Source organism: Candidatus Pelagibacter sp. RS40 (assembly GCF_002101295.1).
Classification (GTDB): Bacteria; Pseudomonadota; Alphaproteobacteria; order Pelagibacterales; family Pelagibacteraceae; genus Pelagibacter.
This window is the reverse complement of the sequence record NZ_CP020778.1, coordinates 57,672-285,652: the sequence shown is the minus strand read 5'-3', so window position 1 is coordinate 285,652 and position 227,981 is coordinate 57,672. Positions and strand designations below refer to the sequence as shown.

Annotated in this window: 255 protein-coding genes, 3 tRNA genes, 1 pseudogene and 1 riboswitch (2 of these 260 cut by a window edge); of the genes and pseudogenes, 155 read left to right on the top strand and 104 right to left on the bottom strand. The window is 29.3% G+C overall.

Translation table 11 applies throughout. The annotated features are described in order from the left end of the window. The 5 genes from B8063_RS01575 to panB all read left to right on the top strand — a co-directional run. Nucleotides 1–170, top strand: partial view of an RlmE family RNA methyltransferase gene (locus B8063_RS01575; protein ID WP_085068809.1) — the 3' portion only. Its footprint begins 442 nt before the window's first position; only the last 170 of its 612 coding nucleotides appear in the window; its start codon lies off the left edge, out of view; the stop codon is at nt 168–170. A gap of 38 nt (nt 171–208) precedes the next feature. Next, on the top strand, nt 209–1,273 hold the full coding sequence (gene guaB / locus B8063_RS01570; protein ID WP_085068807.1) for an IMP dehydrogenase: 1,065 nt from the start codon (nt 209–211) through the stop codon (nt 1,271–1,273). Next, nucleotides 1,270–1,704, top strand: coding sequence for a tetratricopeptide repeat protein (locus tag B8063_RS01565; RefSeq protein WP_085068805.1), 435 nt, complete (start codon nt 1,270–1,272; stop codon nt 1,702–1,704). The genes guaB and B8063_RS01565 overlap by 4 nt, the downstream gene beginning before the upstream one ends. After that, entirely contained in the window at nt 1,694–3,256 is a 1,563-nt protein-coding gene (guaA, locus tag B8063_RS01560) for a glutamine-hydrolyzing GMP synthase (RefSeq protein ID WP_085070841.1), read from the top strand. Before B8063_RS01565 ends, guaA begins: the two co-directional genes overlap by 11 nt. A 71-nt stretch (nt 3,257–3,327) precedes the next feature. Next, nucleotides 3,328–4,104, top strand: coding sequence for a 3-methyl-2-oxobutanoate hydroxymethyltransferase (gene panB, locus B8063_RS01555; protein WP_085068803.1), 777 nt, complete (start codon nt 3,328–3,330; stop codon nt 4,102–4,104). On the opposite strand, the gene B8063_RS01550 is transcribed toward panB, so the two are convergent. The 3 genes from B8063_RS01550 to B8063_RS01540 all read right to left on the bottom strand — a co-directional run bounded on the left by B8063_RS01550 (nt 4,101) and on the right by B8063_RS01540 (nt 6,084). Next, nucleotides 4,101–4,712 (bottom strand): YjbE family putative metal transport protein, encoded by a 612-nt coding sequence (locus B8063_RS01550; protein ID WP_075520961.1) that lies wholly within the window; start codon nt 4,710–4,712, stop codon nt 4,101–4,103. The two genes, panB and B8063_RS01550, sit on opposite strands and share 4 nt — an antisense overlap. Nucleotides 4,713–4,828: 116 nt before the next feature. Further along, the gene (locus B8063_RS01545; RefSeq protein WP_085068801.1) at nt 4,829–5,311 is read right to left on the bottom strand and encodes a tetratricopeptide repeat protein; all 483 of its coding nucleotides are present in this window, start codon (nt 5,309–5,311) and stop codon (nt 4,829–4,831) included. After that, a complete protein-coding gene (locus B8063_RS01540) occupies nt 5,308–6,084 on the bottom strand; it encodes a 5-oxoprolinase subunit PxpA (RefSeq protein ID WP_085070839.1) in 777 nt (258 codons plus the stop codon). The genes B8063_RS01545 and B8063_RS01540 overlap by 4 nt, the downstream gene beginning before the upstream one ends. Before the next feature lie 28 nt (nt 6,085–6,112). Here B8063_RS01540 and B8063_RS01535 point away from each other — a divergent pair, with 28 nt between their 5' ends. The 10 genes from B8063_RS01535 to B8063_RS01490 all read left to right on the top strand — a co-directional run bounded on the left by B8063_RS01535 (nt 6,113) and on the right by B8063_RS01490 (nt 16,865). Continuing rightward, complete coding sequence (locus tag B8063_RS01535; RefSeq protein WP_085068799.1) at nt 6,113–6,787, top strand: 5-oxoprolinase subunit B family protein; 675 nt, start codon at nt 6,113–6,115, stop codon at nt 6,785–6,787. Next, the gene (locus tag B8063_RS01530; protein ID WP_085070837.1) at nt 6,780–7,724 is read left to right on the top strand and encodes a 5-oxoprolinase subunit C family protein; all 945 of its coding nucleotides are present in this window, start codon (nt 6,780–6,782) and stop codon (nt 7,722–7,724) included. The genes B8063_RS01535 and B8063_RS01530 overlap by 8 nt, the downstream gene beginning before the upstream one ends. Continuing rightward, a complete protein-coding gene (locus B8063_RS01525) occupies nt 7,721–8,590 on the top strand; it encodes a DMT family transporter (RefSeq protein WP_085068797.1) in 870 nt (289 codons plus the stop codon). The genes B8063_RS01530 and B8063_RS01525 overlap by 4 nt, the downstream gene beginning before the upstream one ends. 29 nt (nt 8,591–8,619) lie before the next feature. After that, a riboswitch (glycine riboswitch) is annotated at nt 8,620–8,706 on the top strand. Between the two features lie 76 nt (nt 8,707–8,782). After that, a complete protein-coding gene (gene gcvT / locus B8063_RS01520; protein WP_085068796.1) occupies nt 8,783–9,886 on the top strand; it encodes a glycine cleavage system aminomethyltransferase GcvT in 1,104 nt (367 codons plus the stop codon). Then, on the top strand, nt 9,879–10,259 hold the full coding sequence (gene gcvH / locus B8063_RS01515) for a glycine cleavage system protein GcvH (protein WP_085068794.1): 381 nt from the start codon (nt 9,879–9,881) through the stop codon (nt 10,257–10,259). The genes gcvT and gcvH overlap by 8 nt, the downstream gene beginning before the upstream one ends. Then, nucleotides 10,259–13,129 carry an aminomethyl-transferring glycine dehydrogenase gene (gene gcvP, locus B8063_RS01510; RefSeq protein WP_085068792.1) on the top strand — a complete coding sequence of 957 codons (2,871 nt, stop codon included), beginning with the start codon at nt 10,259–10,261 and terminating at the stop codon, nt 13,127–13,129. Before gcvH ends, gcvP begins: the two co-directional genes overlap by 1 nt. Before the next feature lie 6 nt (nt 13,130–13,135). Then, complete coding sequence (locus tag B8063_RS01505) at nt 13,136–14,374, top strand: NAD(P)/FAD-dependent oxidoreductase (RefSeq protein WP_085068790.1); 1,239 nt, start codon at nt 13,136–13,138, stop codon at nt 14,372–14,374. Further along, nucleotides 14,367–15,134: a DUF1365 domain-containing protein gene (locus tag B8063_RS01500; protein ID WP_085068788.1), complete on the top strand. Its 768-nt coding sequence runs from the start codon at nt 14,367–14,369 to the stop codon at nt 15,132–15,134. The genes B8063_RS01505 and B8063_RS01500 overlap by 8 nt, the downstream gene beginning before the upstream one ends. Then, the gene (locus B8063_RS01495; RefSeq protein WP_075520970.1) at nt 15,131–16,309 is read left to right on the top strand and encodes an SAM-dependent methyltransferase; all 1,179 of its coding nucleotides are present in this window, start codon (nt 15,131–15,133) and stop codon (nt 16,307–16,309) included. Before B8063_RS01500 ends, B8063_RS01495 begins: the two co-directional genes overlap by 4 nt. Before the next feature lie 7 nt (nt 16,310–16,316). Next, nucleotides 16,317–16,865, top strand: coding sequence for a DUF3833 domain-containing protein (locus B8063_RS01490; protein ID WP_075520971.1), 549 nt, complete (start codon nt 16,317–16,319; stop codon nt 16,863–16,865). Here B8063_RS01490 and B8063_RS01485 read toward each other — a convergent pair whose 3' ends face one another. After that, nucleotides 16,866–17,621, bottom strand: a complete 756-nt coding sequence (locus B8063_RS01485; RefSeq protein WP_085068786.1) for an SDR family NAD(P)-dependent oxidoreductase — start codon at nt 17,619–17,621, stop codon at nt 16,866–16,868. Nucleotides 17,622–17,645: 24 nt separating this feature from the next. On the opposite strand from B8063_RS01485, the gene B8063_RS01480 reads away from it, so the two are divergent. Together B8063_RS01480 and B8063_RS01475 are read left to right on the top strand one after the other, a co-directional pair. After that, nucleotides 17,646–18,110 (top strand): TspO/MBR family protein, encoded by a 465-nt coding sequence (locus B8063_RS01480; RefSeq protein WP_085068784.1) that lies wholly within the window; start codon nt 17,646–17,648, stop codon nt 18,108–18,110. 2 nt (nt 18,111–18,112) lie between these two features. Continuing rightward, nucleotides 18,113–19,216 (top strand): NAD(P)/FAD-dependent oxidoreductase, encoded by a 1,104-nt coding sequence (locus tag B8063_RS01475; RefSeq protein ID WP_085068782.1) that lies wholly within the window; start codon nt 18,113–18,115, stop codon nt 19,214–19,216. 170 nt (nt 19,217–19,386) lie between these two features. Here the strand turns inward: B8063_RS01475 and B8063_RS01470 are convergent, their stop codons facing one another. Then, nucleotides 19,387–20,130 carry a sulfite exporter TauE/SafE family protein gene (locus tag B8063_RS01470; protein WP_085068780.1) on the bottom strand — a complete coding sequence of 248 codons (744 nt, stop codon included), beginning with the start codon at nt 20,128–20,130 and terminating at the stop codon, nt 19,387–19,389. Between the two features lie 9 nt (nt 20,131–20,139). Here B8063_RS01470 and B8063_RS01465 point away from each other — a divergent pair, with 9 nt between their 5' ends. Continuing rightward, a complete protein-coding gene (locus tag B8063_RS01465; RefSeq protein WP_085068778.1) occupies nt 20,140–20,640 on the top strand; it encodes a molybdenum cofactor synthesis domain-containing protein in 501 nt (166 codons plus the stop codon). Here B8063_RS01465 and B8063_RS01460 read toward each other — a convergent pair whose 3' ends face one another. The 7 genes from B8063_RS01460 to moaA are packed head-to-tail and all read right to left on the bottom strand — an operon-like array spanning nt 20,641 to nt 24,695. Continuing rightward, nucleotides 20,641–20,886: a DUF1244 domain-containing protein gene (locus B8063_RS01460; protein WP_085068776.1), complete on the bottom strand. Its 246-nt coding sequence runs from the start codon at nt 20,884–20,886 to the stop codon at nt 20,641–20,643. A 44-nt stretch (nt 20,887–20,930) separates the two neighbouring features. Next, nucleotides 20,931–21,524 carry a sulfite oxidase heme-binding subunit YedZ gene (locus B8063_RS01455; RefSeq protein WP_085068774.1) on the bottom strand — a complete coding sequence of 198 codons (594 nt, stop codon included), beginning with the start codon at nt 21,522–21,524 and terminating at the stop codon, nt 20,931–20,933. Nucleotides 21,525–21,528: 4 nt separating this feature from the next. Next, complete coding sequence (gene msrP / locus B8063_RS01450) at nt 21,529–22,446, bottom strand: protein-methionine-sulfoxide reductase catalytic subunit MsrP (protein ID WP_232311405.1); 918 nt, start codon at nt 22,444–22,446, stop codon at nt 21,529–21,531. Next, nucleotides 22,443–22,886, bottom strand: a complete 444-nt coding sequence (locus B8063_RS01445) for a molybdopterin synthase catalytic subunit (RefSeq protein WP_085068772.1) — start codon at nt 22,884–22,886, stop codon at nt 22,443–22,445. Before B8063_RS01445 ends, msrP begins: the two co-directional genes overlap by 4 nt. Then, nucleotides 22,886–23,155, bottom strand: a complete 270-nt coding sequence (locus tag B8063_RS01440) for a molybdopterin biosynthesis protein MoeD (protein ID WP_085068770.1) — start codon at nt 23,153–23,155, stop codon at nt 22,886–22,888. Before B8063_RS01440 ends, B8063_RS01445 begins: the two co-directional genes overlap by 1 nt. Continuing rightward, a complete protein-coding gene (gene moaC, locus B8063_RS01435; protein ID WP_085068768.1) occupies nt 23,155–23,703 on the bottom strand; it encodes a cyclic pyranopterin monophosphate synthase MoaC in 549 nt (182 codons plus the stop codon). Before moaC ends, B8063_RS01440 begins: the two co-directional genes overlap by 1 nt. Next, a complete protein-coding gene (gene moaA / locus B8063_RS01430; protein WP_075520982.1) occupies nt 23,703–24,695 on the bottom strand; it encodes a GTP 3',8-cyclase MoaA in 993 nt (330 codons plus the stop codon). The genes moaC and moaA overlap by 1 nt, the downstream gene beginning before the upstream one ends. A 231-nt stretch (nt 24,696–24,926) precedes the next feature. Here moaA and B8063_RS01425 point away from each other — a divergent pair, with 231 nt between their 5' ends. Together B8063_RS01425 and B8063_RS01420 are read left to right on the top strand one after the other, a co-directional pair. Then, nucleotides 24,927–26,471, top strand: coding sequence for an aldehyde dehydrogenase family protein (locus B8063_RS01425; protein ID WP_075520983.1), 1,545 nt, complete (start codon nt 24,927–24,929; stop codon nt 26,469–26,471). 51 nt (nt 26,472–26,522) lie between these two features. Beyond that, nucleotides 26,523–26,873, top strand: a complete 351-nt coding sequence (locus tag B8063_RS01420) for a DUF779 domain-containing protein (RefSeq protein WP_075521027.1) — start codon at nt 26,523–26,525, stop codon at nt 26,871–26,873. Between the two features lie 4 nt (nt 26,874–26,877). On the opposite strand, the gene B8063_RS01415 is transcribed toward B8063_RS01420, so the two are convergent. The 6 genes from B8063_RS01415 to B8063_RS01390 all read right to left on the bottom strand — a co-directional run bounded on the left by B8063_RS01415 (nt 26,878) and on the right by B8063_RS01390 (nt 33,413). Then, nucleotides 26,878–27,195, bottom strand: a complete 318-nt coding sequence (locus B8063_RS01415) for a GYD domain-containing protein (RefSeq protein ID WP_085068766.1) — start codon at nt 27,193–27,195, stop codon at nt 26,878–26,880. Between the two features lie 69 nt (nt 27,196–27,264). Then, complete coding sequence (gene fdhF, locus B8063_RS01410) at nt 27,265–30,039, bottom strand: formate dehydrogenase subunit alpha (RefSeq protein WP_085068764.1); 2,775 nt, start codon at nt 30,037–30,039, stop codon at nt 27,265–27,267. After that, nucleotides 30,039–31,697 carry an NADH-ubiquinone oxidoreductase-F iron-sulfur binding region domain-containing protein gene (locus B8063_RS01405; RefSeq protein WP_085068762.1) on the bottom strand — a complete coding sequence of 553 codons (1,659 nt, stop codon included), beginning with the start codon at nt 31,695–31,697 and terminating at the stop codon, nt 30,039–30,041. Before B8063_RS01405 ends, fdhF begins: the two co-directional genes overlap by 1 nt. Before the next feature lie 12 nt (nt 31,698–31,709). Next, entirely contained in the window at nt 31,710–32,549 is an 840-nt protein-coding gene (fdhD, locus tag B8063_RS01400) for a formate dehydrogenase accessory sulfurtransferase FdhD (RefSeq protein WP_085068760.1), read from the bottom strand. After that, nucleotides 32,540–33,013 carry an HPP family protein gene (locus B8063_RS01395; RefSeq protein WP_085068758.1) on the bottom strand — a complete coding sequence of 158 codons (474 nt, stop codon included), beginning with the start codon at nt 33,011–33,013 and terminating at the stop codon, nt 32,540–32,542. Before B8063_RS01395 ends, fdhD begins: the two co-directional genes overlap by 10 nt. A gap of 1 nt (nt 33,014) precedes the next feature. After that, nucleotides 33,015–33,413, bottom strand: coding sequence for an iron-sulfur cluster assembly scaffold protein (locus tag B8063_RS01390; RefSeq protein ID WP_085068756.1), 399 nt, complete (start codon nt 33,411–33,413; stop codon nt 33,015–33,017). A 44-nt stretch (nt 33,414–33,457) separates the two neighbouring features. Between B8063_RS01390 and B8063_RS01385 the strand changes: the two genes are divergently transcribed. Genes B8063_RS01385 through B8063_RS01360 form a run of 6 tightly spaced genes read left to right on the top strand, consistent with a single transcriptional unit; the run spans nt 33,458 to nt 39,629 of the window. Further along, complete coding sequence (locus tag B8063_RS01385) at nt 33,458–34,057, top strand: molybdenum cofactor guanylyltransferase (protein WP_075520988.1); 600 nt, start codon at nt 33,458–33,460, stop codon at nt 34,055–34,057. Continuing rightward, entirely contained in the window at nt 34,054–35,295 is a 1,242-nt protein-coding gene (locus tag B8063_RS01380; RefSeq protein ID WP_085068754.1) for a molybdopterin molybdotransferase MoeA, read from the top strand. The genes B8063_RS01385 and B8063_RS01380 overlap by 4 nt, the downstream gene beginning before the upstream one ends. Before the next feature lie 45 nt (nt 35,296–35,340). Beyond that, nucleotides 35,341–36,246 carry a DMT family transporter gene (locus B8063_RS01375; RefSeq protein WP_085068752.1) on the top strand — a complete coding sequence of 302 codons (906 nt, stop codon included), beginning with the start codon at nt 35,341–35,343 and terminating at the stop codon, nt 36,244–36,246. A 6-nt stretch (nt 36,247–36,252) separates the two neighbouring features. Further along, the gene (locus B8063_RS01370) at nt 36,253–37,470 is read left to right on the top strand and encodes an aminopeptidase P family protein (RefSeq protein ID WP_085068750.1); all 1,218 of its coding nucleotides are present in this window, start codon (nt 36,253–36,255) and stop codon (nt 37,468–37,470) included. Next, on the top strand, nt 37,471–38,583 hold the full coding sequence (locus B8063_RS01365) for a serine/threonine protein kinase (protein ID WP_085068748.1): 1,113 nt from the start codon (nt 37,471–37,473) through the stop codon (nt 38,581–38,583). It abuts the gene before it with no gap. After that, nucleotides 38,583–39,629 carry a threonine aldolase family protein gene (locus B8063_RS01360; RefSeq protein WP_085068746.1) on the top strand — a complete coding sequence of 349 codons (1,047 nt, stop codon included), beginning with the start codon at nt 38,583–38,585 and terminating at the stop codon, nt 39,627–39,629. Before B8063_RS01365 ends, B8063_RS01360 begins: the two co-directional genes overlap by 1 nt. On the opposite strand, the gene B8063_RS01355 is transcribed toward B8063_RS01360, so the two are convergent. After that, nucleotides 39,630–39,857, bottom strand: a complete 228-nt coding sequence (locus B8063_RS01355) for a hypothetical protein (RefSeq protein WP_085068744.1) — start codon at nt 39,855–39,857, stop codon at nt 39,630–39,632. Between the two features lie 74 nt (nt 39,858–39,931). Then, nucleotides 39,932–40,900, bottom strand: a complete 969-nt coding sequence (locus B8063_RS01350; protein ID WP_085068742.1) for a dihydrodipicolinate synthase family protein — start codon at nt 40,898–40,900, stop codon at nt 39,932–39,934. Nucleotides 40,901–41,017: 117 nt separating this feature from the next. On the opposite strand from B8063_RS01350, the gene B8063_RS01345 reads away from it, so the two are divergent. Next, nucleotides 41,018–41,470: an Lrp/AsnC family transcriptional regulator gene (locus tag B8063_RS01345; protein ID WP_085068740.1), complete on the top strand. Its 453-nt coding sequence runs from the start codon at nt 41,018–41,020 to the stop codon at nt 41,468–41,470. 50 nt (nt 41,471–41,520) lie between these two features. Continuing rightward, nucleotides 41,521–42,546 carry a D-2-hydroxyacid dehydrogenase gene (locus B8063_RS01340; protein WP_085068738.1) on the top strand — a complete coding sequence of 342 codons (1,026 nt, stop codon included), beginning with the start codon at nt 41,521–41,523 and terminating at the stop codon, nt 42,544–42,546. Nucleotides 42,547–42,559: 13 nt separating this feature from the next. On the opposite strand, the gene B8063_RS01335 is transcribed toward B8063_RS01340, so the two are convergent. The 4 genes from B8063_RS01335 to B8063_RS01320 are packed head-to-tail and all read right to left on the bottom strand — an operon-like array spanning nt 42,560 to nt 44,270. Then, nucleotides 42,560–42,865, bottom strand: a complete 306-nt coding sequence (locus B8063_RS01335; protein ID WP_085068736.1) for a hypothetical protein — start codon at nt 42,863–42,865, stop codon at nt 42,560–42,562. A gap of 9 nt (nt 42,866–42,874) precedes the next feature. Beyond that, nucleotides 42,875–43,564, bottom strand: a complete 690-nt coding sequence (locus B8063_RS01330; RefSeq protein WP_085068734.1) for an ion transporter — start codon at nt 43,562–43,564, stop codon at nt 42,875–42,877. A gap of 20 nt (nt 43,565–43,584) precedes the next feature. Beyond that, a complete protein-coding gene (locus B8063_RS01325) occupies nt 43,585–44,070 on the bottom strand; it encodes a YajQ family cyclic di-GMP-binding protein (protein ID WP_085068732.1) in 486 nt (161 codons plus the stop codon). A gap of 17 nt (nt 44,071–44,087) precedes the next feature. Next, complete coding sequence (locus tag B8063_RS01320; protein WP_085068730.1) at nt 44,088–44,270, bottom strand: hypothetical protein; 183 nt, start codon at nt 44,268–44,270, stop codon at nt 44,088–44,090. A gap of 41 nt (nt 44,271–44,311) precedes the next feature. Here B8063_RS01320 and B8063_RS01315 point away from each other — a divergent pair, with 41 nt between their 5' ends. Next, nucleotides 44,312–45,478 (top strand): iron-containing alcohol dehydrogenase, encoded by a 1,167-nt coding sequence (locus B8063_RS01315; RefSeq protein WP_085068728.1) that lies wholly within the window; start codon nt 44,312–44,314, stop codon nt 45,476–45,478. Nucleotides 45,479–45,482: 4 nt separating this feature from the next. Here B8063_RS01315 and B8063_RS01310 read toward each other — a convergent pair whose 3' ends face one another. Both B8063_RS01310 and B8063_RS01305 read right to left on the bottom strand, forming a co-directional pair. Then, on the bottom strand, nt 45,483–45,896 hold the full coding sequence (locus B8063_RS01310) for a carbonic anhydrase (protein ID WP_085068726.1): 414 nt from the start codon (nt 45,894–45,896) through the stop codon (nt 45,483–45,485). Nucleotides 45,897–45,899: 3 nt separating this feature from the next. Beyond that, on the bottom strand, nt 45,900–46,727 hold the full coding sequence (locus B8063_RS01305; protein WP_085068724.1) for a phytanoyl-CoA dioxygenase family protein: 828 nt from the start codon (nt 46,725–46,727) through the stop codon (nt 45,900–45,902). Between the two features lie 10 nt (nt 46,728–46,737). Here B8063_RS01305 and B8063_RS01300 point away from each other — a divergent pair, with 10 nt between their 5' ends. Next, nucleotides 46,738–47,184, top strand: a complete 447-nt coding sequence (locus tag B8063_RS01300) for an MOSC domain-containing protein (protein ID WP_085068721.1) — start codon at nt 46,738–46,740, stop codon at nt 47,182–47,184. Between the two features lie 7 nt (nt 47,185–47,191). On the opposite strand, the gene B8063_RS01295 is transcribed toward B8063_RS01300, so the two are convergent. From B8063_RS01295 to rpsF, 13 genes are all read right to left on the bottom strand, one after another. Next, nucleotides 47,192–48,505, bottom strand: a complete 1,314-nt coding sequence (locus B8063_RS01295) for an MFS transporter (RefSeq protein ID WP_085068719.1) — start codon at nt 48,503–48,505, stop codon at nt 47,192–47,194. Between the two features lie 31 nt (nt 48,506–48,536). Then, nucleotides 48,537–49,412 (bottom strand): DMT family transporter, encoded by an 876-nt coding sequence (locus B8063_RS01290; protein ID WP_102133172.1) that lies wholly within the window; start codon nt 49,410–49,412, stop codon nt 48,537–48,539. After that, entirely contained in the window at nt 49,409–50,338 is a 930-nt protein-coding gene (gene gshB / locus B8063_RS01285; RefSeq protein WP_085068717.1) for a glutathione synthase, read from the bottom strand. Before gshB ends, B8063_RS01290 begins: the two co-directional genes overlap by 4 nt. After that, the gene (locus B8063_RS01280) at nt 50,328–51,623 is read right to left on the bottom strand and encodes a glutamate--cysteine ligase (protein WP_085068715.1); all 1,296 of its coding nucleotides are present in this window, start codon (nt 51,621–51,623) and stop codon (nt 50,328–50,330) included. The genes gshB and B8063_RS01280 overlap by 11 nt, the downstream gene beginning before the upstream one ends. Nucleotide 51,624: 1 nt before the next feature. Beyond that, nucleotides 51,625–53,562, bottom strand: a complete 1,938-nt coding sequence (locus tag B8063_RS01275) for a thioredoxin domain-containing protein (protein ID WP_085068713.1) — start codon at nt 53,560–53,562, stop codon at nt 51,625–51,627. A gap of 10 nt (nt 53,563–53,572) precedes the next feature. Then, nucleotides 53,573–54,130 (bottom strand): HD domain-containing protein, encoded by a 558-nt coding sequence (locus tag B8063_RS01270; RefSeq protein WP_085068711.1) that lies wholly within the window; start codon nt 54,128–54,130, stop codon nt 53,573–53,575. Beyond that, nucleotides 54,130–55,611 carry an amidophosphoribosyltransferase gene (purF, locus tag B8063_RS01265; RefSeq protein ID WP_085068709.1) on the bottom strand — a complete coding sequence of 494 codons (1,482 nt, stop codon included), beginning with the start codon at nt 55,609–55,611 and terminating at the stop codon, nt 54,130–54,132. Before purF ends, B8063_RS01270 begins: the two co-directional genes overlap by 1 nt. Continuing rightward, nucleotides 55,565–56,110, bottom strand: a complete 546-nt coding sequence (locus B8063_RS01260) for a CvpA family protein (protein ID WP_085068707.1) — start codon at nt 56,108–56,110, stop codon at nt 55,565–55,567. Before B8063_RS01260 ends, purF begins: the two co-directional genes overlap by 47 nt. Beyond that, the gene (locus tag B8063_RS01255) at nt 56,107–58,485 is read right to left on the bottom strand and encodes an efflux RND transporter permease subunit (protein ID WP_085068705.1); all 2,379 of its coding nucleotides are present in this window, start codon (nt 58,483–58,485) and stop codon (nt 56,107–56,109) included. Before B8063_RS01255 ends, B8063_RS01260 begins: the two co-directional genes overlap by 4 nt. Nucleotides 58,486–58,510: 25 nt before the next feature. After that, the gene (locus B8063_RS01250) at nt 58,511–59,926 is read right to left on the bottom strand and encodes a replicative DNA helicase (protein WP_085068703.1); all 1,416 of its coding nucleotides are present in this window, start codon (nt 59,924–59,926) and stop codon (nt 58,511–58,513) included. A gap of 67 nt (nt 59,927–59,993) precedes the next feature. Continuing rightward, entirely contained in the window at nt 59,994–60,452 is a 459-nt protein-coding gene (gene rplI / locus B8063_RS01245; protein WP_085068701.1) for a 50S ribosomal protein L9, read from the bottom strand. Next, on the bottom strand, nt 60,452–60,721 hold the full coding sequence (gene rpsR / locus B8063_RS01240) for a 30S ribosomal protein S18 (RefSeq protein WP_085068699.1): 270 nt from the start codon (nt 60,719–60,721) through the stop codon (nt 60,452–60,454). Before rpsR ends, rplI begins: the two co-directional genes overlap by 1 nt. Next, nucleotides 60,721–61,077 carry a 30S ribosomal protein S6 gene (gene rpsF / locus B8063_RS01235; RefSeq protein WP_085068697.1) on the bottom strand — a complete coding sequence of 119 codons (357 nt, stop codon included), beginning with the start codon at nt 61,075–61,077 and terminating at the stop codon, nt 60,721–60,723. The genes rpsR and rpsF overlap by 1 nt, the downstream gene beginning before the upstream one ends. Nucleotides 61,078–61,161: 84 nt before the next feature. Between rpsF and fabD the strand changes: the two genes are divergently transcribed. From fabD to gmk, 4 genes are read left to right on the top strand one after another with little or no spacing between them, the layout of a single operon-like run. Next, entirely contained in the window at nt 61,162–62,082 is a 921-nt protein-coding gene (fabD, locus tag B8063_RS01230) for an ACP S-malonyltransferase (RefSeq protein ID WP_085068695.1), read from the top strand. 4 nt (nt 62,083–62,086) lie between these two features. Next, nucleotides 62,087–62,824, top strand: coding sequence for a 3-oxoacyl-[acyl-carrier-protein] reductase (fabG, locus tag B8063_RS01225; protein ID WP_085068693.1), 738 nt, complete (start codon nt 62,087–62,089; stop codon nt 62,822–62,824). Between the two features lie 46 nt (nt 62,825–62,870). Further along, nucleotides 62,871–63,110, top strand: coding sequence for an acyl carrier protein (locus B8063_RS01220; RefSeq protein ID WP_085068691.1), 240 nt, complete (start codon nt 62,871–62,873; stop codon nt 63,108–63,110). A 13-nt stretch (nt 63,111–63,123) separates the two neighbouring features. Continuing rightward, nucleotides 63,124–63,753, top strand: a complete 630-nt coding sequence (gene gmk / locus B8063_RS01215; protein ID WP_085068689.1) for a guanylate kinase — start codon at nt 63,124–63,126, stop codon at nt 63,751–63,753. Here the strand turns inward: gmk and rsmA are convergent. From rsmA to B8063_RS01185, 6 genes are read right to left on the bottom strand one after another with little or no spacing between them, the layout of a single operon-like run. Next, entirely contained in the window at nt 63,742–64,533 is a 792-nt protein-coding gene (gene rsmA, locus B8063_RS01210) for a 16S rRNA (adenine(1518)-N(6)/adenine(1519)-N(6))-dimethyltransferase RsmA (protein WP_085068687.1), read from the bottom strand. The genes gmk and rsmA overlap by 12 nt on opposite strands. Beyond that, nucleotides 64,533–65,483 (bottom strand): 4-hydroxythreonine-4-phosphate dehydrogenase PdxA, encoded by a 951-nt coding sequence (locus tag B8063_RS01205; RefSeq protein WP_085068685.1) that lies wholly within the window; start codon nt 65,481–65,483, stop codon nt 64,533–64,535. Before B8063_RS01205 ends, rsmA begins: the two co-directional genes overlap by 1 nt. Beyond that, nucleotides 65,473–66,387, bottom strand: a complete 915-nt coding sequence (locus B8063_RS01200) for a peptidylprolyl isomerase (RefSeq protein ID WP_085068683.1) — start codon at nt 66,385–66,387, stop codon at nt 65,473–65,475. Before B8063_RS01200 ends, B8063_RS01205 begins: the two co-directional genes overlap by 11 nt. Beyond that, on the bottom strand, nt 66,387–68,765 hold the full coding sequence (locus B8063_RS01195; RefSeq protein ID WP_085068681.1) for an LPS-assembly protein LptD: 2,379 nt from the start codon (nt 68,763–68,765) through the stop codon (nt 66,387–66,389). The genes B8063_RS01200 and B8063_RS01195 overlap by 1 nt, the downstream gene beginning before the upstream one ends. Next, nucleotides 68,755–69,834 carry an LptF/LptG family permease gene (locus B8063_RS01190; protein ID WP_085068679.1) on the bottom strand — a complete coding sequence of 360 codons (1,080 nt, stop codon included), beginning with the start codon at nt 69,832–69,834 and terminating at the stop codon, nt 68,755–68,757. Before B8063_RS01190 ends, B8063_RS01195 begins: the two co-directional genes overlap by 11 nt. Next, entirely contained in the window at nt 69,834–70,955 is a 1,122-nt protein-coding gene (locus tag B8063_RS01185) for an LptF/LptG family permease (RefSeq protein WP_085068677.1), read from the bottom strand. Before B8063_RS01185 ends, B8063_RS01190 begins: the two co-directional genes overlap by 1 nt. Before the next feature lie 54 nt (nt 70,956–71,009). Here B8063_RS01185 and B8063_RS01180 point away from each other — a divergent pair, with 54 nt between their 5' ends. Continuing rightward, nucleotides 71,010–72,434 carry a leucyl aminopeptidase gene (locus B8063_RS01180; RefSeq protein WP_085068675.1) on the top strand — a complete coding sequence of 475 codons (1,425 nt, stop codon included), beginning with the start codon at nt 71,010–71,012 and terminating at the stop codon, nt 72,432–72,434. Next, nucleotides 72,427–72,837 carry a nucleoside-diphosphate kinase gene (gene ndk, locus B8063_RS01175; RefSeq protein ID WP_085068673.1) on the top strand — a complete coding sequence of 137 codons (411 nt, stop codon included), beginning with the start codon at nt 72,427–72,429 and terminating at the stop codon, nt 72,835–72,837. Before B8063_RS01180 ends, ndk begins: the two co-directional genes overlap by 8 nt. Here ndk and purN read toward each other — a convergent pair. Together purN and purM are read right to left on the bottom strand one after the other, a co-directional pair. Next, a complete protein-coding gene (purN, locus tag B8063_RS01170) occupies nt 72,827–73,414 on the bottom strand; it encodes a phosphoribosylglycinamide formyltransferase (protein WP_085068671.1) in 588 nt (195 codons plus the stop codon). The two genes, ndk and purN, sit on opposite strands and share 11 nt — an antisense overlap. Continuing rightward, nucleotides 73,395–74,417 (bottom strand): phosphoribosylformylglycinamidine cyclo-ligase, encoded by a 1,023-nt coding sequence (gene purM, locus B8063_RS01165; protein WP_085068669.1) that lies wholly within the window; start codon nt 74,415–74,417, stop codon nt 73,395–73,397. The genes purN and purM overlap by 20 nt, the downstream gene beginning before the upstream one ends. Nucleotides 74,418–74,429: 12 nt before the next feature. Between purM and B8063_RS01160 the strand changes: the two genes are divergently transcribed. From B8063_RS01160 to aspS, 3 genes are read left to right on the top strand one after another with little or no spacing between them, the layout of a single operon-like run. Next, nucleotides 74,430–75,503 (top strand): hypothetical protein, encoded by a 1,074-nt coding sequence (locus B8063_RS01160; protein WP_085068667.1) that lies wholly within the window; start codon nt 74,430–74,432, stop codon nt 75,501–75,503. Beyond that, entirely contained in the window at nt 75,500–76,156 is a 657-nt protein-coding gene (locus tag B8063_RS01155) for a DnaA ATPase domain-containing protein (protein WP_232311404.1), read from the top strand. The genes B8063_RS01160 and B8063_RS01155 overlap by 4 nt, the downstream gene beginning before the upstream one ends. 1 nt (nt 76,157) lies before the next feature. Continuing rightward, nucleotides 76,158–77,942, top strand: a complete 1,785-nt coding sequence (gene aspS, locus B8063_RS01150) for an aspartate--tRNA ligase (protein WP_085068663.1) — start codon at nt 76,158–76,160, stop codon at nt 77,940–77,942. Here the strand turns inward: aspS and B8063_RS01145 are convergent, their stop codons facing one another. After that, the gene (locus B8063_RS01145; RefSeq protein WP_085068661.1) at nt 77,943–78,773 is read right to left on the bottom strand and encodes a TSCPD domain-containing protein; all 831 of its coding nucleotides are present in this window, start codon (nt 78,771–78,773) and stop codon (nt 77,943–77,945) included. It lies immediately after the preceding gene. 108 nt (nt 78,774–78,881) lie between these two features. Here B8063_RS01145 and B8063_RS01140 point away from each other — a divergent pair, with 108 nt between their 5' ends. Beyond that, nucleotides 78,882–79,241, top strand: coding sequence for an NADH:ubiquinone oxidoreductase subunit NDUFA12 (locus tag B8063_RS01140; RefSeq protein ID WP_085068659.1), 360 nt, complete (start codon nt 78,882–78,884; stop codon nt 79,239–79,241). After that, nucleotides 79,204–79,611, top strand: coding sequence for a DUF2155 domain-containing protein (locus B8063_RS01135; RefSeq protein ID WP_085068657.1), 408 nt, complete (start codon nt 79,204–79,206; stop codon nt 79,609–79,611). Before B8063_RS01140 ends, B8063_RS01135 begins: the two co-directional genes overlap by 38 nt. Here the strand turns inward: B8063_RS01135 and accC are convergent. From accC to aroQ, 3 genes are read right to left on the bottom strand one after another with little or no spacing between them, the layout of a single operon-like run. Beyond that, nucleotides 79,608–80,945: an acetyl-CoA carboxylase biotin carboxylase subunit gene (gene accC / locus B8063_RS01130; protein WP_085068655.1), complete on the bottom strand. Its 1,338-nt coding sequence runs from the start codon at nt 80,943–80,945 to the stop codon at nt 79,608–79,610. The genes B8063_RS01135 and accC overlap by 4 nt on opposite strands. Before the next feature lies 1 nt (nt 80,946). Next, nucleotides 80,947–81,375 (bottom strand): acetyl-CoA carboxylase biotin carboxyl carrier protein, encoded by a 429-nt coding sequence (locus tag B8063_RS01125; RefSeq protein WP_085068653.1) that lies wholly within the window; start codon nt 81,373–81,375, stop codon nt 80,947–80,949. Further along, on the bottom strand, nt 81,362–81,808 hold the full coding sequence (gene aroQ / locus B8063_RS01120; RefSeq protein ID WP_085068651.1) for a type II 3-dehydroquinate dehydratase: 447 nt from the start codon (nt 81,806–81,808) through the stop codon (nt 81,362–81,364). Before aroQ ends, B8063_RS01125 begins: the two co-directional genes overlap by 14 nt. A 16-nt stretch (nt 81,809–81,824) precedes the next feature. On the opposite strand from aroQ, the gene thiS reads away from it, so the two are divergent. Then, nucleotides 81,825–82,043 carry a sulfur carrier protein ThiS gene (gene thiS / locus B8063_RS01115; protein ID WP_085068649.1) on the top strand — a complete coding sequence of 73 codons (219 nt, stop codon included), beginning with the start codon at nt 81,825–81,827 and terminating at the stop codon, nt 82,041–82,043. Next, complete coding sequence (locus B8063_RS01110; protein WP_085068646.1) at nt 82,043–82,819, top strand: thiazole synthase; 777 nt, start codon at nt 82,043–82,045, stop codon at nt 82,817–82,819. The genes thiS and B8063_RS01110 overlap by 1 nt, the downstream gene beginning before the upstream one ends. On the opposite strand, the gene B8063_RS01105 is transcribed toward B8063_RS01110, so the two are convergent. Then, entirely contained in the window at nt 82,812–84,572 is a 1,761-nt protein-coding gene (locus tag B8063_RS01105) for an Rne/Rng family ribonuclease (protein WP_085068644.1), read from the bottom strand. The genes B8063_RS01110 and B8063_RS01105 overlap by 8 nt on opposite strands. A gap of 81 nt (nt 84,573–84,653) precedes the next feature. Between B8063_RS01105 and B8063_RS01100 the strand changes: the two genes are divergently transcribed. The 3 genes from B8063_RS01100 to B8063_RS01090 all read left to right on the top strand — a co-directional run bounded on the left by B8063_RS01100 (nt 84,654) and on the right by B8063_RS01090 (nt 90,665). After that, nucleotides 84,654–86,993 (top strand): penicillin-binding protein 1A, encoded by a 2,340-nt coding sequence (locus tag B8063_RS01100; protein ID WP_085068642.1) that lies wholly within the window; start codon nt 84,654–84,656, stop codon nt 86,991–86,993. Nucleotide 86,994: 1 nt separating this feature from the next. Next, nucleotides 86,995–88,093, top strand: a protein-coding gene (gene prfB / locus B8063_RS01095; RefSeq protein WP_157101708.1) for a peptide chain release factor 2 whose coding sequence is annotated in 2 segments (ribosomal slippage) — nt 86,995–87,048 and nt 87,050–88,093 — 1,098 coding nt in all. Because the reading frame shifts where the segments join, the coding sequence is not laid out codon by codon here. Next, nucleotides 88,086–90,665 (top strand): hypothetical protein, encoded by a 2,580-nt coding sequence (locus B8063_RS01090; protein ID WP_085068640.1) that lies wholly within the window; start codon nt 88,086–88,088, stop codon nt 90,663–90,665. The genes prfB and B8063_RS01090 overlap by 8 nt, the downstream gene beginning before the upstream one ends. Here B8063_RS01090 and tyrS read toward each other — a convergent pair. Next, nucleotides 90,662–91,885: a tyrosine--tRNA ligase gene (gene tyrS, locus B8063_RS01085; protein ID WP_085068638.1), complete on the bottom strand. Its 1,224-nt coding sequence runs from the start codon at nt 91,883–91,885 to the stop codon at nt 90,662–90,664. The genes B8063_RS01090 and tyrS overlap by 4 nt on opposite strands. A gap of 48 nt (nt 91,886–91,933) precedes the next feature. Here tyrS and B8063_RS01080 point away from each other — a divergent pair, with 48 nt between their 5' ends. Continuing rightward, nucleotides 91,934–93,031: an anhydro-N-acetylmuramic acid kinase gene (locus B8063_RS01080; RefSeq protein WP_085068636.1), complete on the top strand. Its 1,098-nt coding sequence runs from the start codon at nt 91,934–91,936 to the stop codon at nt 93,029–93,031. Here the strand turns inward: B8063_RS01080 and B8063_RS01075 are convergent. Further along, nucleotides 93,028–93,672, bottom strand: coding sequence for an alpha/beta hydrolase (locus B8063_RS01075; RefSeq protein WP_085070833.1), 645 nt, complete (start codon nt 93,670–93,672; stop codon nt 93,028–93,030). The two genes, B8063_RS01080 and B8063_RS01075, sit on opposite strands and share 4 nt — an antisense overlap. A gap of 152 nt (nt 93,673–93,824) precedes the next feature. Between B8063_RS01075 and B8063_RS01070 the strand changes: the two genes are divergently transcribed. From B8063_RS01070 to B8063_RS07205, 9 genes are read left to right on the top strand one after another with little or no spacing between them, the layout of a single operon-like run. Beyond that, nucleotides 93,825–94,247 carry an Rrf2 family transcriptional regulator gene (locus tag B8063_RS01070; protein ID WP_085068634.1) on the top strand — a complete coding sequence of 141 codons (423 nt, stop codon included), beginning with the start codon at nt 93,825–93,827 and terminating at the stop codon, nt 94,245–94,247. Next, complete coding sequence (gene sufB / locus B8063_RS01065; RefSeq protein WP_085068628.1) at nt 94,248–95,684, top strand: Fe-S cluster assembly protein SufB; 1,437 nt, start codon at nt 94,248–94,250, stop codon at nt 95,682–95,684. After that, nucleotides 95,684–96,415, top strand: a complete 732-nt coding sequence (gene sufC, locus B8063_RS01060; RefSeq protein WP_085068626.1) for a Fe-S cluster assembly ATPase SufC — start codon at nt 95,684–95,686, stop codon at nt 96,413–96,415. Before sufB ends, sufC begins: the two co-directional genes overlap by 1 nt. Next, nucleotides 96,416–97,636 (top strand): Fe-S cluster assembly protein SufD, encoded by a 1,221-nt coding sequence (gene sufD / locus B8063_RS01055; protein WP_085068624.1) that lies wholly within the window; start codon nt 96,416–96,418, stop codon nt 97,634–97,636. Continuing rightward, entirely contained in the window at nt 97,636–98,853 is a 1,218-nt protein-coding gene (locus tag B8063_RS01050) for an aminotransferase class V-fold PLP-dependent enzyme (protein ID WP_085068622.1), read from the top strand. Before sufD ends, B8063_RS01050 begins: the two co-directional genes overlap by 1 nt. After that, a complete protein-coding gene (sufU, locus tag B8063_RS01045) occupies nt 98,853–99,317 on the top strand; it encodes a Fe-S cluster assembly sulfur transfer protein SufU (protein WP_075521200.1) in 465 nt (154 codons plus the stop codon). Before B8063_RS01050 ends, sufU begins: the two co-directional genes overlap by 1 nt. Before the next feature lie 2 nt (nt 99,318–99,319). Then, a complete protein-coding gene (locus B8063_RS01040) occupies nt 99,320–99,616 on the top strand; it encodes an SUF system Fe-S cluster assembly protein (protein WP_085068620.1) in 297 nt (98 codons plus the stop codon). Beyond that, the gene (locus B8063_RS01035) at nt 99,613–99,948 is read left to right on the top strand and encodes a HesB/IscA family protein (RefSeq protein WP_075521202.1); all 336 of its coding nucleotides are present in this window, start codon (nt 99,613–99,615) and stop codon (nt 99,946–99,948) included. Before B8063_RS01040 ends, B8063_RS01035 begins: the two co-directional genes overlap by 4 nt. A gap of 58 nt (nt 99,949–100,006) precedes the next feature. Next, the gene (locus B8063_RS07205; protein WP_179850299.1) at nt 100,007–100,177 is read left to right on the top strand and encodes a hypothetical protein; all 171 of its coding nucleotides are present in this window, start codon (nt 100,007–100,009) and stop codon (nt 100,175–100,177) included. Between the two features lie 7 nt (nt 100,178–100,184). On the opposite strand, the gene glnA is transcribed toward B8063_RS07205, so the two are convergent. Continuing rightward, on the bottom strand, nt 100,185–101,591 hold the full coding sequence (gene glnA / locus B8063_RS01030; protein WP_075521204.1) for a type I glutamate--ammonia ligase: 1,407 nt from the start codon (nt 101,589–101,591) through the stop codon (nt 100,185–100,187). 144 nt (nt 101,592–101,735) lie between these two features. Between glnA and B8063_RS01025 the strand changes: the two genes are divergently transcribed. Continuing rightward, the gene (locus B8063_RS01025; RefSeq protein ID WP_085068618.1) at nt 101,736–102,215 is read left to right on the top strand and encodes a YbaK/EbsC family protein; all 480 of its coding nucleotides are present in this window, start codon (nt 101,736–101,738) and stop codon (nt 102,213–102,215) included. Beyond that, complete coding sequence (locus B8063_RS01020) at nt 102,212–103,099, top strand: DMT family transporter (RefSeq protein ID WP_085068616.1); 888 nt, start codon at nt 102,212–102,214, stop codon at nt 103,097–103,099. The genes B8063_RS01025 and B8063_RS01020 overlap by 4 nt, the downstream gene beginning before the upstream one ends. On the opposite strand, the gene B8063_RS01015 is transcribed toward B8063_RS01020, so the two are convergent. From B8063_RS01015 to B8063_RS01005, 3 genes are read right to left on the bottom strand one after another with little or no spacing between them, the layout of a single operon-like run. Further along, a complete protein-coding gene (locus tag B8063_RS01015) occupies nt 103,092–104,006 on the bottom strand; it encodes a homocysteine S-methyltransferase family protein (protein WP_085068614.1) in 915 nt (304 codons plus the stop codon). The two genes, B8063_RS01020 and B8063_RS01015, sit on opposite strands and share 8 nt — an antisense overlap. 4 nt (nt 104,007–104,010) lie before the next feature. Continuing rightward, complete coding sequence (locus B8063_RS01010) at nt 104,011–104,865, bottom strand: DMT family transporter (protein WP_075521208.1); 855 nt, start codon at nt 104,863–104,865, stop codon at nt 104,011–104,013. A gap of 60 nt (nt 104,866–104,925) precedes the next feature. Further along, the gene (locus B8063_RS01005) at nt 104,926–106,368 is read right to left on the bottom strand and encodes an NAD-dependent succinate-semialdehyde dehydrogenase (RefSeq protein WP_085068612.1); all 1,443 of its coding nucleotides are present in this window, start codon (nt 106,366–106,368) and stop codon (nt 104,926–104,928) included. A 171-nt stretch (nt 106,369–106,539) separates the two neighbouring features. Here B8063_RS01005 and B8063_RS01000 point away from each other — a divergent pair, with 171 nt between their 5' ends. The 5 genes from B8063_RS01000 to B8063_RS00980 are packed head-to-tail and all read left to right on the top strand — an operon-like array spanning nt 106,540 to nt 112,263. Beyond that, nucleotides 106,540–107,400 (top strand): NAD(P)-dependent oxidoreductase, encoded by an 861-nt coding sequence (locus tag B8063_RS01000; RefSeq protein ID WP_085068610.1) that lies wholly within the window; start codon nt 106,540–106,542, stop codon nt 107,398–107,400. Between the two features lie 15 nt (nt 107,401–107,415). Then, nucleotides 107,416–108,258, top strand: coding sequence for a fumarylacetoacetate hydrolase family protein (locus B8063_RS00995; RefSeq protein WP_085068608.1), 843 nt, complete (start codon nt 107,416–107,418; stop codon nt 108,256–108,258). A 19-nt stretch (nt 108,259–108,277) separates the two neighbouring features. Then, a complete protein-coding gene (gene ppc / locus B8063_RS00990) occupies nt 108,278–110,962 on the top strand; it encodes a phosphoenolpyruvate carboxylase (protein ID WP_085068606.1) in 2,685 nt (894 codons plus the stop codon). Beyond that, on the top strand, nt 110,962–111,669 hold the full coding sequence (locus B8063_RS00985) for a cytochrome c biogenesis CcdA family protein (protein WP_085068604.1): 708 nt from the start codon (nt 110,962–110,964) through the stop codon (nt 111,667–111,669). The genes ppc and B8063_RS00985 overlap by 1 nt, the downstream gene beginning before the upstream one ends. Nucleotides 111,670–111,672: 3 nt before the next feature. After that, nucleotides 111,673–112,263 carry an FMN-dependent NADH-azoreductase gene (locus tag B8063_RS00980; RefSeq protein WP_075521214.1) on the top strand — a complete coding sequence of 197 codons (591 nt, stop codon included), beginning with the start codon at nt 111,673–111,675 and terminating at the stop codon, nt 112,261–112,263. On the opposite strand, the gene B8063_RS00975 is transcribed toward B8063_RS00980, so the two are convergent. Next, on the bottom strand, nt 112,253–113,359 hold the full coding sequence (locus B8063_RS00975) for a TauD/TfdA family dioxygenase (protein ID WP_085068602.1): 1,107 nt from the start codon (nt 113,357–113,359) through the stop codon (nt 112,253–112,255). The genes B8063_RS00980 and B8063_RS00975 overlap by 11 nt on opposite strands. A gap of 86 nt (nt 113,360–113,445) precedes the next feature. Here B8063_RS00975 and B8063_RS00970 point away from each other — a divergent pair, with 86 nt between their 5' ends. The 8 genes from B8063_RS00970 (at nt 113,446) to B8063_RS00935 (ending at nt 121,185) form a co-directional block, all read left to right on the top strand. Then, nucleotides 113,446–114,243, top strand: coding sequence for an inositol monophosphatase family protein (locus B8063_RS00970; RefSeq protein WP_085068600.1), 798 nt, complete (start codon nt 113,446–113,448; stop codon nt 114,241–114,243). Further along, nucleotides 114,240–114,962: a type 1 glutamine amidotransferase gene (locus tag B8063_RS00965; RefSeq protein ID WP_085068597.1), complete on the top strand. Its 723-nt coding sequence runs from the start codon at nt 114,240–114,242 to the stop codon at nt 114,960–114,962. Before B8063_RS00970 ends, B8063_RS00965 begins: the two co-directional genes overlap by 4 nt. Nucleotides 114,963–115,025: 63 nt before the next feature. Beyond that, nucleotides 115,026–116,588: an ABC transporter substrate-binding protein gene (locus B8063_RS00960; RefSeq protein WP_085068595.1), complete on the top strand. Its 1,563-nt coding sequence runs from the start codon at nt 115,026–115,028 to the stop codon at nt 116,586–116,588. Between the two features lie 57 nt (nt 116,589–116,645). After that, nucleotides 116,646–117,629, top strand: coding sequence for an ABC transporter permease (locus B8063_RS00955; RefSeq protein WP_232311402.1), 984 nt, complete (start codon nt 116,646–116,648; stop codon nt 117,627–117,629). After that, nucleotides 117,622–118,551, top strand: a complete 930-nt coding sequence (locus tag B8063_RS00950) for an ABC transporter permease (RefSeq protein ID WP_082256605.1) — start codon at nt 117,622–117,624, stop codon at nt 118,549–118,551. Before B8063_RS00955 ends, B8063_RS00950 begins: the two co-directional genes overlap by 8 nt. Continuing rightward, nucleotides 118,548–120,230 carry a dipeptide ABC transporter ATP-binding protein gene (locus B8063_RS00945; protein WP_085070829.1) on the top strand — a complete coding sequence of 561 codons (1,683 nt, stop codon included), beginning with the start codon at nt 118,548–118,550 and terminating at the stop codon, nt 120,228–120,230. Before B8063_RS00950 ends, B8063_RS00945 begins: the two co-directional genes overlap by 4 nt. A 24-nt stretch (nt 120,231–120,254) precedes the next feature. Next, nucleotides 120,255–120,632 (top strand): carboxymuconolactone decarboxylase family protein, encoded by a 378-nt coding sequence (locus B8063_RS00940; protein ID WP_198150965.1) that lies wholly within the window; start codon nt 120,255–120,257, stop codon nt 120,630–120,632. Further along, nucleotides 120,625–121,185, top strand: coding sequence for a DUF924 family protein (locus tag B8063_RS00935; RefSeq protein WP_085068591.1), 561 nt, complete (start codon nt 120,625–120,627; stop codon nt 121,183–121,185). The genes B8063_RS00940 and B8063_RS00935 overlap by 8 nt, the downstream gene beginning before the upstream one ends. On the opposite strand, the gene B8063_RS00930 is transcribed toward B8063_RS00935, so the two are convergent. From B8063_RS00930 to epsC, 11 genes are all read right to left on the bottom strand, one after another. Next, complete coding sequence (locus tag B8063_RS00930) at nt 121,186–121,521, bottom strand: DMT family transporter (RefSeq protein WP_085068589.1); 336 nt, start codon at nt 121,519–121,521, stop codon at nt 121,186–121,188. Next, nucleotides 121,514–122,110 carry a 2-hydroxychromene-2-carboxylate isomerase gene (locus B8063_RS00925; RefSeq protein ID WP_085068587.1) on the bottom strand — a complete coding sequence of 199 codons (597 nt, stop codon included), beginning with the start codon at nt 122,108–122,110 and terminating at the stop codon, nt 121,514–121,516. Before B8063_RS00925 ends, B8063_RS00930 begins: the two co-directional genes overlap by 8 nt. Nucleotides 122,111–122,126: 16 nt before the next feature. Further along, complete coding sequence (locus B8063_RS00920; protein WP_075520364.1) at nt 122,127–122,348, bottom strand: DUF2798 domain-containing protein; 222 nt, start codon at nt 122,346–122,348, stop codon at nt 122,127–122,129. Nucleotides 122,349–122,374: 26 nt separating this feature from the next. After that, on the bottom strand, nt 122,375–122,695 hold the full coding sequence (locus tag B8063_RS00915) for a nuclear transport factor 2 family protein (protein ID WP_085068583.1): 321 nt from the start codon (nt 122,693–122,695) through the stop codon (nt 122,375–122,377). A gap of 2 nt (nt 122,696–122,697) precedes the next feature. Further along, nucleotides 122,698–122,985 (bottom strand): DUF1330 domain-containing protein, encoded by a 288-nt coding sequence (locus B8063_RS00910; protein ID WP_232311401.1) that lies wholly within the window; start codon nt 122,983–122,985, stop codon nt 122,698–122,700. A gap of 11 nt (nt 122,986–122,996) precedes the next feature. Continuing rightward, nucleotides 122,997–123,383, bottom strand: coding sequence for a hypothetical protein (locus tag B8063_RS00905; RefSeq protein ID WP_085068580.1), 387 nt, complete (start codon nt 123,381–123,383; stop codon nt 122,997–122,999). Nucleotides 123,384–123,391: 8 nt separating this feature from the next. Then, nucleotides 123,392–123,682 (bottom strand): hypothetical protein, encoded by a 291-nt coding sequence (locus tag B8063_RS00900; RefSeq protein ID WP_085068578.1) that lies wholly within the window; start codon nt 123,680–123,682, stop codon nt 123,392–123,394. Nucleotides 123,683–123,703: 21 nt separating this feature from the next. Beyond that, a complete protein-coding gene (locus tag B8063_RS00895) occupies nt 123,704–124,087 on the bottom strand; it encodes a nuclear transport factor 2 family protein (protein ID WP_075521288.1) in 384 nt (127 codons plus the stop codon). A gap of 29 nt (nt 124,088–124,116) precedes the next feature. Further along, nucleotides 124,117–124,593, bottom strand: coding sequence for a hypothetical protein (locus tag B8063_RS00890; RefSeq protein WP_085068576.1), 477 nt, complete (start codon nt 124,591–124,593; stop codon nt 124,117–124,119). 81 nt (nt 124,594–124,674) lie between these two features. Next, nucleotides 124,675–125,676: a cysteine synthase A gene (locus B8063_RS00885; RefSeq protein WP_085070827.1), complete on the bottom strand. Its 1,002-nt coding sequence runs from the start codon at nt 125,674–125,676 to the stop codon at nt 124,675–124,677. Further along, nucleotides 125,669–126,250 (bottom strand): serine O-acetyltransferase EpsC, encoded by a 582-nt coding sequence (gene epsC / locus B8063_RS00880; RefSeq protein ID WP_085068574.1) that lies wholly within the window; start codon nt 126,248–126,250, stop codon nt 125,669–125,671. Before epsC ends, B8063_RS00885 begins: the two co-directional genes overlap by 8 nt. Before the next feature lie 111 nt (nt 126,251–126,361). On the opposite strand from epsC, the gene B8063_RS00875 reads away from it, so the two are divergent. Both B8063_RS00875 and B8063_RS00870 read left to right on the top strand, forming a co-directional pair. Continuing rightward, nucleotides 126,362–127,021 (top strand): peroxiredoxin, encoded by a 660-nt coding sequence (locus B8063_RS00875; RefSeq protein ID WP_075521291.1) that lies wholly within the window; start codon nt 126,362–126,364, stop codon nt 127,019–127,021. Between the two features lies 1 nt (nt 127,022). Next, nucleotides 127,023–127,676: a class I SAM-dependent methyltransferase gene (locus B8063_RS00870; protein ID WP_198150964.1), complete on the top strand. Its 654-nt coding sequence runs from the start codon at nt 127,023–127,025 to the stop codon at nt 127,674–127,676. On the opposite strand, the gene B8063_RS00865 is transcribed toward B8063_RS00870, so the two are convergent. Then, on the bottom strand, nt 127,673–128,371 hold the full coding sequence (locus B8063_RS00865) for an aspartate/glutamate racemase family protein (RefSeq protein WP_085068572.1): 699 nt from the start codon (nt 128,369–128,371) through the stop codon (nt 127,673–127,675). The two genes, B8063_RS00870 and B8063_RS00865, sit on opposite strands and share 4 nt — an antisense overlap. Before the next feature lie 76 nt (nt 128,372–128,447). Here B8063_RS00865 and B8063_RS00860 point away from each other — a divergent pair, with 76 nt between their 5' ends. Together B8063_RS00860 and B8063_RS00855 are read left to right on the top strand one after the other, a co-directional pair. Then, complete coding sequence (locus B8063_RS00860) at nt 128,448–129,611, top strand: MFS transporter (RefSeq protein ID WP_085068570.1); 1,164 nt, start codon at nt 128,448–128,450, stop codon at nt 129,609–129,611. Beyond that, nucleotides 129,608–130,225 carry a LysE/ArgO family amino acid transporter gene (locus B8063_RS00855; RefSeq protein ID WP_085068568.1) on the top strand — a complete coding sequence of 206 codons (618 nt, stop codon included), beginning with the start codon at nt 129,608–129,610 and terminating at the stop codon, nt 130,223–130,225. The genes B8063_RS00860 and B8063_RS00855 overlap by 4 nt, the downstream gene beginning before the upstream one ends. Here the strand turns inward: B8063_RS00855 and hisD are convergent. Both hisD and B8063_RS00845 read right to left on the bottom strand, forming a co-directional pair. After that, entirely contained in the window at nt 130,218–131,504 is a 1,287-nt protein-coding gene (gene hisD, locus B8063_RS00850; RefSeq protein WP_085068566.1) for a histidinol dehydrogenase, read from the bottom strand. The genes B8063_RS00855 and hisD overlap by 8 nt on opposite strands. Nucleotides 131,505–131,586: 82 nt before the next feature. Continuing rightward, complete coding sequence (locus B8063_RS00845) at nt 131,587–132,498, bottom strand: bifunctional enoyl-CoA hydratase/phosphate acetyltransferase (RefSeq protein WP_085068564.1); 912 nt, start codon at nt 132,496–132,498, stop codon at nt 131,587–131,589. Nucleotides 132,499–132,562: 64 nt separating this feature from the next. Between B8063_RS00845 and B8063_RS00840 the strand changes: the two genes are divergently transcribed. Together B8063_RS00840 and B8063_RS00835 are read left to right on the top strand one after the other, a co-directional pair. After that, nucleotides 132,563–133,411 carry a bile acid:sodium symporter family protein gene (locus B8063_RS00840; RefSeq protein ID WP_085068562.1) on the top strand — a complete coding sequence of 283 codons (849 nt, stop codon included), beginning with the start codon at nt 132,563–132,565 and terminating at the stop codon, nt 133,409–133,411. A 115-nt stretch (nt 133,412–133,526) separates the two neighbouring features. Further along, nucleotides 133,527–133,805 carry a hypothetical protein gene (locus B8063_RS00835; RefSeq protein WP_085068560.1) on the top strand — a complete coding sequence of 93 codons (279 nt, stop codon included), beginning with the start codon at nt 133,527–133,529 and terminating at the stop codon, nt 133,803–133,805. Here B8063_RS00835 and B8063_RS00830 read toward each other — a convergent pair. The 5 genes from B8063_RS00830 to B8063_RS00810 form a co-directional block, all read right to left on the bottom strand. Beyond that, nucleotides 133,802–134,806, bottom strand: a complete 1,005-nt coding sequence (locus tag B8063_RS00830) for an Ldh family oxidoreductase (protein ID WP_085070823.1) — start codon at nt 134,804–134,806, stop codon at nt 133,802–133,804. The two genes, B8063_RS00835 and B8063_RS00830, sit on opposite strands and share 4 nt — an antisense overlap. Continuing rightward, nucleotides 134,806–135,030, bottom strand: a complete 225-nt coding sequence (locus B8063_RS00825; RefSeq protein WP_075521300.1) for a hypothetical protein — start codon at nt 135,028–135,030, stop codon at nt 134,806–134,808. The genes B8063_RS00830 and B8063_RS00825 overlap by 1 nt, the downstream gene beginning before the upstream one ends. A gap of 18 nt (nt 135,031–135,048) precedes the next feature. Further along, nucleotides 135,049–136,974, bottom strand: coding sequence for an ABC transporter permease subunit (locus tag B8063_RS00820; RefSeq protein WP_085068558.1), 1,926 nt, complete (start codon nt 136,972–136,974; stop codon nt 135,049–135,051). Then, nucleotides 136,975–137,772 (bottom strand): ATP-binding cassette domain-containing protein, encoded by a 798-nt coding sequence (locus B8063_RS00815; protein ID WP_198150963.1) that lies wholly within the window; start codon nt 137,770–137,772, stop codon nt 136,975–136,977. It abuts the gene before it with no gap. An 84-nt stretch (nt 137,773–137,856) separates the two neighbouring features. After that, the gene (locus B8063_RS00810) at nt 137,857–138,798 is read right to left on the bottom strand and encodes an ABC transporter substrate-binding protein (RefSeq protein WP_085070819.1); all 942 of its coding nucleotides are present in this window, start codon (nt 138,796–138,798) and stop codon (nt 137,857–137,859) included. Between the two features lie 192 nt (nt 138,799–138,990). Between B8063_RS00810 and B8063_RS00805 the strand changes: the two genes are divergently transcribed. Both B8063_RS00805 and ald read left to right on the top strand, forming a co-directional pair. After that, complete coding sequence (locus tag B8063_RS00805; protein ID WP_085068556.1) at nt 138,991–140,334, top strand: aminotransferase class III-fold pyridoxal phosphate-dependent enzyme; 1,344 nt, start codon at nt 138,991–138,993, stop codon at nt 140,332–140,334. A gap of 9 nt (nt 140,335–140,343) precedes the next feature. Next, nucleotides 140,344–141,459, top strand: coding sequence for an alanine dehydrogenase (ald, locus tag B8063_RS00800; protein WP_085068554.1), 1,116 nt, complete (start codon nt 140,344–140,346; stop codon nt 141,457–141,459). Here the strand turns inward: ald and B8063_RS00795 are convergent. Continuing rightward, a complete protein-coding gene (locus tag B8063_RS00795; protein WP_075521305.1) occupies nt 141,456–141,839 on the bottom strand; it encodes a thioredoxin family protein in 384 nt (127 codons plus the stop codon). The genes ald and B8063_RS00795 overlap by 4 nt on opposite strands. After that, complete coding sequence (locus B8063_RS00790; RefSeq protein WP_085068552.1) at nt 141,836–142,363, bottom strand: cytochrome b; 528 nt, start codon at nt 142,361–142,363, stop codon at nt 141,836–141,838. Before B8063_RS00790 ends, B8063_RS00795 begins: the two co-directional genes overlap by 4 nt. Before the next feature lie 11 nt (nt 142,364–142,374). On the opposite strand from B8063_RS00790, the gene B8063_RS00785 reads away from it, so the two are divergent. The 5 genes from B8063_RS00785 (at nt 142,375) to B8063_RS00765 (ending at nt 145,499) form a co-directional block, all read left to right on the top strand. After that, nucleotides 142,375–142,824: a c-type cytochrome gene (locus tag B8063_RS00785; protein WP_075521306.1), complete on the top strand. Its 450-nt coding sequence runs from the start codon at nt 142,375–142,377 to the stop codon at nt 142,822–142,824. Between the two features lie 9 nt (nt 142,825–142,833). After that, nucleotides 142,834–143,268: a c-type cytochrome gene (locus B8063_RS00780; RefSeq protein ID WP_085068550.1), complete on the top strand. Its 435-nt coding sequence runs from the start codon at nt 142,834–142,836 to the stop codon at nt 143,266–143,268. Beyond that, nucleotides 143,265–143,708, top strand: a complete 444-nt coding sequence (locus tag B8063_RS00775) for a DUF4396 domain-containing protein (protein ID WP_075521308.1) — start codon at nt 143,265–143,267, stop codon at nt 143,706–143,708. The genes B8063_RS00780 and B8063_RS00775 overlap by 4 nt, the downstream gene beginning before the upstream one ends. Before the next feature lie 98 nt (nt 143,709–143,806). Continuing rightward, complete coding sequence (locus B8063_RS00770) at nt 143,807–144,742, top strand: ABC transporter ATP-binding protein (protein ID WP_075521359.1); 936 nt, start codon at nt 143,807–143,809, stop codon at nt 144,740–144,742. Further along, the gene (locus tag B8063_RS00765) at nt 144,732–145,499 is read left to right on the top strand and encodes an ABC transporter permease (protein WP_085068548.1); all 768 of its coding nucleotides are present in this window, start codon (nt 144,732–144,734) and stop codon (nt 145,497–145,499) included. The genes B8063_RS00770 and B8063_RS00765 overlap by 11 nt, the downstream gene beginning before the upstream one ends. A 175-nt stretch (nt 145,500–145,674) precedes the next feature. Here the strand turns inward: B8063_RS00765 and B8063_RS00760 are convergent, their stop codons facing one another. Next, nucleotides 145,675–146,814: a glycine cleavage T C-terminal barrel domain-containing protein gene (locus tag B8063_RS00760; RefSeq protein ID WP_085068546.1), complete on the bottom strand. Its 1,140-nt coding sequence runs from the start codon at nt 146,812–146,814 to the stop codon at nt 145,675–145,677. Between the two features lie 265 nt (nt 146,815–147,079). On the opposite strand from B8063_RS00760, the gene B8063_RS00750 reads away from it, so the two are divergent. The 6 genes from B8063_RS00750 (at nt 147,080) to B8063_RS00725 (ending at nt 152,659) form a co-directional block, all read left to right on the top strand. Further along, nucleotides 147,080–147,331 (top strand): GNAT family N-acetyltransferase, encoded by a 252-nt coding sequence (locus B8063_RS00750; RefSeq protein ID WP_085068542.1) that lies wholly within the window; start codon nt 147,080–147,082, stop codon nt 147,329–147,331. Between the two features lie 6 nt (nt 147,332–147,337). Then, nucleotides 147,338–148,084 carry a sulfite exporter TauE/SafE family protein gene (locus B8063_RS00745; protein ID WP_085068540.1) on the top strand — a complete coding sequence of 249 codons (747 nt, stop codon included), beginning with the start codon at nt 147,338–147,340 and terminating at the stop codon, nt 148,082–148,084. 103 nt (nt 148,085–148,187) lie between these two features. Further along, on the top strand, nt 148,188–149,618 hold the full coding sequence (locus tag B8063_RS00740) for a sodium:solute symporter family transporter (protein WP_075521313.1): 1,431 nt from the start codon (nt 148,188–148,190) through the stop codon (nt 149,616–149,618). 65 nt (nt 149,619–149,683) lie between these two features. Then, nucleotides 149,684–150,793: an RIP metalloprotease RseP gene (gene rseP, locus B8063_RS00735; RefSeq protein WP_085068538.1), complete on the top strand. Its 1,110-nt coding sequence runs from the start codon at nt 149,684–149,686 to the stop codon at nt 150,791–150,793. A gap of 146 nt (nt 150,794–150,939) precedes the next feature. After that, nucleotides 150,940–151,215, top strand: a complete 276-nt coding sequence (locus B8063_RS00730; RefSeq protein WP_075521315.1) for an HU family DNA-binding protein — start codon at nt 150,940–150,942, stop codon at nt 151,213–151,215. A gap of 145 nt (nt 151,216–151,360) precedes the next feature. Then, the gene (locus B8063_RS00725; protein WP_085068536.1) at nt 151,361–152,659 is read left to right on the top strand and encodes an ammonium transporter; all 1,299 of its coding nucleotides are present in this window, start codon (nt 151,361–151,363) and stop codon (nt 152,657–152,659) included. Between the two features lie 52 nt (nt 152,660–152,711). On the opposite strand, the gene B8063_RS00720 is transcribed toward B8063_RS00725, so the two are convergent. Further along, the gene (locus B8063_RS00720; protein WP_085068534.1) at nt 152,712–153,170 is read right to left on the bottom strand and encodes a peroxiredoxin; all 459 of its coding nucleotides are present in this window, start codon (nt 153,168–153,170) and stop codon (nt 152,712–152,714) included. Nucleotides 153,171–153,213: 43 nt separating this feature from the next. Between B8063_RS00720 and B8063_RS00715 the strand changes: the two genes are divergently transcribed. Beyond that, a complete protein-coding gene (locus tag B8063_RS00715) occupies nt 153,214–153,600 on the top strand; it encodes a rhodanese-like domain-containing protein (RefSeq protein ID WP_075521318.1) in 387 nt (128 codons plus the stop codon). Between the two features lie 2 nt (nt 153,601–153,602). Here B8063_RS00715 and B8063_RS00710 read toward each other — a convergent pair whose 3' ends face one another. Continuing rightward, the gene (locus B8063_RS00710; RefSeq protein ID WP_085068532.1) at nt 153,603–154,076 is read right to left on the bottom strand and encodes an ABA4-like family protein; all 474 of its coding nucleotides are present in this window, start codon (nt 154,074–154,076) and stop codon (nt 153,603–153,605) included. Between the two features lie 29 nt (nt 154,077–154,105). On the opposite strand from B8063_RS00710, the gene B8063_RS00705 reads away from it, so the two are divergent. Beyond that, nucleotides 154,106–154,666 (top strand): regulatory protein RecX, encoded by a 561-nt coding sequence (locus B8063_RS00705; RefSeq protein WP_232311399.1) that lies wholly within the window; start codon nt 154,106–154,108, stop codon nt 154,664–154,666. Here B8063_RS00705 and B8063_RS07200 read toward each other — a convergent pair. The 3 genes from B8063_RS07200 to B8063_RS00695 are packed head-to-tail and all read right to left on the bottom strand — an operon-like array spanning nt 154,653 to nt 155,751. Then, entirely contained in the window at nt 154,653–154,799 is a 147-nt protein-coding gene (locus tag B8063_RS07200) for a hypothetical protein (protein ID WP_179850028.1), read from the bottom strand. The two genes, B8063_RS00705 and B8063_RS07200, sit on opposite strands and share 14 nt — an antisense overlap. Before the next feature lie 3 nt (nt 154,800–154,802). Then, nucleotides 154,803–155,582 carry a 3'(2'),5'-bisphosphate nucleotidase CysQ gene (locus tag B8063_RS00700; protein ID WP_085068530.1) on the bottom strand — a complete coding sequence of 260 codons (780 nt, stop codon included), beginning with the start codon at nt 155,580–155,582 and terminating at the stop codon, nt 154,803–154,805. After that, nucleotides 155,575–155,751 (bottom strand): DUF3553 domain-containing protein, encoded by a 177-nt coding sequence (locus B8063_RS00695; protein WP_075521321.1) that lies wholly within the window; start codon nt 155,749–155,751, stop codon nt 155,575–155,577. The genes B8063_RS00700 and B8063_RS00695 overlap by 8 nt, the downstream gene beginning before the upstream one ends. A gap of 41 nt (nt 155,752–155,792) precedes the next feature. Here B8063_RS00695 and mnmA point away from each other — a divergent pair, with 41 nt between their 5' ends. The 12 genes from mnmA to B8063_RS00635 all read left to right on the top strand — a co-directional run bounded on the left by mnmA (nt 155,793) and on the right by B8063_RS00635 (nt 167,321). Further along, complete coding sequence (gene mnmA, locus B8063_RS00690) at nt 155,793–156,911, top strand: tRNA 2-thiouridine(34) synthase MnmA (protein ID WP_085068528.1); 1,119 nt, start codon at nt 155,793–155,795, stop codon at nt 156,909–156,911. Nucleotides 156,912–157,078: 167 nt separating this feature from the next. Beyond that, nucleotides 157,079–158,254, top strand: a complete 1,176-nt coding sequence (locus tag B8063_RS00685; protein WP_085068526.1) for a trans-sulfuration enzyme family protein — start codon at nt 157,079–157,081, stop codon at nt 158,252–158,254. Further along, nucleotides 158,251–159,474 carry an MFS transporter gene (locus tag B8063_RS00680; protein ID WP_085068524.1) on the top strand — a complete coding sequence of 408 codons (1,224 nt, stop codon included), beginning with the start codon at nt 158,251–158,253 and terminating at the stop codon, nt 159,472–159,474. Before B8063_RS00685 ends, B8063_RS00680 begins: the two co-directional genes overlap by 4 nt. Continuing rightward, nucleotides 159,452–160,666, top strand: coding sequence for a chorismate-binding protein (locus tag B8063_RS00675; RefSeq protein WP_085068522.1), 1,215 nt, complete (start codon nt 159,452–159,454; stop codon nt 160,664–160,666). The genes B8063_RS00680 and B8063_RS00675 overlap by 23 nt, the downstream gene beginning before the upstream one ends. Next, nucleotides 160,663–161,220 carry an aminodeoxychorismate/anthranilate synthase component II gene (locus B8063_RS00670; RefSeq protein ID WP_075521324.1) on the top strand — a complete coding sequence of 186 codons (558 nt, stop codon included), beginning with the start codon at nt 160,663–160,665 and terminating at the stop codon, nt 161,218–161,220. The genes B8063_RS00675 and B8063_RS00670 overlap by 4 nt, the downstream gene beginning before the upstream one ends. Next, nucleotides 161,183–161,959: an aminotransferase class IV gene (locus B8063_RS00665; RefSeq protein WP_085068520.1), complete on the top strand. Its 777-nt coding sequence runs from the start codon at nt 161,183–161,185 to the stop codon at nt 161,957–161,959. The genes B8063_RS00670 and B8063_RS00665 overlap by 38 nt, the downstream gene beginning before the upstream one ends. Continuing rightward, a complete protein-coding gene (locus B8063_RS00660) occupies nt 161,956–162,354 on the top strand; it encodes an HIT family protein (protein WP_085068518.1) in 399 nt (132 codons plus the stop codon). The genes B8063_RS00665 and B8063_RS00660 overlap by 4 nt, the downstream gene beginning before the upstream one ends. A gap of 106 nt (nt 162,355–162,460) precedes the next feature. Continuing rightward, nucleotides 162,461–163,255, top strand: coding sequence for an adenylyl-sulfate reductase (locus B8063_RS00655; RefSeq protein WP_085068516.1), 795 nt, complete (start codon nt 162,461–162,463; stop codon nt 163,253–163,255). Nucleotides 163,256–163,294: 39 nt separating this feature from the next. Continuing rightward, a complete protein-coding gene (gene aprB / locus B8063_RS00650; protein ID WP_085068514.1) occupies nt 163,295–163,765 on the top strand; it encodes an adenylyl-sulfate reductase subunit beta in 471 nt (156 codons plus the stop codon). Then, nucleotides 163,765–165,624: an adenylyl-sulfate reductase subunit alpha gene (aprA, locus tag B8063_RS00645; RefSeq protein ID WP_085068511.1), complete on the top strand. Its 1,860-nt coding sequence runs from the start codon at nt 163,765–163,767 to the stop codon at nt 165,622–165,624. Before aprB ends, aprA begins: the two co-directional genes overlap by 1 nt. 15 nt (nt 165,625–165,639) lie before the next feature. Then, nucleotides 165,640–165,990, top strand: a complete 351-nt coding sequence (locus B8063_RS00640) for a hypothetical protein (protein ID WP_075521330.1) — start codon at nt 165,640–165,642, stop codon at nt 165,988–165,990. 242 nt (nt 165,991–166,232) lie between these two features. Beyond that, nucleotides 166,233–167,321 (top strand): sulfite exporter TauE/SafE family protein, encoded by a 1,089-nt coding sequence (locus tag B8063_RS00635; protein WP_085068509.1) that lies wholly within the window; start codon nt 166,233–166,235, stop codon nt 167,319–167,321. Here the strand turns inward: B8063_RS00635 and B8063_RS00630 are convergent. The 3 genes from B8063_RS00630 to B8063_RS00620 are packed head-to-tail and all read right to left on the bottom strand — an operon-like array spanning nt 167,318 to nt 169,872. After that, on the bottom strand, nt 167,318–168,403 hold the full coding sequence (locus B8063_RS00630; RefSeq protein ID WP_085068507.1) for a YeiH family protein: 1,086 nt from the start codon (nt 168,401–168,403) through the stop codon (nt 167,318–167,320). The two genes, B8063_RS00635 and B8063_RS00630, sit on opposite strands and share 4 nt — an antisense overlap. Before the next feature lie 13 nt (nt 168,404–168,416). Further along, nucleotides 168,417–169,583, bottom strand: a complete 1,167-nt coding sequence (locus tag B8063_RS00625) for a UxaA family hydrolase (protein ID WP_085068505.1) — start codon at nt 169,581–169,583, stop codon at nt 168,417–168,419. Nucleotide 169,584: 1 nt separating this feature from the next. Then, nucleotides 169,585–169,872 (bottom strand): UxaA family hydrolase, encoded by a 288-nt coding sequence (locus tag B8063_RS00620; protein WP_075521334.1) that lies wholly within the window; start codon nt 169,870–169,872, stop codon nt 169,585–169,587. Nucleotides 169,873–169,964: 92 nt separating this feature from the next. On the opposite strand from B8063_RS00620, the gene xsc reads away from it, so the two are divergent. The 6 genes and pseudogenes from xsc to B8063_RS00590 all read left to right on the top strand — a co-directional run bounded on the left by xsc (nt 169,965) and on the right by B8063_RS00590 (nt 175,318). Beyond that, nucleotides 169,965–171,749: a sulfoacetaldehyde acetyltransferase gene (gene xsc / locus B8063_RS00615; RefSeq protein ID WP_085068502.1), complete on the top strand. Its 1,785-nt coding sequence runs from the start codon at nt 169,965–169,967 to the stop codon at nt 171,747–171,749. A 65-nt stretch (nt 171,750–171,814) separates the two neighbouring features. Beyond that, a complete protein-coding gene (locus B8063_RS00610; RefSeq protein ID WP_085068500.1) occupies nt 171,815–173,119 on the top strand; it encodes an NAD(P)/FAD-dependent oxidoreductase in 1,305 nt (434 codons plus the stop codon). Continuing rightward, nucleotides 173,112–173,321 carry a hypothetical protein gene (locus B8063_RS00605; RefSeq protein ID WP_075521336.1) on the top strand — a complete coding sequence of 70 codons (210 nt, stop codon included), beginning with the start codon at nt 173,112–173,114 and terminating at the stop codon, nt 173,319–173,321. The genes B8063_RS00610 and B8063_RS00605 overlap by 8 nt, the downstream gene beginning before the upstream one ends. Then, nucleotides 173,321–174,466 (top strand): pyridoxal phosphate-dependent aminotransferase, encoded by a 1,146-nt coding sequence (locus tag B8063_RS00600; RefSeq protein ID WP_075521337.1) that lies wholly within the window; start codon nt 173,321–173,323, stop codon nt 174,464–174,466. Before B8063_RS00605 ends, B8063_RS00600 begins: the two co-directional genes overlap by 1 nt. A 67-nt stretch (nt 174,467–174,533) precedes the next feature. After that, nucleotides 174,534–174,606, top strand: a pseudogene (locus B8063_RS07315) (type IV pilin protein); the annotation flags it as partial. 439 nt (nt 174,607–175,045) lie between these two features. Then, nucleotides 175,046–175,318 carry a hypothetical protein gene (locus B8063_RS00590; protein WP_075521338.1) on the top strand — a complete coding sequence of 91 codons (273 nt, stop codon included), beginning with the start codon at nt 175,046–175,048 and terminating at the stop codon, nt 175,316–175,318. A gap of 109 nt (nt 175,319–175,427) precedes the next feature. On the opposite strand, the gene B8063_RS00585 is transcribed toward B8063_RS00590, so the two are convergent. Both B8063_RS00585 and B8063_RS00580 read right to left on the bottom strand, forming a co-directional pair. Next, nucleotides 175,428–176,828, bottom strand: a complete 1,401-nt coding sequence (locus B8063_RS00585; RefSeq protein ID WP_085068496.1) for a Glu/Leu/Phe/Val family dehydrogenase — start codon at nt 176,826–176,828, stop codon at nt 175,428–175,430. A gap of 125 nt (nt 176,829–176,953) precedes the next feature. Then, entirely contained in the window at nt 176,954–177,856 is a 903-nt protein-coding gene (locus B8063_RS00580; RefSeq protein ID WP_085068495.1) for a DMT family transporter, read from the bottom strand. A gap of 72 nt (nt 177,857–177,928) precedes the next feature. Between B8063_RS00580 and B8063_RS00575 the strand changes: the two genes are divergently transcribed. The 4 genes from B8063_RS00575 to B8063_RS00560 are packed head-to-tail and all read left to right on the top strand — an operon-like array spanning nt 177,929 to nt 181,581. Then, nucleotides 177,929–178,918 carry a TRAP transporter substrate-binding protein gene (locus B8063_RS00575; RefSeq protein WP_085070817.1) on the top strand — a complete coding sequence of 330 codons (990 nt, stop codon included), beginning with the start codon at nt 177,929–177,931 and terminating at the stop codon, nt 178,916–178,918. 40 nt (nt 178,919–178,958) lie between these two features. After that, complete coding sequence (locus B8063_RS00570) at nt 178,959–179,435, top strand: TRAP transporter small permease (RefSeq protein ID WP_085068493.1); 477 nt, start codon at nt 178,959–178,961, stop codon at nt 179,433–179,435. After that, the gene (locus B8063_RS00565; protein WP_075521343.1) at nt 179,432–180,703 is read left to right on the top strand and encodes a TRAP transporter large permease; all 1,272 of its coding nucleotides are present in this window, start codon (nt 179,432–179,434) and stop codon (nt 180,701–180,703) included. The genes B8063_RS00570 and B8063_RS00565 overlap by 4 nt, the downstream gene beginning before the upstream one ends. Before the next feature lie 2 nt (nt 180,704–180,705). After that, nucleotides 180,706–181,581: an isocitrate lyase/PEP mutase family protein gene (locus B8063_RS00560; RefSeq protein WP_085068491.1), complete on the top strand. Its 876-nt coding sequence runs from the start codon at nt 180,706–180,708 to the stop codon at nt 181,579–181,581. Between the two features lie 12 nt (nt 181,582–181,593). Here B8063_RS00560 and B8063_RS00555 read toward each other — a convergent pair whose 3' ends face one another. After that, the gene (locus tag B8063_RS00555; protein WP_075521345.1) at nt 181,594–182,181 is read right to left on the bottom strand and encodes a dihydroxyacetone kinase subunit L; all 588 of its coding nucleotides are present in this window, start codon (nt 182,179–182,181) and stop codon (nt 181,594–181,596) included. Nucleotide 182,182: 1 nt separating this feature from the next. Continuing rightward, entirely contained in the window at nt 182,183–183,175 is a 993-nt protein-coding gene (locus B8063_RS00550; RefSeq protein ID WP_085068489.1) for a dihydroxyacetone kinase subunit DhaK, read from the bottom strand. 51 nt (nt 183,176–183,226) lie between these two features. Between B8063_RS00550 and B8063_RS07280 the strand changes: the two genes are divergently transcribed. The 4 genes from B8063_RS07280 (at nt 183,227) to B8063_RS00530 (ending at nt 185,155) form a co-directional block, all read left to right on the top strand. After that, the gene (locus tag B8063_RS07280) at nt 183,227–183,796 is read left to right on the top strand and encodes a type IV pilin protein (RefSeq protein WP_085068487.1); all 570 of its coding nucleotides are present in this window, start codon (nt 183,227–183,229) and stop codon (nt 183,794–183,796) included. A gap of 60 nt (nt 183,797–183,856) precedes the next feature. After that, on the top strand, nt 183,857–184,174 hold the full coding sequence (locus B8063_RS00540) for a hypothetical protein (protein WP_085068485.1): 318 nt from the start codon (nt 183,857–183,859) through the stop codon (nt 184,172–184,174). 77 nt (nt 184,175–184,251) lie between these two features. Beyond that, nucleotides 184,252–184,578, top strand: a complete 327-nt coding sequence (locus B8063_RS00535) for a hypothetical protein (protein ID WP_085068483.1) — start codon at nt 184,252–184,254, stop codon at nt 184,576–184,578. 13 nt (nt 184,579–184,591) lie between these two features. Then, nucleotides 184,592–185,155 carry an SOUL family heme-binding protein gene (locus tag B8063_RS00530; protein WP_085068481.1) on the top strand — a complete coding sequence of 188 codons (564 nt, stop codon included), beginning with the start codon at nt 184,592–184,594 and terminating at the stop codon, nt 185,153–185,155. On the opposite strand, the gene B8063_RS00525 is transcribed toward B8063_RS00530, so the two are convergent. The 6 genes from B8063_RS00525 to B8063_RS00500 are packed head-to-tail and all read right to left on the bottom strand — an operon-like array spanning nt 185,152 to nt 190,824. After that, nucleotides 185,152–186,303 (bottom strand): M24 family metallopeptidase, encoded by a 1,152-nt coding sequence (locus tag B8063_RS00525; RefSeq protein WP_085068479.1) that lies wholly within the window; start codon nt 186,301–186,303, stop codon nt 185,152–185,154. The two genes, B8063_RS00530 and B8063_RS00525, sit on opposite strands and share 4 nt — an antisense overlap. Beyond that, on the bottom strand, nt 186,303–187,076 hold the full coding sequence (locus B8063_RS00520) for a fumarylacetoacetate hydrolase (protein WP_157101706.1): 774 nt from the start codon (nt 187,074–187,076) through the stop codon (nt 186,303–186,305). The genes B8063_RS00525 and B8063_RS00520 overlap by 1 nt, the downstream gene beginning before the upstream one ends. A 9-nt stretch (nt 187,077–187,085) precedes the next feature. Further along, nucleotides 187,086–187,874 carry a M23 family metallopeptidase gene (locus B8063_RS07275; protein WP_085068475.1) on the bottom strand — a complete coding sequence of 263 codons (789 nt, stop codon included), beginning with the start codon at nt 187,872–187,874 and terminating at the stop codon, nt 187,086–187,088. Next, nucleotides 187,874–188,632 (bottom strand): SDR family NAD(P)-dependent oxidoreductase, encoded by a 759-nt coding sequence (locus B8063_RS00510; RefSeq protein WP_085068473.1) that lies wholly within the window; start codon nt 188,630–188,632, stop codon nt 187,874–187,876. The genes B8063_RS07275 and B8063_RS00510 overlap by 1 nt, the downstream gene beginning before the upstream one ends. Further along, the gene (locus B8063_RS00505; protein ID WP_085068471.1) at nt 188,632–189,213 is read right to left on the bottom strand and encodes a TerC family protein; all 582 of its coding nucleotides are present in this window, start codon (nt 189,211–189,213) and stop codon (nt 188,632–188,634) included. Before B8063_RS00505 ends, B8063_RS00510 begins: the two co-directional genes overlap by 1 nt. Beyond that, nucleotides 189,214–190,824, bottom strand: a complete 1,611-nt coding sequence (locus B8063_RS00500; RefSeq protein WP_085068469.1) for a GMC family oxidoreductase — start codon at nt 190,822–190,824, stop codon at nt 189,214–189,216. Between the two features lie 142 nt (nt 190,825–190,966). Between B8063_RS00500 and B8063_RS00495 the strand changes: the two genes are divergently transcribed. Genes B8063_RS00495 through B8063_RS00475 form a run of 5 tightly spaced genes read left to right on the top strand, consistent with a single transcriptional unit; the run spans nt 190,967 to nt 196,281 of the window. Beyond that, the gene (locus B8063_RS00495; protein WP_085068467.1) at nt 190,967–192,067 is read left to right on the top strand and encodes a TRAP transporter substrate-binding protein; all 1,101 of its coding nucleotides are present in this window, start codon (nt 190,967–190,969) and stop codon (nt 192,065–192,067) included. A gap of 46 nt (nt 192,068–192,113) precedes the next feature. Continuing rightward, nucleotides 192,114–192,725 carry a TRAP transporter small permease subunit gene (locus B8063_RS00490; RefSeq protein WP_085068465.1) on the top strand — a complete coding sequence of 204 codons (612 nt, stop codon included), beginning with the start codon at nt 192,114–192,116 and terminating at the stop codon, nt 192,723–192,725. After that, nucleotides 192,722–194,056 (top strand): TRAP transporter large permease, encoded by a 1,335-nt coding sequence (locus B8063_RS00485; protein ID WP_085068463.1) that lies wholly within the window; start codon nt 192,722–192,724, stop codon nt 194,054–194,056. Before B8063_RS00490 ends, B8063_RS00485 begins: the two co-directional genes overlap by 4 nt. Before the next feature lie 24 nt (nt 194,057–194,080). After that, on the top strand, nt 194,081–195,535 hold the full coding sequence (locus tag B8063_RS00480) for a cytosine permease (RefSeq protein WP_198150962.1): 1,455 nt from the start codon (nt 194,081–194,083) through the stop codon (nt 195,533–195,535). Further along, nucleotides 195,535–196,281 (top strand): SDR family NAD(P)-dependent oxidoreductase, encoded by a 747-nt coding sequence (locus B8063_RS00475; protein ID WP_085070815.1) that lies wholly within the window; start codon nt 195,535–195,537, stop codon nt 196,279–196,281. The genes B8063_RS00480 and B8063_RS00475 overlap by 1 nt, the downstream gene beginning before the upstream one ends. On the opposite strand, the gene B8063_RS07265 is transcribed toward B8063_RS00475, so the two are convergent. Next, entirely contained in the window at nt 196,271–196,402 is a 132-nt protein-coding gene (locus tag B8063_RS07265) for a hypothetical protein (protein ID WP_257788389.1), read from the bottom strand. The two genes, B8063_RS00475 and B8063_RS07265, sit on opposite strands and share 11 nt — an antisense overlap. 134 nt (nt 196,403–196,536) lie before the next feature. Between B8063_RS07265 and B8063_RS00470 the strand changes: the two genes are divergently transcribed. Further along, nucleotides 196,537–197,163, top strand: a complete 627-nt coding sequence (locus B8063_RS00470; RefSeq protein WP_232311398.1) for a DUF3047 domain-containing protein — start codon at nt 196,537–196,539, stop codon at nt 197,161–197,163. Here the strand turns inward: B8063_RS00470 and B8063_RS07195 are convergent. Further along, the gene (locus tag B8063_RS07195) at nt 197,160–197,306 is read right to left on the bottom strand and encodes a hypothetical protein (protein WP_198150961.1); all 147 of its coding nucleotides are present in this window, start codon (nt 197,304–197,306) and stop codon (nt 197,160–197,162) included. The two genes, B8063_RS00470 and B8063_RS07195, sit on opposite strands and share 4 nt — an antisense overlap. Before the next feature lie 50 nt (nt 197,307–197,356). On the opposite strand from B8063_RS07195, the gene B8063_RS00465 reads away from it, so the two are divergent. Continuing rightward, a complete protein-coding gene (locus tag B8063_RS00465) occupies nt 197,357–197,752 on the top strand; it encodes a YbgC/FadM family acyl-CoA thioesterase (protein ID WP_085068459.1) in 396 nt (131 codons plus the stop codon). Here the strand turns inward: B8063_RS00465 and B8063_RS00460 are convergent. Next, on the bottom strand, nt 197,744–198,418 hold the full coding sequence (locus B8063_RS00460) for a uracil-DNA glycosylase (RefSeq protein WP_085068457.1): 675 nt from the start codon (nt 198,416–198,418) through the stop codon (nt 197,744–197,746). The genes B8063_RS00465 and B8063_RS00460 overlap by 9 nt on opposite strands. 3 nt (nt 198,419–198,421) lie before the next feature. Between B8063_RS00460 and B8063_RS00455 the strand changes: the two genes are divergently transcribed. After that, nucleotides 198,422–198,976 carry a histidine phosphatase family protein gene (locus B8063_RS00455; RefSeq protein ID WP_085068455.1) on the top strand — a complete coding sequence of 185 codons (555 nt, stop codon included), beginning with the start codon at nt 198,422–198,424 and terminating at the stop codon, nt 198,974–198,976. 176 nt (nt 198,977–199,152) lie between these two features. Here the strand turns inward: B8063_RS00455 and B8063_RS07190 are convergent, their stop codons facing one another. Next, nucleotides 199,153–199,320: a hypothetical protein gene (locus tag B8063_RS07190; RefSeq protein ID WP_198150960.1), complete on the bottom strand. Its 168-nt coding sequence runs from the start codon at nt 199,318–199,320 to the stop codon at nt 199,153–199,155. After that, nucleotides 199,317–199,565, bottom strand: coding sequence for a DUF1289 domain-containing protein (locus tag B8063_RS00450; RefSeq protein ID WP_085068453.1), 249 nt, complete (start codon nt 199,563–199,565; stop codon nt 199,317–199,319). The genes B8063_RS07190 and B8063_RS00450 overlap by 4 nt, the downstream gene beginning before the upstream one ends. A gap of 86 nt (nt 199,566–199,651) precedes the next feature. Between B8063_RS00450 and B8063_RS00445 the strand changes: the two genes are divergently transcribed. The 29 genes from B8063_RS00445 to dnaE form a co-directional block, all read left to right on the top strand. Then, nucleotides 199,652–199,736: transfer RNA gene (locus B8063_RS00445), tRNA-Leu, on the top strand. A gap of 9 nt (nt 199,737–199,745) precedes the next feature. After that, nucleotides 199,746–201,182 (top strand): trigger factor, encoded by a 1,437-nt coding sequence (tig, locus tag B8063_RS00440; protein WP_085068451.1) that lies wholly within the window; start codon nt 199,746–199,748, stop codon nt 201,180–201,182. Nucleotides 201,183–201,215: 33 nt separating this feature from the next. After that, nucleotides 201,216–201,827, top strand: a complete 612-nt coding sequence (gene clpP, locus B8063_RS00435; protein ID WP_085068449.1) for an ATP-dependent Clp endopeptidase proteolytic subunit ClpP — start codon at nt 201,216–201,218, stop codon at nt 201,825–201,827. 89 nt (nt 201,828–201,916) lie between these two features. Next, on the top strand, nt 201,917–203,176 hold the full coding sequence (clpX, locus tag B8063_RS00430; RefSeq protein ID WP_085068447.1) for an ATP-dependent Clp protease ATP-binding subunit ClpX: 1,260 nt from the start codon (nt 201,917–201,919) through the stop codon (nt 203,174–203,176). 62 nt (nt 203,177–203,238) lie between these two features. Beyond that, nucleotides 203,239–205,626, top strand: coding sequence for an endopeptidase La (gene lon / locus B8063_RS00425; RefSeq protein ID WP_085068445.1), 2,388 nt, complete (start codon nt 203,239–203,241; stop codon nt 205,624–205,626). Between the two features lie 48 nt (nt 205,627–205,674). After that, nucleotides 205,675–205,750 (top strand) — tRNA-Val (locus B8063_RS00420). A gap of 7 nt (nt 205,751–205,757) precedes the next feature. Next, nucleotides 205,758–205,834, top strand: a tRNA-Asp gene (locus B8063_RS00415). Between the two features lie 84 nt (nt 205,835–205,918). Next, entirely contained in the window at nt 205,919–206,287 is a 369-nt protein-coding gene (locus tag B8063_RS00410) for an NADH-quinone oxidoreductase subunit A (RefSeq protein ID WP_085068443.1), read from the top strand. A gap of 1 nt (nt 206,288) precedes the next feature. Then, a complete protein-coding gene (locus B8063_RS00405; protein WP_075521589.1) occupies nt 206,289–206,810 on the top strand; it encodes a NuoB/complex I 20 kDa subunit family protein in 522 nt (173 codons plus the stop codon). Nucleotides 206,811–206,816: 6 nt separating this feature from the next. Then, nucleotides 206,817–207,407 (top strand): NADH-quinone oxidoreductase subunit C, encoded by a 591-nt coding sequence (locus B8063_RS00400; RefSeq protein ID WP_085068440.1) that lies wholly within the window; start codon nt 206,817–206,819, stop codon nt 207,405–207,407. Beyond that, entirely contained in the window at nt 207,407–208,582 is a 1,176-nt protein-coding gene (locus tag B8063_RS00395; RefSeq protein ID WP_085068438.1) for an NADH-quinone oxidoreductase subunit D, read from the top strand. Before B8063_RS00400 ends, B8063_RS00395 begins: the two co-directional genes overlap by 1 nt. Next, nucleotides 208,579–209,187, top strand: coding sequence for an NADH-quinone oxidoreductase subunit NuoE (nuoE, locus tag B8063_RS00390; RefSeq protein ID WP_085068436.1), 609 nt, complete (start codon nt 208,579–208,581; stop codon nt 209,185–209,187). Before B8063_RS00395 ends, nuoE begins: the two co-directional genes overlap by 4 nt. Next, nucleotides 209,180–210,511 (top strand): NADH-quinone oxidoreductase subunit NuoF, encoded by a 1,332-nt coding sequence (gene nuoF, locus B8063_RS00385; RefSeq protein ID WP_085068434.1) that lies wholly within the window; start codon nt 209,180–209,182, stop codon nt 210,509–210,511. Before nuoE ends, nuoF begins: the two co-directional genes overlap by 8 nt. Continuing rightward, a complete protein-coding gene (gene nuoG, locus B8063_RS00380) occupies nt 210,504–212,534 on the top strand; it encodes an NADH-quinone oxidoreductase subunit NuoG (protein ID WP_085068433.1) in 2,031 nt (676 codons plus the stop codon). Before nuoF ends, nuoG begins: the two co-directional genes overlap by 8 nt. Further along, on the top strand, nt 212,534–213,535 hold the full coding sequence (gene nuoH, locus B8063_RS00375) for an NADH-quinone oxidoreductase subunit NuoH (RefSeq protein ID WP_085068431.1): 1,002 nt from the start codon (nt 212,534–212,536) through the stop codon (nt 213,533–213,535). The genes nuoG and nuoH overlap by 1 nt, the downstream gene beginning before the upstream one ends. Before the next feature lies 1 nt (nt 213,536). Further along, on the top strand, nt 213,537–214,022 hold the full coding sequence (gene nuoI / locus B8063_RS00370) for an NADH-quinone oxidoreductase subunit NuoI (RefSeq protein WP_085068429.1): 486 nt from the start codon (nt 213,537–213,539) through the stop codon (nt 214,020–214,022). 4 nt (nt 214,023–214,026) lie between these two features. Beyond that, a complete protein-coding gene (locus B8063_RS00365; RefSeq protein WP_085068427.1) occupies nt 214,027–214,659 on the top strand; it encodes an NADH-quinone oxidoreductase subunit J in 633 nt (210 codons plus the stop codon). Next, complete coding sequence (nuoK, locus tag B8063_RS00360) at nt 214,652–214,963, top strand: NADH-quinone oxidoreductase subunit NuoK (RefSeq protein ID WP_075521598.1); 312 nt, start codon at nt 214,652–214,654, stop codon at nt 214,961–214,963. The genes B8063_RS00365 and nuoK overlap by 8 nt, the downstream gene beginning before the upstream one ends. A 1-nt stretch (nt 214,964) precedes the next feature. After that, the gene (nuoL, locus tag B8063_RS00355; protein ID WP_085068425.1) at nt 214,965–216,878 is read left to right on the top strand and encodes an NADH-quinone oxidoreductase subunit L; all 1,914 of its coding nucleotides are present in this window, start codon (nt 214,965–214,967) and stop codon (nt 216,876–216,878) included. Continuing rightward, the gene (locus B8063_RS00350; RefSeq protein ID WP_085068422.1) at nt 216,878–218,371 is read left to right on the top strand and encodes an NADH-quinone oxidoreductase subunit M; all 1,494 of its coding nucleotides are present in this window, start codon (nt 216,878–216,880) and stop codon (nt 218,369–218,371) included. Before nuoL ends, B8063_RS00350 begins: the two co-directional genes overlap by 1 nt. Then, nucleotides 218,371–219,786 carry an NADH-quinone oxidoreductase subunit NuoN gene (gene nuoN / locus B8063_RS00345; protein ID WP_085068420.1) on the top strand — a complete coding sequence of 472 codons (1,416 nt, stop codon included), beginning with the start codon at nt 218,371–218,373 and terminating at the stop codon, nt 219,784–219,786. The genes B8063_RS00350 and nuoN overlap by 1 nt, the downstream gene beginning before the upstream one ends. Beyond that, nucleotides 219,786–220,307: a biotin--[acetyl-CoA-carboxylase] ligase gene (locus B8063_RS00340; protein ID WP_085068418.1), complete on the top strand. Its 522-nt coding sequence runs from the start codon at nt 219,786–219,788 to the stop codon at nt 220,305–220,307. Before nuoN ends, B8063_RS00340 begins: the two co-directional genes overlap by 1 nt. Further along, nucleotides 220,307–221,053 (top strand): type III pantothenate kinase, encoded by a 747-nt coding sequence (locus B8063_RS00335; RefSeq protein ID WP_085068416.1) that lies wholly within the window; start codon nt 220,307–220,309, stop codon nt 221,051–221,053. Before B8063_RS00340 ends, B8063_RS00335 begins: the two co-directional genes overlap by 1 nt. 5 nt (nt 221,054–221,058) lie before the next feature. Then, nucleotides 221,059–222,717 carry a ribonuclease J gene (locus B8063_RS00330; RefSeq protein ID WP_085068414.1) on the top strand — a complete coding sequence of 553 codons (1,659 nt, stop codon included), beginning with the start codon at nt 221,059–221,061 and terminating at the stop codon, nt 222,715–222,717. Beyond that, nucleotides 222,718–222,963, top strand: coding sequence for a DUF1467 family protein (locus B8063_RS00325; protein ID WP_075521605.1), 246 nt, complete (start codon nt 222,718–222,720; stop codon nt 222,961–222,963). Then, nucleotides 222,963–224,291 carry a proline--tRNA ligase gene (gene proS, locus B8063_RS00320; protein ID WP_085068412.1) on the top strand — a complete coding sequence of 443 codons (1,329 nt, stop codon included), beginning with the start codon at nt 222,963–222,965 and terminating at the stop codon, nt 224,289–224,291. Before B8063_RS00325 ends, proS begins: the two co-directional genes overlap by 1 nt. Beyond that, the gene (locus tag B8063_RS00315) at nt 224,288–225,517 is read left to right on the top strand and encodes an FtsX-like permease family protein (RefSeq protein WP_085068410.1); all 1,230 of its coding nucleotides are present in this window, start codon (nt 224,288–224,290) and stop codon (nt 225,515–225,517) included. The genes proS and B8063_RS00315 overlap by 4 nt, the downstream gene beginning before the upstream one ends. Next, entirely contained in the window at nt 225,510–226,196 is a 687-nt protein-coding gene (locus tag B8063_RS00310; protein WP_085068408.1) for an ABC transporter ATP-binding protein, read from the top strand. Before B8063_RS00315 ends, B8063_RS00310 begins: the two co-directional genes overlap by 8 nt. Further along, nucleotides 226,180–227,981, top strand: partial view of a DNA polymerase III subunit alpha gene (gene dnaE / locus B8063_RS00305; protein ID WP_085068406.1) — the 5' portion only. Its footprint extends 1,609 nt past the window's final position; the window shows 1,802 of its 3,411 coding nt (coding positions 1–1,802); the start codon lies at nt 226,180–226,182; its stop codon lies off the right edge, out of view. The genes B8063_RS00310 and dnaE overlap by 17 nt, the downstream gene beginning before the upstream one ends.

Here is a 227,981-nt window from a genome sequence, read left to right as displayed (position 1 = left end):
AAATTTTAAAAAAAAACGGCGTTTTTGTCTCAAAAATCTTTATGGGATCAAGTTTTAATGAAATTGTTGATAGTGCTAAGAAGAATTTTAAAGAATTTCATGTTTATAAACCTCCCTCAAGCAGAAAAGAGTCTAAAGAAAATTTTATAATCTGTAAAAATTTAAGGTAGCTACCTTTAAATTTTCAAAGAATCGTATATACAAGGACATGGAAATCATTAAAGAAGCACTCACATTTGATGACGTAACCTTAGCACCTAATTATTCACAGGTACTACCATCAGAGGTCAACACATCTACCAATCTATCAAAAAATTTATCTCTAAAGATACCTTTATTAACATCTGCCATGGACACAGTTACAGAATCTAAAATGGCAATAGCGATGGCTGAACTTGGAGGTATCGGAGTAATACACAGAAATTTGAACATCGAACAACAAATTTCAGAGATAAGAAAAGTTAAAGCAAAAAAATGCCTTGTAGGAGCAGCTGTTGGAGCAAGTCCTCGGGAACATCTAAGAGCACAAAAAATTTTAAAAGAAAATTTAGATTTAATAGTTGTTGATACTGCACATGCACACACAAAAAAAGTTGGAGAGATAATAAAAAAAATTAAAAAATTAAAACCAAAAAAAACTAGCTTATGTGCTGGAAATGTTGCAACTGCAGAAGCTGCAAAATACTTAATTAAATTAGGTGTAGATATTATTAAAGTAGGTATTGGTCCGGGATCAATTTGTACAACAAGATTGGTTGCTGGAATTGGTGTCCCCCAACTAAGTGCTATTTTAAGTGTTAAAAAAGGAATGGGAAAAAGTAAATGTACTTTGATAGCTGACGGAGGAATAAAATTTTCAGGAGATATTGCTAAAGCTTTAGCGGCTGGCGCTGATGCTGTTATGATAGGGTCTTTATTTGCAGGAACTGATCAAGCTCCAGGTAAAATTATAAAAAGAAATGGAAAATTATTTAAAAGCTTTAGGGGAATGGGTTCTATTGGTGCAATGAATAAAGGATCAGCCGATAGATATTTTCAAACTAAACAAAAAGATACTTCAAAATATGTTGCTGAAGGAGTTGAGGCATTTGTAAAATATAAAGGATCAGTAAATAAAATAATTTATCAATTAGTAGGAGGGTTAAAGTCATCCATGGGATACCTTGGTTCACCTAAAGTTGTAGATTTAAGAAAAAAACCTAAATTTGTAAAGATAACCAAAGCTGGATTTTATGAAAGTATGGTACATAATATAGATGAATTAAAAAAATGATATTAAAAATATTTATCTTTTGCATATTTATACTTGGTTTAAGTCCAATAGCTAATGCAAGCGAAAATAATTTTTATGATAAAGGTAAGAAATTGTTTAATGAAGAAAAATACGATGAATCAAAATTTCAGTTTGAGAGAAGCATTGTATACAATCCTAAACATTCAAATTCATATCTTTATTTAGGAAAAATTTTTAAAATAGAAAAAAATACTAAAGAGGAAGAAAAAAACATTAATACTGCTTTATTATTAGATCCAAGAAATGAGGAGGCAATGTATATTTTAATTGATCTAGAATTAGAAAGATCAAATTTTTCAAAGGTTCAAGATTTAAAAAAAGATTTTAAGAAAATCTGCAATACATTATGTGAAAAATTAACTTCTATAGATACAAGACTTAAAGATTTTGAAAAAAAAGATGCTTCTTGAGAACAGTCTTAAGAAAATCTTGATAATAGATTTTGGTTCACAGTTTACTCAATTAATAGCAAGAAAAGTAAGAGAACTTGGGGTTTATTGTGAAATTATCAGTCATCATAAATCAAATAATATTAAACTTATAGATAAAAATGTTAGTGGGCTTATATTATCTGGAGGGCCTTTGAATGTTTATCAAAGTAAAAAAGTAAAATTTAATAAAAATTTACTAAATTCTAATATTCCAGTGCTTGGAATATGTTTTGGTCACCAAATAATATCAAAAGAATTAGGTGGCAAAGTTAAACAATCAAAATCAAGAGAATTTGGTTTAGCAAAAGTTAAAAAAGTAAAAGAGAGCATTCTTACAAAAGATTTTTTTACAAAAAATGAAAATAATGTCTGGATGAGCCATGCAGATGAGGTGACCAGATTACCAAAAGATTTTAAAGTAATAGGGAAAACAAATAATGCAAAACTATGTATAGTAGAAAACACCAAGAAAAAACTATTTGGTATTCAGTTTCATCCAGAAGTAACTCACACAAATAGAGGAAAAATAATCTTAAGAAATTTTGTATTTAAAATTTGTAAAATTAAAAGAAATTGGTCGTCTAGAGACCAGAAATTAAAGCTTATTGATCAAGTTAAAACTCAAGTTGGTAATTCAAAAGTCATTTGTGCCCTTTCAGGTGGTGTAGACAGCAGTGTTGTTGCAAAATTACTATCCAATGCAATTGGTAACCGATTAACTTGTATATTTGTAAATACAGGACTTTTAAGAAAAGATGAGGAAAAGCAAGTTGTTCATACATTTAAAAAACGGTTTAAAATTAATCTAGTTTATGTGAATGCAGAAAAACAATTTTTAAATAAATTGAAAAATATTTCTGACCCCGAAAAGAAAAGAAAAATAATTGGTAATTTATTTATTAAAATTTTTGAAAATTATGCAAAAAAAATCAAAAACGTTCAGTTTTTAGCACAAGGAACTTTATACCCAGACTTAATTGAGAGTAAATCTGTAACTGGAAGTCAAACATCGAAAATTAAATCTCATCATAATGTTGGAGGTTTACCAAAAAAAATGAATTTAAAATTAGTGGAACCTTTGAAATATTTATTTAAGGATGAGGTTAGAAAATTAGGGCTAGAGCTTGGATTGAATAAAGAGATAATATCAAGACATCCTTTTCCAGGACCTGGTTTAGCTATCAGAATGCCAGGAACTATAACAAAAGAAAAAATTAAAATTTTAAAAGAGGCTGATCATATTTTTATAGATGGATTGAAAAAAAATAATCTTTATCATAAAATTTGGCAGGCTTATGCCGCCTTGCTTCCTGTAAAAACTGTTGGTGTTATGGGCGATAATCGAACATATGAATACTTATGTTTATTAAGAGCTATAACATCTGAAGATGGCATGACCGCAGATTTTTTTAAATTTGAAAAATCTTTTTTACAGAACATTTCTAATCAGATAGTAAATAATATTAGAGGAATTAATAGGGTAGTATATGACGTCACTTCTAAACCACCTAGCACCATTGAATTAGAATAATAAGAATGTATTAATTAATGACACAATATGTGCATAATACTTTATTAAATTATTATATTTAAAGAAATTGAATGTTCGATAAAGTAAAAAAAATAAAACAAAAAAAAAACAAGTCTAAAATTGTTTGTCTAACAGCATATTCAAAAAATATTGCAGAAGAAGTAGATAAATTTACAGATCTTATTTTAGTCGGAGATTCTCTTGGATCAGTTCTTTACAATTATAAGTCTACCAGACAAGTCACACTTGAAAAAATGATAGAACATTCAAAAAGTGTTAGATTGGGAATATCTAAAAGTCTAATGATTGTAGATATGCCATATAATACTTATAGAAATAAAGCTGAGGCCTTAAAAAACTGCAAAAAAGTGATGAAAGAAACGAAATGTGATGGAGTAAAATTAGAAGGCGGGCTAAGAATTAAAGAAATAGTTAAACATTTAATTAAAAACAAAATACCTGTTTTAGGTCACCTTGGTATAACTCCTCAAACTGTTAGAGGAAAATTTAAATCAAAAGGGAAGTCTGTACGTGAAAGAAACCGTCTCTTAAGTGATGCTGAACTTTTAGAAAAATCTGGAGCATTTGCAATAGTTCTTGAATGTGTAAAGAGCGATTTATCAAAAGAGATTACTAGAAAAGTTACAATTCCAACAATTGGAATAGGATCATCTAATAATTGCGATGGTCAAATTTTAGTCACTGATGATATTTTAGGACTGACTAAATCAAAAATAAAATTTGTTAAAAAATATATTGATTTAAGACGTTATATCCGAGAAGGAATTAGCAAATTTACAAAAGAAGTTAAAAGTAAAAAATATCCTAGTAAAAAATATTCTTATTAAAAATATTTTTTAAATTCCTCATTTATATTTATTATCTCTAAATCAACCATTCCACCTATTATTAATTGAATGGCTACCAGTAAAATAAAACCTAAACCTATATAGGCAATCCATAAATGTTTTTGAATATAATTTGCTAAGTATGTTGCTAAAGCACCAGTTAATACTACTGATAAAACTAATCCGAATATCATAAATCCAAAGTTACCTTTTGAAGCTCCAACTACGCCAATAACGTTATCAAAGCTAATTGTAATATCAGCAAATAGAACCTTGTAGATACTTTTAATAAATGATGGTTCCATTGATTTCTTTTTTGGTGATTTAATTTTTTGAATTTCAAATAAATCTTTTCTTAAATCATTTACAATCCAAATTAAAAGCAACCCTCCTAAAATTTTGATGAAATAGAATTTAAATAGGTAAGTAGCAAATATTGCAAAAACTACTTTAAAAACAAGCGCACCTACAACACCCCAAAAGATAATTTTTTTTCTGTTTTTGGGAACAAAGTTTGCAGCAATTAAACCAATTATAATTGCATTATCTGCTGCTAAAATTATATCAATAAAGATAATTTGTAATAGTATTAAGGATTGTTCTATCAATTTAAAATTTTTACTTTTTTTCGGCTATTAAGGTACACTATATAAATAATTTTAATTATTATGCTAACTAAAATTTTTTACGTATTAAGCTCAATTTAGTATCTTTCAAAGATTTGTTAATACTTTGATTTTTCACCAGCTATGACAGCTTTAAGTTGATCATATTCCTCACAACTACAACCTTTTAAAACCTCAAGCCTTTCGACAGCAAGGTTATGTCTATTTGTTGCAACATATAATTCACCTAAATATTCGTTAATACCTTTATGTTTTGGATCAATAGCTAAACCTTGAAGGTAATATTTCTCTCCGCTCTCAAAATCACCCAATTTTCTAGTTGTAAAACCTAAATAGTTAAGAGTATCGGCTTTATTTGGTTTGCTCTTATTCGACTTCACTAAAAATTTTAAAGCTCTTTCATATCTTTTCTTTGCCTTATCAACTTTTCCGTCTATTTCATACTTTTTTGCAGCTTTTATAAGTTTTACAGCTTTATCATAATTGGATTTAGTCTCCGAACTTGATGATGACGAACCTGCAGCAAACGAATTACAGGTTAATCCCATAGTTAACAAAAGAATAACAAAGGTTTTTTTCATTTTTTAAATTTCCCCATTTTATTTAATGCTTTTAGTTCAAGACCATTCTCCAACAAGTTTTTTTTAATTAACTTAGCTGTTTCTAATGAACTAAGATTATCTCCATGTATGCACACAGAGTCTATTTCACAAGGTATCTGCTTTCCACTGTGACAATTAAGTGACTGATTTTTTACCATGTTTAATACGTGTTTTTTAGCTTCTTCAGGGTCGGTAATAAGAGCATGAGATTTTTTTCTAGAAACTAAGTTTCCATCATCCTCATAGTTTCGATCAGCAAAAATTTCACACGCAATGTTAATATTTAACTTTTTTGCAGCAATTTCCATTTTAGAACCTGTTGGAACTAAATAAATAATATCATCACCGATTTCTTGAACAGCTTTTGCAAGAGTGATTGCTAAATCCAAATCTTCACAGGCCATATTATTTAATGCACCATGTGGTTTTATATGTGTAACACATTCTCCATGATCAGATGCAATTTTTTGTAAAATTTCATATTGATCTAATATTAATTTTCTTATTTCATTGGATGATAAGTTCATTCTTTCTCTTCCAAAATTTTCTGGATCATTAAAGGAAGGGTGGGCTCCAATACTTACATTATTTTTTTTAGATACTTTTATAACATCATTCATTGTTTCTTCATCGCCAGCATGATATCCACAGGCTATATTTGCAGAATTTACTATCTCAAGTAAATCAGGATCATGTTTATTTGAATGATGTTTGGATTTTTCACCTAAATCACAATTTATATTAATTTCCATAGCAACAAAGTTTAAAGTATAACATGGCATGATAAAAAATATATCAAATCTTGGTGACGCAGCAGTTTATTGTGATTTTGGTAATGATGTTAATAAAGAAATCAATTCAAAAGTAATTAATTACTTTCAAAGTTTAAAAGACAGTAAGTTTGAAGGAATTACAAATTTAACTCCGTCTTACAACAAGCTAATAGTTTCTTTTGATTTATCAATTACGAATTTTGAAAAAACTAAAAAAATAATTGAAAATTTAGAGATAAAAAAAAATCATAATATATCCAAAAAAAAATTACAGATTCCAGTATGTTGCGAGGATGAATATGCATTGGATCTAAAAAAACTTGAAAAAAAATTAAATAAACCAACTGATGAAATTTTAGATACATTTTTTTCAAAAGAATATTTCTGTTATATGACAGGTTTTATTGCAGGTATGCCTTTCTTAGGAGATATTGATAAAAATTTGCATGCCAAAAGATTAGAAACTCCAAGAGTTAAAGTTCCAAAAGGTTCAATAGGTTTAACAGAACAATTTTGCAATATTTATACTTTTGAAAGTCCAGGTGGTTGGAATATAATTGGTAATACACCCTTGAATGTTTTTGATTCACTGAACGAAGATAATCCAAATCTAATTAATCCAGGTGATACTGTTAGTTTTATTAAAATCAATAAGGAAAAATACAAAAAATATTATGAGTGAAAATTTTTTCAAAGTCATAAGAGCAGGGATCAATACAACTTTTCAGGATTTAGGTAGAAATAATCTAAATCATATTGGAATACCAATAAGTGGCGTAATGGACAAAAGAAATTATATTATAGCCAACAAAATTCTTCAGAACGTTACAAGCCATCCAATAATAGAATTTGCATATCAAGGACCAAGATTAGTGTATCACGGGGATCCCCTAAATATATCAGTTTCAGGAGACGTAAAATTTAAAATTTTTAAACATAAAAATGAAATTGAGGGTAAATGTTATGAAACAATTACATTAGAGGATCATGATGAAATTGATTTAATTTCAACTAATAAATCTGTTTATGGTTATTTGGCAATTGGGGCTGACCTAAACTTAGATTATCAATGGAAAAGCTGCTCTATAAATACAAAAGCTAATATTGGTTCAAATAAAGGTAAAAAACTACAAGATAATCAAAAGATTGAAGTTTCAAATATAAAAGAATTATCAAGAAGAAAATTAGATTACATTAATTCTAAAATTGAAAATATAAGAGTTATAAAAGGAACTAATTTTCATTATTTCTCTAAAGAGTCCCAAGCTAAGTTTTTTAAAAAGGAATATAGTGTGACCAAACTTACAGATAGAATGGGAATGCGTTTAGAGGGAGAGAGATTAGACAATATTATTAATACCAATATAAAATCTGAAGGGCTTGTAAAAGGAGTTATACAAATCCCAGCTGATGGTAATCCTATTATAATGCTTGCAGATCATGGTACGATAGGCGGGTATCCAAAAATAGCCACTGTTATAAGTGCTGATTTCGATAAACTCTCACAATTAACACCTGGATCGAAAATAAAGTTTAAAGAAGTGAATTTAAAAGATGCAGAAACAATTTTTAAATTATATGAAATGGAAACAAATAATATAATTTCAAAAATCTTGTGAATATAATTTCAAAAATACCAGGTCCATTATTAGTATTTTTAGGCGCCTGTAGCCTTAGTTTTGGTGGTATGATTGTAAAGTCATTTGAAGGATCAACTTTATGGCAAATATTATTTTGGAGATCTCTTTTTTTTATAGTTGTTGTATTTTTATTCTTAATAATTTCTTATAAACAAAAAATTTTTACCGTACTTATTAAATCTGGTATTCCAGGTTTATTTGGTGGTTTAATTCTGGCAGTAGGCTTTGCAAGTTATGTTTTTGCAATGTACAATACTACTGTAACAAACACTAATTTTATAATTCAGACACAAACGATATTTCTTGCTGTATTTGGTTATTTATTTTTAAAAGAAAAAATATCTAAAATCACTTTAGCTTCAATCATTTTGGCAATAGCTGGTATAATCATGATGGTGGGTAATTCTTTATCACCTGGAGAAATGTCTGGAAATATAGCTGCATTTCTAATGCCAATTTCATTTGCAATTTTAATTCTAGTAGTTAGAAAATATCCAAATGTTGACATGGTCCCACTTCAACTTGTAGCAGGTATTTTTGCAATGATTATTGGATACTTGATGTCACCAACTATAGCAATTTCTAGCCATGATATTTTTTTAGGGTTTTTAGCTGGTTTTTTTCAATTAGGATTTGGATTTATTTTTATTACAGTTGGTGCAAGATCCACACCTTCTGCATTTGTTGGAATAATTATGCTTACTGAGGCAGTTTTAGGACCTCTTTGGGCATGGATGTTTGTTAATGAAAACCCTCCTTTTATAGTTTTAATTGGTGGGTCCGTGGTTATATTCGCAGTTCTATTACAGTTTTTAACTTTATTTTTTAAAAAAAAATCTGCATAAATATTTATATTTTATAATAAATTATGTTATAAGATCTTACGGGAGAGACTACCCAATGTAGCGCCGAAGGAGCAAATACCCAATAATCTCTCAGGCAAAAGGACCGTACGTATTAACTCTGGAAAGAGATTAAGTTCTCGCCGAAGGAGCAAAACTCTCAGGCAACAAGACAGAGGGGATTAAAGAGTTAATATGAATAAAAAAACACCTTTATATAAATTACATATCCAACATGGTGCAAAGATGGTTGAGTTTGCAGGTTACCAAATGCCCATACAATATAAGAGTGGAATAATCCAAGAACACAAATTTACTAGAGAAAATGCCGGTATATTTGACGTATCACATATGGGACAGCTATTTATAAACGGTTCAGATCATCTTACAGATGATCTAGAAAAAATATTTCCAGTTAATTTAAAAAATTTAAAGACTAATCAAAGTAAATATTCTTTTTTAATGAATGATAAGGGAGGAATTTACGACGATTTAATTATTACAAAATTAAAAGATGGTTACTTAATTATTTTAAACGCAGCATGTAAAAAGCAAGATCTTGAAATAATAAAAAAAAAATTAAATGGCAAATATGATTTAAATTTAGATGAAAACCTATCTTTGATTGCATTACAAGGACCAAAAGCAAAGGATGTATTAGGAAAAGTAGTTTCAAACATAACTAATCTTAAATTTATGAATGGAGGGGAATTTGAATATGATAATTCAAATATTTACATAACAAGATCTGGTTATACTGGTGAAGATGGTTTTGAGATCTCTTTAGATAATAAAAAAGTTGTAAAATTTGTAGATCAATTAATTAATCATGGTGCTAAACTTATAGGGCTTGGTGCAAGAGATACGCTAAGATTAGAGGCTGGATTATGCTTATATGGTAATGATCTTGACGAAAAAACAAGTCCGATTGAGGCAAACTTGAAATGGGCAATACCTAAATCAAGAGTTGGTAGTGATTACCCTGGTTCAGATATTATTAAAAAACAAATTGATAATGGAGTAAAGACTTTAAGAGTTGGTATCAAACCTGAAACAAGAGTTATAGCAAGAGGAAATACTAAAATTTTTGATCAGAACGATAAAGAAATAGGTAAAGTTACAAGTGGTACATTTGGACCAAGTGTTGAATGCTCAATTGCAATGGGGTATGTCGAAAACAATTACTCACCAACAAATACAAAAATCTTTTTAGAAGTAAGAGGAAAAAAAGTTCCAGCCAATGTTTGTGATTTACCATTTTATAAAAAAAACTATGTAAAAGGAGAAAAAAATGTCTGAAGTTAAATTTTCCAAAGAGCATGAATGGATTACACTGGAGGGTGAGGTTGCAACTATTGGAATTACAAAACATGCAACTGAAATGTTAGGTGATATAGTTTTTGCTGAGTTGCCAGAAAAAGGCACAAATGTTGAAAAAGATGGAACTGCAGGCGTTGTAGAGTCTACAAAAGCCGCAAGTGACGTTTACACACCTATCAGTGGAGAAGTAGTTGATATAAACCAAACTATAGTAGATGACCCTGCAAAAATTAATGAAGATCCCGAGGGTGCTGCATGGTTTTTTAAATTAAAAATAAAAGATGCCTCTGAATTAGATTCTTTAATGAACAAAGAGGAGTATGAAAAATTTGCAAAGGAGACATCAAGTTAATGTTACATAATTCACAGAAAGACTTTATAGGAAGACATATTGGTCCTTCAGATAATGACCAACAAAAAATGCTTAAAGATCTTAATTTTAAGTCATTAGATGATCTTATAAATAGTACTGTTCCAGAAAAAATACAGTTTAAAGGTGAATTAAATATTGGTGATTCAAATTCAGAATATGAAGCACTTAGAAAATTAAAAGTAATCTCAAAAAAAAATCAAATTTACTCTAATTTTATTGGTATGGGATATTACGGGACTTATACACCATATGTAATTTTAAGAAATATTTTAGAAAATCCGGGCTGGTATACATCATACACGCCTTATCAGCCAGAAGTAGCACAAGGAAGATTAGAAATGCTACTAAACTTTCAACAAATGGTTGTTGACCTTACAGGAATGGATATTGCAAATGCATCTTTACTTGACGAGGGAACTGCAGCAGCCGAGGCCATGGGCTTAAGTCATAGACTTAATAAAAGTGATAGTAATTTAGTTTTCATTTCAGAGAATTGTCATCCACAAACAATCGACGTTGTTCAAACTAGAGCAGAACCTATGGGTCTTAAAGTTCTTGTTGGAAATGAGGATAAAGTTTTAGATCAGTTAAAAGAAGATGTTGTTTGTGGAATTTTGCAATATCCAGGAACTTTGGGTGACATTAAAGATCCAAGTGAACATATAAGTAAAATTCATAAAAAAAATGGTAAAGCGATCTTGGCTTGTGATTTGTTGGCACTTGCCAAACTAAAAACTCCTGGTGAACTTGGTGCAGATATAGCGGTTGGTAGCTCACAAAGATTTGGTATTCCAATGGGTTATGGAGGACCGCATGCAGCCTTTTTTGCAACAAAAGATGAATTTAAAAGATCAATGCCTGGTAGAATTGTTGGTGTTTCAGTTGATAGACATGGGAATAAAGCTTACAGGCTATCACTACAAACTAGAGAACAGCACATCAGAAGAGACAAAGCAACAAGCAATATTTGTACGGCACAAGCATTACTAGCGATTGTATCAGCAGCTTATGCAATTTATCATGGACCAGATGGAATAAAAGAAATTTCTGAGAGAGTTTCACAATTAGCAAAAAATTTTGCTGATAAAATAAAACAATCTGGATATGAATTATATTCAGATTATTTCTTTGATACTGTAACTATTATTACTAAAGAAAAGACCGATCAGATTTTTAAAAATGCTTTAGATCAAAAAGTAAATATTAGAAAAGTAAATTCAGAAATGCTTGCCATTTCTTTTGATGAGAAAAAAAATGTTTATAGAGTCAATCAATTACTTAAAATTTTTAATGCAGCGGAGTCTATTAAAAAAGAAGATCCTACAGTAAGTCTACCTAACCTACCGAAAAATTTATTAAGAACTTCAAAATACTTAGAACATCCTGTTTTCAATTCATATCACTCAGAGACAGAAATGCTTAGATATCTTAAAAAGTTGGAAGATAAGGACATAGCTCTTAATAGAACTATGATTGCACTGGGGTCGTGTACTATGAAATTAAATGCTACTGCAGAAATGATTCCTATTTCATGGAGAGAATTAGCTGAGCCACATCCATTCGTTCCTGTTGAGCAAATGGAAGGATATAGAGCTTTGTTCACTGATCTTAAAAATTGGCTAAGATCAATTACTGGTTTTTCAGGTGTCTCACTTCAGCCCAATGCAGGGGCTCAAGGAGAATATGCTGGATTAATGGTGATTAGAAAATACCATTTAGATAGAGGCGAACAAAACAGAAATATATGCTTAATACCAAGCTCAGCACATGGGACTAATCCAGCAAGTGCACAGATGGTTGGAATGAGGGTGGTAGTGGTTAATTGCGATAAAGAGGGAAATGTTGATTTTGAAGATTTGAAGAAAAAAGCTGAAACTCATTCGGAAAATCTCGGAGCTTTAATGGTTACATATCCATCCACACATGGAGTATTTGAAGAAAAAATAAAAGATATATGTGAATTGATTCATAAACATGGAGGCCAAGTTTATATGGATGGTGCAAACTTAAATGCACTTGTTGGTATAGCAAAACCAGGAAATTTTGGTCCTGATGTTTGCCATATAAACTTACATAAAACATTTTGTATTCCTCACGGTGGAGGAGGCCCTGGAATGGGACCTATTGCATGCAAAAGGCATTTACAGGTTTATCTTCCCAATCACCCGGTCGTTAAAGATTGTGGGCCTTCAACTGGAATTGGACCTGTTTCTGCAGCACCTTGGGGAAGTTCAAGTATTTTATCAATTTCTTGGATGTATATTAAAATGATGGGCTCCCAAGGATTAAAACTTGCAACACAAATTGCGATACTAAATGCAAATTACATAGCAAATAGGTTAAAAGATCACTATCCAATTCTTTATAAAGGCTCAAATGGTAATGTGGCTCATGAATGCATTATTGATATTAGATCAATCAAGAGTGAAACAGGTATTACCGAAGAAGATATTGCTAAAAGATTGATAGATTATGGTTTTCATGCACCAACAATGTCATGGCCAGTTGCTGGTACAATGATGATAGAACCAACTGAAAGTGAGAGTTTATCTGAGCTGGATAGATTTTGTGATACCTTGATTAGCATTAAATCAGAAATTGACATGATCAAGTCAGGTAAATTTGATAAAGTTGACAATCCAATAAAAAATGCTCCACACACCGATTTTGAATTAGCTTCAGATGAATGGACACATAAATATTCAAGAGAGCAAGCTGCTTATCCTGCAAAATTTTTGAGAGTAAATAAATTTTGGCCTCCAGTTGCAAGAGTAGACAATGTTTATGGAGATAAAAATATATTTTGTACCTGTCCTAGTATTGATGAATTTAAAGAAGATGCTGCATAAGTTTTAATGAAAATTGGAGTTGTTGGATCAGGCATCTCAGGTCTTAGCGCAGCTTACTATCTCTCAAAAAAACACCAAGTTGATTTATTTGAAAAAGAAGATCATTTTGGGGGTCACTCACATACAATTGATTTATTAATTGAGGAAAAGAAAATATCGGTTGATATTGGATTTATAGTTTTTAACCACAAAACTTATCCTAACTTAATTAAATTTTTTGATGAAAATAAAGTTCACATAGAAAAAAGTGATATGTCTTTCGCAGTATCAGTTAAAGATACTAAATTTGAATATTGTGGAAGGGGTCTGAAAGGTATTTTCGCAAATAAATCGAATTTATTTAATAAATCTTTTTTAAAAATGTTTTTTGACATTTTAAAGTTTTATAAAAATTGTGAAAGAATAAATCAATTTGATCAAAAAATTACCTTAGGAGATTATTTAGTTAAAAATAAATTATCAGATTCATTTATAAATTTTCATTTAATACCAATGGTTTCAGCTATTTGGTCTATGCCACCGTATGAAGCAAGTAAAATGCCTTTAAAATTTTTCCTAAAATTCTTTCAAAATCATGGTTTATTCAAATTAAAAAACAGACCACAATGGTACACAGTCGCCAAAAGAAGTCGGACTTATGTTGCAAAAGTACTTTCAGGCATAAGTGGTGAATATTATAAAAATTATAATGTTAATAAATTAATAAGAAGATCAAATGGAATTGACTTATACTATGGTGATAAAAGTGAATTCTTTAGTTATGACAAAGTGGTTTTAGCTAGTCACGCAGATCAAGCATTATCAATAATTGATGAGCCAACAAAAGAAGAGCAGGAGATTTTATCTAAGTTTAAATACAGAGAAAATATTGCAGTTATACATACAGATGAAAGTATAATGCCTAATAATAAAGATATATGGAGCTCTTGGAATTCAAGCGTAGATAAAAATAATGTAGAAAATAATTCTATAACTTATTGGTTAAATCTCTTACAGAATTTAGATTTTAATAAAAATATATTTTTAACATTAAATCCAAACTTCAAAATTAATGAAGATAAAATATTAAAAAAAGTAAATTTTACTCATCCATATTTCGATCAATCAGCACTAGATAACCAAGATAAATTAAAAAATTTACAAAATAAAAAAAATTTACTTTTTTGTGGGAGTTATTTTGGATATGGTTTTCATGAAGATGGAATTAAATCATCCATTGAAATGATAAAAGCCATAGATGTTTAAGAATTCAAAAATTTATACTGGAAAAGTAATACATAAAAGATTCAAACCTAAAGAACATTATTTTAAATATAATGTATTTTCACTATTAATAGATTTAAATGAGCTGGAAGAAATTAACAAATATATAAAATTTTTTTCATACAATAAATTTAATATTATAAGTTTTTATGACAAAGATCACGGAGACAGAGATGGATCCTCAATAAAATTATGGGTTAAAAAAAATCTAAGGAATATTGGAATTATGACAGAGGATATAAGTATAAAATTGTTATGCTATCCAAGAATCTTTGGTTATGTATTTAACCCTTTAAGCACATATTTTATATATAATAAGCACTCAGAATTAATTTCTATTTTTTATGAGGTAAAAAATACTTTCGGTGAGCAACATACATATATTTTTAAAGCTCAAGATGAAAAAACAGTGCAAAATAAATGTAAAAAAAAATTTTATGTTTCGCCATTTATAGAGATGGATTGTGAGTACCATTTTAAAACACTTAATCCAAGAGAACAACTATCAGTAGTAATTAACCAGAATGATAAAGATGGTAAACTTTTGTTTGCCTCTCAAGATGGTATATCGAAGGATTTTAATAATAAAAATTTAATATTATCTTATTTAACTCACCCGTTAATGACTTTTAAGATCATTGGAGCTATTCATTATGAAGCATTTAAATTATGGGCAAAAAGAATAAAACTCATAGCAAAAAAGATTAAATTAAAAAATAATATTACAATTGAAAGTAAATGAATTTAAATAATTGGTCAGATAAAATTGTTTTTAGTTCACTTAAACTAATCAAGAAAGGACATCTAATTTTGACAAATTATGATGACGAGAAATATTTATTTGGTGATCCAAGTCAAAAACTTAAAGTAAAAATTAAAATAAACAAACCTGGATTAACTTATCAAATTGTTAAAAGTGGCAGCACAGGACTTGCAGAAGCTTACATGCGAGGTGATTTTGAGACAGATGATTTAACAAATTTAATTGAATTAACAGCTAAGAACATAAAACTAGTATACAAATTCTCAGGATTACTAGACTTTTCGATATTCAATAAAATAAAAAATTTTCTTTTAAAAAATGATAAATCAAGAAGTAAAAAAAATATTTCAAAACACTACGATTTGGGAAATGAATTTTTCTCTTTATGGCTTGATCCAACCTTAACTTATTCAAGCGCCATTTTTGATCAAAAGGACAATGATTTGGAGAAGGCACAAATTAATAAGTATAAAAAATTAGTTGAATTAATTAAACCAAAATCAGGAAATAAAATTTTAGAAATAGGATGTGGTTGGGGCGGTTTTGCAGAATATGTAGGCAAAAATCATGATGTAAAACTTGATTGTATTACAATTTCAAAAAAACAATTTGAGTATGCATCAAATCGAATATTTAAAAATGGTCTAAATGAAAAAATTAATATTCAATTTAAGGATTACAGAGATGTAAAACAAAAATATAATTCAATTGCATCAATAGAGATGATAGAGGCTGTTGGGCAAAATTATTTAGAAAATTATTTTAAAACAATAAAGACTAATCTCGTTAGTGAAGGAAGTGCAGCTATACAAGCTATAACAATAGATGATAATTTATTTGATAGATATAAAACTAAAGAAGATTTCATTCAAAAGTACATTTTTCCAGGCGGTTTCTTACCATCAAAAAAAAAATTATACGATTTGTCACAAAATAATGGTTTAGCTATCAATCAATATAATTCTTATGGACTACATTATTCGAATACACTTAAAATTTGGCGTGATGAATTTTTTAAAAAATGGGAGGAGATCTCTAAGCAAGGATTTGATAATAAATTTAAAAGAATGTGGCACTTTTATTTATCTTATTGTGAAGCAGGGTTTAAATCAAAAAATATAGATTTGATCCAATTCTCATTACAAAACAGATAAGACACCTATGATTATTTTTTCTAATATTAAATCAATTTTATTGATAATTTTTTTTGGATTGATTACAAGTTGTTCAAGTAATCAATCTATGAAACCTCAAGATTTTAAAGATAAAAAACCAAGACTTGTAATAGAAGAATATTTGTCAGGCAATGTAAAAGCATGGGGTATTCTTCAAAACAGATCAGGTAAAGTTACAAGACAATTTTCAGCAACTTTAAATGGAAATTGGGATGGGAAAAAACTTATATTAGATGAGAAATTTAATTGGGATGATGGTGAAGTACAAGATAGACAATGGCATATCACAAAACTAGACGAGCATAATTATGAAGGCACAGCCTCTGATGTGGTTGGAAAAGCAAAAGGATATTCTTATGGTCCTGCTTTTAAATTTGAATATGTTTTATTAGTCCCTGTAAAAGGAAAAGAGATAAAAATTACCTTTGATGATTGGATATTTATGCAAGATGAAAAAGTTGCAATCAACAGAGCAAAAATGACAAAATTCGGTTTTAAAGTTGCTGAACTAACTGTTTTTTTTGTTAAGGAATAATTATTTTTTTTGAAACTTAGTAAGCTTTTTTACAAGATAAAAATATATCTTGTACGGCAAAATACTGAAAAATTTTAATGTTAAAGTTAATTCTTTTGGAAAATGTATTTCAAAATTGTTTTTCTTTATTAATCCATCATAAATTTTTTCTGCAGCATACTCGGGAGTTTTTAAAAAAGGCATTTTAAAATCATTTTTATCAGTCATGGGTGTCTTAATAAAACCAGGGGAAACTAAGGAAACTCTTACATTAAATCTGCCAAAATCAAAATAAAGACTTTCTGCAAGATTATTTAAAGCAGACTTTGACGGGCCATACCCTGTTGAATTAGGCAAACCTCTGTAGCCTGCAATAGAAGATACAATTACAATTGCACCATCTTTCTTATCTTTGTAATATTGTTCAACAGCTTTAATAGAATTAACAGTTCCAAAAAAGTTTACTCGAAATACATTTTCAATTTGCTCAACGTCTATATCCTTTTCTTTTTTTGGATCCCATGTTCCAGTTGAAAAAAAACAAATATCAACTCCTCCAAACCTTTCAAGAATTTGATCAAAAATAATTTTACAATCATTTTTATTCGTTACATCTAAATTAAAATCATAAATATTTTCAAACTTTTCTGATAATTCTTTTAGTAAATTTTCACGTCTTGCAGATATAGCAACATTCCATCCTTCATTAGCAAATTTAATGGCTAATGCTTTTCCAATTCCGGTGCTACCTCCAGTGATCCAAATTGTTTTTTTCATTATATTCTGTTGTATAGTATTTAAATGCTTAAAAATAAATTTATATCTTTATTTCTATTTTTAATTGTTACATTTACCGCATCTTTTACAGGAGGTATTTTAACAATTAAATTCAAAGATCCTTGGTATTCTCTATTAAAAAAACCATTTTTCAATCCACCAGATTGGATATTTGCACCAGTATGGACAATCTTGTATTTTTTAATGGCTCTAGCAATTTGGAACATTTGGATAAAAAGTAATAAGCTAAACCTAGTTTACTTATATTTTATTCATCTAATATTTAACACAACTTGGAGTATCGTTTTTTTTGGGTTTAAAAATATAGAACTAGCCCTAATAAATTTAATTGTGATAATTTTATTCATTGTAATTTTGTTTCTAAAATATAAAGATATTAGCAGGCTTAGTGCGTATTTAATGATACCTTATTTTTTGTGGTGTACTTATGCACTTTTGTTAAATTTTAATTTAATGATTTTAAATTAATTATGGATGATGTAGTTGTTATTGGCGGAGGTATTATTGGTGCTGCAACTGCTTATTTTTTATCTAAGGAAGGCAGAAAGGTAAAGGTCATTGAAAGAGACCCAACTTATAAAACTGCTTCTTTCCCTTTATCACTCGGAGGATTTAGAAGACAATTTTTTCAAAAAGAAAATATTTTATTAGGAAAATTTGCTAAAGAATTCATATTCAGTATACCCGAACTGTTAAAAACTGAAAAAAATCCAAATCCAACAGCAAGCATGGTACCAAATGGATATCTGCTTATGTTTGGTCCAGAACATGCCGAAGAACAATATAGAGCTCTCGAAAATCATAAAGCATGTGATGCAGGTACAAAAAATATTAAAGGATCAGAGCTTACTAATATATTTCCTTATATAAACAATGAAGGAATTGAAACAGCAACTTTTACAGATAATAAAAGCGAAGGGTGGATCGATCCTTTTCTTTTTCATAGCGCACTAAAGTCAAAGGCAATTGATCTTGGAGCAGAGTTTATCAAAGGGGAAGTAAAGTCTCTTTCTGAGATAAACGCCAAAACAATCGTTTCAGCCGCAGGGTGTTGGACAAAAGAATTATTAGAGGACATTCCAGTAGTTCCACAAAAACACACAGTTTTTAGAGTTAAATGTCCAAAACATATTCCAGAAATGCCATTAACAGGAGATCTTACAACAGGAGTTTATTGGCGACCTGAGGGAAAAGAATATCTAGCTGGATCACCAATATCAGTCTTTGATGCAGATGATCTAGAACCAGCTTGGAACGATTTTGAGGAATTAGTGTGGCCGGCTCTAGCTAAAAGAATTCCCATTTTTGAGGAATTAAAACTAACTGGCGGTTGGGCAGGGTATTATGATTGTAATAAATTAGATAATAATGCTGTGGTTGGAAAGCATCCAAAATACGAAAACGTTTACATGGCTTCAGGTTTTACCGGAAGAGGATTAATGCAAGCCCCAGGCATAGGAAGAGCTTTAACAGAATTAATTACAACAGGAAGTTATCAAACAATTGACATCAGCGTATTTGCTGTCGAGAGAGTTTTGCAAAGTAATGCAAGACCCGAGCCTTACGTATTATAATTTCTTAATAAATGTTCCTAATACTCCATTAAATATTGAGACTGAAATTATAATTACCTGTCCTTTAAATGAGTAAAAATCAAAAGAGGGATAAAAACTAATTGCAATGCTAAAAAAAATGTATGTGATTAAAAAAGGTCGATAAAATTTTTTCAATTTATTAAGTAACATTACATAAAGTTATATCCTATTCTTAAAGCAACAAAAATAACCAGCAATGATGTAATTAAAGCAAGAATTTTTGTCGGAAATATTTTTATATTTAAAAAATTACCAATTTGACCACCAATTAAAACAGCTACTAATAAAATAATATAATTTTCGATTTCACTAATTTCTATACTTTTTGTTATCTGACCCAAAATTCCTAAAACTGAATTTATTAAAATAAATAAAGATACCATTATTGTAATATTTTTTGGGTTTGCTGCACGAAATAAATATAATATAGGACTTAAAAATATTCCTCCTCCAATACCCACTAAACCAGAAACAAACCCTAAGACTATACCTATAGGAATTGAAAAATAGATAGATAAAGATTTATATGCTTTTGAGTTATTTCCGTAAGATCTAAAATTAAATAACAACAATATTCCCGCAATACCTAAAACAAAAAATAATATTATTTCAAAAATATCTTTTTCAATATTTAGAGAACCTCCTATAAATGCAAAAGGAATAGATCCGATTAAATATGGAATAAGTGACCTTAAATTTAAATTTCCTGATCTTATATAATTAATTGAATTTCCTGAAACTACAATAATATTACAGGTTAACGCTATTATGGGAAAGATAGAGTATGGAACTCCCCAAAGAAGTAACAATGCAAGATAAGTAGAACCACCACCAAACCCTACACTTGAATATATTATAGCAGTTACAAAAAATAAAATAGGTAATATAATCATTCAATTATTATGAGAGTAAATATAGCACTATTAACAGTAACAGATACAAGAACTTTAAAAACAGACAAATCTGGAAATATTCTTGTAAAAAAAATAAATAAGGCTGGTCATAATTTAGTTGAGAGAGAAATTTGCAAAGATAGTAAAAAAGATATTAAAAAAATTTTAAAGATCTGGATAAAAATTAAAAAAATTGATGTAATTATTACAACTGGTGGAACAGGATTAACTGGAAGAGATATTACTCCAGAAGCAATTGATGAAATAGCAGATAAAAAAATACCAGGTTTTGGTGAAATATTTAGATACATAAGTCTATCTACGGTTGGCACGTCTTCTATACAATCAAGGGCATGTGCAGTACTTGCAAATGGAAAGTATGTATTTGCACTTCCAGGTTCTTCAGGAGGTGTAACAGACGCATGGGATAAAATTCTTGTTCATCAACTAAATATCAAACACAAACCATGTAATTTTGTGGAGTTATTTCCAAGATTAAAAGAGAAATAATTACTTTTGGTATTTCTCTTTCCATTCAGTGTAAGGCATACCATACACATGTTCTCTAGCTTCAGGATCTGAAATCTCAATTCCTTTTTTTTGAGCTTCTTCGCGGTACCATTTAGAAAGGCAATTTCTGCAAAATCCAGCAAGATTCATGAGATCAATGTTTTGAACATCTTTTCTCTCTCTTAAATGTTCTATAAGTCTATTAAATGCAGCAGATTGTAACTCATTGTTAATTTTTTCATCCATTAGACAAATATAATCTTTTAATAAAAAATATGAATAAAAAAATATCAAGTAACTGATTTTTTTTTAAATAAAAATTTAATAATATCTAATCTTAAGGTTAAAAGAGTTATTAGAATTATTAAATATATCAATGGCTCAAAAAAAATAGTCTTAGATAACCAGATAAAATGTAGAACAGCAAAAATACCAATTAAATACGACAGCCTGTGAATTTTTTTCCAGTTTTGTTTTAAGATAAGCATCATTTTTTGATTTGAGGTAATAGCAAGAGGCAACATCAAAAGCCATGCAGCCAATCCTATAAAAATAAATTTTTTATTTAAAACATCATCAATAATCGGATCTAAATTAAACTGATAATCAAAACCAATGTAAGTAAGCAAATGTAAAGTTCCGTAAAAAAAAGCAAATAATCCCAACATCCTTCGATATTTTATCCAAATTAAAATTTTTGTAATATTTTTAAGAGGCGTCATTGCAAGAGACAGCAAAATAAATCTTAAAGTCCACTCTCCTGTATGATGAGTTACTTGTTTTACTGGTTCTGCTCCAAGTTTATTAAATAAAATTTGATATGCTATTATTATAAAAGGAACTAAACACAATACAAAGATTGTGGGTTTGAAAATTTTTATCATTTAATTAAAAATTTTTTCTCAAATCCATTCCATCATAGAGACCTGCAACTTCGTCTCCATAACCATTAAACATGACTGTTTTTATTCTTGGTGAGTATATATTCTCACCAATTACTCTTTCAGTCGCTTGAGACCATCTTGGGTGTGATACATTAGGATTAACATTAGAATAAAAACCATATTCTTTTGGCGAAGCATTCATCCAAGATGAGGTAGGCATTTTTTCAACAAATTTTATATTAACAATTGCCTTGGCGCTTTTAAATCCATATTTCCATGGCACAATCAATCTTAAAGGTGCACCGTTTTGATTTGGTAGTTCTTTTCCATAAAGACCAGTAACCATTATTGTTAATGGATGCATGGCCTCATCAATTCTCAAACCTTCTTTATATGGCCAGTTCAATACTGGAAATCTTTGTCCTTTCATTTGATCTGGATCATATACAGATGTAAATTTTACAAATTTAGCCTTAGATGTTGGCTTAACTTTATTTAATAGTTTGTTAAGTGGAAAACCTAGCCATGGGACTACCATCGACCAACCTTCAACACATCTAAATCTGTATATTCTTTCTTCACTTGGGATCATGTTTTTTATTTCCTCAACTGACAAAGTAATTTCGTTTTCAACTTCGCCATCAATTTTAATATCCCATGGCTTTGTTATAAAATCTTTAGAGTTTTTATGTGGATCAGACTTACTTGTCCCAAATTCGTAATAGTTGTTGTAAGTGGTTGCAAATTTATAAGGAGTTATTTTTCGCTCAGTTTCAGGTGTGTAAGATAAAGCAGATGTAATTATATTTTGAGAAGCGAAAGCAGTTCCACTTACAATACCCATTTTCTTAAGGAATTTTCGTCTATTTATATAAAAATTTTCAGGAGTTATTTCCGAAGATTTAAATTTATTCAATTTCATGTTGTTATCGAAATACCTTTAAGCCATTTACTATCTTCATTTTCATAATGTTCCTTTTTCCATATAGGTGATCTTTTTTTTATTTCTTCAATAATAAATCTTGATAGTCGATATGCCTCATCTCTGTGCTTACAAGCTACTCCTATTAGTATGCTTTTTTCAGAAAGTTTGAGGTGACCCTTTACATGTTCAATAAAAACAGCTTTGTTTTTAATTCCCAGTTTTTGCTCTGTCTCATTATAAATTTCCTCAAAACTTTTAATTACCATTGAATCTTTTGCATCATATGTAATTCCATTAACCTTTTTATTTTCATTATTATCTCTAACAACTCCGACAAAATAAATTACTGCACCAAATTTTTCTGATTTTAAAAAACGTTCTGCTTTGGAAATTTCAATTTTTTCAATTGAAGAATCTATAATTTTTACATGGAGCATTAACCACCTCCAATTGGAGGAATAATTCCAATTATTTGATTTTTATTCAAAATTTGGTTCTCCTTTATTACTTGATCTTTATCTGAACAAAATGCCGAACTTTTTATAATCTCTTTATAATTTAAATTTCCATTAAATTTATTATCAACATGCTCATAAAGTTTTTTTTTAATGTCAATTATTTTACAGGATTTTGAAAAATTAAATTCTAAGTACTTTGTTTTGCTGAATTCTCTTGCAACCCCAAACAACTCAACAGATATTTTCATTAATTAAATATTTCTTTTAAAAAAACTGGTAACCCATCTGGATTTTTCCATAATTCTTTTTTTCCACCTTCTTTTATCAATAATTTTACGTCAGAAATTTTTAAATGTGGATTTACTATTTTGCTTAAATCATAAATAGTTATTAAAGCACTATTTACTCCCATAATTGCCTCCATCTCTACACCAGTTTTAGAAAATGTTGAGACAACACAAAAAACGTCAAGTGAGTAAGTTTCTTCATCCAATATAATTTTTGTCGAAATATGATCAATTGAAAGAGGGTGGCATAATGGAATAATTTCGCTTGTTTTCTTTACACCCAATATAGCTGATACTTCTGCTAAAGAAATAGGATCTCCCTTAGGCATTTGATTTGATTTGATTAATGAAAAAACTTCTTCACCTACAAAAATTTTCCCTGTTGCGAGCGCTCTCCTGAAGGTTTCTTTCTTTGAAGATACATCCACCATATTATATGAATTTTTTTGGAACAATTCCTCAGCCCAATCTTTTAAATCATTTTTTTTAATTATTTTTAAATTTTTCATTATCCGCCAGTTACTGATAGGTTATTAGTTAAACCAGTTTCACCAAGTTCTAAGTAATGAGATTCTTTTTTAAAATTTAATTGTTTCAAAATTAAATCCTTTAATTCTTCAGTTTGATCATCTCTTTGAATTAAGTGTCTTATATTTATTCCAGTGTTTCCAAACAAACACAATCTTAAGTCTCCTCTAGATGTAATTCTTAATCTATTGCAGGATTTACAAAAATCTTTTGAATAAGGAGCGATAACTCCAAATTTTCCTTTAAATTCTGGATTTATGTAATTTTTAGATGGACCAGCATCTTTACCTAGAGTTTGTATTATCCAATTATTCTTGATTAAAAAGTTAGTGAATACTTTTGATGATATATGGTATTTTTTAAAATAATCTAGATTATCTCCTGTTTGCATCAATTCTATATATCTAAAGTCTACTGGATTTGATTTTATGTAATTAGACCACCTGTCAAAATCCTTATCACTACTGTTCACCCCTTTTAAAAGAACAGCGTTAATTTTAATATTTTTAAAATTAAGTTTTTGTAGTTTTTCAATCCCATTTAAAATTTCATTTAATCGATCATGTCCTGTAATTTTATGGAACTTATTTTTATCTAAGCTATCAATACTTATATTAATTCCATCTAAACCACTTTCTACAAGCTGTTCTGCAAATTTATCAAGTTTATATCCATTAGTAGTGATTACAGTTTTATTTATTCCTGAACTTTTTTTTATTACTTTTACAATATCATAAAAATCTTTTCTAATTGTTGGTTCTCCTCCAGTTAATCTAATCTTGCTTACTCCTAATTCAGATAAACCTTTAGCCAATCTTTTAATTTCTTCTAAACTTAAAAAAGTTCTATTGTCACTTTTGTCAATTTTGAAGCCATTAGGTAAACAATAGCCACATTTAAAATTACATACATCTGTTATGGATAATCTTATGTAGGGAAATTTTCTGCCAAATTTGTCTTTTAATAATTCCATATTTAGATAATCATAGTTTTGTAACTAAATTCAATAAGTCTTTTTACAATTCAAAGTTGAATTCAAAATAACACATTTACAAGATCAAATTAACAGTCTTAAATTAATTTATTATAAATTTGGGTTTAAAAATTATTCAGTCTTCAATCTCTTTTAAATTCAAAAACGACTGAAATAAACAAGTTAATTTCGAATTTATATACTTATTGTACTTAACTTAAGGAGGAAAAAATGAGTGCAGAAGCATTGAAAGTGTCATCAGTACTAGATACTTCTCATTTAAAGGTAAAATTTCCATTTAAAGCTAAATATGGAAACTATATAAACGGAAAGTTTGTAGAACCTAAATCAGGCAAATATTTTGATAATGTTAGTCCGATATCAAATGAGAAAATCTGTTCTGTTGCAAGATCAAACGAACAAGACGTAGAGGCAGCATTAGATGCAGCTCACGCAGCTTTCACCGAATGGGGAAAGACAGACATCACAACAAGATCAAATATTTTGTATAAAATTGCTGATGTTTTAGAAAAAAACCTAAACTTACTAGCTGTAGCTGAATGTTTAGATAATGGAAAACCTATCAGAGAATGTATGGCAGCAGATTTACCTTTAGTGATAGATCACTGGAGATATTTTGCTGGTGTAATTAGAGCAGAAGAAGGATCCATTGCTGAGATTGCGAACAATCAATACTCATATAACTTTCATGAGCCATTAGGTGTTGTTGGTCAGATAGTTCCATGGAATTTTCCATTATTAATGGCGACATGGAAATTGGCTCCAGCACTTGCAGCAGGAAACTGTTCAGTTTTAAAACCAGCTGAGCAAACTCCAGCTTCGATTATGGTAATGATGGAACTTATTGGAGATCTATTACCTCCAGGAGTTGTAAATATTGTGAGTGGTTTCGGTTTAGAAGCAGGTAAACCTTTAGCATCATCAAAAAGAGTTGCTAAAGTTGCTTTCACTGGTGAAACAACAACTGGAAGATTGATTATGCAGTATGCAGCACAAAACATTATTCCAATTACACTAGAATTAGGTGGAAAATCTCCTAATATTTTCTTTGAAGATGTCATGGAAAAAGATGACGACTTCTTTGATAAGTGTATAGAAGGTTTTGTGATGTTCAATCTAAACCAGGGTGAGGTTTGTACTTGTCCAAGTAGAGCTTTAATTCAAGAATCTATCTATGATAAGTTCATGGAAAGAGCGATTGCAAGAACAAAAGCAGTTGTACAAGACAATCCTTTAAAAATGGAAACCATGATTGGAGCTCAAGCATCAGTAGAGCAAATGGAAAAGATAAAATCTTATCTAGAGCTTGGTAAAAAAGAGGGTGCTAAAGTTCTTACAGGTGGAGATGTAGCTAAACTAAATAGTGGTTTGGAAAAAGGAAACTATATCCAACCAACTGTTTTCGAAGCTAAAAATGATATGAGAATTTCTCAAGAAGAAATTTTCGGACCTGTAGTATCTGTAATTAAATTTAAAGATGAAGCAGAAGCATTAAAAATTGCTAATGATACTCTTTATGGTTTAGGTGCAGCTGTATGGACCAGAAATGGTAATATCGCTCACAGAATGGGTAGAGCAATACAAGCAGGAATAGTATGGACTAATTGTTACCATGCTTATCCAGCTCACTCTCCATTTGGTGGATATAAACAATCAGGAGTTGGAAGAGAAACTCATAAAATGATGCTTAATCATTATAGACAGAATAAGAATCTACACGTTTCTTATGCTGAGAAAAAATTAGGCTTCTTTTAATCAATAATATATACTGGCCCATGATTCTAAATCATGGGCCGTACTTTAAAAATGAAAGTATCTGCAACAAATTCAGCGTTAAACTTATTATCTGAACTCCAGGAGAAATATGGAGAAAATTTAATGTTTCATCAATCAGGTGGATGTTGCGATGGTAGTGCACCTATGTGTTTTCAAGAGGGTGAATTTCCTCTAGGCGATAATGATATTAAACTAGGTGAAATTGGAGGAGTGCCATTTTACATGAATGGTGATCAGTATGAAAAATGGAAACATACTGATCTAACAATTGACGCTGTTAAAGGAATAGGTGGAATGTTCTCATTGGATAATGGAACAGGTCGCAGATTCCTGACTAAATCAGAAATCTGCCTAGTCGTAGATAACGACGAAAAAAAATAATTACCTATTGTCCTGGTGGTTTATAGCCTATCTGACTTGCTTTAGTAGTAGCTTTCGTAAAGTCTATTGCCTCTAACATTGTCATATTCTTAACAGCACCAGATGCTTCAACAACTAATTTAATTGCAGCAAAATTTTCAAACGCTCCAATATCAGTCACAACAATAAAATCATATGAACCTCTAACGATGTCCATACTATGAATTGTTCCACCAACTGCCTTTGTTAATTGTTCTACCACTGCTTTTCTATCACTTGTGGGATCCTTCATGAAACCTTGAAAGGCTTTTTCTGTGTAATTACCCATTATATATGCTTTCATTATAACTCCTTTTTTTTTAAAAATATTTTAACCTAAAAAAAAAAATTTTAAAAATTTTTGGAGAATTTTTTAATTTCTTACAATTTCAGCTTGTTTTTCGGATGGAGAAATTTCTGTTTTAAATTTATTTGATATTTTTTGAACTTGAACTGCAGAAACTTTATATTCTGCACATTTTGTCTCTTCATCTTTACCATCACCTGTAACCATATTTACCATGTGTTCTGGAAAATGGAAAGTTGTGAATACAATTCCCTCTTTTACTTTGTCTGTTACTTCAACTTTTAATGAAACTTCGCCTCTGCCTGAGTAAAGTCTTGCTATATCACCGTTATTTAATTCTCTTTCTTTAGCATCTATAGGGTTTACTAGTAATATATCTTCATCAACAATATTTAAATTTTTAGTCCTTCTTGTCATAGTTGCTGCATTGTAATGTTGCAAAACTCTACTAGTAGTAAGAATAAGCGGATACTCTTTAATATTATTTTTAATTTCTGTAGATTCCTTCCAGTCAAAAGACTTTAATCTTCCTTTTCCAAGCTTAAACTCTTTTTCATGTAAAATTTTTGTATCTGTTCCATCTTCTTTTACTGGCCACTGTAATCCAAGTTTACCTAGTCTCTCTCTAGTAATTCCTTTAAAGAACGGAACAACATCTGCAACCTCTGCTAATACTTGATCAGCATCATAAGTTGGCTGATCATATCCAAGCTTTTGCATCATCTCAGTAACAATGACACCATCTGGTTTTGTGCCTGGTAAAGGTTCAGCGGCTTTATTAACTCTTTGAACTCTTCTTTCTGTGTTTGTAAAAGTACCGTCTTTTTCTAAAAATGTTGTTCCTGGCAAAACGACATCTGCTAATTTTGCTGTTTCACTCATAAATATCTCTTGAACAACCAATAAATCTAAAGATTCCATTGCTTTAATAACATGCGCACTGTTTGGATCAGTCTGAACAATATCTTCTCCAATAATCCATAATCCTTTAACTTCCTTATTTATTGCTGCATCAAATATTTCTGGGATTTTCAATCCAGCTTTTGTTGGGTGGACTGCACCATATTTTTCAGTGTAAAAATCTTGAATTTTTTTATCAGCTACTGGGAAATAACCAGCACCTTGATGAGGTTGGCACCCCATATCTGCAGCCCCTTGAACATTGTTCTGACCTCTTAAAGGATTAACTCCAACACCTCTTCTTCCTATGTTGCCAGTAATCATTGCAAGGTCTGCAATCAACATCACAGTTTTAGAACCTTGTTCGTGCTCAGTAACTCCTAAACCATGGAACTCCATAGAATTTTTTGCTGTTGCATATGCAATGGCTGCTTCTTTAACTAATTGTTTATCAACACCAGCAACACTTGCTAGATGATCAATATCTAAACCATTAATGTGATTTAAAAATTCATCAAACCCTTCAGTTCTATTTTCAACAAAATCTTTATTTAATAAGTTTCCTTTAACAATGTAGTAAAGCATCATGTTTAGTACAGCAACGTTTGTTCCAGGTCTTAATCTAATATGATAGTCAGCAAGTTTAGCAATATCAGTAGTAATTGGATCAAGCACAATTAATTTTTTACCTTTCATAACCTGTTGTTTAATTTTTGCACCAGTTACAGGATGAGCATTTGTTGGATTTGCTCCAATGATTAAAAATAAATCAGCATGATAAATATCCTCTGTGGAGTTAGTTGCTGCCCCTGTTCCAAAAGTTTGTTGCATTCCCCATGCAGTAGGTGAATGGCAAATTCTTGCACAGCAATCTATATTATTTGTTCCAATTGCTGCTCTGATCATTTTTTGAAAAACATAATTTTCCTCATTAGTGCATCTAGCTGAAGAAATACCAGCAATAGCATCTGGGCCACTCTCATTCTTAATCTTTTCTAATTTTTGCTTTATATATTCGTAAGCATCATCCCAAGATACTTCTTCAAATTTTCCATTTCTCTTAATCAAAGGACTTCTCAGTCTGTCTGGATGATCATAAAAACCAAATGCATATCTTCCTTTGATACATGTATGACCTGCGTTTACTTCAGTTTCTTTTGGAGTATCTATTGCAACAACTTTTCCATCTTTTACAGAGGTCTCTAAATTACAACCGACACCGCAGTACGAGCACGTAGTTCTAACTTTTTTATCTACTTTTACTGATTTAGATTGAAATACATCTGAAATAGCATCTGTTGGACAAGTGTGAGCGCAAGCACCACAAGATACACACGATGAGTCCCCAAAGAGCATATCATTATCAGTGGTAATTCTAGACTCAAATCCTCTTCCACTCATTGTCAAAACAAACGAACCTTGAATTTCATCACATGCTCTTACACATCTTCCACAATTTATACAGTTGTCCAAATTCATTCTCATGTAAGAGTGAGAAGTATCTTTGGGAGTTCCTTTATGTTGTTTAGGGTTATTATATCTATGGTCGCTAATTCCTAAGTCATTTGCTACAGTTTGAAGTTCACAATTTTTATCTACTTCACAAGTATCACAATTCATTGGATGGTCTGTTAATACTAACTCAACAATATTTTTTCTTAAGTTTTGCAATCCATCATTACTTGTAAATATGTGTTGGTTTTCTCCAACAGGTGTATGACATGATGCAACTACTTTAGTTGGACCGTCTTTTTCTAGAGCAACTTCAACAGAGCAGACTCTGCAAGCACCATAAGGTGCAAGGTTAGGGTCGTCGCATAGTGTTGGTACCTTCTTTTCTCCCAAGTAACTTTTTACAAATTTTAAAATAGATGTATGATTTGGCCCTATTTCATAGGGTTTTCCATCTATATAGGCAACTTTTCTTTTTTCCGCACTCATTAATTATCTTTTACTATATCATTTTTAATTTCATCACCAAAATACTTTAATATGTTCATTATGGGTGTTGGTATCGCTCCACAAAGCGCACACAAGCATCCTTTTTGCATGGTGACTAATAATTCATTCAAAAGTTTAAGTGGAATTTTAGATGTTCCTTTCTTTAACTGATCAAACATTTCTTTTCCTCTGTAGGATCCAATTCTTCCAGGAAAGCATTTTCCACATGACTCTTCAGCTGAAAACTCAAATAAGTGATGAATGTATTCAGCCATATTAAAATCTTTAGGAATACTAACAACACTCGCATGACCTAACATAAAACCTGCTTTAGTAAATTCTTGGAAATCTAAATTTAGTTTTTCGATTTCTGATATAGGCACTACTCCACCTAAAGGTCCACCAATTTGGAATGCTTTTACATCTTCTTTGTATCCACCACCATATTCTTCAAATATTTTTTTCATTGGTGTTCCCATATCAATCTCATAAACGCCAGGATTATTAAAAAAACTATCTAGACAAACTAGTTTTGTTCCAGCAGATTTTTTATTTCCAACTGATGAAAATTTTTCTGCTCCATTTAGTAAAATTCCAGTTGCAGCTGCTAATGTTTCTACATTGTTAACTACAGTTGGTTTTTTGTATAATCCTTCTGTTACAGGGAATGGAGGTCTTACATCTACTTCTGCTCTTCTACCTTCAATAGATGCTATTAAAGCTGTTTCTTCTCCACAAATATAAGCACCTTGTCCAATACAAATATTCAAATCAAAAGAAAATTCTGTTCCTAATATTTTTTCACCTAATAATCCTGCTTCTTTTAATGAATTAATACATCCATTAATTGCTTCAATTGATTTTGGATATTCGCCTCTTATATAAAGTACTCCTTCATTACTACCAATTACATAACCACAAACTATCATTCCAAATAACACTTTAAGTGGTTGATCTTCCAATAAATATCTATCTGAGAAAGCACCAGAATCTCCTTCATCAGCATTACAAACTACATATTTTTTTTCTGATTTTGTTTTACTACAGAAATCCCATTTCATTCCTGTTGGAAATCCTGCGCCACCTCTACCTGTAAGATTAGAAGATAATAACGAGTTTATGATTTCTTTTTTATCCGTTTTAATAAATTTTTCTAAATGCTCTTTGAATTGATCAAAGTTTGATAATTTATCATCCATTAAAAAACTTGTTGTTGCAAAACTTTTTGAAAAGAATTTTTCTTGTTTTATTTTTTCACCTTTAATGATTTGATCTATTTGATTGATGTCATTACCTGCATAATTTTCTCCATCATAGTGAAACGCATGATTTTCATAGCAATGGCCAAGACAAAACATCTCGCCAACTTTATCGTCACCTAATTTTTCTTGTAATTTTTTCTTTAAAGGCTCTTGTGTACCTGCGCACATACAAGCGCTTCCATTACATACAAATGCTTTCTTCTCTCTGTGCGAGGGTCTTAAAAATTCGTAAAAACTTTCCGCTCCGTGAATAGTTGAAACACCCATTTTGTATTCTTCAGCTATTTCCTTTATCCCTGCATCATCTTTAGAATTTAAGGATCTGTCAGATAGCTTTTGAAATAGATTATTTTTTAAGCCTATTCTTCCGGATAAATTACTTATGTTTTTAGACATACTCTTTATAAATTAGCTTAATATTATCCTTTTTTTATTATTATAAATATTAAAGCCACTTTCTTTTACAAAACCTAATAGAGTCATGTCAAAACGTTTAGCTAGATCCACTGCGAGACTCGTAGGCGCACCCACACCAGCCATAATACCAATATTTGCCATTAATCCCTTTTGAACTAGCTCAAAATTCAACCTTCCAGAGCAGGCAATAAACTGAGCTTTTATATTAAGTAGTCCATTTTGAATAGTATGACCTAACAATTTGTCTAAAGCATTATGTCTTCCAACATCTTCACGGGTAGCTATTACCGAACCCGCTTCATCAATTAAAGCACTAGCATGAATTCCACCAGTTTTTGCAAACTCAGACTGTTCATTCATCAATAGACTTGGAGATTTTAAAATTATCTCCTCTTTTATTTTTGGAAAATACGAATCTAATTTATCATTTTTTAATACTTCAATTGAGTCTAATGAAGTTTTTCCACATACTCCACACGAGGAGTTTGTTACGAAGTTTTTTTTTAATTTACCAATATCTAAATTATCTGTTTTATTTATTGTAGCTTCAATAACGTTATGTAAATTATAATCTCCAACAGGATCACCTATATGTTGAATGCTATCTATTTCATCCATATTCTCGATTATTCTTTCATTAAATAAAAATCCTCTAATTAAATCTTCATCATTTCCAGGTGTCCTCATTGTTATAGATATATTTTGCGTTTCAATTTTTCCATTCTTTTTATATTTAAGACGCATTTCTAAAGGTTCCTCAACAGATACAGCATCTTTTACGATTTCCTCTTTTGAACCTTTAATTTTTGATACGTTGTATTTTATATCCATTTTTGAGGGTACTTTTTCTTTAATACAAACTTATTGATAACTATCCCAAATACTAGAACAATTATTGATCCAAGTATAATTGGACTTAACAAATAATCGTAAGAAACACTTCCAATGATAACTATAATTGGATTTCCACCAGCTGGTGGATGAGTCACATCTAAAAGGATCATTAAACCAACTCCTAAGCCCACACTTATTGGAATAGTTATATAAATTGGAAGTGGTATAAAATTTAAAACAATAATTCCAACAGCGGATGTTAAAAAATGACCAAAAAATATATTTTTAGGCTGTGCAAAAGGACTTTCTGGAAATCCATACAATAAAACCATTGATGATCCAAATGAAGCAATCAAAAATAAACCAAATGTAGTTTTGTAAGTTAAATAAGTTAAAGCACCTATTGTGATTGCAGAAAAAAGTCCTGCTATTAAAGATTTAATTAATTGATCTTTTTTCATATTAAGATTTTAAGGCCTTTGCCAATGTTTTGAAAGGTAACAGAAGACACTCTTTTCTTGAAATATTTTTTTTATTAAAAAGTTTTTCTAATATTTTCCACTCTTTTGGAAATTTTTCAGATGCATTTTCAAAAAAATTGTTAGCAATAATTATAATTTCTCTCATTTTTTTAATAGACTTGTTAATAGATTTTTTTGACAAAATACTTGCTGAAGCTTGGCAGTAAATACATGATTTACATTCATAAGCAAAATCAGTAATTTTTTCACCTTTGACCATAAGACTAATATTCATTTCATCTCCACATAAAGGGTTTTTAAATTTAGCAAAATGAGAGCTATCTTTTAAAACTTTATGATTTCTAGTATCTGAAGCAATTTTTAAAATTTCTAAGTCCATTTATTGACCTTTATTAAAAAGATATATGACTTATATTTAATTTGATGAGCGAAAACAATGTTTTGCCAGTCATATTAGCTGGTGGAAAATCAAGAAGGTTTGGTGGGAATAAAGCAAATGCCAAATTGGGAGATTTAACTTTAATCGAACATACAATTCAAAAACTTAAAAATAGATTTAAAGAAATTTTAATCATCTCAAATGAGGAAAGAAACAAAGATATAAGCAATGTTTTTTACTCAAATGATGTTATGGATGGACAACTAGGACCTTTAGTTGGTGTGCTATCTTCAATGGAATGGATAATAGATAATTCAAAAAATTATAAGTGGATTATGACATTTCCTTGTGACACACCTTTTTTCAAAATTGAAATTATTGATCAAATGATGACCGCCCAAAGACAATCTAGCAAAAAGTTGTTTTTTTTAAAAAGTGGTGAAAAAAGACACAATATTTTTGGCTTATGGTCAGCAGAGCTTAAAGATCAATTAAGAAAAGACTTAGAGGCAGGGGATAGAAAAGTTGAAGATTGGGCTAATAAAATTGGAACAGAAATAATTGAATTAGATCCTAAAGACGATAATAGTTTTTTAAACATAAATACTAAAATAGATTTAGAGGAAGCGTCTAAAAAGATATGAATTCTTATAAAGCAGCAACAAGTAAATTGAATAACAATTCATTAAAAATTGGCAGTGAAATTGTTTCAATAAAAGATGCTTTAAACAGAATATCGAGCAAAGAAGTGATTGCTAAATCTGATTATCCCGCTGATGATAATACAGCGTTTGATGGTTTTGCAGTAAATTCAAAAGAAACAAAAAATACATTTCAAAAATTTAAAATTCTTAAAACTATTGCAGCAGGGGACAACCCTTATATCAAAAAAGTTCCCAAATTATCATGTATTGAGGTAATGACAGGTGCAATTATTAAAAAACCTTTTGATACCATTATTCCAATTGAGGATATTGAGTTTTTTCCAAGTAAACAAAATGCAAAATATATAATTATTAAAAAAAAAATTAAAAAATCAGAATTTATTAGACCAAAAGGCTCAGATTATAAAAAAGGAAATAAAATAATTAGAAAAGGAGAATTAATAAATCCTGCTCATATCTTATCTTTAAAAACGTTAGGTATAGATAAAGTTTTAGTAAAAAAGAAAGTAAATATAGTCTTTTATCCATCAGGAAATGAATTATCTGATAAAAAAAATATACCTTCGTGGAAAATAAGAAATTCAAACACAATTTATCTAAACTCTTTAATCAGAAGTTTACCTGTAAATTTTACTGTAAAAAAAATCTTAAGAGATAAAGATAAAATATTATTTAAAAAACAAATATCTAAACAATTAAAGTCTAAAACTGACATCCTAATTACATCTGGAGCTATCTCTAAAGGAAAATTTGATTTTATTCCAAGTGTTATTAATCAATTTAAACTTAAAAATCACTTTAAAGGAGTTGCAATTAGACCAGGTAAACCAATCATGTTTGCAAGATTTGATAATAATAAATGTTTTTTTGGTTTACCAGGTAATCCCATTTCCTCAGTTGCTTGTTTTAGATTTTTTGTAATCCCGTTGTTATTTAAATCTTTAGGTTTAAAAGTAGAAAAGCCAATATTTGCAAAACTAAAAAATAAATTTTCCAAAAAGAAAAAATTTACAAGATTTGTTAAAGGAAAGTTATCCTTTGATAAAAAAGGTCTTGTTCAATTTGAGGTATTTGAAGGACAAGAGTCTTATAAAATCAAGCCTTTTGTTAAATCTAACGCTTGGGGTGTATTTAAAGATGGTGTTTCAGTATTCAATAAAGGAAATTTAATAGATGTTTACTCAGCATCAGGTCTTAATGAATTTTTGATCAGCTAATCGTATTTTCTTGTCTCAAATTTAAAATAAGATTAATAATTCGGGATGCTCGATCTTAAAAATCCAAAAGTTGCAATACCAATAGTTCTTTTTGCTGGACTGTTATGGTCATTTGGACCGTATGTTGTAAGGCATATTGATCAACCTCAATTGGTTCCTTGGCAATATTTATTTACAAGGGGATTAGTAATTTTCATTTTATTAAATCTTTATCTATATTTTGAAGAAGGATTAGATTTTTATAAAAACTATTTTAAAGTTGGTATTTCTGGTGTTTTAGGTGGCATTGGATTAGGCACGGCTATGATGACTTTTATATGGTCAATCACAAATACTAGTGCTGCAGTAACTCTTTTATGCTTAGCTGCAATGCCATTCATAACAGCGTTGTTAGGGTTTTTATTTTTAAGAGAAAAAATTTCACTTACAGTTTGGGTGGCAATTTTAGTTGCAACATTTGGAATTGTTGTAATGGCGTTTGGAACAGGTGGAACAAATTCTCTTCCTGGTCTTGTCTTTGGTTTAGCATCTGCTCTTGGATTTTCTGTTTTTTCTGTAACTTTGCGTTGGAGAAAACAAACACCTAAATTTACAACAGTAGCAATTGCAGGTTTATTTTGTTTTTTATTTTCATCGGTAATGTTGATTTTAAATGACAGTCAATTTTTATCTTCTAGTAAAAATGAAGCTTTGTTTGCAACTCATGGAACTTTAGTTTGTGCAGGTTTAATATTATATTCAATTGGTTCAAAAAATATTCCTGCTGCAGATTTAACTTTGTTATCTTTAACAGAGGTAATTGGAGGAATATTTTGGGTTTGGTTACCATGGTTAGGCATCAATGAAGTTCCAGCAACAAACACAATTATTGGTGGCTTTTTTATATTTATTGCAATTTTCTATTACAGCATGATCATGCAATCCAATAGAAGATTTATTGGTTTAAATTAGTTTTTTATGGAAAGACCAGATTTTTTTGAATTGAATAATGGTGAAAAAGTAAAACTTCCCTTTTCAGATAAAGAGTACAAAAATAGAGTATCAAAACTTAGAGATGTTATGTCAAATAATAACATGGATATGGTAATTCTAACCTCGATGCATAACATTGCATATTATACAGGGTTTATTTATTGTTCATTTGGAAGACCATATGGATGTGTAGTAACAAAAGATAAAATAGTAACAATTTCTGCAAATATTGATGCAAGTCAACCTTGGAGAAGATCACATTGTAATAACGTAATCTATACTGATTGGAAAAGAGATAATTTTTTAAGAGCTATTGTATCTATAATTGGAAGAGATGATCCTCCAAAAACAATTGGAATTGAAAATGATCATGTAACTTTAGATATAAAAGAAAAATTAAACTCGATCTTTAGCATTGCTATTTTTAAAGATATTTCAAAGCATTTAATGAAACAAAGAATGATTAAATCAGATGAAGAGATTTCAATAATTAAAAATGGTGCCCGTATTGCTGATTTAGGTGCTGAGGAAATTGTAAAACACATAAAACCTGGTCAATCAGAATTAGAGATTGCAATAGCAGGGAGAGATAAAATGGAGAGAGAAATAGCAAAGTCTTATCCTGATGCAGAATATATGGATACTTGGGTTTGGTTTCAGTCAGGCATTAATACAGATGGAGCGCATAATCCAAAAACAAATAGAGCATTAAAAAATGGAGATATATTATCTTTAAATACTTTTCCAATGATCTCAGGTTACTATACTGCTTTAGAGCGAACATTGTTTGTCAATGAAATTGATGATGCATCTTTAAAAGCTTGGGAAGCAAATGTAAAAGTTCATAAACGTGGATTAGAATTAATCAAACCAGGGGTAAAGTGTTCTGAAATTTGTGAGGAGTTAAATAATTTATTTGCTGAATTAGGTTATCTTCAATATCGAACGTTTGGCTATGGTCATTCATTTGGAATGCTCTCACATTTTTATGGAAGAGAGGCGGGGGTGGAACTTAGAGAAGATATTGATACTATTCTTGAAAAAAACATGGTGATATCAATGGAACCTATGATTATGATCCCAGAGGGAAAGCCTGGTGCAGGTGGCTATAGAGAGCACGACATTTTAGTGATCAAAGAGGATGGAGCTGAAAATATCACTAAATTTCCGTTTGGACCTGATCATAATATTATAAAAAATTAAATGTCAGATAAAGTAATTGTAAATAGTTGGAATGAATGGGATCCATTAAAACATGTAATAGTTGGACGTGCTGATGGGACTTGTATTCCTGCTCCCGAACCAGCTTTAGATGCAAAAGTACCTGAAGATAGCGATATGAGAGGTCAGTTTGGCCCAAGAACAAAAGATACGGTTGATAAAGCAAATGAACTTTTGGATAATTTTTCATCCATGCTAGAAAAGCGAGGAATTAAAGTTGATAGACCAACGCCTTTGGACTTTAATCAACCTACTTCAACACCAGATTGGAAGGCTGAAACAATGTTTGGATGTATGCCGCCAAGAGATGTTTTGCTTACAGTTGGGAATGAAATTTTAGAAGCTACAATGAGTTATAGATGTAGATGGTTTGAATACCTTTGCTACAGACCTTTATTAAAACAGTATTATAATGAAGATCCAAACATGAGACATGAGTCAGCTCCAAAACCAAGATTAACAGATGAAGACTATAGAAAAGATTATTTATCAGATAAAATCGGAGTACAAAAAAGACTTGAGTGGACTGAGCAAAAGTATTTTGTAACAACAGAAGAAGAACCATTGTTTGATGCAGCTGATATTTTAAGATTTGGAAAAGACTTAGTCGTTCAACATGGTTTTACAACAAATCTAAAAGGAATTGATTGGATTAAAAGACATTATAAAGATCATAGAGTTCATGCAGTAAATTTTCCAGGCGATCCTTATCCAATCCATATTGATGCAACTTTCACACCAATTAAAGAAGGATTAATTATAAATAACCCTCAAAGAAGATTGCCTAAAGATCAAAGAAAATTATTTGAGGATAATGGATGGGAAATCGTAGATAGCGCACAACCAGCTCATAATGAACCACCTCCACTGTGTTATTCTTCAACTTGGCTATCCATGAATGTACTTGTCCTTGATCCAAAAACTGTTTGTGTAGAGAAAAGTGAAGTTTATCAAGCTGAACAATTAGATAAATTAGGTATGGAAGTTGTACCTGTCGAGCTTAGAGATGCCTATGCGTTCGGAGGAGGTATTCATTGTTGTACTGCAGATGTATACAGAGAGGGAACATTAAAAGATTATTTTCCTAAACAATAATGGCAACAATTAAAACAAAAAGAGATAGAGTAAAGTTTGCATCCGATAATGTTACGGGAGCATGTCCAGAAGTATTAGATGCTATTTTAAAAGCTAATGATGGAGATAGAACGCCTTATGGCAATGATGATCTCTCAAAGAGTTTACAAGATAAATTTTCAGAAATATTTGAAAAAGAAGTAATTGTTTTTCCAACATCCTCAGGGACGGCAGCCAATGCACTTGCGTTATCTACAATGACACCTTCATTTGGAAATATTTATTGTCATAGACTTTCACATATCAATGTTGATGAGTGTGGGGCTCCAGAGTTTTATACAGGTGGAGCAAAGTTAGTAAATCTTAATGGAATAGATGGAAAAATTACAGCTGAAGAACTTAACAATTCAATAAGTGGAAAAGGAATTGTCCATCATACACAACCCTCATCTGTAAGTATTACACAACTATGTGAAACAGGAGAAGCTTATAATTTAGATGAAATTAAAAATATTTCTGAAGTAACTCATAAACATAAACTTAATATACACATGGATGGAGCTAGATTTGCTAATGCTTTAGTCTCATTAAATTGCAGTCCAGCAGAAATGACATGGAAATCAGGTATTGATGTACTTTCATTTGGAGCAACAAAAAATGGATGTTTAGCAGCAGAGGCAATAATTTTTTTTAAACCAGAATTAGTTGGTAACTTACCATTTTTAATGAAAAGAGCGGGGCATTTACTATCGAAAATGAGTTTTGTTTCAGCACAATTAGATGCATATATTTCAAATGATGTTTGGATAAAAAACGCCAAACACGCGAATGCAATGGGAAAAAAACTAAGCCAAGGTTTAGAACAGCATAAAAATATAAAAATTGCATATCCAACAGATGCTAATGAGGTATTTGTAAAAATGCCTAAAGATATAATTGATCAACTTAATTCAGAAGGCTACACAATAAACGACGATGAGTGGGATGGTAATGCGGTTAGATTAGTAACAGCATGGAACACAGATCCAACTGAAGTTGATACTTTTTTAAACTATATTAAATCTTAGTTAGCTTGGATTTTCCTTTAAAAATTCAATATACTTAATTACATCATCTAATTGATCATCAGGTATATCTTTGTAACTGGCATTAAATTTACTTTTCACACAAATTGCAACATGAGCGTAGGGGTTTCTTCCTTTAGGATGGTTGGGGTGATCAGGTAATTGTCCTACCAAATAATCGCCAGCATCCTGAATAATTTTCCAGAGTTTACTTGCGTTTTCTTTGTTCATACTACTTCAAACCTTGATTTATCTCAATCTGGTATAGTCCTGGGTATAGTTATCCCACAAAATTTTACAAATTCCTATAAGGATTTTCTTAAGTTATATTTAGATAGCAATAGAAATATATCATTTAAAAATTCATTAGGTATATTTCTGTCAAAACATGTTTTGCAACTAAGATTATCTTTATTAATTAAGACATGAGCAAATGCTTTATTTACATTAGAAAAAGGGTTTCCAAAATCTAGTTTTTGACCTTCTGAGAATGAAATTCTAATTATATCGCTTAGTTCTTCAGACATTTTTTCTGCATCTTTAAAATTACCCTTTGCAACATTATTATAAATTTCTCTTAAAATTTTACCAAAACAATTTGCTGAGCTTAATAAAAATCCATCATATTTCCCATTAGGTTTTAAATGATCAAAATAATTTTCTTCTGCTCCTCTTAAAAATATTAAATCATTAAAATTAATTCCAGAATTCACAACATCATCTTCACCACTAGTATCCTTAAATAATTGAATTCTATCTTGAAAATTATCTTTTAATATTTTTAAAGTTTCAGGTTCAATTTTACATTTTACTACTTGAGGTAATTGATAGATAGAAATTGGTAAATGTGTATTTTCAATGATACGCTTAAAATGTGAAATAATTTCTTTTTGTTTGATGTTTTCGTTAACGGGAGCACATAAAGTTAATCCAAAAAAACCTGCAGATGATCCATTTTTAACTAGATATCTTTCTATGATATCTGCACGTCTTAGAACATCTTCTGTTGTTTTTCCAAATGCTCCAAATAATATTTTGTTATCTTTTTTGATTAAAGAGTTATCATTTAATATATCTAACCAATTTAAAATTAATTTATCAGTTAAATTCCATCCATCTCCTGTAGTACCGCATACCAAGAATTGTTTTACATGTGGGTCTAACCAATTGATATGTTTTTGAATAAGCTTTTCATCTAGTTCTAATTCTTTTGTGTTTTGATATTGAGAAATAATTGGAACCCAGATTGGATCAAATGATTTAGATTTATTCATATAATTATTAATTACATGAAATTAAAAATAAATTTTCTCTATTATTACTAATTTATAGTTGAATATTAGTAAATTTTATAAGATATTTTATAAATATTAATAAAATTTATTAAAAATATGGATGAAGTTGATAAAAAGATTGTAAAAATACTTAAAAATAACAGCAAAACTACACTTCAAAATATTAGTGAGAAAATAAATTTAAGTATTGCTCCTACCGCAAGAAGAATAAACCAATTAGAAGAAAATAATATAATTAAAAATTATTCAATAAATATTGATGAAACTTCACTTGGTTACAAATTTCCTGCATTTATATTTATAAGCTTAGAAAAACAACAATCAAAAAATTTTGATAAATTTGAGAAAAAAATTTTAAATTTTCCTGAAGTTGTTGAATGTTGGTTAATGACAGGTGCTAAGGATTACTTAATTAGAATTGCGGTTAAAGACGTTGAGGAATTTGAGGAATTTTTAACAAAAAAACTTACTGTAATAGATGGTGTTTCTTCAGTTGAAACCTCCATACCTTTACGTAGAGTTAAATCAGAATACTCACGAGTAGAATAAAGATATTATATTAAGTTGATTTATCTCAACTTAGTATACTTTAATTATAAATGACTAAAGATAAAATTAAAATTCATATAAGAAATAATCATTGGAAAAAAGGATCTTTGCCTTGTGACTTAGAAGGTGAAAAAAATAGCAGTGTCACAAAAGATTTGTTTGAAAGTAAATTAAGCAAGTATCCTGGAATAAAAGATAAAATTTCATATTTAATTGACTGGGATGATGATAATTGGAAATCCTCAATGAAAGATGCCGATATCCTACTTGCATGGAATTTTCCAACAAAAGGTTTAAGTAAAATTGCACCTAAATTAAAATGGATTCACATTGTATCAGCTGGAGTTAATCATCTCTCTCCATTTAATTGGGTTAAAAAAGATTTAGTTTTAACTAATAGTAGAGGAATACAAGCAAAAAAAGCTGGTGAATTTGGATTAATGAGTATTTTGATGCTTCAAAACCAAATGACAAGAATAATTACTAATCAAAAACAAAAAGACTATGTCACTTTATTAAGTAACCCAATTGAAAATAAACATGTTGTAGTAGTTGGAACTGGTTCATTAGGAGGCTCAATGATTAAACATATCAGTTCACTTGGAGCAAATGTAACCGGTGTTAATAGACGAGGTAGAAATGTTGATGGATGTTCAAAAGTTATTAAATTTGATAAAATTGATAAAGTTTTGCCTGATGCTGATTTTCTTTATTTAGCAGTTCCCGAAACTAATGAAACAAAAGGAATGATAAACAAAAAAAGGTTAGATGCTTTAAAACACACTTGTGGAATTGTTAACATTGGACGTCAATCTGTAATGGATTATGAGCATTTAAGAAAAAAATTAACAAAAAATGAAATTTCTGGAGCTATTTTAGATGTTTTTTCAGAGGAACCTATAAAAAGAAATTCCAAATTTTGGAATACTCCTAATTTAGTAATAACACCTCATATATCTTCAGATAGCAAAGGAAAGTACATTGAAATGGTTTTAGAAAAGTTTTTAACTAACTTAAAATTATTTATTGATAAAAAAGATTTAATTAATCAAGTAGATCCTGATCTAGGATACTAATACTTCGATTATTTTAGGATATTATTTTATTTTTTTCATTATCCACAATAACTGGACTTTCAAAATATGTAATTTCTGGCTTAGAGTATCTTTCAGTAATCCACTTAATTCTTTCTTCATCAAACCATTTTTTGGCAAACTCTATTTTTGTAAAAGTATAAACACCACCAGCATAACCTTTTTCAATATCTGCTATGTAATTTTTTCTCAATAATCCTTCGACGTCTACATATAATGTAGAAGTTTCGATAAACTTTTCTTTTAGAGTTTTTAAATTAAGTTCATTAGATATTTTAAATTTAACTAATACTGTAATCATTATTTCTTTTTAGAGCTTTTTTTGGTTAATGACTACGTCTACTAATATCGCAATTAATAAATTAAGCATAGTAATTCCACAAATTATGATGAAGCTAAAGAAGTAAATCCATGCCCACCAATAAATATCTTGCAATGGAAGCATCACCTGTTCCCAACTAGAAAGAGTTAAAACTTGAAATAATGTAATCATTGCAACCCCAACATCACCCCATCTCTCAGGTATATCTGTATTAAATAAAATTGATCCTAATGTTGCGTAAATATAAAGAATAATAAACAATAATAATCCCACATAAAAAACTCTCTTAACTGAGGATAATAAAGCTTCTATTATTTTCTTAAGTTCAGGGACAACAGAAATAATTCTAAGAACTCTAAATACCCTTAATAATCTCAATAGTAAAAAGCTAGAATTATTAGGTATAGGAATTAATGAAATAAATACAATTAAAGTATCAAATACATTCCATCCACTTTTAAAAAAATCTAATTTTTTTGGCTCTCCGATAAAACGAATTGAAATTTCAATAACAAAAAATATTGTAATTGAATAATCTAAATAATTTATTGCTTGTTTAGTTAACTCGTTTAAATCGTAAGTATTAACTCCAATTGTTATTGCATTTAGAATGATAATTGAAATTACAACAAATTGAAAAATTCTACTTTCTTTAAGATTGTATAAATACTTGTTCATTTTTGTGCAAAATATAATTGTTATTCTCTAAAATTAACAAAATCTATAGGAAGGCCAATATCTATTGCTTTTATTGCAGTAATTGCTTCTTGAAGCTCATCTTTTTTTTTGCCATCTACTCTTAATTCTTCTCCTTGTATTTTTATTTGGATTTTAAGTTTCTTTTTTTTTATATCGGCAATAATTTTTTTTGCATTTTCTTGACTAATTCCTTCTTTTAACTCACTTGTTTGTCTTATTGCTCCTCCAGATGCGCCTTCAGAACTTTTAATATCAAATACTCTTGGATCTACTTTTCGCCTTATAAGATGAGTTTGTAATAATTCATTTACTTGCTTTAATTTGAGCTCATCAGGCGCAAGAGTGGTCACATTTTTTTCCTTTCTCTCTATTGTTATATGAAGCCCTTTAAAGTCATAGCGATTTCCAATTTCTCTTAAACAGTTAGCAAGAGCGTTGTCAAACTCTTGGTAGTTTATTTTACTTATCACATCAAAAGAGGGCATATTTTATTTTTTGAATTTTACTTTCTTTTAGCTCTGGTTTCTTCGTTTATTTGTCTTCCATATTCTCTAATTTGCATTCTTTCTAAAGCTTCAGACTCTTTTGTTTTATCTTCAGTTTTCTTTTTTCTAGAATAATAAATTGGTAAAACAATTGATAATATGACTATAAATATAGCTAAAATAATTTGCCAAGTTTCCATGATCATATATTCTTACAATTATTTAAATAATCAATTTAAAAATGCAAAAAACTAATTGGAATTATCCGACAACTATGTGGGTAGGCCAAGATAGAATTAAAGATCTTAATATTGCTTGTAGAAATTTAAATATAAATAAGCCCTTATTAGTTACAGATAAAGGTCTTGCAAACTCAGATATTATTCAAAATAGTTTATCTAACTTAAAACAAAATAGTTTTGAGGTTATATTATATTCAAATGTTATAGGAAACCCAACGGGAACAAATGTAAATGAAGGTGTTGGAATTTACAGAAAAAATAACTGCGATGGTGTCATTGCCTTTGGTGGAGGAAGTGGACTTGATGTAGGTAAAGCCATTGCTTTTATGTCAGGTCAACATTTACCAATTTGGGATTTTGAAGATGTGGGGGATAATTGGAAAAAAGCAAATTCAAATAGCATTGCACCAATTATTGCAGTTCCAACCACAGCAGGCACTGGATCAGAGACAGGACGAGCATCAGTTATTTTAAATGAAGATTCTGGAATTAAAAAAATAATTTTTCATCCAAAGTTTTTACCTTCGATTGTAATTTTAGATCCATTGTTAACTAAAAGTTTACCTCCAGATATAACTGCTGCAACTGGAATGGATGCTTTAGCTCATAACTTAGAAGCTTATTGTGCCCCAGGTTATCATCCGATGGCAGATGGAATTGCATTAGAGGGCATAAGAATAATTAATAACTGGCTCTTAGTTGCAGTTGAAGATGGGTCAAATATTGAAGCTAGAATGAATATGTTAACTGCTGCGAGTATGGGATCTACTGCATTTCAAAAAGGACTTGGTGCAATCCATTCATTAAGCCATCCAGTAAATGCATTAAATAATATCCATCATGGATTATCTAACGCAATCTTTATGCCTTATGTTTTGACATTCAATAAAAACGCAATTGAAAAAAAAATTGTTAAAATTTGTGAATATTTAGAGTTTCAAAACAAAACATTCGATGAATTTTTAAATTGGACATTAAACTTGAGAAAAAAACTTAAAATTCCACACAAACTTGCTGATGTTATTGAACCAGACAAAATTGATATTGATCGACTTTCAAAAATGGCACTTGACGACCCATCAACTAGCGGAAACCCAAAGAAACTTTCTTTAGAAGATATGAAAATTATGTATCAACACAGTATTACTGGCGAATTGTTCAAATAAGAGATTAAAATTTATCTATTCTTCCATTTAATGACATAAGACTTAATTCTACTTTAAGTCTTGGATGTTTTTTCTTTAAATTTAACTTTATTTTTTCAAACGAGTTTTCATGAATTTTCATTTCATTGTGAGGGGTAAATTCTTTTTTTCCATTTACAATTTTTGCTGCACCGCAATCTTTATGATTTATAACTATCAACTTTTCAATTCTATGTATTTTTATTGATGTATTTAAATTTTCCCAGAAAGTACTGTGCCACTTTTTAAACTTTGAAGCTGTGACACCAACCGCAGCACCAGCAATTGTAAAAGCACTATATTTACCGTTTAATTTTCTTCTTTTTAAATAATTTGAAACTTTAGTTTGAAATCTTGGGTCCATACAAGATAGAACCATAGCTTTATATTTTTTTTTCATAATTTAATAATTTCCTTTTTGATTGGTCCCTTTATAAAAAATTTCTTGAAGATTGTCGTTTTCTTGTTTTTTTGTTTTTATGTCATCTGTATCTAATAATGATTTTGGTCTTCCTATTTTATGATGAAAATTATATTTATCTTCTCCCCTTGCAAGCTGAACACTATTTTTTCCTATAACTTGTTTTACATTACTTCCTATGTAACTCTGTATTACAAAACCTATCCTTCTATCATCGCTTTTGTTTAAACCTGAGCCATGCACCGTTTTAGGATGATGTAGTGACATTTGTCCTGCTGACAGTATTAATGCCTTCGTTTCATGTTCGGGAACATCATTTACTGTTTGACCTCTAGTTAATAGATTTCCCTCATTAAATTTTTGATCATGGTCTTTAAGGTTATCTTTATGAGATCCTGACCACATTCTCATACATCCATTCTGCTCATTTGAGTCTGTTATCGCAACCCACGCAGTAACCCAATTATAAGGCTCTAATCCAATATATTTTGCATCCTGATGATAGCTTACAAATCCCTTTTCTTTTGGATTTTTTATAAATAACGTTGTTCCACAAACGAGAATATCTTTACCAATTAAGGATTGTACTGCATCTAATATTTTTGAATTATGCGTTACTTCATCAAGCAAAGGAGAGATGAGGTGTGCATTGTATCTTCCTGCATTTTCTAATTCTCCAGGCAATCTTTGTTCAATAGTTTCAATTTCATCTCTAATTTCTTTTGCTTTGTCTTTTGAAAAAACATCTATAGGCGAAACAAATCCCTCATCCTTGTATTGTTGAAGTTGATTTGAGGAAAGATAAGTCATACTATTTTGAATGCCTGAAGTTATTAAAATTGGAATTACAGAAAAAAACAATCAAAAAATTCAAGAAGTAAAGACAGTTAAAGTAATTGCAAATCAAGGCATAGTAGGGGATAGGCATTTCAAAGAATTTAACGACCCATATAATCAATTATCTCTAATAGAGTCTGAGAACATTGATTATTACAATATTAAATACGGTTTAAATATTCCATATATTAATTTTAGAAGAAATATAATTACCAAAGGAATTAAGCTGAATGATTTGGTTGGAAAAAAACTAAAAATTGGATCTGTTCAAGTTGAGGGTATGGATTTATGTAGACCCTGCAGACATCTTAATGAATCATTAAATCAAGATAATGTTTTAAAGGAATTTTTAAGAAAAGGTGGTCTTAGGTGTCAGATTTTAACATCTTCAAGTATAAATACTGGAGATAAAATTGAGGTTCTAGATTAATTGAATTTTATCCAAAAGTTTTTTGGGTTTCATCAGCATTTGAATTTTGATCTAATGTTGCAGGTGCATCAGGATCTAACTCTAATCCTGCAGGAGTAATAGTTGCTGGTACTGGGGTAAAAGTTGAGTCTGGATTTTCAACAGTTTCTCTCACTCTCATTCTATAAAGTCCAAATGCTCCGATTAAACTGTGAATTAGTATTAGAAAAACAAAAAAACCGTTTAAGCCAAACCAACCCATAAAGATAGAGCAAAGAATTGGACCACTTATTGCTCCAAAACCAAAAATTAATTGTAAACCACCTCCTGCTGCAACAAATTTTGTCTTAGGTACAAAATCATTAGTGTGAGCAAGATTTAAAGAAAATAATGGTAGGCATAAGCTTGCATATAATCCAACAGCTACAAAAAATACTATTTTTCTGAATGCTAGTTCGTTCATGTAATATATATTTTGTAATGGATCATTAGCAGTAAGAATTGATAAAAACGCTAAAGCTGAGCTTCCAAAAGTTGAAATAACAATAACTGTTCGTCTATCATATTTATCAGATAAATATCCAATAGGCCCTTGACCCAGCACACCAGCTATTGTTGCAATAAATAAAAGTACTGAAGTTTCTAAAAGAGATAATTTTGCAAGGGTAGCATAAACTGAAATTAAAGAAAAAAATGCTGCATGAATTACACCAGTAAAAAAAGAACTAAATGTACCAAGTGGAGAAATTTTATATAATTCTACAATACTTATAGTCTCAATTTTCTTGAATTTTGGTGCAGGTCTTTTTGTTAGCAAAATTGGAACAAGAGCAATTGATAATAATACTGATACTAAAATAAATGGTTCATAGTTCTTAGGTTCGCTAACATTAAGCAACAACATACCAATTGCTAAACCAAAAAATATAACCATCATGTAAGCTGAAAGCAGCTGACCTCTGTTTTTATTAGTAGCTCTGTCATTTAACCAACTTTCAGTTACCACATAACAACTAACTAAACTCACTCCTGTTACAAATCTACTTACAGTCCACATTATTGGATTAACATAAACGACAGCTAATAATGCACTTAAAGATGCAAGTGATGCAAAAGCTGCAAATACTCTTATGTGTCCAACTTTCGATACAAAATTAGGAGTGGTTTTTGATCCAATAAAATATCCAACATAATATCCTGACATGAAGATACCAGTTGTTAAAACACTAAAACCTTCAAGCACTGATCTAATTCCCATCAATTGCATTTGCAATCCATGAGCAATCATCATTACCCCTATTCCCATAAAAAGAGCCCAGGACTTTTTTACTTCTTTTTGCATTTATATATTTACTGTCAGTTAAATCTGGCGGCTAAGTAGTTTTGGTTTGTGTTTTTTTTATGGCTAATAATGAATGAATTGCAATTGTAATTATAATTACAATCCCTCCTAATATAGTTTGGGTAGAGGGCTGTTCTTTAATAATTAGCCAGACCCATATTGGTCCAATAATTGTCTCTAAAAGAAAAAAAAGGTTAACTTCAGCTGCAGTTATAAATCGTGGGGCTATCGTCACTAAAACAAATGGTATCGCAACACACATAACGCACATAATAGGTATAAAAATCATATCTGTGCCAACAAGCGCAAAGTCTTTAACGAAGAAAAAGGCAAATATAGCAACGCATAATTTACCGATCACTGCAGAGGGTACTAAATCGGTAGATTTTGCATACCTTGCTAAATTAGCGTTACAAGCTAATCCAAAAGCAGTAATTAACCCAAAAAGATCACCGTAGAAATTACCAAGGCTGAGTGAATCGTAAAATATGTAAACACATGCAGTAAAGGTGATGATTATTGCAACCCATGTTTTCTTCTCAGGTTTTTCTTTTAAAAAAATTGCTCCTAATATCGCTGAAAGCATCGGGGCAAGCGCTATCATTAATAATGTATTTGCTACATTGGTATTTTGAATTGAGATTATAAAAGTAATATTACAAATCGAAAAACTTATTACATAAAATAATCCTGGGTAACCGATTTTGAATAAAGCATTAAAAAAATTTTTTTTGTAAAAAATTATAAGTCCAAAAAGCACAACTAAAAAAGGTATTGCTCCTCTATAAAAAAGCATGCCCCAAGTTTCTATGTTAGATAATCTAATAAAAAGAGAATCTGGCGTTATAAACATAACACCAATAAAAGCCATTAAAGAACCTTTTTGTTGGTTTGTGAGATTTTTCAAGCTCTCAAACCTTTCCAGAAATAATCTGCAAGGTTTATATTTGATAAATCAAAAAAAGTTTTTAATCCTGTAGGCGAAGTAACGTTTATATCTCCATTTAATTTTTCATCAATAAAGTCAATTCCTGCAAAATATATATCTTCTTTCATAAGGTCTTTTGCAATTATTTTAGAAATTTTTATTTCTTTTTTACTTAATTTAATCAATTTTGGTTTCGCACCTTTGCTCATATTGCTTAAAATTGATCCAGCTTTTGGCACTCTTGAAATACAGCCACAAATCTTACCATTGATTATAAAAACTCTTTTATCTCCAAATTTTATTTTTGGTAAAAATTTTTGACACATTATGTGTCCATGTTTTTTTACAAATTTTGAAATTAGTTTTTTATTTAATTTGTTATTTATAAAAATAATATCATTACCACTGTAACTATGAATTGGTTTAAGTATAATTTTTTTATATTTTTTATAAAAATGCAAAATATCTTCTACTTTTTTTGTAAATATTGTATCAGGCATAAAATTAATAAACTTCATTGAATATAATTTTTCAGAAATATTTCTTATAGAAGTAGGATTATTAATAACTCTAACTTTATTTTTAATAGTATCTAAAATGTAAGTTGTAGATATATACTCAAGATTGAATGGTGGGTCTTGACGAATTAAAATAAATTTTACTTTGGATAAATCAATATGTGATGTTTTAACTATTTTAAAAAATTTTTTTTTAGAGTGATCAATTTTAATAAAACTTCCATTTGCAAAAACTTTTTTATTTTTAATTGATAGATTTTCTGGTTCATAATAAAAGATTTTATAGCCTCTATTTTCACCGCTTTTTGCAAGAAATATACTAGTATCTGTTAATGGATTTAAGTTATTTAAGTTATTACCTTGAACAGCAATAATTTTATTGGTCATATAAGTTTGCTAAATTTTCATCTTTAGAAAATTTATACAACATATGATCTGCATTTGTTTTTTTATTTTCAATAATTCTAAATAAATGATCTATAAATTTTTCCTCGTTAATACCTTTTTTGTTTAGTATATTTCTGTTTGTTAGTCCTTTTTTAGAAATATTTAATATTACTGAGGACCAATACAACAGATCTTTGCCCATCAAAGGAGTAGAGAGCCCTTTTTTTGGTGCATTATTGTAAGCCTCTAAAACTTCATTCACATCCCATGTTTTCACAACATCTAGAGCTTCATCTAAATTTCCATAAAGCAGTCCTGTGTTAAAAGCAGGACCAGAGCATAAACAATCCCAACCACAAGCATCCATAGATCTTAATTCTATATATTTTTTTAATCTGTTTTCTGTAAATATGGTTCCAAGATGCGTACTCAATTCTGCCTCTGTTGGTTGTAAATTTTTAATCTCATTTATTTTTCCATCCATGAAGTCCTTAAATATATATTTTTTTCCTGAAATATATTTCCCATCAGATTGTAAAAATAATAATGGCATACTCATTACAAATTCAGCATAATTTTCAAAATTTACTTTTTCTAAAAAAAATTTAGGAAGGCCACCACGTGATGTTTGTTGCCACACATGCGATCTGTATGAAAAGTAATTGCTATTTTTTTTTTCAATAATTGATGAATTTGCAAATAAAGCAATATTAATTGGAACTAAATAATTTGCTAACCTAAACTTTTTTGAAAAATCTTCCTCAGAAGTATAATCAATGTTTAATTGTGTGCCGCATGTTCTATACATCATATCTAAACTTAATGCTCCACCTTCAGGCATGTCTTTAGTCATGACCTCGTATCTTTGTTTTGGGTTGTTTGGTATTTCTGAAAGTTTGGATATAGGATCAAATCCTGCACTTATAATTCTAAAATTAAGTTTTTCTAAAACTTGTTTTAATTCAAATAAATACTCATGAGACTCTGAACACGCCTCATGAATATTACTTAGTTTTGCTCCAGATAATTCAATTTGGTTTCCTGGCTCAAGTGTAATATTTTTATCTTCTTTGCTAAGACCTATAACATTATCGTTTTCCTTGATTGGTTTCCAACCAAACTCATAGAGATGATAAAACATTTTTGTTAAAGACGAATAATCAACTCTCTTGTTATCTTTTTTATTAAATATAAATTTTTCATGTTCAACACCAACTTTTAGATTTCCTTCATCTTTGATGCCATCTTCAAAATATTTAATAATTTGATCTTTATTATTTATCATTTTAATTACTTATACCTTTTAAATAATCATTTATCTCATTAATACTAGATATTTTGTTTGAACATGTCTGATTTTTACAAATTACAACACCTGAATCAGAGTTATTTTCTGTGTTGTATATAAATATAGCTCTATCAAAATAGTTTTTTAATAAATAATCTTTTATCTCTTTGTTGTCGCCATAAAATGTAAATGAAATAGTTTCGTGATACATATCTAAAGCTTTAACAAAGCTAAACATTTGTGAAAAATTTGAGTTTAAAACTTGGTGAAATGATTGTTGAAGTGTACGTGATTTTTCAGACCAGTGTTTATCATTTGTTATGTAATATAATTTATTTATTTGGGTTAAATAAACACTATTACCATTAGGTATATTATTATCATTTAAATCAACGGGACTAACGAAAAGATCATTTATTTTGATAGGATTTTTTTGAAGTAGTTTTGATTTGTCGTCATAAAACATATTCCATGCTTCAATCATTATTTTGGAAGCTTCATCTAAATATTCTTTTTTTCCCTCAATTTCGTACAAATTTAATAATAATTTTGAATAAAAAACATAATCTTCTAGAAAAACATCAATTTCCTCTGACTGATAACAATGAAATAATTTGTCTGACATTTTTTCTTTAAGTATTTTGAACTTTTGAAAAGCAATTTCCTTAATATTCTCATCCTCTAAAACAACAGACGCATTTAATAAAGCTGTTATCAAAAATGCGTTTTGATCTGTTTGAGATTTATCATCAAATAATGGTTTAACTCTTTTGTTTCTTATTAGAATTAGATCTTTCTCTGCTCTTTCAATAATTTCTTGTTCTTTTTCATCCAAATCATTATTTTGCTCAACAAGAATATTTTTTCCCTCAAAATTACCTTCATTAGTTACTAAGTATTTTTTTGCAAATATATTTAAATTAGTTTGTAAAATCTTGTTAAGTTCATCGAAAGACCATGTATAAAATTTTCCCTCCACACCTTCACTATCAGCATCATATGCTGACCCATATAATCCAATGTCATTTACAAATTCTGTATTTATATAGTTTATTGTTTGAATTAATTTACTTTTAAAGTAATCAGATTTTGTGCTTTGATAAAATTTTGATAAAAGGCTTATAAACTGAATGTTATCATAGAGCATTTTTTCAAAATGTGGAATGATCCACTTATCATCAACTGTATATCTGGCTATGCCACCGATTAATTGATCGTAAATTCCTTTTGAACAAATATTTTTTAGCAATGTTTCCACTGGTTTAAGATATTTTTCATCATTAGTTTTTAAATAGAAATAAAACATAGCATCAAATAAATAAAATTGAGGAAATTTTGGAGCACCTTTGAAACTCCCATGTTCCTCATCTAAATATGAAATAATTTTATCTACAAAAGGTAAAAGAGGTTGATTTAAAACCGCAGATCTTTGATTAATTTTAGAAAAAATATCCTGCATTTGTGAAGCTTGAGCGATTATTTTCTCTCTATTATCTCTATAAACATCTGAAACATTATTTAAAACTTTTCTAAAATCAGGTCTTCCTTGCATTTCTTTTGGAGGAAAGTAAGTACCTCCTGTAAAAGGAACACCATTTTCATCTAAAAACATTGAAAGAGGCCAGCCCCCTTGTGTACCAGTTAAAATTGATAAGCTTCTCTGAAAAACATAATCAAGATCTGGTCTTTCTTCTCTATCAACTTTGATATTTATAAATTTTTCATTCATTATTTTTGCCGTTTCTTCATCTTCAAAACTTTCATGAGCCATAACATGGCACCAATGACAACTGGCATAACCAACACTTAAAAAAATTGGTTTTTTTTCATCTTTAGCTAATTTTAAAGTTTCACTTTTCCAAGGATGCCAATCAACAGGATTATTTTCGTGTTGTTTAAGATAAGGACTTTTCTCATAGGCAAGTCGATTAGTCATATTTAAGATTTTAATGATGATAGAAAGGATTTCTTGCGAAAATTTTCCTTACCATAGGTTCAAATTCTTTTAATGTCATTGACTTGTAATCTGGATCAAAAGAACATTGATCGTAATTCTCGCAAAAATCAACAGTTGCTTGATAATATTTATGATCTTTATATCTATCTCTAGCATTTTTATCTCCACCCAAATGTTCTGCTGAATAATAAGTTTGAAACAAACCATGTTTTTCAATGATCCAATGAGTTTTTTCAGATACATAAGGTCTTAATATTGATGCAGCATACTGCGAGTGATTCATCGGAGCTAGTTCATCTCCAATATCATGCAATAGAGTTGCAACAACCATTTCCTCGCTCTCTCCATTCTTAAATGCTCTAGTCGCTGATTGTAAAGAATGTTCTAATCTTGAAACTTTATATCCTTCAAGTGTGCTATCTAGTTTTGAAAGATAGTTTAAAATTCTATCAGCAGTTTTTCTTTCATATTCTTTTTCGTGTTTGTCTAAAAGAGCATAATCCTCTTTGGTTCCATGCTTCATTTCAGTAAAACTTACTTTTTTCATCAGTTATTTGAACCAGTACTTAAGAGTGATAATTGAGTAACTTTATCCCCACCTAATTCGTCAATTATTTTTACTGGATAATCACCAGTAAAATAGTGATCTGTTAATTGAGGATAGTTATCATTTCTTTTTTCAAATCCCATGGCTTTATACAGCCCGTCTAAACTTAAAAATTTCAAACTTTGTGCACTTATAAATTCTTTTATTTCATCTACAGTTTTGTTAGCGGCCAATAGTTCTTTCTTTGTAGGGGTATCTACACCATAAAAATCAGGATATTTGATTTCAGGACTAGCAATTCTAACATGTACTTCTTTAGCTCCAGCATCATATAACATCTTAACTATTTTATATGAGGTCGTTCCTCTGACAAGCGAGTCATCTATTAATATTATTTTTTTATTTTTAATTACTGATAGGTTAGCATTTAATTTTAATTTTACTCCAAGGCTTCTAATTTGCTGAGAGGGCTCAATAAATGTTCGTCCAACATAGTGGTTCCTAATAAGACCTAAATCAAATTTTACTTTTTTTTCTTGAGCATAACCTAGTGCTGCAGCATTTCCAGAATCTGGCACCGGCACAACCAAATCAGCATCAAAAGTATCCTCTTTAGCTAATTGCGCGCCAAAATTTTTTCTATACTCATAAGCAGTTTTCCCACCTAAAATACTATCGGGTCTTGAAAAATAAATGTATTCAAAAATACAAGGCCTTACTTTTTTTGGTGGAAAGGGTTTTAAACTTTGTAACTCATCATTTTCAACGTAAACAATTTCTCCATTTTCAACTTCTCTTATAAATTTTGCACCTATGATATCCAAAGCACATGTCTCTGAAGTAAAAACATAGGAATTTTTTAACTTTCCAATAACGAGAGGACGAATACCAAGTGGATCTCTAACTCCTATTAAGCTGTTTTGAGTCATCATAACCAAAGCATATCCTCCTTGAATTTGGAATATAGCATCGATTATTTTATCAATTGTTCTACCTCTTTTTGATTTAGCAATTAGTTTAACAATAGTTTCAGTGTCAGAAGTTGTGTAAAAGATTGATCCTTCCTCAACCATTTTATTTCTTAAGGTTATAGCATTAGTTAAATTTCCATTGTGAGCTACACCAATTCCTCCAGAATTTGTATCTGCAAAGAATGGCTGTACATTTCTTAAAGCAGTTCCTCCTGTTGTTGAATATCTATTATGCCCAATTGCAAATTTTCCTGGTAAATTTTTTAATACTTTTTCATCATTAAAATTGTCTCCTACAAGACCAAACCTTTTTTCCGAATGATATTTTTCTCCATCAAATGAAACAATCCCACATCCTTCTTGACCTCTGTGTTGCAGAGCATGTAAACCTAAAGCTGTTAAGGTAGATGCGTCTGAAGAGTTGCTTATTCCAAAAACACCGCACTCTTCCTTGATTTTTGGACTATATATCCTGAACTTTTTCTTTAGCGTCTTGATATTCTTTTTCATTGGGAAATTCTTTTATAAGGTACTTACTACCTTTTTCAACCATTGGAAACGTAAACGAATCCCTCAAGTTTAAAGGCCATTTTTCATAATTATAAACAATATTAGCAGCTGTAAATAAACAAACTACAACTACATAGGATTTAACGATTCCAAATATCAAACCAAAAAATTTATCTATTGTTCCAATACCTGAATAGGTTACAGCTTTACTTATTGCTTTATTAATCATCAATATTAAGAAAATTATTAATACAAATAAGCTAACTCCCAAAATTACATCTAATACATATTCGTTGTCTAAAATATTTTCTACATGGGGTTTGACTTTTGGAAACATAAAAATTGTTAAAACATATGCCAATACCCATTTTGCTGCTGATAGAATTGATAATACAAATCCTTTAAAAGCCCCTCTAATCATTAACAAAATTGTTAAAATTATATAAGAGTAATCAAATACAGTAATTTTTTCTAAAATATCTTGAATATGATCAATCACTTAATTGAAAATGGTTTAATAACTAATAATAAAGACGGAAGGAGAGTTAGTACAGATATCATCGCCAATAACATTGCAATACCTGTAAATATACCGAAATAAATAGTTGGAATAAAATTTGATAATACTAAAATAGAAAATCCAAACACAATTGTAATTGAGGTATTTAATATGGCAACCCCTACAGTTGAGTGACAAACTCGAAGAGTTTTGTCGTAATCTTTAATTTTGGCAAATTCTTCCTTAAATCTATAGATATAATGAATACTGTTATCAACAGCAATACCAATAGTTATTGCAGCAATAGTAATTGTCATCATATCCAATGGTATACCTGCCAATCCAATAATTCCTAAAATAAAAAAAGCAGCTATAAAATTTGGAACAACCCCAATTAAGGATAATTTGATATTTCTAAATAAAATAATGAACATAATAAATATCCCAACCATAACAAAACCAAGAGTTAATATTTGAGATTTAAATAAACTTTGTAACAAGTTATTAAATAAAATTAGAACACCTCCCAATTTAAATTCATCTTTTTTAAGTCCTAGTTTATTTTCTAAATCGAAATTAATTTGATTAATTAAGTCATTCCTTCTTAAATCTTCTAAAGAATCTTTTATTCTTAAACTTATTCGTGCCTCTGAGTCTTTTATTGAAATATAAGGATCAACTATTTCTTTTTTAATTGTATCAGGAATTTTTGAATACAATACACCCATTTCTAGTGTCCCTAATGGCTTGTTGTTATTTAGTTGAGTTGCAACTTTAATTATAGAGGAAAAAGAAAGTACTTTGCCTACTGGCTCTAAGCTGTCTAAATAGTTATGTACATTATTAATTTTATCAATTTTATCTTTAGTAAACCAATATTTGTCATTATTTTGCTCTTCATCACCCCAATCATCTTCAAAATCATCATCAGACTTTTCCTCTTTATTTTTTGGAAACTTAAGTATTACCTCCAAAGGAGTAGTGCCACCTAACTTTTCATCAATTAATTTCATGCCTTTATAAATTTCGGTATTTTTATTGAAGTAATTGATGAAACTATTTTCTACCTCTAATTTTGAAATACCAGCAACACTTAAAATAATAACAAGTACAGTTGTTCCAAAAATAATATTTTTTCTATCAATTGCAAAATTACCAAGAAAATATGTAAATTTTGACCTTTGATCCTTTTTTATATTGATATTTGAGCTTTCAATAAAATTTAACAAAGTTGGTAGTAGTGTAAATGTGATTATAAAAGACGTAAGCAATCCCATTGTCATCATCCAACCAAAATCAATGATTGGTTTAATTTCACTAAAAATTAAAGATAAGAAAGCGCAAATAGTTGTAAGAACAGTATAAAGTATAGGCCAATACATATTACTTGTAGTCATTAATAGGATACTAGTTTTTGTTTTTTTTGGAAATTTTTTTGAGAGTTGAAGAAATCGAGTACTCATATGAATATTCATTGCCATTGTAAGGATTAGCATCATAGCTATAAAGTTTGAGGATATAACTGTAACTTTCCATCCAACTAAACCTAAAAGCCCCATCATAATTACCACAGAAAAAAAACAACTGCTTATAGGCACTATAATCCAAATTAATTTTCTAAAGACAAACCAGAGTGTTGCTATAATAAAAATTAATACTCCAAGTCCAAATACAATGATATCGTTTTTTATAAACGTCATCATATCATCTGCAATCATGGGAATACCGCCCAAATGAATTTTACCAATATTATTAAAATTTTTTATTACTTCTCTGATCTCTAAAATATTTTCATGATTTTGTTTTTTGATCTGATCTTTATATTTTTCTAGCTCTTGCTTGTTTTTAAATTCTTTGTTTTTTTCCCTGGGTTTTAGATAAACAATTATTCCGCTAGTTTTCCCATCTTCACTTATTACAAAATTTCTAAATACAGGACTATTTTTTATTTCTTGAAAACCTCTGATTTTATCAACATCATTATCTTTTAATGATTTAAAATTTTTTAATCTTTCCAAAAGAGGTTGATCAGTGCTATTAAGAAGAGGTATGTCTAAAAGGGTGATAACATTATGAACCCAATCTAATTTTTGAATTTCTTGTTTTAGTGATAGTAAATTTTTTATGGATTCAGATGAAATCATTTCACCATTTGGAGTATAAGTTAATACTAAAAATTCTTTTGCCCCATATCTTTCAGATATCTCATTTAGATATTTTAGGTCTGGATCACCTTCAATAAGAAGAGTATCTGATGATGCATCAAGCCTAAAATTTTTCGAGAAATAACCAAAAAAAATTAAAAAAATTAAAAGGAAAAGAAAAACAAATTTTGGTTTTTCAATAATATTCTTTTGATAAAAATTAGCTAACATTCAGTATTAGCTTATATATTTAAAACTAGCTATTTTGAATATCTTTAAATTTAGTAAACATAGCCTCAAATTCCAGCATTATATTACCCGTTGGACCATGACGTTGTTTACCTATAATTATTTCAGCCAAACTTGAGACTTCATTCATTTTTGCCTGCCATTCTGCGTGTTCAACAGTTGCTGGTCTTGGTTCTTTTCTCTCTAAGTAATATGCTTCTCTGTAAACAAACATTACAACATCAGCGTCCTGTTCAATTGAACCAGACTCTCTTAAATCAGCTAATTGTGGTTTCTTATCATCTCTTGCTTCAACTGCTCTAGATAACTGAGAGAGCGCAACAACTGGAACCGATAACTCTTTTGCTAGCGCTTTTAAACCTTGGGTAATCTCTGATATTTCTTGAACCCTTCCATCTTTGAAGTTTGATGCCCTCATCAATTGAATATAATCAATAACCACCATATCAAGGCCATATAATCTTTTTATTCTTCTTGCTCTATTACTTAGAGCTGCAATCGAAATTGCTGGGGTTTCATCAATATATAGGGGTAATTCAGATATATCTTTTGATGTTTCAATAAATTTATCAAACTGTTCCTCTGATATTCTACCTCTTCTTATGTCATTGGATTTAATCCTAGATTGCTCAGCAAGAATTCTAGTTGAAAGTTGTTCTGATGACATTTCTAAAGAAAAAAAGGCTATTGAAGATTTTTTTCCATCATCTTGTATTTTTTTTGCTGCATTGAATGCTATATTTGTAGCTAATGCAGTTTTACCCATCGATGGTCTTCCTGCAATTATTATTAGATCTGATTTATGTAAACCCCCTAAACGATCATCAAGATCTGTTAAACCAGTAGGCACACCAACAATTCCTTCATCATTTTTATATGCGCTTGAAGCCATTTCAATTGTTTGTCTCATGGCTTCATCAAATTTAATAAGTGAATTACTAAAAGAGCCCTTTTCAGCTAAATCAAATAATGATTTTTCAAAATTCTCAATAATTTTTTGTCCATCATTATCTAAATCATTTAGTTTCGCAGTATCAATTACATTTTCTGATATTTTAATTAATTCTCTTTTTACAAACAGATCATAAATTAATTTTGAATACTCAATTGCTTGCCTTGAGGAAGTTGAAAATTTAGTAACTTTTACAAGATATTCTGGCACATTTAATTCATCTTTTTCATTTTCAAAATAATTTTTAAGAGTTATTGGATTAGCCAACATTCCACCTGAAATTAATTTATCTATAGCACCAAATATTTTCTGATGCATAGGATCATAAAAATTTTGACTTTTAATTATTAAACTTATTTCATCATAAATCTCATTTGATAAAAGCACTGATCCAATTACAGATTGTTCAGCTTCTATATTGTTTGGGTGTTCTTCTAGTTTACTTTTTAAAACATTAAGTGGTTGAGACATTCTTAAATATTATTTAAAAATAGAATGTTTACAATATTTAATAAAAACTGGGGAAAAAAATGTATAATTATTTTATTTCTTCCTGAGGAACTACCTTAACTGTTACTTGAGTTTGTACATCAGAATGTAGGTTTATTTCAACCTTAAATTCACCTAAAGATTTTATTTCTTTTGAAGGTTGAATATTAGAAGGATTTATTTCTACATTTTCTTTTTCATGAATTAACTTAGAAATCTCTGTAGGTTTTACTGATCCATATAATTCTTTGTTTTCGGTACTCAGTTTCTTTATTTCGTAAGTTTTATTTTGAATTTTTTCTAAAATACTTTTAGCCTCTTTCTTTTTATCTTGATCTTTTTTATTTAACTCTTGTTTAATTTTTTCTACTTCTTTAATATTTTCTTTAGATGCAAAAAGGGCTTTTTTTTTTGAAATTAGATAGTTTCTTGCAAAACCTCTTTTAACATCAATGATCTCTCCAATTGATCCTATTTTTCTGACGTTCTCTAAAAGAATAACTTTCATTACAGTAACGCTAAATTTCTCGCTCTTTTAATCGAGAGAGATAACTCTCTTTGTTTTTTTTGACTTACTGAAGTTATCCTAGATGGAAGAATTTTTCCATTTTCAGACACATATCTTTTAAGCAGCTTAATATTTTTATAATCAACGACTGGTGCACCTTTTCCCGATAGAGGGCATTTTTTTTTAAATTTATATTTATTATTTTGAAAAACGCTTAATTTTGAAAAATTACTTTGTGAACCTTTTTTTTTATTATTTCTTTTTTTCATTATTTTTTAATTTTTTTATCTACCTCTTTATCCTCGCTATTTTTTTTGAAATAATCTGTATCTAAGTCGAATTTTTTCACTTTGACTGTTAAGTATCTAAGTAAATTTTTGTCAATTTTTTCATTTTTTTCTAGTTCAGAAATAGTTTTTCCATCAGCTTTTATTTTAAAATGCAAGTAATTACCTTTTTTATTTTTCTTTATTAAGTATGAAAGATTCATTAATCCCCAGTTCTCAAGTTTTATGATATCACCTTCATTCTTTTCAACTATTTTAGAGTACTTTTCTTGAAGTTGTTTCAACTGTGATGGACTAGTGTCTTGTCTAGCTATAATTGTGTGTTCGTAAAAGTTCATATTTATTCTTTTAAAAAAATGAGGATATACTATTATTAATTTTTAATTACAATACTAAAAATACAATATTTACTTATATAATTAATGTTTTCTGTTTTATTTCCTGGTCAAGGTTCTCAGTCTCCAGGTATGGCAAAATCTTTCTATGATAACTTTGATTATGTAAGATCCTTTTTTAAAGAAGCAGATGATTTACTTAATAACTCAATAAGCAAATTAGTATTAGAAGGCCCTAAAGATGAACTTGATCTCACCGAAAATACTCAACCAGCAATATTTCTAGTAAGTTATAGTATTTTTCAAGTTTTAAAAAGGGAAACATCTTTTAATATTGATACTGCAAATTACTTTGCTGGTCATTCACTAGGTGAGTATTCTGCGTTAGCATGCGCAGACTCTTTAACGTTTTCTCAAACAATAAAATTGTTAAAAAAAAGAGGCTTTGCAATGCAATCAGCTGTCCCAAAAGGTCAGGGTGGTATGTTGGCGGTTTTAGGATCTGATATTGAATTAATAAATCAAATTTTAGAGAAGAATAAAGATATTTTTAGTTGTTTTGTAGCTAATGACAATTCAGTTGGCCAAATTGTGATTAGTGGAAATAATAGAGATTTAGAAAAATTTTCTATAGAATTATCCAATAATAAAATAAAAAATATAAAACTTCCAGTTAGCGCCCCGTTTCATTGTAAACTAATGAATAGTGCAACAAAAATAATGGAAGTAGAAATATCTAATTTAGAGTTTAAATCACCAACAATTGATATTATTTCAAATGTGACATCAGAACCAGTTAATGAGATATTTGAAATTAAAAAATTATTGATTAGCCAAATAGAAAAACCAGTAAGATGGAGAGAAATTATCAATTATATGATAAACAAAAATATAAATAAATTTATAGAAATTGGTCCTGGAAAAGTACTCTCAGGATTAGTAAAAAGAATAAATAGAAATACAGAACTTATACAAATTAATGATTTAGAGGATTTAAAAAAGTTATAAACTAATGATAGACTTAAAAGATACCAAGGTTATTCTTACAGGAGCTACAGGAGGTATAGGTAATTCTATTTTAGAAAATTTAATTTTAACTGGTGCAAACGTTTTAGCAACTGGCACAAATGAGCATAAACTTAATTTAATTAAAGAAAAATATAACAATGTTCAAACAGAAAAATTTGACATTTCAAATCATTCAGAGATTGAGAATTTCATAAATAAAGCAAATGATAGTTTAGGTGGAAGAGTTGATGTATTAATTAATAATGCTGGAATAACAAGGGATAATCTCTCCATAAGAATGAAAAATGAGGAATGGAATAAAGTTATTGATGTTAATTTAACGTCCACATTTCTTCTAAGTAAAAGTGTCATCAAAAAAATGCTTAAAAGCAAAAAAGGAAAAATAATAAATATTACATCTATAGTTGGACATACAGGTAATATTGGACAAGCAAATTATACCGCTTCTAAAGCTGGTGTGGTTGCAATGTCTAAAAGTTTAGCCCTGGAATACGGAAAAAAAAATATAAATGTAAATTGCATCTCCCCAGGCTTTATATCAACTGAAATGACTGATAATATTAACGATGAGTATAAGGAAGTTTTAAAATCTAAAATACCCATGAATAGATTTGGTACCCCAAATGACATTGCAAATACAGTCATTTTTTTATGCTCTAAACTTTCAGATTACATTACTGGTGAAACAATTCATGTTAACGGTGGCATGTATTTTAGTTGACAAAATCAACAAAATATTTATTAACGACTAAACTTAAAGGATATAAATGTCAGACGATATTTCAAGCAAAGTAAAAAAAATAGTTGCAGACCATCGAGGAATTGACGAAGCAAAAGTAACTGAAGAATCTAGTTTTATCGATGATCTTGGGGCAGATAGTTTAGATACTGTTGAATTAGTAATGGCTTTTGAAGAGGAGTTCGGGTCAGAGATCTCAGATAGTGATGCAGAAAAGATTCTTACAGTAGGAGATGCTGTAAAATTTATAGAGAACAAAGCTAATTAAATTTTAGTATTAAATGTCCGGAAATAATGAGGGGATAATTGTGATATTATCATCTCCCTCGGGCGCGGGTAAAACTACCTTAGTTAAAGAAATTTCAAAAAGAAATAATTTTCAAATATCAATATCTCACACAACAAGAAAACCTCGTTCAAACGAAACAGAGGGTAAAGACTATTATTTTGTCAACGAGACTGAATTTAAAAATTTAATTGATGAAAATAAATTTCTAGAGTACGCAAAAGTTTTTAAAAATTATTATGGCTCATCTAAAGATATTGTTTTCAAAAAACTTAACAAAGCAGAAAATGTAATTTTTGATATTGATTGGCAAGGAACGGAACAAATTAAGAGTCAAAAGCTAAATTATAAAATAGTTACAATATTTATATTACCACCAAGTCGAGATGAACTTTACAACAGATTATTAAATAGAGAGAGAAATGATGAAAAAATAGCAAAAGAGAGAATGACACAATTTAATGAAGATGTGTTACATTGGAAAGACTATGACTTTGTAGTTATCAATGATGATTTGGAAAATTGCTATAAAAAAATAATTAAATTCATTAAATCTACTGATAATAAAAAAGATACTAATTACCAAAAATTAATATCTTTACATGTTAAAAGCTTAATTAATTAATTTTTCATAAATTAAGCAAATTTTATAAAATGTTTCTTTTTTAAGATTTTGTGGTCGCAAATTTATATTTAGATTTAATTCGTCGATTACTTCTTTTGAACTTTTAAAAAGGATATTGAGAGGTTTTTTAATCATTTTTCTTCTTTGATTAAAAAAAACATTAGTTATGTGCTCTAAATTTTTAGAGTTTTTAAATTTTATATAATTAATTTTTGGCTCAAAAATTAATAACGAACTCATAACCTTTGGCTTTGGAAAAAAACTCGATGGACTTATATCCATTATTTTTTTTATATTTAATTTCCATGAAGAAAAAATTGATAAACGTCCATAATTTTTGGAATTATCTTCAGCTAAAATTCTATCTGCAACCTCTTTCTGGAACATCAGGATTAATTTTTTATAAGAAAATTTTGAAGATGAGTAATTAATAAGATTTATTAGAATTTGACTTGAAATATTATAAGGAAGATTACCAAAAATTATTAGGTCTCTATCACTTAATAATTTTAAGTCATAATTAAGTATATCTTCATTAATAATTATTAATTTATTTTTAAATCTTTCGCTTAAATTTTTAACTAATCTTTCATCCTTTTCAATTATATAAAATTTTTTCGGTTTTTTTTGTAAAATGGATTCTGTTAAATTTCCAGTTCCAGGACCAATTTCTAAAACATTATCATTTTTTTTTAAATTTCCCGAATTACAGATTTTTTCAATAATATTTTTATCTATTAAAAAATTTTGTCCTAAACTTTTTTTAGGGATTATTTTCATTAAATATTTTGTAAAAATTTCATAGCACAAAATACAGATGATGGATCAGATTTATTTTTTCTAAACATAGTTTTATTTGGACCATGATCAGGAGAGATTCTTAGAAATGGTAATCCAATAGTAATATTAATAGCATCAAAATTAAATAAGGTTTTTAAAGGTGTGAGAACTTGGTCATGATACATTCCAACTACAACGTCAAATTCTTCTATATTTTTTTTTATAAAGAAAGTATCAGCTGAATAAGGCCCACTAATTTTTAGATTTTTCAATTTTAAACTTTTAATTGCAGGAACTATTTCTCTAGTTTCTTCACTCTCTTTATCAATTGTTTCACAATGAGGATTCAGTCCTAACACAGCAATTTTAGGTTTTTTTTTTAAATACTTGCCATAAAAAAAATTAATTTTTTTAATATTCTTGATAATTTTATTTTTTGAAATATTTTTTGCTATATATTTTACAGGTAAGTGTGTTGTAATTGGAGATACAGATATTTTTTTGTTATAAATTAACATCACAGGATCATTAGAATTAGTTTGTTTAGCAAGATATTCAGTTAAGCCTAAGTATTTTTTTTTTAAAAAACTCTTTTTCTCTATAGGTCCGTTTATAAGTGCTACATCTTTATTTTTTTTTAATATTAATAGTGATTTTTTAAAACTTTTTGATATATATTTTCTTTCAGAATTTTTTTTTTTACCTTTACTTAATTCTATATTTATTAAATTTAATCTACTTTTTACAGCACTCTTTATATCAGAAATTTCATTAAAATTTTTTTTGTAATTATTAAATTTAGCTTCATCACTAATTATTCTTTTGTTTCCTATTAAAGTAATTTTTTTTTTTTTTAATATATTACTTTTCGATTTGACATATTTAAAAAAAATTTCCATGAAAACACTTTTTGGCTCTGAAGTGACAATAAGTAAATGGTTAATAGTCATTTATAATCGCATTTTGTTTAAGTTTTTTGTAATAATTCAATGAATAGCTGTTTAATTGTTTATTATGCTCAAATTGAATTAGTCTTTTTGTTTCATTTTCAAAATTAAATTTATTTTTAATTTCTCTTTTTGAATTAACCATTAGTATTAATTTTCCATTTGGAGTATTGAAAGTTTTTGTAAACTCACCCGCTTTTAAAGTTGAAATATTGTTTTGTATAGTTGGATCAAGACTATTTAAGTTTATCCAACCTAATTTTCCACCTGCAGAAGATGTATTTGATATACTATATTTAATTGCAGCGCTATCAAAACCATATTTTTTAATAAATTCTATTAATTCATAATTATCTGTATCAAAATTAAACAATATTTCTGATAAATTAAGCTCATACTGTATTTTTCTATTGTTATATAATGATCTAATTCTCTCTTTTATTTCGTTCTCATCAATTTTAACTTTACCTTTAAATTTTTCATATATGAGGGTATTCCACAATTGTTCAGTTACAAGTTTTCTTTTAATTGAGTCAATTTGCATATCCTCCTTTGATAAGAATTCTAAATATTCAAACTTATTATTGAATCCTAAATTTGTATAATTATCTTTAATTAACTTATCTTCAAGATCAGATATTTTTTTAATGTTTATAAATTGATCAATTTCTTTTTTTTTAATTATTTCTTTTATTAAAGACTCTTTTGATAAAATTAACAATTCTGATTTGCTCAAATTTTGAAATTTTTTATTAATTAAAAATAAATATTTAATTTGTTTTTCTAAATCTATGTTTGTGATTATTTCATCATTTACCTTACTTATTATTATAATCTCATCTGATACAATAAACGTTGAAAAAAAAAACAAAGTTATAAAACAAAAAATTATTTTTTTTTTAAACATTACTTCAATTGTGTGGCTTCTGGTCTAAGCTCTGCAAATGGTATAAATCTAATAAAAAAAAGTAAACTTTTTTCAGGCTGCAAACTTCCATCTTTATAAAATTTCTTTTTAAATTCTACAGATGCAATCAAACAATCTGTCTCATATTGGTACATTAAATTGTAAAATTCAGTAAAATCTGTTTTTAAATTTTTAGTTGTATTAAATTTGATCATATTTTCATCATTAAAATTATAGCTAGTATTATTTGAGACTGTTTCAGTGTTACCAATTTCGTTATCCTCTGACAAATAGTTAAATCTGGAATAGAAATTACTTAAATTAAATTTTGCTGAGATTGCTTGATAATTTGAATTTTTGAAATCTCTGTCGTAAGAAAAATTATAATTAACATCAAAAACTTGCGTTGGTTTAAAAAATAACTTTCCAACAAAATCAGATCTTGTTTGATTAAGTTTACTTGTTGATGGTAAATTATTATTTTTTTTATCACTGATTGAATTTGCTAATCCAAATTTAAAAATATCTATGTTATTTTTGTTGCTTAAATTGTATTCAAATCCCAGAGTAACGGATTTACCTTCTTCAATATTTCTACTTGAACTGATTCTATTGAAAGAATAGATATTATCATATGTTAATCTTAAATCTTGTCCCGACAAATCTCTAGAGTTATTTGGACTAAATCTTGTTACAATAATAGGCCTCAAATAATTATTATAATTAGTTGTTTCTTTAATTAACGGATACTCTGTTTTAAATAAAATTGATTGATATAATTCAGTATTATCTTTATCATCTAATGGTGTACTAGAAAATGAATTATCATGTCTAATCAAATATTGATAATTATTTTTTAAACCTTTTTGTGAAATAAAACTATTTGAATTAAATAAAAAATCGTTTGTAATAACTGCTAAATAGTTGTTAGTATTGTATTGTTGTTGATATCCTGAACTATTAAAATAAAAATTTCCATTATAATTTTTATCTATTTCAATTTTTTTATTAAAATTAAAATTTGGAAATACGTAACGAAATCGGTCACTATCCCTTACTGATAAATCTTCATATACTATAAAATTGTTTTTAAAGTTTGTGTTTTCGTCTATTTGATTATTAAAATAAAATTTAGATGTTAACAAACTTTCATTTTCAATAATTTCTGTAGAATTAGATAAATTGTGTAATTTTAAATATTCATCATTTGAAACACTTTGATATTGAAATTCATAAATTTTATTATTTTTTGATTTGACTTTTGATTTTGCAAAAAAATGTGAGTTAGTATTTTTCCCATCATTATTGTAACTAAAATCTGTAATCAAATTTGAGTTCTCAAAAGCTTGCCTGTACTCTGATTGTAAAATAAATTTGTCATCAAGATATAATCTTGGTTTAAATGTAAAATCTTTGTCGATATCAAGTGCTTTATAATACGGAACATTTACCCAATTTCCAAAGTTATTGGAATTCCCATAAGTTGCTGGTAAAAAACCAGATTTTCTTTTTACTGTCGGATCAGGATGACTAAAAAATGGAAAATAAAATATTTCTTTATTAAATAATTTTAGCCAAGAGTTTTTATAATTAAATGTTTTATTAACTTTGTCATGAGTAAACTCTTCAGTCTCTATTTCCCAACCTGGACAAGTTTTATTCACCATATTACATGTAGTAAAAACAGCTTTGTATATTTTTGTTTCATTATTGTTTGATGTTGATGATCTACCTTTTAAAATGGGATCATTTTTTGAACTACCAAAATAGTCGTCAATAAATTCTATTTTAAGCTCCTTACCTAAAATTTCCTTTTTTATTAGGTTAATTTTTGCATTTTCAAAGTAGTAAATATTATTCTTGTTATCTACAATATTAATTTTTTTTGTAGAAATTACTTCTTTTGTTAAATCTAATTTAAATCTATTTTCAATATTGTATACATTTCCAAGTTCGTCTTTAACCGTAGTTTCACTATCTGAAAAGATTGTTTGTAGAGTTCTGTCATAAACTATATTTTTTGATAAAATTTCATATCTGTTTTCGATTTTTATAAATGTTGAACCTGTTGAATGTAATTTATCATTTTTTTTATTGTAGGTTGCTTTTTCAGCAGTAATTTTAATTTTTTTTTGTTTATCTAAAAAAATTACATTTTTTTCCAATATAATTTCCTGACTAACTTTTTTATATAAAGATTTTTCACCCTCAAGGTATAAATCCTTTTCTTCAATAAAGGCTTGTGATCTAACTGACTTTATAATTTTACCATTTTCTAGAACTTTTATATTATCTGATAAAATTTTAATTTCCTCAGCTGATAATTTAAAAAATGTGAATAAATAAAACAATAAACCTAGAAAAATTTTAATTTTCATTAATGTTGATCACCCCTATTAAGCATGTTAAAAATAATATTAAATGCGGTAGCCAGATTGATAAAGTTATCGGTATAGTTTCATTCGCCCCAAATAAGCTTGAAAAATAATTTATATAATAGATAAAAACTGACACAAAAATTCCTGTGATTACAGTAAAGAACTTAGTTTTAATAAAAGTAAACTTCATCATAATTAATATTCCTAAAATAGTCATTAATAAATAAAATATTGGGGCACTATATATTTTATTTAAATGTACTTTCACATCAGTTGTTGAGTATCCAATTTTTTTATAATTAGATAAATGAAAATTTAATTGATATATGTTTAATGAACTCAAATTAGAGAACAAACCTGAAATTAATTCCCCATCAAAAGAAGAATTGTATTTAAATATATTTTTTTTTTTATTTTCTCCTAAATCATTTATGATTTTTACATTATTTAATAACCAGTCTTTTGAAGATATATCCGCACTTTTAGCAATAATAATTCCAGATTTATCAGTGATTAAATTTCTTTGAGTAATAGTGATATTTTCAATCATATTTTTGTTAAATTTTGATGCGTGTATTATGTTTGAATAATTATTTATCTCTTCTTTAATCCATAAACCATTTTCATTCACAACAGCTAGATACTCATTTTCTGATGAGAATTTATTTTTTAAAATTAAGTATTGATTTTTTAAACTTGATGAAAATGTATAAAATATAAAAATTACAAATATTCCACAAATTATTGAATTTATAGACAAAAATAATATAATTTTGGAATTATTAATTCCATGATTTTTTAAAATTTCAAATTCGTTTTTTTCATTTAAATGCATATGAAAAAACTTGACAGATATTAAAAAAATGAATGGGAAAAGTTCAAAAAGTACAGAGGGAGAGTTTAAGATTGTTAATAATATTGGATATGTAATTTTCACATCATAGTTTTCAAGAAATTTTAATTCCTCAAAAAAATTTATGATAATAGTTAGACATAAAAATATTAGAGAAATTAATGTTATTTTTTTCAAAAATACTGCTGAAATATATAAATGATATTTTTTTAACATTATAAATATTTTAATCTAAAGTTTGTTTTAAATAATATTAATAAATAATAAAACAATACTATCATTATTGGCGCTAGATATACAAAAGTGTCTATAAATATATCTTGAGAAAATAATTTGAAGCCTACTTGCGAAATAATTATTAAAATAAATCCTATTACAAACACTAAAGTTTTGTAATACTTTATGTATTTATTAGATCTAGGCTTTATTAATATACTAGAGGATATAAGTGAAAGAATTAAGATATAAAAAGGAATTACTACTCTCTTATATATTTCTTCAGATACAGATTCAATTTTTCTGTTCAAACAGATTGAACTGTTAATTTCTTTTTTATTATAAAAATAATAAATACAATTTAATAAATCTCTAGACGGTATCTGTTGAATTTTTTGATGTGTAACAGTTTTAGATGTAAATTTTGAAAGATCATACTCTGTTTCTTTAAAATTAATATTATAAAAATTGCTATCATTTGAATTAATAATACTTCCATCGTATAATTTAAGTGTATATACATCATCACTCTTTTTAATTTTGCCATTTAGAGCGATAATAATCTTAGATGAGGAATCATTTATTTTTTCATTTATATAAATTTTCTTAATTTTGCCTCCATCGTCATATTCATCAGCAAAAATCGTTAAATCCTTAAAAACATTTATAAATTTTTTCTCAGTTATTAATGTTGGCAAAAAGTCAATATTTGATGTTTTTAAATATATTCTGCTTAGATTTTGAGAGTAAGGAACTAAATATAAACTTAAAAACAATTGTAAAATTATAAATAAAATAGAAAATTTTAATAGAAAATTAATAATTTGAATTTTTTTGATACCATTGGTCCAAAATACTAATATCTCGTTATTTTCCTCGTATCTATTAATTATATAGAAACATGAAATAAAAAAAGTAAAAATTAAAATCCTACTAAATATTTTTGGTAAACTTAAGAGTGAATATGCGAAATAAACTCTTAAACTATGACCATCTTCAGTTACAAAATCTAAAAAGTTTACTGCTTGTATAACCCATATTATCACAGTAATACTAAGAGATGCAGTTAAAAAAAAATAGATTATATCAGAGAGAAGTTTTCTAAATAACAAATTACCCATTGAAATTTTATTTTTTATAAATATACAACATTATCTATTTAATAATTCTAAAATATGAAGTTAAAATTAAAGTTTATAAGCAAAATTTCAAAATTGACTGCTAAAAATGAGCTTATTTTTATTAACAATAAAAATTTCAAGCATAAAATATTAGACCTAAAGGAGATTTCAGATAGTGATTTATTCAAAGAAAAAAAAGTTATACAAATAAATCAATTTAAGAGTAATTATATTATAGTTAATTGTCTTAATCAAAAAAAGTCATCAGATTATGAAAATATTGGTTCAAAACTTTTCGATTTTTTAAAAAATAACAAAATTGAAAATGTAATTTTAAATTTAACCTCACTTAAAATCACGAATGCACAAATTGAAAGAATTCTACATGGAGCAACTTTAAAATCATACTCTTTTGAAGTTTATAAAACAAAAAAAAGTGTAAAAAATTTTATTAATATTAATGTTGTTGGAATTAGAAGCAAAAGTATTCTCAAGACAAAATTAGATGCACTTGCTGAAGGTATATTCTTAACAAGAGATTTAGTATCTGAGCCAGGAAATATATTGCACCCTGATGAATACGTAAAAAGAATAGCAAAGTTAAGGAATATAGGAATTAAAGTAACAGTTTATGATAAGAAAAAATTAAAGAAAATGGGATGTGGTGCTTTGCTAGGTGTTGGTCAAGGAAGTGTAAGAGGTTCTTATCTTGTTACAATGGAATGGAAAGGTGCTTCCTCTAAATCTAAACCACTTGCATTCGTTGGTAAAGGAGTTTGTTTTGATACTGGTGGTATTTCATTAAAGCCTGCAAAATTTATGGAGGATATGACTTATGATATGGCTGGCTCTGCAGTTGTAGTTGGGTTAATGAAAAATTTTGCACTTAGAAAGGCTAAAATTAATGCAGTTGGAGTAGTTGGTCTTGTTGAAAATATGCCTGGGGGAAATGCTCAAAGACCAGGTGATATAGTTAAGTCTTATAGTGGAAAAACTATTGAGGTATTAAATACTGATGCTGAAGGAAGATTAGTTTTAGCAGATGCACTTACTTTCACCGAGGAAAAATTTAAACCCAGTTTAATTATTGATCTTGCAACCTTAACAGGTGCGATCATAGTATCATTAGGCTCAGAATACGCAGGATTATTTTCAAATAATGATAAGCTTTCAAAACAATTGTATGATGCAGGAGAAAAAGTTGAGGAAAAAGTATGGAGAATGCCTTTACATAGTAATTATGATAAATTAATTGATTCTAAAAATGCAGACATGCAAAATATTAATTATGTTGGTGGTGCAGGATCAACTACAGCTGCTCAATTTTTACAAAGATTCGTACTTAATAAAACACCTTGGGCGCACTTAGATATTGCTGGTATGTCATTTTCTAAATATGCAGGAGCATTGAATTCTGGTGGTGCAACAGGGTATGGAGTAAGATTGCTGAATAAATTTGTAGAGGAAAATTATGAATAACGTTGAACAAACACTTTCAATTATCAAACCAGATGCAGTTGAAAGAAACTTACAAGATGAAATAAAACAAGAATTTATAAATAAAGGATTTGAAATTCAAAAAGAAAAAAAAATTCACATTTCAAAACAAGAAGCTGAACAATTTTATAAAGTTCACGAAACAAAACCGTTCTACAATGAACTTTGCTCATACCTCTCTTCAGGCCCTATTGTTGTTATGGAATTAAGTAGAGAAAATGCCGTTTTAGAGAACAGAAAGTTAATGGGTGCAACAAACCCTGAAGATGCTGAAGAAGGAACGATCAGAAAAAAGTATGGTATTTCTATAGATAAAAACTCTGTTCATGGTTCAGATAGCCTTGAAAATGCTAAAATTGAACTAGACTTTTTCTTTAAAAACTAGATTTTTTTAAAATTTTTTCAATTGCTGATGGATAAAGCTTATGTTCTATCTTTAAGACTTTTTTAGCTAAAGTTTTTTCTGTATCAGATTTCAAAATTCTAACTTTTTTTTGTAATATTATTTTTCCAGAATCTAATTTAGGAGTTACGAAGTGCACCGTAGCCCCTGAGAATTTATCTTTATTTTCAATTGCTCTTCTATGAGTATTTAAACCTTTATATCTTGGTAATAGAGATGGATGAATATTTAAAATTGGATTTTTAAACTTTTTAATGAAACTAGAAGATAAAATTTTCATGAAGCCTGCTAAACAAATTAAATCAATTTTATTTTTTCTCAAATATTCTAATATTTTATGTTCAGCTTCCTTTTTTTTGGAATAATTTATTATATAATTTTTAATCTTATTTTTTTTGGCAAATTCTAAACCTTTTGAAAATTTATTATTTGTAATTATCAGATTAATTTTTATTTTTGATTTTTTTATCTTTGAATATTTGATCAAAGAAAGTAAATTACTTCCTCTTCCAGAAATAAAAACAGAAATGTTTAAATTTCTACCAATTAATTTTTCCACTTAAATTTACTTTTTTTTTATTTTTTGAAATTTTTCCTATAACATAAGGTTTATATTTCTTGTCAAAAGTTAATTTTACTTTATTGAAATTTTTTTTATTTATAATTATACAGAAACCAACACCACAATTGAATGTTTTTAACATCTCACTATTTGATACTCCAGATTTTTGAAGCCATCTAAAAATTTTTTGAGTTTTAACTTTATCTAAATCTATGTTTGCGCATAAATTTTTTGGAATAACTCTTTTAATATTATCTTCTATTCCACCACCAGTTATATTTGCACAACCATTGATAAGGTTTTTGTCTATTAATTTAATAATTTCTTTTACATAAATTTTTGTTGGTTTTATTAATTCTTTTTTAAGATATTTATTTTTATTTATTTTAATTTTTTTTACTTTTAAAACTTTTCTGACAAGTGAAAAGCCATTAGAATGTATACCATTTGATGGAATGGCTAAAATTAAATCATTTTTTTTTATTTTATTAATTAGAATATTTTTTTTTTCAACTAAACCAACAGAAAAACCTGCAAGATCAAATTTACCAGGTGAATACGTACCTGGCATTTCTGCTGTTTCTCCTCCCACAAGATTACAACTTGATAATTCACATCCCTTAACAATGCCTTTAATAATTTCTTTCATTTTTTCAAAATTTATTTTGTCTATTGAAATATAATCCAGAAATAAAAAAGGTTTAGCACCTTGAACAATCAAATCATTCACACACATCGCAACAAGATCTACGCCAATTGTGTTAAATTTTTTAATTTCATTTGCTATCTCTAATTTTGTTCCTACCCCATCAGTGCTTGTAACAATGTGTGGATTTTTTAAGTTTTTTGGTATGCTTGAAATTGCTCCAAATCCCCCAATATTCTTAAAATCACCACTTTTCTTTGTTTTTTTTGTTAAATTAGAAATGAAATCTATAAATTTATCTGCATTCTTTATGTTTACTCCGCTATTTTTATATGTGAATTTTTGCGCTTTCATAAATTATTAACAATGACTTTATCTAAAAAAATATACAATTATCTATACATTTTTTTTTTAGTTTTAATTATTGTTATTAGTGAGTTTTCCACAAATTTCGCGAAAGCTAAAACTTTTGTAATTAACGATATAGAAATTCAAGAAAAATATGATTTAAATTTTAATAAAATAAAGGTAGTTGATAAAGCTTTTAAAAAAGCTTTTGAAATATTAATTTCAAAAATTTTACAAAGTCAAAACAAAAGTATTTTAAGATCCATCGACATTAACCAAATTAAAAGTTTTGTTGAAGGTTTTTCATTGATGGAGGAAAAATTTGTAGATGATAGTTACCAAGCAAAAATAAATGTGGATTTTAATAAAATAGATTTAATTAATTATTTTAATTCAAAAGGGATAGTCACATCATCCATTAACCCAATTGATGTAATGATATTGCCTATATTGATTGATTTAAAAAAAAATCAAATATTTTCATATTCAAATAATCCTTTCTTTCTGAATTGGAACTTAAATAATAGAAAATTTCATCAAATAAATTATTTTTTACCCAACGAGGACATTGAAGATTTTTCAATAATTAGAGAAAATATTGGTGACATAGAAAATTATAATTTTAATGAAATATTCAATAAATATAATGTTAAAAATAGAATTTTACTTATTTTATTAAATCAAGATAACTTGCTTAAAATTTTTTCTAAATTAAATTTAGAAAACAATGAGATGTACATAAATAAGAATTTTAAAGATGTAAGTATGAAAAACTTAGATCAGATAAATGATGTAATTTTAGATTTGAAAAATGATTATGAAAATAAATGGAAATCATTAAATGAAATTAATACGTCAATTATTCTTCCTATTAGATTATCTGTCGACTCAAATAATTTTCTACTATCAAATAATTTGGAAAATTATTTAAATGAAGTAGATTTAATTTCAAATTATAAAATTGAAAGCTTTAATAGTAAGCAAATTATATATAAAATTATATTCAATAGTACTCCAGATAAGTTTTTAAAAATCATGCAAAATGCAAAATTTAAAATTGACACTTCTAAAGATGTTTGGAAATTACAATGAGAGAGCTTAACCAATTATTACTTGATTTTGATCATAATATTGAATTCAATGAACATGATTATTATGTTTCAAGAAGTAATTACTTAGCCTTTAATTTAATTCAAAATTGGCCAAAATGGGAAAGAAATATACTCAATATTTCCGGAGATAATTTTTCAGGAAAAACACACCTGGCCAAAATTTTTCAAGATAAAAGTAATGCTTTATACTTGGGACACAGTGATGTTAACGAGAAAGTATTCAAAAAAATTAAGTTAAATGAATCTATCGTTATTGATGATTTTGAAAAAATTAAAAATGAAAATTTATTATACTCTTTATTTAATTTGATTTATCAAGATAATAAATACTTATTGATTTTATCAAACAGAACAATAAGTAAGATTAATTATAATCTTGAAGATTTAAATTCCAGAGCAAAAAATTGTATATTTGCCCAAATTGAAAATCCAGATGATAATTTAATTTTTGCAATAATTGTAAAAAGTTTTTCAGATCGACAAATCAAATTAGAAAAAAAATTACTAGAATTTATTATAAAAAGAATAGAGAGATCTTATGGTAAAATATACGAATTTATATATAAGGTTGACGAATTGAGTTTAAAAAAAAAGAAACCTATTAATTTAAAAACAATTAGAGAAATACTGTAAATTGAACAAATATAGAACACATACATGTGGAGAACTAAATATCTCTAATAAGGGTCAAAAGATTATTTTATCTGGATGGATTAATAAAAAAAGGGATCATGGAAATCTTTTATTTATTGACTTGAGAGACAACTACGGCCTAACCCAATGTGTCGTAGATAATGAAAATAAAGTATTTAAAGAAATAGAAAACCTTCCATTAGAAACTGTATTAAAAATAACTGGTATAGTAATTGAGAGAAACAAAGATACCATTAATGAAAATTTACCAACTGGTGAAATAGAAATTTCAATTATTGATTTTGAAATTCTAGGACAAACAAAAGAACTCCCTATGCCAGTCTTTTCAGATCAAGAATATTCAGAGGAAATTAGACTTAAATACAGATTTTTGGATTTAAGAAGAAAAAAAATTCATCAAAATATTATTCTCAGATCAAAAGTGATTTCGTTTATTCGATCTGAAATGAATAAGTTAGGATTTTTAGAATTTCAAACACCAATATTAACATCTTCTAGTCCTGAGGGTGCTAGAGATTTTTTAGTTCCAAGCAGATTAAATCCTGGGAAATTTTATGCATTACCTCAAGCTCCCCAACAGTTTAAACAATTAATAATGGTATCAGGTTTTGATAAATACTTTCAAATAGCACCATGCTTTAGAGATGAAGACGCAAGAGCCGATAGAAGCCCTGGTGAATTTTACCAATTAGATTTAGAGATGTCATTTGTTGAACAACAAGATGTCTTTGAAGTGGTGGAAAAATTGATGGTTAAAGTTTTTAAAAACTTTTCAGATAAAAAATTACTTTTTGAGACTTTTCCAAAGATTTCCTATTCTGACGCTATGTTGAAATTTGGATCTGATAAACCAGATTTAAGAAACCCACTTATTATTTCTGATATCACAAAATTATTTGAAAGGAATGATATCAGTTTTGAAATATTCAAAAATTTAGTTAAAAAAGGTTCAATTGTAAGATCTATCGTTACTAAAAATACAAAAGATAAACCAAGAAGTTTTTTTGATGGAATAGATAAATGGGCAAAGGAACAAGGTTCATCTGGTCTAGCTTATTTTACTTTAGAAAAAAATGATAAAATAATAGGAAAGGGGCCAGTTGGTAAATTTTTTTCAGAAGAGTCGCTAGTTGAACTGATGAAAATCACAAAAGCAGAAATAGGGGATACCGTTTTTCTTTCTTGTGGCAAACAAAATGATGTAGAAAAAATATTATCAATTGCTCGAACTAGGATAGCAGAAGAACTCAAAATTATTAAAGAAAGTTGTTTTGCATTTTGTTGGATAGTGGATTACCCAATGTTTGAAATAGACGAACAAACCAAAAAAATAAGTTTTAGCCACAATCCATTTTCAATGCCACAAGGAGATATTAAAAATTTAGATTTATCAGATCCTCTTTCTTTAAAAGCTTATCAATATGATATTGTATGTAATGGTATTGAGTTGTCATCTGGGGCCATTAGAAATCATGTTCCTGAATTAATGTATAAGCTATTTGATATAGCTGGTTACTCCAAAAAAGATGTTGAAGAAAAATTTAGTGGAATGATAAATGCATTGAGTTATGGCGCACCACCTCATGGAGGTATTGCACCAGGTATAGATAGAATAGTGATGCTTTTAGCTGACGAAAAGAATATTCGAGAAGTTACTATGTTCCCGATGAATCAAAATGCTCAAGATTTAATGATGAATGCACCATCTACTATTAGTGATGATCAATTGAAGGAATTAAACCTTACTGTTAAGAAAAAAACTTAATTACTTTTTACCTTTTAGATTTATTCTAATGTCTGATAGATCGACCAATTTTCTTTTATAATCACTTCTTACAAACCCCTTACTAGTTATATCTTTAACTAGCTTTAAGAATTGATTTTGATCTTCAGAGTTTTCATTACTCAATTCATCTATTTTTTCTGATCCACCAATAGATGGAGTATGTGCTAGATCTTCTCTATTAAGATAAGATATTGCCAATTCTCTAAATATATAATCTAAAATTGAGCTCGCGCTTAAAATTCTATCATTTCCATGAACTTTACCTGATGGTTCAAATTTTGTTCCAACATAAGCATTTACAAATTCATCAAGAGGAACCCCGTACTGTAAACCCAAAGAAATAGCAATTGCAAAGTTATTCATCAGAGCTTTTACTAACTCACCTTCTTTGCTTGTATCAATAAATATTTCACCTATTTTTCCGTCCTCATATTCGCCTGTATGAAGATACACTTTATGATCACCTATCGTAGCCTTTTGAATGTAACCTTTTCTTCTATCTGGCATACTAAATCTTTTTCCAAGTTTTTCATTTAGATTGCTCTTAAAGTTTTCACTTATTTTATTATCTATTTTTGGAACATTCTTTGAAATCGGAGCACTAATTGATTTATCAATTATATTTACTTTATTATTATCTATTTTTTCTAAATTTTTTGTTTTTCTATTATCAAGTTTAACGTCCAGTATCTCAAATTTTCCGTCCTCATTTTTTTCCAAATTTTGTAAGTTTTTCTCATTAACATCATCTAAATAGTGACTTACTTTAAAACTACATGTGTAATATGTCTCAACTAAATATTTTGCCATTAAATTTCCTTATTAAAATTGAATCGTAAGAAATTATGTATATACAAATTAATGTTATAGTCTAATTTAATTTTTACAATTTTAAATTGAAAAAATAATTAATTTTTTATGTTGACATTTTTTAAAGAAATTTTCACTTGGTGGAATGGGCAAACACTGGGAACCAGACTGCAAACAATTTTTTTTGGTAAGTTGGTTGGTGAGGATGAGTCAGGGAATAAATATTACCAAAATAAAAAAGGTAAACGGTGGGTAATATATAATGGAGAGGTTGAAGCATCAAAAATACCAAATGATTGGTACTCGTGGATGCATTATACAAATAATAAAATTGAAAATAGACATAATTTAAAAAAATATAAATGGCAAAAAAACCATTTACCAAACCAAACAGGTACAACAAACGCTTACAATCCTAAAAATAATAAAAATGCAACTAAAAAAAAATATAAATCTTGGCAAGATTAGTTTTGCTTTAATTTTTATTCTACTTTTTCAAATAATTTTCTTTAAGGCAAATTCAGAAACTAATATATATGGTGAAAAGTTCGCAGAATTATTAGTTTTAGATAAAGTAAGTTCTAAAACAACAAAATTAAAGTTAAAAATTGGAGAAGAGTTATTTTTTCAAAATTTAAATATAAATATTCTAAAATGCCAAAATTCAAAATTTGATGATGATCCTGAAGTAACAGCATTTTTGCAAGTAATTGATTTGAAAAATAAAGATAAGGATAAGGTTTTTGTTTTCAATGATTGGACATTTGCATCCAGTCCATCAATAAGACCCTTTGACCATCCTGTATACGATATATGGTTAAAAAAGTGCTATTCCTAAATTAATTTTTCTTTATCAAGCCAACTTACATTAAAGTCAGAATTAATGAATTTTTCATGATTTAGTAAAGTTCTATGTAAATCTATTGTAGTAGTTATACCTTCAATTACGAATTCATCGAGAGATCTATTCATTCTTTGTATGGCTTCTGTTCTATTTCTTCCATGGCAAATTAATTTACAAACCATGCTGTCATAATAGGGAGTAACTTTATAACCTTGAAAAATTGCACCGTCTACTCTAGTTCTAAAACCAGAAGGCTGGTGACACATTCCAATTAATCCAGGTGAGGGTTGAAAATTTTTACTTGGATCTTCAGCATTTATTCTGCATTCAATAGCATGTCCTCTTGGATTAATATCATTTTGACTTAATGCTGTTTCACCTGTGTAGGCTATGTTAATCTGTTCTTTGATTATATCTATACCTGTAACCATTTCTGTTACTGGATGTTCAACTTGAACCCTTGTATTCATTTCTAAAAAATAAAATTTTCCCTCTTCATAGATGAATTCAACTGTTCCTGCACCTTCGTATCCTATTTGACTTACCATCTTTACAGTTTTGTTAAATAAATCTGATCTGATTGTATCTGTTAAAACTGGGCTTGGGGTTTCCTCTATTAATTTTTGATGTCTTCTCTGTACCGAGCAATCTCTCTCATGTAAGTGAACAGTTCTATTTTTTCCTGATAATACTTGAACTTCAATATGTCTTGGATTTTGAAAAAATTTCTCAATATAAACTTCATCATTTCCAAAAAATTTTTTTGCCTCTAATTTTGCAGTCAAAAATAAATTTTCAAAATCATTTTCATTATTTACTATTTTCATACCTTTTCCACCACCACCACCTGCAGCTTTTATGAGAACAGGAAAACCAATATTTTTAGATAATTTTTTAGCTTCTTTAATGTCTGAAACACCACCCTCAGAACCTTCAATAACTGGCAAACCATATTGTTTAGCAATTTTTTTTGCTTGAATTTTATCTCCCATTTTACTTATCAAACTTGAAGATGGACCTATGAACTTAATATTATTATCTTCAAGGATTTTAGCAAATTCAGCATTTTCAGATAAAAAACCATATCCTGGATGTACGGCTTCGGAATTAGTTAATTCTATTGCAGACATTATTGCAGGAATATTTAAATAACTATTAGATGGTTGATGAGGACCCACGCAAATACTTTCATCTGCTAATCTTACATGCATACTATCTCGATCAACATCCGAATGAATTGCAACTGTCGATATACCCCATTCTTTGCATGCCCTGATAACTCTAACTGCAATTTCTCCACGATTTGCAATCAGAATTTTTTTGAACATATTAATCTAAAATTGCTATAGTTTGTCCAAACTCAACAGGCTGACCATCCTCAACACAAATTTCTTTTATTGTTCCATCCATTGGGCAGGGCACATGATTCATAGTTTTCATTGCCTCAACAATCATTACGGTATCACCCTTCTTAATTTTTCTTCCTTTTTCTGCAAATTTTTTACCTCCTGGTTCAGGTGCTAAGTATGCAGTACCAATAATTGGTGATGTAATCTTTGTTCCACTTATTTCAGATGACTTGTTTTCAGTTCTTTCTATCTCTTGTTTTGATGTATTTGTGATGACAGGAGTTGAACCAATTCCTTTTGATTTTGAAACTTTTACTTTTAAATCTTTTTCAGTATATTCAATTTCTGTAAGATTAAATTCATCCAAATAATCATTTAATTCTTTAATAATATTTTTATTTATTTTCATTTTCTAAAAGCTCATGCATTGAATTTATGGCCAAAATATAGCCGTTTATTCCAAGTCCACAAATAATTCCAGTTACAACACCACTTATCATTGACTTATGTCTAAATTCCTCTCTTTTGTAAATGTTTGATATGTGCACCTCGATTTTAGGTTTTTTAAATACATCTAATGCATCTCTTATAGCTACAGATGTATGACTGTAGGCTGCAGCATTAATTATAATACCTTCATAATTATCAACACTATTTTGTATTAAATTTACAATTTCACCTTCCACATTCGATTGTTTTATATCTAAATTTAAATTTAATTCTTTGGCCTTTTCATAACAAATCTCAGTTAAGTAATTGTAGTCTTTGCTTCCATATTGAGATTGTTCTCTTTGACCTAATAGATTAAGATTAGGTCCATTAATAATTAATATTTTGCTCACTAAAAACTTATAATATATGAGAAAAAAAAATAAAATAAAAATAACAGTAAACGGTAAGCAAACTATTATAAATTCAAACTTTTCATTAAAAAATCTTGTTGATAAGTTAGAAATACCCTTAAACAAAATTGCAATAGAATATAACAAAGAAATTATTGATAAAAAAAAGATTAAAAAAATTCTTCTTTCTAAAAATGATAAAGTAGAAATTGTCCATTTTATTGGAGGAGGCTAATGAAAAATAAAGATAAATTTATAATTGCAAAAAAAAACTATTCTTCAAGACTAATTGTTGGCACAGGAAAATATAAATCTATGAAAGAGTGCGCTAAAGTAATAAAAATCTCAGGTGCAGATATTGTGACGGTTGCAGTAAGAAGAGTAAATATATCAGATAAAAATAAACCTTTGTTGATGGATTATATAAATCCAAAAAAAATTACCTATCTTCCAAATACTGCAGGATGTTTTAGTTCAGATGAAGCTCTAAGAACACTTAGGCTGGCAAGAGAAATTGGAGGATGGAAATTAGTAAAACTTGAAGTATTAGGAGATAAAAAAACATTATTTCCAGATGCTATTGAAACACTTAAATCTACAGAAGTTTTAACCAAAGAGGGATTTAAAGTGATGGTTTATTGCAATGATGATCCTTTGATGGCAAAAAGGTTAGAAAATGCTGGAGCGTGTGCAATAATGCCTTTGGCTGCACCAATTGGCTCAGGTTTGGGTATTCAAAATAAAATTAATTTGAAAATAATTAGAAATCAAACAAAGCTTCCCGTTATTGTAGATGCAGGTATTGGGCAAGCATCAGATGCAACTCAGGCAATGGAACTGGGTTGTGACGGCGTCTTAATTAATACAGCAATAGCTAAAGCCAAAAACCCTTATGAGATGGCTGAGGCAATGAAATATGCAGTTATATCTGGAAGAAAATCATTTCTTTCGGGAAGAATTAATCCTAATTTATTTGGATCTGCATCAACTACTAATAGCGGAATTATTTAATTTTCTTTTTAACAAATTTTCTTTTTTTAAATTTTCTTTTTTTAAATGGTTTTTGAATATTAGAATTTGAATTTTCTTTTGTAATAACAACTTTCTGTAAACTTTCAATTTTTTCAATTTTATCTAGTATTTTTCCAGATTTAGACTTAAACTCTATTAAGTATTCGGTTAAATTTAACTCTTCAGAATTTGTAATATTTATTTTAATTTTATTTTTTTTTTCGAAATATTTTAAATCCTCAAGAAATTGATTTTCTATAAAATCTGAAATCTTATTATTTATTTTTAAATCAATAATTTTGGAACTATTTTCCAAAGATTTAATTTCGATTAATTTTATAATTTTTTGTGCAAAAGTTTCGTTTGTTAACTTAATTGACCATTTTATATTACTTTCACGAAGTCTCTGTCTTGACATTTCCAATAAACCAAAATTACTTATTCTACCTATTTGAATTCTTGCTCTATCATTACGGCATTTTTCTTTTAATCTTCTTTCAACTAGTCTTCTATTTCCAAAATTTAGCATATCAATAAAGTCAATTATTATTAAACCAGATAAATCTCTGATTTTAATTTGTCTTGCAATTTCTTCAGCGGCCTCTAAATTTGTATCTAAAGCAGTGCTCTCAACATTTTTTTGTTTTATTGATTTTCCAGAATTAATATCAATAGAAACTAAAGCTTCAGTGGGATTTATCACCAAATAACCACCAGAGCTAAGTTTTACCTCAGTCTTAAAAATTTCAAAAAGTTTTTTTTCAATATTTTCTTTAAAAAATAATGGTATTTTATCTCTATACTTTTTAACTTTTTTTAATTGTTTTGGCATCATAAGCTTCATGTAATTTTTTGCTTTTTGATAGCCCTCGTTTCCCTCTACTAGGATATTTTGTGTATCATCGTCGTACATATCTCGAATACTTCTTTTAATAATATCGCTTTCTTGATGGATAAGAGATGGGGCCATAGAATTCATTGCATTACTTTTAATCGAGTCCCAAACTGTAATTAAATTTTTTAGATCTCCATCAATTTCGTTTTTTGTTTTATTTGATCCTGCTGTTCTTACAATTATTCCCATAGCTTTTGGAATTTCAATTTCATTTAGAATATTTCGAATTTTTTTTCTATCTCCTGGATTAAATATTTTTCTTGAAATACCACCTCCCTTAGCTGTGTTAGGCATCAGTACTATATATTTTCCTGCAATGGATATGAATGTGCTAAGCGCTGCTCCCTTCAAACCTCTCTCGTCCTTTAAAACTTGTACCAAAATAACTTGATTAGGTTTTATAACTTCTTGGATTTTATATCTCTTCGAGGGAAATCTTTTTTGTATTTTATCATCATTTTTTTCTTCTACATTTTCCTCTCTTTTTTCTACTGGATCCTCAATTTTAATTTCTTCTCCATCTAAAATTTTATTTTCTATATTTTCGCTTTCTTTAGATAATTCTTCTCTAACTTTCTCTTCTTCCTCTTTTATTTTTTCTAGATCACTTTGGGGTATTTGATAGTAATCTGATTGAATATCATTGAATGATAAAAATCCATGTCTTTCTCTTCCAAAATCAACAAAAGCAGCCTGAAGAGATGGTTCGATACGGCTTACTTTTCCAAGATAAATATTATTTTTTATTAATGTATTGTTGATACTTTCATATTCATAATCTTCAATATGATTTTCATTTTTAAGCACAACTCTTGTTTCATTTGGATGCGATGCATCGATATATAAATTTTTTGACATAAATTTTGATTATTTTTCATTTGTTTATTTTTAAATTCGGTGCCACAACAATACCAAATTCACTAACTAAATTAAACATAAATGAGCTCAATAATAAAAAAAGTTGCATCCATAACTGTATTAATAATGTTGATAATTTTGGTTGGTGTATTTTCAATTTTATGGATTTATTCAAATAAGCTACCAGACTACAAATTCTTAAAAAATTACAAACCTCCTGTATCTAGCAAATTATATTCAGGTAATGGGGTATTGGTTAGTGACTTTTCTTCCGAGAAGAGAATATTTGTGCCATTTGAGGCTATACCAAATGTTTTAATCAATTCTTTCCTGTCTGCCGAAGATAAAAATTTTTTTTACCATCCCGGGGTAGATGCAAAAGGTATCGTTAGAGCTATTAAGAATAATATCAAAAATGCACTAAAATCAAAAAGGCTAGAAGGAGCCTCGACTATAACCCAACAGGTCGCAAAAAATTTTTTACTTTCAAATGAGGTAAGTTTTGATAGAAAAATTAAGGAAGCAATTTTAGCTTTTCGAATCGAAAGAGCTTTAAGTAAAGAGAGAATTCTAGAGCTTTATTTAAACCAAATATATTTAGGTGAAGGAAGTTATGGAATAGCTTCAGCTAGTTTGAGATATTTTGATAAATCAATTAATGAATTGAATTATTCAGAAGCAGCTTTATTAGCAGCATTACCAAAGGCTCCAAGTAGATATAATCCATATAAAAACATAAAACTAGCTAAATACAGAAGAGATCTTGTTTTAAAAAATCTTTATGAAAATCAATACATAGATCAAAATTTATTAAATGAATTAATAAATACAGACATTAAACTCAGTAAAAGACAAAGAATATATTTAGAAGACTCTAGATATTATGTTGAAGACGTAAGAAAAAAAATAATTGACACATATGGTTTTGACAAAGTTTATAAACAAGGTTTTAACATTAAAACTCCAATTGATTTAAATTTACAAACTAAAGCCTCAGCAGCATTAAGAAAAGGTTTAGAACAATATGATAGAAGAAGAGGTTGGAGAGGTTCTTTAAAAAATATAAAAATAACTAACAATTGGAATAAAAATTTAGATAAGTTCAAATTAGAAAAATCTTTAGGGTGGGAAATAGCAATTATAAAAAAAATAAATAAATTTGAAGCAAATATAGAAACTGAAAATAACATAAAAGGCAAAATTAAATTTGAAAATTTAAATTGGACAAGAAAAAATATAGGTGAGTTATTTAAAGTTGGAGATTTAGTTTATGTAAAAAATATTAATCAAGAAGACTACGAATTAAAACAATTACCTGCCGTTAATGGTGGAATAGTTGTAATGGATCCATTTACAGGAAGAGTTTTGGCAATGGCTGGAGGATTTAGTTTTAATAAAAGTGAATATAACAGAGTTACTCAAGCTAAAAGACAACCTGGATCAGCATTTAAACCATTTATATATGCATTAGCTTTAGAAAATAATTTTACTCCTTCTACATTAGTTTTAGACGCCCCAATTGTTCTTGAGCAAGGGAGTGATTTAAAGATGTGGAAACCTGAAAACTATGGGAAAAAGTTTTATGGCCCCTCAACGTTAAGAACTGGTGTTGAAAAATCAAGAAATTTAATGACAGTAAGAATTGCTCAAGAAATTGGATTAAACAAAATCACAAATTTTTCAAAAAAACTTAAAATTTATGAAAGACCTGAAGAATTGATGTCAATTTCGCTGGGATCTGCGGAAACTACTTTGCTAAAGATGACAAGCGCTTACTCGTCATTTGTAAATGGTGGAAAGTTAGTTAGGCCAATATTTATAGATAGAATTCAAGACAGTCAGGGAAAAACAATTTTTAAAAATCAGTTAAGATTTTGTAAAGATTGCGACTTGATTTCATACACAAGTGAAAATCTCCCTCAAATTAAAAATAATTATAAGCAAATTTTTTCACCACAAACAGCTTATCAAATGACATCTATTTTAGAAGGAGTTGTTCAAAGAGGAACTGGAAAAAAATTAAAAGATCTTAACTTACAATTAGCAGGAAAAACGGGAACTACTAATAAAAATACAGATGCATGGTTTATTGGTTTCACTTCAAATTTAGTAATTGGAGTTTATGTAGGTTTTGATAATCCAAGAACTTTAGGAAAATTTGAAACAGGATCAAAAACTGCCCTACCTATCTTCAAAGAATTTGTTAAAAATTCAGTCAATAATCACGAGGCAAGACCATTCAAAGTGGCAAAAGGAATTAAAATGATGGTTGTAGATGCATCTACTGGTAAAAAAGCTGACAGTAATTCTAAAAGTACTATTATCGAATCCTTTAAGGAGGAAAAAATTGCAAATAATTACAAAATTGATATTGATAATATTGGCGATGTATCAAAGACAAATATTTTAAAGTTTTATTAAAATGGAATTAGAAACAAGTAATTTAATTAAAGAGATAAACAAAATAATATTAAGAATTAAGGAGTTTCTTTGAAAAAAATAAACTTATCTCTAAACTTGATGAATTAAATAATAAAATTGAGAGCCAAAACTTCTGGCAAGACAGAAAATCATCAGAAAAAATTTTAAAAGAAAAAAAAAATTTAGAATTTTTAGTAGGATCATTTAGTAATTTTGAAAATGACTTTAAAGACATAGTAGAAATTTTAGATCTAGCTATATCTGAAAGCGACAAATCATTACAAGATGAAAGCTTATATAAATTGCAAGATTTAAAATCTGGATTGAAAAAATTAGAGATAAAATGTTTTTTATCTAACGATAGTGATAATCTTGATAGTTACTTGGAATTTCATGCTGGCGCAGGTGGAACAGAAAGTCAAGACTGGGCTGAGATGCTTAGAAGAATGTACATGAAATGGGCATCAAACAAGGGATATTCTGCCGAGCTAATTAGTGAACACAAAGGAGATGAGGCTGGAATTAAATCATCTACAATAAAAATATCGGGTGACTATATTTATGGTTATCTTAAATCAGAATCAGGTATCCATCGATTGGTGAGAATTTCTCCATTCGATTCAGGTGCACGTAGACATACAAGTTTCGCTAGTGTTTGGATTTATCCGGTTGTAGATGATAAAATAGACATTGAGATTATTGAAAAAGATTTACGAATAGATACTTATAGGTCAAGTGGTGCTGGTGGACAGCATGTAAATACAACTGATAGTGCAGTAAGAATAACGCATATCCCAACCAAAATCGTTGTACAATGTCAGAATGAGAGATCACAACATAAAAATAAGGAAACATGTATGAATATGTTGAGAGCTAGACTTTATGAACATGAACTTCAAAAAAGAGAAAAACAAAACGAAAATATAGAAAGTTCAAAATCAGATATAGGATGGGGACATCAAATTAGATCTTATGTATTGCACCCATATCAAATGGTAAAAGATAATAGAACTAATTTTGAAAGCTCTAATCCTGAAAAGGTACTTGATGGCGAAATTGATAATTTTCTTGAGAGCTCATTGTATAAAATAAATGCGTAAATACTTTTTTATAATACCAATTACTATAATCTTTTTATTTTTAGCGATTGTTGCTTACTTAAACTTTTTTGGGCTCAAAACAGATAAATTTAATAAATTAATTTATTCAAAAATCAGCCAAATAAACCCAAAGTTATCCTCTGAAATTAATGATGTATTTATTAAATTAGATATCAAAGAACAGATAATAAAGCTTGAGACTTCAAACGTTAAAATACAAATTGAAGAAGAATATCTTGTTTTAGATAAAATTATTTCAAAATTAAGTTTATCAAATTTGTTAAATAATAGATCAGTTCAGAGTTTAGAAATTTTACTAAGGGAGAATGAAATATCAAACTTAAAAAGTTTTATTTCAGAGTATAATTTTAACTTTTCAAGAGAATTAATTTTAAATCAAATTAAAAAAGGTAAGATTAAAGCTTCAATTTTTTTAGATTTTCAAAATAAAAGCAAAAAATTTGATTATAGTATTTTAGGAAAGGTAACAAATGCACAAATAAACCTTTTAAACAAAGGTGAATTAGAGAAAATTTCTTTTAATTTTATATCTGATCAAAAACAGCATTTGATAAATGATTTAAAATTTATTTATGATGATATCGATTTTAAATCAGACACTATTTCAGCCAAAAAACGTGACAATAGTTTTATAATTAATGGTGATATATCAAATAAAAAACAGGTTTTTGATATAAAAAAATTACAAAAATATTTAGATTATAGCTCTGATTTTGTTGAAAATTCAAAAGTAAACCTTTCATCAAATAATAAGTTTTCATTCAGTCTAATTAATAAAAAAAAAATTGATAAATTTGAATTTAAATCAGAAATAGATTTTGATGAAATAAAATTTAATAAGAATTTAAATCTTCCTATCAATATTAATAATGGTGAATTAAAATTTGATTATAAAAATCACATAGTAGATATAAATATAAATTCATCTTTTTATTTTCTAAGCGATGAAAAGGAACAAGCAAATTTTGGAGATGCTAATTTTTTAATTTCAAAAAAAAATAATGAAAATATAAAAATTAAGGGAAATTTTTCTAACAAAGGAAATAAAATAAACTCTGATCAAATTAAAGAATTACTTAATATTGATAGCAAACTAATACCAAGTCAGGATTTAAATTTTGATTCAAATAATTCGATTGAATTTGAATTAAATAAAAAAAATCAGGTAGAAAACTATAAATTAAATTCGGATTTAAAAATTAGTAAATTAGAGGTCTCAAATAAAGATAGAAATATAAAGAGGTTTTTACCTGAATATAAAGATAAAATATTTTTTAAAGATAATTTAATTGAAATAAATTTAAATAAAAAAATTAAAGATATAAAAATAAAAGGTTCATATTCATTAGATAATACTTTATCTGATAGTTTTAAAATTAATTTAACCCAAAATTCAGACAATTTGGATTTTGATACCGATATTAATTTAAATAAACTCCTTTTGAATTTTAAATCGCTTGATTATAAAAAAAATAAAAAAATTAAATCTAATCTAATTTTAAAAGGTCGATATAATGACGATTTAAGATTTAACAAAATAAAATATCAAGAAAATCTAAATACTATACAGGTAAGTAATTTAATATTATCAAATAAGTATAAAATCAAAAATGTTGACACTGTAATTTTGAATTATGAGAATTTAAATAAGAAACTAAATAATTTAAAATTTCAAAAAAAAAGCGAAAATCGATATAAGCTATCAGGAAGCGAATTTGATGCTGAATTACTCATTTCAAATTATTTAAAAGCAGAAAATATCAATAACATTTTTGAGAGATTTGAAAATATAAACTCAAAAATATTTGTTCAATTTAATAATATATTTATAGATAAAAATAGTAAACTGACTGGCTTAGTAGGAGAGGTTTCATTAAAAAGAAAAGGAATTACTGACGCCGAAATTAAATCTAAAATTAACAATAAAAATGATTTTTCATTATCAATAAAAACTAATTCTAGAGATGAAAAAATTACTAACTTGTTTATTGATGAGCCTGGGCCATTTATAAAAAACTACAAGTTTATTAAAGGTTTTACTAAAGGTAAGCTGTCTTATGGGTCAATAGAAAAAAATAATGAAACAAAAGCAAATCTAAAAATATATGATTTTAAAGTTCAAGACGTTCCTGTTTTAGCAAAGTTACTCACACTAGCGTCTCTTCAAGGTATTGCAGATCTACTTACAGGAGAGGGAATTCGATTTAATGAATTTGAAATGAATTATCAATCTAAACAGTCGCTTACTAACATAAATGAAATGTATGCAATTGGACCAGCAATTTCTATTTTGATGGAGGGGTATATTGAAAAAAATAAACTAACAAGCCTTAGAGGAACTCTTGTGCCAGCCACCACAATAAATAAAACAATTTCAAAAATACCTTTATTAGGAGAGATTTTGGTAGGGAAAAAGGTTGGGGAAGGTGTTTTTGGCGTAAGTTTCAAAATTAAAGGTCCACCAAAAGATCTAAAAACTTCTGTAAATCCAATTAAAACTCTTACACCAAGATTTATAACTAGAACTTTAGAAAAGTTACAAAAAAATTAAATAATAATTTTAAAATGCTTTTTTTTTCCGACTGAAAGTTTAATAAAACCTTTACTTTCAAACAATTTTTTACTTATTAATAATTTTTCATCTTCAATTTTTTCATTATCAATTTTAATTCCATTGTTTTTAATTAATCTTCTTATTTCACTTTTTGATAACTCACTATTTACATGTTCTATCAAACTAATTATATCCTCTCCTATTAAGTCACTTCCAATTTTAACACTAGGTAAATGTTCACCGGTTGAATTTTCTCTAAAAGTGGATTTTGCTAATTCTTCAACTTTTTTTGTTTCAATTTCTCCATGTAACATCTTTGTAGCTTCATTAGCTAATAAAATTTTCAAATCATTTATATTTTCATTTTTAATTTCATCTATCTTTTCTAAAGATAAGTCTGTGAACATTTTTAGAAACTTGGTAACGTCTCGATCATCTGTATTTCTCCAAAATTGCCAATAGTCATAGGTAGATAGTAGGTTTTTATCTAACCATACTGCGCCACTTTCTGTCTTTCCCATTTTTGCTCCGGAAGCCAAGGTTATAAGAGGAGTTGTTAATCCAAAAACTTCTTTTGATGAATATCTTTTTATTAAATCAACACCATTTACAATGTTGCCCCATTGATCCGATCCACCAATTTGAAGAAGACAATTCTGTTTTTTATTCAATTCAAGAAAGTCATATGCTTGGAGAATCATGTAGTTAAATTCCATATAACTTAAAGACTGCTCTCTATCTAAACGTAGCTTTACACTATCGAAACTTAACATTTTATTAATTGTAAAATGTTTTCCTATATCCCTTAAAAAAGAAATATAGTTCAATTCTTTTAACCAAGAATAATTATTTACAAATATAGGCGACGTCCTCTTATTGTCAGTATTAAGATATTTTTTTAAAATAAGTTCAATACTTTTAATATTTTTCTCAATCTCATTTTCATCTAAAATTTTTCTTGTTTTATCTTTTCCTGATGGATCTCCTATCCTAGTTGTTCCTCCACCTAGCAAAACTATTGGCTGGTGCCCATGTTTTTGTAACTGCCTCAAACACATGATTTGTAACAAGCTTCCTACGTGTAGACTTTGAGCAGTACAGTCAAATCCTATATAACCTTTGATACTTTTTTTATTTAGTACATTTGAAAGTTCTGTCTCATCCGTACACTGATAGAAATAGCCTCTGTCTTTAAATTCTCTTATAAAATCATTCATAATTTAGTATTTTCAATATACATATTTATTTAAAAATAATAATCAATAATGGACAATAGTATTACATCTTTAGGTTTAATGAGCGGTACTTCTTTAGATGGGATTGATGCAAGTATAATTAATTCAGATGGAAAATCACATCTAGAGGTAAAAGCAAACGATTTTTATCAATATAAGTCTGAGTTTAGACAAAAATTAAGAGATTATATTAAAAATATTAATTCATTAGAAGATATAGAAAATAGTATTTCCGAATATAAAAATCTTGAGAAAGAAATCACTCTTCTTCATTCAGATATATCAAAAAAAATAATATCTAAGCAGACTATTGAAGTTGATTTAGTGGGTTTTCATGGACAAACAATTATTCATAAACCTAAAAAAAAATATTCAATTCAGATGGGGAACCCAAATTTATTATCTCAATTAATTCAAAAAAAAGTCATTTTTAATTTTAGAAAAAACGATATGGAAAATAATGGAGAGGGTGCACCTTTAACACCAGTCTATCACTCTTTATTATCAAAAAAAATTTTTCCTAATGAACCAAGTATTTTTTTAAATATAGGAGGAGTTTCGAATTTTACTTATTGTAATAATGAAGAGTTAGTTGCTAGAGATATAGGACCAGGAAATGTTTTATTAGATGAATATTTAAAAAAAACAAAAAATATAGATTTTGATAAAAATGGTGAAATTGCCTCAACAGGTCAAATCAACATGGATATTATAAATCAATTTATTGAGCATGATATTTACAGTTCAAAAGACAGACACTCTTATGATAGAAATGAGTTTGATTTTAATTTTATTAAAGGATTAATTTTTGAAGATGCTGTCGCAACTCTTAATTATTTTACTGCCTTAATTATTTCAAATTATTTTAACGAAAATTTTATTAATTGTACAAATATAATTTTGTGTGGTGGCGGTAGGAAAAATAAAACATTAATTCAAAATTTGAAAAATTTATTAAAAAAAAATATTTGTGATATCGATAAATTTAATTATGATGGAGATTTTATTGAGTCCCAAGCATTTGCTTATTTGGCAATAAGATCATATTTTAAAAAAAATATATCCTTTCCTTCTACTACAAAAGTAAGTAAACCAATATCAGGTGGAGAAACGTTTAAAAATTATTAGTAAAGAGCTGTTTCTTTTTTTATATATTTATTTAAAGATTTAATAAGGGCAACATCAGCTTTTGAGAAGAAATGATTTGCTTCTGTAATAGAGTCAAATTCAACTTTAATTCCTTTTTGAGCACTAAGTCTTTTGTTAAGATCATTAATGTGTTCAACAGGAACCAATTCGTCTTTTTTACCATAAATCATTATTCCTGATGTAGGACATGGTGATAAAAAAGAAAAATCATAAACATTTGGTTGAGGTGAAATTGCAACAAATCTATTTATCTCTGGTCTTCTCATAAGTAATTGCATTGCAATTAATGATCCAAAGGAAAATCCTGAAATCCAACATTGCGAATTGTCAAAGTTTTCTCGCTCCAACCAATCTAGTGCAGCGGCAGCATCTGCTAGCTCACCCTGACCATTGTCAAATTCTCCATCACTTTTACCAACTCCTCTAAAGTTTACTCTACAGACTGAAAAGTCGTTATCCATAAAGGTTTGAAATGTATCAACAACAACTTTATTATTCATAGTTCCACCATATTGAGGGTGAGGGTGCAAAACTAATGCTATTGGAGATGTGTTTTTTTTACTTTTATAATATTTTGCTTCTAGCCTTCCTGCAGGTCCAGGAATAAATATTTCAACAATTTTGTTATCTGTAGTTGTCATTGATAATTAATCTCAAAAAAAAATTTTATTTTTCTATCAAAATTGAGCGACAAAATGCAAGTTTTAAAATTTTTCAGAAACTTGACTATTTTAGTCGGGTATATATATAACCCGCATAAAATAATACTAATATGAAATTATCAAGTAAAGGAAGATATGCAGTTATGGCACTTGCCGATCTTGCAAAGTTTGATCCTAATGAACCAGTTTCTTTAAGAGATATCTCTTTAAGACAAGGAATATCTTTAGATTATCTTGAACAATTGTTTTTAAAGTTAAAAAAAAATAACATTGTAAATAGTGTTCGCGGGATTAAGGGTGGATATATTCTTTCTAAAGAAGCATCTAATATCAAAATTTCAGATATCTTTTTTGCAGTTGATGAAAAGGTAAAAACTATAGGGTGTGAAAAACATTCAAAAAAAGGGTGCAATGGTAAAACAGCAAAATGCATTACTCATGATCTCTGGGATGAATTAGAGGATTATATAAATAATTTTTTTGAAAAAAAAAGTCTTAGAGATTTACTAAATCAATCAACAAATAGATTATAGATGAGAGATAAACAAATAGAAGATTTAAAAGAATATAAATATGGATTTACAACTGATATAGAAAATATCAGAGCACCAAAAGGTTTAAATGAGGAAGTAATAAAATTTATTTCTAAAATAAAAAAAGAGCCAGACTGGATGTTGGATTGGAGATTAAAAGCATTTGAGAGATTAAAAAATTTAAAAGAACCAAATTGGCAAAAACCGAAATATCCAAAAATTGATTACCAAGATTTATATTATTATTCAGCTCCCAAAAGTGCTTCTGATAAACCAAAAAGTCTAGATGAATTAGATCCAAAGCTTTTGGAAACTTATCAAAAACTTGGTATACCACTTCAAGAACAAAAAAGATTAAATGGAATAGCAGTAGATGCTGTGTTTGACTCTGTTTCAGTTGCAACGACATTTAAAGATAAGTTGACTGAAAAAGGAATAATATTTTGTTCAATGTCAGAGGCTATTCAAAAACATCCAGAATTAGTAAAAAAATATCTTGGTTCAGTTATACCAGTTACAGATCATTATTTTGCAACTTTAAATTCTGCAGTGTTTACAGATGGTTCATTTGTTTACATTCCAGAGGGTGTAAGATGTCCTATGGAATTATCAACATATTTTAGAATTAATGCATCTGAGACAGGTCAGTTTGAAAGAACTTTAATCATCGCCGACAAAGGAAGTTATGTTAGCTATCTGGAAGGATGTACTGCTCCTATGAGAGATGAAAACCAATTACATGCAGCAAATGTTGAACTTGTTGCATTAGATGATGCAGAAATAAAATATTCAACTGTCCAAAATTGGTACCCAGGAGATAAAGATGGCAAAGGTGGGATTTATAATTTTGTAACTAAAAGAGGATTATGCAAAGGTGTAAATTCTAAAATATCTTGGACGCAAGTAGAAACTGGTTCTGCAATTACTTGGAAATATCCTAGTTGCATTTTACAAGGAGACAACTCTGTTGGAGAATTTTACTCAATTGCAATTACAAATAACCACCAAAAAGCAGATACTGGTACTAAAATGATTCATATTGGCAAAAATACTAAAAGTAAAATAATATCCAAAGGTATTTCAGCTGGATACGCTGATAATACTTATAGAGGTCTTGTAGATATTTTTCCCAAAGCTAAAAATGCTAGAAACTTTACACAGTGTGACTCACTGTTAATGGGTAATAAATGTGGCGCACACACTGTTCCTTACATTAAAAATAGAAATTCAGACTCAAATATAGAACATGAGGCAACAACATCAAAAATCAGTGAGGAACAATTATATTATTGTCAACAAAGAGGTTTAAATTCAGAGGAAGCTGTAGGGCTAATAGTTAACGGTTTTTGTAAAGAAGTTCTTCAACAATTACCAATGGAATTTGCTGTTGAAGCGCAAAAATTAGTTGGAATTAGTTTGGAAGGAAGTGTTGGATAATGTTGGAAATAAACAATTTAGAAGCAGGTATTGATAATAAAGAAATTCTAAAAGGACTTAGCTTAAAAATAAATCCTGGAGAAGTTCATGCAATAATGGGTCCAAACGGATCAGGAAAAAGTACTTTATCAAATATTTTATCTGGAAAAAAAGGTTATGAAATCAAAGGGGATGTAAAATTTGAAAATTCCAACTTACTCGAACTTGAAATTGAAGATAGAGCACATAAAGGAATATTTTTAGCATTCCAGTATCCTCTAGAAATTCCAGGTGTAAACACTAACAACTTTTTAAAAACTTCATTAAATGCCGTGAAAAAAGCAAAAGGTGAAAAAGAATTAGATGCAATTGAATTTCTTAAGCTTGTGAAAGAAAAATCTGCACAATTAAAATTTGATCAAAATATTCTGTCACGACAACTAAATGTAGGATTTTCAGGAGGAGAAAAGAAAAAAAATGAAATTCTTCAAATGTCTATCTTAAATCCAAAATTATCAATATTAGATGAAACAGACTCTGGTTTAGATATTGATGCACTTAAAATAGTTTCCGATGGAGTAAACTCATTAAGAAATACAAATAATTCTTTTTTAATAATAACGCATTATCAAAGATTACTTAATTATATAAAGCCAGATTTCGTTCATGTTTTGAAAGACGGAAAAATAATAAAAACTGGAAATTTTGAACTAGCACTAGAATTAGAAAAACAAGGTTATGAGAGCTTATAAATGTTAAAAGAAAATTTAGAATTTGAAAGTTTAACTTATAAAACTTTAGGAAACACTAAAGAGCGTAAAGAGCATTTTTTTAAATTTGTAGAAAGTGGGTTTCCCTCAAAAAAATTGGAAGATTGGAAGTTTTCAGATTTAAAATCTATTATAAATAAAAATATAAAAGAACTTAAATTTGGCTTTAATACCATTGAAAGCAAAAGTTACAATTTGAAATTTTTAAAAAATTTTGAACATTCAAAAATTGTTATTTTAAATGGAGAGTTCCTATCAGCAGATATTTTAGATGTAGATAAAAATAAAATAGAGATAAAAAATGAAAACTTGATTTTTAGTGAAAGTTTGAATGAACCTTTAAATAATTTGAATATGGCTTTTGCGAGTAAATTAATTAAATTAAATGTTTTAGAGGATAAAATTGTAGAAAAACCTTTAGTTATTTACCATATATGTGATTTAGATAATAAAACAAATTTAATTAATACTAGATTTGAATTAACACTTCATAGAAATTCATCTTTATCAACTTTGAATTTATTCGAGGATAAATCAGTTAGTGGTTTTAATAATCATAACTTTAATATTGTTATAAATAAAAATTCAAACCTTAAAAATTATATTTTTGATTTAAATAAAAATCAAAATCTAAAATACAGCTTCACTAACATTGATATTTATGAAAACAGTAATTCAGAAAACTTTATTTATTCATCTGGATCTAAATTTTCAAAATATGAAATAAACAGCAATTTAAAAGAAAAATATAGCTCTGCTTTTATTAATGGGATTATAAATTTAGACGAGAACAATCATCATGAAATTAAAACAAATATTAACCATTTGGCCGAAAATACAAAAAGTTATCAATTAATAAAAAGTGTTTTAAACGATAAGTCTACTGGAGTTTATCAAGGTAAAATTTTTGTTAACGATCAAGCTCAAAAAACAGACGGATATCAATTAAGTAAAGCCTTACTTTTAAACGAAAATACAGAATTTAATGGTAAACCAGAATTAGAAATTTACGCAGATGATGTAAAATGTTCTCATGGTTCTACTTCAGGCAATTTGGATGAAAACTCCATATTTTACCTAATGTCTAGAGGTTTAAATTACGATCAGGCAAAAAAGTTACTAATAGATGGTTTCATTAACGATGTAATTGAAAAAATAACAAACATCGAAATACAGAAATATCTAAAGGAGGCGATAAATTAATGGATATAGATAGCATTAAAAGAGAATTTCCAATATTTGATAACAAAGTTCAAAATAATGATCTTGTATATTTAGACAGCGCAAACTCCTCACAAAAACCAAGAGTAGTAATTGATAGAATATATGATTTTTATTCTAAAGAGTTTTCTAACGTAGGTAGAAGTGTTCATTATTTAGCTGTTGCTGCGACAAATCTTTATGAAAATACAAGAACATCAGTTCAAAGATATATTAATGCCAAAGATAAGAATGAAATTGTATTTACCAAAGGTGCTACAGAAGCAATTAATTTGGTAGCAAATACCTTTGGGCAAAAGTATCTAGAAGAAGGTGATGAAGTTTTATTAACAGAACTTGAACATCATTCTAATTATGTTCCTTGGCATTTCCTAAGAAATTCAAAAAAAATTAAAATTGAATTTGCTGAGATTAATGAAGCAGGTGAGATAACTATTGAAGCAATAAAAAACAAAATAACTAATAAAACAAAAATTATAAGCGTTACTCATTTATCAAATGTAACTGGAGCAATATTACCGATTAAGGAAATTGTAGAACTTGCACACTCAAAAAATATTCCTGTTTTAGTGGATGGTTGCCAAGGAGCACCACATTTAAAATTAGATATGCAGGAATTAGATTGTGATTTTTATGCTATATCAGGACATAAAATGTATGGGCCAACAGGAATTGGGGTTTTATACGCAAAAAAGAAATGGTTAGATGATCTACCTCCATACCAAGGTGGTGGAGGAATGATAAATGAAGTTAAAAAAACTGGAATTTCTTATGGTGAACTACCAAATAAATATGAGGCAGGCACAATGGCAACAGCCCAAGTAATTGCATTTAACGAATCTATAAAATTTATGGAAAAAGTTGGTATTGAAAATATAGAAAAGCACGAGAAAGAGTTATTGGATTATGGATTAGATATTTTGGGGAAAAATAATTCAATAAAAATTGTAGGTAATCCAATAAATAAAGGTGGAGTGATTTCTTTTACCATTGAAGGTGTTCACCCACATGATATTGCAACTATTCTTGATGAAGATGGAGTAGCAATCAGAGCAGGACATCATTGCTGTCAGATATTACATGAAAAGCTGAAACTCCCGGCCACTGCAAGAGCATCGTTTGGTATATATAATACAAAAGATGATATCGATCAATTAAGCCAATCAATAGAAAATTGCAAAAAAATATTTAACATATAATGGACCTAAAAGAATTATATCAAGAAATTATTTTGGATCATGGTAAAAATCCTAGAAATTTAAGAAAAACTGAAAACTTTAATAAAGACGCTAAAGGGCATAATCCTTTATGTGGAGATAACGTTCATATCTATTTAAAATTAAACGAAAATAAAAAAGTTGAGGATATTTCATTTGAAGGACATGGGTGCGCTATATCAATGGCATCAGCCTCTATAATGACTGATTTAGTTAAAGGTAAAGAGGAAGCTGAGGTAAAAGAAATTGTAAACGATTTTTTAGATATGATTAAAGAAAAAGAGGAACTTCAAAATAAAATCTTAAATGAAGATGAAAAAACTAAATTAATGTGTCTATCAGGTGTAAAACAGTACCCAATGAGAGTAAAATGCGCTACTCTTTCTTGGCATACTCTAACATCAGCAATAGATGATTTTCAAAAAATAGTAAATACTGAAAGCTAAAAATGGATTTAAAAGAAAAAGTAATTACAGAAATAAAAAAAATATATGATCCTGAAATTCCGGTAAATATTTATGAACTTGGTTTGATTTATGACATTAAAATTAAAGATAAAGACGTCCAAGTTAAGATGACGCTTACAACACCTAACTGTCCAGTTGCAGAAAGTTTGCCTAAAGAAGTTAAGGATAGTATAATGCAACTTAAAGAAGTTAATAAAGTTGATCTTGATTTGGTTTGGGATCCTCCTTGGGACAAATCAATGATGTCAGAGGCAGCAAAATTAGAACTAAATTTATGACAAAACAAATAATAACTCTAAGCGATAATGCAGCAGCAAGAATAAAAGAAATAATGTCTAAAGATCAGCAGAATTCTCTTGGTGTAAGAGTTGGAGTTAAATCAGGCGGATGCGCAGGGATGTCTTATATTATGGAATACACAAAAGAAATTAATCCTAACGATGAATTAATTGAAGATAAAGGGGTTAAAGTTTTTATTGATTCTGCAGCGGTAATTTATCTGCTTGGTACAGAAATGGATTATAAAAAAGATCAATTTTCGTCCTCATTTGTGTTCAATAATCCCAATGAAACAGAGCGTTGTGGATGCGGAGAGTCATTCAAAATCTAGTATTAGTTTAGTGCATACCAGAGTTGTTAAAAACACATATCTATTGTATAAGCAAGATATGAATAAATTTGAGTTTAAAAATCTTGTTAAAGACCTTAAGGATAACTTGAAGGAAAGATCATTCTTTAAAGTTTTACGTAAAGAAGTTGAGACTGGAGCTAATGGTACTCAAGATTACGTTGTTAAAAAAGGTGTTAACAAAGATTCAATTGCATCAACTAAACAGTAGTTAATTATTAACTGCTATAATACATCTCAAACTCAACCGGGTGAGGTGCATGCTCAAATTTATGAATTTCCTCGAACTTAAGTGCAATATAGGCGTCTATTTGATCGTCACTAAATACTCCACCTTGAGTTAAAAACTCTCTATCTTTATCCAAAGCTTCCATTGCTTCTCTTAAAGATCCACAAACTGTTGGAATACTTTTTACCTCTTCCTCAGGTAATTCATACAAATCTTTGTCAAAAGAATCCCCAGGATGAATTTTATTTTTAATTCCATCTAAACCCGCCATTAACATTGCCGCAAAAGTTAAGTAAGGGTTTCCAGCAGCATCTGGAAATCTAATTTCACACCTTGCGCCTTTTTTGCTTAAAGTAATTGGTATCCTACAAGATGCAGATCTGTTACGTGCTGAATATGCTAATAATACTGGTGCTTCGAAACCAGGTATTAATCTTTTGTAACTGTTTGTTGTAGAGTTAGCAAATGCATTAATTGCTTTAGCATGTTTTAAAATTCCACCAATATAAAACAATGCTGTTTCAGATAATCCTGAATATGCATCACCAGAAAAAACAGGAGTATCACCTTTCCAAACTGATTGGTGTATATGCATACCCGAACCATTATCTCCTGCCACGGGCTTTGGCATAAACGTAGCTGTTTTTCCAAATGAGTGTGTAACCATTTGAACAACATATTTATATAACTGAACATTATCCGCTTGGTTTACTAGTGTACCAAAATACATACCTAGCTCGTGTTGACTTGGAGCAACTTCATGGTGATGTTTTTCAACTTTAATACCAACATCCTTTAATCCTTTTAAATATTCGCCTCTCATATCTTGAGCACTATCAACTGGTGGAACTGGAAAATATCCTCCTTTGATACCAGGTCTATGTCCCATGTTTCCATTTTCATACCTTTTTCCAGAATTGTAAGGACCTTCCGTGCTATCAATAGCAAAACTAGTTTCGTTCATATCGTTTTTAATTCTTACATCATCAAAAACAAAAAATTCTGGTTCTGGTCCGAAAAAAGCTTTATCACCAATACCTGAGGATTTTAGATATTCCTCTGCTCTTTTAGCTGTACCCCTTGGATCACGTTCATAAGGGTTTTTCTTTACAGCATCTAAAATATCACAGAATAAAACTAATGTATTATGAGAAGTAAAAGGGTCCATAAACATTCTTGATAAATCTGGTTTTAGTATCATGTCAGACTCATTTATTGCTTTCCAACCAGCTATTGACGAACCATCAAAAAAGACACCTTGATTTAACATGTCTTCATCTACTACAGTAGAGTCTATTGTTAAGTGTTGAAGTTTTCCTCTTGGGTCTGTAAATCTAAGATCTACAAATTCAGCCTCTTTGTCTTTGATCATCTTAAGTACATCACTAGCGCTCATAATTTACTCCTATTAATTTTGTAATCTGGGGTCATTAACATTAAAAAAATGATAAATAATGCATATAAAATAGATAACACGTATGCATTTTTTACATATATATATGCTCAAAATTAATGATTTTATTAACAACTTGAGATTGATATGAACGCTATAGACAAAGAACCAGTGCTAAGAGCAAAAAAAGCACTTAAAGATTTTGATATCTCCCTTGATGTAATTGAATTAAAAACTTCAGCTAGAACTGCAATTGATGCTGCAAATTCACTTAACTGTGAAATAGGTGCAATTGTAAAAAGTCTTCTTTTTAAAACAGAAAAAAACTTCATTTTATGCTTGGTAGCAGGAGATAAAAAATGCTCTTTAAAGAAATTAAAAAAAATCACTAATTTAAAAGATATAAAAATGGCGTCTCCTGATGAGGTAAAGCAACATACTGGGTATACAATAGGAGGTGTTTCACCTGTAGGACATCTTACAGACTTACAAATTTATATTGATACAACTTTAGAAAGATTTGCAAAAATTTTTGCAGCAGCGGGTCATCCAAATTGTGTATTTGAGATTAGTTTTAATAATTTAATAAAACTCACTAACGGAAAAATTGAAAATTTAATAGAATGAGACAACCAAATTTAATTGATTATATTTTATTAACTCTTCTTGCTTTAATTTGGGCATCAGCTTTCTTTAATATTAAGATAGCCACATATTCATTTGGGCCTGTAACCATTGCTTTATTAAGAGTATTTTTTGGAGCTATTCCAGTTTTAATTTTATGTTTTTATAAAAAAATTAAAGTAGAGGCATTTTCAAAAGATTGGTATTGGTTTGCAATAATTGGTTTTATAAACTTAGTTGTTCCTTTTTTTCTTATTTCTTATGGTGTGAAATCTGTTCAAAGTAATTTAGCTGCAATTTTAATGTCTACAACCCCCTTATCCTCAACAATTTTGGGACATTATTATACAAAAAATGAAAAATTTAACTTTACAAAAACCATCGGAATTTTAATTGGTTTTGCAGGGATAGTATATTTATTTTCTGACAATTTATTAATTAACGAAAGTAATTTTATCTCTGCAATACTAATTTTAGTTGGGTCTACTTGTTATGTAATAGGTGGTGTACTAACTTTAAAAATAAAAGAAAAAAAAAATGAGAATGTTACTGGTTCAATATTAATTTGGGCAGTTATAATTCTAATACCTTTATCTTTTTTTATAGAAAAACCCTGGACATATAATCCATCAATTCAGTCAACTGTATCTGTAATATATCTTGGATTAGTATCTACAGGTATAGCTTGGTTGTTAAGATTTAAAATTTTAGTAGATAATGGTTTAATTTTTCAGTCGCAGGTATCTTATTTAATTCCTATATTTGGAACTATTCTTAGTTATATATTTCTAAAAGAATTAATTACTGTAAAAGTATTAATATCTCTAATAGCTGTTGTAATTGGTATTTACTTTGTAAGACGAGCGGGTGGTAAAAAGGTTATTTAAGAGTTGAAATTTCTTTTATATGCTCTGGTTTAGTTTCACAACAGCCTCCTAAAATTTTTGCACCCTTTTCAACCATTCTTTTTGTAAATTTATAAAACTCTATTGCACTTAGATTTCTTGAACCAAGTGCAATGTTAGGATTTGTTCCGATTTCATTATGTTTTGCTGAATTAAAAGTTTGCACTGGAGTTGGTTCTTCAATGCCCCATAAATTTACCTTAAATCCGAAAGGAAGTTTTAAATCAGAAAAAAAATCAGATGTTCTATCAACTATTTCAGGAGATACACAAGCAAAAACTAGACCAATCCAATTGTTACATTTAAATTTTTCAATTATATTTTGAACACTTTCACCCGAAGGTAATTTGCAATTTTTTTTTAAATGTATGCCTACAACCACCTTTTTTCCAAGTTTTTCTACAATATTTGAAGCAATTTCGATTTCTCTACCACTGCTTACAACATCAAGATAAAAAAAATCAACATAGGGACTTATTATTTTAGCCTGCTCCTCAAAATCAGATTGAATTTCTGATGAACTTCTTTCATCTTCAACATAAGTATCACTTTGAGATGGCAATGAACCAGCTATCAATATATTTTGTTTAGAAATTTCTCTTGCTTTATTTGCCAATATACCTGCTTGTTCGTTTGCATATTGAAATTTATCTAAAACTTTATTTTGAATAAATCTAATTTTTCTTGCAGAAAAGTTATTTGTTACAATTATATCTGCGCCTGCGTTTATGTAGGACATATGTGCATCAATTACTAAATTATGAAATTCTCTCTCAATTAATGCGCTTGCAGACCATAGTGTACCTTTTGATATCAAACCTTTACTTAAAAGTTCCTGACCCATTCCTCCATCGAAAATTCTAATTTTTTCAAAATATTTAGTATCCATAAAATTATTTTTCTGGTCGTGTAGCAATATAAACACCTATTGATGCAATTAAAAAACCAATTATATCAATATAGTATAAATTTTCGTTTAAAAATAACCAAGCCATCAAAGCAGATACAGATGGTATTAAAAAGAAAAAAGAAGTGGTTTTACTTGCCGAATTTTCTCTTATCAAAAACATTAGAATTGTAAAAGCACCAAATGAGACTAGCAAAACTTGATGACTCATAGCAGCTATGAAAGTAAAAGAAAAATTAATTTGAAATTTTGTAAAAAAAACTATTATTAATATATGGAATAAACATCCTCCGAGGGCTTGATAGGTATTACTTGTTTCTAGCGGTAAATTATTTGAGATTTTTTTTTGCCAAATTGTTGCAGATGTAATTGATACAAGAGAAATTATAGTTGCTATCACTCCATCAAAAGGAATATTTTTCCCTATGTCAAAACCCAAGACTAATACAGCACCTAAAAATCCAAGTAATATTCCAATCCACTGATGATAGGATACATTCTCTTTAAGAATTGGACCTGCCAATATGTTTGTTAGAATAGGTTGTAATGTTACAATTAATGCAGCTATACCAGTTGGCATTCCAACAGAAACTGAATAAAAAACTCCTCCAAGATAAATTCCATGAAACAAAACTCCACTTACCAATGATTGAATTAAATTTGATTTAGAAACTACTAGACTAAAATTTTTATATATTGAAAAAATTAAAAAACCTAGAGATACAAAAAAAAATCTAAAAGCTAATGCTGAAAAAGGTTCACTATGATCAACAATCGGTTTTGTTGTGATAAAAGCAGATGACCACAAAACAATAAAAATCAAAGGAAAAATCTTTGTCATTTATAAAAAACTTATATTAAATAAAGATTTAGAACAATTTAAAGAGGATGTTTTGCTCTATTAAGTTTTAAGACCTAAGTGGGTATATTTTATATTTAAGTAATCTTTAATAGCCATAGAACCACCCTCTCGTCCATATCCGGTTTGTTTAATACCTCCAAATGGTGCTTCTGCTATTGCAACCGTTGGCGTGTTAACAGCCACACATCCAGTTTCCATTAATTCAGAGGCTTTATGTGCTTTTTCCATAGAGTTTGTATAAATATAACTACACAATCCTAAATCATTATTATTTGCTCTTTCAACAACTTCATCAAAAGACTTGAAAGATAGTATAGGAACTAGAGGTCCAAATGGTTCTGTTTTCATTATAGTAAAATTATCATCAACATCGTCAAAAACAGTTGGCTCGTAAAAATACCCTTTGTTGAAGCCTGATGGTCGTTTTCCACCAATCAAAACTTTAGCACCTTCTTTTTTTGTTATTTCAACAAGCTCTTCAATTTCGCCTAATCTTTTTAAAGTTGTTATAGGACCCAATTGAACATCTTGCTCCATACCATTTCCTATTTTTAATTTTTTAGTTTTTTCTATAAATTTGTTAACAAATTCATCTTTCTTACTTTCTTGAATGTAAAATCTATTTGGGGAAATACATACTTGTCCATTATTTCTAAATTTTGCGGCAATGGCCATGTCAGCAACTTTTTCAATATTACAATCTTCAAATACAATAAAAGGAGAGTGACCACTTAATTCCATTGTTACTCTTTGAACTTTATCAGCTGCTTTCTTAAGTATTAATTTTCCAACTCTGGTTGATCCTGTAATTGAAACTTTTTTTACAATATTGGACTCAAGCAATTGCTCAGAAATCGAGGGAGGATCACCAGACAATAAATTAACAACACCATCAGGAACACCACATTCTTTGCAGATGTCAACTAATTCCATAACTGTTCCAGGTGTTATTACATCTGGTTTACAAATTACCGAGCATCCTGCAGCTAAGGCAGTAGAAATTTTTCTAGACGCTAATATTAAAGGAAAGTTCCATGGTACTAGTGCAGCAACAACCCCAACAGGCTGGTAGTATACATGAACTCTAGTATCTGAAAATCTACTTTCAACAGTTTGTCCATATATTCTTTTTGTCTCCTCTGAATTCCATTCAAAAATATCGGCTGCACCACCTGCTTCACCAACCCCCTCCACCAATGGTTTTCCAACCTCTAAAGTCATCCACTTGGCTAAAATATCTTTTTTCTCTCTTATCTTATCAGCTATTCTCCTTAAAACTTTAGATCTTTCCCAAGGTGTAGTATTTTTCCATTTTTTGAAACCACTCTCAGATGAGAGTAGTGCCTTTTCAACGTCTTCACGGCAGGCTTTTGATGCATGGCCTAAAATTTCCTCTGTTGCAGGATTTATTACTTCGTAGGTCTCATTATTTTGAGACTTTTGCCATTTACCATCTATAAATTGTCCAAACTTTTCATACATAATTTGAATTTATTATTTTAAATAATTTTACTGACATTTAGCATTAATAAAACCTAATAACTAATATTTTATTTCTATTTCAACACAATATGTTTTATTTTGATTTGTGGGTAAATAAATATGAACACCAAATTTAATAAATTAATAATAATTAGTATTAGACATCAGTAAATGAACATAGGTTTTATAGGCACAGGTTTAATGGGAGCCCCTATGATCAAAAATTTATTAAAATCAAAACATCAAATAAGCATATTTAATAGAACTATAAGTAAAGCTAGAAAACTCAAGAGATATGGAGCTTATTTATCTTATAAAATTGATGAATTAGTAAAAGATAAAGAGATCATAATTACAATGCTTACAGATGACAAAGCAGTAAACAATATAATTAGAAGCAAAACATTTTTAAAAAATGTTTGCAAAGAAACAACAGTAATAGATATGAGTTCAACTAAACCAAGTACTGCATTAGATAATTATAAAACATTAAAAAAAAAGGGAGTTTATTTTTTAGATGCCCCAGTATCAGGAGGGACTAAAGGAGCTGAAAGTGCTAGCCTTGCTATTATGGTTGGAGGAGAAAAAAAAATATATAAAAAAAATTTAAAAGTTCTAAAAATGTTAGGGATTCCAAATTACGTAGGAAAACCATCATCTGGTCAGGCAGCAAAACTCGCAAATCAAATTATTGTAGGAATTACTATTGGCGCAGTATCAGAAGCAATAATATTTTCTAAAAAATTGGGCCTTAAACCAATTAATGTTTTAAAGGCTTTAAAAGGAGGATGGGCTGATAGTAAAATATTACAAACTCATGGATTACGAATGATAAAAGAAGATTTTAAGGCCAGAGGTAAAGTTGCATCGCAATTAAAGGACATGGAGAATATTTTAAATACAGCTAAAATGAATAAGATAAATCTTCCTCTCTCAATGATTATTAGAAATTTGTATAAAAAATTATCGAAAAAAGGCTATGACAATTTAGATCACAGCTACTTGTACAAAGAAATAAAAAATTACTTTTAAAAATTTACGAGGAAAATGAAACTTTTAAGAATTGGAAAAAAGAATTATGAAAAACCAGCCATCTTAAGCAATGATGGTAAAATAATAGACATTAGTTCATGCATTAAAGATTTCAATCCTGATAATTTAAATTTTGAAACAATCTCAAAATTACAGAGTATAGACTTATCTTCTTTGCCAGAACTGTCTTCAAGCGAGAGAATTGGTTCTTGTATTACAAACCCAGGAAAATTTATTGCCATAGGACTAAATTTTTCTGATCATGCTGCTGAGACAGGATCAAAACCTCCATCTGAGCCTATAGTATTTATGAAGGCAACAAGTTGTATAAACGGTCCAAACGACGATATAGAAATTACTAAAGATTCAAAAAAACTTGATTGGGAAGTTGAATTAGGAATTGTTATTGGAAAACATGCTAAACATATATCTGAAAAACAGTCTCAAGATCACATTTTAGGATATTGTTTAGTAAATGATGTGAGTGAAAGAGAATGGCAAATTGAAAAAAAAGGTCAATGGGTTAAAGGCAAATCACATGACACTTTTGGTCCAATTGGTCCATATTTAGTAACTAAAGATGAAATTTCGAACGCAAATAGTTTAAACATGTCTTTGGACGTAAATGGAGTCAGAATGCAGACTGGTAACACAAATACTATGATTTTTAATGTGGATGTAATAGTTTCTTATTTAAGTAAATTTATGTCTTTGTATCCAGGGGATATAATAACCACTGGAACCCCTCCAGGAGTAGGTATGGGAATGAAGCCACAAAAATTTTTAAAACCTAATGACAAACTTAGGTTATCAATAGATAATTTAGGAGAACAAAACTCCAAAGTTGTATTAATATAGCGCAAAACAATAAGTTTTTATGATCAAAAGAGATTTATATTATGAGAGAATTCCAACAAAATCACTTAGAGATGATGTAAGACTTCTTGGAAATATACTTGGAAATGTGATTAAAAAACAAGAGGGTCAAACATTTTTTAATCTTGTTGAAAAAATTAGAAAACTTTCAAAAGCAAATACAGCTAATATTAAACAACAAGATTCATATAAAAAAATTTCGAAAACATTAAGTCAAATTAATCCAAGTAATACTTATAAACTTACAAGAGCATTTTCTCATTTTATGAATTTTATAAATCTTGCGGAGTCTATTGATGCTTCAAGAACTTTAGATGAATTTGAGAATAATAAAGCTAAAGCAAACAAAAATATTTTTATAGAGGAAATTTTTGAGGAACTTTTTAAGGATAGAAAAATTTCATCTAATAAAATCTATAATACTGCAAAAAATTTAAACATTGGTATTGTTTTAACAGCACATCCTACAGAGGTAAAAAGACGAACACTCATACAAAAATATCACAATATTACAGAGCTTTTAGAACAAAGAGAATTGATGAAAAGTTTTCCATCAAAACAAAAAATTATAGATAGAAAATTATATGATGAAATTACAATTATATGGAATACGGATGACTTGAAAAGAACAAAACCTTCTCCATTTGATGAAGCAAGATGGGGACTTGCTATAATCGAGGATAGTTTGTGGGAAACTATTCCAAAGGTATACAGGAGATTAAACAACATTTTTGTTAAAAATATGGGCAAAAGTCTTCCAAAAAATTTTAATCCAATTGAATTTGGATCTTGGATGGGTGGAGATAGAGATGGTAACCCAAATGTAACTGCAGAAGTGACTAAAGAAGTAATTTTATTATCTCGATGGGAAGCAGCAAAATTATACGAAAAATCTTTAACAAAATTAATTAGATCTTATTCAATGGGAAAATGCTCAAAAGAAATTAAAAAAAAAACTGGAGAGTCATTTGAACCTTATAGGGTTTATTTACGTCCGCTCAGAGATAAAATGAGAATTACTCACAGATCCATAGAACAACATTTAGTTTACAATAAACCATTGAATGAACAAATATTGCTAAATTCACGAGAAGAAATTTTAAAACCACTAAGAGTGGTTAGAAAATCTTTGGAAGAAAACCAAAATGAAAATTTAGCAAGTGGTGAATTATTAGATTTAATGAGAAGAGCTAAATGTTTTGGAATAAATCTTGCTAGATTAGATATAAGACAAGAGTCATCCAGACACTCCCAATTAATTGCAGAATATATAAAAAGAAAATATCAACAAAACTATTATAAATGGAGCGAAAAGAAAAAAATTAAATTTTTAGCAAATCAAATTAAAAAAAAGAGAAATTTATTAACTAATTTTGAATTTAAAAATAAAGAAAATAAAGAAGTTTGGTCAACTTTCAAAACAATCTCTAAACAACCAGATGAATGCCTAGGAGCATATGTCATTTCAATGACTTCTTCTATTTCTGACATAGTAACTGTCTCATTTTTACAAAAAGAAGCGCAAATCAAAAATAAATTAAGAGTTGTTCCATTATTTGAAACTTTAGATGATCTAATAAACTCAAAAGCTATTATGAATTCACTGTTTCAGGAAAAATGGTACAGAAAATTGATAAATAACAAGCAAGAAGTGATGATTGGTTACTCAGATTCCAGTAAAGATGCTGGTAAAATATGTGCAAGTTGGCATCAATATAAAGCACAAGAAGAAATAGTTAAACTTGCAAAAAAATTTAAAATTGACGTAACTTTTTTTCATGGAAGAGGTGGCTCAGCTGGTAGAGGAGGTGGTCCAATACAAGCTACACTAAGGTCTCAACCTCCATACTCTGTTAATGGAAAAATAAGAATTACTGATCAGGGAGAAGTTATACAGCAAAAATACGGTTATGAGCCATTAGCTAAATATAACTTATGCAGTTATATAGGGGCTGTTACAGAGGCAACTCTTAATCCTCCACCTGCACCAAAAAAGAATTGGAGAGATTTAATTGAAAAAATGTCAGATATTTCAAAAAGCTCATATAGAAAAAATATTAATCAAAATTCTGATTTTATTAGGTATTTTAAAACAGTGACACCACATGTGTCTTTAGGTAAACTCTTAATTGGATCAAGACCATCTAAGAGAAAAAATGTAGACAACATAAAAAGCTTAAGAGCAATACCTTGGGTATTTGCGTGGACTCAAATAAGACTTATGTTACCAGCGTGGTTAGGTAGCGCAGAGGCATTAAGATATTCTTCAATTAAGAAATTTAAAAGTACTCTTTTAGATATGGAGAAAAATTGGCCATTTTTTAATTCAATGTTAGATATCCTAGACATGGTAATTTCAAAAGTTGATCCAGAAATATCAAAGGTTTATGAAAAATATTTAGCAGATCATAAACTTATAAGAATTGGTAAAAAATTAAGATACCAATTTGAAACAATAAAAAAATTAAATAAAAAAATAACTCCTAAAGAAATAATTAATGCCAGAAAACAATTTAGGAATATTATCGTTGCAAGAAATATTTACACAGAGGTGCTCAATGTCATTCAGCCAATTGTTATATCGAAGCTAAAAATAACCAAAGGTAAAGAAAATAAAAAGAATTTAAATGATGCATTGTTAACTTCGATAGCCGGTATTTCTGCAGCAATGAAAAATACTGGATAATGTTAGAACTTTTTATTGCATTAAGTGCAGGTTTGATCAGTTTTTTATCACCGTGTGTTTTACCTTTGATACCAGGCTATGTATCCTATATTTCTGGTAGCTCCTTAAATGAACTTTTGGAAAGTAAGAAAACAAACATTTTTCCAATAATTCTATTTTCATTAGGTTTCTCAATTGTATTTATCAGTTTTGGAGCAACTGCTACATTTCTGGGATCATTAGTTTTAGACTACTCTTATGAATTAAGAATTATTGCAGGAATATTTATTATAATTTTCTCTCTTCAGATAATTGGATTAATTAATATTAAATTTTTAAACTATGAAAAAAGAGTGCATTCAAATATCACACCAAGTAATTTTGGATCTATTTTAATTGGTATGGCTTTTGGTTTTGGATGGACACCATGCATAGGTCCAATACTTGGATCTATCTTGGCTTTAGCTGCAGTTGAAGATAGTATCAACAAAGGAGTATTATTATTACTTTTTTATTCACTTGGTTTAGCAATACCCTTCGTTTTATCTGGATATCTTATTCAAAGATTTATGATTTTTTCAAAAAATTTAAAAAATAAGATGCAACTTATTTCCAAAATTGGTGGTGGACTTTTGCTAATTACAGGAATATTGATGATAACCAACCAATTACAGGCATTAGGTTATTATATTTTAGAGTATATCCCTGTACTTGGAAATTTTGGATAATTAATGAGAAAAATTTATCAGATTGATTGTAGCGCTAGAAAAGAAGGGTCAACATCAAGAAAATTGGCTCAAAAATTACTTCAAAAAATTAAAAAAAAAGATGATCAATTAATCTATAGAGATTTAGATGATGAAATGCTTTTTATTTCGGGTTTAACAGAGTCGGGGATGAAAATTCCAGTTGAACAACAAACAGAAGATCATAAAAAAATGTTCGAACTTTCTGATAAATTAGTTATTGAATTAAAAGAAAGCGATATAATTATTATATCTGTACCAATATATAATTTTGGTCCACCTGCAACGTTAAAAGCTTGGGCTGATCTTGCAGCAAGAGTTAAACTTACTTTTAAATATTCCGAAGACGGTGATAGAATTGGTTTACTTGAGGATAAACAAGTTTATCTAGTAATCACTTCTGGGGGAACCAAAATACAAGGTGATGAAGATTATTTAACACCCTGGTTAATTCATATGTTGAATTTTTTTGGTATTAAAAATATTAAAATCATTGCTGCTGATCAAATGGCATTGGATTATGAAAAATCCATCAAGCAGGCTGAAAATAAAATAGAGGAATTATTTAAAGATTAAATTTCCTTCTCAAATGTAACAACTTACCTTCTGTGCTATCAAAGTCTAAATAACACCCTTGTAAAAATCTATTACCCTCATTTGGATCGAAAGACGTTCTTCCATGAAGTAATCTATGATTATCCATCATCATTAAATCTCCAGGCATTAATCTAAATTCAATCCTATACTCATCAGAATTATATAAGTCTGATAAACATTTTCTTGCATTGTAATAAATTTCAAGTTTCTCTCTTTTCATTTGAGGCACATAATCCAATCTTGGACTAAATCTAACATTTTGAAAATTCCCTTTTTCATCTAAATGTATTAATTCAGCCCAACTTTCTAAAATTGTATCTTTATCTGAAAATTTAAATCTGACTTTAGTACTCGTTAAAATATTATAATAGTCTTGATTTAACTTTTTTAGATCTTCTGTAACTGTAAATCCATCAACTAAAGTTGAATGACCTCCTTTAACTTCATTTTCAATACAATGAAGAATTTGTATGCATGGAGGAAAAGGATTTCTGTAAGGATTATCTGTATGAGGAGATAAACTTAGCGCTGTATATGCTAAATCATTTGGATTAGGTTTTGATTTTACATTGAAATATTCACCAAAATTAGTTCTTTTAACACTGCCTATCATATTTCCAAATTTCACAAGAAAATTGTTATTTGTTGGTACATCTTGAATAACAACAAAGCCATATTTGTAAAAATTTATCAGTAAATTTAGCATTTCATTACTATCAGCAAATTTATCTGAAAATTTGAAATTTTTTATATTTTTGAAATCAGATTTCCATTTTACTTTTTCAATATCTATTATTTCGTTTGAATTTAAACTAAGTTCATCTGACAATTTTTTAATTTCAAATTTTGAGTCTACACCATCATTAAATTTTACTTTTAAAAACTCTCCATTTATTTCTGCATTTACAATTTCAACTGTTTGCTTCATTGAAGATGGATCAAACAATCGTTGCTGAGTACCCTCATCTAGATACTCTTTCTCACTGACACGTTCTCTTAACCAAAAGGGGTGAATTTCTTCTTTGTTTGATCCTATGAATGAGAATATTTTGTTTGAACTTACTTCAAATTTCATAACTTATTAAACATTCCTTCAAAAACTCTTCTTTTTCAAGTTAAATTCGTTTGTATTATTAAAATATTTTATTAATACGTGGTGCAATGAACAAAAACTTTAATTATAAAATTTACTTTAATTTTCTTAATCTTTTAGCAAAACAACTTACAAAATATTATTATTCGAAATTAGATAAACCTTTTAAGATAAGTAATAAATTAAAAGGAAAAGGCTATGATCCAGTAACAACCTCAGACAAAGCTTTCGAACGATTCATTAGAAAGAAAATTTTAGATCGATTTCCAGGTCACCAAATCATGGGGGAGGAGTATGGATTCAAGAAAACAAAAAGTGATTTTTCATGGGTAATCGATCCAATTGATGGAACGAGATCTTTCGTTACCGGTAATCCAACTTGGAGTAATTTAATATCATTAAATTATAAAGGAACTCCTATGGTAGGACTCGCAAATTTTCCTAAACTTAAAAAGTATTATCTTAACAAAGATGAAAAAAACTCATATTTATTTGAAAATGGAAAAAAAATTAAATTAAATGTTAATTCAAAAGTTTCTTTAAAAAATGCAAAGATTGCAGCAGCATTCCATGGGTATTTATCTTTTAATAAACAAAAAAAAATTCAAAAATTTATTAAGATAGTTAATTTTCCGTGTTTTGATGCATTAACTTACGCACAATTAGCAGAAGGAAGATTAGATGTTGTAGTTCAATGCGCAAATAAAATCTGGGACGTTCACGCAATCATACCCATTATAAATGCTGCAGGAGGAATACTTACCACATGGAAAAATGAAAATGGTAAACTTGCTGGAAATATTTTAGCATCAAGTAATAAATTAAATCATAAAAAAATTCTAAAATTGCTTAAGCCAGCAACATGAAAAATATAATTGTTCTTCAACACATTAAAATAGAAGACCCAGGATACATTAAAGATTTAATGATAAGCGATGGAATAAATTTAACAACTATAGAATTAGATGAAGGCGAAAAAATTCCAAAAGATCTTGATAGATTTGATGCTATGTTTTGTATGGGTGGGCCTATGGATACATGGATGGAAAACGAATACCCTTGGCTTATTGAAGAAAAAAAAAAAATCAAAGAATTTGTTATAGATTTAAAAAAACCTTATTTAGGTTTTTGTTTAGGTTGCCAATTGCTAGGCGAAGTCATTGGAGGCAAAGTTGTAAAATCATCAAAACCTGAAATTGGTATGTTAGATATTGATTTTTTAGAAAATAAAAAAAAAGATCAGTTGTTCAGTACGTTCCCTGATAAAATTAAATCACTACAGTGGCACTCGTATGAAGTTCAAAATTTAGAAAATATAAAATCTGTCACTCTAATAGCTTCATCACCTAAAACAAAATATCAAATTTTTAAATTTCAGGAGCATGCTTATGGGATACAATTTCATATTGAAATCAAAGATACTACAGTAAGTGATTGGGGGTGTGTGCCCGAGTATAAATCTGCTCTTGAAAGTCAGTTAGGAAAAGGTGCGCTTGCAAAATTTGATAATGATGCAAAAATCAATATGTCTTCAATGAATAAATATTCAACAATTCTGTATGATAATTTTAAGAAATTAGTCTGATAATTAACTTTTTTTTAATCCATTATTGAGCTAGATTTTTGATAATAATTTTTAGGAGGGGAAATGAAAACTTTCAAGTTTTTTAAGATTTTATTGACTTTTTTATTTGTTTTTGTCTCAACACAATCGTTCGCAAAAACAATTAAATGGTCAATGCAAGGTGATAGTTTAACACTTGATCCACATGCTCAAAATGAAGGACCAACGACACAGGTTTCAAGACAAGTTTATGAGGCTTTAGTTACAAGAGGCTTAGATATGACTATCGAACCTCAGTTGGCAACCAAGTGGAGCACAACAGATCCAAACACTTGGATTTTTAAATTAAGAGAGGATGTAAAATTTTCTGATGGTTCTAAAATGACATCAAGAGATGTTGTTTTTAGTATTTTAAGAGCAAAACAAAGAACATCAGATTTCAAAGAGTATATAAGTACAGTGTCAGGAGTAGAAGCAATCGATGACTACACTGTAAAAGTAACTACAAGCAAACCAAATCCTATACTTTTAAATCAACTTTCTAACATTTTTGTAATGTCTAGAGATTGGAGTGAAAAGAATTTTGCGGTTACAGCTCAAAACTGGGATGCTGGACAAGAAACTTTTTCAGCCACTAATGCAATGGGTACAGGTCCTTTCAAAATCACTCTAAGAGAGCCAAATACAAAAACAGTGTTTAAAAGAAACAAACATTGGTGGGGTGATATGAAAGATAACAAGGTAACTGAAATTCATTTACTACCAATTAAAAATGCAGCTACCAGAGTTGCAGCACTTTTATCAGGTGAAGTAGATTTAGTTACAGATGCTCCAGTTCAAGACTTAGCAAGAATTAGTAGCTCATCAGCTCACAAAGTAAACAGTACTGCACAAATGCGTACAATATTTTTAGGTATGGACCAAGCTGCAGATAAACTGAGAACAGGAAATACTGGTGATAATCCTTTTAAGAAAAAAGAAGTGAGACAAGCTCTGTATCAAGCAATTGACATTGAAGCAATTAAGAAGAAAGTAATGAGAGGCTTAAGCGAACCAGCAGGTATTATTACTTTTCCTGGTGTTAATGGCTATACTAAAGAACTTGACGCAAGATTACCATACGATGTTGATGCTGCAAAAAAACTTTTAGCAGATGCAGGTTATCCAAATGGTTTCGATGTTGAATTAAGATGTCCAAATGACAGATACGTTAATGACGAAGCAATTTGTACTGCAGTTGTAGGTATGCTTGGAAAAATTGGAGTTAATGTAAGCTTATTTGCACAAACAAAATCAAAACATTTCAAAGAGCTTAAAGACAATCAAGGTGATTTTTACATGCTTGGATGGGGTGTTCCTACATTAGATAGTCACTATGTATTTCACTACTTATATGAGTCTGGTGCTAGCTGGAATAAGGTAAATTTCAGCAACTCTGAGGTAGACGCAGCTATTAGAGTCATGGAAGGTGAAGTAGATTTAGATAAAAGAAATGAAGCTATTGCAAAAGCTTGGAAAATTGTAAAAGATGATATTTCTTATTTACCTCTACATCATCAAGTTATTTCTTGGGCATCAAAAAGTAATGTTGATGTTCCAATAAGACCGAATAACGAACCGTTATTCCGTTTTGCTAGTTTTAATTAACTAAATTTTTTACAGGCCCTTTAAATAAAGGGCCTGTAACTTCTAAACTTTCTTAAATTGATAAATTATTTCTTCAAACGTCTGTTTCAATCTGCACTAGTAATGCTAGTTGTTGCTTTAGTCTCTTTTTCTCTTTTTAATTTTGTTGGCGACCCAATTAATAATATGGTTGGAGAAGAAACCTCAGATGAAGAAAGAGAGGAATTAAGAGAAAGTCTAGGCTTAAATGATGGTATTTATGTTCAATTTTCTAGGTTTATAGTAAATGCCTCAAAAGGAGAATTTGGTATTTCATACCAATTAAGAAGACCAGTTTCTGATTTAATTATTGAGAGGTTACCAGCAACAATTGAATTAGTAGTTGTTTCAGCTTTAATAGCTTTAATCTCGGGAACCTTGCTTGGTGTGTACACAGGAATTAATAGAAAGGGATTTTTTAGTGACATTATTTTAGCAATTTCACTATTGGGAGTTTCACTCCCCACATTTGTAATTGGTATACTTTTTATTTATTTGTTTGCTGTTATTTTAGGAATACTACCATCATTTGGAAGAGGTGAGGTGGTAGATCTAGGTTTTTGGTCTACAGGATTTTTAACAGTCTCCGGATTAAAAGCGATAATTCTTCCATCTGTAACTTTAAGCTTATTTCAAATGACTTATATCATTCGTTTGGTTCGTGCAGAAATGATGGAAATACTTCAGACTGATTATATAAAATTTGCAAGAGCCAGAGGTATTAATGAAAAAAGTATTTATTATAAACATGCTTTAAAAAATGGATTAATCCCAGTCATTACTATTGCAGGGATTAATATTGGAACTTTAATTGCATTTTCTATTATTACTGAAACAGTTTTCCAATGGCCAGGTATGGGTTTCCTATTTATTCAGGCAGTACAGTTTGTTGATATACCAATAATGTCTGCATATTTAGTTTTTATAGCATTCGTGTTTGTAATGATAAATTTTATAGTTGATATTTTATATTATTTTATTGATCCAAGAATAAGGGTGAAAGGGGATAACGTTAGTGGATAATAAAATACAAACTACATGGGAAAGAATTAAAGATAGTGATATTTATTTTAGTTTTATTAAGTCACCTACAGCAATAATATCATCAATAATTTTATTTATTATTTTTTTCTGTTCATTTTTTGTAGAATTTTTATCTCCTTATGATCCTTTTGATCCATCTTCATTATCTTTAATGGAAGCATTCACCCCACCTTCTTGGACAGAAGAAGGAGTGGCTAAATTTATTTTAGGTACCGATGGACAAGGAAGAGACATGTTATCAACTATACTATATGGATCTAGAATTTCATTAATTGTTGGATTTTCAGCAATTATATTTAGTTTAGTTTTAGGTGTGTTTTTAGGTTTAACAGCAGGATATTTTGGAGGCAAGTATGAAATGATTGTAATGAGATTAACAGATGTACAGCTTACAGTTCCAAGTATTTTGATGGCACTCCTTGTAGACGGTATAGCTAGAGGAATTATTTCTAGAGAACTTCATGATGAGATGGCAATTTATGTTTTAATATTTGCAATTGGAATTTCAGAGTGGCCTCAGTTTGCAAGAGTATCAAGAGCTGCAACACTAGTTGAAAAAAATAAGGACTATGTTTCAGCATCTACAATAATAGGTGTTTCTAACATTATAATTATGTTCAAACATATTTTACCAAATATAATGAGACCAGTATTGGTCATAGGCACAATAGGTTTGGCACTTGCTATAATTGCTGAATCAACTTTAAGTTTTTTGGGTGTAGGTGTTCCACCAACAACACCTTCATTGGGCACACTAATACGACTAGGCAATGACTTTTTGTTTTCAGGAGAATGGTGGATAACATTTTTTCCCGCTATCTTTTTGGTAATATTAGCTTTTTCAATAAATTTGTTAGGGGATTGGATGAGAGATACTCTAAATCCAAGATTAAAAAAATGAGTTTTTTAAAAATACAGAACCTATCAGTAGACTATAAAATGAGAAGAGAGACCGTGTATGCAGCAAAAAATGTAAATATAGATGTAAATAAAGGAGAAATTCTAGGTTTAGTTGGAGAGTCTGGATCAGGTAAAAGTACCATAGGTAACGCAATCATTAATCTTATTGATGAGCCAGGGAGAGTTTCAAATGGGTCTATTATTCTTGGTGATATAAATATTCATCAAGATAATCAAAATTTTACAAATTTTAGAGGAAAAAAAATTGGATTAATATTTCAAGATCCTCAAACCTCGTTAAATCCAATAATAACAATTGGAGAACAACTCATTGAAACTATTCAAACTCATATAAAGTTAAGTAACGAGGATGCAAAAAATAAAGCAATTAAGTTATTAAAAGAAGTAGGAATTCAAGATGCGGAAAAAAGATTTAATAATTACCCACATCAGTTTTCTGGAGGTATGAGACAAAGAGTTGTTATATCTCTTGCACTTTGTTGTGAGCCTGAACTTCTTATAGCTGACGAACCTACCACAGCTCTAGATGTATCTATACAATCTCAAATTTTAGAATTGATAAAGAATTTAACTAAAAATCGAAATCTAGCAGTTATACTTATTACACATGACATGGGTGTAATTGCCGAAACAACAGATCGAGTAGCTGTGATGAAAAATGGCGAACTTGTAGAAATTGGGGAGACAAAGAAAATCTTAACTAATCCAAAACAATCATATACAAAGAGCTTAGTAAGTTCAGTTCCTCCAACAAATAAAAAAATATCTAGATTTATTATACTAGATAAAGAAAATCAAAATAATCAAGAAGCAAATCTTAAAATCTTAAATAGGTGGACTAAAAGAACTATTCAAAATAAAAATTTAGTAAGTGTTCAAAATCTTTTAAAAACTTTTGACGATAATTTCTTCACAGAAAATTCGAAAAATAGTGTAATGGCTGTAAACGATGTTTCTTTTAATATTAAAGAGGGAGAAATATTTGGTTTGGTTGGGGAAAGTGGAAGTGGAAAATCAACAATAGCAAAAATGATTGTTAACTTATTCAAACCAACTTCTGGAGAGATATATTTTGATGAAAATTGTATTACCAAAATTAAAAATAATCGTGAAATGCTTCAATTCAGAAAACAAATACAAATGATTTTTCAAGATCCTTATTCCTCTTTAAATAGTAGATTAAAAGTCAAAGATATAATTGCTGAACCTATACTTCTCCATAATCCAAAAATTTCTAAACTAGATTTAAAAAACTATATTTATGATTTATTAGACTCTGTAGAACTAATTCAAAGTTCAGCAGAAAGATACCCACATGAATTTTCTGGTGGTCAAAGACAAAGAATATCAATTGCAAGAGCTCTAGCCACTCAACCTAGATTACTAGTATGTGATGAACCAACTTCTGCATTAGATGTAAGTATTCAAGCACAAATATTAAATTTACTTAAGGATCTACAAGAACAACTTAATCTTACAATATTATTCATTAGTCATGATTTACCAGTTGTTAGACAAATGTGTGATAGGATAGGTGTTTTGAAAGATGGAAAATTATGTGAAATTTCAAATACAGAGGAATTATTTGAAAAGCCTAAACATGAATATACAAAAGAACTATTAAGACTAATGCCAAAAATTGAGACTATTTATAACTAAGGAGGAGATATGGCGATATTTAATATGATTGAAGAAAACGAAGCTACTGGAAAAGTAAAAGAGATATTTGAAGAAATTAAACAAAAAAGAAACATAAAGTCAGTGAACAATTTTTGGAAAATGTTAGCTAATGAGCCAGAAACTTTAGAGAGAACTTGGAATTCATTGCAGCAAGTAATGAAAAAAGGTGCTTTAGATGAGATGACAAAAGAATTAATTTATATTGCTGTTTCAATTACAAATAGCTGCGAGTATTGCATAAAATCTCATAGTTCTGCTGCAATTAAAAAAGGAGCATCAAAAGATATGCTTGCTGAACTTAACGCGGTAGTTGGAATGGCAAATGAAACAAATAAATTGGTTGAGTCATACCAAGTTAAAGTAGACGAAATTTATGAATGATAGAGCTCAAGCAATCCTAGATTTCTGGTTTGATGACCTAATAGTTGAGAAAAGATTTAAAAAAGATGAAAAATTTGATCAGTTAATTAGAGAAAAATTTGGAGAAGATCATAATAAAGCTACTTCAAATGAATATGATTATTGGCAAGATGAGCCGTTAACTTGTTTAGCTTTAATTATTTTATTGGATCAGTTTTCGAGAAACCTTTATCGAAATGATAAAAAGTCTTTTGAATATGATTTTAAAGCAAGATTGATTGTAAACGATGCTGTTTATAATGGATATCTTGATCAAATGGATGAATATCAAAGATTTTTTATGTTACTTCCATATATTCATAGTGAAGAAATTATCGATCACGATAGAGCATACAAGTTATTAACAAATTATCTAACAAATCATCCAAATTTTTTAGAAATTAAAAAATTTTGGAAAGATCATACAGCGGTAATTAAAAGATTTCATAGATATCCTCACAGAAATAAATTGTTAGGAAGAAGATCTACAGCTGAAGAAATTGAGTTTTTAGATCAACCCAATTCTTCATGGTAACTATTCTGTGTTACCTAATAGATTTACAATTAAAACACCAGTAATTATTAATAATAAACCAATGATAGTTGTAAAATTTGGAATTTGATTAAATTTTAAAACTCCTACTACACTTGTTGCTATAATACACAATCCTGCAAATGATGCATAAGTAACTCCAACAGAAATTGATTTCATTACAAGTGAAAGTGTAAACATACAGCCAACAATTGTAATTGCAGTTAAAATACTTGGAATTAATATAGTAAAACCTTGAGCACTTTTTGCAAAAGCATTGGAAGCTGTTCCTAAAATTACAGCTACAATTAAATATACATATGCATTTAAATTACTCATTATTTTTTGACCAATTTATTGCATCTTCCATTCTATCATCTCCCCAAAAAATTTCGTTACCCACAACAAAAGAAGGACTTCCGAATATTTTATATGATCTTGCACTTTCAGTGTTTTCTAAATATTGTTTTTCTATTTCTTGAGAATTTGCATTATTTACAATTTTTTCTTTATCCAAACTAAGCTCATGACATATCTCAGAAATATTTGGTTCTGTAGCCGGTTCTTTTCCATCTTGGAACCATCTCTTGTAAGTCAATCTTACATAATCAATTCCCCAGCCTTCCTTTAATCCTAATATTGCAAGTTTATTTGCTAAATCAAATTCACTTAATGGGTAAGGCACAGGAGTTTGTGCAAAAAAACCATAACCTTTAGCTCTTCTCTCTATATCTCTCCACATATAATCAACCTTATTCTGTTTATCTTTTGGAAAAGGTATATTGTTCATTTCCTTCATTATTGCTCTCACACTAAATGGAACCCAATTAAATTTTACATTAAATTTCTTTTCAATATCTAATATTCTAGTAACTGTTAGATAAGTATAAGTGCTTCCAATTGAAAAATAAAAATCAACTTTATTCATTACTTATATTAACCTATTATTTAGTGATTTTATCTACAATTTTTTTAACTATAGGAGCAACAATTGAGGTTGCTATCATTGCAACTGGAAAACTCACAGACCATGCAGTTATAAATCTTTTAAAATAATCTTTATCAAAGCCAGTATTAATATAGGTTATTAGGAGAGTCATCATGAAACTCATCCCACATCCCATTAAAACTATAAATAATAGGTTTGAGTATTTTTTTGAAAACAAAATTTAAATTTTAAATTTAAAATATTTTATTTATTCATCGGGGTTGCACCAGTTTCAAGTGCAAACACTTTGCCATCCTTAAATTTAAAAACAGCCATTACTGCTTCTTTATTTCCATCATTAAATGTAACAAATGCGTGTTCAACACCAATTTCATCATTTTCATAAATAACTCTAACTTTATCTCTATTGATATCTCCACTCATTGCCCATTTTACTACATCGTCTTTTTTTAAAACAGTTCCTGATTTATGCATCGTAAAAGTATAATCGTCATGAATTATATCTCTTAATGCTGCCTCATCTTTACTCTCCATGGCTTTATTATATTTAGCTAGAATTGACATTTTTATTCTCCTTTTATTATTATTCCATTTGATATTGCATTATCTAAACGGATTTTCTTTATTGGTTTGTATTCCTCTGAGTTATACCATTCCTGAGCTTTCTCATAACTAGGAAACTTTATCACAATAGTTCTTGGGTGTTCCCAATTACCCTCTATTAGTTCAAATTCTCCACCTCTTACAATATATTCTGCTCCAAATTTCTCTGCGACTGGTTTTACTTTTTCAATATATTCTTTATAATTTTCTGGGTTTGTAATTTTAATATTAAAAATTACGTAACCACTCATTATCTGAAATTTTAATATAAAGTTTGAACAACCTTCTCAACACGTTCTTTGCCATTTGGTATGGTTTTTTCCAAAAAAGCATGGCAATCGTCGGTTAATTCTTTGCTGTACTTTGAACCATAATGTTTATCTACAGCTTTGTTAACTCTTTCATCCCAATCTGCTTCAGTAATTCCAGTTTCCATTGCATATGTTTTCCAAACTTTAACTGATGAAATTGATTTTTCTTTCATGCTATATTCAAAAGTTTCTCCCGATGGTAAAAAATAGTTAGCCATATATATTCCAACACAATCTAAGGCTTTCTCAGTATCTTTCTTACTTAAAACTTCAGCATAAGTATTGTTGACTACTGTAAAACTAAAAAATATAAAAATGTATTTTTTAATTGATTTCATAATTACACTTAAAGATTTACTTTAGATAACTCATATAACTGAGCATTCTCTACACATTCTGCATATATAGCTTTAGCTGTAGGATTTTTTCCAGTTACAAAATCTTTCATTCCAACTTCATTATGAACAGAAACTTTAAATAGCATTCCACTTTTATCTGGTATCATAGCTCCAACAGTTTTTTCTGGATAAGCAACACTTTTTCTAACTCCCATACCTTCATCTGATTGCATCCATCCCATGAAAGTTTCTAATTTACCTTCTTTAATTTTTAAATGTACTAACATTTCTTTTTCCATTTTTTCCCTTTGTTAAATTTTCTATTTTTTCATTGCATTAAACATTGAAAGCGTATCATCAAACGTCATCATAGTTAGCATTTTTCCATTTTCACCAATTTCAAAATAATGACCAAACATAGTATCCATGCCATCTGCGGTTGCCTTAGCTCTAACAAATACTTTGTTACCTTCACCTATCATATCAATAGGAGTTAGATGAAAATTAGACCAGAGTGCAGGTATTTTACCCATTGCAGCCATCATCGCTTGAGGTCCTTTGTGAACTCCTGATAAAGGGTGTACACCTTCTTTTCCTGGAAATGTCCAAGTTGTGTTTTCATCAACCATTTCCTTAAAAAAAGTTTCCATGTCACCTTTATTAAAAAGATCATAACCCATTTTTGTCCTTTCTTTTGCGTCCATTTTATTATCCTTTCATTGTTAATTTAAAATTAAAAAGTGTATTCACCACTCATCTGATTCATTGAGTGAGCCATTCCAGCTTTGCCTTTAAGATTTTGTCTACTTGAAAATCCAGTACCTGAAATATTTGCATATTTTCCAGTTCCACCAATAATAATGAAATTTCCAGAACCTCCAACTCCTCCAGTTCCTTTGCCTTTATAATTTATGAACACTTTTTCCCCATCACTCAGATAAAATGTGCACATTCCAGTTTCATCATCAAACTTACCTGAAGTCAAAGTAAGTCCTCCAATGCAATGCATAGTAGATTTATCAAATATACTTCCATCTTCTTTGTCAGAAAGTCCAGCGTTACCGTCATATGTTATACTCATATTGCCATTACCAGCATCCATAACATTTACTTCCCATGAACCCATACCGCTAGCATTAAACTTTCCTGTCTCTGCAAATGAGTATGTATTAAATAATGTAAACACACATAAGATTAATAATTTTTTCATATTTTTTTCCTTTTAAGGTAGATGTTATTTAAATTTAGACCTTTAAGGTAATAGTTTTACAACAATTCAGATATGTGGTTTTTAGATCCAACTGGGAGTAGGGAGACCTTTTTCTTGTAAAAATTTTTTATTAAACATCTTTGAGTTGTATTTATCTGATTTGTCGCAGAGAATTGTTACAATAGTTTTTCCTGGACCAATTAATTTACCAAGTCTAATTGCTCCAGCAATATTTACACCACAACTAGTGCCTAAGCTTAATCCCTCTTCTTTAATTAAATTGTAAAGCAAAGGCAAAGACTCGTGGTCATCAATTGAAAATGCTCCATCTATTTTTGCTTCAGCAAAATTTGCTGTTACTCTACTGGAGCCAATACCTTCAGTTATTGAACCACCTTCAGATTTTAATTCACCATTTTCAATGAAATTGTATAAGGCAGAACCTGCTGGATCTGACAAGTAAATTTTAACATCTTTGTTTTTTTCTTTCAAAAAACTACTTATACCTCCAATCGTTCCACCCGTACCTGATGCACATACAAATCCATCTACCTTTCCTTCTGTTTGATCCCATATTTCAGGTCCAGTTGTTTCATAATGACCCTTAGCATTTGCAGTATTGTCAAATTGGTTTGCCCAGACTACTCCGTAATTATTTGAATTTTTTAATTCTTCTGCAAGTCTACCTGCAACTTTTACATAATTGCCATCATCACTATAAGGTTTTGGTGGTACTAACCTTAAATCTGCACCGATGTTAATTAAAGTATCTTTTTTTTCTTGTGTTTGATTATCGTTCATTACAATTGTTGTTTTATAACCTAAAGAATTTCCTAGAAGACATAAACCTATACCAGTATTACCTGCTGTTCCTTCAACAATCATTCCACCTTTTGAAATTAATTTTTTTTCTTCAGCATCTTTTATAAGTGCCAAAGCCGCTCTGTCTTTTACAGATCCTCCTGGGTTTAAATATTCAGCTTTTCCATAAATATTACATCCAGTTATCTCTGAGGCTGCTTTTAATTTTATTAAGGGGGTATTACCAATTGACTGTAAAAAATTATCTTTGATATTAACCATTGTTATTTTCTGAATTGTCATTTTCTACAGCATAAGGTTTAAATTCCGCTGTAGCAGTTCCAACATTCTTTGCTGGTATTCCTATCATCACAGCATTCTCCTCAACATTTTTTGTTACAACAGCATTTGCTCCAATTTTTGAATTTTTTCCAACTACTACAGGACCTAATATTTGTGCGCCAGATCCAACAACTACATTATCCATTAAGGTAGGATGCCTTTTTATATTTCTTTGATTATTAGAATTAATACTTGGAGATATACCTCCTAAAGTTACCATATGATATATTGTGACATTATCACCAATTTCAGATGTTTCACCTATTACAACTCCCATCCCATGATCTATAAATAAATTTTTACCAATTTTTGCACCAGGATGAATTTCAATACCGGTTAGGAATCTTGAAAACTGGGAAATAATTCTCGCAATTAAATCAAATTTAGCTACTGAAAAAAAATGAGCCAATCTATGAAAAAATACTGCTTTAACACCTGGATAAGTCAATATTAAACTTAATTTGGATTTCGCAGCTGGATCTCGATCAATAATTGATTGTAAAAACTCACTCATAAGTATTTCTATATAGTTATTAAAAATTGAATTTAAAGTTGATCAATCTCTTAAAAGTTTGCTTCATAAAACAATTTTACATATAATAATTTTATAATAAGGAGAGAAACAATGTTAAAAATAAACAGTATGTGTCCTGATTTTCAGGCTAAAACTACAGAGGGAGACATCTCTTTTCACGAATGGTTAGGTGACAGCTGGGGTGTATTATTTTCACATCCAAAAGATTTTACGCCAGTATGTACTACAGAACTTGGAGCTCTAGGTTTAATGAAAGATGAGTTCGACAAAAGAAACGTGAAAGTAATAGGTCTTAGTGTAGACGGAGTTGATGACCATAACAAGTGGTTAGAAGACATAAAAGATGTGTCAGGTTCAAAACCAAACTATCCAATAATTGCTGACGAGGATCTTAAAGTTGCTAAATTATTTAATATGTTGGAAGGTGATGCAGGAACAACATCAATGGGCAGAACTGCTGTTGATAACGAGACAGTTAGAACTATTTTTGTAATAAGACCTGATAAAAGAATTGGTTTATATCTTACTTACCCGATGGCAACAGGAAGAAACTTTTTGGAAATATTGAGAGCAATAGATTCAATGCAATTAACAGCAAAACATAAAGTAGCTACTCCTGCTAATTGGAAAAAAGGTGAAGATGTAGTTATTTTACCAGCTGTTAAAGATGAGGAAGCGAAAAAAATATATCCAAATGGATGGGAGACGGTAAAACCATATTTAAGAAAGGTTCCAGATCCTTCTAAATAATTTGGATAAGAATATATTAAACCAACAATCTCAGCATTGGGAGACTAATTTCTCAAATAAGCCTGAGATGTTTGGTTTAGATCACAGTTACTCAGCAGAAAAAACTCTTTCCGTTTTAAAAGAAAACAATTTATCAAATATCGTTGAACTCGGAGCAGGATTAGGAAGAGACACAATATTTTTTGGTAAAAATTCAATTAATGTTACTGCACTTGATTATAGTAAAAAAGGCATATCAATTATTGATAAAAAAATTAACGACCAAAATTTGAATTCTTCAATTCGTACATTGAAGTTCGATGTAAGAAAAAAATTACCATTTAAAGACAATTCAATAGAAGCTTGTTATTCTCACATGCTATATTGTATGGCATTAACGAATTTAGAGTTAATAAATTTAAACAATGAAGTAAAAAGAATACTTAAACCTGGAGGTTTAAATATTTATACCGTTAGAAACACTGAAGATGGGGATTTTAAAAAAGGTGCTCATAGAGGAGAAGATTTATACGAAATAGATGGATTTATTATACATTTTTTTTCTAAGGATAAAATAAATAGTCTTTTAGATGGTTTTGAAAATTTGTTTATTGAAAAATTTGATGAGGGAAAGTTTCCTAGAAAGTTATATTTAGTTTGTAATAAAAAAATTTAGTTATTTTTGTATTTTCTCATACATACTTGGGCCAATAAAAGATTTGGATCAATAAACAACTTAGAATCTTTTGCTTTCTTAAAAGATTTATATGCAAATAATGCTATGGGAAGTTCTGTACAACCTAATATAATTTTTTTACATTTTTTTTTTATTAGTTGATTAACAGCTGGTCTTAATGCTTTCTCCGCCTCTTTCACTTTTCCCATTTTTACATATTTAATAGATTTGTTTACAGAGCTTGTTTGTAAATTTTTAGTTGGACTTATAAAATCATATTTTTTATCAAAATATTGATGGTAAACTTTTGTTTTCAATGTTGCTTCAGTACAAAGAATTCCAATTTTCGTATTTTTTTTACAAGTTTTTTTTGTATAATTAAAAACTTCCTTTGGCATACTTAATAAGGGAATTTTAATTTTTTTTTGAATATCTTGATGCCAATAATGTGCAGTGTTACAAGGCATAACAATAAATTTACATTTATTTTTGGATAGCAGTTTACAACCCTTAATCAACTCATTGAGTACATTGTAATATTTTTTCAAGTTCTCAGGTCTTTTTGGAGTATTGGACTTATTATAGAGTATAAACATAGGGTACTGTTGATCCAGTTTTCCTCTATATAATTTTGCAAGCTTGCTGCAAAAATCTAAACCTGCCTGCGTTCCCATTCCTCCAAGAATACCAATCATAAAAGCTAATTTATCTATATATATTAATTAGTAGAACTATATTTTAATTTAATTTATGCAAGTAATAACACTATAGATGAATAGAAATCTTTTCATACTTATTTTAAGCCAAGTATTTGGTTTTACAGCCGCTACAGTTACAGTTTTTATAAGTGGTATTATTGGATCAGACTTAAGTTCTATAAAAACACTTTCTACACTTCCTCCATCAATTTATGTTGTTGGAACAGCAGCAGCTACAATCTTTGCTGCTAAGATAATGAGCATTATTGGACGAAGGCTTGGATTTATTTTTGCTTCTGTAGCTGGTTCAATTTCTTGTTTGATAGGCGCTTATGCAATAATTATAGAAAGTTTTTTTATTTTTTGTTTTGCTAAATTTATTTTAGGGGCCACAATGGCATTTACTCATCAGTACCGTTTTGCTGCAGCAGAAAGTGTAGAAAAGGAAAAAGCGCCTAAAGCTATTTCATCATTATTGTTAGCTGGAATAGTTGCTGCTTTTCTTGGAATTGGTTTGGCAAATTATACTAAAAATTTTGTAAGTGATTATTTATACGTAGGTTCATATTTAACTTTAGCAGTTTTAACATTAATACCTTCATTTTTATTATTCTTTTTTAAGGATATTAGAGAAATTTCTTTTATTTCAAATAAGGAAAATAACTCAAGAAATTATTCAGAATTTTTTTCAGATCCAAAATTTTTACAAGCAATTACCTCTGCTGCATTTGCATATGCAGTAATGTCTTTTTTAATGACAGCAACTCCAATAAGTATGCATATTGTGCATCAGTTAAGTTTAGAAAAAACAGGAATAGTTCTTCAATTTCATGTTTTGGCAATGTTTTTACCCTCGCTAGTTACTGGAAATTTAATCAAAAAGTTTGGTTATAGTAATATGATGTATTTAGGTGTCTTATTCTATATTTTCACAATTTTATTATCTTTTTTTCAGCCATCTTTTTTAAACTATTTTATAAGTCTGATTTTTTTAGGTATAGGATGGAACTTTTTATTTATATCTGGCACAAGCTTATTAGTCACAACTTATAAACCTGAAGAAAAATTTAAAGCTCAAGGATTTAATGATTTATTAGTTTTCTCTTCCATGGCTTTAGCAAGTTTATTGGCAGGTATACTAATTTCTATTGCAAGCTGGAAAACAGTTAACTTATTTTGTATTCCTTTTTTAATTCTCATTATTTTATCGATAGTAAATGCAGATAAAAAAAGATGAGTTTTTTAATTTTAGGTTTTATAACCAGTTTAAGTTTAATATTAGCAATAGGACCACAAAATATCTTTGTAATAGAGCAGGGCATTAAGAAACAACATATTTTTTTAATATGTTTTATTTGTTCAGTATCAGATACAATTTTGATTTTTTTAGGAATTTTTCTTTTTCAGTATCTTGGAACATATTTTAATGAAATAACTGAACTAATTTTCAATATTTTATTATTAATTTTTTTAATTTATTTTATTTACACAAAAATTTCTGAAAAATTTAAAAACATAGAAATAGATAAAGGTGAGAAACATGATGAGAGAAAAAAAATTATATTAAAAACACTCGCTTTTACTTATTTAAATCCGCATGTTTATTCTGATACAGTTTTTTTTCTTGGTAATTTTTCAAAAAATTTCCCAATTAATTATAAAATTTATTTTGGTATTGGAGGTTCTATTGCTTCTTTTTTATTTTTCTACTTATTGGGATATTTAGCAAATTATTTTTCAAAATATCTTAATAATGTAAGGGCTTGGGTTGTAATAAAATGGATTATTTCTTTAATAATGAGCTTAATTTCAATTTATGTGATTTTTGAAATTTTAAAATTTTTTAATTAGAAAATCCGTATTTTCTTAATCTTACATCGCCGGTTCGTGCATGAGCTTCCATACCTTCATATCTAGAAATTCTCGCTGCAGCAGCACCCACAAGTTTTGTTGAGTCTTTTGTCATTCTTTGGAAGCTTAATGTTTTTATAAATTTTCCAACGAATAATCCCCCTGTATATTTACCTGCTCCTTTAGTTGGTAAAATATGATTTGTTCCAGAACATTTGTCTCCATAAGCTACTGTTGTTTCTTCACCAACAAATAGAGATCCATAATTCGTTAGTCTATCATGGAACCATTTTAAATTTTTTGTTTGAACCTCAAGATGCTCTGGAGCATATTCATCACTTATCTTAACCATTTCATCGTCAGTATCGCAAAGAATTACCTCACCATAATCTTTCCATGCAGCCTCCGCACTAGTTCTTGGTAACTCAGGTAATTCTGAAATTAATTCAGGAACTCTTTTCATCACTTTTTCAGCAAGCTCTTTACTTGTTGTGTATAACCAACAAGGAGAGTTATAACCATGTTCAGCTTGCCCAACTAAGTCTACTGCAACTATCTCAGGATCAGCAGTTTCATCTGCAATAATTCCAATTTCTGTGGGACCAGCAAATAAATCTATTCCAACCCTTCCAAATAAAATTCTTTTTGCCTCAGCTACAAACTGATTACCTGGACCAACTAAAATATCTGCTGGAGCATTACCAAATAAACCATATGTCATTGCAGCAATAGCAGGAACTCCACCTAAATTTAAAATAACATCTGCACCACACAAATCAGCAGTATATATAATAGTGGGGTGGGCTCCAACTTCAGCTTTTGGTGGACTACAAGCAATTACATTTTTTACTCCAGCAACTTTTGCAGTCGTCACACTCATAACTGCCGAGGCTATATGAGCATATCTTCCACCTGGAATATAACAACCCGCAGTATTAACAGGAACTAATTTTTGACCAGCATACAAACCATCAGATAATTCAACTTCGAAATCGTTCCCATAGTTTTTAAGTTGAGCCTCAGCAAATTTTCTCACTCTTTCATAAGAAAATTGAATATCATCCTTTGTTTTTTGATCTAAATTTTTTTTTATTTCTTCAATTTTATCTTTGGATACAATTATTTCACCCTCATACTTGTCAAATTTTTTTGTTAATTCTTTACAACCTTCCTCTTTAGATTTCTCCAGGTCATTAAGTAAATTTTGAACTATATCCCTTGTTTTATTATCGTCAGTTGAGGATGTTTTAGGAGATTTTTTAAGGTATGTAATTGTCATTGATGAGTATTTTGATCAAGTTATTTAATGTATTAAAATACTCATTTCAACAAAGATATTTTTTATTAATTCTCTTGATAATTTAATCTAACGCAACTACAGCAGCAGCTATTGAGGCTAATCTAGCTGTTGCATCGTCTGATCTACTTGTAATTACAACTGGAACTTTACCTCCAACTACGACACCTGCTGCACAGGCTCCCATAAAATAAATCATCATTTTTACAAGTGCATTTCCAGTCTCAACATTAGGAACTAGTAAAACATCTGCATCTCCAGCAACAATATTTTTTATACCTTTAATACCAGCTGACTTTTTAGATATACTATTATCAAAAGCCAAAGGACCAAAAATGTCAGCATTAAAACCCTCTTTTTCAGCTAAATTTGTAATCTCTTTTGCATCAAGAGAACTTTGCATACTATCCAATACTTCTTCAGTTGCTGATAAAATTGATATCTTTGGTTTTGGAATATTTATACGATGACAAAAATCTATTACATTTCTTAAAATGTGCATTTTAGTTTTAACATTTGGATTAACATTTAATGCTCCATCTGTAATTATAAGTGGCTTATCATCTTTTTCTAATGTCATGTGCCATATATGACTAAGCCTTTTTTTGCCTAACAAACCATGTTCTCGTTTTAAAACTTCTTTCATCAAAACATCTGTATGAATATGTCCTTTAACAATTATTTTAATTTTATCTTCTGAGGCAAGTTTCGCTGCAATCTTTGCTGTATTATTTTCTACTGGTTCGTCTATTATTTCGTATTCAGATATATCAAACTTTATATCATCTGCAGTTTTTTTAATTTCAGATTCGTTACCAATTAAAACTGGTACAATCAGTTTTTCTCTTACCGCATCCATTACTGAAATCATTGGCAGTGTCTTTCCAGCATTTGCTATTGCAACTTTAATACCCTTTTTTTGATGAGCAAGGTCTAATAGATTATTTGGACATACTGTTGATTTATCTGAAAGCATCTAAAATCTTATATCAAAATTAAAAAAACTAACATATCATTTATTTTTTGATAATGTCAGAAATATGGAAGTTGTAACAAAAATTGCTCCAATTGCTCTGGCATTAATTATGTTAACGTTGGGCTTAGGTCTGACAACGAGTGATTTTACAAGAGTAATTAAACGACCAAAAGATTTTTTAGTTGGATTGATCTGCCAAGTAATATTACTTCCTATAATTGCTTTTGTTTTAATAAAAATTTTAAATGTTCAACCTGCATTAGCTCTAGGAGTAATGATAATCGCTGCTGCACCAGGAGGTGTTACATCTAATATTCTTACAAAATTTGCAAATGGTGATGTAGCTCTTTCTGTTTCATTAACAGCAATAATAAGTTTACTTAGTATTTTAACCGTTCCATTTATCGTAATTAAATCTGCTGACCTACTTGATATAAATTACCTCTCTAAGGAAATTTCAATGAGCGGGATATCAATCAAAATGTTTTTGGTGGTAACATTACCTGTAGTAATTGGAATGTTAATAAGGAAGTTTGCACAAGATTTTATAATTAAAAAAACAGCTTTAATTGAAAAAATTTCATTAACTCTATTTATGATAGTTTTTATATCAATTTGGTTAGAGGAATGGGACAATATAATTATGTATATATCAAGAGCTGGCGTAATAACTCTAATATTAAATGTAACAATGATGGTTTTAGGTTTTTATGTTGCAAAAATTTTTGCAAGTGGCATTGAACAAAGAAAATGTATTTCACTAGAATGTGGACTTCAAAATGGAACATTAGCAGTATTTGTATCTACTCAAATATTCGATGACATAATTTATTTGATACCAACTGCTTCATATGCTTTGATCATGTTTGTCACATCTATAATATTTGTGCTTCTATTAAAAAAGACAAATTAGTCTAAAATTATAGATTGCGACCCAAAATGAACAGGCTGGGTTAAAAAAACCTAATTTGGTGACGTCATAGATTGAGCATCTTTTAACTTTCAGACTATAATAAACTTATAAAAATATGAGTACTGAGACTTTAACAAAATTAAATCCAAAAATTTTAATCAATTCCAAATTTGACCCCAATGGATCAGATGCAAACGTATCTGATCCAAAAACATTTAACACTGAACTAAATAAAGTTGAGTTAAGTAATAATAAAAAAAGCAAACATAAAACTTGTATAAATAAATTGAATAACAGACTTAAAATTCAAGAAAAAAATAAAAAAATTGAAAATAGGGTTTTGACTGGCTTATTTCTAAGTGTTGTTGCAGTTTTATTTTTTGTAGCAACTTAATTCAAGAGTTTCTCAATATCTTTTTTAACATCATCAGTAATTTTAATCTCTTTATTAAAATTTTTTTTATATCTGTTAAACTTATTTTGTCCTGGATACATAATTTCTTTTATATTTTTTAGTTTAGGTAGTTTTTTAACATTTCTTATATTTTCCTTAATTCTTGAGTTAAAATTTTTAACAAATAAATTTGACTTCATAACAATAAATAAATGACCAATGTTTTGAGGACCTGAAAAATCATCAAATGGATCTTTGACTTTTCCTCCATGATTTCCTCCAGTGAAAACACCACTTAAAATATCAACCATCCATGCTAAACCTGATCCTCTAAATCCAGCAATAGGCAACTGCACACCTTTTAGAGCTTTAGCCGCATCTGTGGTTGGCCTTCCATATTTATCTAATGCAACTCCTTCAGGTATTTTAGAACCTGTTCTTGCTGCAAATCTTATTTTACCTCTATTTATCATTGATACAGATGTATCTAAAATAAAAGGAACTTTTGAGGAAGTAGGTGTTCCAAAACAAATTGGATTTGTTCCAAACAAAGTTTTTAATGCACCATGTGGAGCTATAGCGGGGGGAGCATTAGTAAAAATTAATGTTAATAAGTTTTTTTTAACTGCTTGTTCTGCGTAGTATCCTGATAGTCCATAATGACCACTTCTTTTTATACCAACCAAACCTAATCCTGTTTTTTTGGCGCTCTCAATTGCTTTTTTAATTCCAATATCAGCAGCTACAAAACCAATACTATCATCAGCATCGATTTGCATTATTGATTGAGATATTTTTTTAAATTTAAACTTTGGTTTTGGATTAATTAATTTTTTACTTATTCTATCACAATACATTTTTAACCTAGATATACCATGACCAGTGGCGCCAACTAACTCTGCATTAACTAGTGCATCAGAACAAATCTTTGCATGTGCTTTGCTTAATTTATATTTTAGAAATACTTTAGTCAGTAATTTTTTTAACTTTTCTTTTTTCATTAAAACCATCTAAACATTCCAATGATACCAGCTGTGGCATAAAAAATTTGAAGTAGTAAAATCCCTCTATGATTTCCTAAATACGCCCACAAACCAATTAAAATTGCAGAAATTAATAATAATGCAAAACCTAAAAATTCAGCACCAATGTTTAAGGCAACAAGTAGTGAATAAACAATAGCAGTTATAACACCCGTCCACTCTAATATTTTATTTTTATTCATTACGTTTATGAGTTGAAATTAGCCTTTACCTCTCCAAGGTATAGTTTTATCGATAATTTTTCTAAGAGTAATATCAAACAAAAGACCTAACATTCCCATTATAAATATTGTGATCCAAATTACCTCATACTGAAAGTATTTTTTAGCAACGTTTTCAACAAAACCAATGCCAGTTGTACCAGCTAGAAACTCTGCAGCTACTAAAGTACCCCAACACATACCAACAGCAACTCTTATACCGGTTAATATTTCAGGAAGAGAATTAGGGAAAATAACATGTCTTAAAATTTGTTTTTTAGAAGCACCTAAAGAGTGTGCTGCATGGATTTTTGATAACTGAGTACCTGATGCCCCAGCTCTAGCTGATATTATCATTATCGATAAAGAAACCATAAATAATAGAAAAACTTTACCAGTATTATCAATTCCCAAAACTGAAATTATCAAAGGTGCCCAGGCTAAAGGAGGTACAGGTCTATATAATTCAATTAAGGGATCAAAAAATCCTTTAGCAAATCTGTTTAATCCCATAAACAAACCTAAAGGCACTCCTATTATAATTCCAAAAACTAATCCTAAAAATACTCTTAAAAAAGAGTCCCAAATATGTCCATACGGAACAGGAACTTTAAATAATTTAAAATCACCTGTTACTAGTTTTAATACTTTACTTTTAAAATTTTCCTTTACAATTCCATCTTTAGTATGAACTGGATACTCTCCAGGTAAAACATCCGCAATCCAATCTGGTAGTATAAAACCAATCATAGAACTGACATCAACCATTTCAATCCAAAGCAATGGAATATTTTTATACCCAACACTTGGTTTAGACATAAGAATAAATTTGTTAAAGGTATCAGATGGCTTAGGTAGCCATCTACCAGAACCTTGTTCAGAACAACTTGGACCACTCGAAACTATTGTTCCTGCAGGAAATAAAAGTATGTCAATTAATCTTAATCCACCTTGTTCAGATTTTTGAAGATTATCAAATTCAATTATTGCATCTTTCATCTCATTAAGAGCTGTTGGGGGATAGATGCTAGCAAACTCTATTCTTCTTGCTATTTTTACTATATTTTTTGCATATGTTGATGCTATTTCCTCACTATCATCCAAAATTTTCCTGTACGCTTTGATTTCATTTTTTAATTCTTTAATTGAAGTTTTAAAATATGAGTTATGATTTCTTAACTTAAAAAATTTGTCACTTATCACTTTAAGTTCTGCTGCTGCAGCGTGAAATTTTAAACCTCTATTTGTTCCTGGAACTAATGGAACTTCAAGTGTATTTTCTATAGAGCCAGTTCCAGTTCTAACAGTAGTTATACCCCATCCACCTTGTTCCGAGACAGCTTTGAGTCTCTCATTTTTTTCTTCCTCAGTTTCAAATGGATAATCTTTTTTTTTAAAATTTGAGCTCAAAATTTTAATTTCCTCAGTCATTTCTTTAATCTTAATTTTTGTATCCATTTCCATTAAATTATTATTTGTAAGCAAAGGAATGAGCTGGGTTGTTTTACCAATAAAACCAATCAATATCTTTTTTTGCTGATTATTTAAATCATTTGAGTTTTGAATTTCATTAGCTATATTTTTAAGATTTTTATTTTCGATTTTAATAATTGAAGTACTTTTGAACTCTCTCTCCTCAATGGGAAATTGATATTTTAAACCCATCAATGACTCGTTTATTTTTGCCACTTGGCATAACTCATTTGCGGATTTTGGGTAAAACCCTTTTGCTATATCCCAAGAATAATACAACCAAACTAATAAGATTGCGCTACTGCCTACAACAATCCAATGTGTGCCACCTTTCGCTCTTTCAGGGTTTCCAAAAACTGCATCAACTTTTTCAGTTTTTATTAATCTTCTTCCGTAAAGAATACATCCAATTATCGCTACAAATATCAATATTGTTGCAAACTGGGTTAACATTTAATTATCTTTCCCCATAATTTCTTCTTCCATATCCCAAATCATTGACAGGATTTCTTCTCTTTTAGATGAAAAATCTTTATTTTTTTTAATTTCCCTTAAGTCTTCTTTTAAGCCCATCTCTGCAAAAGGAAGATTGTACTCTTTGTGTATTCTTCCCGGTCTTGGTGCCATTACATAAAGTCTTTCTCCAAGTAACAAGGCCTCTTCAACTGAGTGAGTAATTAATATAATTGTTTTTCCCGTTTCTTTCCAAATCTTTAAAACTAAAGACTGCATCTTTTCTCGAGTTAATGCATCTAAAGCGCCTAAAGGCTCATCCATTAAAATTAAATCAGGATCATTTATTAAACATCTTGCTAAAGCAACTCTTTGCTGCATTCCACCTGATAGCTGGTAGGTAGGAGTATTTCCAAATCCTTTTAGACCAACTATATCAAGCCACTCGTCAACTTTTTCTGCAGTAATTTTTGGGTCTTCTTTTTTCATTCTTAAACCAAAGTTCACATTCTCTGCAACTGTTAACCATTCGAATAATGCACCTTGTTGAAAAACCATACCTCTTTCAACACCAGGTCCATCTATTTCATTATTATTTAAAGTTATTTTTCCTGAGGTTGGCCTTAAAAATCCCGCAGTAATATTTAATAAAGTTGTTTTTCCACAACCAGAGGGACCTAAAACAGTAAGAAGTTCTCCTTTTTTTAGAGTAAAACTTACATCCTTTAATGCATGAACAGTTTCTCCTTTTGGAGTTTTAAAAATCATATTGAGATTTTCAGAGACTAAATCACTCATTAAATGGCTTTATATTAGAATTTTTATCAAAAAAATAGGCACCAATTAAAAAATTGGCGCCTATTAAATTTTTTCCCTACAAAATTATAGAGGTAAGAAACTTGTATCTACTGCTCCGTCTGGTGTTCCCATACCTTTTAAGAAGGCATCAAGATTACCACTTTCCATAGATTGTTTAGTTTCTTCTGGAGTTAAAAATTTGAAACCATCTAAAGTTTCTTTCATGTCTGCAACTTTCATCTCAGATGCCTTTGACATAGAATTCATATCGCTTTTACCAGCTCTATATCTATCATTAGCTTCATGAGTTACTTCGATGAATGTTCTTAACATTCCAGGGTTCTCTTTCATAAACTTATCTGTGACTGATGTGATATCTATTCCTAAAATACCAGCATCTCTTGCTTCTTGAACAGTTAAAAGTCTTGATCCAACTGCAGTTGCAGCCTTAATTGAGTTACCACCAAATAAACATGCCATTACAACATCGCCACTTACTAAAGCAGCAGCACCTTCTTCTGGGTCCATTTGAATGATATCCATTTTACCTCTGTCAGCTCCAACAACTTTCATACTTTCATCAAAAACATACTCAGCCATTGTTCCAAGTGGAACAGCAACTTTTTTGCCCTCTAGTTCTGTTGCATTTGCTTTTGTAATACCTGAAGCGTTCGATGTTACACATGTAGTTCCACCCATTCCATACTCCATTGCAATATCAACAAGCTTAATTGGAGCTTTTGATTTTACAGCATTGATGAAAGGGACTAATCCTTGTGAATAAGAAATATCAATATCTCCAGCTAACATTGCATCAGTCATTGCGCCACCGTTAGTGAAGTTTGTCCATTTAACTGGCACTCCAAGTGCTTTTGCAAAATTCTTTTTCTGCATGTCTTCTAAATTAGGACTTGGCCATTCCAAAAAGTATGCAACTCTAACAACATTAGCTGCTGAATTAGCGGCAGTTATTGTAAGGTTTAGAGCAAAAATACTTCCTAAAATAAAACTAATTATTTTTTTCATTATTTCTCCTGTAATTAAATTTAATTTACGCGGCATATTTAAGTTCATTATAAGATTGATGTAAATGATGAATTATGCGTAAGGGGTGACATTAAAAACTTAGACAACTTTGAGTTGTATGGTATATTTATTTTCTGTCCAATCAAAATGAATTAGTCTAAGAGGATAAAAACTTACTTTTTTAAAAATTTTATGAGTTCAGAAAAACCAAATATTCCAAATTCTTTAAATGAACATTGGATGCCATTTACATCCAATAAAGATTTTAAAGAAAACCCAAGATTAATAGTTGAAGCAAAAGGAGTTTATTTAAAAAATCATCATGGAAAAACTCAAATTGATGCAAGCTCTGGATTATTTTGCAATCCTTTAGGTCATGGGAGACAAGAAATTATTGATGCAATAACCAAACAATTAAAAACTGTTGATTACGCTCAACCATTTCAACAAGGCTTTGGAGGTTCATTTGAACTTGCAACAAGAATTGCAAAACATACTCCAGGAAATTTAAATAGAATTTTTTATACGATTTGCGGATCTACCGCAGTTGAAACAGCAATTAAAATTGCAATAGCGTATCATAAATCTAGAGGAGAAGGTAATCGTTTTAGATTTGTTGGTAGAGAAAGAGGTTACCACGGAATGAATATTGGAGCGACATCCGTTGGAGGCATGATTAACAATGTTAAAACATTTGCAAGTGTATTAATGCCAGGTGTAGTTCATATGAGACATACACATTTACCAGAACATAAATTTATTTCAGGTCAGCCTGAGACAGGTGCAGAATTAGCAGATGATTTAGAAAGAATTTGTACAAACTTTGGAGGAGAAAATATTGCAGCATGTATTGTTGAACCAATTGCTGGATCAACTGGAACTTTAGTTCCACCAAAAGGATACTTACAAAGACTAAGAGAAATTTGCGATAAGCATGGTATAATTTTAATTTTTGACGAGGTTATTACAGGGTGGGGAAGAACAGGCTCTCCATTTGCATCTCAAGAGTACGGTGTAACACCAGATATAATCACAATGGCAAAAGCAACTACGAACGGTATATCACCATTGGGTGCAGTGGCATGTAAAGAGGAAATTTACGATTCAATAATGGACGGCGCACCCAAAGGAACAATAGAATTATTCCATGGATACACATACTCAGGAATACCAATTTCTGTTGCAGCAGGTTTGGCAGTTCAAGATATATTTGAGAAAGAGGATATATTTAATAGAGCAAAAGAAATGAGTCCCTATTTCCAAGAAGGCTTAATGTCTCTTAAAGATTTAGAAGCAGTAGATAATATTAGAGGCTATGGAATGATGGGCGGTATAGACATGAAAATGCATAAAAAGCCTGGAGCCGCTGGATTTACATGTTTTAAACATTGTTATGAAGCAGGAGTAAATTTTAAAGCAACAGGAGACTGTTTAATTATTGCTCCTATGTTTATTTGTGAAAAAAAACATATAGATGAAATTATTGAAAAACTAAGAACTGGAATTTCAAACTACGCAAAAAGCAAAAAAAATTAATTCCAATTTATGAAAATCGGTGTTCCTAAGGAAATTAAACCGCAAGAAAATCGTATAGGATTAACTCCCAAAAGTGTAAAAACTTTAACCTCAAATGGTCATGAGGTTTTAATTGAGAATAATGGTGGTTTTGAAGCTGGTTTTGACAATGATCAATATAAATCAGCTGGAGCTAAAATTATTGATAAGGCAGAGGATATTTTTAATGACGCTGAAATAATTGTTAAAGTCAAAGAGCCTTTAGCAAAAGAGGTAAAAATGATTAAAGAAAATCAAATAGTTTTTACCTATTTGCATTTAGCTGCTGCAAAAGAATTAACTCAAGGATTAATAGACTCAAAATCAGTTTGCATAGCTTATGAAACAGTAACAGATAATAATGGTAGGCTTCCATTGCTTGCACCAATGAGTGCGGTCGCAGGTAGAATGTCTGTTCAAGCCGGAGCACATTGCTTGGAGAAAAATCAAAAAGGAAGAGGGATATTGCTTGGTGGAGCTCCTGGTGGAGAACCTGGAAATGTAGTTATTTTAGGTGGAGGCGTTGTTGGAGAAAATGCTGCAATTATTGCAACTGGAATGAGAGCAAAAGTTCATATTGTTGATAAATCAGCTGATAGACTAAAACAATTAACTGAAATGTTTGGAGATAAAATCATTCCTCAATTAAGTGATGAAACAGACATAGAAAAATTGGTTTCAGAATGTGATTTATTAGTTGGAGGAGTTTTAATTCCAGGCGCTGAAGCACCAAAATTAGTTTCAAAAAATATGCTTAAGAAAATGAAAAGAGGATCTGTAATAGTTGATGTTGCAATTGATCAAGGCGGATGTGTTGAAACCAGCAAACCGACAACACACGCAGAACCAACTTATATAGTTGATGATGTAGTTCATTATTGCGTAGCAAACATGCCAGGAGGGGTTCCTAGAACTTCAACTATAGCATTAAACAATGCCACTTTACCTTTTTTAAGCAAACTAGCAAAAGATGGCTATCAAAAAGCTTTAAAAGAAGATTTAAATTTTTTAGCCGGATTAAATGTTCATAAAGGTAGCGTTACTTATAAAGCTGTTGCAGATGTTTTTGGTCACCAATACGCTAATGCTTCTGAAATCTTAAATTAAATACCTTTTTTGAGTAAGTCGTAAATATCCTCTTTTTTGTCCAAACCAATTTCTCTAGCAATTTCTTTCCCATCTTTATAAATCGCTATAGTGGTCCAAAACTTTATATTTAGTTTTTCACTTATATTTTTATTTTTATCATGTTCATAAAAAAAGAACTCAAAATCTGGAAAATCTTTTTTTGCTTGTTCAAATATAGAAGTTTGAGTTGCACAAACTGAACACCATTCATTCCAAGAATTAATTACAATTGTTTTTCCTTCAGTGTTTAGTTTATCAAATTCATTTAAAGAAAAACCAGATGATTTTTCAAAACTGAAACTTGAAAATGAAAAAAAAGTAAAACAAATTACAAATATTAAATTTTTTAACCTAATCATGTTATTCTTTTGATAACATTATCTTTAAAAACAAAGGTATGTAACAATGCCGCTAAAATATGCAAAGATATTAGAGCAATCAAAGTGTAATTTGAGTATATATGCACATCATAACTTAAATCAGCATAATCAAAATTCGATTTTAATTTGACCTCGGTAATCCCAAAATTTAATTTTTCACCATTAAACAATTTTTTTAATATCCCAGAAGAAGTGACTGTTAGAAGTGTTAAATATAATAGAAAATGGTTTAGTTTTGCAATTATCATTTGACCTGGAAATGCTTCAATTGGGTTCTCTGGAGAATTTACAAAAAGCCTCACCAATAGTCGTAATAAAGTGATATAAAAAATTGTAATTCCAATTAATACGTGAATTTCCTCAATTGTTATTCTAAAATCAGAAAATTCTTGTCTAACTAAATAAAACCCAAGTGGTATTTGAACTATTAGACCTATGACACTTAGCCAATGGAAAAACTTTGTTAAAATATTGTATTTTTGTATAATGTTAACATCCCTCATAATTTACATTTATGAAAAATAAATTTTTATTATTTATTTTTGTCGCTGCTTCTTTTTTAAATACCAATTTTATTGCTCATTCAGAAGAAAGTATAGAGGATATAATTAAAGGTAGAAAAGCAATTTTTAGCAATAATGCGAAATTAGCAAAAAGGGTAAATATTCTATTGAGGGAATTCGAGGTTGAGGAAGCGGAGCCTATTATTTTTGAAATGAGTAAAAATTATGAAAACTTGTTAAACTATTTTCCAGAAAATTCTAAAGAAGGCTATGGTACTGAGGCTTTACCAATTATTTGGGAGGAGAAGGATGCATTTAACGCTTTGATGCAAAAAGCAGCAGATGACATGTTACAATTAGCTAAAGTTATGGAAGAAGTAGATGACATTCAGGCAACTTACAAAAAATTAATGTGGGCAAATTGCAATGCATGTCATAGCAGATATAGAAAACCACATTAACATTTTTTAATGTTTAAAAATTTTTTTTTAATAATATTTTTATTTTTTTGTTTCATTAATTCTGCTTATTCGTATTCTCATTATCCTATAACCAAAGATGATCCATTAAAAATTGAAGCAGGAAAATTGTTATACAATCAATATTGTGCTTCTTGTCATCAAGTAAATTTAGCTGGTGCAAAAAACTGGAAAGGATTTGATGAAGACGGACATAGAAAAGCGCCACCCTTAAATGGAACAGGACATACGTGGCATCATTCTGATGAGTTGTTGCATAAAATTATAAAGTATGGATTTGCAAAACTGATAAAAAATTATGAGGGTAAAATGATGGGTTTTGGTAATAATATTGAGGATGAGGGGATTGATAATATTCTCTCTTATATTAAATCATATTGGAATGATGATATATATTTTCATCAGTTGGAAATTAGTAAAAAATGAGTTCAGAAACTTTAAATTTTAATTGGTCATGTAAACACACTTGGAAAAGAAGTGCAAAAAACACTGCATGGTGTTTACTTGGATGTTCTATAGGAGATTTTGGAACAATTTTATTTTTTCAATTAACCCAAATTCCTTTTCCCGTCCTTGCCATTATGATTTTAGCAATCATAAATGGTTTAATAACTAGTATTATTTTAGAGACAATAATTTTGATGAAACAAAATTTCGATTTCAAAAAAGCTTTTCACACAGCTATTGGGATGAGCTTTATATCTATGATCAGTATGGAAGTTGCAATGAATTTAACTGATTATTTCTTAACAGGTGGTGCAATACTTACCTGGTGGGTAGTTCCAATTATGTTGGCAGTTGGTTTTGTAACTCCATGGCCTTATAATTATTGGAGACTTAAAAAATTCAATCAAGCTTGTCATTAGATTAGTTAAAAACCCTATTATTATCAATTTTAGTTAATAGATGTGTTCTTATAATTTCTTGTAATAATCTTTTTAACAATTATATGTTTTCAACCCCAATGGAAGAAAATCAAATTATAATTAAAGACTTATCTAAAGTTTACAGTAATGGATTTAACGCTTTAAAAAATATCAATCTCACAATTAAAAAAGGAGAAATTTTAGCATTATTGGGTCCTAATGGAGCTGGGAAAACAACTTTGATAAGTGTAATTTGTGGAATTGTAACTCCCACTTCAGGCAACATCACTGTCGACAATTATGATATAATTGACCAATACCGCGAAACTAGATCAAGAATTGGATTAGTACCCCAAGAATTAACCTTGGAAGCTTTTGAGACGGTTTTCAATAACGTATCTTACTCGAGAGGCTTGTATGGCAAATCTCCTAATCCGAAACATATAGAAAAAGTTTTAAAAGATTTAAGTTTATGGGATAAAAAAGATCTTGGACTTAGACAATTATCAGGTGGAATGAAAAGAAGAGTTTTAATTGCCAAAGCACTTTCGCATGAACCCTCAATACTTTTTTTGGATGAACCAACAGCAGGTGTAGATGTCGAGCTGAGAAAAGATATGTGGAATGTTGTGGATATATTGAGAAAAACAGGAGTAACAATAATTTTGACAACTCATTACATTGAAGAGGCAGAGGCAATTGCAGATAGAGTAGCTGTAATTAACCAAGGAGAAATCATTGTTGTAGAAAATAAAAATGATTTACTTAAAAGAATGGGTCAAAAAACTTTATTAATTGAATTACAAGATAAAATAACCGAAATTCCTGAACGACTTTCAAAATATGAATTAGTAATTGGAAAAGATCAAATGTCGCTTATTTATAATTATAATGTTAGAGCTGAGAGAACTGGAATTACAAATTTGTTACAAGAAATAAAAGAGGCTGGTTTAAAAATGAGAGACCTTAAAACAGAACAGAGTTCTTTAGAAAAAATATTTGTCACTTTAGTAAAGGAAAATAATGAAATTTAACTTTTATGCTCTAAGAGCAATTTACCTTCATGAAATGGATAGGTTTAGAAGAACGTTACTACAATCTTTACTATCACCAGTGTTATCCACCTCTCTTTACTTTATTGTTTTTGGATCTGTTATTGGTGATTATGTGGAGAGTATTGATGGGCTAAGTTATGGTTCATACATAGTACCAGGTTTATTGATGTTAACTTTATTGACACAATCAATAAGCAATACTTCTTTTGGAATATTTTTTCCAAAATTTAATGGCACTATTTATGAAATTTTAGCTGCTCCAATTTCTACGTTTGAAGTGGTACTTGCATTTGTTGGGGCAGGAGCAACTAAAACATTAATTGTTGGCGTCGTTATATTTGTTACCTCTTTGTTTTTTGTAGATGTAACAGTCAAATATCCATTACTTATGATATTTCTTTTGGTGCTTGTAGCTTTTACATTTGCGCTATTTGGTTTTTTAATTGGATTGATGAGCTCTAATTTTGAACAAATGTCAATTGTACCAACATTGGTAATTACACCAATGGTTTTTCTAGGTGGTAGCTTATACTCTTTAGATATGCTTCCTTCTTTTTGGCAAACAGTTACATATTTTAATCCTGTCGTATATCTAATTAATGGAATGAGATACTCTTTTTATGGTGTTTCAGATTTTAACATATGGATAAGTATTGGCTGTATGTTACTTTTTTTAATAACTTGTATAACTGTTGTAACAACATTGTTAAAAAAAGGTTATAACATAAAACAGTAAGTAGTTTGAATTTAGAACAAATAATTCCAGCGATATCTCTAATTGCTGTATTAATATTAGTTTTGCCTGCTTTTCTAAAAACTAATTCAAAATTAAAACAATTTCTAACCAATTTATCGATTTGGTCTATTATTGTATTAATTGTGATTTTGATTACTTATTTTATTTTCTAATTTTAACTTGAGGCAATCTTCTTTTTAGGATCAAAAAATGGTTTTTCCACAATAGTGCAATTAACTATTTTATCATCAATTTTAGTTTGTAATTTTGTTCCTAAATCTGTGTATTTTATATCTACCATTGCTAAAGCAATATTTTTTTTAAGTCTTGGTGAGTAAACAGCCGAGGTAACTTTCCCAACTTTTTTACTTTTATTCATTATTGTCCAAAAAGTTGTGTTAGGACCTGACAACGGCTCACAATCTAATTCAATACCAACTTGTTTTCTTTTTATTCCATCGTTTTTGATTTTTCTTAATGCATCTTTGCCAATGAAATTAATGTCACTCTCTAAGTTGACTAACCTATCAAGACCTAGTTCAAAAGGATTAGTATTTATATCTGCATCTGCATGATAAGATAACATCCCACCTTCAATTCTTCTTATTGATGAAGTATGACCGGGCTGAATACCAAAATTTTTTCCAGCAGTCATAATTTTTTCATACAAGTCATCACCTTTTGATCCATCTCTTAAATATATTTCATATCCAAGTTCACTTGACCAACCAGTTCTTGAAACAATTAATGGAATTCCATCTAACTCGTACTCTTTAAGCCAATAGTATTTTAAATCCTTAATACTTTCACCGAATAGTCTAACCATAATGTCTCCTGATTTTGGACCTTGTAATTGCAATGGTGAAACATCGGGTTCTGTAATTTTAACGTTCAAACCAGAATTTATTGCAACTCCCTGAGCCCAAAATAATACATCACTATCAGCAAGTGACAGCCAAAAATGATTTGTATCAAGTCTTAATAAAACTGGGTCATTTAAAATTCCACCTTCGTTATTAACTATTAAAACATATTTGCATTGACCCACTGCAAGCTTAGATAAATCCCTTGGAGTTAATAATTGTATAAACTTGTATGCATCTGGCCCAGTTATCTCAACCTGCCTTTCAACTGCAACATCACATAAAATGGCATTTTCTATCAAATTCCAAAAATTTTGTTCAGGACTTCCAAAATCTCTTGGAATATACATATGATTATAAACTGAAAACCCTTTTGCTCCGTATCTGACTGTTGCATTGAAATAAGGAGATTTTCTAATTTGTGTGCCAAAACCAAAGTTTTTATCTGTCATTGTGAGTGCATAGCAGAAAGCAAATTTTATGCAAAGAAATTTGTCTTAAAGACAATTTAATTAATTTAAAAAATAAACTAATTAGTCTAACTTATTTAATGGTTAAAATTGTATTACCCGTAATTATTTTATTTCTCATAGTTATATTTTGGAAAAAAATTGAGGATTATTTTTATCAAAAATTCAAATTTAAAATTAATTATATAATAGTAACTATTTCAATTATTGCCTTGTCTATTCTAGGATTATTATTATATGACTGATCATGGACAATCTAAATAATTATGAGTGTGTAGAAACTGAAGGTATAATTACATTCAAAAATATTAACACAACACTTGGTTTTGCAAGATATAATGAGATGGGAGAGATCGAATATATATTCGTAAATCCTATTTTTAGACGAAAAGGCTTAGCTAAAAAATTAATTAAAATTATCGAAAAAAAAATTGGTAAGAAACCAATTCCTCAAGAACCAATTAGTCCACTAGGTAAAAAATTATTTCAGCTTCAGTAAAACTGAATGGAAATAAATCTTATTTTCTTAATTTCAGTAATTCCAGCAATAATTCTATTCGGAATAGCAAAATCTGGATTGGGAGGTTCTATAGCATTAATTTCAATTCCATTAATGACACTATCAATGTCATTAACAGAAGCATTAGCAATTATGTTACCAATTTTAATATTTTCAGATTTTATAGCAGTTTATAGATTTCGAAAAAATTATGATCTTGAAACCTTAAAATTAATTATCCCATCAGCTGCAATTGGAATTATTATTGGCTCACTTACATTTTCATATTTTTCTGAAGATCTTTTAAAATTTCTAATTGGATTAATGGGTTTTATATTTGCAGGCCATTACTTCATATTTAAAAAAAATAAAATTAAATCTCATAAAAAAAATAACATTAAGGGCTCAATTTGTACAATTGTTGCAGGATTTACATCTTTTTGTGTACATGCTGGAGGTACACCAACAAGTATTTATTTATTACCTTTGAGACTTAAAAAAGAAATTTATGTTGGAACGAGAGTAATTTTTTTTACATTTGTAAACTTAATTAAGTTACCATTATATATTCATCTATCTATGATGAATACAGGAACGCTAATTAATTCTATTTTGTTATTCCCACTATCAATATTAGGAATTTATATTGGTTTTAAATTACTTAAAATTATTGAGGAAAACTTATTTTATAACATTATTTATGCTTTAATTTTTATTAGTAGTTCAAAAATGCTTTATGATTTTTTAATTTAAATCTTCCATAAAATTTTAAAATATATATAAATAATTTTAGGGGTGTCCAAATGGACTGAGAAATACTCTTTGAACCTGTCCGGTAATTCAGAAAGGGAGAAAAATGAATAATATAATTTTATTAAGCCAACAAAATGCAATTTTACTAGTTCTTGGTATATCAATAATTTTTGTAATTCTTGGAATAGTTTATTCTAAAAAATTTAAAGGACTAAATAATTATCTTTTAGCAAATAGATCTGTTGGAACATTTTCATTAACATCCAGTTTAGTTGCATCAGCACTAGGTGCATGGATATTGTTTGGACCCGCATCAGCTGCTACTTGGGGTGGAATAGGGGCTGTGATTGGATATGCATTAGGAACCGCATTTCCATTATTTATTTTAATTTATCTTGGAACACAATTTAGAGAAAAATATCCAAAAGGAAAAACTTTAATAGAAGTAATTAGATTAAAGTACGGACCAAATTTATTTAAATTAATTTTAGTTTTATCCATATTTTACATGACTATCTTTTTAATTGCTGAAGTAACTGCTGTTTCAATGTTAATTAATTATATTTCAGGAACTGATTTATGGATAACTGCTTTAATAGTTATTATTAGTTCTCTAATTTACACATTATACGGAGGTTTAAGGGCTTCGATTTTTACAGATAACATTCAATTTTTATTCTTGATTGTTTTATTGCTAATTACATTTTCCTATTTATTTAATTTTAATACAAATGAATTTAATTTTGATTATATTAAAACAAAACAACCCCAGCTATTAAGCATAAATTATCTACCTAATTTTACTGCTGGACTTACATTTTTCATAGCAGTTGCAGCTACAAATCTATTTCACCAAGGAAATTGGCAAAGAGTTTATGCTGCAAAGAATTCTGAAGTATTAAAAAAAAGTTTAATTTTTTCTTTTTTAATAATTATTCCAATTGTTTTCTTTATGGGTTTTACAGGTTTAGTTGCAGCATCATCAGAAAATATAGTTGCACCTGATCTTGCTTTTTTTCAATTACTTTTAAAAGATCAGTATTTAATTATTTCAGTAATTATTATTTTTTTAGCAATATCATTAACAGTTAGCAGTATTGATACAATTATAAACGCAATTTCCAGCTTAATAATTGTTGATGGAAAAAAAATTATAAAAATTAAGAATTATGATTTGTTGTCTAAACAGATAATAATTATATTATCCATCATTGCGTTATTTGTAGCCTCAAAGGGTTTGAGTATTTTATACTTATTTTTGTTAGCCGATCTTTTTTGTTGTGCAGCAGTATTAAGTATTTTTTATGGATTTTATTCGAAAACTTTTTTTGAGAAAAATGCATATGTATCAATAATTGTAGGTTTAATCGCTGGTTTACTATTATTTCCAAGTCCAGATTTTTCTAAATCTATTTTAATTGGAATACTTTTTCCAGTGGATCTGTTTCCAAGTATTGTCTCTCAATCGTTGTTATTTCTATCATTTTTGACTGCGACTTTTGCTCCTTTGTTGACATGGAATTTAAAAAAATAACAATTTTGAAAGATATTTTTAACTATTTAATTTTCTAAATTTATAGATATGATTATTTAAATTCTATGATTAATTATATTATTCCATTTCTTATACTTATTCTAATCGTTGTATTTATTCATGAGTATGGTCATTATTATTTTGCAAAGAAATACGGTGTTGGAGTAACTGATTTTTCAATTGGATTTGGTAAAGAAATATTTGGATGGAACGATAAATCAGGTACTAGATGGAAAATTTGTTGGATACCTTTGGGTGGATATGTAAAATTTTTTGGTGACAGAAATGTTTTTTCACAAGCAGATCAAGAAGAGTTATTAAAAAAATATAACAAAGAGGACCAAGAAAAATTATTTGTAACTAAACCTTTATACCAAAGAGCATGGATTGTATTTGGCGGACCTTTAGCCAACTTTATTTTAGCAATTTTTATATTTCTCTTCATCTATATGTTTATAGGTAAAGATTTTACTCCTGCTGTTATTGATGAAGTTCAAAAAGATAGCCCTGCAGAAATAGCAGGTTTAAAGAAAAATGACATAATTTTAGAAATAGATAACAATAAAGTAGAGAGTATTTTGGATGTTTCTAAATTTATTGCAATGTCGACATCAGATTTTGTTGATTTTAAAGTTTCAAGATTTGAAAATGAAATATTATTAAAAGTAAAACCCAATTTAGTAGAAAGCGAAGATAACTTAGGTAACAAACTTAAGAAACGGATGGTGGGTATAAAATTGAGTGCTTATAATGATAAAATAAATCATGTTAAATTAGGCCCTGCACAAGCATTAGTTCAATCATTTAATGAGGTGTATTTCGTTACCGTTTCATCGTTAAAATATCTTGGTTCTATGATTGTTGGAAAAGGAGATACTTCACAGTTGGGGGGTCCAATAAGAATAGCTAAAATATCTGGGCAAGTTGCTGAATTTGGTATTATTCCATTTATTAGTATGATGGCCTATATCTCAATAAGCCTTGGTTTAATTAACTTATTTCCTATCCCAATGTTAGATGGAGGCCATTTAATGTTTTATGGATTTGAGAAAATTTTAGGACGTCCTTTAAGTCAAAAAACTCAAGAAGGATTTTTTCGAATCGGGATATTTTTATTGCTTTCTTTAATGTTTTTTGTGACTTTTAATGATCTAAGAGATTTAGGCTTATTTTAAAGGGTTTTTCTAGATTAAAAAAACTAATAAAATCAACGTTTTTTTATCACTACATATTGTATAATATATTTTATCACACACTAAAAAAAAGCTTGAATTATCAACGATTTTGTTAAGTATTAAATTTTTAAACCTGGAGCTAAAAAATGAATAAAAAACAATTAGTCGCTAAATTAGCTGGTTCTTTAAATCAAAGTAAAGCTGATGCGGAGCGTACTTTTGATACCATAACTAACACTATATTGGATGCATTGAAGAATGATGATTCAGTAAAAATAGCGGGTTTTGGTACATATAAAGTGGCTAAAAGAAAAGCAAGAATTGGAAGAAATCCAAGAACTGGAGAACAAATCCAAATAGCTGCTTCTCAAAAGGTAAAATTTTTACCTGCCAAAGCGCTAAAAGAAGTTTTCAATAAGTAAACTTTTTTCAAACAGCCTTTATTAAGTCGAATACTTAATAGAGGCTGTTTCTATATGCAATTACTGCATACCTATTTTTAAGAACAATCAATAGTTATTAGTTTTTTTAAATCTATAAGAACCTCTTTTAATTAACGGAGGTTAAATGACTAAATTTTTAAAAAAACTTGTTGGTCCTTTAGTAAGTATATTTTTCTTACTGAATATGACTAGTACAGGTTACGCAGAGACAACAGTTTCTGCAGAAGTAGGTTTTATTTTTAATACTCTCCTGTTTTTGATTTGTGGTTTCTTAGTCATGTTCATGGCAGCAGGATTTGCAATGTTAGAATCGGGAATGGTTACATCAAAAAGTGTATCCGTAATCTGTGCGAAAAATATTGGTTTATTTTCGATTGCAGCAATAATGTTTTGGTTAGTAGGATACAATCTTGCTTATGGTATTCCAGAAGGTGGATACATAGGTAAGTTTATACCATGGTCAGACGCAAGTGCGGTAGATACTGGTTATTCTGATGGGTCAGATTGGTATTTCCAAATGGTATTCTGTGCAACTACAGTTTCAATTGTATCTGGAACATTAGCAGAAAGAATTAAACTTTGGCCTTTCTTTTTATTTGCTGCAATTTTAGCAGGAATTATTTATCCAATTGTTATGGGATGGCAATGGGGTGGTGGCTGGTTAGCTGCTGCTGGTTTCTCAGATTTTGCCGGGTCAACTCTAGTACACTCAACCGGTGGTGCAGCTGCACTTGCTGGTGCAATGATTTTAGGTCCTAGACTTGGAAGATTTACAAAAAAAGGTGAACCTGCGCCGGTTAAGCCTTTTGCAGCTTCATCTATTCCTTTAGTAACACTTGGAATATTTATTCTTTGGTTAGGTTGGTTTGGATTTAATGGTGGATCTCAATTAGCAATGGGAACTGCTGATGATGCAATCGCAGTATCAAGTATATTCATTAACACATTACTTGCTGGAGCAGGTGGTGTTATGGCAGCAGGAGCAGTCACAAGATTAAGTGGAAAAACTGATGTCGTACAGATGTTAAACGGATGTATAGGTGGTCTTGTAGCGATAACTGCAGAACCTTTAATGCCATCTCCAATAGCAGCAATATTAATTGGTGCTGTAGGTGGAGTAATCGTTGTATACGGTACTAAATTTCTATTTAGCCTTAAAATCGATGATGTTGTTGGAGCGATTCCCGCACACTTGTTTGCCGGAATATGGGGAACATTAATTGTCCCTGCAACAAACCCTGATGCTAACTTTGGTGCACAGGCATTAGGTGTAGTTTCAATAAATGCATTCGTATTTGTTGTAGCTTACATCGTATGGTCAATTATGAAAGCAACAATAGGTATTAGATTGAGTAAAGAAGCTGAAATGAAAGGTACAGATGTATCTGAAACTGGAGTTATAGCTTACTCGATCAGAGACTAAATTAACTTTCCCTCCCTCAAGTTATAAAAGGCCCCTGTATGGGGCCTTTTTTTTAATTTGTTTTTTTGATGAATTCTAAAACTTCTTTAGCATGATCTTTTACTTTTACTGATCTCCACTCTTTTACTATTTTATTATTTTTAATTACAAAAGTGCTTCTGATCACGCCCATAAATTCTTTACCCATAAATTTCTTTTTTCCCCAGACTTTAAAAGCCTTTAAAGCCTCTTTTTTTTCGTCTGATAAAAGATCAAATTTTACTTTATATTTTTCTTTAAATTTATCATGGCTTCTCATATCATCTTTTGAAATACCAAACACAGCACAGTCCAAATTCTTAAATTTAGACAACAAAGAATTAAAATCTTTCGTTTCTACAGTACAGCCAGGCGTGTCATCTTTTGGGTAAAAATATAAAACTAAAAATTTATTTTTAATCTTTTTAAGTTCAAATATTTCTCCATTTGTAGATGGAATTTTTATATTAGGTGCATTTTTAAATTTGTTCATAATGTTTAATTGTAATTTTGTTTTTTTACGGTAAATAACTGATATGACAATAAAATCAGCACAAACTTTAGTCGCAGATGCTTTAAAAGAAATTAAAACAATTTCACCCTCAGAGGCTTTGCAAATGTCTAATGATGATAAGTGCAATCTTATAGATATTAGAGATGTAAGAGAACTTGAGAATTTAGGAAGAATTGAAAATTCTAATCATATACCTCGGGGCATGTTGGAATTTTGGATGGATCCAGACAGTCCTTACTTTAAAGAGGGTAAGATAGATATGGATAAAGAGATGGTTCTTTTTTGTGCAGGTGGATTAAGATCAGCTCTTGCAACTAAGTCATTAAAGGATATGGGCTTTAAAAACATTTGTCATATTGATGGAGGATTTGGAGCAATGAAAAATTCAGGATTTAAAGTTATTAAATAATTTTAATCAATAAAACCTATTTTTTTTGCATAAAAAATTCTTATTACCCAATACATAATTAGTCCAACTGGTCCAATAAAATAAGTCACCAAAAGAGGAACCAAGATTAGATATTTTGATATGAAGAACTTAAGACTATCTCTTACAATCCAGGAGCCACAAAATAAGTTTGCTGCCAAAAAATGGGTCCAAAATAGAATTAAGAAACTCTCATTTTCAAATAATGAACTAAGGTCAAACAAACCTTTATAAAGATTAAAGTTTTCTAAAAAATTATAACCAGTAGAAAAATAATAGAATATCAAATAACAATAAGTAGCCCCAAGAATTAAAAATGGAAATATTGAGGTAACCAATAAGCTGCATACTTTTGATTGAGGAAAAAAAATTAATACAAACCAAAATGGCAAAACACCTATGTTCAACCATAAATAGATCATTTCTATAGTAAAAAATGCTGCTATTTGTTCTATCATAATTTTTTTACATTATATTAGATGAACTGATGATTCCTATAAAAAATAAAAAAAAAACATTAGAGGTTACGGTAGAAGAAATGAGGAATTTTGCGTTTAATTATATTGAAAAATTTGCTCCCTCAAAACAACAATTAAAAACATACCTTCTAAAAAAATATTTAAAATCTAAAACTCCTATAAACAGAAGCAACGTTTCAAATTTAATAGATATAGTACTAGAAGACTTAGAAAAATCTAAATTCATCAACGACAAATTTTATTCAGAATCTAAAGCAAAAAGTCTAATACAGAGAGGTTCTTCAATAAACAAAATTAGAAACTATTTAATTGGAAAAGGTGTAGGTGATAAATATATAAAAAATACAATTGATCAAATTCGCGAGAATAATGAAGATCAAGATTTTTTTTCTGCAATCAAAATATGTAAAAAAAAAAGAATTGGGCCCTCAAGACAAGAAGATAATAGACCTTTGTTTTATAAAAAGGATATGGGGGTATTGGCTAGATCAGGATTTGATTTTGAAGTATCTAGAAGAGTGATGGATCTTGATAAAGATGAATATATAAAAATAATTAATCTTCTTTAATTTTCTTATTTTTTTCTTCGAGATAATATTGAATTTTATTTTTTATATAATTTTTAACAAATACAAAAACCAACAAACCAAATATTGAAACAGAAACAATTATAATTAAAATTATTCTTAATTGCTCACTCATTTACTAATATTTTAAATCTTCACTTCTTTTCAGAATAAGACTTGGATTTTTAAAATTTTCTTTTCCATATAAAATTTCATTACCTTCAAAATCTGTAATTGTACCTCCAGCATTTTCTAGTAAAGCATGACCAGCAGCAATATCCCATTCACATGCTCTAGGTTCAGCAACATATCCATCATATTCTCCTGTAGCTATTACACAAAATTTGTATGAGCTTTTCATTCTCACAAATTCATTAACTCCTAAAAGATTATGGATTTTTTCAATTTCTGGCTTAATTTTATTTGAGTAAGAAACAACTTTGACAAATTCTTTTTTAGTCTTTTTTGAACAATCTAACTTAATTTCTTTTCCATTTGTTAGTTCGTAAGCATCATTTTTGCCATAGGTGTAAAACATTCGATTTTTTGCTGGTGCATTTATAAGTCCAGCAACAGGTTTTCTATTTAAAATTAATCCTGCATTAATAGTAAATTCTTCTAAATCATTTATATAATCGTATGTACCGTCTATTGGATCAACAAGCCAAAAATTTTCTAAATTACTTGAGGATTTATTGTGAGATGTTTCCTCAGATACAATTGGAATATTGGGGGTAAGCTCCAAAAGTTTTTGAGTAACTATTTTATTTACTTCCAAATCACCATTACTAACTGGAGTATTGTCTGATTTAATTTCCTTGGTTAATCCTTTTTCTCTAAGTTCCAGTGACACTTTACCTGCATAAAAAAAAGTATCTATTAAATTTATGATTACGTCTTTAATATTAATTTCATTCATTATTGTAGATTTTTTCTAATTCTATATTTTTACAATTTATTACTTTTTTACCTACGTTTTCAAAGTTTACAGTCACCTTTTCTTTTATAATTGATTGAACTTGTCCAATACCCCAGTTTTTATTACTAGGGTTAATTACTTTGTCACCTGGTTCAAAATCTAAAATCATTTAATTTCACTTATATTAGAATTAAGTATAAATACCACAAAATGAATAATGAAATTAATTCAATTGGTTTAAAGAAAAAACCGTCTGATACAACTGTTGTTGTTGCAATGTCAGGTGGCGTCGACTCTTCTACTGTCGCAGGTATGATGAAAAAAGAAGGTTATAATGTAATAGGCATTACTCTTAAACTTTATGATGATGGTAAAGAGGTTGCTGCTTCAAAACAATGTTGTTCTGGACAAGATATAATGGATGCAAAAAGAGTAGCGCATAAATTAGATATTGAACATAAAATTTTGTACTACCAAAACAAATTTAAACAAGGAGTTATTGATAATTTTGTAGATAGCTACCTTAAAGGAGAAACACCTATACCTTGTGTTCAATGCAACCAAACAGTAAAATTTAGGGATTTGTTTGAAGTATCAAAAGAATTAAAAGCCGATGCTATGATAACGGGTCATTATGTGAAAAGTGTTACTGAGAATGAATCTACAAATATGTATAGAGCAATTGATGAAAATCGAGATCAGAGTTATTTTTTATTTAATACAACTCGAGAGCAATTAAATTACTTAAGGTTTCCTTTAGGGGGAATGCTAAAAGATACTACTAGAGAAATTGCAAAAAAGCTTGAACTTAATGTAGCTGATAAACCTGATAGCCAGGATATTTGTTTTGTTCCAAATGGAGATTATGCCTCTGTAATACAAAAATTTAAACCTGAATCTTTTCAAAAAGGAAATATTAAAAACTTAAATGGAGAGGTTGTAGGTGTTCATGATGGAATTATAAATTTTACAATAGGTCAAAGAAGGGGAATAAAGGTTTCAGATAAAGAAGCTTTATATGTTATCCGAATAGACTCAGATAAGAATGAAATAATTATAGGCCCTAAAGAAAAATTAGCCAAAACAAAAATTCATTTAAGAGATTTAAATCTTTTGTGTAAAAAAGAAGAGCTTGAAAAGGAAATATTTGTTAAAGTAAGATCAACGGGAAAATTATTAGAAGCTAAAATTTTATTAAAAGAATATAATCAAGCAGAAGTTAATTTAGTTAATTCAGAAAACGGAATTTCACCAGGACAAGCCTGTGTCTTTTATAATAAAGACCAAATTGGTCACAAAGTTCTTGGTGGTGGTTGGATTAAAAATTAAAAGGTAGATTATTTTTTCTTATTTTTTTTTCTAGCTCTTCTCTTTTTAGAGCCCATTTTTCTTCGGCCTCTATGTTTTTTTGGGTATCCCATATTCTCCTTAATTTTACTATTTTATTGACTTATTCGGTTGATATAGCATTGTCCTTAAAATAATCAAATTTAAATATGACTAGCACCTTTAAAACATTTTTAAAGCACACAGCAAAAGATTTTCACAATCAGTCAGTTAATCCACCGGTAGTTCGAGCATCGACAATAATTTTTAAGTCAATGCAAGATATAAGAAAAACCCAGTCTAAATTTAGAAAAAATCCTATTGGAGGACATTTTGATTATGGAAGACAAGGAACTTCCACAACTTATATCTTACAAAAAATTTTAACAAAACTAGAGGAAAGTTATCATGTTTTTTTAACTCCTACTGGATTTGGCGCAATTTTTCTTGCTATATTCAGCTTAGTAAGACCTGGTGACGAAATTATTGTAGCTGATCCATCTTACAAACCAACTAGAAGATTAACACAGGATTTTTTAAAAGATTTTAATATCAAAACAATTTTTTATAATCCAAGCGATTTAAATACACTTAGAAAAAATATATCAAAAAATACTAAACTTATTTTTGTAGAAAATCCTGGTAGCAATACTTTTGACTTTCAAGATTTGTCTAAAATAATTCAAATTGCAAAAAAACATAAAATTTATACAGCAATAGATAATACATGGGGAACACCATATTTTCTAAAGCCAATTAAATTAGGTTTTGACATGTCCATTGTTTCAGCAACCAAATACTATTCAGGTCATTCAGATGTAATGGGAGGTTCTTTAGCAGTAAATAAAAGAGTTTTTAGAAAAGTACAACTCGCAGATAATGTAACTGGATTAAGATTGGGACCAGATGATGCCTATTTGATAACTAGAGGGCTAAGAACATTAGATGTAAGACTGGACAAACACCAAGATAATGCAAAAAAAGTTGCTGCGTTTTTATCTAAATATAAAAATATAAAATTATTATATCCTTACAAAAAAAATTCACAGAATTTTAAAATGTGGAAAAAATATTATTCTGGATCATCTGGATTAATGGGATTAAAAATTAAATCAAAAAATAAAAAATCAGTTACAAAATTCGTGAACTCTCTAAAGCTTTTTGGTTATGGTTATAGCTGGGGGGGATTTGAAAGTTTAGCATTACATCAAAGCAATTTAGAGATTGGAAAAAGAAATTACCTTAAATTAGAGAAAGATGAACACTTAGTCAGACTTCATATAGGTTTAGAAGATCCCAAAGATATAATAAATGATATCAAGCAGGCTCTTAAACATCTAAAATGAATACTGAAAAAAAATTTTTCCATTCAAATACTGCAATAGTTACTCTTTTTGCGGCATGTTTTGTTGTTTTAATCTCTTTAGGAGTAAGACAAACTTTTGGTTTGTTTTTTATAGATTTTAATGAAAGTTTAAATATTAGTAACACAGCATTTGGTTTTGCAATCGGAACTCAAATGTTGATGTGGGGACTAACCGGTCCAATTTTTGGAGCAATTGCTGATCGTTTTGGTGGACACGTTGCAATCATTTCATCTTTTTTATTTTATACATTTGGAGTTTATTTTTTATACTCTGGTCCAAATACAGGAATATTTTTTCAAATTCATTTAGGATTGTTAATAGGAATTGGATTAGGAGGAACGGCTATTAGTATTCCAATGTCGATAGTTGGTAAACACTTTCCATTATCTAATAGAACAATTGCCATGAGTATTGTTACAGCAGTTGGATCATTTGGATATTTTATATCTCCAATATTTACAAATTATTCACTTATTGAATATGGTTGGAATTATACATTGTTTTTATTTTCTCTATTTTTGGTCACAGGTTTAATCGCAGCTTATTTTGTTAGATCTCCAAAAGAAAATGAAATTGTAGAAAACCGATCTGATCAATCTTTTAAAGAAGCCCTCAGCGAAGCATTTAAATCAAAGAGTTATATTTTACTTGTTTCAGGCTTTTTTGTTTGTGGATTTCACATTACATTAGTTGGAACACATGTTCCAAAATATGTAATTGATAGAGGTTTAGAAGACTGGACTGCAGCAGCAATTCTATCCCTGATCGGTTTATTTAATATTTTTGGTTCATTATTAAGTGGCTACCTTTCAACGAAAATTAGTAAGAAAGTTCTTTTAAGTGCGATTTATCTTTTAAGAGGTTTTTCGATTGCGTTTTTCATATTTACTCCTCCAAACGTTCTTTCTGCATTTATATTTGGCGCAAGCTTTGGTTTTTTATGGTTGTCGACTGTACCTGCAACTAGTGGCATTGTTGCTCACTTATTTGGCACTAAATATTTAGGTCTTCTTTATGGAATTGTATTTTTAAGCCATCAAATTGGTTCTTTCTTTGGCGCATATTTAGGTGGTTTATTCCATGACTTATATGGATCATATGATTACGCATGGTATTTAGCAATATTACTATCTATATTTGCAGCAATAATACATTTACCAATTATAGAAAAACCAGTTGAGAGATTACAAAAAATATAAACTAAAATTTAATCCTTATTTAGATAAGCTATACAATTCAAACAAAAGTTTGATTATTTATAAGGTTTCAAACGGTTATAATATTTATACAGATTTTTCAAAAAGATTAATTTTAAATAATAATAACATAAATAGTTTTTTTAATTTTTTTAATAATAAAAAATATACAAAAGAAACTGATATTTTTATTGGATTTTTTGGGTATGAAATTTTATGTAATTTAATTGGATTAAAAATTAAAAATCAAAAAAAAATAAATTTTTATAAAGGTATATTTTACAAACCAGAAACATTAATAAAAATAAGAGATAAAATCAGTATTACATCTAATATCAAGAAACATAAATTTAAAGATCAATTCAACTCAACTAAAATTCTATCACCATTTAAAACCAATATAAGTTTTGAAAAGTATAAAAAAATATTTGATTTATTTTCCAAAAAAATAAGAAAAGGGGAGACATATCAAATAAAAATTTGCACAAAGTACAAAAATAAATCTCAAATAAACCCTTTAAATTTCTTTTGGAAACTAATGAAAGTGAACGCTGCACCTGAATCTTTTATGATAAGAGATAAAGACTATTCAATAGTTAGTTGCTCGCCAGAAACTTTAATTGAAAAAAAAGGGAATAACATAATTACAAAACCAATAGCAGGTACTTTAAAAAAAAATAAAAAAACCTCAATTAATTCTGCATATAAATATTTCAAAAATAATATTAAAGAGACCAAAGAACATAATATGATCGTAGATATGGAGAGAAATGATCTATCGAGAATATGTAAGCCTGGTTCAGTAACTATTCGAAAAGAAAAGTATGTTGAAGAATATAAGCACCTATATCATTACGTTACTAGCATTGTAGGAAAAATTAATAAAAATGTTAAAATTAAAGATATTATAAAATCAATGATGCCAGGAGGATCCGTAATCGGTTGTCCAAAAATTAAAACACTTCAATTATTAAATGAACAAGAAAACGAAGAAAGAAATATTTTTACAGGGAGTTTTGGATATATTAAATTCAATAAAGACATGAGATTTAATTTAATAATTAGATCTATATTAAATTATAAAAATTTTTCAGAGATTTCCGCAGCATCTGGTGTTGTTTTAGACAGTCAGGCAAGAAAAGAATTTAATGAAAATTACATAAAAGCAAAATCTTTATTGGAACTATTTAAATGATTTACATTATTGATCATGAAGATTCTTTTACTTGGAATGTTGTTCACCAATTTTCTGCTTTTGATGAAGTTTATTGTTCTAATTATTTTGAAATTGACACAAAAAAATTAAATAAAGCAAACACTATTGTATTTTCTCCAGGACCTGGATCTCCATCTGATTATCCGTTGACCTCAAAAATTTATAAGAGATATAAAGGTAAAAAAAAAATTATTGGCATTTGTTTAGGTTTTCAGCAAATTTTATATTGTGAAAATGCAAAAATTATAAAACAAAATAAGATTTTTCATGGATATCAGTCTGAGGTAAAAGTTGTGTCTAAAGGATCAATTTTTAGTAAATACAAGAAATTTAAAGTTGGGCGTTATCATTCTTTAAAATTAAAAGAGCCTTTTAAATCAAAAAACTTTCAAATTACAATGAGATCTAAAGAATCTAATGTTGCTATGGCTTTTGAAAATCAGAAAGATGATGTATATGGATTTCAATTTCATCCAGAATCTTTTTTAACAACAAATGGTAAAATACTTATTAAAAAAATCTTACAATCGTAAAGATCTTAAGGAAAAAGAATTTAAAGATCTATGGAATGCTCATGGTGTTTTTACAACAATGTGGATTTATGGAAAACCTCAAAAGATTTTGTTTTTTAAAGAGCATATTACAAATCTAATTAAATCTACGAAAACTTATAAAATTTATGACAAAAACTTAAAAGCAAATATATTTAAGGTAATCAAATCAAATTTAAATAAACAAAAAAAATATAATCACCTATTGAGGATTGCTGTAACTAAAAATTTAATATCAATTTCATTAAGAGATAAGTTAAAAATTAAAAAAAATCTTGAATTAAAATTAGTTAATTATAACAGAATTAATCCTGAGCATAAAAATCTTAAATATAAATTTATCTTAAAAAATTTATCAAAAATGGATAATACAAAAAATGATATTGCACTTTGTTCAAAAGGAAAAATTCTTGAGACAGGAACTTCAAACATTATTTTTATTAAAAAGAATAAATATTTTTCTCCGATAAATAAATTTTACAAAGGAGTTAATCTTAAGTTTTTTGATAAGCAGTTTAAAATAAAAAAAACAAATATTTATATAGAAAGTTTAAGTCAGTATGATGAAATTCTTTTGATTGGGTCTGGAAAAGGAGTATCTACTGTAAAATCTATAAAAGAGAAAAATTGGAAGAGAAAAAATTATAAATCATATAAAAATTTTTTGAAAAAATATAAAATTCAAATAATGCAACAAAAAATTTTAAGCAATTATTTATGAGAGATCCAAATAATCCATGTATTTTTTGTTTTCCAAAAAAAAAAGACTTTATTTTTGAAAATGAATTGGCTTATGTAACCAAAGATACTTATCCTGTTTCAAAATTTCACTCACTTATTATTCCTAAAAGATGTGTTAAGAGTTATTTTGACCTAACACTAAAAGAAATTTTAGCATGCAATAAACTGATTAAAAAATTAAAAAAAAATATCGAAAAAAAAGATAAATCTGTAAAGGGATTTAATATTGGTACTAATTCAGGCAAAGCAGCTGGACAATCTATAAATCACTGTCACATTCATCTGATTCCAAGAAGGATTAATGATGTTAAAAATCCTCAGGGAGGAGTAAGGGCTGTAATTTCATCAAAACAGCATTATGTAAGAAAAAAGTAAACTTTATTAACATTTTTTTCTTTAGATGGGATTATTAGTCAGTTGAACTAATATTTTTTATAGATTAAGAGCTATTTAAAATATTATATTTAGCGGAGATAATAATATGTTCACAACCAACCCATTTGCTGTTCTCTCTTCAACAGTTCCATCAATTGCTTTGCAAGGCTTTGTTTTATTAATGTTAGCTTTAGTTGTAATTGGAACACTCATGGACATTATTCATAAAAAAAACGTGAAGTACTTTTTTAATAACGCTAAGAAGGCAAAAAAAGCTGCAAGTAGAGAATTAAGTTTTGGAGAAAAAACTGCAATTATTTCAAAAACTGTTGTTCATGATATTGGTACAACATCTGAATTAGGATTAGGAAAAAGAAGAGTAGCACATGTTTTAGGAATGTATGGAACAATACTATTTTGGATTGGCTCAGGAGTAATGATATTCGGTTATTCTTCACCAAATGCAATCACTCCATCTATATGGCCAATTATTTGGCATGTAGGTGCTTTATTAACATGCTTAGGAGCATATTGGTTTTGGTTTTTTTTAAGAGTGGATGTTTCTGCTGAAGCACACTCAGTTTTTAGAATTATAAAAGCAGATTTATTTGTTTTAGCATTAGTATTATCATCGACTTTTGGTTTAGCGTGGTCCTACTTTCAATATTCTGGCTCATCAGGTTTAAGTGTTTTATTTTTAGTTTTGTTTGCAGTTGCTAATATAGTTTTATTCGGTGGTGTTTATTGGTCGAAATTTGCACATATGTTCTACAAGCCTGGTGCGGCTATTCAAAAAAATTTAGCAGAAGCTGATGGTTCAAGAGATAATTTGCCTCCACCAGCTGAAGCTCCAGAACAATATGGTCTTGGAATAAAACGTGAGGCACCAAAGCATTATTAATATGATTGATAAATTTTTTAAGAAAGGTAATAAATAGATATGTCAACATTTGTATATATGACGAGATGTGATGGTTGCGGACATTGTGTAGATATTTGTCCATCAGATATCATGCACATAGACGAGACCATAAGAAGAGCAAAAAATATTGAACCAAATTTTTGTTGGGAGTGCTATTCATGTGTGAAAGCATGTCCAAATCATGCAATTGATGTGAGAGGATATGCAGATTTTGCACCGATGGGTCATAGTGTAAGAGTTAGAAGAGAAGAGGAAAAAGGCACGATCTCTTGGAGAATTAAATTTAGAAATGGTACAGAGAAAAATTTTGTATCACCAATAACAACTAAGCCTTGGGGTAAATTTATTCCAAAATTAGCTGAAGCAGACACTCCAAACCAAGGAGAAATAAATTCACAAATTTTATACAATGAGCCACAAGGTTTAAATACTGAAAAAGAACTACCAACCTTAGATAAAAATTCATTTAAGCAAGGTGTTTACTATTAATGGCTAAACACAAAACAATTATAGAAGAATGTGATGTTCTTGTTGTCGGCGGAGGTATGGCTGGTACAGGCGCAACATTCGAAGCAAGACACTGGGGAAGAGATCTAAAAATTATCTGCGTAGAGAAAGCAAATATCGATAGAAGTGGTGCAGTTGCTCAAGGTCTTTACGCTATTAACTGCTATATGGGAATGCAGTGGGGTGAGAATATGCCAGAAGACCACGTAAGGTACGCTAGAAATGATCTAATGGGATTAGTAAGAGAAGACTTAGGTTACGATATGGCTCGTCACGTAGACTCAACTGTTCATATGTTTGATGAATGGGGTCTTCCAATGATGAAAAATAAAGAGACTGGTAGATATCAAAGAGAGGGTAAGTGGCAGATAATGATCCACGGTGAAAGTTATAAACCAATTGTAGCTGAAGCTGCAAAAAAATCTGCTGATAAGATTTATAATAGAATAATGATTACTCATCTTTTAAAAGATGAAAAAAATCCAAACCGAATAGCTGGAGCTGTTGGTTTCAATGTCAGAACAGGAAATTTCCATGTGTTTAAGTCTAGAACTGTCGTTGTCTCTGCTGGTGGAGCTTCACATATCTTTAAACCAAGAGCAGTAGGGGAAGGTATGGGAAGAACATGGTATGCGCCTTGGAGTAACGGATCTGCATATGCATTGCCGATTCAAGCTGGTGCTAAAATGACACAAATGGAAAATAGGATTGTGCTTTGTAGATTTAAGGATGGATATGGTCCTGTTGGAGCATATTTTTTACATTTAAAAACATATACTCAAAATGCAAATGGCGAGAATTATGAAAAGAAATGGTATGATGCTACTAAGAAACTTGTTGGAGAATATATAGACCATCATCCAACCCCAACATGTTTAAGAAATCATGCATTTATTCAAGAAACAGCTGCAGGTGGTGGACCAATTCACATGGTTACCAAAGAAGCATTCCAAGATCCTCATTTAGAGACAGTTGGATGGGAAAATTTCTTAGGGATGACAGTTGGACAAGCAGTTGTTTGGGCATCTCAAAATATTGATCCAAAATACACTAATCCAGAGTTAACAACTTCAGAGCCATATGTAATGGGATCTCACGCAACATGTTCTGGGGCATGGGTAAGTGGACCAGAGGATATTGCTCCTGATGAGTATTTCTGGGGATACAATCGTATGATGACAATAGATGGGTTATTTGGTGCTGGAGATGCAGTTGGTGGAAGTGCACATAAATTTTCTTCAGGTTCATTTACGGAGGGAAGATTGGCATCTAAAGCTGCTGTTAAATATATTCAGGATAAAAAAGCTGACGATATTCATGTTTCTGATGAACAATTAGAGAAGTTGAAAGAGGAAATATTTAAACCAATAGAGAATTATACTGTTGGAAGGAACGAAATAACTGGTGGAACTGTTTCCCCAAGCTATATACTTCCTATTCAAGGCCTGCAGAGGCTTCAAAAAATTATGGATGAATACTGTGGAGGTTTGACAAATAATTACATGACTAACGACAATCTTCTTAAAAAAGGTATTGAACAACTTGAAATTTTAGAAGAAGACCTAGAAAATGTTGGAGCAGAGGATTATCACCAATTAATGAGAGCTTGGGAGCTTAAACACAGAGCTGTAACCTCTCAATGTGTTACTCATCATACCCTATTTAGAGAGGAAACACGTTGGCCTGGATATTATTACAGAGGCGATCATATGAAGCTTGATGATGAAAACTGGCATTGTTTAACCGTTTCTAGAAGAGATCCTGAGACAGGTAAATTTGAAATGGAGAAAAAGCCGGTTTATCACATAGTTGATGATAAAGAGAAGAAACAAGCATCTTAATAAACAACCCTACTAATGAGTATTGTCGATAAATCTGATAATGAAATTATAAGTATTGCCGATCCTATCTGGCAAAACCTTGTTAAATCTTCAAATATTAAAGATTATGGTGGATTTACAAGGGATTTATCTTCACAAATGCTTTACGGAGCAAATGAAGTCGAGCTAGGGAAACAGTGGTCAACTAATAAACTTTTGTCATCATTATCTGAAGGGTGTAAGGCAATAGGATGTCTTAGAAGAGGGAAGTACGTAACCATAGTCTATAAACAGACAAGCACAGAAGTATCTGGAGATTTCTTAGGTAGGCTAGTCTTAGGAGATGAGGGAGACGAAGTCAAAGTCTTCGGAGCAACAATTTTTTAATTTTAGCAAATATTTCTTGCAAAGTATTAAACTTGTGTTAATTGGCGGGTGTGGCTAAGATATTTATAAAAAAATCAAAAAAAATTAAATCAGTCACAATCAATTATTTCGTAAATCACGCAAAATCATTTGTATTTTTTGGCTTAGGCATTTACTGGTCGGTGATCGTAATAAGCACATTTTTAGGGTTTTAATTTTAAGCAAATTGTTGACTTTATTTCTTTAGAGGAATATCAAAAAGCATGGAGTATTTTCTTCCAATTGCTCAAGTCGAAATAAATTTACTTTTTATATTTGGATTAAGTCTTGTAGTTGGAATTTTATCAGGATTATTTGGTGTGGGCGGAGGTTTTTTAATGACACCGTTCTTAATATTTTTAGGTATTCCACCCGCTTATGCAGTTCCAAATGAAGCAAGTAATATTTTAGGAACATCTGTTTCAGGATCTACAACACATTATTTAAAGGGTACTTTAGATTACAAAATGGGATTAATGATTGTTGTTGGTGGAACAATTGGAACATTACTTGGAATTTTAACTTTTTCTTATTTTAAGGATATAGGAAAAATAAATGTAGTTATATCGCTGGCTTATATGTACATCCTAGCAATACTTGGAACATTAATGTTAATTCAAGGCGTATCCGAAATTGATAAGGCAAGAAAAAAAATTGTAGTAAAGAAAAAATTGCATACACACTATTGGATACATGGTCTTCCTTTAAGAATGCGATTTAAAAAATCAAAATTATATGAAAGTGCATTTACACCAATTATTATTGGATTAGTTGTTGGATTTATTGCTGCAATCATGGGTGTAGGAGGCGCATTTATTTTAGTTCCTGCCATGATTTATATTATTGGAATGCCAACAAAATTAATCCCAGGAACATCTTTATTTGTAACTATATTTGTTAGTGCAATTGTTACAGTTTTACATGCATTTAATTATGGAACAATTGATTTAGTTTTAGTTTTTGTACTTATTTTAGGATCAATTATAGGAGTACAACTAGGTCAAAAATTTGGAGAAAAAGTTGACAGCTCAGAATTTAAGACAATTTTAGCAATTCTTCTTTTACTCGTTGGAATAGCAATTGCTTACGACACATTTATTAAAGAAGAAAAAATCGTTGAAACAGTAATTAATGGATCTACGAGTCTTGGAAAGATTGGAGAATTTATTTTAAATTATTCTAAAGACTTACCAATATTTTACGGACTTACTTCAGTTATATTAGCAGTTGCTTTAGGAGTAGGAGCTGCTGTAATTAGAAACTATTTTTCAAAGTGGAATGCTGCTAGAGAAGCAAAACTAAAAGCCTCTTAATTTAAAATTATTCCACTTAAATAATTAATTGCAACTAAACTTACGAATCCTACAGTTAAAAGAGATACAAATCCGACTATAAACGGCTTGTATCCCATTTTATTTAAGTCTTTAAGATTTGTAGATAATCCGATTGCAGCCATAGCCATTGTTAAAAATATTTTTGAAGAAATTTTTATTGTATTAACAAAGTCGACCCACATTTCTTTTCCTGCTACATTTGTATTATAGAAAAATACATCTCCAATATTTCTTAAAATAATAAATGCAATAAAACCTAATACAAAATATGGAAAAATTTTAACAATCGAATATTTTTGATCGTTATTTTGACCCCTATTATATAGATAAGCGAACAAAGGAATCATTATAACAAGAAATGTATTTCTAATTAGCTTTGTAACTGTTGCTATATTTAGGGTTTCAGGACTGTTAAATTGTTGATCGTAAATAAGCCCAGCAGCTGCTACTTGTGAGGTCTCGTGTATTGCAGTTCCAAGAAATAAACCAACAAACAATGGATCTCCATCAAAATAAATGTTGGCAAAATACGGATATATTAACATTGCCAGAATACCGAACAATGTCATATTTGCCACAGCATACGCCACCTCACTTTTCTTTGCGTTAATTACAGGTGCTGTTGCAATAATAGCTGTTGTTCCACAGACAGTGCTACCGATCGCAATTAAGTATGACATTCCTCTTGATATTTTGAGTTTCTGAATGAGAAGTTTTATGACGATCAATACACTAATAATACAAACAATTATTAAAGGAATAGCAATTGATCCAAATTTTATAAATTCGAAAGGTTTTAATTGAATTCCTAAACAAATAATACCAAGTTTAAGAATATTCTTTTGAGTAAAGTCTAATCCAATTAAAAAACCTTCCCTAATATTAAAAATATTCCCTAAAATTAATCCTAAAATAATTGCAATCATTGCTGTTGAAATAGGACTTTTTTCATATCCCAACAATTCAATTCCAATAATATTATTTAAACCTTCAGAAAAAGAATAAAGTATAAAAGCTAAAATTATACCAGGTAATAAATTTAAAGGATGTTTTAAAGTCAAGTATAGTTAAAGTTTATGCACTTCTATAAAGTTTAGTCATCACAAATTCTTTATGACCTAAAGCTTCAGCGCATGTAAGTCTACCATTAGCTACTCTTAATGTAGCTTTTATAAGTTCATCTCCAGCTTGATCTAAGTTCATTTCTCTTGAAAGTATTTTAGATACATCAACATCAATATGTTCACTCATAGTTTTTGCTGTTAATGGATTGGCTGTTAATTTAATGACTGGCTCAATTGGATTTCCTATAATATTTCCTTGTCCTGTTGGAAATAAATGAATGTTAAATCCACCTGCCGCTTGCAAAGTTACACATTCAGCGGCTGCTGATGAAGTGTCCATAAAATATAAACCAGGCCCCTTAGTTGGTTCTTCAGCAGGTTCCAAGACATCTATAAATTGTCTTGAACCAATTTTTTGAAAATTACCAAATGCTTTTTCCTCAATAGTTGTGAGACCACCTGCAATATTTCCAGCTGTAGGTTGACTTTCAGACAAATCATCCGTTGCTTCTTTTAAAATAAAATCATTATAAGCATTCCAAGTTTTTTTAAACTTTTCTTGTGCCTCTGGGGTTTTTCCTCTTTTTTCACATACAGTCTCAGCTCCAGTTAGTTCTGAAGTTTCTCCAAAACACAAATGAACACCTAGAGGTTCTAATTTATCCATTAAGTTTCCAACAGTAGGGTTTGATGCAAGTCCAGATGTTGTATCTGACTCTCCACATTTTACAGAAATCCATAAATCACTTATTGGTCTTTCCTCTCTCTGTTTTTCAGATGCCCAAATTGAAAATTCTTGTGCTTTTTTTGAAACTTTCGCAATCGTGTCAATATCTCCAACACCTTCAATACTAAAACCTTCAACTGGTTTTCCAGTTACTGCAATTGCATCTACAATTCTTTTAGTCCATTTAGGTTCAATACCAATAACTATTACTGCTGCAACATTTGGATTTCTTCCTGTGCCGATCATAGTCCTAAAGTGCAATTCTAGATCAGCACCAAATTGCAATCTTCCATAAGAATGAGGCAATGCGATTGTCCCTTTAATGTTATTTGCAACTGCTTCTGCGCAAGCATTTGAAATATCATCCACTGGAAGTATTATCACATGGTTTCTTGTTCCGGATCTGCCGTCTTCTCTTTTATAACCTAAAAATGTTTTTGGAATTTCCATCTTACCACTTCTTAGTTTTTACATTATGAACATGAACGTGTTCACCTTTTTTAATTGACTTAACGACTTTACCAATGTCATGTCCATATTTTAAAATCGTATCTCCTTCATTTAAGTCAATCATTGCTATTTTGTGACCTAAAGGGATTTCATCCATTGATTGAATTTTAACAGATTTATCATTCTCCATTACCCAACAATTACAATCTTGGCTTGGTGTAATTTTTTCTATAACAACCACGCCTACATTATCTTTTTCGTCGTGAATTATTATATCTGTGTTTGCCATTGTGACGATTTCTTTGTTTGAAATTTGCAACAACTTATATATTAATCGGGCTCTTTAACAATTAAAAAAATAGAATTTAGGACATCATTATTATGACTAAAATGACAACCGAGGAAGCTTTTGTAAAAGTTCTTCAGATGCATGGTATAGAACATGCTTTTGGAATTATTGGGTCTGCTTTCATGCCAATTTCAGATATTTTTCCTTCAGCAGGAATTACTTTTTGGGACGTAGCACACGAAACAAATGGGGGATTGATTGCAGATGGATACACAAGAGCGACAGGAAAAATGTCAATGGTCATTGCACAAAATGGACCTGGAATAACAGGTTTAGTTACACCGATTAAAACTGCTTATTGGAATCACACACCTTTACTTTTAGTAACTCCACAAGCTGCAAACAAAACCATGGGTCAAGGTGGTTTTCAAGAAGTTGAACAGATGAATTTATTCAAAGACATGGTTTGTTATCAAGAAGAAGTCAGAGATCCTTCTAGAATGGCTGAAGTTTTAAATAGAGTTATTGAAAAAGCATTCAGAGGATCAGCTCCTGCACAAATAAATGTACCAAGAGATTACTGGACACAAGTAATTGATATTGAATTACCACCAATTGTAAGATTTGAAAGACAAGGTGGAGGTAAGGATGCAATTGATAGAGCAGCAAAATTGTTATCAGATGCAAAATTTCCAGTAATATTATCGGGAGCTGGAGTAGTAATTGGTGGCGCCATAGAAGATTGTAAAAAATTAGCTGAGAAATTAGACGCCCCTGTTTGTAATGGATATCAACATAATGATAGTTTTCCAGGAAGCCATCCTTTAGCGGTTGGACCATTAGGTTACAATGGATCTAAAGCTGCAATGGAATTGATTTCAAAAGCTGATGTAGTTTTAGCATTAGGTACAAGACTAAATCCATTTTCAACTCTTCCAGGTTATGGAATAGATTATTGGCCAAAAGATGCAACTATAATTCAAGTAGATATGAACCCAGATAGGATTGGATTAACAAAAAAAGTTACAGTTGGAATTTGTGGAGATGCAAAATTAGTTTCACAACAAATTTTACAAAAACTTTCATCAAACGCTGGCGACAACAATAGAGACGAAAGAAAAAATTTAATACACCAAACAAAATCTGCATGGCTACAAACTCTTACTAGCCTAGATCATGAGGATGATGATCCAGGAACAGTTTGGAATAAAGAGGCAAGAGAGAGAGATTCAGACCGAATGTCTCCTCGACAAGCATGGAGAGCAATTCAAGTTGGAATGCCAGAAGATGTGATTATTTCAAGTGATATAGGAAACAACTGTGCAATTGGAAACGCTTATCCAACTTTTGAAAAAGGACGAAAGTATTTAGCACCTGGCTTATTTGGACCTTGCGGATATGGTTTTCCGTCAATTTTAGGAGCAAAAATTGGGTGTCCTGATACACCAGTAATTGGTTTTGCAGGTGATGGTGCATTTGGAATATCTATGAACGAAATGAGTTCGTGTGCAAGAAAAGAGTGGCCAGCAATAACAATGGTTATTTTTAGAAATTATCAGTGGGGTGCAGAAAAAAGAAATTCAATATTATGGTTTGATGATAATTTTGTTGGAACAGAACTTGATCCAGAATTAAGTTATGCAAAAGTGGCAACTGCTTGCGGTTTAAAGGGAGTTACTGTTAAAACAATGGAAGAAACTACAGCTGCCATTAAACAATCTTGTGAAGATCAAAAACAAGGAATTACAACATTTATTGAGGTTATATTAAATCAAGAATTAGGTGAGCCGTTTAGAAGAGATGCTATGAAAAAACCTGTTCGTGTAGCTGGAATCAAAAAAGAGGATATGAAACCTCAAAAATCACTCTCAAATTAACTAAACAAATCTCACGATTATGTATATTGTATATACATAATATTTTATTTCATAATCTTTAAATTTTGAGACTAACTAATGACAATAGCTGTGTTTGGATAAATCAACTTCAAACTAGGAATAACATTAAAACATTATCAAAAAATTTAATTTGTGATTATCTAATAGTTGGCGCTGGATATACTGGTTTATCGGCAGCTAGAAAACTTTCTGAAATTAAAAAAAAATCAAAAATTATAGTTGTAGACGCACAATTGGCTGGTGAAGGTGGTAGTGGAAGAAACTCTGGTTATTTAGTGGATACAACATTAAACGATGGATTTACGTCAAATAAAGATATCAATAATTATAAAACTAAAACAAAAATTTATGATTTAGGTATTAAAACAGTCAAAAAATATATTAAAGAATTTCAAGTAGACTGTGATTGGAATGAATGTGGAAAATATTTTGCATCTTCAAATCTAAAAGATCAAGATAAAGCAATGCTATTTAGTAAACTCTTAAATGAACTGGGTTTTCAAAATGAAGTTTTAGATAAATCAAAACTTAAAGATAGGTTAGGAACTTCTTTTTACAAAATTGGAGTTTATACAAAAGGCGGTATACTTTTAAATCCTGCAAAATTAGCAAGGTCGATGGTTGGCACTTTGCCAGATAATGTTGAATTATATGAAAATACAGAATTATTAAATTGGAAAAAAGTTACAAATAATATTGAGTGCCAATTTAAAAAAAATCAAATTAAAACAAAAAAAATTATTTTTTGTACTAATGGGTTTTTAAAATCATTAAATATAAAAAAAAATTTTAGTTTTCCAATAACTTTAACAGCCAGCATGACACGTCCTTTAACAGAAAATGAATTTAAAGAAATAGGGTCTCCAAAGGAGTGGGGCGTGTTACCAATTAGACCCATGGGAGCAACCGTTAGAACTACTAAAGATCGTAGAATTTTAATTAGAAATACTGCTGAAGTTGAAAATCCATATTCAATGGACATATCAAAATTAAATAAAAGATCTCAATTACACCATACTGGAATAAAAAAAAGATTTCCAAATTTACCTGATAATATTATCGAAAATAGCTGGTCTGGAATTGTTTGTCGAAGTGGAAACGGTTCACAAATTTTTGAAAAAATTGACAATAATATTTATGCTGCAGGTTGTTACAATGGCTCAGGTATTGGTGTTGGAACTTTATTTGGCGAACAAATAGCAATAATGGCGTCAGACCAACAATCTGATGAAATATCTGTTATACAAGATAGAAAAAAACCTAATTGGTTACCACCTCAACCCTTTTTAAATCTAGGAATTTACACTAGATTAGCTTACGAAAGAATTAGAGCAAGGTCCGATGTTTAAAATAAATAAAAACTTAAAAATTTTTCTAATTATACTAACAGCTTTTCTTTTTCTTTTTTTTACAAAAGGAAAATATGGGGAATTTAGCAAAAGTAAATCTATCAAGTCATGTATGATTGCTCAAAAGAAAATACTTAAAGATAAACCCATAGAGGAAATCAAGGTTTTTTGCGAAGAAGAGATCAATAAAAATATAAAATAATGAAAAAATCTAAAAGATCCAATGTAGATCCTTTTATTGTAATGGATGTTATGGAAGCTGCTAGAAAAGCAGAGCAGGCAGGTAAAAAAATTATTCATATGGAAGTGGGGCAACCAGGTACGCCTGCTCCAAAGCTTGCAAATGAGTATATAAAAAAAGAATTAAAAAATAATAATCTTGGATATACTGTTACCTTAGGCTTACCTCAGTTACGATCTAGAATCTCAAAATTGTATGGCGATTGGTACAATATTGATTTAAATCCAGAGCGAGTAATTATTACAACAGGTTCTTCTGGAGGATTTATACTGTCGTTTGCAACATTATTTGATGCAGGAGAGAGAGTAGGTATAGGATCTCCAGGATATCCAAGTTATAGACAAATCCTCAAAGCTCAAAATTTAGTACCTGTTGATATAGAAACAAAACTTCAAAACAAATATCAACCCACTTCAGAAGATATAAAGAAAAATAATTTAAATGGAGTATTAGTTGCATCTCCAGCTAATCCAACTGGATCAATGTTAAATAAATCTTCTCTAAGAAAATTAATTGAATGTTCTAAAGAACATAATGTTAGTTTTATTAGCGATGAAATATATCATGGATTAGAATATGAGAGTAAAGCGGTCTCAGCATTAGAAATAACAGATCATTGCTATGTAATAAATTCCTTTTCAAAATATTTTTCAATGACAGGTTGGAGAGTTGGATGGATGATTGTTCCAGAAGATCATGTAAGACAAGTTGAAAAAGTTTCACAAAATTTATTTATTTGTCCCCCACATGCCAGTCAAATTACTGCTCTCGCTGCATTGGATGCTAAAGAAGAGTTAGATCAAAATGTAAACGTCTATAAAAAAAATAGAGAAATTTTATTAGAGGAATTACCTAAAGCAGGCTTTACAACTTTTTCACCACCAGATGGAGCTTTTTATATTTATGTTGATATATCTAAATTTAGCAATGATAGTTTAAGTTTTTGTAAGAAAGTTTTAGATGAAGCGGGTGTTGCTATAACTCCAGGCTTAGATTTTGATCAAAAAAGGGGAGCAAATACAATTAGATTTTCTTACGCTAGAAGCACTGAAGATATAATCGAAGGGGCTAAAAGAATTAAAAAATTTATGTCTAGTTATAATTAAAATTAATTCACTCAAATTGATCACATTATATCTATAAACCTAAGCAATAATTACATAATGTTATTTTATGAAACAAAAAGGTTTCACTTTAATTGAACTGTTAGTTGTTGTAGCAATAATTGGGATATTGGCAGCAGTAGGTGTAGTTGCCTATAGTGGCTACACCTCAAGTGCAAAAAAAAATGCTGTCAAGTCTCGTCATGATATGCTCGTAAAATTATATAAAGCAGAATTTGAAAAATGTAATGTTGGTGAAAAAGTTAATTTACTTAATAATATAGTTGATATATGTCCATATGTATTAGATCCCAGCAAAAGACATATAAGATTATTAAGAAATATACTTATATTGCATATAAACGACACAATGAAGTTTAAAAATATTTACAACAAAGATGAGGATGCAGCTACAAATAAAGGATTAAACTCAAGGTTTTGTGACATTGGAGGAATTTGTCTTAAAAGAGACACTGCTAACGAAAGAATAATAATTGTTAGTAATTATGATGACAATCAAGCAAATTATCTGACAAGTTACCTAGAACTAGATTACTAATTTTTTTTTGTTATTATAAAAATATGGCTTTATTAAATGAAAAACTAAAAATGATAACCTGTTCAGATTTCAGGATATTTTTAAAAAAAATGATTAAAGATAAAATTGAAAAAGAATGGACAGAAAGTTTTGTTGAAAACTTAAATTTAGTAATGGTTTCAAGAAATACTATTAAGAGAAGATACGAAGATAAAGGGATAGATCTAATTAAGCTTATAAATGATGTAAGTTATTACAGACATGTAAAGAAAAAAGTTAACTCTAGAGGAAATTTAGAATTTCAAGACCAACAATAATGTCAAAAAGATATAGTGGTAAATCATTTAAAGACTCTAGCGTGATGAAAAAAGCAAAGTTAACTCTCAAAGAAAAAAGAAAAGCTAAAAAAGAGAAAAAGAAAAGCAGTTAGTGTCTTGGTAGACCTTCTTTTGTGTAAAACTTCCTAAGTTTTTTTAAAGACAAGTAATAAGCACTTTCTCTAAAAGATTTTTTAATTTGTTTTTTTATACTTAGTATTTCATTAAAAGAATTTCTCATTGAGTCTTCAAGACCAGAATTAGTTAAATCAATTTCATCAGCACCATGTACAATAGTTTTTATCAATTCTGGATCTGTTTTTGTATTTGTTGTTTTTTCTATGAGTTTTATCAATTCCAATAGTTTGTGTTCTTGATATCTTTTCTCCATTCTACCAAATCTAATATGTGATAAATTTTTAACCCATTCGAAATATGAAACAACAACTCCACCAGCATTTACATAAATATCAGGAAGAACTGTTACTCCTTTATTAAATAATATTTTATCACTTGCAGGATCTATTGGCCCATTAGCGGCTTCAACAATCAGTTTTGTTTTTACTTTCTCAACATTATCTTTGTTGATAACACCCTCAAGCGCAGCTGGGACTAAAATATCACACTCAACCTCAACAATTTCTTTTGGATTTCTAATAAATTTTCCAAGATCATTATTTTCAATAGTTTTTTTAAATAAAACACATTCAATTAGTTTATTAATATCTATTCCATTTTCGTTATATAAAATTCCATTATACTCACCAATTGCAATTATTTGTGCATTATCTCTATTATAAAGCTCATAAGCTAAATGTCTTCCAACGTTACCGAACCCTTGGATAACAATTCTATTATCTTTTAAATTTTCATTTAATTTTGCTTTTTTAACTTCTTCTTTATTTCTAAAAAATTCTCTTATTACCTCTTCAATACCTCTTCCTGTTGCCTCAGTTCTTCCTGCAATTCCTCCTCCATGTCTTGGTTTACCGGTCACACATGCTCTATAATTAATATCTTCTGGTCTTAAAGATTTATAAACATCTTTAATCCATCCCATTTCCCTCTCAGAGGTTCCAACATCAGGCGCTGGAACATTTATTGCAGGAGAAATAAATCCTTTTTTAATTAATTTTGTTGCAAAAGTTTTTGTAATATTCCTTAATTGATTTTCATTGTACTCATTTGGATTTATTCTTAATCCACCTTTAGATCCACCATAAGGAATATCAACTATTGCACATTTATAAGTCATTAATGCTGCAAGCGCCTCTGTATCATCTTGATCCACAGAATTTGAATATCTTAATCCACCTTTACTAGGCAGAATATGTTCTGAATGAACTGCTCTCCAACCAGTAAAATTTTTTATTCCACCATCAATTTCGACCCCAACATTAACTTTAATTAATGAATGTGTTGCTTTTATATGTTCAAGTAAATCTGAGGTAAAATTTAAATTTTTTGCAGATTGCTCAACATAATGGTCTACATTCTTTTTAAAAGACATTCCTTATTAAATCAATTTTAATTAGTTTATTAAAGAATATTTATGTTCAATTTAGGCTAATGATGTCATTATTAATAATGAAAGTTATAACAAAAGTGTTAAGAAAAAAGTTAATCGAAGAGGAACTAACTTGTTCTTGTTAATAACATCAGAGATACGCCAGATATAAATATTAATATTCCAAACAATTCAATTTTACTTAGTTTTTCTTTAAATAAATATTTAGACGATACGAAACTAAAAAGTATTTCAATTTGTCCAAGTGCTCTAACAAATGATGATTGAATAAGTGTAAATGCATAAAACCAGGATAGAGTGGCTAGAAAACCGGATAGACCAGCCAAACAAGATGTAAACTTATTGTTATATAGTTTTTTAAATTCAGATTTTTCAAAAATAAGAAGGTAAATAGTTAGTATAAAAGTTTGGATAAGTAGCCCAAAAAATAAAGTGCTTAATGCTTTTTCAAAATTAGATGAAATATTTTCTAATGATAAGGCAGCAGCTCGAAAATAAACAACGCTAAGTCCTAAAAACAATCCAGTAATAAGACCAATTAATGTTGTTTTTGAAAATAAATTTTTAATAAAAAAATTTACATCTTTTATAGTCATTATTATTACTCCAGTAGTTGCTATTATAATTCCAATTACACCGGCAGCATTAAGCTTATCACTCAAAACAATGTATTCAAAAATTGCAACCTGAATTACCTCAGTTTTACTTAATGAAGTACCAACTACAAAATTTGAAAATCTAAATAAATATAAGAGACTGAAAGTAAACATTATTTGAAGTACAGAGCCAAAAAATGTGTAAATAATGAAATTTGAATTAAATAAAATTACTGAAATGATTGAAAAATTTTGAAAGTAAGAGAAAAATAATATTGTTGCAAAAGGTAAAGCAAAAACAAACCTAACGTAACTTGATGCAATTAATGAAAGATCTTTATTTAATTTTTTTTGTAACGATGATCTTAAATTTTGGAAAAAAGCACCAAAAAACGTAAATATAATCCAGTTCATAGTTGATTATTAATATTGTATTTAATTTTAAAGTCGACTTTAATAGTTAAAACTAACAAATTAGAGGGAAAAATGAAAATCTTAAAAAAAATAATATTTTCTTTCATCTTTGTTTCAATTGCGAGTGCAAGTTTTGCCGAAACAAAAATGAGAATAACGCTTCAACTTCCTTTGAAAGCGCATTTAGGTCAAAATCTATTAGTGTTTAAAAAAGAATTAGAGGCTAGATCAGATATTAAAGTTGAAATTTACGACTCTGCTCAATTATATAAAGATAAAGAGGTACCACAAGCAGTCGGGTCAGGAGCTATTGAAGCGGGTGTTGCATCAATTACTAGGTTTGCAGGAACAAACCCTGAAGTAGATATATTTTATTTACCTTTCCTTTTTGACTCTGAGGATAAAATTAGAAAAGCAACAAGTGCTGGATCAGAAATTAGAACAATTTTAGACCCTGCTATTGCAAATACTGGAGCAGTACCGCTTTATTATCAAGCTTATGGATCAGCAATTATGCTATCAAATGGTGGACCAATGAAGTCTCCAGCTGATTTTAAAGACAAAAAAATTAGAGTTTTTGGAAAAACACTTGGAGCTTTCGTAACTTCATTGGGTGGTAAACCAGCACTGATTTCAGGATCAGAGCAGTATCTTGCATACCAAAGAAAAACAGTTGATGCAGGTATGACAGGTGTATCGGGAGTAAAATCTCGTAAACTCTATCAAGTTATGGATACATTAACAGTAACAAATCATGGTGACATAGAATTTGTTGTGGTTGCAAATGATAAATGGCTTAATTCTTTGACACAAAAACAAAGAGATGCCATTGCAGAAGCATCTAAAGTTGCAGAAAAAGCTGTAAGAGATGATATGGCAAATATTGAAGCTGGAGCTTACAAAGAAGCAAAAGAGAACGGAATGAACATTGTGAAATTATCTAGTTCAGAAGTATCTGCGCTTAAAAAAGCATCTTCATCTGTAATTGAAGACTATATTTCTAGAACAGGTGGTTCTGGAGGTGTAGGAGATAAGCTAGTAAAAGCTGCAAATAAACTTTAAGAAAAATTAACCCCGCATACTCTTATGCGGGGTTTTTCTCATGGAAATTTACAACAAAGTTATAAAATATTCTGGCTATTTAGCTTCGGCTTTATTTATATCTATAGGATTTATAGTTTCTTATGAAGTTATAATGAGATATTTGTTTAATTCTCCAACTGTATGGGTAAATGAGATTTCAAGATTTCTTCAAATCTGGGCAACTTACTTGGCTCTTACATATTCATTTCATAAAAAAGAATTTATTAGAATTACAGTAATTTATGACAAATTAAATGATGCTGGAAAAAGATTTTTAGACCTTATTAGTGCTATATTTATATTAACGTTTAGTTGTTTTGTATTATATTTTGGCTGGTTAATAGCTTACGACTCTTTAAAAGTTGGTAGAACCAGTTCTACAATTTTAGACGTTCCTTCATTCCTCACAGAATTTGCAATACCACTCTGTTTTGGTTTTTTAGTTATAAGAGTGTTCTTAGAAATTATTAATTACTTTAAAGATTTGTTTAAATGACTGTTGCAATAATTTTATTCATATTATTTTTTGTTTTATTTCTAGGAGTTCCGATTGCTTTTGGATTGGGAACAATAGGATTAGGATTAATGATTTTTGGTGATATTTCACCATTAATGGTACCCCAGACATTTTACAGTGTTGCTGATAATTTTATTTTGTTGGCAGTTCCAATGTTTTTAATGATGTCAAATATTTTGCTTAAGGCTGGAGTTGGAGAAGATCTATTTAATTTTGCGCAAAGTTGGGTTGGTAATTTTCCTGGTGGTTTAGCAATAGCCACAATAGTTTCATGTAGTATTTTTGCAGCAATATCAGGATCTTCTGTTGCTACAGCAGCCACTATATCAACAGTCGCTTTTCCAGCAATGATAAATAGAGGTTACCATAGAAATTTTACATTAGGAATTCTTGCAGCTGGAGGGACACTCGGCATTTTAATACCCCCATCAATTCCAATGATTGTCTATGCTTTCGTGGTAGAAGAGTCTGTTTTAAGCATGTTTCTCGCTGGAATTGGGCCTGGTGTTTGTTTGGCACTATTTTTTATTTTCTTTTCTGTAATTTATGTAAAATTTTTTAATAAAGAAGTTGTAAATGTTAAAAGCACATTAGAGGAAAAAATCAAATATACCAAAAGAGGATTACCAATTTTATTGATGGCATTTATTATGCTTGGAGGTATTTATGCCGGTATATACACACCAACAGAAGCCGGTGGAATTGGTTTTTTGATATCATTTATTTATGTTGTTGCTAAAAAAAGATTAAATTTTAAAGGTTTTATTGAAGCTGGTCTTGAAACCATGAAAACGACAGTAACAATTTTTATCATTATTGCTGGCGCTAAAATCTTTGGTAAAGCAATTTCACTTTATAGAATTCCACAAGAATTATCATCATTCATTGTAACCAACATTAACGAGCAAGGTTTATTTATTTTGGTTGTGTGCATTACATTATTAATATTAGGTTTTATTATGGAAACTCTCTCATTGATACTTATTATGATGCCAATATTTTCTATTTCAATTGCAGCAATGAATATAGATTTAATTTGGTTTGGAATTATTTTTACACTTATGATTGAGTGTGCATTAATTACTCCTCCTGTAGGATTGAATATTTATGTCCTGCAAGCAATTGGAAAAGCAAAAATGTCAGAGATAGCGAAAGGCGTAATACCTTTTGTGATAATTATGTTATTTACAGTTTTTGTAGTTTACTTATTTCCCGATTTAGCTTTATATATACCTTTTAAATTATAATTATGTTTTCAAAAATAAAATCAAAAGATAAAGCAGCTAAACTTAAAGAGCGCTTAAATAAAAAAGAAATCATAGTAATGCCAGGATGTTTTGATTCTCTCTCGGCAAAATTAATTGAAAAAGAGGGTTTGGAAATTGGTTTTATGTCTGGCTTTAGTGTTTCGTCTACCAGACTTGGAATGCCTGATACTGGTTTAATCTCATTTTCTGAAATGGCTGATCAAGTAAGAAATATTTGTAATTCAACATCTATACCAATAATTTTTGATGGTGATACTGGATATGGAAATTCTGTAAATGTGTTTAGAACAGTACGTGGTTATGCGGATGCTGGAGCAGCAGGAGTAATGATTGAAGATCAAAAATGGCCAAAAAAATGTGGTCACACAAAAGGCAAAGATGTTGTTGACTTAGATGAAGCTAAATCAAGAATTAAAGCAGCAGTAGATGCCAGCAAATTTGGAGATAAAGATATTTTAATTATGGCTCGAACAGATGCAATTGCAACTAGAGGCTTGGATGATGCAATAGAGAGAATGATATCTTTCTCAGAAATTGGCGCTGATATTTTATTTATTGAAGCAGTAAAATCTAAAGATGATATGAAAAGAATAATTAAGGAAGTCCCAGGTCATCATATGATTAATTTAATTGAAGATGGAGATACGCCTTTATTAGAGATAAATGAGTTAGAGGAAATTGGCTATAAAATAGCAGTCATGCCACTTACTTTAATGAGTGCTTCAGTTAAAACTATGCAGGAATGTTTGAAAAATATGAAGAATAAAGTTTATAACACAAATGTTTCAAAATTCTCTGAGTTAAGGGATATAGTAGGTTTCAATGAGTATTATGAAATTGAAGATAAATATAAATAGAGATAATTGTAACTAAAAAATTTCACAAAGTTTACTTAAAGCAAACATCCCAGGATCATCAAATTCTTTTGTTTTGTCTTCAAACATTCTTGCTCTACCAATCAAAATTTTTTTTCCTTTAAAATTCTCTAGAGCTTCTAAACAAGCTGATTTAATATCATCATTATAATTAGTACTTTTCTTCATTTTTTTTATTATTAAATCAAGTGTATCTGCAATTGTTTTATCACCTAAATTTGTTTTACCTCTCTCTAAAATTGTCTTAAGAGCTGTCTCAAAAAAACTGATTATATCATTATGATCACAATGTGTTTTACCTTGCATTTTTTTTGAAATATTCATTAATGAAAATGCTATTAATGTCCCAAAACTAGATCCTGACTTTTTAACAAAAGCTTTTGAGCAAACCATAAAATTTTCACCCATATCGTTACTTAAATATACTTTATTTTTCTGGATTTCTTCTAATCCATGAAGAATGGTAATACCTAAATCTCCGTCTCCAATTTTAGCATCAGCAGAGTTGAAATCATCGTAATATTTTTTGGACTGGTCAAATAATTTATCCAATATTATTATTAAATTTTCTTTATTTAACATTTTAATTTGTCCAGAACGGACAATAAGAAGGAGCTAATAAATTTTCTTTAATATTTTTATTAAGTTTTAAAACAGTTACAGACATTCCTGCCATTTCCATTGAAGTTGCATACCTTCCAACATAATTTTTAAAAATTTTTATTTTTTTTTTGTTAAAATTTTCGACAACTCTTCTTGATACAATGTAAAGTTCTTCAAGTGGAGTAGCTCCTAGGCTATTTATCATTAACCCGATCTCTTGATCAGACAAATCGAAATCAGCTAGTATTCGATTACATATATCATCTGTCAAATCATTTGCTGACTTTAATTTTTCTCTTGAAATACCTGGTTCACCATGAATACCCATTCCTATTTCTATTTCATCATCATTAATTTCAAATGTAGGTTTTCCAGCCTCAGGCAATATACAAGGAGAAAGAGCAACGCCTAATGTTCTAATTTTTGAATTAGTTTCAAGTGCTATTTCACAAACATCTTGAAGAGATGCCCCCGTTTCAGCTAACGCCCCTGCAACTTTAAAAACAAATATCATACCAGCAATACCTCGTCTTTTTTCTTTTTCTTCAGGTTTTGCACTCGCAATATCATCTGTAACTATAACAGTTTTAGTTTCAATACCTTCGTCTTTTACTATTTCACAAGCCATTTCAAAATTCATTACATCTCCACCATAATTACCCAAAAGGCAAAGCACTCCGTTACCATTATTTGCATTGCGAATTGCAGATGCTATTTGTTCAACAGATGGTGAAGCAAAGACAGATCCTATCGCACAACTATCTAACAATCCTTTTCCAATATAGCCTGTAAAAACTGGCAAATGACCAGACCCTCCACCGGTTACTAAACCAACTTTATTTGAGGACTTTATTGCACGAGTAATCACTCTCGAATTATCTGAAGCTAGTGAATAAATATTCGGGTGGGATTTTATAAGTCCATCAATTGTTTCATCAACAAAATTACTAGGGTTGTTAATTATTTTTTTCATTTACATAATGTACATTACTATTAATTTAGTAACAAATATGAATACTATTAAATGATTAGAGAAAATGGCTTCACATTAATTGAACTATTAATTGTTGTAGCAATCATAGGAATATTAGCTGCCGTAGGACTCCTTGCTTATGATGGGTACACAAAAAGTGCTAAAAGAAATTCAGCTGAAATCTTGTGCAAGCAAATTATAAAAGAAGTTAAAACCAAATGGACAGGCTGTCAGTCAGGGGTTCCATGTTATTTGAAAAGTTCAAATTCAGGAAAACTTGACAAGAGTGCAGACTGGTGCATATTTAATTCATCAAATCCATCTAAAACAGATATGAGAGCTCAAGCTTTTGTTGGTCATTACGGAACACATTCTCAAACAGGATATATATGGGGTCCACGAAATCCTTACAGAACAAATGTTGCAGCTGTTAATACTTCATGTCCAAGTGATGATAAACTAAAACCCGGATGTATTGAGATAATCGGAACAGATAAAGACAATTCAAATTGTGGTCATTGTAATCCTCCAATTAAAGCAGGTGAGTTTATTTTTCAATGCTATAATTTAGATTCTAATGGCAAACTCACAAAATATAGAGAACATTTTCAAACACAGTAAAAATATGCTTAAATTTTTCTCATTAATTTACCAAAATTTTTAAAATTGTTAACTTATAAAATGAAAAATTTATTTGTAATTATCTCAATTTTTTTTCTTACGGGGTGTGGTAATGCATTATCTAATCTAGGTGATAGAATTAAAGATCCACCTGGATACAGAAATCTCTCAGATAGACAAGTATGTATAAAACATTTTGAACATTTGGCTTATAACGAAACTTTAAATAAAACGCTTTCATCAAACGTAATTGAATTAAGAAATTTAGATTGCAGTCAATATGCTGCTGAAGAAAATAATATCTTGTTAAAGAAACAACAAAAACAAAAAATTAAATGTTGGACAGTCGATGGTATTACTAAATGCTATAAATATTAGAATTCAATCAAAGTATAGAGATAAATTTTTGATATAGATTTAATTTATGCATTGTTTGATGCAAAAAGATTATAAATATGCAAAAGCAAAAAAAATCAAAATTAATAGTAATTGGAATAGTAATTTTACTTACAGGATATGTAATAAACCAATTCTTTAAAAGTAATGAGCAAAAAGATCGAATTATTAAACATGATATGATGATTGGTGTTTGTGCAAAAAATAAAGCAAGTGTTGAATCCAATAATTATGAAAAACTTAAAACTCATGAAGATATTAAATTAGAATTACAGACTAATGAAACTTTCAATAAATTATTCAAAGAATGTGAAAAAGAATTTAAAAAAGCACCTAAAGATTTCAGAGCTAAATGGAATTATAAGGCAAAATGGGACGGTAACTAAACTATAATTTAAAGTGAAAAAAATTTTATTAATTATATTTTACAGTATATCTATTTTTAACTATTCTAGTGTGATGGCTAGCGAGGAAGCAAAATATGATATTATAAAATCAACTGATGTGTATGAAATTCGTAAATACGCAGATCGTTTAGCTGTAGAAGTAGTGAGTACAACTGGAGACAATAGTTTTAGAAAGTTATTTAATTATATCTCAGGTAAAAATAAGAAAAATCAAGAAATTAAAATGACAATCCCAGTAACGCAAACAGAGAAATCTGGAAATATGACGATGCAATTTTATCTTCCATCAAAATTTAATAAAGATAATGTTCCATATCCTACAAACTCCGATGTAGAAGTAATTATTATTGAAGGCGGGTACTATGCTGTAATTAGATATTCTGGTAGGGCATCAGAGAAAAATTTTATTAAACATAAAAGTATTTTAGAAGATCAATTAACTAAAGATAATATTCAAATTCAAAGCTCTCCAATCAAAGCAACTTACAATAGCCCTTTTACTCTACCAATAATGAGAAGAAATGAAGCAATGTTTAGGGTTGAATATAAAAATTAGAGAACAACTAAATCTAATTTTTGTTTACCTAATCTTTCATTACCATTTTCTGTCACAAGATAAGTCTCTCCCAAATTCATTGCTAAATTACTCTCTGAATCCATCAAGATCATATGCATAAAGAACACGTTTCCCGATTGAATAACATATGGATTTCCAGTGTATAGCATTGGCCAATCCATCCAGTTGGGAGAAAAAGTTGCTCCTAGCGAATAACCGCAAGCATTCATTCTTGCATTTTTAAATCCATGATCATCAAATGTTTTTGCATGGATATCAAAAACTTCACCAATTTTGTTTCCAGGTTTTAATTTATTCTCACAATTTGTTAATGCCTCAACACAAGCTTCATGCATCTTAAAATGTTTTTGATTTGCTTTACCGATCGGAATAGTTCTAAACATCGCCGAATGGTAGTGTCTATAAGCACCAGCCCACTCAATAGTTAGCTGATCTTCTTTGTTTAAAATTTGTTTTTCAGCTTGATATCTACACAGTAGGGCATTTTTTCCTGAACCAATAATAAATTCATTAGCTGGATAGTCACCACCACCTTCAAAGATAACTCTATTCATTTCAGCTAAAATTTTAGCTTCGCTCGCACCAGATTTTGCATATTTCCACACTTCTTCAAGTGCCAAATCAGCTAGGTTCGCAGCCTTTCTAACATATGTTATTTCTTCTTCAGATTTTACCACTCTTAGTTTTGTAATTAATTCTGATTTATCCTCAATTGAACAGTAATCTTCCAAAGATTGATTTAATTTAATTGCATTTCTACCAGTCAATCCATAGGCCTCATATTCAATTCCAATTTTTTTACCTTTTAAATTTAACTCATCTAAAATAATTTTTAGATCATCAGTTGGATTTGAACCATCTTTATCAACCCAAATTCTTATATCATTAATATTTGATGTGTTTTGTGCTTGCCTTAGATCTGGCGCTCTTGTTAATAAAATTAAATTACCTTTTTGATCTAAGACTAAAGTTTGGAAAAAAACGTATCCAAATGTATCATAACCAGTTAACCAATACATAGACTCTTGTCTAAACATCAACAGAGCATCGATGTTTTGCTCCTTAATTGAATTTAAAATATATGATTTTCTAGATTTAAATTCCTCTTTAGAAAAGTGAAGTGCCATTACCTGATATTAACACTAACAGAGCCAATTTTATCAATAGTACCTTTGTATAATCCTTTTCCTTTAAAGGGCACAACACCTACAGTGGAACCCGTGAAAACATAAAAGTCTTTATTTAAGTTTATTTTTTCTTTTTTGACTTTATTTAAAACAAATCTTAAACAATTTAATGGATTGATATAAACAATATTTGTATTACCAGTAACTTTCAAACCATTTTTTTTACTTTCTAATGAAGTTTTTAAATTATTTAAGTTAAGTTTTTTAAATTTGATTTTTTTTCCAACTATAAACTTAATATTAAATCCAAAATCACTACAAATATCTCCAAGGTAATTAAATTGCTTATTTCTTTGTCTAAATCCAACAATTTCAAAACAAGGCCCCATAAATTTTATAAATTTAGAAATATTATTTTTTGTAACTTTACCTTTAAAATCGAAGAAAGATTTCTTTATTAAATAATAAACCTCAACCTCAATACCTTTGGTATTTTTATATATCTTTACGTTTTGACCTGATTTAAGAAATCTTTTTTTAAAAATTTTTGCAATAAAGGGCTCTTTTTCTCCTAGTTTTTTAAGAGCTTGAATTCCTGTTCCACCTGCTTTTATACCTATGGTTTCATCACTAACTTTATCTTCACATAGTTTCCTAACTTTATTAGCTAGATTAATATTTTTACAATATTTTACTGGGATGGGATTTATAAACGTATTTGTATTATAAGCTTTTACTAATTTATTAGCTATATGATTAATTTCACTTTTCATAATTTGAGCTTATTGAAGAATGCTCATAGGATCAAGTCTCGTTTGAAACCAATTTATTCTAAAATCAAGATGTGGACCTGTTGATCTACCAGTTGAACCAACTGTTCCAATAATATCGCCCTGTTTAATCTCATCACCAACATTCACCATTATGTCCTCTAAGTGTGAATATATGGTAGATATACCATGACCATGATCCATTATTATTGTCCCACCTGTATAATAAAGGTCATCCTCAGCCATAGTAACAATTCCAGAGCCTGATGATTTTATTTTCGTGCCTTTTTTTGCTGCTATATCAATTCCATAATGAGGCCACTTTGGTTTTCCATTGAGAATTCTTTGACTTCCATACACTCCACTTATTATACCTTTTACAGGCATAATAAATTGATTGGTAAAAAATGTTAAATCTGAATTAATTGCTCTTGCTTTTCCAATCCTACCATTTTCCTCTTTAATTCTTTTATAAACAGACTCAGGTGGAGTAACTTTATTTTCAGGCAAACCATCTATTCTTTGAATGTTATACTTTCTTTTAAAGACTTTTTTAATTACATTATTTTTTTTTCCATTATTAACTTCTGTAATTTCCAAATCAAATTTTCTATCTCTATCAATTCCAAATACAAAATATCCATCTTTGGATACTTTAACCTGCTTTTTATCAATAAATACTTTTGAACCTATTTTCGCTTTACCTAAAATGAAATGTCCCTGTAAAAACTTACCTTGAAACTCAAGTGCTTGTGTATGAGTAGAGAATATAATTGCTATAAAAAGCAATATTTTCTTCATTATTTAGCTGTCCATCCTCCATCTATAAGAATAGATGTTCCTGTAATCATTGCAGCAGCATCAGATGCTAAAAAACATACAGCAGTTGCAACATCGCTTTCTTTAGCAGCTTTACCCATTGGTATCCCATCAAGGGCAAGTTTTTTAAATTTCTTGTTCTTAAAAAATTTTTTAACCATTGGTGTTTCAACAAAAGTAGGGGCAACAGTATTCACTCTTATATTTCTATTTGCTAATTCAACACCCATACCTTTAGTTAGACCTTCTATACCAAATTTAGTCATGTTATAAACATTTCGGCCGGACATTCCCACATGTCCAAGCTGTGAAGACATGTTAATGATAGATCCACCTCTTTTTTTATTCTTAAGCATTTTTTTCACAACTAATTGCGCAACGTTAAAAGCAGACTTAAGATTAAGATCAACAAGATAATTCATGCTCTGTTGTTTTACCTTTTCAAATGGTTCTGGTAAATTTGTTCCTGCATTATTAACCAAAACGTCGATAAATTTAACTTTTTTTAACTTCTCACTTAGATCGCTATAATCCATTACATCACAGTGAATTTTAATTAGTTTACTTTTTGCTTTTTTTATATCTTTTTCTAATTTGTCTAAATCTGATTTTGTTCTACTTAATCCTATTATTATTGCCCCAGCTTCAGCTAATGCTATGGCGCACGCTCTACCTAAACCTTTACCCGCTCCAGTAACAAGAGCATATTTATTTTTTAAATTTATCTTTTTAAAATACATTAAATAAGTAATTTTATATCAGTATAAATCAGATCTAAAGCCACAATTAATATTGCAAATAAACCTAACCACGCAATCCATTTATATTTTTTTATCCAATTTGAAATTAACGTTGCGGCAGTAGCCATTAATATGATCGATAAAACAAGGCCAAAAACTAACAAACTATAGTGATCTTTCGCAGCTCCCGCAACACCTAAAACATTATCTAAACTCATTGTAAAATCTGCAAGTAAAACAGTAAAAATTGCTTTAAAAAAACTTGAGTTATCAACTTTTATATTACTTTCTTCGTTGCCACTATTTTTTATTACATCGATATAAAGTTTGTAAACAATATAAAGTAATAACAATCCTCCGATTAATCGTAGTCCAGTGATTTGGAGCAAATAGGCTGTAATCAAAGTTAAAATAATTCTTAAAATTACTGCACCTCCAATTCCCCAAAATATAATTTTCTTTCTTTGATCTGGAGGAAATTGGGATGCAACCATTCCAATAATGATCGCATTATCGCCAGCTAATACCAAATCTATAAATATTATTTGTAAAAGGATTGTAATTTGTTCAGGTGAAAACATTTATGAGTTCAATATCATATCTGCACCTTTCTCAGCAATCATTATAGTGGGTGCATTAGTGTTTCCAGATGTAATGTTAGGCATTATAGATGCATCAATAACTCTTAAGTTTCGTATTCCATGGACTGATAATTTATCATTAACGACCGCGCTATCATCATTTCCCATTTTACAAGTTCCAACTGGGTGAAATATTGTTTGAGTAAAATCACTACCAGCTTTAACTAATTCTTCATCATCAGTGATATGTACTCCCGGTCGATATTCTTCAGGTTGATATTTTTTAAAAGTTTCAGTCTCTAGCATAATTTTTCTCACAAGCTTTAAGCTTTTGGCAGCAACTATCCTGTCATCTTCTGTAGAAAGATAGTTCATCTTAATTTTTGGATTATCTCTACTATCATTACTAGTTATATTAATTTCACCTCTGCTTGTAGGCCTGATGTTTGCAACAGTTGGTGTTATACCTTCAAAATTGTGCATTGGAGTTACCCCCAATATATCTGTACTTAGTGGCTGAACATGAAATTGTAAGTTTGGTGTAGCTCGTGATGGATCGCTTTTAGTAAAAGCACATACTTGACTAGCACCCATTGTTATAGGACCACTTTGTTTTAAAATATATTGAATACCCATTAAAAACTTGGAATATAAACTTTCAACATCCCTATTTAGTGATTTAATATTTTTTAATTTATAAACTGGCCTAAACATTAAATGGTCTTGTAAATTTTTACCCACACCCTTTAGTTCATGCACAATATCTATTCCTTGATTTTTAATTTTTTCACTGTCTCCAATTCCTGATATTTGTAATAGATGTGGCGATCCTATTGCTCCAGCAGATAAAATAACTTCCTTGTTTGCTTGTGCATGATTTAATTTATCACCTGTAAAAAAACTTACACTCTCTACAGACTTATTATTAAAATTAAGTTTTTGAACATGGGCATTAACTATAATTTTTAAATTTTTTCTTTTTTTTACTGGATTCAAATAACCTTTCGCAGCGCTACATCTTAATTTAAGACCAAATTTGCTATGACTGGTAGTAAATTGAAAGAAACCAACTCCAAAATTATCCCCTTTATTAAAATCAATTGTTTTTGGAATTCCAACTTCCTCAGCAGCATTTTGAAACTCATCAAGTAATTTTAAATTTATTTTTTTATTTGCAACAGTTATTGGCCCACTATCATTATGAAATTCACTTTTTCCTAATTCGTTGTTCTCAGATTTTAAAAAATATGGCAAAACATCATTCCAGCCCCAACCTGTATTACCGAGTTGGCGCCACACATCATAATCTTCTTTTTGACCACGTATCCAAAGTAAACCATTGATGGATGAGCTTCCACCTAGAGTTTTTCCTCTTGGATATCTGATAGATCTATTATTCATTGTTTCGTCGGGCTCAGTTTTAAAACACCAATCAACTTTTGGATTATGCATAGTTTTATAGTAACCAACTGGAATATGGATCCATGGATAAGTATCTTTTCCACCAGCCTCGAGTAGTAAAACTTTATTTTTTGGGTCTGCAGACAATCTATTAGCTAAAACACATCCTGCCGATCCAGCTCCTACAATTATGTAGTCAAAAATTTCCATAGATTAGAATATTTATAAAAAATAATAACTTAATTTAAATTTTTTATACATTTTTTATTAAATAATGTCGAATTCATGCTTGTGTATCCTAATTATTTTTGAAAGTATGCTGCACTTTAAATTTAACTGAGAGGGATAAATAATGAAAAAAATCATTTCAATGTTGTTTGCTTCTTTTTTAGTGTTTGGATTTATTTCGAACGCTAGTGCAGCAAAAACATTAAAGTGTCAGACAGTTATTAGCGCCAAAGGTGATGAGGCGGTAATGTTGAAAGACTTTACTGACAACGTAACAAAACTAACTAATGGGTCTCTTAAATTTGAGATTATGCCAGCAGGAACAGTTGTGGGTGTTAAAGAAACACTTGATGCTGTAGACAAAGGATTAATTGACTGCGGATTTGCATGGACACACTATTGGTCTGGTGAACACCCAGCAGCAATGTTATTTGGTTCTCCTGTTGCCGGTGGTGGAGTTGGAATTGACAACATAGCGTTTTTATCATGGTTCTTATATGGTGGTGGTGAGCAATTATATGACCGTCTATGGGGAGAGATGAATAGAAATATTAAAGGTTTCATGTTGCAACCAGTTGGTCCAGAGGCTTTAGGATGGTTTCCAAGACAAATCAAAAACATGGACGATTTCAGAACGTTTAAGTTCAGAACTCCTCCAGGAATTCCAGGTCAAACTTATAAAGATATTGGTATAGCATCTGTTGCAATGGGTGGGGGTGATATACTTCCAGCTCTTGAAGCAGGAACTATTGATGCTGCAGAATGGTGTTGTCCACAACCTGATAAAGTGTTTGGTATTCACAAAGTACTAAAACATTATTACTTACAAGGTTTACACCAAGTAGTTGTTAATGCTGACTTTTATATTACTGGAACAACATATGAGAAGTTCACAGATCATGAAAAATTTTCTTTGAAAATGGCTGCTGATGCTTCTTTAATGCGAGCTCTTGCTTACAGAATTAATACTAACGGTTTAGCTTTGAAAGACTTAACTGAAAACCATGGTGTAATTCTTGAAGATACTCCAGCTGATTACTTCCCAGCTTACATGGCTGCTGCAAAAGCAACTCTTGAAAAGAATGCTGCTAAAAATCCATTCTTTAAAGAAGTTTATGACTCTATGATAAACTTTGCTAACACTGCAGTACCATTTTGGTCTGGTGCACAAACATCAAATGCTAAGCTTGGAATGGCTTATGCAAATGAGTTAAAGAAAAAGTAAATTAATCAATTACAGCGGGCCCTAGGGCCCGCTCCTTTATCTTTACATGAACGATAAAAGTCCAAAACTTGATATTTCAGATGAAATGATTGCAGAGAGAAGGGGCGGCTCTGGCAAGATGCCAGAGGATATGCCTTCTTGGATGGCTAAAACAATAATTAATATTGATAAATTTAGTAAGGTCATTGGTAATATTGTTTGCTGGATTACAATTCCTTTAATGCTTGGAATGGTTTACGAAGTATTAGCTCGTAAATTATTTTTAGCACCAACTATTTGGGCATATGACATGAGTAGATTTTTTTATGGTGCACTTTTCATGTTAGGTGCTGGTTATGCTTTGTCAAAAGGTGTTCATATAAGAGCAGATTTTTTATATAGAAATTTTAAAACCAAAACTCAAGGAACAATTGATTTTTGGCTTTATTTATTATTTTATTTTCCAGGTTTAATTGTGTTTCTCTATATGACTACTGGATTTGTACAAGAATCTATAATGAGAAATGAACGTGGTATGGATACAACGTGGATGCCAATTATGTGGCCCATTAAATCATGTCTTTGGTTTGGTATTGTATTTTTATTAATACAAGGAGTTTCAGAAATTTTAAAAAGTTATTACGCAGCTACCAAAGGAAAGTGGCCTGGAGAAGAATGATTTCACATTTAATTGATCCAGCTATTTTAGGTTTCGTATTAATTGGAGTAATGCTATTTGCTATATTTATTGGATTTCCAATTTCATTTACTTTAATTTTTTTAGGTTTCGTTTTTGGATACTTGGGTTTTGGAAAATTAGTTTTTTATTTAATGACACTTCAATTTTCCATGGTTATGACAGAGCAGACCCTAGCCGCCGTCCCCTTGTTTGTTTTTATGGGCATAATGATGGAGCAAGCAGGTTTAATGGAAAGACTTTTTTCAGCATTTCAAATGATGTTAGCGAGGGTTAAGGGTTCATTATATTATGCTGTATTATTTGTTTCTGTAATTTTTGCAGCAGCTACAGGAATTGTGGGAGCCTCAGTAACTATCCTAGGAATTATGGCTGCAAAGTCTATGAACAGATCTGGTTATGATGTTAAGTTAGCAGCAGGCACAATAACAGCTGGTGGAACTTTGGGAATATTAATTCCACCAAGTATTATGCTAGTTGTTATGGGTCCAATAATGGAAATACCTGTAACTGATCTTTTTGCTGCAGCAATTGTCCCAGGAATTTTATTAGCTTGTTTATACGCTGCTTACACAACACTTAGATGCTTTTTAAATCCAAAACTGGGACCTCCCATTCCAGAAGAATTAAGAACTACAGATTTAAAAAAACTTTGGCTAGAATTTTTTTTAGGCTTAGTCCCACCTGCTGCTTTAGTTTTTGCTGCTTTAGGAAGTATTTTATTTGGTTTCGCCACTCCTACAGAGGCTGCTGGATGTGGTGCTGGCGGTGCTTTATTATTATCTTTGGCATATAAAAAACTTACGTTCAAAAAACTTCAGGATGCATTAGTTAAAACTTTAGAAATTTCTGCTTTAATTATGGTACTTGTCGCTGCCTCTAATTTTTTTGGTGCAGTATTCGCTAGATTAGGAACACCGATGGTTCTTACTGATTTTTTACTGTCACTTGAGATGAATAAGTATCTGATTTTAGGAATGATAATGGTTATGATTTTTTTACTTGGCTGGCCTTTAGAATGGGTTCCTATTGTAATGATTGTTGTTCCAATAATTTTACCTCTTGTTGAGGCTTTAGAATTTAATTTAACTTGGTTTGCTATTTTGGTTGCAGTAAATCTTCAAACCGCCTGGCTTTCACCACCTGTTGCTCTATCAGCATATTTTTTAAAAGGTGTAGTTCCAAGTTGGGATCTAAAAGATATTTACTTAGGTATGATGCAATTTATGGTCATACAAGTTATAGGTTTAGTTATTATAATATTATATCCTAAAATTGTTCTGTGGTTGCCTACACTCCTATATGGACAGTAATTTATATTGGTTTAATATATCTTTGTGATTCCAGTAAAAGACAAATATCAACTTAGAAATTGGGAACTTGTATCAATAAATCCAAATAATAGAGATTGGAGTTGGTTTGATTTCTTTAATTTTTGGGCCGTATCAATTCAAAGTATTATTGGATTTTCACTAATTGCATCCTTATATCTTTTGTACGATTTAAACAGCTTAGTTGTATTAAGTGGTACGTTATTTGCGGGCATAATAGTATTTTTTTTAACAAATTTAATAGGAAGCATCTCACAAAGTAGTGGATTACCATTTCCAGTAATTCTTAGACTTTCAATGGGCTTTAGCGGTGCAAGATATCTTGGATTGATAAGAGGATTAATCGGAATATTTATGTTTGGAGTTCAAACATTTTTTATCTCAAAATCTCTAGGATATATTTTTAGAATTATTTTATTCAAAATAGATAGCCAGTTACTTAATCATGAAATTTTATTAACTTTTTTCTTTGGTTTAAACGCAATTGATTTTTTATCTTTAATACTTTGTTTAATTATACAATTTATTCTTTTTACTAAAACAGCTGGTTTTAATAAAAATTTTATTAAATTTTCATCAATAATTATTTATGTTGGTCTTATAATATTTCTAATAATTATTATTTCTGAAAACTACGTTGCATTAATCAGCTCTCTAATTTTGAGCACAAATACTGAAAATTTTATTTCTAGAAATAATATTTTTCCATTTATTTCAGTTGTGGGAACTATGTTTGCCTATTTTTCAATTCTTTTGTTAAACTTTGGTGATTTTGCACGCTACGCCAAGAGCAAGAATGAGATGAATAAAGGAAATTTTGCTTTACTATTAAATTTAATATTATTTTCCGTTATAGCTTTATTAATTTGTTTAGGATCTGATATTATTCTTGCACAAAATTCTATTACTGTTGAAAGATTATTAACAAATCCAAATGATATAATTGGTAAAATCAACAACAATTATCTTACAATAATATCTTTGATGCTTATTTTAATTTCCTCTATTTCATCAAACCTAATTGCTAATTATATACCTTCTCAAAATACTTTAATTAATTTTTTACCCAATTCTTTAAATTTAAAAAGCTCTGGAGCTGTAATTATTTTATTAGCGCTGTTTGTATCTTTTTTTTGGCTATCAATATTTAGCCAAGGACTATCTTTAAGTGTGTTTGATACACTAGCGTCATTCTTGGGTCCAATATTTGGCGTTATTATTGCAGATTTTTACTTCGTTCAGAATAAAAAAATTAATCATAAGGAATTATTTTATCCAGAAGAGACAACTATATATATTTATAATAGCGGTTGGAATTTAAAGGCATTGTATTCTGTATTAATTGGTTTTATTTTCTCTGCTTCGACTATCTGGAATACAAGCTTATTAAACATACAATCTTTTGGATGGTTAATAGGTGCACTTGTGTCTTATATTTTATATCTACTTTTAAAAAAATAATGAATAATTTTGATCTTAAAAATAAATTTGCAATTATAACTGGAGGAGCTCAAGGATTTGGTTTGGATATTTCAAAAAGGTTTATCAAGTCAGGTTGTAAAGTTCGAATTTGGGATATAGATGAAACAGAATTACTAAAAGCATCTAAAGAAATTAATAGTGATAAATTAAGTTATGATGTTGTAGATGTATCAAATTTTACTCAAGTAAAAAATACAGTAGATAAAATAGCTGAAAATTCAAAGATAGATATTTTAGTTAATAGTGCAGGTATAACTGGACCCACTTCAGAATTATGGAATTATAAAATTGAAGATTGGTCCAAAATAATGGAGATTAATTTAAATGGTATCTTCTATTGTTGTAAAGCAGTTGTTCCTTACATGATTAAAAATAACTATGGAAGAATAGTTAATATTGCATCAGTTTCCGGTAAAGATGGCAATGCTAATGCTAGTGCCTATAGTTCTTCAAAAGCTGGAGTAATTGGTTTAACAAAATCTTTAGGAAAAGAGCTGGCTTTAAATAATATTGCTGTAAATGCTGTCACACCTGCTGGAGCAAACACTAGAATTTTAAATCAAATGTCAAAAGAACATGTACAAAGAATGCTTTCAAAAGTTCCAAAAGGTAGGTTTTTAGAAGTTCATGAATTAACCTCAATGGTTTGTTGGTTATCATCTGAGGAAAACTCTTTTTCAACAGCTGCAGTGTTTGATATTAGTGGTGGAAGATCTACCTACTAGGTTTAGATAAAGGCACAATAACTTCATCAATTTTAGCTATTTTTAAATCTTTTGAAATTACAGGTGATAATATAATGATTGACCAATAAATTAAGAGGTTAAAAATTGTAAATGTTTTCACAATTTTAAATACTCTTAAATTTTGTGTAATGAATGTTCAAATATTGACAATTTTTTGACTTTTTAAAAAAATATTGTATTAAAAAATTTCTAGTTTATAGCAAAGACGTGTCCAAAATTTTTTTAAAAATTTTATTGTTTTCATTTTTTTCGATCAGTCTTTCAAATGCTGAAAACATAAATGTGTTTAATTTTACAGAAAATGAAATTCAATCCTTAGAGGTTAGAAAAGTTAGAGGTGCTGATAATAAAACTGAATATTTGCTTGGCTCAAATGAAAATGGCAACTACCTTAAGGCGGTTGCTGATAATGCGGCTTCAGGACTTGGAAAAAAGGTAACTATCGACCTTAATTCTACTCCTTTCATTAACATTACATGGAAAATTGAGAAAGATTTAAAAGGAATAAATGAGAAAAGTAAAAAAGGACATGATTTTGCAGCAAGAGTTTTTGTCATAAAAAAAACTGGTTCTACAGCTTTGTCAAATAGGGCCATAAACTATGTTTTTTCAAGTAATGAAAATGTAGGAGATAATTGGCCTAGCCCTTATACAAAAAAATCTATTGATAATGTTTTATCAACAACTAATGAAAATTTAAATGAATGGGTCACTGTAAAAGCCAATGTAAAAGAGGATTTTAAAAAATTTCATGATTTAGACGTGAATGAATTAGATGGAGTTGCAATTATGGCTGATACAGATAATTCAAAAAGAAAATCAATAAGCTATTACCAAAATATATATTTTTCAGCGAATTAATTTAAAAATTTAACTTTTTGTTTAAGGAAATAACTCAGTAAGGACAACAAAATTGCTACAACAACATCTTGCATGGGTGTTGCATTTGGATAACCAAAATTCCATAAAATTACACCTATTAACCAAATAAAATAAACTTTCATATTTTTAATGATTAGTATTAAAAAAATTACTATTTTGGTATGATTAATTAATGTCAAAACAATTTAAACATAAAGTTAAAATTTATTATGAAGATACAGATGCAGGTGGTGTAGTTTATTACGCAAACTATTTAAAATATTTAGAGAGAGCTCGATCTGAAGCTATATATTCGTTAGGATTAACAAATACTAATCTTCAAAAAGAGCATGATTCACTAATAATCGTAAAGTCTTGCAACATTGAATACAAAAAACCTGCAAGATTTGAAGATGAACTAGAAATAATATCTTCAATATTATCAAAAACCAGAACTTCTTTTACAATGAAACAGATTATAAAAAAGAATGAAGAAATAATATCTGAAGCTACTGTTCAATTAGTAACTGTAAATAAAGAGGGTAAACCAATTAAAATACCTGAAATTTTAAATAACTTATTAAATTAATTTCAATACCCTGTTGAATAACTGCACCATTTTCTTTTCATTTATTCTTCCAGTATTCACATTTCTAGGACTTGGGTGATAGCAGCCAATCAATAATATATTGTTAGGTAATTTAAATACCTTATTATGTTTAAATTTAATATTTTCATTAAAGTTATAATTAGATTTATAAAAGTATTTGCAAGCATCAAATGCAATTTTTCCTAGAGCAACTATAACTTTAAGGTCTTTAAGAAAATTTATTTCTTGATTAAAGTATTTAAAACATTGATCTAATTCTTTTTTTAATGGTTTATCTTCAGGTGGAACACATTTTAAAGCAGTAGTAATAAACGCGTTTTTTAATTTCAGTCCATCATCAAGATAATCTGAGTTTGGTTGATTAGCGATTTTTACTTTGTGTAAACACTTGTATAAAAAATCTGACGATTTATCGCCTGTAAAAACCCTTCCCGTTCTATTTCCACCATGAGCTGCTGGAGCTAATCCAACAAGCAAAATTTTTCCATTTGTGTCTCCATAGCCTGTAATTGGCTTTCCCCAATATTTTTCATTAATAAATTGTTTTCGTTTTTGAATAGAAATTTTCGTTCTAAAATTAACTAGTCTTTTGCATTTGATACATTTAATAATAGAATTATTAAGTTTATTAAAATTTTTTTTCATTAAATGAAAATATTTAAATTATTTTTATTAATCATTATATCTTTAGTATTTTCAAACCAAGTATTTTCTGAGGATAAAATTTTAGAAAGTTTAGAAGAGGGTGGTAAAATAATATTTATTAGACATGCTTATGCACCTGGTGGAGGTGATCCAGAAAATTTTGATATAAATGATTGTTCTACACAAAGAAATTTAAATGATGAGGGCATTACTCAATCAAAATATATTGGAGAATTTTTTAAAACAAAAAAAATTAAAATTGATAAAGTTTTATCGAGCGAGTGGTGTAGGTGTAAAGATACTGCAAAATTTGCCTTTAATAATTTTGAAACATTTGATGCATTAAATTCTTTTTATTCTACAAAATTTGCTAAAAATGAGAAAAGACAAATTAAGGATCTTAAGAAATATATAAAAAATTGGAAAAGTAATAAAAATTTAATTTTAGTTACACATTATGTCGTTATTTCATCGATGTTAAATATAGCAGTAAGCTCGGGTGAAATAGTTGTTTCTGATAAAAATTACGAAATTATTGGATCAATTGAGACAATGTGAGTATAATTATATCAAATTAAATTATGTCTTCAAAAAGAGCAATGAAACAAGCGCAAAAGCAAAACTACGCACGATTTAAAAATAATTTTTCTTCTAACTCTAATAATCCATTTAAAAGAAAAACTATTAAAAATACGAAATCGAATTCTTCAACTAAAAAATAATTTAAAATTAAATTAATTTTCTTTTTTTTCAGCGTAATATAAAGCTATCGCAAAAAGAGCTGTCCAAATCATTCCTAAAATAGCTTTAGGACTAGTTTCAGCACTCCAAATATCTAATACAAACATGCCAATAATAATACCGATAACATAAATTATAATTGCTAAATTTGTTTTATTCATTTTATTAAATTCTTTTTAAATAATGACATTCCATTATTTACCTTGTGATCATAAGACTCTTTAAAACTTTCTAATTGCCAACCAGTCATTCGTTCTTGAATTTCTTTAAGATTTTTATTTTTCCACTCATCAGTTGTAGATGTATCTTTCCAAATTCTTTTTTCTTCATTGTTTCTAGCACAGCCATAACAATAACCAGTTACCGGGTCTGTTCTACATATACTGATACAAGGCGAAACAATCATAATTTTTTTAATTTTTTTATACTTTTACACTATTATTCGGATTGGACAAATTAGTTCAATAATATATAAGACTGCATAATTTAACTGGGGCGATGGCGGAATTGGTAGACGCGCTGGTCTTAGGAACCAGTCGAGCAATCGGTGAAGGTTCGAGTCCTTTTCGCCCTACCATTTAAAATTATGAAAGTAACAGTAGAAAATAAAAAAGGTTTACAGAAAGATCTAAAAGTTTTCATCGATAAAAAAACTATCTCCGGATATATGGATGAAAAGTACGATGAAATCAGGAAAGACGTAGTTCTTAAAGGATTTAGACCTGGAAAAGTTCCAACAGAAATTCTTAAAAGACAGTTTGGTAAAGCTGTTTATGGAGAAGTTATTGATAAAGTTTTAAAAGATACAACTACAAAAGCGCTTGAAGAGAATAAAATTAAACCAGCTGGACAGCCTAAAATTGATTTAAAATCTTTTGGAGAAGGAAAAGACTTAGAATATATAATTACTGTAACAGAATTACCAAATATAGATGTTTCATCTATCAACAAAATCAAAGTAGATGATTATGAGGTGAAAATTGACAATACTGAAACAGATAAAAGAATTGATCAAATTGCAAAGAGCCAAAATAATTTTAAAGAAGTAGATGAAAAATACACGGCAAAAACTAAAGACTTAGTAGCGTTTGATTATAAAGCAACAGTTGATGGTAATAACTTTGAAGGAAACGAAGGAAAGAATACACAATTAGTTCTTGGCAAAGATTTGTTTATCAAAGGCTTTGATAAACAATTGGAAGGAGTAAAAAAAAATGACACTAAAAAAGTTGAAGTAAATCTTCCAGAAAACTTTCCAAAAAAAGAATTAATAAATAAAAAAGCAGTATTTGACTGTAAAATTAATTCTGTAAAATCTCCTGAAGATGTGAAAATTAATGATGATTTTGCAAAAACATTAGGTGCTACGGATTTAAATAATTTAAAAGAATTAATATCAAAACAAATAAATGATGAGTTTAAAAATTCACTTGATTTAATATCTAAAAAACAGATTTTAGAACAAATAGAAAAACAAAAATTAGATGATCTTCCTCAGAATTTAATTGAACAAGAAGTTCAGATTTTATCCCAAGGAATGAAGGAAGATGAATTAAAGAAAAATAAGAAATCTCTTGAAGAACAAGCTCAAAAAAGAATTAAAACTGGTTTAATTCTAAATGCTTTTGGAGAAAAAAATAATATTAAAGTTTCTCAAGATGAAGTGAATGCTGAAATTCAAAAACAATTTAGAATGATGCCAGGTCAAGAAAAAATGGTAAAGGAGTACTATGAAAAAAATCCATCAGCAATTGATGGTATTAGAGGATCGATTTATGAAGAAAAAATCATAAATGAAATAAAAAAATCAGCAAAAGTAAACAAAAAACAAATTTCTAAAAATGAGGCTGAAAAGATATTAAAAGCTGAAAACGAAAAAAACTTAAAAGAACAAGAGAAATTAGCAAAACAAAGCACTGATGAAAAAAAAACAAAAGTAAAAGAAAATAAAGAAACAGTTTCTAAAAAACCCAAAACCCCCGCAAAGAAAAAAGTCCAAGCAAAAAAGGTTAGCAAAAAGTAATCACAAGTTGTATAAGTAAAATCGAATCAACTTATGACATCAAAATTATCCGAGCAGCTCAATACTCTTGTCCCTATGGTTGTGGAACAATCCAGTAGAGGTGAAAGAGCTTATGATATTTACTCAAGACTTTTAAAAGAAAGAATTGTTTTTGTAGTAGGGCCAATTAACGATACCGTTGCTTCATTAGTAACAGCACAATTATTATTTTTAGAAAGTGAAGATCCAAAAAAAGAAATATCTTTATATATAAACAGCCCAGGCGGATTGGTAACTGCTGGATTAGGTATATATGATACTATGCAATATATTAAACCAGAAGTTAACACTTTATGTATCGGTCAGGCTGCTAGCATGGGGTCTTTTTTATTAGCAGCAGGCGCAAAAGGAAAAAGATTTTCACTTCCAAATTCAAGAATTATGGTTCATCAACCATCAGCAGGATTTCAAGGTCAAGCTACAGATATAGAAATACATGCTAATGAAGTTTTATCTTTGAAAAAAAGATTAAATGAAATTTATTCGAAACATACAGGAAAGTCAGTTGATGAAATTAAATCTGCATTAGAAAGAGATAATTTCATGACCCCAGATAATGCAAAAGATTTCGGATTAATAGATAAAGTAGTAGAGAAGAGAGAATAAACAACTATATCTAGTTAATCCACAACCTCCACTTGATTAAGAAGAGTTAATTGTAATAGAGTATTAAAATTGATTCGATATAAAAAATTATGAGTAATAATAAAAATATTCTTTACTGTTCTTTTTGTGGGAAAAGCCAGCACGAAGTTAGAAAATTAATTGCAGGTCCAACTGTTTTTATTTGTGATGAATGTGTTGAGCTTTGTATGGATATTATTAAAGAGGAGAGCAAAGACACATTTGTAAAACATCAGGATGGTTTACCATCTCCAAAAGAAATTTGCACAGTTTTAGATGATTATGTAATTGGTCAAGATCACGCAAAAAAAGTTTTGTCAGTTGCTGTTCATAATCATTACAAAAGATTGAATTACGAAAATAAAACGAGCAAAACAGTTGAGCTTTCAAAATCAAACATAATGTTAGTTGGACCAACTGGTTGTGGTAAAACATTGCTTGCTCAAACATTAGCAAGAATATTAGATGTTCCGTTTACTATGGCAGATGCAACAACCTTAACTGAAGCTGGTTACGTTGGTGAGGATGTTGAAAATATTATTCTAAAACTTTTACAAGCTGCAGATTACAATGTTGAAAAAGCTCAAAGAGGAATAGTTTATATTGATGAAGTTGATAAAATCAGTCGTAAATCTGAAAATCCATCTATTACTAGAGATGTTTCAGGTGAAGGCGTTCAACAAGCTTTATTAAAAATAATGGAAGGTACAGTTGCCAGTGTTCCTCCCCAAGGTGGTAGAAAACATCCACAACAAGAATTTCTTCAAGTAGATACAACTAATATATTATTTATTTGTGGCGGTGCTTTTTCGGGGTTAGATAAAATAATTTCTCAAAGAGACAAAGGTTCCTCTATTGGCTTTGGTGCAGAGGTGAAAAGTATTGAAGATAAAAAAACTGGAGAATGGATGAAAAATCTTGAACCAGAAGATTTATTAAAATACGGTTTGATACCCGAATTTATTGGCAGACTTCCAATTACAGCAACTTTAGAAGATTTAGATGAAAAATCATTAGTTAAAATTTTATTAGAGCCAAAAAATTCTTTAATAAAACAGTATCAGGAGCTATTTAAACTTGAAGGAGTAAAACTTACCTTTAAAGATCAAGCAGTTAAAGATATAGCAAATAAAGCAATTAGCAAAAAAACAGGTGCGAGAGGCTTAAGGTCTATACTTGAAAATATTTTGTTAAAGACAATGTTTGATTTACCTAGTCAAGAAAATATAGAGGAAGTAATCATCGATTCTGGTGCGGCGAAAGGTGTTTCACAACCTGTTATCGTACATTCCAAGAACAAATCTAAGTCTGATAAGACTTCAGCGGCTTAAAAACTAGTTAATAAAGAACTATTTTCTATTGCAATATATTATTTAATATCCATATTTGCCGTATGGAAGTTAAAGTTACACAACCGTTATTACCTTTGAGAGACATAGTTGTCTTTCCTAGCATGGTCATACCTTTATTCGTTGGTAGAGATAAATCTATTACAGCTTTAAATGAAGTGATGAAAGGTGACAAAAAAATTGTATTAGTAACTCAAAAAAATTCAGAGGTAGACGACCCAAAGAAAAATGATGTGTTTTCATACGGATGCGAAAGTAACATTTTGCAATTATTAAAATTACCTGATGGGACAGTCAAAGTTCTAGTTGAGGGAATTAAAAGAGTAAAACTCGTTGATTTTAAAGATGATGAAAAATTTATTTCTTGCACATTTGAGTATCTAAAAGATATTTTAGTTAAAAATGAAGATCTACTTCCTCTTGCACTAACAGCTGTAAGAAGATTAGAAAAACTAACTTCTATTAATAAAAAAGTTTCAACAGAAACCATAAACAACATTAAACAACTTAAAGATCCATCAAAAATTGCAGACAATATTGCATCTCACTTAAATGCCACTATTTCTGAAAAACAACAAATTTTTGAAACATTGGATGTTAAAAAAAGGCTAAGCGGTGTTATCAAAATAATGGAGAATGAGACAAGTATTATCGGTGTTGAGAAGAGAATTAGAGGTCGTGTTAAAACACAAATGGAGAAAACTCAAAGAGAATATTATTTAAATGAGCAGCTAAAAGCTATTCAAAAAGAACTTGGTGAAATTGAAGATGGCAAAGACGAGACTACAAGCCTAAAGAAATCAATTCAAAAAGCTAAAATGCCTAAGGAAGTTGAAAAAAAGTGTATGGCTGAACTTAAAAAACTAAAGAATATGAGCCCAATGTCAGCTGAAGCTACAGTGGTTAGAAATTATCTAGATTGGATGATAGATATTCCATGGTTTAAAAAAGATAAAGTTGATATAGATTTAAATAAAGCTTTAAAAATATTAGATGAAGATCATTTTGGATTAGAAAAAGTAAAAGAGAGAATTATTGAGTTTTTAGCAGTCCAAAAAAGAATGGATAAGATTAAAGGTCCAATTCTTTGTTTAGTAGGCCCCCCGGGTGTTGGAAAAACTTCATTAGGAAAATCAATAGCAAAAGCAACAAACAGACAGTTTGTAAGAATGTCATTAGGCGGTGTTAGAGATGAGGCTGAAGTAAGGGGTCATAGAAGAACTTATATTGGGTCACTACCTGGAAAAATTATTCAAATGATGAAAAAAGCTGGAACAAAAAATCCATTATTTTTGTTAGATGAAATAGATAAAATTGGAAATGACTATAGAGGAGATCCATCCTCAGCTTTATTAGAAGCCTTAGACCCTGAGCAAAATACAACTTTTAACGATCACTATTTAGAAGTTGATTACGATTTATCAGATGTAATGTTTGTTACGACTGCAAATACCCTTAACATTTTACCTCCTCTTCTAGATAGAATGGAAGTCATACGAATTCCAGGATATACAGAGGATGAAAAAATCAATATAGCTAATAAATACCTTCTACCAAAACAAATAAAAGATAATGGGGTTAAAGAAGGAGAAATGAATTTAGAAGATGGAACTATTAAAGAGATAATAAGAAGTTACACAAGAGAATCAGGTGTCAGAAATCTTGAAAGAGAAATATCTAAAGTCACAAGAAAAGTAGTAAAAAAAGTTGTAAATAACGAAGAAAAAAAAGTTGATGTAAATGCAAAAAATGTTTCTGACTTTTTAGGAATTAAAAAATTTAAGTTTGGTGAGTTAGAGTCGGAAAATAAGACAGGAATTGTAATTGGATTAGCTTGGACAGAGTTTGGTGGAGAAATTCTAAAAATAGAAACTGTAAATATGCCAGGAAAGGGAAGAATGCAAATTACCGGAAAGCTTGGTGATGTTATGCAGGAATCTGTTAAAGCAGCAAAATCTTTTGTAAGATCGAAGAGTTTAGAGTATGGAATAATTCCTCCTTTGTTTGAGAAAAAAGATTTTCATATCCACGTACCAGAGGGAGCGACTCCTAAAGATGGACCTTCTGCTGGAATTGCAATGGTAACATCAATAGTATCATCTATAACTAATATTCCTGTAAATAGAGAAATAGCTATGACAGGAGAAGTTACTGTAACAGGTCAAGTTTTGGCAATAGGTGGTTTAAAAGAAAAATTATTAGCTGCTCATCGCGCTGGTGTTAAAAAAGTTTTAATTCCAAAAGAAAATGAGAAAGATCTGGCAGATGTTCCACAAAAAGTTAAAGAAGATATAAATATCATACCCGTAGAGTCTGCACATGAGGTATTAAAATTAGCTTTAACAAAAGAACTTAAACCCGTTGAGTGGAACGAAGTTGAAAAAATATCAGAGACTAAAAAAGACGACAAATCTCAAGCTAGTATTCAGTAATAAACAATTTACATTATTATTTGGTTGTTGTATTAGTACCAAGATTTTGGGCGGTTAGCTCAGTTGGTAGAGCATCTCGTTTACACCGAGGGGGTCAAAGGTTCGAGTCCTTTACTGCCCACCAAAATTATGGGGGTGTAGCTCAGTTGGTTAGAGCACGTGCCTGTCACGCACGGGGCCGAGGGTTCGAGTCCCTTCACTCCCGCCACCAATAAAATCAATACTATTTGACACTAAAAATGTGACCTATCTGCTCTTTTAGTTGATATAAAAGGTGCTATATAGATTCACGATGCTTGCGGAATTTTTAAAAGATTACTTATCAATAATACTGTTCCTTGTGATTGCACTAGGTTTGAGTATGGCTTTTGTTGCAATTAATTACTTGGCATCTCCTAAAAAACCAGATCCAGAGAAATTATCTGCATATGAATGCGGTTTTGAGCCTTTCAATGACTCACGAATGGAATTTGATGTTAGATTTTATCTAGTGGCGATACTTTTTATAATATTTGATTTGGAGATAGCATTTCTATTTCCCTGGGCCATATCGTTGGGAAAAATAGGATTGTTTGGTTTCGTTTCAATGATGATATTTCTATTTATTTTGACTGTAGGATTTATCTACGAATGGAAAAAAGGAGCACTTGATTGGGAGTAAAATGAATTTAGAGCAAAGAAAAGATCAAATACCTGATGAGTTTAAACAATTAGCTCAAGATTTTAGTGATAATGGTTTTATTACCACCTCACTAGACAACCTAGTTAATTGGGCTCGAACAGGTTCACTACATTGGATGACATTTGGACTAGCTTGTTGTGCTGTAGAAATGATGCAAACCTCAATGCCTAGATATGATTTAGAGAGATTTGGTGCAGCTCCAAGAGCCTCACCAAGACAATCAGATGTGATGATAGTTGCAGGAACTTTAACAAATAAAATGGCACCAGCCTTAAGAAAAGTTTATGATCAAATGCCTGAACCAAGATACGTTATTTCAATGGGCAGTTGTGCAAATGGAGGAGGTTATTATCATTACTCTTACTCTGTAGTTCGTGGTTGTGATAAGATTGTGCCTGTGGATGTTTATGTGCCTGGTTGCCCGCCCTCTGCAGAAGCGCTTTTGTATGGAATAATGCAATTACAAAAAAAGATTAGGAACAAAGGTTCACTAGAAAGATAAAATTCAATGGAAAATTTGGAAAGTCTTGAAAAGGCTATTAACTCGGAACTAACAACAAAAATTTTATCTTCGAAAATTAAGCATGATCAAATTAATATTTGTATTGAGGATAATAATTTAATTGAAGTAATGATTTTCTTAAAAACTCATTCATCTGCAAAATTCAAACAATTAATTGATATAACTGCAGTTGATTATCCTGAGAGAGATAAAAGATTTAAAATGGTTTATTTACTTTTAAGTCACGAAAAAAATTCAAGGATAAAAATTGAATTTGATATAAAAGAAGGTGATATTTTATCTTCTTTAACCTCGATATTTCCTTCAGCTAATTGGATGGAGAGAGAAGTTTTTGATATGTATGGTGTAGAATTTAAAGATCATCCTGATTTAAGAAGAATTCTTACAGACTATGGATTTAAAGGTCATCCTTTAAGAAAAGATTTCCCTTTAACAGGTCATAATGAAGTTCGATATAGCGAAGAAGATAAAAAGGTAATTTATGAGCCTGTTAAATTAGAGCAAAATTATAGAAATTTTGATTATGAAAGCCCTTGGGAAGGAACAAAATACATAAAAGAACAAACTAAAGAATAATGGCAAAAGAAGTAAAAAAACTAAATTTAAATTTTGGCCCTCAGCATCCCGCTGCTCATGGTGTATTAAGATTAATACTTCAGTTAGATGGCGAGGTAGTTGAAAAGGCAGATCCACACATTGGATTGTTACACAGAGGTACAGAAAAATTAATTGAAAATAAAACTTACGCACAAGCAGTACCTTATTTTGATAGACTTGATTATGTTGCACCTATGAATCAAGAGCATGCATTTGCATTAGCAATTGAAAAAATCTTAAAAATAAATGTTCCTACAAGAGCCCAGTATATTAGAGTAATTTTTTGTGAAATAGGTAGAATTTTAAGTCATATATTAAATGTAACAACTCAAGCAATGGATGTAGGAGCTCTTACCCCAACACTTTGGGGTTTTGAAGAAAGAGAAACATTAATGGGATTTTATGAAAAGGTTTCAGGTTCAAGATTACATGCAAATTATTTTAGAGCTGGTGGAGTACATCAAGATCTACCAAAGGGTTTAGATTCAGAAATAGCTGAGTTTTGTGAAAAATTTCCGAAAATTATAGATGATCTTGAAACATTGTTAACTGATAACAGAATATTTAAACAAAGAAACGTTGATATAGGTATAGTTTCTAAACAAGACGCGCTCGATTATTCCTTTTCAGGTATAATGCTAAGAGGATCTGGAGTTCCATGGGATTTAAGAAAATCTCAGCCTTATGATTGTTATGAACAACTTGAATTTAAAATTCCTGTGGGAAAAAATGGTGATTGTTATGATAGATATTTATGCAGGATTGAGGAAATGAGAGAAAGTGTAAATATTATCAATCAATGTCTTACAAATTTACCAAAAGGACCAATTAAAACAAACGATGGGAAGATAAGTCCACCACCAAAAAAAGAGATAAAGCAGTCCATGGAGGCCTTAATTCATCACTTTAAACTTTTTACTGAAGGTTACAGAGTAGATGAAGATGAAATTTATACAGCTGTTGAGGCGCCAAAAGGAGAGTTTGGAGTTTATTTAATTTCTGATGGATCTAGTAAACCCTACAAATGCAAAATAAGAGCTCCAGGATTTTCTCATCTTCAAGCCATGGACTATTTAATTAAAGGTCACATGTTAGCAGATGTGCCTGCAGTATTAGGTTCTATGGATATAGTATTTGGAGAAGTTGATAGATGAGTCTAAAAAAAATTTCAAAAAATCAACCAGATAATTTTGTATTTGATAGCAATAATTTAGAAGAAGCTGAAAAAATAATTAAAAATTATCCTAAAGGTAAACAAAAAAGTGCTGTAATGGCTTTACTTTATATTGCTCAGAAACAAAATAATAATTGGATACCCTTATCAGCAATGAAATACATAGCGAAGATGTTAGATATGCCTTACATAAAAGTTTATGAAGTCGCAACCTTCTATAGTATGTATAATTTAACTCCTGTAGGAGAATATTTTTTTCAAGTATGTACAACAACCCCATGTATGATTAGAGGAGCATATAAATTAGTAGATGTTTGCAAAAAAAAAATTTCTGAAAACGAGTCTGAAATTTCTAAAAATGGTAAATCATCATGGATGGAAGTCGAGTGTTTAGGAGCTTGCGTTAATTCTCCAATGGTTCAAATTAATGATGATTATTTTGAGGATTTAGATGAGGAAAAATTTAGTAAAATTATAGATCAAATTGATAAAAATCAGAAACCAAAACCGGGCTCATACAGAGGGAGATTAAGCTCAGAGCCTGAAAATATTAGAAAGACTTTATTGAGTAATAAAAATGCTTAAAGACGAAGACAGAATATTTCAAAATTTATACAACGACTTTGGAGCAGAATTGGAATCTGCTAAAAAACGTGGAGATTGGTTAGAAACTGAGGAAATTTTTAATAAAGGTCGAAGTTGGATAATTGAAGAAATCAAAACCTCTCAACTGCGTGGTCGTGGTGGAGCAGGTTTTCCAACAGGTTTGAAATGGTCTTTTGCCCCCAAAGAAGTAGGTTCAAAACCTCATTATTTGGTTATTAATGCTGACGAGTCTGAGCCAGGAACGTGTAAAGATAGAGATATTTTAAGATTTGAACCCCATAAATTAATAGAGGGATGTCTAATAGCTTCATACGCAGTCAACGCCCATACCTGCTACATTTATATAAGAGGTGAATATTTTAATGAAGGTCAAAAACTTCAAAAAGCTATTGATGAAGCATATAGCAATGGATTAATTGGGAAAAATGCATCATCAACTGGATGGGATTTTGATATATTCATTCACTATGGAGCTGGCGCATATATATGTGGAGAGGAAACTGCGCTTTTAGAAAGTTTAGAAGGAAACAAAGGTCAACCAAGACTAAAACCACCTTTTCCAGCATTGATAGGTTTGTATGGCTGTCCAACAATTATTAATAATGTTGAAACAATTGCAGTAGTTCCAACAATATTAAGAAGAGGAGGTAAATGGTTCTCTTCTTTAGGTAGAGAAAAAAATACAGGAACAAAAATTTTTTGTATTTCAGGCAATGTTAACAATCCATGCAATGTTGAGGAAGAAATGGGTGTACCTTTAAAAGATTTAATTGAGAAACATGCGGGGGGAGTTGTCGGAGGCTGGGATAATTTAAAAGCTGTTATACCTGGTGGATCCTCAATGCCTTTATTATCAAGAGAAGTTTGTGATACTATAAAAATGGATTTTGACGCTTGTGTCGAAAATAAAACTGGGCTTGGAACTGCTGGTATTGTTGTTATTAATAAAGATCAAGACATAATTAAATGTATGGCAAGGATTGCCAGATTTTATAAACACGAAAGCTGCGGACAATGTACTCCATGTAGAGAAGGATCTGGCTGGATGTGGAGAATGTTAGAAAGAATGGCAAAGGGTGAGGCAACTAGAGACGAGGTTGACATGTTGATGGATGTTACAAAACAAATTGAGGGACATACAATTTGTGCATTTGGTGAAGGTTCATCATGGCCAGTACAAGGTTTAATAAGAAATTTTAAAGATGAAATTTTAGAGAGAAATAAATATGATCCATTAATTCAAAGAAAAAAAGAAGTTCCTTATTTAGTAGATCAACATCTTTTGGAAAAAGAAAATGCTTAAATTAAAAGTAAATGACATTGATGTTGAAGTTGAAGAAGGTTTGACAGTTCTTCAAGCTTGTGAACAGGCAGGAGTAGAAATTCCTAGATTTTGTTATCACGAAAAATTGTCTATTGCTGGAAATTGTAGAATGTGTCTAGTAGAAATGGAAAAATCTCCAAAACCTGTAGCTTCATGTGCAATGCCTGCAGCTGATGGAATGGTAATAAGAACAAATACTGAAAAAGTTGAGAAATCAAGAAAAGGAGTTATGGAATTTTTATTAGCAAATCACCCTTTAGATTGTCCTGTTTGTGATCAAGGTGGCGAATGTGACTTGCAAGATCAGTCTATGTTCTATGGAATTGATAAAAGTAGGTTCAAAGAAAACAAAAGGTACGTACCTGAAAAATACATGGGTCCTTTGATAAAAACCCAGATGACAAGATGTATACATTGTACTAGATGTGTAAGATTTGCAACTGAAGTTGCAGGTGTTCCTGAGCTAGGCGCAATAGGAAGAGGCGAAGACATGCAAATCACCACTTACTTAGAAAAAGCTATGGAGTCAGAGTTATCAGCTAATGTAATTGATTTATGTCCTGTTGGAGCACTTACATCGAAACCTTATGTTTTTGAGGCAAGGCCATGGGAACTAAAAAAAACTGAAACCATAGATGTTATGGATGCAGTTGGCTCAAATATAAGAGTTGATACTTATGGTTGGGAAGTAAAAAGGGTATTACCTAGAATAAATGATGAAATAAATGAAGAATGGATTTCTGATAAAACTAGATATTCATGTGATGGCTTAAAAAATCAACGTTTAGATACACCTTATATAAAAAAAAATAAAAAATTTGAAAAAATTTCATGGAAAGAGGCTTATACAAAAATTTTTCAAAAAATTTCTGAAACTCAATCTGATAAAATTGCAGCTTTGACAGGCGATATGACAAATATGGAAACAATGTTTGCATTAAAAGAATTCTTTGAAAAAACAATAAGGTCAGAAAATCTAGACTCAAGATCCGAGAATTTTTATGTAAATGCATCAGAAAGAGAAAACTTTATATTTAATTCTAAAATTGAAGGAATTGAAGAGTCTGATTTAATTATTTTAGTGGGTGCTAATCCAAGATTTGAAGCAACAATACTTAATTCTAGGATCAGAAAGAACTATATTAAAAATAAAATCCAAATTTATTCTTTAGGAGATGTTGGTGATTTAACCTATCCTTATAAAATATTAGAAAACTCTACAAAAACAATTAAAGATATAGTAAATCATACTCACAAAATTTCTGAAGAGATTTATAATTCAAAAAAGCCTATTTTTATAATTGGTCAATCAGCATTAAAACTGAATTCATCTATTTATATATTTGAAGAGTTAAAAAAATATCTTCAAAGCAAAAATAAAATTAATGAAGAATGGAATTCATTAAATATCTTATCAAATAATGCCTCTACAGTTGGGTCGTATTATTTAAATGTTCTAAGCTCAAACGATGGATCTAATCAAACACTCAAAAAAATTCATAACAATGAAATGGAAGTGGTTTTTTTATTTGGTCAAGACAATTTAAAATTTCAAAAGAAAAATGAATTTATTATTTATGTAGGGAGTCATGGAGATAATGGTGCTTCTTTAGCAGATATAATATTACCAGCTGCAGCTTTTACAGAACAAGATGGATATTTTGCAAATTTAGAGGGAAAAATACAGAAATCATATAAATCTTCTTATCCTCCAGGAGATGCAAAAGAAGATTGGATAATAGTTAATGAATTAGCATCATCTATTAAAAGAAAAAAACTTTATGAGAAAAAAGAGGATCTAGATAATGCAATGTTAAATTTTTTAAAAATAAACCCTTCAAATAAAAAATTTCAAATTCCAAATTATGAATTTTTAGATGAAAAAATTCTTTTAGATAACATTGATTATTACCATTCAAATGTTATCGCTCGGGCATCAAAAACAATGGGTGAATGTAAAAGCATAAGGACAAATTTTAAAAAAACAGGTACTGAGGGATAATGCCAGAGTACGCTTCAATTCTTTTTTCAGAAGTTCTTAAAATTATAATGTTACTTGTGCCTGTTTTAGTTTCTGTTGCAATGATAGTTTGGTTAGATAGACGAGTTTGGGCGTTTGTACAAAAAAGAAGAGGTCCAAATGTTGTTGGACCATTTGGTTTACTTCAATCTTTAGCTGATGCTTTAAAATATATTTTCAAAGAAATTATAATTCCTGCTAGCTCAAACAAAGTTATTTTTATTTTAGCCCCAATTATAACAATGACCCTTGCCTTAATATCATGGGCTGTAATACCTTTTAGTGAAGATTTTGTTCTTGCGGATATTAATGTAGGAATACTCTATTTATTTGCCGTATCATCCTTAGGAGTTTATGGAATTATAATGGGAGGATGGGCATCTAATTCAAAGTATCCATTTCTAGGAGCAATAAGATCTGCTGCTCAAATGGTTTCTTATGAAGTATCAATCGGAATAATAATTATCAATGTACTATTGTGTGTAGGATCGTTAAATTTATCTGACATTGTAAAAGCACAGGAAAATGTTTGGTATATAATTCCACTATTTCCAATGTTTGTTATATTTTTTATCTCAGCTTTAGCTGAAACAAATAGACCTCCTTTTGATTTACCGGAAGCTGAAGCAGAACTTGTTGCAGGGTATCAAACTGAATATTCTGGAATGATGTATGCAATGTTCTGGTTAGGTGAATACGCTAATATTCTATTAATGTGTGCATTAGGATCTATCTTATTCTTAGGTGGATGGTTGTCACCTATAAATATATTTCCATTTACTGTTATCCCATCACCAATATGGTTAATACTTAAAATTTTGTTATTATTTATCTTATTCGCTTTAGTTAAAGCAATTGTTCCAAGATACAGATATGATCAATTAATGAGACTTGGTTGGAAAGTTTTCTTGCCTTTATCTTTAACTTGGGTGGTATTAACAGCAGGATATTTAATGTATTTTGATCTATTACCAGGAAACTAAAATGAAAATAAAAAGATTTTTTAAAACAATATTGATGATTGATTTTGTAACTGGATTATTAATAGCAATAAAAGAGTCTTTTAGACAAAAAAAAACAATAAATTATCCATTTGAAAAAGGTTCTGTTAGCCCACGAGCCAGAGGTGAGCATGCTTTAAGAAGATATCCGAACGGAGAAGAAAGATGTATTGCGTGTAAATTATGTGAAGCAGTTTGCCCAGCACAAGCAATTACTATTGAATCGCAGGAGAGATCAGATGGTAGTCGTAAAACGACTAGATATGATATTGATATGCTTAAATGTATATATTGTGGATTGTGCGAACAATCCTGCCCTGTAGATGCAATAGTGCAAGGACCAAATTTTGAATTTGCCACAGAAACAAGAGAAGAACTTTATTATAACAAAGAAAAGTTATTAGAAAATGGAGATAGATGGGAAAGTATTTTGGCAGCAAATATTAATGCTGACAGTTCTCATCGATAATTAAATGATAGCACACGCAGTTGTTTTTTATATTTTTTCATTTATTGCAATTGTCTCTGCAATAATGGTAACAGCTTCAAGAAATACAGTTCACTCAGTTTTTTTTTTAATTTTAGATTTCATAAGCATATCATGTCTTTTTATTATGATAGGAGCAGAATTTTTGGGAATGATAATGTTAATTGTTTATGTGGGAGCTGTTGCGGTGTTATTTCTTTTTGTAGTAATGATGTTGAATGTTGCTCAGCAGAAAAATGAATGGTTTGTTGCAAGTGATAGCAGCTCTCATATACCTATAGGTCTCTTAGTAAGTTTAGTTATTTTTTCAGAATTATTGATTGTCGTTGGTGGATGGAAGTATAAAGCTGAACTTCAAGATTCTATTAACATAAATCTGAATTTAAATTTAACAAATACCCAGTCATTAGGTAATGTTATTTATACTGATTACGTGCACTTATTTCAATTATCAGGAATGGTTCTTTTAGTTGCTATGATTGGAGCAATTGTCCTCACTTTTAGAAAAAGATCTGGCTTAAAAACACAAAGCTATTTAAGACAAATTTCCAGAGAAAGAAACGAGGGTGTTGAATTGATAGATGTAGAAACAAAAAAGGGAGTTAAAATAGATGCTTAGTATTGGTCTTGGTCATTATTTAACTCTTGCTGCCATTATATTTACTATTGGGGTAGTAGGTATTTTTTTAAATAGAAAAAACGTTATTGTTATTCTTATGAGTATTGAGTTAATTTTGTTATCTGTAAATATAAACTTGGTCTCCTTTTCTATTTTTATTAATGATCTCAGTGGTCAAGTATTTACACTATTTATATTAACAGTAGCTGCAGCTGAGGCTGCCATAGGATTAGCAATTATAGTAATTTATTATAGGAATTCTGGAACAATTAGAGTTGAAGAGATTGACAGTTTAAAAGGATGAAATGGGATATTATATTTTATTTTTACCACTCGCTGCATCAATAATATCTGGATTTTTTGGAAAATTTATTGGAGATAAAGCATCCCAATTAGTTACAAGTTTGTTTGTTTCCATATCAGCTTTTTTATCAATCATCGTTTTGTATAATGTTATAGCTACAGGATACTCAGAAAACTTAATTATTGCTAAATGGATAAATTCAGGAAGTCTTAATGTAAATTGGTCAGTAAATATTGATCCACTTTCTGCAGTTATGCTTGTCGTTGTTACATTGGTCTCAGCTATAGTCCATATATATTCAATTGGCTACATGTCTCATGATCCACATAAGTCACGTTTCATGTCTTATTTATCATTATTCACATTTGCAATGTTAACTCTTGTTACATCTGATAATTTTATACAATTGTTTTTTGGCTGGGAAGGTGTTGGATTATGTTCATACTTTTTAATCGGATTCTGGTTTAAAAAAGAAAGTGCAAATAAAGCGGCGATTAAGGCATTTATCGTAAACCGAGTTGGGGATTTTGGATTTGCTTTAGGTATTTTTTTAATTTTTTATTTATTTGGTACTGTTAACTACAATGAAGTTTTTCAACAAATCCCAAATATATTAGATAAAAAATTAAATTTTCTTGGTTTTAATATCAATTCTGTAGACTTAATTTGTTTACTTTTATTCGTTGGTGCAATGGGTAAATCTGCACAATTTTTACTTCATACATGGCTACCAGATGCAATGGAAGGTCCTACACCCGTATCAGCACTTATTCATGCTGCAACGATGGTAACAGCTGGAGTATTTTTGGTTGTAAGATGTTCACCAATTTACGAATACTCCGAATTAGCTTTATCTGTTGTAACAATTATTGGAATGGTAACAGCAATTTTTGCTGCGAGTGTTGCTTTAGTTCAGACAGATATTAAAAAAATTATTGCATATTCAACTTGCAGTCAATTAGGGTATATGTTTTTTGCGGCAGGTGTTGGGGCATATAATGTTGCAATGTTTCATTTATTCACTCATGCTTTTTTTAAAGCGCTTTTATTTTTAGGCTCTGGTTCTGTAATTCATTCGTTTAAAGATGAGCAAAATATTAATTTAATGGGAGGTGTCTGGAAAAAACTACCTTACACATATAGCTTAATGTTAATTGGAACCCTAGCGCTCACTGGGTTTCCTTTGTTATCAGGATTTTACTCAAAAGATGCAATTATTGAATTTGCATATTTAAGTGGAAACAATGTTGGAACGTATGCAGCCTACATTGGAATTTTCACAGCTTTTTTAACATCAATATATTCATGGAGACTAATTTTTAAAACTTTTCATGGCACTTATAATAATTCAGAAATAAATATTGATAGTATGCATGAGTCACCACCAACAATGCTTATACCACTTATTGTTCTTGCAATTGGTGCAATTTTTGCTGGTATGCTATTTAAAGATCTATTTATTGGGAAAGAATTATCTTATGCATTTTGGAATAGTTCAATTAAATTTCTTGAACCATTAAGTACAGATCATCCACCTAATTGGTTTTTATTTTTAACACCATCTTTAGTTGTCATATCAATACCATTATCATTTTATCTATTTGTAAGAAATTTGTCTGTCGTAGATGAAATTGTTAAAATAAATAAACCACTTTATATTTTTTTACAAAAGAAATGGTATTTCGATGAACTTTATGACTTTATTTTTGTAAATCCGTCGAAAAGAATTGGAAAGTTTTTATGGAAACAAATTGACGGGTCAGTTATTGATAGGTTTGGCCCTGATGGAATATCTAAAGTTATAAAAAATTTTTCAGCTAGAGCTGTTAAATTTCAAAGTGGATATATCTATCAATATGCATTTATAATGCTTCTTGGTTTCTCAGTTTTATTAACTTTATTAATCTTAGTATAATGGACTTTCCAATCATTTCATCTTTGATAATATTACCAACAATTGGTGCTCTATTTATTTTATTTACGAAATCATCAAATAGTAAATATCAAAGCAGTAAATATGTTGCATTATTCATATCATTAGCTAACTTTATTCTCTCAATATATCTTTGGTTAATTTTTGATAAATCTTCTATTAATTTTCAATTTGTGGAAAATAGAGAATGGTTATCTGGTTTTATTAACTATAAAGTGGGAGTTGATGGAATTTCAATTTTATTTATTTTACTTACAACTTTTATAACACCAATTTGTATAATTTCTGTAATTTCAACAATTAAACACCGTTTAAAAGATTTTTTAATAGCAATCCTTATAATGGAAACTCTAATGATTGGAGTTTTCTGCTCCCTCGATTTGATAATTTTCTATTTATTTTTTGAAGGTGGCTTAATACCTATGTTCCTAATTATCGGTATCTGGGGTGGTGAAAGAAGAGTTTATTCAGCCTTCAAATTCTTTTTATATACCTTGCTAGGTTCAGTTTTAATGTTGATTGCAATAATATCTATTTATTGGATATCTGGAACAACTGATGTTGAAAAGTTGTATGAAATTGGAATTGGAGAACAATATCAAAAACTTTTATGGTTGGCTTTCTTTAGTTCATTTGCAGTAAAAACACCTATGTGGCCGGTGCACACTTGGTTGCCAGATGCTCATGTTGAGGCACCAACTGCTGGATCTGTTTTGCTTGCAGCAATATTACTAAAAATGGCTGGGTATGGATTTATAAGATTTTCTGTTGGATTATTTCCAATAGCCTCTGAATATTTTGTGCCACTTGTCTTTGCATTAAGTTTGATTGCAATTATTTACACATCTTTAGTTGCTCTAATGCAGGAAGATATGAAAAAGTTGATTGCTTATTCTTCAGTTGCGCATATGGGTTTTGTAACACTTGGAATTTTTACCATGACTCAACAAGGCATTGAGGGCAGTATATTTCAAATGATCAGTCATGGATTGGTATCGGCAGCTCTATTCTTAAGCGTTGGTGTTGTTTATGATAGAAATCATACAAGATTGATAAAAAAATATGGTGGGTTAGTAACTGTGATGCCAAAATATGGTATCGTATTTATGATATTTGCCCTAGGTTCTCTAGGACTTCCAGGGACAAGTGGATTTATTGGTGAATTTCTAATTCTAATGGGCACATTCAAAAAAAGTTTTCTAGTTGCAACTATTGCAAGTTTAGGTGTTATTTTGGGAGCAGCATACATACTTTGGATGTACAAAAGAGTTGTTTTTGGCGAAATAATTCATGAAGAAATTAAAAGTATGAAAGATCTAAAAAAATTTGAGTTATTAATTCTTCTTTTATTAGCAATACCAATTATATTTTTTGGATTTTATCCAGAGCCATTAATAAATTCAATTGAAACATCTGTATCCAGTTTGATAGATAACTATAATACAAATTTAACACAAAGTATTGCAAAGAAATAATGGAAAATTTAGAAATAATCTTACCTGAAATATTTTTATCACTAACAATAATGTTCTTGCTTCTATTTGGGGTTTTTAAAAATAATAGCTCAAAATTAATATATAATTTAACAACTCTTAGTTTGATTATACTGTTTGCTTTATTATTAAATCTTTACCAAGTTTCAGATTTATCAATTTTTAATAATAGTTACAAAGTTGATAGTTTGGCAACATTCATGAAATTATTGACCATTGGGTCTGGGGTTTTTGTGATGCTTACTTCCTCAAAATATATTGAAATTAATAATATTAACAAAATGGAATATCCAATTTTAATATTAAGTTCTATTTTAGGAATGATGGTAATGATCAGTTCAAACGATTTAATTGTATTTTATATGGGTCTTGAATTACAATCTTTAGCGCTATATGTACTTGCATCTTTTAATAGAGAAAATCTTCTATCTACAGAGTCTGGTCTTAAATATTTTGTACTTAGTGCTCTGTCATCAGGTTTGTTACTCTATGGTTGTTCATTAATATATGGTTTCTCAGGATCTACAAATTTTAATATCATTTTAGATAATTCAAGCTCAGGTCAATATGGAATTACTTTTGGTATTGTTTTTATATTAGTTGGATTAGCATTTAAAATTTCTGCAGTTCCATTTCACATGTGGGCTCCAGATGTTTACCAAGGATCCCCTACTTCAGTAACAACATTTTTTGCTGTATTGCCAAAAATTGCAGCTCTATCTGTTTTTATAAGATTTTTGTATGTTCCATTTGCTGCAATGAACGACCAATGGCAAATGATTATTATATTTTTATCTATTGCATCTATGATTTTTGGAGCTGTAGCTGCAATAGGGCAAAAAAATCTAAAACGGCTGATAGCTTACAGCTCAATAGGGCATATGGGATACGCTTTAACTGGTTTAGCTGCTGGAACAAATCAGGGAATACAAGCATCTATAAGCTATATTGCAATTTACCTAGTTATGAATTTAGCTTTCTTTAGCTGCATGTTCATGCTGCGAAGAAACAATGAGTATTATGAAAGCATTGAGGATTTATCTGGTCTTTCCAAAAATCATCCATTGTTATCATTTTCATTACTAATAATATTATTTTCACTCGCAGGCATACCACCACTTGCGGGTTTTTTTGCAAAATTTTATGTATTTATGGCTGTAATTGAACAAAAAATGTATTTTTTAGCGATTGTAGGATTACTGTCTACTGTCATAGCTGCTTTTTACTACTTAAGAATTATAAAAATTATATATTTTGATAAAGAAAAAGAAAAATTTGAAACAGATCATCATTTTGGATTAAAGCTTACATTGGCTGTATCGACAATATTTATTTTAGCATATTTTATTTATCCTAGCGGTTTAACCAAGATAGTTTCAAAAATAAATATTATTTAATGAAATTGAAAATATTTCCGTTTAAAAAAGTTAAAAGTACAAATTCTACAGCGATAAGATTAATTAATCAGAATATAAAATTTGGTGTAGTAACCTCAGAAAGGCAATTTAAAGGAAGAGGCCAGGGGACAAATAGGTGGATATCAAATTATGGAAATATTTTTTTATCTATTTTTTTTCCTATAAAAAAAAACCTATCTATAAAAAATATAACTAAAATCAATTTAAATGTAGTTAAAAAAGTTATTAAAAAACATATAAATGAAAAGATAAATATTAAACTTCCAAATGATATATTAATAAATCAATCAAAAATTTGTGGAATACTGCAGGAAATAATTTTTAAAAACAATATAAAGTACATAATTATTGGAATTGGGATTAATTTAAATAATAGCCCGATTATACCTAATTATTGTACATCATATCTTAATAAATATAGTAAAAAAAATATTAAAAAATTAGAACTAATTAAAGAGTTGCAAAGAAACTTTGAGAAAAAAATTGAAAATTTTATATAATGATTTTATTAGGCGATATTGGTAACACAGATATAAAGATTTCTTTATACAGTAATTATAAAAAATTAATTTTGAAAAAGAGGATTAATCCACTTTTATTAAATTTTAATAAATTAAACTTTCATTTCAGTTTCTTAAAAAAATATTTAAAAAGTATAGATAAAATTTTATTTTGCTCAGTGGTCCCAAATAAATTTATAAAAATAAAAAAATATTTTGAACAAATTTCTAATAAAAAATGTTATGAATTAAAAAAAATAAAAATTGAGAAATTAATCAAAATTAAAGTAAAAAAAAATCAAGTAGGATCTGATAGACTTGCAAATGCAATATCAGTTTTAGAAACTGATAAAAATTTTATAATTATAGATTTTGGAACAGCAACAACTTTTGATATAGTAATTAATAAAAATTATATTGGAGGGGTTATTGCTCCAGGCGTTAAATTGTCACTTGATAATTTAACTAATAAAGCCTCCTTAATTCCTAAAATAAATTTAAAAAAAATTAAAAATGTTATAGGAAAAAACACATCTTCTGCAATTTATTCTGGTTTTTATCTTGGTTATAACGGTTTAATTGACAATATAATTAAATTGATTATTAAACAAACTCGAAAAAAGTTTATAATTGTTTTAACTGGTGGTTTGTCTCACTTATTTAAAAATTCAATAAATGGAAAAGTTAAACTAGACAAAGATTTAACAATAAATGGTTTATTGAAAGCATCAGATTTAATTAAGTAATAAAAATGAAAGAAGAATTAATTTTTTGTCCTTTAGGTGGATCTGGAGAGATCGGAATGAATATGAACCTCTTTGCTTATGGTAAAGCAGATAACCAAAAATGGATAATTGTTGATATAGGTGTTACATTTGCAGATGATACTGTACCTGGTGTAGACTTGATATATCCCGACCCTGGTTTTATTGTGGATAAAAGAGATGATTTACTCGGGATAGTTCTGACACATGCACACGAAGATCACATAGGGGCTATAGCGCATATTTGGCCAAAGCTAAAATGTAAAATTTTTGCAACACCATTTACAGCGGTTCTAATTAATGAAAAATTTAAAGAGAAAAAAATAGATATTTCAGGATATTTAAAAATTGTTCAATTAAACAGTACATTAAATCTTGATCCATTTAAAATTGAGTTTGTAACCTTGACTCACTCAATTCTTGAGCCAAACGGTCTAAAAATAGAAACTCCTGTAGGAAATATACTTCATACAGGTGACTGGAAATGTGATCCTGACCCGCTGATTGGTGAAAATATAAACTCAAATAGATTAAAAGAAATCGGCAAAGAAGGTGTTCTCGCTATGATTTGTGACTCAACAAATGTGTTTAGCGCTGGGAGAGCAGGCTCAGAATTAGATGTAAGAAAAAATATGCTGAAAGTAATGGAAAGACTTGATAAGCGAATTATTATTACTTCATTCGCCTCAAATGTAGCAAGAATGGAGACTGCGTTTTATTGTGCAGAAAAGACTGGAAGGCAAATTGCTTTAGTTGGAAGATCAATGCATAGAATTTATAAAGCTGCAAGACAATGTGGGTATTTACATAACGTAATTGAACCCCTAGATTCTAGAGATGTAAAAAATATATCAAGAGAAAAAATTGTTTACTTGTGCACAGGTAGTCAAGGAGAACCTATGGGTGCCATGACTAGAATAGCTAATTATATTCATCCTGACGTATTTATAGAGAGGGGAGATGCAGTTATTTTTTCATCAAAGATAATTCCAGGTAATGAAAAAAAATTATATAAATTACACAATCAGTTAGTTAAAGAGGGTATAGAAGTCATTTCCGAGGATAGTGAATTTATACATGTATCAGGTCATCCAAATAGAGAAGATTTAAAAGATATGTATAATTGGATTAAACCTAAGTCTGTAATCCCGGTGCACGGCGAACATAGACACATGATAGAACACATACACTTTGCAAAAGAAATGCAAGTTCCTTACCCAGTTAAAGTAGAAAATGGAGATATTGTAAGACTATATCCGGGTGAAAAACCAGAGGTTTACGATAAAGCCCCAAGTGGAAAGTTGTATGTTGATGGTAATATTAGTGTTGAAGAAGACGCACAATCAATTAAAGAAAGAAAAAATTTATCAGCAAATGGTTTTGTTCAGGCAACAATTTTAATTACTCCGAAGGGAAATATTCATAACAAGCCTTTATTAACTTTCAAAGGTTTACCTATTTATGAAAAAGAAGAATTTCAATACGGTCTAGAGGAAGAAATTGAAAAAACTACAAAAACATTTTCAATGAATAATAAAAAACAGGAAATAAATCTTATTGAAGCTTTAAAATCAACTTGTAGAAAATATACAAAAGAAAAAACTGGCAAAAGACCCCTCACAAATATAAATTTAGTGAGGATTTAGTTGAGTATTACAGGATCATTAGTAGTTTTTGTTTGTCTATGGTGGATTGTATTTTTCGCAATACTGCCAATTGATGTAAATAGGGAAAAAAAAGAAAATATAGAGGGTGTTGACCCAGGAGCTCCCGAAAATCCTAAAATTTTAAAAAAAATTGGTTATTCTACTTTGATTACATCAATTATATTTATAATCATTTATTTATTAGTAAAGTATGAATATTTTAATTTAAGAAACTTTATCAACTAATGTATTTTTCAAAATTATTTATTCCAATTCTTAAAAATAATCCCACAGAGGCTAAAATAAAATCTCATCAATTAATGCTGAGAGTAGGAATGATTAAACAGTCTTCTGCTGGAATTTACTCATGGTTACCATTGGGTTTTAAAGTGATGAAAAAAATTGAACAAATTGTGAGAGAAGAACAAGATAGGGTTGGTGTACAAGAAATATTAATGCCAACAATTCAATCATCAGATATCTGGAAGGAAAGTGGTCGTTACGATGATTATGGTGAAGAAATGTTACGTATCAAAGATCGTCAGAATAGAGAAATGCTTTACGGACCTACAAATGAAGAACTAGTTACTGAAATTTTTAGGTCTAGCATTAAATCATACAAATCTCTTCCACAACTACTCTATCATATTCAATGGAAATTTAGAGATGAACTACGTCCAAGATTTGGAATCATGAGATGCAGAGAGTTTTATATGAAAGATGCTTACTCATTTGATTTGACAGATGATGATGCATTATTTTCTTACAACAAATTTTTTCTTTCCTATCTAAAAACGTTTAAAAGATTGAACTTATCAGCTATACCAATGGCGGCAGATACTGGACCCATTGGTGGAAATTTATCGCATGAATTTATTATATTAGCCGAAACAGGTGAGAGTAAAATTTATACAGATAAAAGAATTTTTGAAGTTGATAGTGAAATTACTAAAATTGAAAAAAATTCATTAAATACATTAAGAGGAGAGTATGAAAAATACTATGCAGTGACAGATGAAAAATTTGACAAAGAGGAGTTTGAAAAAAAAGTATCAGAAAACCAGAGAATTAATACCAAAGGGATTGAAGTAGGGCACATATTTTATTTTGGAGATAAATATTCCAAGCCAATGAATGCAGCAGTTGATTTCAATGGAAAAAAAGAATTTGTTAAAATGGGATCTTATGGAATAGGTGTATCAAGATTAGTAGGTGCCATAATTGAGGCAAAATATGATGATAAAGATGAAATTATGAAATGGCCAATTTCAGTAGCTCCATATGACTGTGCAATATTACCAATGATAAATAAAAATGATAATTCTAATTTAGAAAAATCAAATAAAATTTTAGAACATTTGAATAAAAATAATATAGATACCATTGTTGATGATACTGACGAAAATATTTCAGCAAAGATAAAAAAATTTAATTTGATTGGAATCCCATTTCAATTGATATTGGGAAAAAAATCAGAAGGAGATACTTTTGAATTTAGAGAAGTTGGAAAAGAAACACAAAATTTGAAAATTGAAGAAATAATTACTCAAATAAAAAAAGCAAAATCAAATTGATAAATAAGTTAGAAAAAGAAATAATCTTTAGATTTCTTAAAAGTAGGAAAAAAGATAGTTTTTTAAATTTAATCTCAATTTTTTCATTTATAGGCATCACATTAGGTGTGGCTGTTTTAATTATAGTCATGTCGGTAATGAATGGATTTAGAACTGAATTAATAAACAAAATAGTTGGTTTCAATGCACATGCAGTTGTTAAATCTTACGATAAAAAGTTAAATATTGATTTTGAAACAACCAAAAATATTTCTGAAGAAGTAGATAACATAATTTTAAGCAACGATGGTGAGGCTGTTATAATTAATAAAAACTCAACCAAAGGCGTTTTATTAAAAGGTTTTTTGTCCCAAGATTTTACCAAACTTAATGTTTTACAAAATGAAAATTTTTTTGGATTAAAAACATTAAATGAAAATGAAATATCAATCGGAAAAGATTTAAGTATTAATTTTAATTTAGATATTGGTGATAAAATAACAATAATGTCGCCAGTAGGTGTGCAAACTTTAGTTGGAAATCTTCCTAAACAGGAAGTATTTAAGATTACATCAATATATGACAGTGGTTTATCTGATTATAATGAAAATGTTGCTTATATAAACCTTAAAACATTAGAGGATTTATTTGATAAAAATGAAAATCAAAGATTTTTAGAATTTTATTTTAAAAACCCTCATCAAGTAGATAGCCTTAAAAATAAATTATCAAATATATACGATGGAGAATATGTTTATACTTGGGCTGATTTGAATTCTTCATTATTTACTGCTTTAAAAGTTGAAAGGAATGTGATGTTTATTATTTTATCACTAATAATTATTGTTGCGGCATTCAATATTATATCTGGCTTAACAATTTTAGTTAAAAATAAAACAAGAGATATAGGTATATTAAAATCTATAGGAGTTCAAAATTCTTCAATAAAAAAAATATTTTTCATGATTGGTTTTATAATTGGCACCTCCGCTACTGTCTTTGGTGTTATGATTGGTACTCTATTCTCGATTTATATAGAAAATATCCGAAATTTTATTAGCGAAATTTTTAATATCACTTTATTTCCAGAAGAAATTTATTTTTTAAGTAAAATGCCATCTGAAATTGATCCTCAATCTATTATTTTAATTTCTTTTTGCTCAATTATCTCAACAGTAATTGTATCAATTTTTCCTGCAATACAGGCAGCTAAATTGGATGCAGTCAAAACTTTAAAATATGAGTAAATCAATTGTATTAAAAAATATTGGAAAAAAATATTTCTCACACACCAATATAAAAGTTTTAAATGACATTAGTTTTACTTTTGAAAAAGGTAAAATTTATTCCTTAGTTGGTCCTTCCGGCTCAGGCAAATCAACATTTTTGAATTTACTGTCTTTAATTGATCAACCAAATTCAGGGTCGATTGAAATTTTAAGTAAAAAAATTGATTTTTCAGAAAAAGTGCAAAATGATAAAATTAGATCTGAAAAAATTGGGATAATTTATCAGGATAAAAATCTGTTAAATGATTTTACTGCTTTAGAAAATATTTATTTACCAAAATTATTATTAACTAATGACAAAAAAAACTCTATTGAGGAAGCTAAAAAAATTTGTAAAAAAGTTAATTTAACCTCAAGATTAAATCATTATCCATCGGAGTTATCAGGTGGAGAGATTCAGAGAGTTGCTATATCTAGAGCTTTAATTAATGAACCCGAAATAATATTAGCAGATGAACCAACGGGAAGCTTAGATTTTGATAATGCTAAACAAATATTTAAAATTTTATTTAACTTAAAAAATAAAAATCGAGTTATAATTTTTGCAACTCATAATAGATATTTTGCAAATATGGCAGATTGTAAATTGCAAATGATAAATGGTAAGATAAAACTTACCAATGCAAGAGTCGATTAGCAAAATATTTAATCATTTCAAAATACATACACAATATTCTATTTGTGAAGGTGCCGCTAAAATAGACTTGTTAAAAGAATATTGTAAATCAAACAAAGTACAATCCTTAGGAATATCTGACACAGCAAATTTATTTGGAGCCCTAGAATTTTCTGAGAGCATATCGTCTGTTGGTACCCAGCCAATAATAGGCACTCAAATAAACTTTAAATATAAAGATTATTATGGATTAATTCCTTTAATAGCTAAAAATTATATTGGCTATAAAAACATAATAGAATTATCTTCAAAATCTTATCTAGAAAATGACTCTTTAAATGATCCACATTGTAAATTTGAAGATTTAATACATTTTAATGAAGGTATTATCATCCTCTCAGGATCAATTAACTCATTATCAGGAAATCTTTTTAACAAAGGGTTGTTGGAGGAATTAAGCAGTGTTTATAAAGCTCTTTCAGAAAACTTTGCTGACAATTTTTATATAGAAATACAAAGACACAATGATGCTAATGAAAAACAATTTGAAAGTTATAATTTAGAGCAATCTAAAAATTTGAATTTACCAATCATTGCCTCTAACGAAGTTTTTTATATTGATAAATCAATGCATGAAGCTCATGAAGCTTTAATGTGTATTGGACAAAAAACATATGTCAATGATGTTAATAGAAATAGGCTTTCTAATAATCATTACTTAAAAAGTTCTGATGAAATGATAGAATTGTTCAAAGATCTTCCAGAGGCACTTGAAAATAATTTTAATCTTCCTTACAGATGTAATTATAGACCATTGCCTTCAAAGCCAATTTTGCCAAATATTTCAGATAATAATATTGATACAAATGAAGCACTACTAAATGAATCCTTAAATGGTCTTAAAGAAAAATTTGAAAAAATTTTCAATATAAATGAAACTGAATTTAATACTAATGATGATTATAAAAAATATAAAATAAGATTAGATCATGAAATTAGCATTATAACCAAAATGAATTATTCTGGTTATTTTTTAATAGTTTCAGATTATATTAAATGGGCAAAAAATAATAATATTCCAGTTGGACCAGGTAGAGGGTCTGGAGCAGGTTCTTTAGTTGCCTGGTGTCTTTCAATTACAGATATCGACCCAATTAAGTTTAATTTGATTTTTGAGAGATTTTTAAATCCAGATAGAATTTCAATGCCAGATTTTGATATAGATTTTTGTGAGGAAAAAAGAGATCTAGTCTTTGAATACTTAACAACAAAATATTCTAATAGCGTAGCTCATATAATTACTTTTGGTAAATTAAAAGCAAGGATGGTCATCAGAGATGTAGGTAGAGTATTAGGATTACCCTATGGTTTTATAGATAGCATTTGTAAAATGATTCCGTTTGATCCCTCAAGACCATTAAATTTACAGGAATGTATTAATGTCGAGCCAAGACTTCAAAAATTAATACAGGATGATAAGAGAGTTAGTAGACTTATAGAATTATCACTAAAATTAGAAGGCTTGAATAGAAACGTTGCAACGCATGCAGCTGGCGTTGTTATAGCAGATAAAAAATTAACTGAAACTACACCATTATATAAAGATTCTGCATCAGACTTACTATTACCTTCTACACAATTTGACATGTATTCCGCAGAAAATGCTGGATTAGTAAAATTTGATTTTTTAGGTTTAAAAACTTTAACAGTAATAGATAAAACGCAAAAACTAGTTAATGAAAAAGATCCAAATTTTAAAATAGATAAAATTAATTACGAAGATCAAAAAGTATACGATTTATTATC

What these genes read in the sequence shown, in the direction of transcription:
- moaA (WP_075520982.1), bottom strand. Translation starts at nt 24,695, where the DNA reads ATGGAATTATTAAAAGACAAATTTGGCAGAAAATTTCCCTACATAAGA.
- B8063_RS01345 (WP_085068740.1), top strand. Translation starts at nt 41,018, where the DNA reads ATGGATGAAGTTGATAAAAAGATTGTAAAAATACTTAAAAATAACAGC.
- B8063_RS01390 (WP_085068756.1), bottom strand. Translation starts at nt 33,413, where the DNA reads ATGGACTTAGAAATTTTAAAAATTGCTTCAGATACTAGAAATCATAAA.
- B8063_RS07280 (WP_085068487.1), top strand. Translation starts at nt 183,227, where the DNA reads ATGATTAGAGAAAATGGCTTCACATTAATTGAACTATTAATTGTTGTA.
- B8063_RS01425 (WP_075520983.1), top strand. Translation starts at nt 24,927, where the DNA reads ATGAGTGCAGAAGCATTGAAAGTGTCATCAGTACTAGATACTTCTCAT.
- B8063_RS01530 (WP_085070837.1), top strand. Translation starts at nt 6,780, where the DNA reads ATGAGTGAAAATTTTTTCAAAGTCATAAGAGCAGGGATCAATACAACT.
- guaB (WP_085068807.1), top strand. Translation starts at nt 209, where the DNA reads ATGGAAATCATTAAAGAAGCACTCACATTTGATGACGTAACCTTAGCA.
- B8063_RS00720 (WP_085068534.1), bottom strand. Translation starts at nt 153,170, where the DNA reads ATGAACAAATTTAAAAATGCACCTAATATAAAAATTCCATCTACAAAT.
- B8063_RS01370 (WP_085068750.1), top strand. Translation starts at nt 36,253, where the DNA reads ATGGAAAGACCAGATTTTTTTGAATTGAATAATGGTGAAAAAGTAAAA.
- B8063_RS01355 (WP_085068744.1), bottom strand. Translation starts at nt 39,857, where the DNA reads ATGAACAAAGAAAACGCAAGTAAACTCTGGAAAATTATTCAGGATGCT.
- B8063_RS00460 (WP_085068457.1), bottom strand. Translation starts at nt 198,418, where the DNA reads ATGAAAAAAAATTTTAATAAACTTAATAATTCTATTATTAAATGTATC.
- B8063_RS01310 (WP_085068726.1), bottom strand. Translation starts at nt 45,896, where the DNA reads ATGAAAAAAAAATATAAAGCTATGGTTCTATCTTGTATGGACCCAAGA.
- B8063_RS00680 (WP_085068524.1), top strand. Translation starts at nt 158,251, where the DNA reads ATGAATACTGAAAAAAAATTTTTCCATTCAAATACTGCAATAGTTACT.
- fabD (WP_085068695.1), top strand. Translation starts at nt 61,162, where the DNA reads ATGTTTTCTGTTTTATTTCCTGGTCAAGGTTCTCAGTCTCCAGGTATG.
- B8063_RS00510 (WP_085068473.1), bottom strand. Translation starts at nt 188,632, where the DNA reads ATGTATTTTAAAAAGATAAATTTAAAAAATAAATATGCTCTTGTTACT.
- B8063_RS01020 (WP_085068616.1), top strand. Translation starts at nt 102,212, where the DNA reads ATGAGACAACCAAATTTAATTGATTATATTTTATTAACTCTTCTTGCT.
- B8063_RS00715 (WP_075521318.1), top strand. Translation starts at nt 153,214, where the DNA reads ATGACAATAAAATCAGCACAAACTTTAGTCGCAGATGCTTTAAAAGAA.
- B8063_RS00340 (WP_085068418.1), top strand. Translation starts at nt 219,786, where the DNA reads ATGAAATTGAAAATATTTCCGTTTAAAAAAGTTAAAAGTACAAATTCT.
- B8063_RS00780 (WP_085068550.1), top strand. Translation starts at nt 142,834, where the DNA reads ATGTTTAAAAATTTTTTTTTAATAATATTTTTATTTTTTTGTTTCATT.
- B8063_RS00905 (WP_085068580.1), bottom strand. Translation starts at nt 123,383, where the DNA reads ATGAAATCAATTAAAAAATACATTTTTATATTTTTTAGTTTTACAGTA.
- B8063_RS01195 (WP_085068681.1), bottom strand. Translation starts at nt 68,765, where the DNA reads ATGAAAATTAAAATTTTTCTAGGTTTATTGTTTTATTTATTCACATTT.
- B8063_RS00815 (WP_198150963.1), bottom strand. Translation starts at nt 137,772, where the DNA reads ATGAGTGATTTAGTCTCTGAAAATCTCAATATGATTTTTAAAACTCCA.
- nuoI (WP_085068429.1), top strand. Translation starts at nt 213,537, where the DNA reads ATGAAAATAAAAAGATTTTTTAAAACAATATTGATGATTGATTTTGTA.
- B8063_RS00785 (WP_075521306.1), top strand. Translation starts at nt 142,375, where the DNA reads ATGAAAAATAAATTTTTATTATTTATTTTTGTCGCTGCTTCTTTTTTA.
- guaA (WP_085070841.1), top strand. Translation starts at nt 1,694, where the DNA reads ATGCTTCTTGAGAACAGTCTTAAGAAAATCTTGATAATAGATTTTGGT.
- B8063_RS01505 (WP_085068790.1), top strand. Translation starts at nt 13,136, where the DNA reads ATGAAAATTGGAGTTGTTGGATCAGGCATCTCAGGTCTTAGCGCAGCT.
- B8063_RS01155 (WP_232311404.1), top strand. Translation starts at nt 75,500, where the DNA reads ATGAGAGAGCTTAACCAATTATTACTTGATTTTGATCATAATATTGAA.
- sufC (WP_085068626.1), top strand. Translation starts at nt 95,684, where the DNA reads ATGTTGGAAATAAACAATTTAGAAGCAGGTATTGATAATAAAGAAATT.
- lon (WP_085068445.1), top strand. Translation starts at nt 203,239, where the DNA reads ATGGAAGTTAAAGTTACACAACCGTTATTACCTTTGAGAGACATAGTT.
- B8063_RS01035 (WP_075521202.1), top strand. Translation starts at nt 99,613, where the DNA reads ATGACAAAACAAATAATAACTCTAAGCGATAATGCAGCAGCAAGAATA.
- B8063_RS01320 (WP_085068730.1), bottom strand. Translation starts at nt 44,270, where the DNA reads ATGGAAACTTGGCAAATTATTTTAGCTATATTTATAGTCATATTATCA.
- B8063_RS01160 (WP_085068667.1), top strand. Translation starts at nt 74,430, where the DNA reads ATGACTTTATCTAAAAAAATATACAATTATCTATACATTTTTTTTTTA.
- B8063_RS00525 (WP_085068479.1), bottom strand. Translation starts at nt 186,303, where the DNA reads ATGGCACTTCACTTTTCTAAAGAGGAATTTAAATCTAGAAAATCATAT.
- sufB (WP_085068628.1), top strand. Translation starts at nt 94,248, where the DNA reads ATGAGAGATAAACAAATAGAAGATTTAAAAGAATATAAATATGGATTT.
- B8063_RS01465 (WP_085068778.1), top strand. Translation starts at nt 20,140, where the DNA reads ATGAGAGTAAATATAGCACTATTAACAGTAACAGATACAAGAACTTTA.
- B8063_RS01190 (WP_085068679.1), bottom strand. Translation starts at nt 69,834, where the DNA reads ATGTTAAAAAAATATCATTTATATATTTCAGCAGTATTTTTGAAAAAA.
- B8063_RS00560 (WP_085068491.1), top strand. Translation starts at nt 180,706, where the DNA reads ATGTTTTCAAAAATAAAATCAAAAGATAAAGCAGCTAAACTTAAAGAG.
- B8063_RS07190 (WP_198150960.1), bottom strand. Translation starts at nt 199,320, where the DNA reads ATGAATAAAACAAATTTAGCAATTATAATTTATGTTATCGGTATTATT.
- gcvP (WP_085068792.1), top strand. Translation starts at nt 10,259, where the DNA reads ATGTTACATAATTCACAGAAAGACTTTATAGGAAGACATATTGGTCCT.
- B8063_RS00395 (WP_085068438.1), top strand. Translation starts at nt 207,407, where the DNA reads ATGGCAAAAGAAGTAAAAAAACTAAATTTAAATTTTGGCCCTCAGCAT.
- B8063_RS00540 (WP_085068485.1), top strand. Translation starts at nt 183,857, where the DNA reads ATGAAAAATTTATTTGTAATTATCTCAATTTTTTTTCTTACGGGGTGT.
- clpX (WP_085068447.1), top strand. Translation starts at nt 201,917, where the DNA reads ATGAGTAATAATAAAAATATTCTTTACTGTTCTTTTTGTGGGAAAAGC.
- B8063_RS00940 (WP_198150965.1), top strand. Translation starts at nt 120,255, where the DNA reads ATGATTGAAGAAAACGAAGCTACTGGAAAAGTAAAAGAGATATTTGAA.
- rplI (WP_085068701.1), bottom strand. Translation starts at nt 60,452, where the DNA reads ATGAAAGTTATTCTTTTAGAGAACGTCAGAAAAATAGGATCAATTGGA.
- B8063_RS01185 (WP_085068677.1), bottom strand. Translation starts at nt 70,955, where the DNA reads ATGGGTAATTTGTTATTTAGAAAACTTCTCTCTGATATAATCTATTTT.
- B8063_RS01490 (WP_075520971.1), top strand. Translation starts at nt 16,317, where the DNA reads ATGATTATTTTTTCTAATATTAAATCAATTTTATTGATAATTTTTTTT.
- B8063_RS01250 (WP_085068703.1), bottom strand. Translation starts at nt 59,926, where the DNA reads ATGTCTCAACCACTTAATGTTTTAAAAAGTAAACTAGAAGAACACCCA.
- B8063_RS00960 (WP_085068595.1), top strand. Translation starts at nt 115,026, where the DNA reads ATGAAAACTTTCAAGTTTTTTAAGATTTTATTGACTTTTTTATTTGTT.
- nuoE (WP_085068436.1), top strand. Translation starts at nt 208,579, where the DNA reads ATGAGTCTAAAAAAAATTTCAAAAAATCAACCAGATAATTTTGTATTT.
- B8063_RS01110 (WP_085068646.1), top strand. Translation starts at nt 82,043, where the DNA reads ATGAAAAATAAAGATAAATTTATAATTGCAAAAAAAAACTATTCTTCA.
- B8063_RS01300 (WP_085068721.1), top strand. Translation starts at nt 46,738, where the DNA reads ATGCCTGAAGTTATTAAAATTGGAATTACAGAAAAAAACAATCAAAAA.
- B8063_RS00605 (WP_075521336.1), top strand. Translation starts at nt 173,112, where the DNA reads ATGTTTAAAATAAATAAAAACTTAAAAATTTTTCTAATTATACTAACA.
- B8063_RS00455 (WP_085068455.1), top strand. Translation starts at nt 198,422, where the DNA reads ATGAAAATATTTAAATTATTTTTATTAATCATTATATCTTTAGTATTT.
- B8063_RS00995 (WP_085068608.1), top strand. Translation starts at nt 107,416, where the DNA reads ATGAAACTTTTAAGAATTGGAAAAAAGAATTATGAAAAACCAGCCATC.
- B8063_RS00685 (WP_085068526.1), top strand. Translation starts at nt 157,079, where the DNA reads ATGACTAGCACCTTTAAAACATTTTTAAAGCACACAGCAAAAGATTTT.
- purM (WP_085068669.1), bottom strand. Translation starts at nt 74,417, where the DNA reads ATGAAAGCGCAAAAATTCACATATAAAAATAGCGGAGTAAACATAAAG.
- purF (WP_085068709.1), bottom strand. Translation starts at nt 55,611, where the DNA reads ATGAAAAAGAATATCAAGACGCTAAAGAAAAAGTTCAGGATATATAGT.
- B8063_RS00310 (WP_085068408.1), top strand. Translation starts at nt 225,510, where the DNA reads ATGAGTAAATCAATTGTATTAAAAAATATTGGAAAAAAATATTTCTCA.
- B8063_RS00910 (WP_232311401.1), bottom strand. Translation starts at nt 122,985, where the DNA reads ATGAGTGGTTACGTAATTTTTAATATTAAAATTACAAACCCAGAAAAT.
- B8063_RS00590 (WP_075521338.1), top strand. Translation starts at nt 175,046, where the DNA reads ATGGCTTTATTAAATGAAAAACTAAAAATGATAACCTGTTCAGATTTC.
- B8063_RS00890 (WP_085068576.1), bottom strand. Translation starts at nt 124,593, where the DNA reads ATGAAAAAATTATTAATCTTATGTGTGTTTACATTATTTAATACATAC.
- B8063_RS01180 (WP_085068675.1), top strand. Translation starts at nt 71,010, where the DNA reads ATGAAGTTAAAATTAAAGTTTATAAGCAAAATTTCAAAATTGACTGCT.
- sufU (WP_075521200.1), top strand. Translation starts at nt 98,853, where the DNA reads ATGGACCTAAAAGAATTATATCAAGAAATTATTTTGGATCATGGTAAA.
- B8063_RS00845 (WP_085068564.1), bottom strand. Translation starts at nt 132,498, where the DNA reads ATGCTTTCAGATAAATCAACAGTATGTCCAAATAATCTATTAGACCTT.
- B8063_RS00945 (WP_085070829.1), top strand. Translation starts at nt 118,548, where the DNA reads ATGAGTTTTTTAAAAATACAGAACCTATCAGTAGACTATAAAATGAGA.
- B8063_RS01010 (WP_075521208.1), bottom strand. Translation starts at nt 104,865, where the DNA reads ATGACAAAGATTTTTCCTTTGATTTTTATTGTTTTGTGGTCATCTGCT.
- B8063_RS00450 (WP_085068453.1), bottom strand. Translation starts at nt 199,565, where the DNA reads ATGATTGTTTCGCCTTGTATCAGTATATGTAGAACAGACCCGGTAACT.
- B8063_RS01000 (WP_085068610.1), top strand. Translation starts at nt 106,540, where the DNA reads ATGAACATAGGTTTTATAGGCACAGGTTTAATGGGAGCCCCTATGATC.
- B8063_RS01485 (WP_085068786.1), bottom strand. Translation starts at nt 17,621, where the DNA reads ATGAAAAAAACAATTTGGATCACTGGAGGTAGCACCGGAATTGGAAAA.
- B8063_RS00505 (WP_085068471.1), bottom strand. Translation starts at nt 189,213, where the DNA reads ATGTTTTCACCTGAACAAATTACAATCCTTTTACAAATAATATTTATA.
- sufD (WP_085068624.1), top strand. Translation starts at nt 96,416, where the DNA reads ATGTTAAAAGAAAATTTAGAATTTGAAAGTTTAACTTATAAAACTTTA.
- B8063_RS01350 (WP_085068742.1), bottom strand. Translation starts at nt 40,900, where the DNA reads ATGAATAAATCTAAATCATTTGATCCAATCTGGGTTCCAATTATTTCT.
- B8063_RS00585 (WP_085068496.1), bottom strand. Translation starts at nt 176,828, where the DNA reads ATGTCTTTTAAAAAGAATGTAGACCATTATGTTGAGCAATCTGCAAAA.
- B8063_RS00705 (WP_232311399.1), top strand. Translation starts at nt 154,106, where the DNA reads ATGATTCCTATAAAAAATAAAAAAAAAACATTAGAGGTTACGGTAGAA.
- B8063_RS01090 (WP_085068640.1), top strand. Translation starts at nt 88,086, where the DNA reads ATGCGTAAATACTTTTTTATAATACCAATTACTATAATCTTTTTATTT.
- B8063_RS00485 (WP_085068463.1), top strand. Translation starts at nt 192,722, where the DNA reads ATGATTTCACATTTAATTGATCCAGCTATTTTAGGTTTCGTATTAATT.
- ppc (WP_085068606.1), top strand. Translation starts at nt 108,278, where the DNA reads ATGATCAAAAGAGATTTATATTATGAGAGAATTCCAACAAAATCACTT.
- mnmA (WP_085068528.1), top strand. Translation starts at nt 155,793, where the DNA reads ATGAATAATGAAATTAATTCAATTGGTTTAAAGAAAAAACCGTCTGAT.
- clpP (WP_085068449.1), top strand. Translation starts at nt 201,216, where the DNA reads ATGACATCAAAATTATCCGAGCAGCTCAATACTCTTGTCCCTATGGTT.
- B8063_RS00465 (WP_085068459.1), top strand. Translation starts at nt 197,357, where the DNA reads ATGTCAAAACAATTTAAACATAAAGTTAAAATTTATTATGAAGATACA.
- B8063_RS01105 (WP_085068644.1), bottom strand. Translation starts at nt 84,572, where the DNA reads ATGTCAAAAAATTTATATATCGATGCATCGCATCCAAATGAAACAAGA.
- B8063_RS00670 (WP_075521324.1), top strand. Translation starts at nt 160,663, where the DNA reads ATGATTTACATTATTGATCATGAAGATTCTTTTACTTGGAATGTTGTT.
- B8063_RS00820 (WP_085068558.1), bottom strand. Translation starts at nt 136,974, where the DNA reads ATGTTAACCCAGTTTGCAACAATATTGATATTTGTAGCGATAATTGGA.
- B8063_RS01475 (WP_085068782.1), top strand. Translation starts at nt 18,113, where the DNA reads ATGGATGATGTAGTTGTTATTGGCGGAGGTATTATTGGTGCTGCAACT.
- B8063_RS00900 (WP_085068578.1), bottom strand. Translation starts at nt 123,682, where the DNA reads ATGGAAAAAGAAATGTTAGTACATTTAAAAATTAAAGAAGGTAAATTA.
- B8063_RS00620 (WP_075521334.1), bottom strand. Translation starts at nt 169,872, where the DNA reads ATGGCAAACACAGATATAATAATTCACGACGAAAAAGATAATGTAGGC.
- B8063_RS00775 (WP_075521308.1), top strand. Translation starts at nt 143,265, where the DNA reads ATGAGTTCAGAAACTTTAAATTTTAATTGGTCATGTAAACACACTTGG.
- B8063_RS00835 (WP_085068560.1), top strand. Translation starts at nt 133,527, where the DNA reads ATGAGTACTGAGACTTTAACAAAATTAAATCCAAAAATTTTAATCAAT.
- B8063_RS00855 (WP_085068568.1), top strand. Translation starts at nt 129,608, where the DNA reads ATGAGTTTTTTAATTTTAGGTTTTATAACCAGTTTAAGTTTAATATTA.
- B8063_RS00980 (WP_075521214.1), top strand. Translation starts at nt 111,673, where the DNA reads ATGAGAAAAATTTATCAGATTGATTGTAGCGCTAGAAAAGAAGGGTCA.
- B8063_RS00625 (WP_085068505.1), bottom strand. Translation starts at nt 169,583, where the DNA reads ATGGAAATTCCAAAAACATTTTTAGGTTATAAAAGAGAAGACGGCAGA.
- proS (WP_085068412.1), top strand. Translation starts at nt 222,963, where the DNA reads ATGTATTTTTCAAAATTATTTATTCCAATTCTTAAAAATAATCCCACA.
- B8063_RS01360 (WP_085068746.1), top strand. Translation starts at nt 38,583, where the DNA reads ATGGCAACAATTAAAACAAAAAGAGATAGAGTAAAGTTTGCATCCGAT.
- rsmA (WP_085068687.1), bottom strand. Translation starts at nt 64,533, where the DNA reads ATGAAAATAATCCCTAAAAAAAGTTTAGGACAAAATTTTTTAATAGAT.
- gcvT (WP_085068796.1), top strand. Translation starts at nt 8,783, where the DNA reads ATGAATAAAAAAACACCTTTATATAAATTACATATCCAACATGGTGCA.
- B8063_RS01540 (WP_085070839.1), bottom strand. Translation starts at nt 6,084, where the DNA reads ATGGAAATTAATATAAATTGTGATTTAGGTGAAAAATCCAAACATCAT.
- B8063_RS00600 (WP_075521337.1), top strand. Translation starts at nt 173,321, where the DNA reads ATGAAAAAATCTAAAAGATCCAATGTAGATCCTTTTATTGTAATGGAT.
- B8063_RS00965 (WP_085068597.1), top strand. Translation starts at nt 114,240, where the DNA reads ATGAAAAATATAATTGTTCTTCAACACATTAAAATAGAAGACCCAGGA.
- xsc (WP_085068502.1), top strand. Translation starts at nt 169,965, where the DNA reads ATGACTAAAATGACAACCGAGGAAGCTTTTGTAAAAGTTCTTCAGATG.
- epsC (WP_085068574.1), bottom strand. Translation starts at nt 126,250, where the DNA reads ATGAGTGAGTTTTTACAATCAATTATTGATCGAGATCCAGCTGCGAAA.
- B8063_RS01545 (WP_085068801.1), bottom strand. Translation starts at nt 5,311, where the DNA reads ATGAAAAAAACCTTTGTTATTCTTTTGTTAACTATGGGATTAACCTGT.
- B8063_RS01280 (WP_085068715.1), bottom strand. Translation starts at nt 51,623, where the DNA reads ATGATAAATAATAAAGATCAAATTATTAAATATTTTGAAGATGGCATC.
- B8063_RS00825 (WP_075521300.1), bottom strand. Translation starts at nt 135,030, where the DNA reads ATGAATAAAAATAAAATATTAGAGTGGACGGGTGTTATAACTGCTATT.
- B8063_RS00475 (WP_085070815.1), top strand. Translation starts at nt 195,535, where the DNA reads ATGAATAATTTTGATCTTAAAAATAAATTTGCAATTATAACTGGAGGA.
- B8063_RS00930 (WP_085068589.1), bottom strand. Translation starts at nt 121,521, where the DNA reads ATGAGTAATTTAAATGCATATGTATATTTAATTGTAGCTGTAATTTTA.
- B8063_RS00860 (WP_085068570.1), top strand. Translation starts at nt 128,448, where the DNA reads ATGAATAGAAATCTTTTCATACTTATTTTAAGCCAAGTATTTGGTTTT.
- msrP (WP_232311405.1), bottom strand. Translation starts at nt 22,446, where the DNA reads ATGAAATTGAATAAATTTAAATCTTCGGAAATAACTCCTGAAAATTTT.
- hisD (WP_085068566.1), bottom strand. Translation starts at nt 131,504, where the DNA reads ATGACAATTACATACCTTAAAAAATCTCCTAAAACATCCTCAACTGAC.
- B8063_RS00410 (WP_085068443.1), top strand. Translation starts at nt 205,919, where the DNA reads ATGCTTGCGGAATTTTTAAAAGATTACTTATCAATAATACTGTTCCTT.
- B8063_RS01040 (WP_085068620.1), top strand. Translation starts at nt 99,320, where the DNA reads ATGGATTTAAAAGAAAAAGTAATTACAGAAATAAAAAAAATATATGAT.
- B8063_RS01005 (WP_085068612.1), bottom strand. Translation starts at nt 106,368, where the DNA reads ATGTATGAAAAGTTTGGACAATTTATAGATGGTAAATGGCAAAAGTCT.
- B8063_RS01385 (WP_075520988.1), top strand. Translation starts at nt 33,458, where the DNA reads ATGAGCGAAAACAATGTTTTGCCAGTCATATTAGCTGGTGGAAAATCA.
- B8063_RS01460 (WP_085068776.1), bottom strand. Translation starts at nt 20,886, where the DNA reads ATGGATGAAAAAATTAACAATGAGTTACAATCTGCTGCATTTAATAGA.
- B8063_RS01445 (WP_085068772.1), bottom strand. Translation starts at nt 22,886, where the DNA reads ATGCTCCATGTAAAAATTATAGATTCTTCAATTGAAAAAATTGAAATT.
- B8063_RS01455 (WP_085068774.1), bottom strand. Translation starts at nt 21,524, where the DNA reads ATGATAAAAATTTTCAAACCCACAATCTTTGTATTGTGTTTAGTTCCT.
- moaC (WP_085068768.1), bottom strand. Translation starts at nt 23,703, where the DNA reads ATGAAAAATTTAAAAATAATTAAAAAAAATGATTTAAAAGATTGGGCT.
- B8063_RS01440 (WP_085068770.1), bottom strand. Translation starts at nt 23,155, where the DNA reads ATGAAAATATCTGTTGAGTTGTTTGGGGTTGCAAGAGAATTCAGCAAA.
- B8063_RS00330 (WP_085068414.1), top strand. Translation starts at nt 221,059, where the DNA reads ATGAAAGAAGAATTAATTTTTTGTCCTTTAGGTGGATCTGGAGAGATC.
- B8063_RS01255 (WP_085068705.1), bottom strand. Translation starts at nt 58,485, where the DNA reads ATGTTAGCTAATTTTTATCAAAAGAATATTATTGAAAAACCAAAATTT.
- B8063_RS01305 (WP_085068724.1), bottom strand. Translation starts at nt 46,727, where the DNA reads ATGACTTATCTTTCCTCAAATCAACTTCAACAATACAAGGATGAGGGA.
- B8063_RS00400 (WP_085068440.1), top strand. Translation starts at nt 206,817, where the DNA reads ATGGAAAATTTGGAAAGTCTTGAAAAGGCTATTAACTCGGAACTAACA.
- B8063_RS00765 (WP_085068548.1), top strand. Translation starts at nt 144,732, where the DNA reads ATGAAATTTAACTTTTATGCTCTAAGAGCAATTTACCTTCATGAAATG.
- rpsF (WP_085068697.1), bottom strand. Translation starts at nt 61,077, where the DNA reads ATGAACTTTTACGAACACACAATTATAGCTAGACAAGACACTAGTCCA.
- B8063_RS01480 (WP_085068784.1), top strand. Translation starts at nt 17,646, where the DNA reads ATGCTTAAAAATAAATTTATATCTTTATTTCTATTTTTAATTGTTACA.
- B8063_RS00695 (WP_075521321.1), bottom strand. Translation starts at nt 155,751, where the DNA reads ATGATTTTAGATTTTGAACCAGGTGACAAAGTAATTAACCCTAGTAAT.
- tyrS (WP_085068638.1), bottom strand. Translation starts at nt 91,885, where the DNA reads ATGAATGATTTTATAAGAGAATTTAAAGACAGAGGCTATTTCTATCAG.
- B8063_RS01135 (WP_085068657.1), top strand. Translation starts at nt 79,204, where the DNA reads ATGCAACTAAAAAAAAATATAAATCTTGGCAAGATTAGTTTTGCTTTA.
- B8063_RS00805 (WP_085068556.1), top strand. Translation starts at nt 138,991, where the DNA reads ATGAGTTCAGAAAAACCAAATATTCCAAATTCTTTAAATGAACATTGG.
- B8063_RS00635 (WP_085068509.1), top strand. Translation starts at nt 166,233, where the DNA reads ATGGAGTATTTTCTTCCAATTGCTCAAGTCGAAATAAATTTACTTTTT.
- nuoF (WP_085068434.1), top strand. Translation starts at nt 209,180, where the DNA reads ATGCTTAAAGACGAAGACAGAATATTTCAAAATTTATACAACGACTTT.
- nuoL (WP_085068425.1), top strand. Translation starts at nt 214,965, where the DNA reads ATGGGATATTATATTTTATTTTTACCACTCGCTGCATCAATAATATCT.
- B8063_RS00975 (WP_085068602.1), bottom strand. Translation starts at nt 113,359, where the DNA reads ATGAAATTTGAAGTAAGTTCAAACAAAATATTCTCATTCATAGGATCA.
- B8063_RS01330 (WP_085068734.1), bottom strand. Translation starts at nt 43,564, where the DNA reads ATGAACAAGTATTTATACAATCTTAAAGAAAGTAGAATTTTTCAATTT.
- B8063_RS00535 (WP_085068483.1), top strand. Translation starts at nt 184,252, where the DNA reads ATGCAAAAGCAAAAAAAATCAAAATTAATAGTAATTGGAATAGTAATT.
- B8063_RS01200 (WP_085068683.1), bottom strand. Translation starts at nt 66,387, where the DNA reads ATGTTTAAAAAAAAAATAATTTTTTGTTTTATAACTTTGTTTTTTTTT.
- B8063_RS00500 (WP_085068469.1), bottom strand. Translation starts at nt 190,824, where the DNA reads ATGGAAATTTTTGACTACATAATTGTAGGAGCTGGATCGGCAGGATGT.
- glnA (WP_075521204.1), bottom strand. Translation starts at nt 101,591, where the DNA reads ATGAGCGCTAGTGATGTACTTAAGATGATCAAAGACAAAGAGGCTGAA.
- B8063_RS00520 (WP_157101706.1), bottom strand. Translation starts at nt 187,076, where the DNA reads ATGAAAAGTGAAATTAATCATATAGCTAATAAATTAGTAAAAGCTTAT.
- B8063_RS01535 (WP_085068799.1), top strand. Translation starts at nt 6,113, where the DNA reads ATGATAAAAAATATATCAAATCTTGGTGACGCAGCAGTTTATTGTGAT.
- B8063_RS01565 (WP_085068805.1), top strand. Translation starts at nt 1,270, where the DNA reads ATGATATTAAAAATATTTATCTTTTGCATATTTATACTTGGTTTAAGT.
- B8063_RS01080 (WP_085068636.1), top strand. Translation starts at nt 91,934, where the DNA reads ATGGACAATAGTATTACATCTTTAGGTTTAATGAGCGGTACTTCTTTA.
- nuoH (WP_085068431.1), top strand. Translation starts at nt 212,534, where the DNA reads ATGCCAGAGTACGCTTCAATTCTTTTTTCAGAAGTTCTTAAAATTATA.
- B8063_RS00580 (WP_085068495.1), bottom strand. Translation starts at nt 177,856, where the DNA reads ATGAACTGGATTATATTTACGTTTTTTGGTGCTTTTTTCCAAAATTTA.
- B8063_RS01415 (WP_085068766.1), bottom strand. Translation starts at nt 27,195, where the DNA reads ATGAAAGCATATATAATGGGTAATTACACAGAAAAAGCCTTTCAAGGT.
- B8063_RS00760 (WP_085068546.1), bottom strand. Translation starts at nt 146,814, where the DNA reads ATGACAGATAAAAACTTTGGTTTTGGCACACAAATTAGAAAATCTCCT.
- B8063_RS00730 (WP_075521315.1), top strand. Translation starts at nt 150,940, where the DNA reads ATGAATAAAAAACAATTAGTCGCTAAATTAGCTGGTTCTTTAAATCAA.
- B8063_RS01220 (WP_085068691.1), top strand. Translation starts at nt 62,871, where the DNA reads ATGTCAGACGATATTTCAAGCAAAGTAAAAAAAATAGTTGCAGACCAT.
- B8063_RS01140 (WP_085068659.1), top strand. Translation starts at nt 78,882, where the DNA reads ATGTTGACATTTTTTAAAGAAATTTTCACTTGGTGGAATGGGCAAACA.
- nuoK (WP_075521598.1), top strand. Translation starts at nt 214,652, where the DNA reads ATGCTTAGTATTGGTCTTGGTCATTATTTAACTCTTGCTGCCATTATA.
- B8063_RS00915 (WP_085068583.1), bottom strand. Translation starts at nt 122,695, where the DNA reads ATGTCAATTCTAGCTAAATATAATAAAGCCATGGAGAGTAAAGATGAG.
- aprA (WP_085068511.1), top strand. Translation starts at nt 163,765, where the DNA reads ATGGCTAAACACAAAACAATTATAGAAGAATGTGATGTTCTTGTTGTC.
- gmk (WP_085068689.1), top strand. Translation starts at nt 63,124, where the DNA reads ATGTCCGGAAATAATGAGGGGATAATTGTGATATTATCATCTCCCTCG.
- B8063_RS00365 (WP_085068427.1), top strand. Translation starts at nt 214,027, where the DNA reads ATGATAGCACACGCAGTTGTTTTTTATATTTTTTCATTTATTGCAATT.
- B8063_RS00810 (WP_085070819.1), bottom strand. Translation starts at nt 138,798, where the DNA reads ATGAAAAAAATAATTAGTTTTATTTTAGGAAGTATTTTTGCTCTAAAC.
- B8063_RS00565 (WP_075521343.1), top strand. Translation starts at nt 179,432, where the DNA reads ATGACTGTTGCAATAATTTTATTCATATTATTTTTTGTTTTATTTCTA.
- B8063_RS00875 (WP_075521291.1), top strand. Translation starts at nt 126,362, where the DNA reads ATGTTAAAAATAAACAGTATGTGTCCTGATTTTCAGGCTAAAACTACA.
- B8063_RS01375 (WP_085068752.1), top strand. Translation starts at nt 35,341, where the DNA reads ATGCTCGATCTTAAAAATCCAAAAGTTGCAATACCAATAGTTCTTTTT.
- B8063_RS07200 (WP_179850028.1), bottom strand. Translation starts at nt 154,799, where the DNA reads ATGAGTGAGCAATTAAGAATAATTTTAATTATAATTGTTTCTGTTTCA.
- B8063_RS01145 (WP_085068661.1), bottom strand. Translation starts at nt 78,773, where the DNA reads ATGGCAAAATATTTAGTTGAGACATATTACACATGTAGTTTTAAAGTA.
- B8063_RS01500 (WP_085068788.1), top strand. Translation starts at nt 14,367, where the DNA reads ATGTTTAAGAATTCAAAAATTTATACTGGAAAAGTAATACATAAAAGA.
- B8063_RS00795 (WP_075521305.1), bottom strand. Translation starts at nt 141,839, where the DNA reads ATGATTAGGTTAAAAAATTTAATATTTGTAATTTGTTTTACTTTTTTT.
- B8063_RS00750 (WP_085068542.1), top strand. Translation starts at nt 147,080, where the DNA reads ATGGACAATCTAAATAATTATGAGTGTGTAGAAACTGAAGGTATAATT.
- B8063_RS00700 (WP_085068530.1), bottom strand. Translation starts at nt 155,582, where the DNA reads ATGAATGAAATTAATATTAAAGACGTAATCATAAATTTAATAGATACT.
- B8063_RS00725 (WP_085068536.1), top strand. Translation starts at nt 151,361, where the DNA reads ATGACTAAATTTTTAAAAAAACTTGTTGGTCCTTTAGTAAGTATATTT.
- gcvH (WP_085068794.1), top strand. Translation starts at nt 9,879, where the DNA reads ATGTCTGAAGTTAAATTTTCCAAAGAGCATGAATGGATTACACTGGAG.
- B8063_RS00665 (WP_085068520.1), top strand. Translation starts at nt 161,183, where the DNA reads ATGGTAAAATACTTATTAAAAAAATCTTACAATCGTAAAGATCTTAAG.
- B8063_RS00495 (WP_085068467.1), top strand. Translation starts at nt 190,967, where the DNA reads ATGAAAAAAATCATTTCAATGTTGTTTGCTTCTTTTTTAGTGTTTGGA.
- fdhF (WP_085068764.1), bottom strand. Translation starts at nt 30,039, where the DNA reads ATGAGTGCGGAAAAAAGAAAAGTTGCCTATATAGATGGAAAACCCTAT.
- B8063_RS00770 (WP_075521359.1), top strand. Translation starts at nt 143,807, where the DNA reads ATGGAAGAAAATCAAATTATAATTAAAGACTTATCTAAAGTTTACAGT.
- accC (WP_085068655.1), bottom strand. Translation starts at nt 80,945, where the DNA reads ATGTTCAAAAAAATTCTGATTGCAAATCGTGGAGAAATTGCAGTTAGA.
- B8063_RS01275 (WP_085068713.1), bottom strand. Translation starts at nt 53,562, where the DNA reads ATGACTAATCGACTTGCCTATGAGAAAAGTCCTTATCTTAAACAACAC.
- B8063_RS01380 (WP_085068754.1), top strand. Translation starts at nt 34,054, where the DNA reads ATGAATTCTTATAAAGCAGCAACAAGTAAATTGAATAACAATTCATTA.
- B8063_RS00655 (WP_085068516.1), top strand. Translation starts at nt 162,461, where the DNA reads ATGTTCACAACCAACCCATTTGCTGTTCTCTCTTCAACAGTTCCATCA.
- B8063_RS00935 (WP_085068591.1), top strand. Translation starts at nt 120,625, where the DNA reads ATGAATGATAGAGCTCAAGCAATCCTAGATTTCTGGTTTGATGACCTA.
- ndk (WP_085068673.1), top strand. Translation starts at nt 72,427, where the DNA reads ATGAATAACGTTGAACAAACACTTTCAATTATCAAACCAGATGCAGTT.
- B8063_RS01340 (WP_085068738.1), top strand. Translation starts at nt 41,521, where the DNA reads ATGACTAAAGATAAAATTAAAATTCATATAAGAAATAATCATTGGAAA.
- B8063_RS00885 (WP_085070827.1), bottom strand. Translation starts at nt 125,676, where the DNA reads ATGGTTAATATCAAAGATAATTTTTTACAGTCAATTGGTAATACCCCC.
- B8063_RS00745 (WP_085068540.1), top strand. Translation starts at nt 147,338, where the DNA reads ATGGAAATAAATCTTATTTTCTTAATTTCAGTAATTCCAGCAATAATT.
- B8063_RS00660 (WP_085068518.1), top strand. Translation starts at nt 161,956, where the DNA reads ATGAGAGATCCAAATAATCCATGTATTTTTTGTTTTCCAAAAAAAAAA.
- B8063_RS00405 (WP_075521589.1), top strand. Translation starts at nt 206,289, where the DNA reads ATGAATTTAGAGCAAAGAAAAGATCAAATACCTGATGAGTTTAAACAA.
- fdhD (WP_085068760.1), bottom strand. Translation starts at nt 32,549, where the DNA reads ATGGATATAAAATACAACGTATCAAAAATTAAAGGTTCAAAAGAGGAA.
- B8063_RS01470 (WP_085068780.1), bottom strand. Translation starts at nt 20,130, where the DNA reads ATGATTATATTACCTATTTTATTTTTTGTAACTGCTATAATATATTCA.
- B8063_RS00555 (WP_075521345.1), bottom strand. Translation starts at nt 182,181, where the DNA reads ATGTTAAATAAAGAAAATTTAATAATAATATTGGATAAATTATTTGAC.
- B8063_RS01395 (WP_085068758.1), bottom strand. Translation starts at nt 33,013, where the DNA reads ATGAAAAAAGATCAATTAATTAAATCTTTAATAGCAGGACTTTTTTCT.
- B8063_RS01025 (WP_085068618.1), top strand. Translation starts at nt 101,736, where the DNA reads ATGAACGCTATAGACAAAGAACCAGTGCTAAGAGCAAAAAAAGCACTT.
- fabG (WP_085068693.1), top strand. Translation starts at nt 62,087, where the DNA reads ATGATAGACTTAAAAGATACCAAGGTTATTCTTACAGGAGCTACAGGA.
- tig (WP_085068451.1), top strand. Translation starts at nt 199,746, where the DNA reads ATGAAAGTAACAGTAGAAAATAAAAAAGGTTTACAGAAAGATCTAAAA.
- B8063_RS00335 (WP_085068416.1), top strand. Translation starts at nt 220,307, where the DNA reads ATGATTTTATTAGGCGATATTGGTAACACAGATATAAAGATTTCTTTA.
- B8063_RS01315 (WP_085068728.1), top strand. Translation starts at nt 44,312, where the DNA reads ATGCAAAAAACTAATTGGAATTATCCGACAACTATGTGGGTAGGCCAA.
- B8063_RS01125 (WP_085068653.1), bottom strand. Translation starts at nt 81,375, where the DNA reads ATGAAAATAAATAAAAATATTATTAAAGAATTAAATGATTATTTGGAT.
- gshB (WP_085068717.1), bottom strand. Translation starts at nt 50,338, where the DNA reads ATGACCAATAAAATTATTGCTGTTCAAGGTAATAACTTAAATAACTTA.
- B8063_RS00895 (WP_075521288.1), bottom strand. Translation starts at nt 124,087, where the DNA reads ATGGACGCAAAAGAAAGGACAAAAATGGGTTATGATCTTTTTAATAAA.
- B8063_RS00550 (WP_085068489.1), bottom strand. Translation starts at nt 183,175, where the DNA reads ATGAAAAAAATAATTAACAACCCTAGTAATTTTGTTGATGAAACAATT.
- rpsR (WP_085068699.1), bottom strand. Translation starts at nt 60,721, where the DNA reads ATGAAAAAAAGAAATAATAAAAAAAAAGGTTCACAAAGTAATTTTTCA.
- B8063_RS01070 (WP_085068634.1), top strand. Translation starts at nt 93,825, where the DNA reads ATGAAATTATCAAGTAAAGGAAGATATGCAGTTATGGCACTTGCCGAT.
- B8063_RS01295 (WP_085068719.1), bottom strand. Translation starts at nt 48,505, where the DNA reads ATGCAAAAAGAAGTAAAAAAGTCCTGGGCTCTTTTTATGGGAATAGGG.
- B8063_RS01365 (WP_085068748.1), top strand. Translation starts at nt 37,471, where the DNA reads ATGTCAGATAAAGTAATTGTAAATAGTTGGAATGAATGGGATCCATTA.
- B8063_RS00790 (WP_085068552.1), bottom strand. Translation starts at nt 142,363, where the DNA reads ATGAGGGATGTTAACATTATACAAAAATACAATATTTTAACAAAGTTT.
- panB (WP_085068803.1), top strand. Translation starts at nt 3,328, where the DNA reads ATGTTCGATAAAGTAAAAAAAATAAAACAAAAAAAAAACAAGTCTAAA.
- B8063_RS00925 (WP_085068587.1), bottom strand. Translation starts at nt 122,110, where the DNA reads ATGAATAAAGTTGATTTTTATTTTTCAATTGGAAGCACTTATACTTAT.
- B8063_RS01335 (WP_085068736.1), bottom strand. Translation starts at nt 42,865, where the DNA reads ATGATTACAGTATTAGTTAAATTTAAAATATCTAATGAACTTAATTTA.
- B8063_RS01015 (WP_085068614.1), bottom strand. Translation starts at nt 104,006, where the DNA reads ATGGATACTAAATATTTTGAAAAAATTAGAATTTTCGATGGAGGAATG.
- thiS (WP_085068649.1), top strand. Translation starts at nt 81,825, where the DNA reads ATGAGAAAAAAAAATAAAATAAAAATAACAGTAAACGGTAAGCAAACT.
- B8063_RS07195 (WP_198150961.1), bottom strand. Translation starts at nt 197,306, where the DNA reads ATGAAAGTTTATTTTATTTGGTTAATAGGTGTAATTTTATGGAATTTT.
- B8063_RS00740 (WP_075521313.1), top strand. Translation starts at nt 148,188, where the DNA reads ATGAATAATATAATTTTATTAAGCCAACAAAATGCAATTTTACTAGTT.
- nuoG (WP_085068433.1), top strand. Translation starts at nt 210,504, where the DNA reads ATGCTTAAATTAAAAGTAAATGACATTGATGTTGAAGTTGAAGAAGGT.
- B8063_RS00970 (WP_085068600.1), top strand. Translation starts at nt 113,446, where the DNA reads ATGAACAAAAACTTTAATTATAAAATTTACTTTAATTTTCTTAATCTT.
- B8063_RS01420 (WP_075521027.1), top strand. Translation starts at nt 26,523, where the DNA reads ATGAAAGTATCTGCAACAAATTCAGCGTTAAACTTATTATCTGAACTC.
- B8063_RS00350 (WP_085068422.1), top strand. Translation starts at nt 216,878, where the DNA reads ATGGACTTTCCAATCATTTCATCTTTGATAATATTACCAACAATTGGT.
- B8063_RS01205 (WP_085068685.1), bottom strand. Translation starts at nt 65,483, where the DNA reads ATGACTATTAACCATTTACTTATTGTCACTTCAGAGCCAAAAAGTGTT.
- B8063_RS00985 (WP_085068604.1), top strand. Translation starts at nt 110,962, where the DNA reads ATGTTAGAACTTTTTATTGCATTAAGTGCAGGTTTGATCAGTTTTTTA.
- aprB (WP_085068514.1), top strand. Translation starts at nt 163,295, where the DNA reads ATGTCAACATTTGTATATATGACGAGATGTGATGGTTGCGGACATTGT.
- B8063_RS00840 (WP_085068562.1), top strand. Translation starts at nt 132,563, where the DNA reads ATGGAAGTTGTAACAAAAATTGCTCCAATTGCTCTGGCATTAATTATG.
- B8063_RS01405 (WP_085068762.1), bottom strand. Translation starts at nt 31,697, where the DNA reads ATGTCTAAAAACATAAGTAATTTATCCGGAAGAATAGGCTTAAAAAAT.
- B8063_RS07275 (WP_085068475.1), bottom strand. Translation starts at nt 187,874, where the DNA reads ATGAAGAAAATATTGCTTTTTATAGCAATTATATTCTCTACTCATACA.
- B8063_RS01050 (WP_085068622.1), top strand. Translation starts at nt 97,636, where the DNA reads ATGGATATAGATAGCATTAAAAGAGAATTTCCAATATTTGATAACAAA.
- ald (WP_085068554.1), top strand. Translation starts at nt 140,344, where the DNA reads ATGAAAATCGGTGTTCCTAAGGAAATTAAACCGCAAGAAAATCGTATA.
- B8063_RS00830 (WP_085070823.1), bottom strand. Translation starts at nt 134,806, where the DNA reads ATGAAAAAAGAAAAGTTAAAAAAATTACTGACTAAAGTATTTCTAAAA.
- nuoN (WP_085068420.1), top strand. Translation starts at nt 218,371, where the DNA reads ATGGAAAATTTAGAAATAATCTTACCTGAAATATTTTTATCACTAACA.
- B8063_RS01495 (WP_075520970.1), top strand. Translation starts at nt 15,131, where the DNA reads ATGAATTTAAATAATTGGTCAGATAAAATTGTTTTTAGTTCACTTAAA.
- B8063_RS00570 (WP_085068493.1), top strand. Translation starts at nt 178,959, where the DNA reads ATGGAAATTTACAACAAAGTTATAAAATATTCTGGCTATTTAGCTTCG.
- B8063_RS07205 (WP_179850299.1), top strand. Translation starts at nt 100,007, where the DNA reads ATGAATAAATTTGAGTTTAAAAATCTTGTTAAAGACCTTAAGGATAAC.
- B8063_RS01100 (WP_085068642.1), top strand. Translation starts at nt 84,654, where the DNA reads ATGAGCTCAATAATAAAAAAAGTTGCATCCATAACTGTATTAATAATG.
- B8063_RS00865 (WP_085068572.1), bottom strand. Translation starts at nt 128,371, where the DNA reads ATGATTGGTATTCTTGGAGGAATGGGAACGCAGGCAGGTTTAGATTTT.
- B8063_RS00710 (WP_085068532.1), bottom strand. Translation starts at nt 154,076, where the DNA reads ATGATAGAACAAATAGCAGCATTTTTTACTATAGAAATGATCTATTTA.
- rseP (WP_085068538.1), top strand. Translation starts at nt 149,684, where the DNA reads ATGATTAATTATATTATTCCATTTCTTATACTTATTCTAATCGTTGTA.
- B8063_RS01325 (WP_085068732.1), bottom strand. Translation starts at nt 44,070, where the DNA reads ATGCCCTCTTTTGATGTGATAAGTAAAATAAACTACCAAGAGTTTGAC.
- B8063_RS01270 (WP_085068711.1), bottom strand. Translation starts at nt 54,130, where the DNA reads ATGAAAAAAGTAAGTTTTACTGAAATGAAGCATGGAACCAAAGAGGAT.
- B8063_RS00575 (WP_085070817.1), top strand. Translation starts at nt 177,929, where the DNA reads ATGAAAATCTTAAAAAAAATAATATTTTCTTTCATCTTTGTTTCAATT.
- B8063_RS00640 (WP_075521330.1), top strand. Translation starts at nt 165,640, where the DNA reads ATGAGTATTGTCGATAAATCTGATAATGAAATTATAAGTATTGCCGAT.
- B8063_RS00490 (WP_085068465.1), top strand. Translation starts at nt 192,114, where the DNA reads ATGAACGATAAAAGTCCAAAACTTGATATTTCAGATGAAATGATTGCA.